This is a genomic window from Companilactobacillus zhachilii, assembly GCF_003606365.2.
GTDB lineage: Bacteria > Bacillota > Bacilli > Lactobacillales > Lactobacillaceae > Companilactobacillus > Companilactobacillus zhachilii.
In genome coordinates, this window is sequence record NZ_CP031933.2 from 1,440,363 (window position 1) to 1,671,048 (window position 230,686).

Annotated in this window: 200 protein-coding genes, 1 other RNA gene, 4 pseudogenes and 1 riboswitch (2 of these 206 only partly in view); of the genes and pseudogenes, 55 read left to right on the plus strand and 150 right to left on the minus strand. The window is 36.1% G+C overall.

All coding sequences use genetic code 11. The features are described 5' to 3' along the window. Positions 1-7: the final stretch of an endonuclease III domain-containing protein gene (locus D1B17_RS06550; protein ID WP_120142453.1), read on the plus strand. 644 nt of this gene lie to the left of the window's left edge; the window shows 7 of its 651 coding nt (coding positions 645-651); the start codon falls outside the window, past its left edge; its stop codon occupies positions 5-7. Between the two features lie 451 nt (positions 8-458). Here the strand turns inward: D1B17_RS06550 and D1B17_RS06555 are convergent, their stop codons facing one another. Both D1B17_RS06555 and recU read right to left on the minus strand, forming a co-directional pair. Further along, positions 459-2,903: a transglycosylase domain-containing protein gene (locus tag D1B17_RS06555; protein ID WP_240704377.1), complete on the minus strand. Its 2,445-nt coding sequence runs from the start codon at positions 2,901-2,903 to the stop codon at positions 459-461. Next, on the minus strand, positions 2,903-3,535 hold the full coding sequence (recU, locus tag D1B17_RS06560) for a Holliday junction resolvase RecU (RefSeq protein WP_120142451.1): 633 nt from the start codon (positions 3,533-3,535) through the stop codon (positions 2,903-2,905). The genes D1B17_RS06555 and recU overlap by 1 nt, the downstream gene beginning before the upstream one ends. A gap of 67 nt (positions 3,536-3,602) precedes the next feature. Between recU and D1B17_RS06565 the strand changes: the two genes are divergently transcribed. From D1B17_RS06565 to D1B17_RS06580, 4 genes and pseudogenes are all read left to right on the plus strand, one after another. Further along, entirely contained in the window at positions 3,603-4,154 is a 552-nt protein-coding gene (locus tag D1B17_RS06565; protein WP_120142450.1) for an SLOG family protein, read from the plus strand. Positions 4,155-4,216: 62 nt separating this feature from the next. After that, positions 4,217-4,696 (plus strand): annotated as a pseudogene (gene gpsB, locus D1B17_RS12960) (cell division regulator GpsB); the annotation flags it as partial. Between the two features lie 741 nt (positions 4,697-5,437). Continuing rightward, positions 5,438-5,798, plus strand: an RNA gene (gene rnpB, locus D1B17_RS06575) — RNase P RNA component class B. A 256-nt stretch (positions 5,799-6,054) separates the two neighbouring features. Then, entirely contained in the window at positions 6,055-7,176 is a 1,122-nt protein-coding gene (locus D1B17_RS06580; RefSeq protein ID WP_120142449.1) for a THUMP domain-containing class I SAM-dependent RNA methyltransferase, read from the plus strand. Here D1B17_RS06580 and D1B17_RS06585 read toward each other — a convergent pair. The 3 genes from D1B17_RS06585 to D1B17_RS06595 all read right to left on the minus strand — a co-directional run bounded on the left by D1B17_RS06585 (position 7,173) and on the right by D1B17_RS06595 (position 9,701). Beyond that, positions 7,173-8,117, minus strand: coding sequence for a magnesium transporter CorA family protein (locus D1B17_RS06585; RefSeq protein ID WP_120142448.1), 945 nt, complete (start codon positions 8,115-8,117; stop codon positions 7,173-7,175). The genes D1B17_RS06580 and D1B17_RS06585 overlap by 4 nt on opposite strands. Before the next feature lie 102 nt (positions 8,118-8,219). Next, the gene (locus D1B17_RS06590; RefSeq protein ID WP_120142447.1) at positions 8,220-9,233 is read right to left on the minus strand and encodes a lipoate--protein ligase; all 1,014 of its coding nucleotides are present in this window, start codon (positions 9,231-9,233) and stop codon (positions 8,220-8,222) included. A 63-nt stretch (positions 9,234-9,296) separates the two neighbouring features. Continuing rightward, complete coding sequence (locus D1B17_RS06595) at positions 9,297-9,701, minus strand: reverse transcriptase-like protein (protein ID WP_120142446.1); 405 nt, start codon at positions 9,699-9,701, stop codon at positions 9,297-9,299. Positions 9,702-9,728: 27 nt separating this feature from the next. Between D1B17_RS06595 and D1B17_RS06600 the strand changes: the two genes are divergently transcribed. The 7 genes from D1B17_RS06600 to D1B17_RS06630 all read left to right on the plus strand — a co-directional run bounded on the left by D1B17_RS06600 (position 9,729) and on the right by D1B17_RS06630 (position 17,288). Beyond that, complete coding sequence (locus D1B17_RS06600) at positions 9,729-10,127, plus strand: EbsA family protein (protein WP_120142445.1); 399 nt, start codon at positions 9,729-9,731, stop codon at positions 10,125-10,127. Next, positions 10,111-11,793, plus strand: a complete 1,683-nt coding sequence (locus D1B17_RS06605; protein WP_120142444.1) for a formate--tetrahydrofolate ligase — start codon at positions 10,111-10,113, stop codon at positions 11,791-11,793. The genes D1B17_RS06600 and D1B17_RS06605 overlap by 17 nt, the downstream gene beginning before the upstream one ends. After that, positions 11,793-12,257 carry a signal peptidase II gene (gene lspA, locus D1B17_RS06610; protein WP_120142443.1) on the plus strand — a complete coding sequence of 155 codons (465 nt, stop codon included), beginning with the start codon at positions 11,793-11,795 and terminating at the stop codon, positions 12,255-12,257. Before D1B17_RS06605 ends, lspA begins: the two co-directional genes overlap by 1 nt. Then, positions 12,250-13,152, plus strand: a complete 903-nt coding sequence (locus tag D1B17_RS06615; RefSeq protein ID WP_166806705.1) for an RluA family pseudouridine synthase — start codon at positions 12,250-12,252, stop codon at positions 13,150-13,152. Before lspA ends, D1B17_RS06615 begins: the two co-directional genes overlap by 8 nt. Before the next feature lie 103 nt (positions 13,153-13,255). After that, complete coding sequence (gene pyrR / locus D1B17_RS06620; protein WP_120142441.1) at positions 13,256-13,783, plus strand: bifunctional pyr operon transcriptional regulator/uracil phosphoribosyltransferase PyrR; 528 nt, start codon at positions 13,256-13,258, stop codon at positions 13,781-13,783. A gap of 23 nt (positions 13,784-13,806) precedes the next feature. Then, entirely contained in the window at positions 13,807-14,895 is a 1,089-nt protein-coding gene (locus tag D1B17_RS06625; protein ID WP_120142440.1) for a carbamoyl phosphate synthase small subunit, read from the plus strand. Beyond that, entirely contained in the window at positions 14,886-17,288 is a 2,403-nt protein-coding gene (locus D1B17_RS06630) for an ATP-binding protein (protein WP_120142439.1), read from the plus strand. Before D1B17_RS06625 ends, D1B17_RS06630 begins: the two co-directional genes overlap by 10 nt. Positions 17,289-17,378: 90 nt before the next feature. On the opposite strand, the gene D1B17_RS06635 is transcribed toward D1B17_RS06630, so the two are convergent. Next, the gene (locus D1B17_RS06635) at positions 17,379-19,040 is read right to left on the minus strand and encodes an Rqc2 family fibronectin-binding protein (RefSeq protein ID WP_120142438.1); all 1,662 of its coding nucleotides are present in this window, start codon (positions 19,038-19,040) and stop codon (positions 17,379-17,381) included. Between the two features lie 136 nt (positions 19,041-19,176). On the opposite strand from D1B17_RS06635, the gene D1B17_RS06640 reads away from it, so the two are divergent. After that, entirely contained in the window at positions 19,177-20,043 is an 867-nt protein-coding gene (locus D1B17_RS06640; protein ID WP_120144249.1) for a DegV family protein, read from the plus strand. A 680-nt stretch (positions 20,044-20,723) separates the two neighbouring features. Further along, a complete protein-coding gene (locus D1B17_RS06645) occupies positions 20,724-21,968 on the plus strand; it encodes a CAP domain-containing protein (RefSeq protein WP_120142437.1) in 1,245 nt (414 codons plus the stop codon). Positions 21,969-22,017: 49 nt separating this feature from the next. Here the strand turns inward: D1B17_RS06645 and D1B17_RS06650 are convergent, their stop codons facing one another. Beyond that, complete coding sequence (locus D1B17_RS06650) at positions 22,018-22,605, minus strand: site-specific integrase (RefSeq protein ID WP_120142436.1); 588 nt, start codon at positions 22,603-22,605, stop codon at positions 22,018-22,020. A 332-nt stretch (positions 22,606-22,937) separates the two neighbouring features. On the opposite strand from D1B17_RS06650, the gene D1B17_RS06655 reads away from it, so the two are divergent. From D1B17_RS06655 to D1B17_RS06670, 5 genes are all read left to right on the plus strand, one after another. Further along, positions 22,938-23,528, plus strand: a complete 591-nt coding sequence (locus tag D1B17_RS06655) for a type IV toxin-antitoxin system AbiEi family antitoxin domain-containing protein (RefSeq protein ID WP_120142435.1) — start codon at positions 22,938-22,940, stop codon at positions 23,526-23,528. Further along, positions 23,525-23,854 carry a nucleotidyl transferase AbiEii/AbiGii toxin family protein gene (locus D1B17_RS12895; protein ID WP_276606933.1) on the plus strand — a complete coding sequence of 110 codons (330 nt, stop codon included), beginning with the start codon at positions 23,525-23,527 and terminating at the stop codon, positions 23,852-23,854. Before D1B17_RS06655 ends, D1B17_RS12895 begins: the two co-directional genes overlap by 4 nt. Positions 23,855-23,910: 56 nt before the next feature. Beyond that, positions 23,911-24,381, plus strand: a complete 471-nt coding sequence (locus D1B17_RS12900; RefSeq protein ID WP_276606963.1) for a nucleotidyl transferase AbiEii/AbiGii toxin family protein — start codon at positions 23,911-23,913, stop codon at positions 24,379-24,381. A 799-nt stretch (positions 24,382-25,180) separates the two neighbouring features. After that, positions 25,181-25,948: a hypothetical protein gene (locus D1B17_RS06665; protein ID WP_120142434.1), complete on the plus strand. Its 768-nt coding sequence runs from the start codon at positions 25,181-25,183 to the stop codon at positions 25,946-25,948. Positions 25,949-26,138: 190 nt separating this feature from the next. Then, entirely contained in the window at positions 26,139-28,826 is a 2,688-nt protein-coding gene (locus D1B17_RS06670; protein WP_205880144.1) for a cation-translocating P-type ATPase, read from the plus strand. Positions 28,827-29,326: 500 nt separating this feature from the next. Here the strand turns inward: D1B17_RS06670 and D1B17_RS06675 are convergent, their stop codons facing one another. The 4 genes from D1B17_RS06675 to D1B17_RS06690 all read right to left on the minus strand — a co-directional run bounded on the left by D1B17_RS06675 (position 29,327) and on the right by D1B17_RS06690 (position 34,448). Then, a complete protein-coding gene (locus tag D1B17_RS06675) occupies positions 29,327-30,115 on the minus strand; it encodes a hypothetical protein (protein WP_120142432.1) in 789 nt (262 codons plus the stop codon). A 580-nt stretch (positions 30,116-30,695) separates the two neighbouring features. Beyond that, a complete protein-coding gene (locus tag D1B17_RS06680) occupies positions 30,696-31,559 on the minus strand; it encodes a metallophosphoesterase family protein (RefSeq protein ID WP_120142431.1) in 864 nt (287 codons plus the stop codon). A 396-nt stretch (positions 31,560-31,955) separates the two neighbouring features. Beyond that, positions 31,956-33,770, minus strand: a complete 1,815-nt coding sequence (gene recQ, locus D1B17_RS06685) for a DNA helicase RecQ (RefSeq protein WP_120142430.1) — start codon at positions 33,768-33,770, stop codon at positions 31,956-31,958. Positions 33,771-33,962: 192 nt separating this feature from the next. Beyond that, positions 33,963-34,448, minus strand: coding sequence for a methylated-DNA--[protein]-cysteine S-methyltransferase (locus D1B17_RS06690; RefSeq protein WP_120142429.1), 486 nt, complete (start codon positions 34,446-34,448; stop codon positions 33,963-33,965). A gap of 80 nt (positions 34,449-34,528) precedes the next feature. On the opposite strand from D1B17_RS06690, the gene D1B17_RS06695 reads away from it, so the two are divergent. The 4 genes from D1B17_RS06695 to D1B17_RS06710 all read left to right on the plus strand — a co-directional run bounded on the left by D1B17_RS06695 (position 34,529) and on the right by D1B17_RS06710 (position 37,297). Then, positions 34,529-35,083: a bifunctional transcriptional activator/DNA repair enzyme AdaA gene (locus tag D1B17_RS06695; RefSeq protein ID WP_120142428.1), complete on the plus strand. Its 555-nt coding sequence runs from the start codon at positions 34,529-34,531 to the stop codon at positions 35,081-35,083. A gap of 236 nt (positions 35,084-35,319) precedes the next feature. Next, the gene (locus D1B17_RS06700) at positions 35,320-35,799 is read left to right on the plus strand and encodes a PTS sugar transporter subunit IIA (protein ID WP_120142427.1); all 480 of its coding nucleotides are present in this window, start codon (positions 35,320-35,322) and stop codon (positions 35,797-35,799) included. A gap of 86 nt (positions 35,800-35,885) precedes the next feature. Next, positions 35,886-36,716 carry a phage integrase N-terminal SAM-like domain-containing protein gene (locus D1B17_RS06705; RefSeq protein WP_237389314.1) on the plus strand — a complete coding sequence of 277 codons (831 nt, stop codon included), beginning with the start codon at positions 35,886-35,888 and terminating at the stop codon, positions 36,714-36,716. An 11-nt stretch (positions 36,717-36,727) separates the two neighbouring features. Continuing rightward, on the plus strand, positions 36,728-37,297 hold the full coding sequence (locus tag D1B17_RS06710) for an LOG family protein (protein WP_120142425.1): 570 nt from the start codon (positions 36,728-36,730) through the stop codon (positions 37,295-37,297). A 564-nt stretch (positions 37,298-37,861) separates the two neighbouring features. Here D1B17_RS06710 and rbsU read toward each other — a convergent pair. From rbsU to parE, 5 genes are all read right to left on the minus strand, one after another. After that, positions 37,862-38,752, minus strand: a complete 891-nt coding sequence (gene rbsU / locus D1B17_RS06715; RefSeq protein ID WP_120142424.1) for a ribose/proton symporter RbsU — start codon at positions 38,750-38,752, stop codon at positions 37,862-37,864. A gap of 329 nt (positions 38,753-39,081) precedes the next feature. Next, positions 39,082-40,017 carry a manganese-dependent inorganic pyrophosphatase gene (locus D1B17_RS06720; RefSeq protein ID WP_120142423.1) on the minus strand — a complete coding sequence of 312 codons (936 nt, stop codon included), beginning with the start codon at positions 40,015-40,017 and terminating at the stop codon, positions 39,082-39,084. Between the two features lie 31 nt (positions 40,018-40,048). Further along, positions 40,049-41,005: a LysR family transcriptional regulator gene (locus D1B17_RS06725; RefSeq protein ID WP_420868411.1), complete on the minus strand. Its 957-nt coding sequence runs from the start codon at positions 41,003-41,005 to the stop codon at positions 40,049-40,051. 97 nt (positions 41,006-41,102) lie between these two features. Then, positions 41,103-43,544, minus strand: a complete 2,442-nt coding sequence (parC, locus tag D1B17_RS06730; RefSeq protein ID WP_120142421.1) for a DNA topoisomerase IV subunit A — start codon at positions 43,542-43,544, stop codon at positions 41,103-41,105. Positions 43,545-43,554: 10 nt separating this feature from the next. Beyond that, positions 43,555-45,558 carry a DNA topoisomerase IV subunit B gene (gene parE / locus D1B17_RS06735; protein ID WP_120142420.1) on the minus strand — a complete coding sequence of 668 codons (2,004 nt, stop codon included), beginning with the start codon at positions 45,556-45,558 and terminating at the stop codon, positions 43,555-43,557. Between the two features lie 208 nt (positions 45,559-45,766). Here parE and plsY point away from each other — a divergent pair, with 208 nt between their 5' ends. The 3 genes from plsY to D1B17_RS06750 all read left to right on the plus strand — a co-directional run bounded on the left by plsY (position 45,767) and on the right by D1B17_RS06750 (position 48,858). After that, a complete protein-coding gene (gene plsY, locus D1B17_RS06740; RefSeq protein WP_120142419.1) occupies positions 45,767-46,390 on the plus strand; it encodes a glycerol-3-phosphate 1-O-acyltransferase PlsY in 624 nt (207 codons plus the stop codon). A 582-nt stretch (positions 46,391-46,972) separates the two neighbouring features. Next, positions 46,973-47,677, plus strand: coding sequence for a DUF3862 domain-containing protein (locus D1B17_RS06745; RefSeq protein ID WP_120142418.1), 705 nt, complete (start codon positions 46,973-46,975; stop codon positions 47,675-47,677). Positions 47,678-47,907: 230 nt separating this feature from the next. Next, positions 47,908-48,858 (plus strand): ABC transporter C-terminal domain-containing protein, encoded by a 951-nt coding sequence (locus D1B17_RS06750; RefSeq protein WP_120142417.1) that lies wholly within the window; start codon positions 47,908-47,910, stop codon positions 48,856-48,858. Between the two features lie 68 nt (positions 48,859-48,926). Here the strand turns inward: D1B17_RS06750 and D1B17_RS06755 are convergent, their stop codons facing one another. The 12 genes from D1B17_RS06755 to D1B17_RS06810 all read right to left on the minus strand — a co-directional run bounded on the left by D1B17_RS06755 (position 48,927) and on the right by D1B17_RS06810 (position 60,045). Further along, positions 48,927-49,805, minus strand: coding sequence for an aldose 1-epimerase family protein (locus tag D1B17_RS06755; protein ID WP_120142416.1), 879 nt, complete (start codon positions 49,803-49,805; stop codon positions 48,927-48,929). A 10-nt stretch (positions 49,806-49,815) separates the two neighbouring features. After that, a complete protein-coding gene (gene hslU / locus D1B17_RS06760; RefSeq protein WP_120142415.1) occupies positions 49,816-51,249 on the minus strand; it encodes an ATP-dependent protease ATPase subunit HslU in 1,434 nt (477 codons plus the stop codon). Positions 51,250-51,268: 19 nt separating this feature from the next. After that, a complete protein-coding gene (hslV, locus tag D1B17_RS06765; RefSeq protein ID WP_120142414.1) occupies positions 51,269-51,793 on the minus strand; it encodes an HslVU peptidase proteolytic subunit in 525 nt (174 codons plus the stop codon). Between the two features lie 15 nt (positions 51,794-51,808). Further along, a complete protein-coding gene (gene xerC, locus D1B17_RS06770; protein ID WP_120142413.1) occupies positions 51,809-52,708 on the minus strand; it encodes a tyrosine recombinase XerC in 900 nt (299 codons plus the stop codon). After that, on the minus strand, positions 52,709-54,796 hold the full coding sequence (gene topA / locus D1B17_RS06775) for a type I DNA topoisomerase (RefSeq protein ID WP_120142412.1): 2,088 nt from the start codon (positions 54,794-54,796) through the stop codon (positions 52,709-52,711). Positions 54,797-54,967: 171 nt separating this feature from the next. Next, a complete protein-coding gene (gene dprA, locus D1B17_RS06780; RefSeq protein ID WP_120142411.1) occupies positions 54,968-55,786 on the minus strand; it encodes a DNA-processing protein DprA in 819 nt (272 codons plus the stop codon). Positions 55,787-55,835: 49 nt separating this feature from the next. Next, a complete protein-coding gene (locus D1B17_RS06785) occupies positions 55,836-56,609 on the minus strand; it encodes a ribonuclease HII (protein WP_120142410.1) in 774 nt (257 codons plus the stop codon). After that, positions 56,599-57,453 carry a ribosome biogenesis GTPase YlqF gene (gene ylqF, locus D1B17_RS06790; protein WP_202239158.1) on the minus strand — a complete coding sequence of 285 codons (855 nt, stop codon included), beginning with the start codon at positions 57,451-57,453 and terminating at the stop codon, positions 56,599-56,601. The genes D1B17_RS06785 and ylqF overlap by 11 nt, the downstream gene beginning before the upstream one ends. Positions 57,454-57,476: 23 nt before the next feature. Further along, complete coding sequence (locus D1B17_RS06795) at positions 57,477-57,707, minus strand: YozE family protein (protein WP_120142409.1); 231 nt, start codon at positions 57,705-57,707, stop codon at positions 57,477-57,479. Between the two features lie 6 nt (positions 57,708-57,713). Then, entirely contained in the window at positions 57,714-58,307 is a 594-nt protein-coding gene (locus D1B17_RS06800; RefSeq protein WP_240704379.1) for a YpmS family protein, read from the minus strand. Positions 58,308-58,309: 2 nt separating this feature from the next. Next, positions 58,310-59,158 (minus strand): GDSL-type esterase/lipase family protein, encoded by an 849-nt coding sequence (locus D1B17_RS06805; RefSeq protein ID WP_120142407.1) that lies wholly within the window; start codon positions 59,156-59,158, stop codon positions 58,310-58,312. Between the two features lie 44 nt (positions 59,159-59,202). Beyond that, the gene (locus D1B17_RS06810; RefSeq protein WP_120142406.1) at positions 59,203-60,045 is read right to left on the minus strand and encodes a DegV family protein; all 843 of its coding nucleotides are present in this window, start codon (positions 60,043-60,045) and stop codon (positions 59,203-59,205) included. Between the two features lie 742 nt (positions 60,046-60,787). Between D1B17_RS06810 and trhA the strand changes: the two genes are divergently transcribed. Next, on the plus strand, positions 60,788-61,438 hold the full coding sequence (trhA, locus tag D1B17_RS06815; RefSeq protein ID WP_120142405.1) for a PAQR family membrane homeostasis protein TrhA: 651 nt from the start codon (positions 60,788-60,790) through the stop codon (positions 61,436-61,438). Here trhA and D1B17_RS06820 read toward each other — a convergent pair. The 6 genes from D1B17_RS06820 to D1B17_RS06840 all read right to left on the minus strand — a co-directional run bounded on the left by D1B17_RS06820 (position 61,435) and on the right by D1B17_RS06840 (position 66,854). Beyond that, on the minus strand, positions 61,435-61,926 hold the full coding sequence (locus D1B17_RS06820; protein WP_120142404.1) for a dihydrofolate reductase: 492 nt from the start codon (positions 61,924-61,926) through the stop codon (positions 61,435-61,437). The genes trhA and D1B17_RS06820 overlap by 4 nt on opposite strands. A gap of 13 nt (positions 61,927-61,939) precedes the next feature. Beyond that, positions 61,940-62,890, minus strand: a complete 951-nt coding sequence (locus D1B17_RS06825) for a thymidylate synthase (RefSeq protein WP_120142403.1) — start codon at positions 62,888-62,890, stop codon at positions 61,940-61,942. Positions 62,891-62,899: 9 nt separating this feature from the next. Then, the gene (locus D1B17_RS06830; protein WP_120142402.1) at positions 62,900-64,804 is read right to left on the minus strand and encodes an ABC-F family ATP-binding cassette domain-containing protein; all 1,905 of its coding nucleotides are present in this window, start codon (positions 64,802-64,804) and stop codon (positions 62,900-62,902) included. A gap of 81 nt (positions 64,805-64,885) precedes the next feature. Next, complete coding sequence (locus D1B17_RS12610; protein WP_166806575.1) at positions 64,886-65,059, minus strand: hypothetical protein; 174 nt, start codon at positions 65,057-65,059, stop codon at positions 64,886-64,888. 74 nt (positions 65,060-65,133) lie between these two features. Beyond that, positions 65,134-65,598: a hypothetical protein gene (locus D1B17_RS06835; RefSeq protein ID WP_120142401.1), complete on the minus strand. Its 465-nt coding sequence runs from the start codon at positions 65,596-65,598 to the stop codon at positions 65,134-65,136. A 53-nt stretch (positions 65,599-65,651) separates the two neighbouring features. Continuing rightward, positions 65,652-66,854 (minus strand): CCA tRNA nucleotidyltransferase, encoded by a 1,203-nt coding sequence (locus D1B17_RS06840; protein WP_120142400.1) that lies wholly within the window; start codon positions 66,852-66,854, stop codon positions 65,652-65,654. 346 nt (positions 66,855-67,200) lie between these two features. Here D1B17_RS06840 and D1B17_RS12615 point away from each other — a divergent pair, with 346 nt between their 5' ends. Continuing rightward, the gene (locus D1B17_RS12615) at positions 67,201-67,344 is read left to right on the plus strand and encodes a hypothetical protein (protein ID WP_166806640.1); all 144 of its coding nucleotides are present in this window, start codon (positions 67,201-67,203) and stop codon (positions 67,342-67,344) included. A gap of 282 nt (positions 67,345-67,626) precedes the next feature. On the opposite strand, the gene D1B17_RS06845 is transcribed toward D1B17_RS12615, so the two are convergent. The 19 genes from D1B17_RS06845 to D1B17_RS06930 form a co-directional block, all read right to left on the minus strand. Next, the gene (locus D1B17_RS06845) at positions 67,627-68,463 is read right to left on the minus strand and encodes a metallophosphoesterase family protein (RefSeq protein ID WP_120142399.1); all 837 of its coding nucleotides are present in this window, start codon (positions 68,461-68,463) and stop codon (positions 67,627-67,629) included. Then, positions 68,460-69,545: an ABC transporter ATP-binding protein gene (locus tag D1B17_RS06850; RefSeq protein ID WP_120142398.1), complete on the minus strand. Its 1,086-nt coding sequence runs from the start codon at positions 69,543-69,545 to the stop codon at positions 68,460-68,462. Before D1B17_RS06850 ends, D1B17_RS06845 begins: the two co-directional genes overlap by 4 nt. A gap of 9 nt (positions 69,546-69,554) precedes the next feature. Beyond that, entirely contained in the window at positions 69,555-70,373 is an 819-nt protein-coding gene (locus tag D1B17_RS06855) for a carbohydrate ABC transporter permease (RefSeq protein ID WP_120142397.1), read from the minus strand. Then, a complete protein-coding gene (locus tag D1B17_RS06860; protein WP_338026062.1) occupies positions 70,366-71,148 on the minus strand; it encodes a carbohydrate ABC transporter permease in 783 nt (260 codons plus the stop codon). Before D1B17_RS06860 ends, D1B17_RS06855 begins: the two co-directional genes overlap by 8 nt. Positions 71,149-71,233: 85 nt before the next feature. Continuing rightward, a complete protein-coding gene (locus tag D1B17_RS06865) occupies positions 71,234-72,316 on the minus strand; it encodes an ABC transporter substrate-binding protein (protein ID WP_240704471.1) in 1,083 nt (360 codons plus the stop codon). A 29-nt stretch (positions 72,317-72,345) separates the two neighbouring features. After that, a complete protein-coding gene (locus tag D1B17_RS12760; protein ID WP_240704380.1) occupies positions 72,346-72,510 on the minus strand; it encodes a hypothetical protein in 165 nt (54 codons plus the stop codon). A gap of 312 nt (positions 72,511-72,822) precedes the next feature. Beyond that, a complete protein-coding gene (nhaC, locus tag D1B17_RS06870) occupies positions 72,823-74,244 on the minus strand; it encodes a Na+/H+ antiporter NhaC (protein ID WP_120142395.1) in 1,422 nt (473 codons plus the stop codon). 1,252 nt (positions 74,245-75,496) lie between these two features. Further along, complete coding sequence (locus D1B17_RS06875) at positions 75,497-76,747, minus strand: tetratricopeptide repeat protein (protein ID WP_120142394.1); 1,251 nt, start codon at positions 76,745-76,747, stop codon at positions 75,497-75,499. Positions 76,748-76,816: 69 nt separating this feature from the next. Next, complete coding sequence (locus D1B17_RS06880; RefSeq protein WP_010019909.1) at positions 76,817-77,092, minus strand: HU family DNA-binding protein; 276 nt, start codon at positions 77,090-77,092, stop codon at positions 76,817-76,819. A 186-nt stretch (positions 77,093-77,278) separates the two neighbouring features. After that, a complete protein-coding gene (gene der / locus D1B17_RS06885) occupies positions 77,279-78,592 on the minus strand; it encodes a ribosome biogenesis GTPase Der (RefSeq protein ID WP_120142393.1) in 1,314 nt (437 codons plus the stop codon). 15 nt (positions 78,593-78,607) lie between these two features. Beyond that, positions 78,608-79,267: a (d)CMP kinase gene (gene cmk / locus D1B17_RS06890; RefSeq protein WP_120142392.1), complete on the minus strand. Its 660-nt coding sequence runs from the start codon at positions 79,265-79,267 to the stop codon at positions 78,608-78,610. Between the two features lie 65 nt (positions 79,268-79,332). Beyond that, positions 79,333-80,502: a LysM peptidoglycan-binding domain-containing protein gene (locus tag D1B17_RS06895; protein WP_120142391.1), complete on the minus strand. Its 1,170-nt coding sequence runs from the start codon at positions 80,500-80,502 to the stop codon at positions 79,333-79,335. A gap of 82 nt (positions 80,503-80,584) precedes the next feature. Next, positions 80,585-81,136, minus strand: a complete 552-nt coding sequence (locus tag D1B17_RS06900; RefSeq protein WP_120142390.1) for an ECF transporter S component — start codon at positions 81,134-81,136, stop codon at positions 80,585-80,587. Positions 81,137-81,206: 70 nt separating this feature from the next. Then, positions 81,207-81,327: riboswitch (FMN riboswitch) on the minus strand. A 353-nt stretch (positions 81,328-81,680) separates the two neighbouring features. After that, on the minus strand, positions 81,681-82,403 hold the full coding sequence (locus tag D1B17_RS06905; RefSeq protein ID WP_120142389.1) for a pseudouridine synthase: 723 nt from the start codon (positions 82,401-82,403) through the stop codon (positions 81,681-81,683). Beyond that, complete coding sequence (gene scpB, locus D1B17_RS06910) at positions 82,390-82,917, minus strand: SMC-Scp complex subunit ScpB (protein WP_120144241.1); 528 nt, start codon at positions 82,915-82,917, stop codon at positions 82,390-82,392. Before scpB ends, D1B17_RS06905 begins: the two co-directional genes overlap by 14 nt. A 20-nt stretch (positions 82,918-82,937) precedes the next feature. Then, on the minus strand, positions 82,938-83,663 hold the full coding sequence (locus D1B17_RS06915) for a segregation and condensation protein A (RefSeq protein WP_120142388.1): 726 nt from the start codon (positions 83,661-83,663) through the stop codon (positions 82,938-82,940). Further along, positions 83,663-84,055, minus strand: a complete 393-nt coding sequence (locus D1B17_RS06920; RefSeq protein ID WP_120142387.1) for a RibT protein — start codon at positions 84,053-84,055, stop codon at positions 83,663-83,665. Before D1B17_RS06920 ends, D1B17_RS06915 begins: the two co-directional genes overlap by 1 nt. An 11-nt stretch (positions 84,056-84,066) precedes the next feature. Then, positions 84,067-84,987, minus strand: coding sequence for a site-specific tyrosine recombinase XerD (xerD, locus tag D1B17_RS06925; RefSeq protein ID WP_205880145.1), 921 nt, complete (start codon positions 84,985-84,987; stop codon positions 84,067-84,069). Positions 84,988-84,999: 12 nt separating this feature from the next. Further along, positions 85,000-85,869, minus strand: a complete 870-nt coding sequence (locus D1B17_RS06930) for a CvfB family protein (RefSeq protein WP_120142386.1) — start codon at positions 85,867-85,869, stop codon at positions 85,000-85,002. A 366-nt stretch (positions 85,870-86,235) separates the two neighbouring features. Between D1B17_RS06930 and D1B17_RS06935 the strand changes: the two genes are divergently transcribed. Then, positions 86,236-87,357 carry an NAD(P)-dependent alcohol dehydrogenase gene (locus D1B17_RS06935; protein WP_120142385.1) on the plus strand — a complete coding sequence of 374 codons (1,122 nt, stop codon included), beginning with the start codon at positions 86,236-86,238 and terminating at the stop codon, positions 87,355-87,357. A 229-nt stretch (positions 87,358-87,586) separates the two neighbouring features. Beyond that, the gene (locus tag D1B17_RS06940) at positions 87,587-88,006 is read left to right on the plus strand and encodes a hypothetical protein (protein WP_120142384.1); all 420 of its coding nucleotides are present in this window, start codon (positions 87,587-87,589) and stop codon (positions 88,004-88,006) included. Positions 88,007-88,353: 347 nt separating this feature from the next. Here D1B17_RS06940 and D1B17_RS06945 read toward each other — a convergent pair whose 3' ends face one another. The 4 genes from D1B17_RS06945 to dnaE all read right to left on the minus strand — a co-directional run bounded on the left by D1B17_RS06945 (position 88,354) and on the right by dnaE (position 95,846). Further along, positions 88,354-89,169, minus strand: a complete 816-nt coding sequence (locus D1B17_RS06945) for a DUF4931 domain-containing protein (RefSeq protein WP_120142383.1) — start codon at positions 89,167-89,169, stop codon at positions 88,354-88,356. A gap of 454 nt (positions 89,170-89,623) precedes the next feature. Continuing rightward, the gene (pyk, locus tag D1B17_RS06950) at positions 89,624-91,393 is read right to left on the minus strand and encodes a pyruvate kinase (protein WP_120142382.1); all 1,770 of its coding nucleotides are present in this window, start codon (positions 91,391-91,393) and stop codon (positions 89,624-89,626) included. A gap of 70 nt (positions 91,394-91,463) precedes the next feature. Beyond that, complete coding sequence (gene pfkA / locus D1B17_RS06955) at positions 91,464-92,423, minus strand: 6-phosphofructokinase (RefSeq protein WP_120142381.1); 960 nt, start codon at positions 92,421-92,423, stop codon at positions 91,464-91,466. A gap of 99 nt (positions 92,424-92,522) precedes the next feature. Next, positions 92,523-95,846 (minus strand): DNA polymerase III subunit alpha, encoded by a 3,324-nt coding sequence (dnaE, locus tag D1B17_RS06960; RefSeq protein ID WP_120142380.1) that lies wholly within the window; start codon positions 95,844-95,846, stop codon positions 92,523-92,525. 93 nt (positions 95,847-95,939) lie between these two features. On the opposite strand from dnaE, the gene D1B17_RS06965 reads away from it, so the two are divergent. Next, positions 95,940-96,146, plus strand: a complete 207-nt coding sequence (locus D1B17_RS06965) for a YjzD family protein (protein WP_120142379.1) — start codon at positions 95,940-95,942, stop codon at positions 96,144-96,146. Positions 96,147-96,957: 811 nt separating this feature from the next. Here the strand turns inward: D1B17_RS06965 and D1B17_RS06970 are convergent. The 7 genes and pseudogenes from D1B17_RS06970 to obgE all read right to left on the minus strand — a co-directional run bounded on the left by D1B17_RS06970 (position 96,958) and on the right by obgE (position 103,325). Next, positions 96,958-97,692 (minus strand): hypothetical protein, encoded by a 735-nt coding sequence (locus D1B17_RS06970; RefSeq protein WP_120142378.1) that lies wholly within the window; start codon positions 97,690-97,692, stop codon positions 96,958-96,960. A 60-nt stretch (positions 97,693-97,752) separates the two neighbouring features. Continuing rightward, the gene (rpmF, locus tag D1B17_RS06975) at positions 97,753-97,935 is read right to left on the minus strand and encodes a 50S ribosomal protein L32 (RefSeq protein ID WP_120142377.1); all 183 of its coding nucleotides are present in this window, start codon (positions 97,933-97,935) and stop codon (positions 97,753-97,755) included. Positions 97,936-98,022: 87 nt separating this feature from the next. After that, positions 98,023-98,337 carry a lipopolysaccharide assembly protein LapA domain-containing protein gene (locus tag D1B17_RS06980; RefSeq protein WP_120142376.1) on the minus strand — a complete coding sequence of 105 codons (315 nt, stop codon included), beginning with the start codon at positions 98,335-98,337 and terminating at the stop codon, positions 98,023-98,025. Between the two features lie 12 nt (positions 98,338-98,349). Further along, positions 98,350-99,147 (minus strand): SDR family NAD(P)-dependent oxidoreductase, encoded by a 798-nt coding sequence (locus tag D1B17_RS06985; RefSeq protein WP_120142375.1) that lies wholly within the window; start codon positions 99,145-99,147, stop codon positions 98,350-98,352. A gap of 15 nt (positions 99,148-99,162) precedes the next feature. After that, entirely contained in the window at positions 99,163-100,089 is a 927-nt protein-coding gene (gene rnz, locus D1B17_RS06990; RefSeq protein WP_120142374.1) for a ribonuclease Z, read from the minus strand. A gap of 14 nt (positions 100,090-100,103) precedes the next feature. Next, positions 100,104-102,031: pseudogene (locus tag D1B17_RS06995) on the minus strand (acyltransferase family protein). 13 nt (positions 102,032-102,044) lie between these two features. Next, positions 102,045-103,325, minus strand: a complete 1,281-nt coding sequence (gene obgE, locus D1B17_RS07000; RefSeq protein WP_205880164.1) for a GTPase ObgE — start codon at positions 103,323-103,325, stop codon at positions 102,045-102,047. 195 nt (positions 103,326-103,520) lie between these two features. On the opposite strand from obgE, the gene D1B17_RS07005 reads away from it, so the two are divergent. The 3 genes from D1B17_RS07005 to D1B17_RS07015 are packed head-to-tail and all read left to right on the plus strand — an operon-like array spanning position 103,521 to position 107,151. After that, positions 103,521-104,273, plus strand: coding sequence for a DeoR/GlpR family DNA-binding transcription regulator (locus D1B17_RS07005; protein WP_120142372.1), 753 nt, complete (start codon positions 103,521-103,523; stop codon positions 104,271-104,273). After that, positions 104,274-105,194, plus strand: coding sequence for a 1-phosphofructokinase (gene pfkB / locus D1B17_RS07010; protein WP_120142371.1), 921 nt, complete (start codon positions 104,274-104,276; stop codon positions 105,192-105,194). A 19-nt stretch (positions 105,195-105,213) separates the two neighbouring features. Beyond that, the gene (locus tag D1B17_RS07015) at positions 105,214-107,151 is read left to right on the plus strand and encodes a PTS fructose transporter subunit IIABC (protein ID WP_120142370.1); all 1,938 of its coding nucleotides are present in this window, start codon (positions 105,214-105,216) and stop codon (positions 107,149-107,151) included. A 393-nt stretch (positions 107,152-107,544) separates the two neighbouring features. Here the strand turns inward: D1B17_RS07015 and D1B17_RS07020 are convergent, their stop codons facing one another. The 4 genes from D1B17_RS07020 to uvrC all read right to left on the minus strand — a co-directional run bounded on the left by D1B17_RS07020 (position 107,545) and on the right by uvrC (position 112,310). After that, entirely contained in the window at positions 107,545-107,979 is a 435-nt protein-coding gene (locus D1B17_RS07020; protein WP_120142369.1) for a hypothetical protein, read from the minus strand. Between the two features lie 210 nt (positions 107,980-108,189). Further along, complete coding sequence (locus D1B17_RS07025; RefSeq protein WP_240704381.1) at positions 108,190-109,557, minus strand: PTS transporter subunit IIC; 1,368 nt, start codon at positions 109,555-109,557, stop codon at positions 108,190-108,192. 77 nt (positions 109,558-109,634) lie between these two features. Continuing rightward, on the minus strand, positions 109,635-110,474 hold the full coding sequence (map, locus tag D1B17_RS07030; protein ID WP_120142368.1) for a type I methionyl aminopeptidase: 840 nt from the start codon (positions 110,472-110,474) through the stop codon (positions 109,635-109,637). An 18-nt stretch (positions 110,475-110,492) separates the two neighbouring features. Continuing rightward, positions 110,493-112,310 carry an excinuclease ABC subunit UvrC gene (uvrC, locus tag D1B17_RS07035; RefSeq protein WP_120142367.1) on the minus strand — a complete coding sequence of 606 codons (1,818 nt, stop codon included), beginning with the start codon at positions 112,308-112,310 and terminating at the stop codon, positions 110,493-110,495. A gap of 683 nt (positions 112,311-112,993) precedes the next feature. Here uvrC and D1B17_RS12620 point away from each other — a divergent pair. Then, entirely contained in the window at positions 112,994-113,146 is a 153-nt protein-coding gene (locus D1B17_RS12620) for an SPJ_0845 family protein (RefSeq protein ID WP_272928348.1), read from the plus strand. Between the two features lie 127 nt (positions 113,147-113,273). Here D1B17_RS12620 and D1B17_RS07040 read toward each other — a convergent pair whose 3' ends face one another. From D1B17_RS07040 to pfkB (D1B17_RS07065), 6 genes are all read right to left on the minus strand, one after another. Then, positions 113,274-113,870, minus strand: coding sequence for a TMEM175 family protein (locus D1B17_RS07040; RefSeq protein WP_120142366.1), 597 nt, complete (start codon positions 113,868-113,870; stop codon positions 113,274-113,276). Positions 113,871-113,990: 120 nt separating this feature from the next. Then, complete coding sequence (locus D1B17_RS07045) at positions 113,991-114,518, minus strand: hypothetical protein (RefSeq protein ID WP_120142365.1); 528 nt, start codon at positions 114,516-114,518, stop codon at positions 113,991-113,993. A gap of 136 nt (positions 114,519-114,654) precedes the next feature. Beyond that, positions 114,655-115,359: an MgtC/SapB family protein gene (locus D1B17_RS07050; protein WP_120142364.1), complete on the minus strand. Its 705-nt coding sequence runs from the start codon at positions 115,357-115,359 to the stop codon at positions 114,655-114,657. 86 nt (positions 115,360-115,445) lie between these two features. Beyond that, entirely contained in the window at positions 115,446-115,994 is a 549-nt protein-coding gene (locus D1B17_RS07055; RefSeq protein WP_166806641.1) for a PTS sugar transporter subunit IIA, read from the minus strand. A 647-nt stretch (positions 115,995-116,641) separates the two neighbouring features. Then, positions 116,642-118,555 carry a fructose-specific PTS transporter subunit EIIC gene (locus tag D1B17_RS07060; RefSeq protein ID WP_120142361.1) on the minus strand — a complete coding sequence of 638 codons (1,914 nt, stop codon included), beginning with the start codon at positions 118,553-118,555 and terminating at the stop codon, positions 116,642-116,644. A 3-nt stretch (positions 118,556-118,558) separates the two neighbouring features. Further along, positions 118,559-119,488, minus strand: coding sequence for a 1-phosphofructokinase (pfkB, locus tag D1B17_RS07065; protein ID WP_120142360.1), 930 nt, complete (start codon positions 119,486-119,488; stop codon positions 118,559-118,561). Between the two features lie 153 nt (positions 119,489-119,641). On the opposite strand from pfkB (D1B17_RS07065), the gene D1B17_RS07070 reads away from it, so the two are divergent. After that, complete coding sequence (locus D1B17_RS07070) at positions 119,642-120,403, plus strand: MurR/RpiR family transcriptional regulator (protein ID WP_120142359.1); 762 nt, start codon at positions 119,642-119,644, stop codon at positions 120,401-120,403. A 358-nt stretch (positions 120,404-120,761) separates the two neighbouring features. On the opposite strand, the gene D1B17_RS07075 is transcribed toward D1B17_RS07070, so the two are convergent. The 4 genes from D1B17_RS07075 to D1B17_RS07090 form a co-directional block, all read right to left on the minus strand. After that, positions 120,762-123,632, minus strand: coding sequence for a hypothetical protein (locus tag D1B17_RS07075; protein ID WP_120142358.1), 2,871 nt, complete (start codon positions 123,630-123,632; stop codon positions 120,762-120,764). Between the two features lie 686 nt (positions 123,633-124,318). Next, positions 124,319-124,774: a low molecular weight protein-tyrosine-phosphatase gene (locus tag D1B17_RS07080; protein WP_120142357.1), complete on the minus strand. Its 456-nt coding sequence runs from the start codon at positions 124,772-124,774 to the stop codon at positions 124,319-124,321. Further along, the gene (locus tag D1B17_RS07085) at positions 124,775-125,059 is read right to left on the minus strand and encodes a helix-turn-helix domain-containing protein (protein WP_120142356.1); all 285 of its coding nucleotides are present in this window, start codon (positions 125,057-125,059) and stop codon (positions 124,775-124,777) included. Between the two features lie 913 nt (positions 125,060-125,972). Next, entirely contained in the window at positions 125,973-126,848 is an 876-nt protein-coding gene (locus tag D1B17_RS07090; protein WP_120142355.1) for a LysR family transcriptional regulator, read from the minus strand. Between the two features lie 234 nt (positions 126,849-127,082). Here D1B17_RS07090 and D1B17_RS07095 point away from each other — a divergent pair, with 234 nt between their 5' ends. Then, positions 127,083-128,705, plus strand: coding sequence for a malolactic enzyme (locus D1B17_RS07095; RefSeq protein WP_120142354.1), 1,623 nt, complete (start codon positions 127,083-127,085; stop codon positions 128,703-128,705). 35 nt (positions 128,706-128,740) lie between these two features. Continuing rightward, positions 128,741-129,706: an AEC family transporter gene (locus tag D1B17_RS07100; RefSeq protein ID WP_120142353.1), complete on the plus strand. Its 966-nt coding sequence runs from the start codon at positions 128,741-128,743 to the stop codon at positions 129,704-129,706. A gap of 323 nt (positions 129,707-130,029) precedes the next feature. Here D1B17_RS07100 and D1B17_RS12905 read toward each other — a convergent pair whose 3' ends face one another. The 4 genes from D1B17_RS12905 to D1B17_RS07115 form a co-directional block, all read right to left on the minus strand. Then, positions 130,030-130,155 (minus strand): hypothetical protein, encoded by a 126-nt coding sequence (locus tag D1B17_RS12905; protein ID WP_276606934.1) that lies wholly within the window; start codon positions 130,153-130,155, stop codon positions 130,030-130,032. 88 nt (positions 130,156-130,243) lie between these two features. Beyond that, positions 130,244-130,573, minus strand: coding sequence for a hypothetical protein (locus D1B17_RS07105; RefSeq protein ID WP_120142352.1), 330 nt, complete (start codon positions 130,571-130,573; stop codon positions 130,244-130,246). 622 nt (positions 130,574-131,195) lie between these two features. After that, positions 131,196-131,525 carry a hypothetical protein gene (locus tag D1B17_RS07110; protein WP_120142351.1) on the minus strand — a complete coding sequence of 110 codons (330 nt, stop codon included), beginning with the start codon at positions 131,523-131,525 and terminating at the stop codon, positions 131,196-131,198. 47 nt (positions 131,526-131,572) lie between these two features. Beyond that, complete coding sequence (locus D1B17_RS07115) at positions 131,573-133,834, minus strand: ATP-binding cassette domain-containing protein (RefSeq protein ID WP_120142350.1); 2,262 nt, start codon at positions 133,832-133,834, stop codon at positions 131,573-131,575. A gap of 521 nt (positions 133,835-134,355) precedes the next feature. Here D1B17_RS07115 and D1B17_RS07120 point away from each other — a divergent pair. After that, entirely contained in the window at positions 134,356-134,808 is a 453-nt protein-coding gene (locus D1B17_RS07120) for a GNAT family N-acetyltransferase (protein ID WP_237389318.1), read from the plus strand. 123 nt (positions 134,809-134,931) lie between these two features. Here D1B17_RS07120 and D1B17_RS07125 read toward each other — a convergent pair whose 3' ends face one another. Then, on the minus strand, positions 134,932-136,077 hold the full coding sequence (locus D1B17_RS07125) for a glycerate kinase family protein (RefSeq protein WP_120142348.1): 1,146 nt from the start codon (positions 136,075-136,077) through the stop codon (positions 134,932-134,934). 13 nt (positions 136,078-136,090) lie between these two features. After that, positions 136,091-137,374, minus strand: coding sequence for a GntP family permease (locus D1B17_RS07130; protein ID WP_120142347.1), 1,284 nt, complete (start codon positions 137,372-137,374; stop codon positions 136,091-136,093). 264 nt (positions 137,375-137,638) lie between these two features. Here D1B17_RS07130 and D1B17_RS07135 point away from each other — a divergent pair, with 264 nt between their 5' ends. Together D1B17_RS07135 and D1B17_RS07140 are read left to right on the plus strand one after the other, a co-directional pair. Then, the gene (locus tag D1B17_RS07135; RefSeq protein WP_166806642.1) at positions 137,639-138,688 is read left to right on the plus strand and encodes a CdaR family transcriptional regulator; all 1,050 of its coding nucleotides are present in this window, start codon (positions 137,639-137,641) and stop codon (positions 138,686-138,688) included. Positions 138,689-138,772: 84 nt separating this feature from the next. Beyond that, complete coding sequence (locus D1B17_RS07140) at positions 138,773-139,498, plus strand: alpha/beta hydrolase (protein WP_120142345.1); 726 nt, start codon at positions 138,773-138,775, stop codon at positions 139,496-139,498. A gap of 247 nt (positions 139,499-139,745) precedes the next feature. On the opposite strand, the gene D1B17_RS07145 is transcribed toward D1B17_RS07140, so the two are convergent. Continuing rightward, on the minus strand, positions 139,746-140,606 hold the full coding sequence (locus D1B17_RS07145; protein ID WP_120142344.1) for an aldo/keto reductase: 861 nt from the start codon (positions 140,604-140,606) through the stop codon (positions 139,746-139,748). A 145-nt stretch (positions 140,607-140,751) separates the two neighbouring features. On the opposite strand from D1B17_RS07145, the pseudogene D1B17_RS07150 reads away from it, so the two are divergent. Further along, positions 140,752-141,557 (plus strand): annotated as a pseudogene (locus D1B17_RS07150) (LysR family transcriptional regulator). A gap of 82 nt (positions 141,558-141,639) precedes the next feature. On the opposite strand, the gene D1B17_RS07155 reads toward D1B17_RS07150, so the two are convergent. After that, on the minus strand, positions 141,640-142,845 hold the full coding sequence (locus tag D1B17_RS07155; RefSeq protein ID WP_120144232.1) for a NupC/NupG family nucleoside CNT transporter: 1,206 nt from the start codon (positions 142,843-142,845) through the stop codon (positions 141,640-141,642). A 233-nt stretch (positions 142,846-143,078) separates the two neighbouring features. Here D1B17_RS07155 and D1B17_RS07160 point away from each other — a divergent pair, with 233 nt between their 5' ends. Further along, positions 143,079-143,924: an aldo/keto reductase gene (locus D1B17_RS07160; protein WP_120142343.1), complete on the plus strand. Its 846-nt coding sequence runs from the start codon at positions 143,079-143,081 to the stop codon at positions 143,922-143,924. 361 nt (positions 143,925-144,285) lie between these two features. On the opposite strand, the gene D1B17_RS07165 is transcribed toward D1B17_RS07160, so the two are convergent. The 9 genes and pseudogenes from D1B17_RS07165 to D1B17_RS07205 all read right to left on the minus strand — a co-directional run bounded on the left by D1B17_RS07165 (position 144,286) and on the right by D1B17_RS07205 (position 153,320). Beyond that, a complete protein-coding gene (locus D1B17_RS07165; RefSeq protein ID WP_120142342.1) occupies positions 144,286-145,611 on the minus strand; it encodes an APC family permease in 1,326 nt (441 codons plus the stop codon). 5 nt (positions 145,612-145,616) lie between these two features. Continuing rightward, entirely contained in the window at positions 145,617-145,838 is a 222-nt protein-coding gene (locus D1B17_RS07170) for a hypothetical protein (protein ID WP_120142341.1), read from the minus strand. A gap of 219 nt (positions 145,839-146,057) precedes the next feature. Beyond that, positions 146,058-146,791 (minus strand): annotated as a pseudogene (locus D1B17_RS13000) (gamma-glutamyl-gamma-aminobutyrate hydrolase family protein). Between the two features lie 148 nt (positions 146,792-146,939). Next, a complete protein-coding gene (locus D1B17_RS07180; protein WP_120142340.1) occupies positions 146,940-147,800 on the minus strand; it encodes a PRD domain-containing protein in 861 nt (286 codons plus the stop codon). 21 nt (positions 147,801-147,821) lie between these two features. Next, entirely contained in the window at positions 147,822-148,634 is an 813-nt protein-coding gene (locus D1B17_RS07185) for a Cof-type HAD-IIB family hydrolase (RefSeq protein ID WP_120142339.1), read from the minus strand. 237 nt (positions 148,635-148,871) lie between these two features. Further along, complete coding sequence (gene lacG, locus D1B17_RS07190; protein ID WP_420868394.1) at positions 148,872-150,317, minus strand: 6-phospho-beta-galactosidase; 1,446 nt, start codon at positions 150,315-150,317, stop codon at positions 148,872-148,874. 13 nt (positions 150,318-150,330) lie between these two features. Beyond that, positions 150,331-152,058 (minus strand): PTS lactose transporter subunit IIBC, encoded by a 1,728-nt coding sequence (locus D1B17_RS07195; RefSeq protein ID WP_120142337.1) that lies wholly within the window; start codon positions 152,056-152,058, stop codon positions 150,331-150,333. Positions 152,059-152,101: 43 nt separating this feature from the next. After that, a complete protein-coding gene (locus D1B17_RS07200; RefSeq protein WP_120142336.1) occupies positions 152,102-152,452 on the minus strand; it encodes a PTS lactose/cellobiose transporter subunit IIA in 351 nt (116 codons plus the stop codon). 13 nt (positions 152,453-152,465) lie between these two features. Continuing rightward, positions 152,466-153,320: a PRD domain-containing protein gene (locus tag D1B17_RS07205; RefSeq protein WP_120142335.1), complete on the minus strand. Its 855-nt coding sequence runs from the start codon at positions 153,318-153,320 to the stop codon at positions 152,466-152,468. Positions 153,321-154,019: 699 nt separating this feature from the next. Between D1B17_RS07205 and guaD the strand changes: the two genes are divergently transcribed. After that, positions 154,020-155,237: a guanine deaminase gene (gene guaD, locus D1B17_RS07210; protein ID WP_338026101.1), complete on the plus strand. Its 1,218-nt coding sequence runs from the start codon at positions 154,020-154,022 to the stop codon at positions 155,235-155,237. Continuing rightward, complete coding sequence (locus D1B17_RS07215) at positions 155,227-156,570, plus strand: uracil-xanthine permease family protein (RefSeq protein WP_120142333.1); 1,344 nt, start codon at positions 155,227-155,229, stop codon at positions 156,568-156,570. The genes guaD and D1B17_RS07215 overlap by 11 nt, the downstream gene beginning before the upstream one ends. Before the next feature lie 125 nt (positions 156,571-156,695). On the opposite strand, the gene D1B17_RS07220 is transcribed toward D1B17_RS07215, so the two are convergent. From D1B17_RS07220 to D1B17_RS07285, 14 genes are all read right to left on the minus strand, one after another. Further along, a complete protein-coding gene (locus D1B17_RS07220; RefSeq protein ID WP_120142332.1) occupies positions 156,696-157,823 on the minus strand; it encodes a GGDEF domain-containing protein in 1,128 nt (375 codons plus the stop codon). A 386-nt stretch (positions 157,824-158,209) separates the two neighbouring features. After that, positions 158,210-159,337: a GGDEF domain-containing protein gene (locus D1B17_RS07225; RefSeq protein WP_120142331.1), complete on the minus strand. Its 1,128-nt coding sequence runs from the start codon at positions 159,335-159,337 to the stop codon at positions 158,210-158,212. A 272-nt stretch (positions 159,338-159,609) separates the two neighbouring features. Beyond that, positions 159,610-160,773, minus strand: coding sequence for a GNAT family N-acetyltransferase (locus D1B17_RS07230; RefSeq protein WP_120142330.1), 1,164 nt, complete (start codon positions 160,771-160,773; stop codon positions 159,610-159,612). Between the two features lie 362 nt (positions 160,774-161,135). Next, the gene (locus D1B17_RS07235) at positions 161,136-162,221 is read right to left on the minus strand and encodes a DUF871 domain-containing protein (protein ID WP_120142329.1); all 1,086 of its coding nucleotides are present in this window, start codon (positions 162,219-162,221) and stop codon (positions 161,136-161,138) included. 25 nt (positions 162,222-162,246) lie between these two features. Continuing rightward, positions 162,247-163,548, minus strand: coding sequence for a PTS cellobiose transporter subunit IIC (gene celB / locus D1B17_RS07240; protein WP_120142328.1), 1,302 nt, complete (start codon positions 163,546-163,548; stop codon positions 162,247-162,249). A 138-nt stretch (positions 163,549-163,686) separates the two neighbouring features. Further along, positions 163,687-164,460: a MurR/RpiR family transcriptional regulator gene (locus D1B17_RS07245; protein ID WP_120142327.1), complete on the minus strand. Its 774-nt coding sequence runs from the start codon at positions 164,458-164,460 to the stop codon at positions 163,687-163,689. A 507-nt stretch (positions 164,461-164,967) separates the two neighbouring features. Next, a complete protein-coding gene (locus D1B17_RS07250; protein ID WP_120142326.1) occupies positions 164,968-166,425 on the minus strand; it encodes a 6-phospho-beta-glucosidase in 1,458 nt (485 codons plus the stop codon). Between the two features lie 24 nt (positions 166,426-166,449). Further along, entirely contained in the window at positions 166,450-167,895 is a 1,446-nt protein-coding gene (locus tag D1B17_RS07255) for a 6-phospho-beta-glucosidase (RefSeq protein ID WP_120142325.1), read from the minus strand. 5 nt (positions 167,896-167,900) lie between these two features. After that, positions 167,901-168,236, minus strand: a complete 336-nt coding sequence (locus D1B17_RS07260) for a PTS lactose/cellobiose transporter subunit IIA (protein WP_120142324.1) — start codon at positions 168,234-168,236, stop codon at positions 167,901-167,903. Between the two features lie 96 nt (positions 168,237-168,332). Then, on the minus strand, positions 168,333-168,641 hold the full coding sequence (locus D1B17_RS07265; RefSeq protein WP_102195536.1) for a PTS sugar transporter subunit IIB: 309 nt from the start codon (positions 168,639-168,641) through the stop codon (positions 168,333-168,335). Positions 168,642-169,312: 671 nt separating this feature from the next. Then, the gene (locus tag D1B17_RS07270; protein ID WP_120142323.1) at positions 169,313-170,137 is read right to left on the minus strand and encodes a Cof-type HAD-IIB family hydrolase; all 825 of its coding nucleotides are present in this window, start codon (positions 170,135-170,137) and stop codon (positions 169,313-169,315) included. Positions 170,138-170,217: 80 nt separating this feature from the next. Next, the gene (gene aroA / locus D1B17_RS07275; protein WP_120142322.1) at positions 170,218-171,522 is read right to left on the minus strand and encodes a 3-phosphoshikimate 1-carboxyvinyltransferase; all 1,305 of its coding nucleotides are present in this window, start codon (positions 171,520-171,522) and stop codon (positions 170,218-170,220) included. Positions 171,523-171,678: 156 nt separating this feature from the next. Next, complete coding sequence (locus D1B17_RS07280) at positions 171,679-173,016, minus strand: M20 family metallopeptidase (RefSeq protein WP_120142321.1); 1,338 nt, start codon at positions 173,014-173,016, stop codon at positions 171,679-171,681. Between the two features lie 30 nt (positions 173,017-173,046). Then, positions 173,047-174,552 (minus strand): YfcC family protein, encoded by a 1,506-nt coding sequence (locus D1B17_RS07285; RefSeq protein WP_120142320.1) that lies wholly within the window; start codon positions 174,550-174,552, stop codon positions 173,047-173,049. Positions 174,553-174,718: 166 nt separating this feature from the next. Here D1B17_RS07285 and D1B17_RS07290 point away from each other — a divergent pair, with 166 nt between their 5' ends. Further along, positions 174,719-175,261: a hypothetical protein gene (locus D1B17_RS07290; RefSeq protein WP_120142319.1), complete on the plus strand. Its 543-nt coding sequence runs from the start codon at positions 174,719-174,721 to the stop codon at positions 175,259-175,261. A gap of 38 nt (positions 175,262-175,299) precedes the next feature. On the opposite strand, the gene D1B17_RS07295 is transcribed toward D1B17_RS07290, so the two are convergent. From D1B17_RS07295 to D1B17_RS07305, 3 genes are all read right to left on the minus strand, one after another. Beyond that, positions 175,300-176,646 (minus strand): DUF4097 family beta strand repeat-containing protein, encoded by a 1,347-nt coding sequence (locus D1B17_RS07295; protein ID WP_120142318.1) that lies wholly within the window; start codon positions 176,644-176,646, stop codon positions 175,300-175,302. Continuing rightward, complete coding sequence (locus D1B17_RS07300) at positions 176,639-176,995, minus strand: PadR family transcriptional regulator (RefSeq protein ID WP_120142317.1); 357 nt, start codon at positions 176,993-176,995, stop codon at positions 176,639-176,641. Before D1B17_RS07300 ends, D1B17_RS07295 begins: the two co-directional genes overlap by 8 nt. Before the next feature lie 160 nt (positions 176,996-177,155). Then, positions 177,156-177,653, minus strand: coding sequence for an acyl-CoA thioesterase (locus D1B17_RS07305; protein WP_120142316.1), 498 nt, complete (start codon positions 177,651-177,653; stop codon positions 177,156-177,158). A gap of 133 nt (positions 177,654-177,786) precedes the next feature. On the opposite strand from D1B17_RS07305, the gene D1B17_RS07310 reads away from it, so the two are divergent. Together D1B17_RS07310 and D1B17_RS07315 are read left to right on the plus strand one after the other, a co-directional pair. Further along, positions 177,787-178,050 carry a hypothetical protein gene (locus D1B17_RS07310; RefSeq protein WP_120142315.1) on the plus strand — a complete coding sequence of 88 codons (264 nt, stop codon included), beginning with the start codon at positions 177,787-177,789 and terminating at the stop codon, positions 178,048-178,050. A 427-nt stretch (positions 178,051-178,477) separates the two neighbouring features. After that, positions 178,478-180,064, plus strand: a complete 1,587-nt coding sequence (locus D1B17_RS07315; RefSeq protein WP_120142314.1) for an L-lactate permease — start codon at positions 178,478-178,480, stop codon at positions 180,062-180,064. A gap of 631 nt (positions 180,065-180,695) precedes the next feature. Here D1B17_RS07315 and D1B17_RS07320 read toward each other — a convergent pair. The 8 genes from D1B17_RS07320 to tyrS all read right to left on the minus strand — a co-directional run bounded on the left by D1B17_RS07320 (position 180,696) and on the right by tyrS (position 189,346). Then, on the minus strand, positions 180,696-181,475 hold the full coding sequence (locus D1B17_RS07320) for an ABC transporter permease (protein ID WP_120142313.1): 780 nt from the start codon (positions 181,473-181,475) through the stop codon (positions 180,696-180,698). A gap of 9 nt (positions 181,476-181,484) precedes the next feature. Beyond that, positions 181,485-182,297 (minus strand): ATP-binding cassette domain-containing protein, encoded by an 813-nt coding sequence (locus D1B17_RS07325; protein WP_338026065.1) that lies wholly within the window; start codon positions 182,295-182,297, stop codon positions 181,485-181,487. A gap of 352 nt (positions 182,298-182,649) precedes the next feature. Then, positions 182,650-183,798, minus strand: a complete 1,149-nt coding sequence (locus D1B17_RS07330; RefSeq protein ID WP_120142312.1) for a quinone-dependent dihydroorotate dehydrogenase — start codon at positions 183,796-183,798, stop codon at positions 182,650-182,652. Continuing rightward, positions 183,798-184,436: an orotate phosphoribosyltransferase gene (gene pyrE / locus D1B17_RS07335; protein ID WP_120142311.1), complete on the minus strand. Its 639-nt coding sequence runs from the start codon at positions 184,434-184,436 to the stop codon at positions 183,798-183,800. The genes D1B17_RS07330 and pyrE overlap by 1 nt, the downstream gene beginning before the upstream one ends. Further along, complete coding sequence (gene pyrF / locus D1B17_RS07340; RefSeq protein WP_120142310.1) at positions 184,436-185,128, minus strand: orotidine-5'-phosphate decarboxylase; 693 nt, start codon at positions 185,126-185,128, stop codon at positions 184,436-184,438. The genes pyrE and pyrF overlap by 1 nt, the downstream gene beginning before the upstream one ends. A 16-nt stretch (positions 185,129-185,144) precedes the next feature. Further along, positions 185,145-186,416 carry a dihydroorotase gene (locus D1B17_RS07345; RefSeq protein WP_120142309.1) on the minus strand — a complete coding sequence of 424 codons (1,272 nt, stop codon included), beginning with the start codon at positions 186,414-186,416 and terminating at the stop codon, positions 185,145-185,147. Then, positions 186,376-187,323, minus strand: a complete 948-nt coding sequence (locus D1B17_RS07350; RefSeq protein WP_120142308.1) for an aspartate carbamoyltransferase catalytic subunit — start codon at positions 187,321-187,323, stop codon at positions 186,376-186,378. The genes D1B17_RS07345 and D1B17_RS07350 overlap by 41 nt, the downstream gene beginning before the upstream one ends. Before the next feature lie 778 nt (positions 187,324-188,101). Next, on the minus strand, positions 188,102-189,346 hold the full coding sequence (gene tyrS, locus D1B17_RS07355) for a tyrosine--tRNA ligase (protein ID WP_120142307.1): 1,245 nt from the start codon (positions 189,344-189,346) through the stop codon (positions 188,102-188,104). Positions 189,347-189,677: 331 nt separating this feature from the next. Between tyrS and D1B17_RS07360 the strand changes: the two genes are divergently transcribed. Continuing rightward, positions 189,678-190,247, plus strand: coding sequence for a histidine phosphatase family protein (locus D1B17_RS07360; protein ID WP_120142306.1), 570 nt, complete (start codon positions 189,678-189,680; stop codon positions 190,245-190,247). Positions 190,248-190,685: 438 nt separating this feature from the next. Here D1B17_RS07360 and yihA read toward each other — a convergent pair whose 3' ends face one another. The 7 genes from yihA to rpsO form a co-directional block, all read right to left on the minus strand. After that, positions 190,686-191,270, minus strand: a complete 585-nt coding sequence (yihA, locus tag D1B17_RS07365; RefSeq protein ID WP_120142305.1) for a ribosome biogenesis GTP-binding protein YihA/YsxC — start codon at positions 191,268-191,270, stop codon at positions 190,686-190,688. Positions 191,271-191,318: 48 nt separating this feature from the next. After that, on the minus strand, positions 191,319-192,566 hold the full coding sequence (gene clpX / locus D1B17_RS07370) for an ATP-dependent Clp protease ATP-binding subunit ClpX (protein ID WP_120142304.1): 1,248 nt from the start codon (positions 192,564-192,566) through the stop codon (positions 191,319-191,321). A 285-nt stretch (positions 192,567-192,851) separates the two neighbouring features. Continuing rightward, positions 192,852-194,138 carry a trigger factor gene (gene tig / locus D1B17_RS07375; RefSeq protein ID WP_120142303.1) on the minus strand — a complete coding sequence of 429 codons (1,287 nt, stop codon included), beginning with the start codon at positions 194,136-194,138 and terminating at the stop codon, positions 192,852-192,854. Positions 194,139-194,346: 208 nt separating this feature from the next. Continuing rightward, positions 194,347-195,537 (minus strand): elongation factor Tu, encoded by a 1,191-nt coding sequence (tuf, locus tag D1B17_RS07380; RefSeq protein WP_120142302.1) that lies wholly within the window; start codon positions 195,535-195,537, stop codon positions 194,347-194,349. A 205-nt stretch (positions 195,538-195,742) separates the two neighbouring features. Then, positions 195,743-196,684 (minus strand): tetratricopeptide repeat protein, encoded by a 942-nt coding sequence (locus tag D1B17_RS07385; RefSeq protein ID WP_120142301.1) that lies wholly within the window; start codon positions 196,682-196,684, stop codon positions 195,743-195,745. 38 nt (positions 196,685-196,722) lie between these two features. Further along, positions 196,723-198,420 carry a ribonuclease J gene (locus tag D1B17_RS07390; protein ID WP_120142300.1) on the minus strand — a complete coding sequence of 566 codons (1,698 nt, stop codon included), beginning with the start codon at positions 198,418-198,420 and terminating at the stop codon, positions 196,723-196,725. A gap of 275 nt (positions 198,421-198,695) precedes the next feature. Then, the gene (gene rpsO / locus D1B17_RS07395; RefSeq protein ID WP_120142299.1) at positions 198,696-198,965 is read right to left on the minus strand and encodes a 30S ribosomal protein S15; all 270 of its coding nucleotides are present in this window, start codon (positions 198,963-198,965) and stop codon (positions 198,696-198,698) included. Between the two features lie 477 nt (positions 198,966-199,442). Between rpsO and rpsT the strand changes: the two genes are divergently transcribed. After that, complete coding sequence (gene rpsT, locus D1B17_RS07400) at positions 199,443-199,691, plus strand: 30S ribosomal protein S20 (protein ID WP_120142298.1); 249 nt, start codon at positions 199,443-199,445, stop codon at positions 199,689-199,691. Positions 199,692-199,907: 216 nt separating this feature from the next. Here the strand turns inward: rpsT and holA are convergent, their stop codons facing one another. The 16 genes from holA to D1B17_RS07480 all read right to left on the minus strand — a co-directional run bounded on the left by holA (position 199,908) and on the right by D1B17_RS07480 (position 217,182). Then, entirely contained in the window at positions 199,908-200,921 is a 1,014-nt protein-coding gene (gene holA / locus D1B17_RS07405) for a DNA polymerase III subunit delta (protein ID WP_120142297.1), read from the minus strand. Next, positions 200,881-203,151, minus strand: a complete 2,271-nt coding sequence (locus tag D1B17_RS07410) for a DNA internalization-related competence protein ComEC/Rec2 (protein ID WP_120142296.1) — start codon at positions 203,149-203,151, stop codon at positions 200,881-200,883. The genes holA and D1B17_RS07410 overlap by 41 nt, the downstream gene beginning before the upstream one ends. 3 nt (positions 203,152-203,154) lie before the next feature. Further along, positions 203,155-203,778, minus strand: coding sequence for a helix-hairpin-helix domain-containing protein (locus tag D1B17_RS07415; RefSeq protein WP_120142295.1), 624 nt, complete (start codon positions 203,776-203,778; stop codon positions 203,155-203,157). 152 nt (positions 203,779-203,930) lie between these two features. Beyond that, positions 203,931-204,977, minus strand: a complete 1,047-nt coding sequence (locus D1B17_RS07420; RefSeq protein WP_120142294.1) for a SepM family pheromone-processing serine protease — start codon at positions 204,975-204,977, stop codon at positions 203,931-203,933. Positions 204,978-204,983: 6 nt separating this feature from the next. Further along, positions 204,984-205,475, minus strand: a complete 492-nt coding sequence (coaD, locus tag D1B17_RS07425) for a pantetheine-phosphate adenylyltransferase (RefSeq protein ID WP_120142293.1) — start codon at positions 205,473-205,475, stop codon at positions 204,984-204,986. Position 205,476: 1 nt separating this feature from the next. Beyond that, positions 205,477-206,028: a 16S rRNA (guanine(966)-N(2))-methyltransferase RsmD gene (gene rsmD / locus D1B17_RS07430; protein WP_120142292.1), complete on the minus strand. Its 552-nt coding sequence runs from the start codon at positions 206,026-206,028 to the stop codon at positions 205,477-205,479. After that, positions 206,028-206,291: a DUF2129 domain-containing protein gene (locus D1B17_RS07435; RefSeq protein ID WP_120142291.1), complete on the minus strand. Its 264-nt coding sequence runs from the start codon at positions 206,289-206,291 to the stop codon at positions 206,028-206,030. The genes rsmD and D1B17_RS07435 overlap by 1 nt, the downstream gene beginning before the upstream one ends. A 4-nt stretch (positions 206,292-206,295) precedes the next feature. Continuing rightward, positions 206,296-207,474, minus strand: a complete 1,179-nt coding sequence (locus tag D1B17_RS07440) for an FtsW/RodA/SpoVE family cell cycle protein (protein WP_120142290.1) — start codon at positions 207,472-207,474, stop codon at positions 206,296-206,298. Between the two features lie 207 nt (positions 207,475-207,681). Then, on the minus strand, positions 207,682-209,523 hold the full coding sequence (typA, locus tag D1B17_RS07445) for a translational GTPase TypA (protein WP_120142289.1): 1,842 nt from the start codon (positions 209,521-209,523) through the stop codon (positions 207,682-207,684). A gap of 75 nt (positions 209,524-209,598) precedes the next feature. Further along, entirely contained in the window at positions 209,599-210,378 is a 780-nt protein-coding gene (locus D1B17_RS07450) for an inositol monophosphatase family protein (RefSeq protein ID WP_120142288.1), read from the minus strand. Beyond that, positions 210,365-210,655 (minus strand): UPF0223 family protein, encoded by a 291-nt coding sequence (locus D1B17_RS07455; protein ID WP_120142287.1) that lies wholly within the window; start codon positions 210,653-210,655, stop codon positions 210,365-210,367. Before D1B17_RS07455 ends, D1B17_RS07450 begins: the two co-directional genes overlap by 14 nt. Positions 210,656-211,191: 536 nt before the next feature. Then, complete coding sequence (gene lpdA, locus D1B17_RS07460) at positions 211,192-212,619, minus strand: dihydrolipoyl dehydrogenase (protein ID WP_120142286.1); 1,428 nt, start codon at positions 212,617-212,619, stop codon at positions 211,192-211,194. Between the two features lie 6 nt (positions 212,620-212,625). Continuing rightward, positions 212,626-213,924, minus strand: a complete 1,299-nt coding sequence (locus D1B17_RS07465; RefSeq protein WP_120142285.1) for a 2-oxo acid dehydrogenase subunit E2 — start codon at positions 213,922-213,924, stop codon at positions 212,626-212,628. Between the two features lie 24 nt (positions 213,925-213,948). After that, a complete protein-coding gene (locus tag D1B17_RS07470) occupies positions 213,949-214,926 on the minus strand; it encodes an alpha-ketoacid dehydrogenase subunit beta (RefSeq protein WP_120142284.1) in 978 nt (325 codons plus the stop codon). 2 nt (positions 214,927-214,928) lie between these two features. Further along, positions 214,929-216,032, minus strand: coding sequence for a thiamine pyrophosphate-dependent dehydrogenase E1 component subunit alpha (locus D1B17_RS07475; protein WP_120142283.1), 1,104 nt, complete (start codon positions 216,030-216,032; stop codon positions 214,929-214,931). Between the two features lie 151 nt (positions 216,033-216,183). After that, the gene (locus D1B17_RS07480) at positions 216,184-217,182 is read right to left on the minus strand and encodes a D-2-hydroxyacid dehydrogenase (protein ID WP_120142282.1); all 999 of its coding nucleotides are present in this window, start codon (positions 217,180-217,182) and stop codon (positions 216,184-216,186) included. Between the two features lie 772 nt (positions 217,183-217,954). On the opposite strand from D1B17_RS07480, the gene def reads away from it, so the two are divergent. From def to D1B17_RS07500, 4 genes are all read left to right on the plus strand, one after another. After that, on the plus strand, positions 217,955-218,515 hold the full coding sequence (def, locus tag D1B17_RS07485) for a peptide deformylase (RefSeq protein ID WP_120142281.1): 561 nt from the start codon (positions 217,955-217,957) through the stop codon (positions 218,513-218,515). 185 nt (positions 218,516-218,700) lie between these two features. Further along, entirely contained in the window at positions 218,701-218,913 is a 213-nt protein-coding gene (locus D1B17_RS07490) for a DNA-directed RNA polymerase subunit epsilon (RefSeq protein WP_120142280.1), read from the plus strand. Between the two features lie 3 nt (positions 218,914-218,916). After that, on the plus strand, positions 218,917-220,611 hold the full coding sequence (rnjA, locus tag D1B17_RS07495; protein WP_120142279.1) for a ribonuclease J1: 1,695 nt from the start codon (positions 218,917-218,919) through the stop codon (positions 220,609-220,611). Between the two features lie 43 nt (positions 220,612-220,654). Continuing rightward, the gene (locus tag D1B17_RS07500; protein ID WP_120142278.1) at positions 220,655-221,608 is read left to right on the plus strand and encodes a diacylglycerol/lipid kinase family protein; all 954 of its coding nucleotides are present in this window, start codon (positions 220,655-220,657) and stop codon (positions 221,606-221,608) included. Between the two features lie 311 nt (positions 221,609-221,919). On the opposite strand, the gene D1B17_RS07505 is transcribed toward D1B17_RS07500, so the two are convergent. Beyond that, positions 221,920-222,492 carry a TetR/AcrR family transcriptional regulator gene (locus tag D1B17_RS07505; RefSeq protein WP_120142277.1) on the minus strand — a complete coding sequence of 191 codons (573 nt, stop codon included), beginning with the start codon at positions 222,490-222,492 and terminating at the stop codon, positions 221,920-221,922. Between the two features lie 104 nt (positions 222,493-222,596). Here D1B17_RS07505 and D1B17_RS07510 point away from each other — a divergent pair, with 104 nt between their 5' ends. Then, on the plus strand, positions 222,597-224,324 hold the full coding sequence (locus tag D1B17_RS07510) for an MFS transporter (protein WP_120142276.1): 1,728 nt from the start codon (positions 222,597-222,599) through the stop codon (positions 224,322-224,324). A 208-nt stretch (positions 224,325-224,532) separates the two neighbouring features. On the opposite strand, the gene D1B17_RS07515 is transcribed toward D1B17_RS07510, so the two are convergent. From D1B17_RS07515 to D1B17_RS12780, 6 genes are all read right to left on the minus strand, one after another. Beyond that, positions 224,533-226,242, minus strand: a complete 1,710-nt coding sequence (locus D1B17_RS07515) for a glycosyltransferase family protein (RefSeq protein WP_137432116.1) — start codon at positions 226,240-226,242, stop codon at positions 224,533-224,535. 75 nt (positions 226,243-226,317) lie between these two features. After that, complete coding sequence (locus D1B17_RS07520) at positions 226,318-227,046, minus strand: alpha/beta hydrolase (protein ID WP_166806643.1); 729 nt, start codon at positions 227,044-227,046, stop codon at positions 226,318-226,320. Between the two features lie 80 nt (positions 227,047-227,126). Next, positions 227,127-228,404, minus strand: a complete 1,278-nt coding sequence (locus D1B17_RS07525; RefSeq protein ID WP_120142273.1) for a PTS transporter subunit EIIC — start codon at positions 228,402-228,404, stop codon at positions 227,127-227,129. Positions 228,405-228,518: 114 nt separating this feature from the next. Further along, positions 228,519-229,400 carry a cation diffusion facilitator family transporter gene (locus D1B17_RS07530; RefSeq protein WP_166806644.1) on the minus strand — a complete coding sequence of 294 codons (882 nt, stop codon included), beginning with the start codon at positions 229,398-229,400 and terminating at the stop codon, positions 228,519-228,521. A 1-nt stretch (position 229,401) separates the two neighbouring features. Further along, positions 229,402-229,911, minus strand: coding sequence for a YhgE/Pip family protein (locus tag D1B17_RS12775; RefSeq protein WP_240704384.1), 510 nt, complete (start codon positions 229,909-229,911; stop codon positions 229,402-229,404). Next, positions 229,871-230,686, minus strand: partial view of a YhgE/Pip domain-containing protein gene (locus D1B17_RS12780; RefSeq protein ID WP_240704385.1) — the 3' portion only. 33 nt of this gene lie beyond the right edge of the window; the window shows 816 of its 849 coding nt (coding positions 34-849); its start codon lies off the right edge, out of view — the gene reads right to left on this strand; it ends in the stop codon at positions 229,871-229,873. Before D1B17_RS12780 ends, D1B17_RS12775 begins: the two co-directional genes overlap by 41 nt.

Below are 230,686 nucleotides of genomic sequence, written 5' to 3' on the forward strand. Positions count from 1 at the left end.
AGGTTGAAAGATAAATATACTGTGAAAATGGTAGTGGGCCGCCTCCAGGAGCCACAAAACTAGATTGCTGTGGGGACCGATTGGAGCCAAAGTACGGTCTCCAATCTCGATTTTGAACTTCGCAAAGCACGCGAATTTCAAAACTCGTCCCGTGGTGTAGGCGCTGAAGCGCCAACGCCACCTTCACAGCAATCTAATTTTCTGGCTCCTTCCGGCTAGTCTATTCGTTGTTTTAAATAAATCTGAGTATCACATCGTAAGCTTGACTACTTTTTTTCGTCAATAAAGACTAGAGTACCAAGACTTAAAGTACATTTGGAAACTTTCAATCTTTTGTTAGAATATAAAAAAAATAGGGTAGATAAATGAAAATTTATCTGCCCTATTTCCGTAGTTGAGTCTATAACCAACATTGAAAAAGAGAACCATTTTGGCTAAACTTTTAAAATTATTTTGCTCTATTCGCTTGTTGAAGAACCGTTAGTAGAAGCGCCACTGTTTGTTGAAGAACCACCAGTATTACCAGTCGTTCCGCCATCAGACGAACCACCGCCATTGGAACTATTATCGCCAGTTGATCCACCAGTGTTGCCATTATTACCACCGGTACTTCCGTTATTGTTGTTATTAGTTGAACCACTGTTACCATTATTGGAATTTGAGTTTCCAGTATTAGTATTATTGTTGGTATTGTTTTCAGATGTATTGGAATCACTGTTAGTTGAATTCTCTTTATCTGAACCAGTACCTGTTTCAGTACTACTGTCCGAACTTGTATCATTTTCTTCATCACTTGACTCAGAACTGCTACTTGAAGGACGGCTTGTCGTGGCTGAATTACTGCTTGAACTCGAAGCACTGCTTGTACTATAGTCAGAATCTTTATAAGGATTATATGGTGCATGTCCCTTAACAAAGAGTTCTCTTGTATATGATGATGGGCTAGAACTTGGTGAAGCAACAATTGGAGTCGTTGAACTCGAATTCTTAATCATTGCTGAAACGACTGAACTAGGTTTCTTCCAATTAGGATTACTATTAGTTTGGTTGGCTAAGTAACTCATTTCAGCCTTGTAGATTTTCCCAGCGACTGATTGATAAGTCGAGGAAATACCACTTTGGTTTGGTGAATCATAGCCGGTCCAAACACTCATTGAGTAATTCTTTGTATAACCGTTGTACCATGAATCCATTGCTGTACCACTTAACGCAGGGTTAGTAGCAATTGCCTCAGAAGAATAGTTAGTTGTACCTGTTTTACCAGCTTGATGTAAGCCAGAGATATTGGCATATGTAGCGTAAGTAGCAGGGACACCCTTCAACATATCGGTAATCATATATGCAGTTGAATCTTTCATGGCTTCTTTGCCAGACTTACTGTAGTTATGAACTAAACCATCGGCTGTTTCAATTTTAGCAACGTAGTATGGCTTGTAGTAAGTACCACCATTTGAGAAGGCTGCATAAGCTGAAGCTCCTTGAAGGGAAGATACTTTACTACCGATACCAGCTGACAATCCTTCGTCACTACCGATTGTGATGCCTAACTTTTTAGCAAAACCTTTTGCCTGAGTAAAGCCAACGGCAGATAAAGTTTTAATGGCTGGGACATTACGAGAATTTACTAATGCTTTACGCATACTCATTTCACCCTCGTATTGTTCATCCCAGTCTTTCAATTGAATATTAGTACCAGGATATGTGTACTCGGAATCATCAACTTGGTGATAGGTTGACCAATTCAAGTATTCAATGGCTGGACCATAGTCCAAAATAGGTTTCATGGTTGAACCATTACTACGACCAGTTTGCACGGCACGATTTAGACCAAATTGAATATCACCTAAATTACGGCCACCGATCATTGCGACAACTTTACCGTTGTTAGGGTTAACGATTGAAGCTCCGACTTGCATCTTAGAATCAGGGAACTGAACATAGTTGTACGAGTTAACAATGTTGTAAAGACGTTTTTGAGCATCATAATCCATATTGACAGTGATTTTTAAATTGTCACGGTATGGATCAAAGCCCTTTTTCTTAACTTCGGTAATAGCTTCCTTGATATAAGGGTCGGAAACAATCCGTTTAGTATTATTACTGTTGCTTACTTTCTTATAAGGTTGTAAACCAGTACTGATGGGCGTGTTGATAGCTGCATCTGCCTGAGCTTTAGTAATCTTATTATTGTTGTACATAGAAGTAATAACTAAATCACGACGTTGCTTTGATTCAGTTGGGTGAGTATACGGATCGTAATTACTTGGTGCATTTGGTAAACCGGCTAACATTGCCATTTCAGGTAGTGTTAATTGTTTCAAAGTCTTACCGTAGTAGTATTTTGCACCTGTTTCCATCCCATAGATACCGTTATTTAGATAAACTTTATTGATATAAAATTCCAAAATCTGTTGTTTAGAGAATTTTTGACTGACACGCATGGCCAGCCAAGCTTCTTGCATTTTACGTTTAAAAGTTTGATCTTTAGTATCAGTTGAAAAAACGGTCAACTTGATCAATTGTTGCGTCAACGTACTTCCACCTTGAAGTGTTCCTTTGGTGACGTTATTAAAAGCCGACTTAGCAATTCTGATCGGGTCAACTCCTAAAGGCTCATTATAGAAGTTTTTATCTTCAATCGAGACCACAGCATCTTGCATCGTCTGTGGGACCTTATCAATCGTAGCGTAATTTCGTTTATTGTCACCTAAAGAGGCAATGGTTTTACCTGAAGAATCAACAATTGTTGAAGAACCACCACTTTGAAGATTTTCCTGGCTCACAGCTGGGGCACTGAATGCGTAGTAGATGAAGACAAACAAAAATATTCCAGCCAAAACGGCAATAATTGAAGCAATCCATTTAAAAATATTTTTGAAGGTGAAGATGTTTTTATTGTTCATTATTTCTCCTTCCCACTTTCTATGAGTTGTTGTACGGCATCAATGTAGGGTAGAGTGGGGTCGTAATTAGCCTTAATTTCAATCGAACAATTGATAATATCTTGTAATTGAATTGATTTGGCACCCTCATGATTTTGCGCATCCCAATGATGAAAGAGGTTATCTGCGGGCATAACAAAATAGCGTTTTAATGTTACGTATTTTATAATAACAAAACAGATGCCACCTTGCTTTTGACACATCCGAAGATGATCAATTTGATGCTGATGGAAATTTTTCAATGGAAAGGTATTTTTATTCTTAGTTTCCTTAGCTTCAAAGTCAACGTAGTAACCATTATAAACGCCATTGTAATCTGTAGTTGAAGCTTGTCTAAAATAGGCTTCCTTTATCACAGCACGACTTCGTTTCGGATAGTCGACTTTTACAATTTGAATTGGTGTTGGTTTTTTATAAATTACAGCGACTTCATGACTTCGATAGTACTTGTTACTTTCATTGATTTCTTCTTCTAAAGTCATCCCCCGATCACCAAAAATCAATTTCTTTTTGGCGGTCGTGTTAGTGGATACCTTTGAAGAAGGTTTTGACGGACTGTTGAAAATTCGTCCGTCGGGGTAGTTTATTTTCAAAATATCAACTCCTACTGTGCAAATTATACCATGATGGCAAAGATATTAATTATTGGGGAGATTCTTTATGATTAAAAATTTATGGATCACTGGGTACCGCTCTTATGAGTTAGGTATTTTTAAAGATAATGACCCAAAAGCTAAAGTTATTCAAGACTTTTTTGAACAACGAATTACGAATTATGCTGAAGACGGTACCGAATGGATCTTAACCGGAGCTCAAATGGGTACTGAACAAATAATCGGTAAAGCAGTACAAGAAGTTCAGAAAAAAGACTATAATATTAAGCATGCAGTGATGTTACCGTTCGCTGAATTTGGTAGTCAGTGGAACGAAAATAATCAGGCATTGTTAAATGTTTTTTTAAGAAATGCTGACTATGTCAATAAAATCACGAATATGAGTTATCATAGTCCTAGACAACTGAAGTTATGGCAAGGTTTTATGCTAGAACATACTGATGGAGCATTGATTTTTTATGATCCCGATAGTGGAGGTAAGCCCAAATATGACTACGAGGCTATCAAAGATTATCAAGATCGTGGCAATGATTATCAGTTGGAACTAATTGATTTTGATTCTATGCAGGATTTTGCTAATATGTTATATGATAACTAAGGTATGAGATAAATCGACAATAATTAACACTGGGGTGTTTAATGATGAATAACATGAATGGAATGAATCAACAAAATGGTAATGGTAACGATGTTTCACTAAATTATCAACCAAACGATATTTTACAAAAAGAGTTCAAGACTAAGATGCGTGGTTATGATCCTACAGAAGTTGACCAATTCTTAGATGGAATTATCAAGGATTACGAAACTTTCTCCAACGAAATCAGTCAATTGAAGTCTGAAAACGAACGTTTAATGCAAGCTCGTAATGCTGGAGCTGGCAATACAGGTAATGCTGCCCAAAATTTTCAACAACCAAGACAAAATAATCGTATGAGACCTCAACAAAAGCCAGCTATGAGTGCTACTGCAGAGTCCTCAACTAATTACGATATTTTAAAGCGTATTTCAAATCTTGAAAAACGTGTCTTTGGTCGCGACTTTTCAAATGGTTTGCCTGAAGATCATGAATCTAAACAATTTGCTTCAGCCGTAGTACCAAACCCAAGTAATATGAATAACCACGCAGGCGTTGAAAGTGGCCATACTGAAATTAATCCCGGTATGAATCAAAACCAACAATCAATGAATAACAATTTTAACAATCCTAATACTTTTCAACCAAATCGTCCAATGAACAACGGTTCAAACCAAGGACAAGGTAACTTTAATGGAAACTTCAATAATTCTAACAACAATATGAACCAATTTTAGAGTATTGATTCTTGATAAATAGTGTAAATATTTTCCTGCTTTATCGTGGGGGAATGTTTACACTTTTTTTTGATTGGGAAAACTGTTGCTCTGCTCTTCCGACTAATTCTTTTTATAATTTAAAAAATGTGTAATGTTAAAGGTATCATATTGAGCAATTCCAATTCTAACAGGCATAATACCTTCATATTACTAAAGGGTTAATCCTTTAAATTTCTAGAACTTCATACGTTTAGAATATATAGAATCAGTAAATATTTCTTTACTATTTCTATCAACCAACGAATAAACTAGCCGGAAGGAGCAAGAAAATCTGGTCGCTGTGAAGGTGGCGTTAGCACTTTAGTGCTTACACCACGGGACGAGCTTTGAAACTCGCGTACTTTGCGAGGTTCAAAGTCGAGCCGAAAGACCTTGGCTTTCGGCGGTCCCCACAGCGACCAGATTTTCTTGCTCCTGGAGGCGGTCGCCAATAAGAAATTTTATTGCCAAATCCACCCAAATCAAATTTTTTTTAATAATTCATACACATTATTTTGATTTTAGTGTATACTATTCAAGTCGGTAAATTACGAGTGATCGCGGTCTAGTTATCTAGGCTGAGGAAAGTCCACGCCCGCGCGAGCTGAGATGCTTGCAGTGTTTGTGCTTGGCCCAATAAGCCAAGGTACCTTTTCGGAGGTAACGGCAGCGAAAGCACTAAGGCTTTTAGCTATGTGTAACTAGCTTGAAAGTGCCACAGAGACGTATTATTGTGAGAAATTGCAATGGTGGAACGAGGTAAACCCCGCAAGCGGGCAACCCAAACTTTGGTAGGGGCGCTTCATAACGAGAAATGAATCTACTGTGAAGGCTTAATTGTAGATAGATGATTACTTATGGTAATAGGTCGCCAACCTATTACTTGGACAAAACGTGGCTTATAGGAGTTTATCGAGGCAGAGGGACGACTTGTTCGTCCTTTTTTTATACAAAAAATTAGGTAAACATTCTATTTTCACACTTAAAAGTCACGAATAACGTGTTATTATGACATAGTCATACAATACAAAAACAGTGGAGTTTACACTGCAATACTCAAACTATTCAATTATTTATCAAAAAACGAAGAACAAATCAGCCAAAGGAACCAAAAATTCAGTTCCCAAAGGCAGCATAAAATTAAAAACAAATAGAGGAGCAATATGAAATTAATTGCAACGATGTCAAGCGGTTTTGAAGCTATAACTGCAAAAGAATTACAAAATTTAGGATACGAAACTAAAACTGAAAATGGCAAGGTTTACTTCGAGGGTGAATATGAAGATATCGCCAAGGCCAATTTATGGCTACGTAGTGCTGATCGAATTAAAATTTTGATTGGTACTTTTAAAGCCACGACTTTTGAAGAGCTATTTGATAAAGTTTACGCTATCGACTGGGACAACTGGTTGCCATTGAATGCAGCTTTCCCAATCAAAGCTAGAACGGTCAAGTCACAATTACATTCAGAACGTGACATTCAAGCGATTACCAAAAAGGCCATCGTTAACAAAATGGCTGACGTATTTATGCGCCGTGGTCGTTTGCCTGAAACTGGTGCAAAATTTCAAATTGAAACAAGAATCCATAAAGATGTTGTCGAAGTAACACTTGATACAACTGGTGAATCTTTATATAAACGTGGCTACCGAATTGAACACGGTGCTGCTCCTTTGAAGGAAAATTTTGCGGCTGCCATGATTTTACTAACTGTTTGGCATCCTGAAGAAGATCCATTTATGGATCCAACGACTGGTTCTGGAACAATTGCTATTGAAGCTGCCCGCATGGCCAAAAATATTGCTCCTGGTATCCAACGTCATTTCTTATTTGAAAATTTTGATTGGTTTGATGATAAGATTTTGGAAAACTTAAAAGAAGAAGCCAAAGCTGGTGTCAAAAATGACATCGACTTAGATATCTTTGCGAGTGATATTGATGGTTCAATGATTGACGTCGCTAAACTAAATGCTCATGATGCCGGCGTTTTACATGATATTCGTTTTAAACAAGTTGCCGTGAAGGATCTAAAGATTGAAGGGGAGTATGGAACGATTATTACTAACCCTCCATATGGTCAACGAATGAGTGATATGGAAAATGTTCGTCGTCTATACAAAGAAATGGGAGAAGTCTTTGCGACTGCCCCCACTTGGAATAAGTATATTTTGACTAGTGATACTGAGTTTGAACAATATTACGGTTCAAAAGCTACAAAGAAACGTAAATTGTATAATGGTTCATTGAGAACTGATCTTTATCAATACTGGGCTAAAAAGCACTAAAGACTATCACGCCGGTGTAAATCCCAGAGAATGACTAAAATAATAACAATCGTGACGATTAATGAAAAAATCCATGACCATCCTTGGTCAGCAACTGGTAATTTCATATTCATCCCGTAAAAGCCTGATACGATCGTGGGAATACTGAGAACAATTGTGTAAATTGTCAGTACTTTCATGGTCGTATTTGTTCTATTATTCAAAATATTATTGTAGGTATTAGAAATTCGATCAATGATATCAGACGTCAAGTCAACTTGATTTTTGATTTGTTCAATTTCAATCAAGGAATCGTGTAAATGTTCGCGAGCTGCTTTATTTAAATGTAAACTCTTGACGTTACCGGTAGAAATTAATTCTAATTGTTTAATGACTGTTAAATTTCCATTAATCGCGGTATTGAGGTAAGTAGTTAAATCTTCTAAATCAGCTAAGTCCAAAATTTGTCTTTCAGATGAATGGTGCTTCTTAATTAAAGCTTGAATATGGTTACGCTGGACATCAGTCTCACTAATCTGGTCACTGTAATCGCTCGAGATCTGATCAAGCGTATTGAAAATAAACTCCCAAATTTCTTTTTGGGCTTCTGGTTTTAAGTGATCCTTAGCTGCCAATAAATAGTCCTTTAAATAATGAGTGGCATCGTTGGTAAACAGAAATAGCTGTTCATCTTTAATGGCAAAGGAAATTGGTAAAACTCGTTGTGAAATATCGGCTATTTTATTATTTTCATTTTGGACGTTATAAACCATTAGGTAAGTATCGGTAATCTCGTCGTATTCAAACCGAGCTCGTTCATTTTCATCATCAGCATAATCTAGGATTTCGTTTGTTAAAGCATATTTTTCAATCAAGATGGCACGATCAGTATCATTCAAGTCATTGGTTGAATGCACATCGACCAATTTCACGCCTTGATTTAATATAATTTCATTAATCATTTTTTTCTCCTCAATAATGATAATCATACCAAAAATAAAAAGCAGGTTGAGAATAATTTTTCTCAGCCTGCTTTTTTAGAGAATTCTGCTTAAATTTAGCGATTAAGGAGTAAATAGCTTACCTAATTCTTCTTCAGGGATACCCTTGAAGTAATCATCTAAATTGAATTCGTTAAGAACCTTCAAAATTTCATCACGATCAAATTTAATATTTACTAATTTTTTCTTAATGTCGTTAACATCCTTCATACCGAAGAAGTCACCATAAATTTCAACATTTTCAACTTTTCCGCCAACAATATTGTAACGGACATCAACTGTACCCATATCAAAATGTTTTCTTTGTTTGGCAGTAAAGGCAGGGGATTTACCGTAGACCCAATCCCAGTTGTAATAATATTGTTCTTTAATTTTATCAATTTCTTTTTGTTGATCTGCTGAAACAATGTATTCATGATCTTTGATTTCATCCAAACTATTGGCATGGAATAACTCCAATAACAAACGGTCACGGAATTGCTCAGTTGTTAGATTTTGGTACTCTGGAGCCAAGTAGGGACGTAAATTAGTTACACGACTACGAATTGACTTAATACCCTTAGATGCAATTTTATCCTTTTGGACATGTAAGGCCTTAGTTAGGACGTCTAGATCAACGTCAAGTGATAATGTTCCATGTGAGAATGTCTTACCATTTCTTGAGTACATTGCATTACCAGAGAACTTCTTGCCATCAACTAGTAAATCATTTCGACCAGAAACTTCGGCTGTAGTAGCACCCATTTGGTGCAATGCATCGATAATTGGTTGTGTAAATGATTTGAAATCACCAAAGTTCTTATCATCGGAATCGACCACAAAACTAAAGCAAAGATTACCAAGGTCTTGATAAACAGCACCACCACCAGAAATACGACGTGTTACAGTAATATTATTGTCCTTGATATAGTCGCTATTGATTTCTTCAATAGTATTTTGATTCCGCCCCACAATGATACATGGTTTTTCAATGTAAAAAAGTACCAATGGTTCATCGAATTTCACATTGTTCATCAAATATTGTTCAGTAGCCAGGTTATCACGAATATCGCGGTCTTTCATCACAACATAGTACATAAGGAAAACCTCCTCTTGAATTGAAAACGTTTTTATAGTAGCACAGATTGTGAAAATCAGAAACTATTTATCACCATGTTTTCGAATATTTAACATTTTTTGATGAACCAGTGCGTGTGCCGCACCATTGTCTTTATCCGCAATATGTTTGGCAAAGTATCCTGGAAATTTATCCAGCTCATTTAAAATGTCATCTAATATCGGTTGATAGTGTTTCGAATAATTTTTATCCAAACTGTCTATCACAATTTGGCTATCAGAATGAATTAAAATTATCTCATTATTCCAATGTTCGTTTATAATCTTTTGGAGGGCAATTTTTAATGCCAAAAATTCCAAGTAATGGTTATCGGTGTTATCCTGATGTAGTGCCTCTTTATAAGTTTTTTCATTACACCTTATAACGAAGGCTACTACACCAAGATTTAGATTAGTATTTAATCCAGCGTCGGTGTACAATTTAATCATATTATTTAGAACCTTTCAGGAGAAATTATGTCAAAGAAACATTTTGTTCAACCAACTGGCGCATGGGGAATTATTATGTGGTCAATTGCATTGAGTCTTGCATGTTTGGGAATCATTTTGCAGTTAGAGATCATGGCGTTCAGTGTTATTCCGTTTTTAATTTGGATCATTGATGGAGTATACGTCTTTTATATTATCGCTAACTCTTGGGTTAGCATAACAACAGACCAAGTAATCATCAAGGAACCATACTATAAGACTCGGACATTTAAACATACCGATGTTAAGATTAGGGCGAATAATAAATGGACTATGGAATTCGATTTTAAGAATCGTGATTTCTTTCCATTTAGGATTACTTCTACTAAGGGAATTTTAAATATAATTAAAAAAGAAGCAGGTGAAAGCAATGTCATTTCCAAGTGATATCGAAATCGCTCAAATCAATGAGCATGATAAGATGAAAAATATTAACGAAATTGCTAGTAAAATCGGTTTAACATCAGATGATATTGAACCATATGGTCACTACAAAGCTAAGTTTTCTGGTCGTAGCATTGTTAAGAGTATGGAGAAGGATGATGGAAAGTTAATTCTTGTTACATCAATCAATCCAACTCCAGCTGGTGAAGGTAAATCAACCATGGCTATCGGTTTAGCTGATTCTTTACAATCACTTGGTAAGAAAGCTGTTTTAGCTCTTCGTGAGCCATCTCTTGGACCAGTTATGGGGATGAAAGGTGGAGCTACCGGTGGTGGTTATGCCCAAGTTGTTCCAATGGAAGATATCAACTTGCACTTTACGGGTGATATGCATGCTTTAACTAGTGCAGTTAATACCTTAGCTGCTTTGATTGATAATCATGTTCACCAAGGAAATGCACTAAACATCGATCCTAGAAGAATCGTTTGGAAGCGTGCTTTAGATATTAATGATCGTTCACTAAGAAATATCGTTATTGGTCTTGGTGGACCATTCAGTTCCGTTCCTCGTGAAGACCATTTTGAAATCACTGTTGCTAGTGAATTAATGGCTGTACTTTGTTTGGCACAAGATATCGATGATTTGAAAGAACGTATCTCAAGCATCTTAATCGCCTACACATATGACAAGAAACCTATTTTTGTCCGTGATTTACACGTTGAAGGTGCTATTACAGTTCTATTAAAGGATGCTTTGAAACCTAATTTGGTTCAAACACTAGAAAATACCCCAGCAATCATCCATGGTGGTCCATTTGCTAATATTGCTCATGGATGTAACAGTATTTTGGCTACAAAACTTGCTATGAAGCTAGGGGATTACGCTATTACTGAAGCTGGCTTTGGGGCTGACCTTGGTGGTGAGAAGTTCCTAGACATCGTAACTCCAAGATTAAATCATGCACCTAATGCCATTGTTATTGTGGCAACAGTTCGTGCCTTGAAGTATAACGGTGGCCAAAAACTTGATGACATTAAGAACGAAGACTTAAATGCCCTAAACTTAGGATTTAAGAACTTGAAACGTCATATTCATAATATGCGTTATTACCATATTCCAGTAGTTGTCGGGATTAATGAATTTGAAACTGATACTGAGAATGAAATCAAATTATTAAGATCATTGTGTGACGAAGTTGGCGTAGATGTAGAACTAGCTGAAATTCACCACAAAGGTAGTAAAGGTGGCCAAGCTTTAGCCAAAGCAGTTATTAAAGCCACTGAAAAAGAGTCTAACTATACACGTCTTTATGAAGACGAGGAAACAACCGAAGCTAAGATTGCTACGATTGCTTCAGAAGTTTACGGAGCTAACAACGTTGAATACAGTGCCAAAGCACGTAAGCAACTTCAAATTCTGAAAGATCAAGCTTGGGATGATTTACCAGTCTGTATCGCTAAGACTCAGTATTCATTGAGTGATGATCCTAAACAACTTGGTTCACCACGTGACTTTACTTTACATGTAACTGATATCGTACCTAAGTTAGGTGCAGGTTTTGTTGTTGTTCTAACTGGTAACGTGATGACAATGCCAGGACTTCCAAAGAAACCGGCCGCTTTAGGTATGGATGTCGACAACGAGGGAACTATTGGAGGCTTATTCTAGTGCAGTTGATTTATTGGCTGCTGTTTGCAGTCTTAGTCGCTGGTGATCAAGGCCTAAAATATTTCGTAACAAATAATATTGCACCAATGACAGTTCATGATTTTATTCCCGGAGTTTTATCTCTAACGCATATCACCAATACTGGTGCTGCCTGGAGTATGCTTGAGGGGAAAATGCTTTTCTTTTACTTAGTTACAATTATTGCGGTAATCGTGTTAGTATATTTATTTGTTAAAGCAGATAAAAAAGATTATCTTTATCGATTTTCTTTGATATGCTTATTAGCAGGGACAGTTGGTAATGCCATTGATCGATTTACCAGACATTTCGTGGTTGATATGTTCAATCTTGACTTTATCAATTTTCCAATCTTTAATTTAGCTGACACTTATATCACGGTGGGCGTTATTTTAATCGTGTTGTCACTGATTATCCAAGTAGCAGGTGAGAAAAATAATAAGTAATTCCTATAATTTAGAATATAACGAACCTAAGAAGGCTCGTTTAGATGCTTTTTTGAGCGAACAAATCACTGATTTGACACGTTCACAACTTCAAAAGTTTATCAAAGATGGTAATGTTTTAGTCAATAATGAACCAGTTAGTAAAACTGGTACAAAGTTGAAAACTGGCGATAAAATTTTAGTTAATGTACCTGAAGAAGAACCAATTAAAGCTGTTCCGGAAAATATTCCTATAGAGGTAGTATACGAAGATGATGACGTCATTGTCGTTAACAAGCCTCAAGGGATGGTAGTTCATCCTGCTGCTGGTCATCCGGATAAGACTTTGGTCAATGCAATTTTGTATCATTGTCAAATCAATGATGACGACGTTATTCGTCCAGGTATTGTTCATCGAATCGACAAAGATACATCAGGCCTCTTGATGATTGCTAAAAATAATTTGGCCAAACAATCGCTGATGAAGCAATTAAAGGAAAAAAGTAACCTTCGTGAATATGTAGCCATTGTCCATGGTAATTTCAAAGAAAAAACTGGTAAGATCAACGCACCTTTGGGTCGTTCGAAAGTTGATCGTAAGAAGCAGGCTGTTATTGAAGATGGTCGTCATGCGGTAACTCATTTTACTGTTTTAGAACAATTTGAAAATTATTCACTCTTAAAGTTAAAACTAGAAACTGGTCGAACACATCAAATTAGAGTTCATATGCAATACATTGGTCATCCCGTTGCGGGCGATCCTTTATACGGACCTAAGAACACCTTACCTGGTAAGGGACAATTCTTACATGCCAAGATATTAGGTTTCGTTCATCCACGGACAAACAAATGGATGGAATTTTCGGTAGAGCCACCAAAGATATTCTTAGATACACTAGCAAAATTACGACATTGACAGCCGTAATCTCATGCTATAATCTAAAAAATAGAATTGTGTGCGATTATAAATATATTAAAGCACTCACTTTGTGAGTGCTTTTTTGAAAGTAGGGAAATTTATGGCGAAAGAAATTATTGATGGTCAAACGATGACTCGTGCATTGACCCGAATCACTTATGAAATTATTGAAAGAAATAAAGGTATTGATGACTTAGTTTTAGTGGGTATTAAAACACGCGGTGTTTATGTTGCCCATCGAATCGAGTCAAGATTGAAACAATTGGAAAACATTAGTATTCCTGTGGCTGAATTGGATATCACACCATATCGTGATGACCAAACACATGAGGAAAAGGATATCTCAACTGTAAAAGCGGAACCATTAGATATTGATATAAATAATAAACATGTTATTTTGACTGATGACGTACTTTATACTGGTAGAACGATTCGTGCAGCTATGGATGCCTTGATGAGCGTTGGTCGTCCCAAGAAAATCTCGTTGGCGGTTTTAGTCGATCGTGGTCACCGCGAATTACCTATTCGTGCTGATTTTGTTGGTAAAAATATCCCAACTTCTCAAAAAGAAAAGATTAAAGTGTCAATGAAAGAAATCGATGGCGAGGATAAAATCGAAATCGAATAAATATTTTGAGGGAGTTGCTTTAAATGAAACGTTATTTAATTTTAGAAGATGGAACCGTGTTTCCTGGTGAGGGGTTTGGATCTTCTATCATTACCACAGGACAACTGGTAATATCAAATAATCGTACTGGAATTGAGCAATCCGTCACTGATCCTGATACTGAAGGTCAGATTTTAGCGTTCACAATTCCATCTGTTGGTAACTCAGGAATTAATCGTGATTTTTATGAATCTATCAATTCTCAATGCAAAGGGGTAGTAATTGGTTCTTCCAGTCTTTCAACAGTCGATGGTTCAGTCTCTTTTGAAGACTGGATCACCAGTTTGAAAATCCCTGGGATTAAAAATGTTGATGTGAGAGCTTTAGCTAAACATATTGCTGAACACGGTGAGATGAAGGCTAGTATTATGGATACTCATGATGAGCACGCTATCGATCAAATTAAAGCCTTAGTTTTACCACCTGACTTAGTAAAACGTGTTTCAACCAGACAGTCATATCCTAATCCCAATATGGGACTTAAAATAGTTATTGTTGACCTCGGTTTAAAATATTCAATTTTAAGACAATTATCGTATCGTGATTGCAACTCAATTATTGTCAACTACAATTCAACGGCTGAGGAAATTGAAAACTTGCATCCTGATGGGATCATTTATTCAAACGGTCCAGGTAATCCAACTGATTTACCTAAAACTATTAAGACAATTCAAATTTTGCAAAAGCGCTATCCTTTATTGGGAATCGGGTTAGGTAATTTGTTGATTGCATTGGCCAATGATTGCCGCATCATCCGTCTCAAAGAACCACATCATGAATCATCATTAGCTGTCAAGGAAGTTGCCAGTGGCAAAATTGATTTTGTTAACCACAATCATTCTTACACTTTGGATGACAAATACATTGGTGGCTCCGACTTTATTGTTACTAATGTTTGTGTAGCGGACGGCACTATTGAGGGTATTCGGCATGAATACTTACCAATTATGTGTGTGCTCTTTGAACCCGAGGCTGCACCTGGTCCAACAGATGGTTATTATGTTTTTGATGAATTTATTGATTTAGTAGAATCAGCTAAGAAACAAGAGGGAGTTAGAAATCAATGGAATTAGATGATGTACACACTATTTTAATTATCGGTCCAACTAGCAGTGACAAAAACGTCGATCTCTCAACTGCCCTCTATGACACAGTCGATATTTTGTATCAACTAGGCTATAAGACATCAATTATTGTTGAAGACCCAACACTTTTATTATCTTCAGGTATTTTTTATGACAAAACGATTGTTGAAAAGGTGACTGGAGACAATGTTTTAAAATTTGTTCAAAAGTATCATCCTGATGCTATTTTACCTACCGTTGGAGATCGAAATGCTTTAGGAATTGTTTCAAGTTTAAATGGAAAAATTGGTAGCACAAAAGTTTTAGGTGCTACTTTTTCTGCGTCCTTAGCAACATTTAAACGGGAATTATTCATTAAGAAGTTAACTAAGGCTAACTTACCAGTTATAAAATTTATTTCGTCTGACGATGAAAAGGAAATATATAGTTTTATTCGCTCAATTGGCTTTCCTATTATTGCTAGAAGACGTTATTCTAACCGCCATTCGAGTGGTTGGACTAATATCAACAACTTATTTGAACTAGATAACTTTATGGCGATGGAAGATGTTTCGGATACAAAGATTGAAATTGAACGGAGTATTCGCGGATTCAGTGAGTATTCCTTTACCATTTTACGTGATCGATATGACAATTCTTCTTTAATTGGAACGATTGAAGATATCGAGCCTATTGGTATTCATCACTTAGACTCTAATCTAATTTCACCGGCAATTTCTTTGAACGACTCGAAATTGCAGCGTTTACGGAATTATTCGATCAAGCTTGCCCGAGCCTTTAATATTGTTGGTATTTGTACGGTTCATTTTGCATATAACCATACGACTAAGGAATCTTATATTACTGAATTCATTCCTCGTTTGAGTGAAGAAACAAAGTTTTTGGAGTATGCCACAAGTTATCCGATTGCAACCGCAGTGGTTGAACTTTGTTTGGGTTACCACCTAGATAAGTTACAGCTAGATGCTGGGAACAACTTTAATGGTGCAACGGAACCATTTGTAGATCATTTAACTTCTCGTTTTCCTCAATGGAAGACCCCTGGTCAAAAATACTTAGGACCAAGTAAGACTTCTGACTCGAGTATTGTTGTTAATGGCTTTAGTTTGGAAGAAGTCTTGAACAAGGGTGCTTTAAACGATAAATTGAACAATAATTTTGACCGTTACAATGAATTACGTAAATTAGATGATGATGAACTATTTGAAAAAATTATTCATCCTACTAATTGGTTACTTGACGTCTTATCAGAAGCTTTACGTCGGAATTTTGAAATGCCAGTGCTTTCTGAAATTACCGGGGTCAATTTGCCATATCTAACCGCGCTCCAAAACATCATCAACAACAGCCTGATAATTCGTGAAGGTGAGATTGATGGCAAAAATGTTGAACGAATGGTTGAGATGGGGGTTAAAGGCGTTGGTCACAGCAAATTACTTCTCGACAGTCCTGATATTGTGACAAAAACAGTTGTTAAGAATAAACGTGCCGTCTCAGTCGCTAATAATGAGTATATCAACCATAATTACTTTGTAACGAGTGGAATTAGTGATGAACTAGAGTTGAGTGATAAAAAGAAAATCATCGTTAGAACGCCAATTATTACGTCTAAGACAGATATCATGATTCGCCAGTTTGTTTTATTCCAATTAGCAAAATCGATTGATCAAAATGGCTTGGAGCCAATCATTATTGGTCGTGAACCATGGAATGCCCCTTTATCAATGCGGAGAAAAGTAGTTGAGATCGACGACCCCCACATGGAGATGAAGAGTTTAGACTTGATTAAGCGAGATAATGTTTTAAACGTGATCGATTTGTCAAAGAATTTAGTTGATACGCAAGATGACCAAGTCTTTCAATTCAGTGCGCAAGAGATTAAGAATATCGACTTGAAAGGTGATACGACTTTACGCGTTATGGTTGTTAGTGATGGTGAAAATTATTTGGCTCCATCAGTTATTTATCGAGCTAAACGTGATAATCACCTTTACGAAATTAGTTCAGTCAATGCCTTTCTAACACCTGAAGATCGAGTCGAGATTGCTAAGCTGATTACGTTGGAATTAGAAGATGACAAGGAAGTTGATATCTTTAACTTTGAACTGGTCAAGAGTAATGATCATTGGCTTGTAACAAAGAAGTATCGGGGGATGACCGATGATATTATCCGTCATGAATTAGCTAGCTCGGTTCATGTGATCGATACTTTAGTTAAGCTATTACTAGGGAACAAAATTGGAGCTAATTTAACTTTAGAAAAAGTTTTTGATAACTTTGATGATAAATATTTACTTACGATTGATGACAAACGTTATAAACTATTAGATCAAGATGAAACAGCTAATAAATTAAACGAGCTGCGTCAAAAAGAAAATTAAAAAGAGTTTGTAATAGAACAAATGACTCCAGCAATCCAAAATTGGATGACTGGAGTCATTTGTTTTATTGCTCGAAAATTGAGTGTTATTTTATTGCTCTTTCAAGTCAGCGACAAGTTTGCGGTCAGGATCAACAAGGACTGTCTTTTGACCTTCAAAGATAACGAAGCCCGGTTTAGCACCATTAGGTTTTCTAATATGCTTGATTTGTACATAATCAACCGGAACTTTACTGGAGTCACGAGCTTTAGAGTAGTAAGCAGCAATCGTGGCCGCTTGCGTAATTGATGTTTCATCTGGATCACTCGTCTTTAAGATAACATGAGAACCGGGGATGTCCTTAACATGGAACCAATAATGATTCTTTTGCGAAAGCTTCATCGTTAATTGGTCATTTTCCAAGTTATTCTTTCCGACAACAATTTCAACGCCGGTAGTAGTCTTAAAGTCTTCACCGAGCTTCTTTTTGCGTTTTTTACGAGCATTCTTACGCTTCTTCTTGATATAACCTGAATCAATTAACTCATCAACAATACCGTCGACATCTTCAATATCCACGTATTCTAATGATGCTAAAACAGATTCTAAGTAATTAACTTCGTTAGTTGTGATTTCCAATTGTTCCTTAATGTGGGGAATTGAATTTTGCAACTTACGATATTTCTTGTAATAGCTTTGAGCGTTCAATGAAGGCGAGTATTCAGGATTTAACTTGATAGTTACGTCTTCATTATTGTAATAGTTCGTTAGTGTGATGGAACTTGACCCATGTTGAATCTTAGACATATAAGTCGTCAGTAATTCACCATAAAGGTTGTATTTATTCATTACGTCCGTCGCAGCTAATTGCTTATTGAGCTTCTTAACTTTTGACTTATCTTTCTTCAAAATAATTCCCAGACGGTGCGTAATACTCTTAGTTTGTTGTTCAATTCGATCTAAACGGGCTTTATCAAGATAATAGTTATCTAGTAAGTCACTGAGGGATGGATATTCACTAACTTCAGTCGTGGTATTACTAAAAGCAATCGGGAAGAAGCCTAGTTTATGTTTATTGTTATTAGCAGTATTAGGATGAATTTCATTTTGATAGCGATTTAAGAAATCGTCTAATGAATTTCCTTTGGCAATAGTTTGTTCCAACTCAGCTGAAGTGTCTAAGCCAATACCTTCGAATTTTTTACGAATATCGGCGGCAGACATTTCTGAAAGATTTTCTGCTTTCGTTGAAAATGGATTTATTTTATTTTGTGCAGGCGGTAATTTATAATCATCACCTGGTAGCAAACCACGAAAACTATTATTTTCCGGTGAAACACGTTTGATCAAGTCAATTATCTTACCGGTTTCCTTATTGATTAGGAAGATATTACTATGGCGGGCCATAATTTCAATAATCAAAGTATAGCCGTGAATATCTCCTAGTTCATTTTTGGCCGAGAGGTCGATTAAAACTACTCGATCATTGTTTAATTGGCGAAAATCTTCAACGATGGCACTTGTAATATATTTACGTAGTGACATAACAAACGTTGATGGTTTGGCAGGGTTAGCAAATGGTTGATTTGTGATTTGCACCCTGGCATATGAGGGATGAGCCGATAATAGTAACTGACGGTTCTTACGATTACTTCTAACCGTCAGAATCAATTCGTTGGCGAATGGTTGTTGAATTTTACTAATACGTCCACCGCGAAGATTCTGATTTAATTCGTTTACCATAGCATGGGTAAACATTCCATCAAAAGACATATTTTACTTCCTTTCTTAAATTACACGATAATTTCTGAAACTTTTAATATGTAACAAATATAAAATTGCGTGAATATGATATAATCTAATGGTTATACAATCATTATACGTAACTGAACAAGGAATTGATAAATTTATGAAAATAGCCATTGTAACAGATAGTACATCTTATTTGCCACAAGAAACAGTCGATAAATATAATATAACAGTTGTGCCAATAGAGGTAGTATTTAATACTAAAACATATCGTGAAGATATTGATATTACAACATCAGAGTTTTATGATATGCTTCAAAAATCACCAGAGTTACCTTCAACAGCACAGCCTTCGATTGGTGCGATGATGAAGATATACGATAAATTGGCTAAAGAAGGCTATGATACCGTAATTTCAATTCATTTAGCAAGTACCATTTCAGGTTTTGTAAATAATCTTAAAACGGCTGCACAAACAATCGACAATATAAACGTCGTTGTTTATGACTCTCACATTACAGTTCGTTTAATGGGTTATTTAGCTCAAGAAGCTGCTCGCATGGCACAACAAGATAAATCAGTAGACGAAATTATTGACCGCCTGGATGCATTACGTTCCTCGATTGGTGAATCTTTCGTTGTTGATGATTTAAAAAACTTAGTTAAAGGCGGACGCCTATCAAATACATCTGCTGTCATTGGTACAGTTTTGAATATTAAGCCTTTACTTGAGTTTGATGATGAATCACATAAAATTGTAGCATACGACAAAGTTCGTTCAATGAAAAAGGCCAAATTAAAAGCCGAAGAAAAACTAAATGCAGCCATAGACGCAAGTCCATATCCATTACGCTTGTTAGTCTTGGATGCTGACGACCCAGAATCAGGAGACCGTTGGGCTCAAGAAGTTCATGAAAGATATCCTGAAATGACTTTGGATCGATCATATTTTGGCCCTGTTATTGGTACTCATTTAGGTAAAGGTGCTTTGGCACTGGCCTGGATTCGTGATTTCGATAAATCGTAAAGAAATTATTTATAACAATACTCGAAAGCAGGACAAGACATGTTCAGCTTTCGAGTATTGAGGCAAATGGCCTAGTAATCCGATTTTGGATTGCTAGGCCATTTGTTTTTTAAGCGGGGAAAACTAAGCTTTGTTTCATGTTTAAAGATAATAATAGCTTTATAGTTCTTTCTCAACTTTGGTTATATAAGCGAATATAAAAAGGGTTAGATATTTTTTCTTGGCATAACATTATTAGTTATTTACGTCATATAAAAAAATAACAAATGTATTAGTCTCTGGGTGCAAGAAATATTGGCTGCAGTGCAAGTGGCGTTATGGCTTTAGCCATTACACCACGGGACGAGTTTTGAAATTCGCGTACTTTGCGAAGTTCAAAATCGAGACCTGAGACCTTGGCTCAGGTCGGTCCCCACAGCGCCAATATTTCTTGTACCCAGAGACGGCAATTAACCAAGTTCTATCGTGAAGAGATATTGCCAATATGACTGATTTTACAGTACCAGTGTAAAAATCTATTCCAAACTCCGCAAAAGAAAGTTATAATTTTGGTAGTGGAATGTTTCCTTAATTTACCGAAATAATATAAAATGATTATTATAAATAGTTCTTTATTAATACATCCATTGAGTTAAAATATACGTAATTATTATTTTCACATCGAAAAGGGGAGTAGTATCATGTTTTCTAAAACTAAGAGAGCAGCTATCTTAGTAGCTGCAAGTGCACTTCTTGCTACCAGTTTAGGCGGAAATATTGTTTTTGCTGATACAACTGCAAGCGCCAACACTAATACTTCAACGGTAACAACGACAAATAATGCGAGTGATTCTGATATCACCACCGCAACAAACGACAGTGTCGACCCCAATAAGACGGTGAATCCTTCTACTTCATCTGACAACAGTTCCAATGACACAGCTAATACTGCCGTAACACAGGCCAGTTATAAGAATATTGATGTTGCTTCAGTTAAAATGGCAATGTTATCAGAGTTAAATCGTCTTCGAGCTCAAAATGGTTTGCAAGCATTAACATCAGTTGGTGTTTTAAATAACTATGCTCAAATTAGAACTGACTCATTCATCAGTACTGGTGGCGTTGATAACCATGCTGGCTGGAATTCAGCAAATATGGCTCCATATAACCTAACAGCTGAAGAGAATATCGCTCAAATGCCATTTTCAATGATTGGATCAACTGACCCAACTGTAATTGCTCAAAAGATTACACATGAATTTTATAGTGAACTATATGATTCAGAACCTAACTTTGGCCATCGTAAGAATATGCTAAACCCATATATCAATTACGTTGGTATTGGTTTGAGTATTAGCAATAATGGTATGGTTTATTTCTCACAAGAAATGGGGAATGACCAAGCTTCATATAGTAAATATGATCCAAGCGATGTTTATGCATATTTCTTAACTAACAATAATGATTATGCTAACGTTTCAAAGTACGATATTGCTGATGCTTCTAAGACAAATGCCGATTATGCAAGTCGAGATAACTATGTAACTGCTGATCTTCGTGGTGGGGTTTCAACAAAGAATGCAATCACACCACTTTATGACCGCTATGGTAATAAACGAACGGATTTAGCTCTATCACCAAACAGTGATTGGATCTCCGATATGATTGCAGTTATCAATGGTAACTATTTCTACCACGTAAGTACGAACGGCTTTGTTTCAGCAAATGATGCTTTACCATGGGCTTCATTCTTAGCCGGAGCTAGTGTTACAGCTACTACTGAGGCAAGAATCTATGATAATAATGGTCACTATACTGGTCAAACAGTCAGCCCTAATAGTAAATGGATCGTTGATAGACGTGCCGTTAATCCATTAACTGGAGTTAAAATGTACCGTATTAGTACTAACGCTTGGATTCAACAAAACCAATTAGTTCAAAATTAATCCGTTAAATATAAATAAGCCTTCTCTCTGAAAGAGACGGCTTATTTTTTTACCCAAAATCCACTTGATCTAACATTTGTTCACGAGACTCTTGATCCAATCCCAAGTATGCCAAAGTCATTTGCTGACTACTATGGTTTAGTAACCGCATAACCAAGGCAATATTATAATTTGATTGAATATACACGCGATAGGCACCGGTTTTCCGCATCGTATGTGTGCCTAAATAATTAATGCTCAACAAATCACCCGTTTTGGCCATTATTTTATAAAACTGTTTTTCTGATACATGACGTTCAGGACGTTCCATAGAAGGAAAGAGCCATTCCGATTGAACGTGATTTTCTAAACGCCATTCTTGATAAAGTAGCAGATCACGTTTAATTGGACGCAAATACAATGTATTCGGTTTGCCAGTTTTTTTATCGTGAATATATGCATTTTTTCGCAAGTCATCATAATCATCAAAAACGTCACGATACTTTAATGACATCACGTCTGAAACTCGTAAGAGTGTTGCTTTACCAGTTTGAAAAATGGTGTAGTTTCGACGACCGTATTTAAAGTTCCTGAGGAGCGTATTTTTAACTTCATTGAGGACATTCGTATCTTTTATAGGTAAAACTAGCTGTTTCATAGGCCCTCCTTTATGGGGACTATTTTTTGGTTTATTAAATAAATAGACCCTGCCAATATATTGTAAATTTTAGAGCCTGATACGTCAACATATTGCGGGGGTTATTTCTTACAAATAGCCCCTGTTTTTGAAAAAAATTATCCATTTTGTCGAATGTTAATTCTATGGCCAGGTTCGTTTCTTGAACGGCCAAGTGTAAATCTATTGTTCATAGAAGTCGTCTCTCAGACCATATAAATTAAACCACGAAGTCAAATCGCTTTTGTTCTTTTCATACACAAAAGTGTGATAGAATTAGGTATGTAAAGAACATAGATAGGTAGGTGTTTCATATGACTGAAAAAATAATTAATAATTTTTTAAAAAGAAACAACGGTCAACTTACTTCAGAAGATGCTAAGCATTTAAAGATACCCTCAATTACTTTAACAAGATTAGTTAAGAATGGACGTCTGGAAAGACTTGGACGAGGAGTATATATTGACCCCCAAATTTTTGGAGATGATATGTTCGCTATACAATATAGATTCAAAAAAGGAATTTTTTATAAGGATACTTCATTATTTCTCCATGGAATGATTGATAGAACTCCTGATACATACGAAATGAATTTCCCATCAAATTACAATTCAATCGCTTTAAAAAAATATCCTATTAAAGTTCATCGTCAAATAGACCCATATTATTCCATGGGTATTGAAGAAATTATGAGTCCTGACCAACATTTGATCAAAACATATAATATAGAACGTACGTTATGTGATATTGTTCAAACTAGAAATCCTTCGGATTCAGAAACAATAAATCAAGCTTTGAATTCATACATTAAAATGAAATCAAAAAATCTGGGATTACTAAGCGAATATGCAAAGAAATTAAATGTTCAGAGTAAAATTCAAGCATATATGGAGGTTCTATTATGAAACTTAGCTTTACAAACGGTCAACAGTTTAAAGCAAAGATAAGAAACAGGGCCCGTCATGATCACATAACTCCACAACTTTTAATGCAAGAAGTACTACTAGACGAATTAGTCGAACGTATATCAAAATCAGCTTATAGGGATAATCTTATTTTAAAAGGTGGTTTTTTGATTGCCTCTTTATTGGGAGTTGATACTAGGTCGACAAGAGATATTGATACTTCGGTAAAAGGTATCGATGTATCAAAAGGCCAAATAAGCAAAGTATTCAATGAAATATGTAGTATGAATAAGGACAGCGATATTACTTTAACCGTTAAAAAATAGAAGATATACGTGAAAAGGCAGAGTATTCTGGATTCAGAGTTCATATTGAGGGAAAAATATATACAAGTAGGGTTGAAACAAAAATAGATGTATCCACAGGAGATATAATTACGCCTGGACAAATTGAATATCGACATCATATGATTTTTAATAATCAATCTGTAATGATAATGGCCTATAACATCGAATCAATATTATCTGAAAAAATTGAAACGATTGTATCAAGACAGGAATTAAACACAAGGTTAAAGGATTACTATGACGTTTACATGTTTGATAAATATAATAAGCAGGATATTGATTTCGGTGTTTTGAAAGCAGCAATAATAAAGACTATGGATGAGCGTGGTACGAGTTCACTTATTGGAAAGTTACAAAATATAATTGAATCAAACATGATCTCTTTAAGTCTAAAAGATGGTTGGAATAAGTATAGAAATAGTAATTACTATGCAAAAAATATTACTTTTGAAGAGACATGTAATTCTGCTATTGATCTTGTAAAGCAATGCCATATTGAAAATTAATTATTTAAGTTGCCACTCACGTTAAAACTAGTAATGATGTTAATCAGGCAAATAAATAGACAACCGACCGTAAAAGGACAACGGTGGTTGTCTATTGTTACAAGTTTAATCAGTAATGCACTACAAGACATCCTTACACTTAATTAAAATTCATTTTTATGATTTTTCCTTTTAATGTAGTTGTATTCAACAATCAGTAGCAGAAACATTCCATTAAAAGGTATCTCGTATTTTCCTTGAATAAAAATGAAATACAATTCCATAATAAGCATAATCAAAAATAACACTCTAATTATAAAATCTGCCTTCTTATTCATTTTAATCATCTTCTATAATTTACAAAATAATGAATGGGAGATTAAAAAGATTAAAGGTAGTATAGATTCATTTGAAGTCAATATCAATGATTTGCAGCTTATATTTTTTGACATTTCGGATTTGATATACACCGTGCTAATCGTCGAATTGATTGATAGTGTATTAAGTACTCTTCGCTTATTTACTATTATTTATTAATGGAAATAGCGGAATCTAGAGGTTGCTCACAAACTGTAATCCTGAATCTCAAAAAGTAAAAAAACAATTCAACGAACACTTTATGTGATGGATGAGGACATTTAAATAAAGTTTATAGGTCAATTGAGGACAAGTTTTTGATTGGAATGAAATCTAAATCCTGTTTCGACATGAACCATTAGACTTAATTTATGAATTTATTGTTAAGATTGACTACAATGTAAAAAGACTGTAAATTTTCAATTATCGTAATTTAATATTTTTTATTTGTGGTAAGTTCTTCGTGAAAAATGATTTAGCTATTAAAAATTATTTATTTGAAGAGAAAGAAGATCTTACTATGAGTGTTGATAAATTTAAAAATTTATTTCTTTTGAGATTTAAATTATTACTCAAGGATTTCTACTTGGGTACGGGGTCGATAATAGCCATTATTTTTAGTATTTTACTGCAATTTACTTTATCTAATGCGGCATTCAATGGGCAAAAGGGGCAATTCATTTTATCGATGACAGTTTTCTTTAATTCAATTATGTCAGCCATAATGATGATAAGCATTCCCATTGCACAGGAAAAAGAAAAGAATCAATTAAAAATCTCGATTGAATATTTATTTACACCGTTAATACCAGCTTTTTTAATAATAATGGGAATAAATATAATTTTGCCTCTGCTAAGTGGTGTTCAAATGACACCATATTTTTATATTATTTATATGTTTATAACAATGATTTTAACCATAATAAGTCTAATAATTGGCCTATTAATAGGAGTATCATCGAAAAAAATATCCAATACATCATACCTGATTACTTACACAATTTTATTTCTGACTCTAATACCACAAATCGGAACTTCGAATGGAGCCTTTGAGAAAATATCTGACTTCATATATACCGGTGTTTTATTAAAAATGTTAATGAACGTATCAACAAATCAACCTATTGAAATCAACAAATTCTATCTATTTATTATTTTAATAGAATTCATCTCATTAATTATTTTATTTTTGCTTTTAATAAGAAAAAAGCGAGCAAAAATTAACCAATGAAATCGATTGCTTTCTAATCAAATATCATTTATACTGATTTCAACACAAGGGAGTAACTTGCAGAAACAGTTACCTGTGACAAAATCGTCAGCAAGACTTCGGTCTGGTTTTGTCTTAATTAGTGAGACTTGTACGCTATTTTGCGTGCAAGTCTTTTTTTATCCCTGAGGAAAAAGCGAGGAGGATTATTTTGAAAGAACAAAACAGTACGACCCGTTATTATGCCATCAATAAAAATACTTTATTGAAGCAGTTCAATACGAGTGAGGAGGGGCTATCTGAAAAGGAAGTCCAGGATCGATTAAAACAATACGGTCCCAATGCTTTAGCCCAAGGTAAAAAGCAAACTTTACTTCAGAAATTTTTCAATCAATTCAAAGACTTCATGATTATTGTCTTGCTGGTTGCCGCATTCATTTCTGGTGTTGTCGCAAAAGAATGGGCTGACGCAGCATTGATTTTAGCCGTTGTTATTATTAATGCGGTCTTTGGTGTCTTTCAAGAATCAAAAGCAGAGGAAGCTATTGATGCTCTAAAAGAAATGTCGACACCAGAAGCTCACGTTAAACGTGCTAACCAACTAGCAACCGTTAGTAGTGAACAACTGGTTCCAGGTGATATCGTTCTTTTAGAGGCTGGTGACATTGTTCCGGCCGATATTCGGCTACTCGATTCAGCTTCAATGAAGATTGAAGAATCAGCTTTAACCGGTGAATCAGTTCCAGTTGAAAAAGATATTACTGTTTTGGCTGATGAAGATATTGCCTTAGGTGACCGCAAAAATATGGCTTATATGAACAGTAATGTAACATATGGCCGTGGTGTTGGTGTGGTCGTTGGAACTGGTATGCAGACGGAAGTTGGTCATATTGCTGGTATGATCAATCGTGCCGAAGATAGTAGTACGCCATTACAAGATAACTTGAACTCTTTAGGTAAGACTTTAACATGGCTCATTTTAATTATCGCAGCCGTAATTTTTGGTGTTGGTATTTTCAACAATCCTTCAGGTCTTCCCATGAATGAACTAGTTATCGATATGCTGCTAGTGGCAATTTCCTTGGCAGTTGCAGCAATCCCCGAAGGTTTACCAGCCATTGTTACAATTATTTTAGCTTTAGGTACAACTAGAATGGCAAAAAGAAAGGCACTGGTTCGGAAATTACCTGCCGTTGAAACACTTGGTAGTACAGACATTGTTGCCTCTGATAAAACTGGCACTTTAACGCAAAATAAAATGACCGTTGAAAAAGTTTATCAATACGATCACTTACAAGACGCTGGAGCTGACATTACAGGTTCAGATAAAGTTTTACAAGTTATGACATTTAGCAACGATACTAAAATTCAAGCTGATGGTAATTTAGTCGGTGATCCAACTGAAACTGCCTTGATTCAATTTGGTTTTGACCACAATTACCAGATTACTGACGAACTCAAAAAAGAACCCCGTGTGGCTGAGGTTCCGTTCGATTCTGAAAGAAAATTAATGTCCACGATTCATCAATTGAGTAATGGTAAATATCTTGTTGCTGTAAAAGGTGCTCCAGATATGCTTTTACAACGAGTTTCCGAAATTCAAGCCAGTCAAGATGAAGTTAAACCATTTACGGATGACGATAATGCTACCATTTTGAAACAAAATAAATTCATGGCCACCCAAGCTTTACGTGTATTAGCAATGGGATATAAAATTATTGATAATTTACCAACAGAGATTAATTCAGACACGGTCGAACACGATTTAATCTTCGCTGGCTTAGTAGGTATGATTGACCCTGAACGTCCTGAAGCCGCTAAAGCTGTTGCTGATGCTAAATCAGCCGGTATACGTCCATTAATGATTACTGGTGACCATCAGGATACTGCCGAAGCCATTTCCGCTCGCCTAGGAATTATTGAACAGGGTGACGATGCTGCGGTCATTACTGGTGCTCAATTAGACCAAATGAGTGATCAGGAATTTGCCAAAAAGGTAAAGAACTACTCCGTTTATGCTCGTGTTTCACCAGAACATAAGGTGAGAATCGTTAATGCCTGGCAAAAGAAGGGCAAAGTTGTTGCCATGACTGGTGACGGTGTTAATGATGCTCCAGCTCTAAAATCAGCCGATATTGGTATCGGTATGGGAATTACTGGTACTGAAGTTTCCAAAGGTGCCTCTGACATGGTCCTAGCCGATGATAACTTTGCTACAATTATTGTTGCTGTTGAAGAGGGACGTAAAGTCTTTTCCAATATTCAAAAATCAATTCAATATTTACTGTCAGCCAATTTAGGTGAAGTCTTAACATTGTTCATGATGACACTGCTGGGTTGGGACATTTTACTACCCGTTCAATTACTATGGATCAACTTGGCAACTGATACCTTTCCCGCAATTGCGTTAGGGGTTGAACCAACGGAACCAGATATTATGAAACGTAAACCTCGTGGTCGTAAATCAAGCTTCCTTAGTGGTGGAATCGGTTCAGCTATCGTCTACCAAGGTATTTTAGAAGGCTTAATCACCTTAGGAGTCTACGCTCTTGCCCTAACATTCCCGGTTCATACAGGAAATGCTGCCATTCATGCGGATGCTTTAACAATGGCCTACGCAACTTTGGCTTTGATCCAACTATTCCACGCTTTCAATGTTAAATCGACGTATCAATCAATCTTCAAAATACATCCATTCAAAAATAAAATGTTCAATATCGGTGTTGCAGCTTCATTCATCATGGTTGCAGCTACAATCGTTATTCCAGGTTTCAACAGTCTATTCCATGTCTCAGAATTGAATCTAGTACAATGGTTAACTGTTTTAGGAGCCGGTTTATTGATGATTGTGATTGTCGAAATAGTAAAATTATTTCAACGTCGTTCGATGAAAAACTAAAAGTAACATATTATTTAAAATTAAAGAGGCTAGCTATCTTCTGGTATAAATCCAAAAAGATAGCTAGCCTTTTGCGCTGTTATGTTAACTAATATTTTGTAAAGAAAATTTTACACACAATCCTAAATATTTCATATTCTTAATTCTATTCATTTGCTAAACTTTAATAACCAAACAGTTCGCACTATCACAATTCGACCAAGAACAAAAGGGGCGAGAGACTGATGAGAATCGTTCACATATTTTTTGAAATCTTATTTCACTTCCAAATAATTGGATCAATGTTTTTTAACTATCAAATAGTTACGGCCTTTCGGAAATTCAATTTGATTGTAGCAATACTAAGTTTAGTCATGGGCTGGGGAACGCAAATGATATTTATTTGGTTAATATCGTGTCTTTGGTCGATTTTATTACTAATCATTAGTTTTATTAGAGACCTACATACATCCAATCATCAACAATGGCCATAAAATAATCCCATGACCTTCAAAACATCTTTATTTTTGACTGAGAATCAGTTTATTCATTCCGTCATTCATTTTTTCATCATCCTGTTGGTTCCAATCGTTTTGAGAGAAATTGTTTTTTCCAGAAGAACCTCCACCAATGGATTTTGCCTCGGGAGTTCTCCGATATTGTCCATCATCATCTTGGAAAAAAACGGATTTATTTGCAAAGTGTGTCATCCAAAATTCACCAGGAATATTATTTGTACCTGCTGGAGTCTTAGAAAGAACCATTGCAATCTTGTCCCCAGCTTTTGGCAAGCGGTTATTACTATACTCAACAGTAACAATTTTATCTGAAGTGATTTCTTCGTTCGACATATTCATAAATTTCTTATCGGACACAGGTGCCAGCAATTCTTTTTGAGAAATATTTCCTCCTAAAAACATTACTCGAATAACTTTACCAAGCTGCGAATTATCCCCGTGTAGAACCTTCTTCACGCCCATATTTGCAATTGTGTAAGGTAAATTATCAGCAACAAAGCTCTTCAAGCCGGTTACTTCACCGATAATTGTTAACTGTCCAGAATCAACCATTTTAGAAAATGTAGTAGGGTAATTTACAAATGCCATTTCTGATCCTTGTTGGATCTTTTGGTGACTATAAAATTTACGGTTAATTTGTTCAGCCGTTTTTTTGTCGATAAAATTCCTTTTTTGATTGGCCATGACTTGTTCTTTAGCAATATTAGATGTTTTGACATTACTATAATATGTTGTAGAAGCCACAAATAACAATATTGCAGCAATGCTACTGATGATTAATTTCTTTTTCAAAATTGTACCCCCGTTGTTTTTTCATTTTACATGAAAGCAGGGTAATAAGAAGTAATTACTGGCTTCTTTGACCATTGTTTATCAGTATAATTTTAAATAATTATCTTGGTCAAACTATATATATATTATCGTATGAAAGATAAAAACTTTTGCTAGTGTTGTAAATGTCAGCAAAAAATGTATCTAAATTTTGAATGTTAAATAATAACTGCATTATTAGTAGTTCAGATTAATTGCTTAAAGTACATCATAAATTAGCATCTATATATTACAAAGAAGATTCATTAAGAACGATTAAATTATTATTGATGTACATAATTCATTAACAAATTGCAGTATCAAACATCAAATTGTCAGCAAACATAATTGAGCTTATTTTACTAATGCTGACACGCGCATTCTATGAACGAGTTATTTAAAAGACGATCAGTTATTCGTTGAAAGATAAATCTATAAACGTCATTAAAAACTATCAATTTGTAAACAACCAAAAAAGGGATATTTAATCAAATATAGTATTAGGGAACGGTCGTAATCTTAAATTATCTATCTAAGGTTACATAATACATATTATATGAAGCTAAATATTTTTACCCAAGAGGGCTATTTTTTTTAAATATTTTAATGAATCTGTTCGATAATCATATTTGTTGATGATTTCATTTAACGCAACATCATTATGTGTGAATGCTTTGCCATCTGAAAAGATCCGCTCATATAATTCAATGAATGGTAAATCATTTTCGGCCGCAAAGTTTAATTCATCTTTGATTGAATATGATACTTTACGAAAGTCGATTCCACCATATCCAGTATCATCAAAAGTTAAAATCGTGTACTGAGCGCGTCTGTCAGAACTAAATTTAGACCAAGCTGTATACGGTTGACCAATTGAACCAGGATTAATGATTAATTGATCGTGGCTGCTAGTTCTAAATAACTGATGATGTGTATGACCATAAATGGCTATATCATAAGGTTCATCAAACAGCAATTTATCGAAATTTTGCTGTTTTTCATATGGCAATAGCTCATGACCATAATTTTTAGCAGGATAATTGTGTGCTAACAGTATTTTTAGGCCATTTAACGACACTTTGGAAGAAATAGGCCAATGTTTGATTTGCTCCAGATACTTGTTATTCAGGTGATTATAGACGTATTTGACCAACTCGATAATATAGGGCGTTTGAGGTTCGTCAATATAGGCTTTACCAATTGAAACGATGTCCTCGAAAAGGAAGTTGTCCCAGTTACCACGAATCATCTGGGTGGTATTAATAGAATTTAATAGTCTCATTATAGAGTCCGTACCTGGACCAGGCATTAAGAGGTCGCCAAGAAACCAATATTCTGATACGTTTTGAGCCTCTGCGTCTGAAACGACATTGCGAAAGGCAGTGTAGTTGCCATGAATGTCCGAAATTATTGCTACCTTTTTCATTGATTTACCCTCTATTTGGTCCCTGCTTTAGTTTGTTTCACGATTGATTTTACTCTTTTCCGGTCGGTTGTTTATGGTTTGCTGTTATTTTTTTGAAGTATGTTTTCGTAAAACATTTTATTTAATTTATGCTTTCAGACAAAATAATTCAATAATTATAAACTATCACGTTGATTTATTGACTATTTTCATTCATTTTCTCCATGAACCCATCATCTATTTGTCGCAGAATGCGCCTCTCAGCACTCTCCTAACCTGCTTTTTATCAAAAATTTCCGGGGTTTGATCCCCCTTTGTCAAATATCTATTAGCCGAATCCCACCATATCAACGTTTGTCTTGCCTACTCTATTTAACTCTCTTTTTCGCAAATAACAATAAAAAAATAGTCAATTATTTAACTGACTATTTCATCACTACTCTTCTGACTTGCTTGGTAATCCTTAATCGCTGCAAGGAAACTCTCACCATACTGCTCGAGCTTCATCTTACCTACTCCACTAACGGCCAAGAATTCTTGACTATCAGTCGGAATACGCACACACATATCTTTCAAAGTCTTGTCTGAAAAGATCATAAATGGTGGTAGAGCTTGCTTACGAGCAAATTCAAGCCGCAAACTGCGTAATTTCTCAAACAAATTAACATCAAAGCTACCATCGGCAACCATTGACTTACTAGGTGCAACACGATTAAGATCACGTCTCTTAGCGACATTCATTTTGCCTTTCAAAACGTCAGCACCCTTCTTCGACAAAATCAAAGTTGGATATTCACCGCCACTACTACCAAGAAATCCATTGGCGGATAAAAATTCGATCAAACGGCTAGTTTCCTTCAAAGTTTTATCCTTGAAAATACCAAAAGTTGTTAATTTCTCAAAATGCCGCCAATCGTTAGCAACGTCTTCTTTACCAACTAAAACACGAGTTGTGATCTTCTTACCATAGCGTTGTCCCATACGTACGACACAACTTAAAACCTTTTGAGCATCTGACGTCACATCGACTACTTCTCGATCATCCAAGCAATTGGAACACCGACCACAAACGTCAGTATCCTTCTCCCCAAAATAATCTAGGATAAACTTCATCAAACAAGTTTCAGTTTCGGCATAGCGACTCATTTCAAACAGTTTATTCTTTAAACTAAGTTTATACTGGTCATCCCCCAGCGACTTATCGATGAAGAACTGATGTAGTCTTAAGTCGGCCGGCGTATAAAGCAAGATAGCCTCCGCTGGCAATCCATCACGTCCTGCACGCCCTACTTCTTGATAATAACTTTCTATTGTCCCAGGAATCGTAAAATGTAGCACATAGCGAACATTAGTCTTATTAATCCCCATACCGAAAGCATTAGTCGCAACAATCACGTTAATTCGGTCAAACAAGAAGTCTTCTTGCTGCTGATGACGCTCTTTATCACTTAAACCGGCATGATAACGTCCTACTTTGACGTCGTTTTCCTTGAGAAAATCATAAATATTATCAACATCTTCTCTACGACCTGCATAAATAATCCCTGATTCGTCAAGATGAGCTTTGACATAGTTCAATATGTATTGCGGCTTATCGACCCCACGCTCAATTTTAAGTGCCAGATTATCGCGATCAAAACCAGTTTTGACAATATTTTCGTCAGGAATATCTAAAATGTGAGCCAAGTCATCCTGCACTTGCTCAGTAGCGGTTGCTGTTAAAGCTAGCCAAGCGATATCACCGGGTAATTGCTGTAAAGGTTCAACCATTTTGAGATAACTATTACGAAAGTCATGGCCCCAAGAAGACAAAACATGTGCTTCGTCAATTGCAATCAGTGATATATCTAAAGCAGACAACCAACTATAAAATTCGTCGTCAACAATCTTCTCTGGCGCAACAAACAACAGTTTAACAGCTCCACTCTCGATATAACGCATACGTTCTTCTCGATCATGCCACTCGACCGTACTATTCAAAAATGTTGCTGGAATCCCAACTTCATTTAAACTATCGACTTGATCCTTCATCAATGATATCAATGGTGAAACGACCAACGTTAGACCTGGAAGCACTGTCGCTGGTAATTGATAACAAATTGACTTACCACCACCAGTTGGCATAATTCCCATGGCTTTTTTGCCATCTAAAACCTTCTCGATCAATTCTTTTTGACCAGGTCTAAAAGTATCATAACCAAATTCTTCTTTTAAGATGGTCTCTAATTTCAAGGTGAAAACTCCTTATTTGTCTAAAATATATAGATAAAGCATATCACAAATTAGCTAACAATTACTTCCTAGTTAGTCATCCCTTTAAAAGGGAGTCAATTTAAATTACGTCATAAATCAAAAAAAGAGACTGAGTCGTAACTGTTTTTGTCTTAAAAATACAACAAAAAACTAGTCATCCCACAATCTCCATTATTTACGTTCTAAATCCAATAACGATTTCTTCATAGCTACCCCACCACGGTACCCTCCTAGTTGCCCGGCTTTAGTCAAAACTCGATGGCAGGGGATAACCATTAACAGCGGATTCTTACCAATGGCACTCCCCACGGCCCTGCTTGCTTTCGGACGGCCTATTGCTTGAGCTATCTCGGTGTAATTAGTGACTGCTCCATAAGGTATTTTTTCCAGAGCCTGCCAAACATCTTTTTGAAATGATGTTCCAGAAATATCAGTATTTACATTAAAAGCCTGTCTCTTACCGGTTAGGTACTCTTCTAATTGCTTAGCATAGACTGCTACTTGCTGATGATCATGAAACAACTGACAATCATAAAATTGCTTGATCTCGTCTATTGATCCATCCCTTGACCCTACAAAAGCTAAACCTTTTTTCGTCGCACCAATAACATAAGAATGTTGATCAATTTCTAAAATATCATAATAAATTTTTTGCATAGTTTTTCACCAACTTTTCTGTAGCCTTATTATATGCTAAACTTCACTTAAAAATCTTGCATTCTAATTCGAGGTCGTCTATGAAATATCCTTTAACTAAAAACCGGTGGACCGCTATTATCAACAATGATGCAACTAAAGACGGAACTTTTTACTATGGCGTTAAAACTACCAAAATTTTTTGTAAACCTTCGTGCCACTCTAAGGTGCCTAATAAAAACAATGTACTTATCTTTAAAACTATCGATGAGGCTCTAAACCTTGGCTTCCGTCCTTGTAAGAGATGTCAGCCCACAGGTAAGAATTTACCAAATAGTCTTTGGATAAAACAAATTCAAACCTATTTAGCTTTAAATTACCAACAACCTTTGACTTTAATCAAAATTGCTGAAGACTGTCACGGTAGTGTCTCTAATCTTCAACGAACATTTAAAAAGGTCACTGGTCAAAGTCCGACTGAGTATTTAACGACGCTTCGCTTACAACACAGCCAAAAGCTCTTGCAAGAGACCAATTATTCAATTAAGACCATTGCCATCCGTAGTGGTTTTAATAGCGATACTTACTATAACACGCTCTTTAAAAAGCACTTCAATCAAACCCCGCAAGATTATCGTATAGGCATACAATCCTAAGCAATAGAACTCTTCTCCATGATTACAAGTTCTTGCAAATTATAATAATTTATCTATAATTGTATTAACGCGTAAAATGTAAGCGCATTAGCAATGTTTTTTTTGCTTTTGGTTCATACTGACTGGCTTGAAAAGTACCGGATTATTTAATCACCTCTACTTTAACTTTTCTAGTGTCACAGCAATCATTTGTCATTGAAGTATGTTGCTAAGAATTGTAAGGAGGAAGATTAAGTATGGGATTGTTCTCTCGAAAGAAAGTTGACGAATTTGTAGCTCCAGCTAACGGAGATTTGATACATTTAGATAAAGTTAGTGATCCAGTGTTCTCACAAAAGCTTATGGGTGATGGTTACGCCGTTCAACCTAGTGCAAATGAAGTTGTAGCCCCTATCGGTGGTGTCATTGGAACGATTTTTCCAACTAAGCACGCCTTAATGATTACAAGTAAACATGGCTTAGAAATTATGCTTCATTTAGGCATTGATACAGTTGAATTAAAGGGAGCACCTTTTGAAGTCTTTGTTAAGGAAGGCCAAACTGTCAAAGCTGGACAAAAGTTAGCCACGATGGATCTAGAAGAAATCAAAGCTGCTAGTAAAGACGATGCTATCATGTCAATTATTACTAATGGCGACTCCGTCAAAGAAATGGGCTCATTTGATGAGAAGTCAGTTACAGCCGGTGATGATGTTTTATCAATCGATGTTAAATAATTAACTATCAGAGTTAGGACAAGGTTCCTAGCTCTTTTTTTACCCATTTATAGACAAACGGTATAATAAATAATAAAGGAGGCCTAATGATGGTTAAAATTCCGTATCTAACTGGATTTGAAGCTTATTTAAAGACCAGACACATTTCCCCAAAAGCCCACACTGAGTATATGAACTCACTAACTGACTTTTTTAATTTCACCATTCAACATAACAATGATTATAAAATTTCCGAAGATATTAAAGACGTTCACGAAATGGACGTGCGGCTTTTTAAAAACTTCATGCTTGATAATCTCCAATTATCGGCTAGTACCATTAATAAAGTCATTAGTAATCTAAACGTCTATTTTAAATACCTCTTTGGTGTCAAAAAAACGCCTGAGATACCTACTTTAAATGTTAATAGTGTTACGGTACCCAAGCAGTCCGATTTTCCCGTAGAAGTCTTCTTAAAGCTTCCGCAATACTTAGAACAAGATTTGAGTATTTATACACGTTTACTTATTTTGATCATTGCAAAAGGCTTTAATTACAAAGATGCTCTAAGCCCTGACTTTTATAAAAAATTCAACCAAATGGACTTTGATAGCGATGAAAAACAATTTCTAAATTTATACAAAACCTACATTGAACCATATCGCTCATATTGGAATAATGATAATCTATTCCTAAGTCGTAATCGTGGAGCCAATTCACCATTGCTGACGGTTCCCGCTATTCATCGAGATCTCAAAAAAGATAGTGAAGTTACCAAGTTAGACCTTTCTCCCAAAAAGCTCTACACTACCTTCATCCTTTTAGCGCTCAGTACACGTGACTTAAGTGCTGACCAACAACGAGCACTGGATGCTTTAGATACACCGTCATTAATGTATTACCGCCGACTCAAGCGTGAGACAAATTTTGATATATAGAAAGTGAGACTATGAAGAATATTGCTGTTTACTGTGGTGCTTCCACAGGTAATGATGAAATTTATGCATTAGGTGCTAAAAAACTAGGTCAATGGATCGTTAATAACGACTACGGTTTAACATATGGTGGCGGACGTTACGGTTTAATGGGCGTTGTAGCTGATAGCGTCTTGGAAAATCAAGGCTTTGTTCACGGCATTATTACTAAAGAACTAGCCGAACGCGAACTGTCACACACTACCCTTTCCAAGTTGGATATCGTTAGTGATATGTCAGAAAGAAAACAAGCCATGCTCAATGATTCTGTTGCTAACATTGCCTTACCAGGTGGACCAGGTACTTTAGAGGAAATCTCAGAAGCTTTCTCGTGGACAATTGTCGGCGATAGCAAGAACCCATGTATTTTCTACAATATTGATCACTATTATGACGAATTGGCAAGTTTCTTTGACTCAATGACAGCCAAAGGATTCATGGAACCAACAACCCGTAAAACCTTGCTATTTAGCGATTCTTTATCAGAAATTGGTGAATTTATTAAAACTTATACACCACCTGCTTTAAGAAATTACGCAAAATAATAAGAGCATATTATTTAACTAGTAAGACTAAAAGAGTTATATTCTACTCGTCAGATAGATAAAACACATCTGACGAATATACTCCTTAGATATATACACAAAATGTGATTTTCTCTCATTAATACTACTTATAATAATATCCTCCCAATTTTGTATAGTTAATAAAATAAACCAATTATAAACTCTCTGATATATATAACTAAAAAACCACGTTGGAATAATTTTCCGACGTGGTTTTCTTTTATTATTTGAAGATTGAAAGCTTCAAAATGTACTTTAAAACTTGGTACTCTAATCTTTATTGACGAAGTAGTCAATCATATAATGTGATACTCCGATTTATTCAAAACAACGAATAAACTAGCCGGAAAGAGCCAGAAAATTAGGTTGCTGTGAAGGTGGCGTTAGCACTTTAGTGCTTACACCACGGGACGACTCTTGAAATTCGAGCGGTTTTCTCGAAGTTCAAAATCGAGACGAAAGACCTTGGCTTTCGTCGGTCCCCACAGCAATCTAATTTTCTAGCTCCTGGAGGCGGAATATTTAAATTCCCACCTTTAGTTATTAAAGTAACGTCGTAACACTACCGGCAATAACTACTAAAACTAATCCTACTAAGATGTAACCCATTTCTTTGCGAGTCTTTTTCTCATGTAAAATGTAGATTCCACCAAGTGTAGCAAGAACAACATTCATTTGTGAAAGGATGAATCCTGTTGCTAAACCATTTACTGATGGTCTAGCTGAAATTAAATATGTTAAAGCGGCAAAAGCAAAGAACAAACCACTAATAATATTAGTATAAGAACTCTTTGTCTTAAATGGTTTACTTGCTCGATTATTTTTGGTTGCCACTGCAAAGACTGATGCTACCACGGCCATACCGATTGCTTGAGGTAAGAAAGCGGCAAAAGCATCGACTTTAACACCTTGAGGAAAAGCTGAGTAACCAAGATAACCAATTTCAGCACAGGCAACTAATAAAACACCTTTAACGGCATTCATTCCACCGTCTTCCTTAGGCAACTTCTTCTCACTAAAAGTTGTTAACCATACACCGAAAATAATTAAAACAATCGCTGAAAAACCAATTAATTTAGCCTTACCACTAGCCCATTCACCTAGAACTAAGACACTCCAAAGTGATGCACCAACTAATTGAAATCCGGTTGAGACAGGCATTGTTCGTGATACACCCATTTCAGCAAAAGCATAGAAAACTAAAATTTGGCCCATTGACCAAAAAGCACCTGACAAGAAACTAAATAATAATGCCTTACCAGATAACATTGGTGTCTGACGAACTACTGCAACGATAATGGCAAATATCAAAGTACCATACGTCGTTCCCAAAATTTGATTAACTGGTTTTCCACCAAATTTACCAGTTAAGATCGGGAATAATCCCCATCCAATCATTGGCATAAGACCAATTAATAGATTTAATGCATTCATTAACTAAAACTCCCTTTTAAAACTCTCATTTTAAATCAATTTAACTCACCCAAAGTAAAATTAATTTTGGACAATGCAAATATTATATCAGAAAAACGAATACGTTTTCAAGATTTGCATAATATTTATTAATCATCTTTCAGCGATTATTTTTGCATTTTATTAACCAACCTCAAAATTCTTAATTGCATAGAACTATCATATCCCAGTATGACCAATAGAAATAGTGATTTTTGACGATATTTAGGTAAAAAAATAAACCTCCAGTTTTAAAAAAATGGAGGTTTGTTTTCAGAACATATATGAAAGTGATTTCATAATTGTTTTAATTAAAATTGTTCGTTTAGTGGAGGAACAACTTGCTTCTTACGTGATACGACACCAGGTAAAGCAGCCTTATTGTCTTCAACTTTAGTATTAAGTGCCTTTTCAAACTTAGCGATTGGAGCAGCATCACCGATAATAACACCAGTTGTATCACTTGTTAGGATATTTGTAATCAAGAGAACAAACAAGTTGTAACCTTTATCGGCATTTTCAGCCTTGATATCTTTGATAAAGTCGCTTTCACGTTTCAAGGTATCGTCAACATCAACGGTGTTAACTTGGGCTACACGTACACTTGTACCATTCATGTCAAAGCTCTTAGCATCCATATCGATTAATTCTTGAGTTGACTTGCTGTCTAAGTTAGTACCAGCTTTCAACATTTCAAGACCATATGATTCGTAATCGATACCAGCAGTTTCTGCCAAGCTCTTCAAAGCAGCACGATCTTCATCAGTTGTTGTAGGTGATTTCAATAGCAATGTATCAGAAATAATTGATGAAGCCATGATAGCAGCAATTTGGCCAGGAATTTCAACATCTTCTTCAAGATACATCTTCCAGATGATTGTACTTACACAGCCAAGTGGTTCTGCACGGTAATACAATGGCAAGCTTGTTTCAAAGTTAGCAATTCTGTGATGATCAACGACGTGTGTTACTTCAACATCATCAATGTCACTAACACTTTGTTGTCTTTCGTTGTGGTCAACTAGCATAACTTTCTTAACTTCACCGTTAATAGCGGAAATAATACGTGGATATTTAACGTTGAAATGGTCATAAACAAATTTTGTTTCTAGGTTTGGTTCACCCAAAGCAACAGCTTCTGTGTTGTAACCTAGTTGATTTTGTAAATATGAATAAGCGATGGCTGCTGAAACAGCATCTGTATCAGGATTTTTGTGTCCGAAAACTAATTCTTTTTCCTTTGGCATGTGTACAATACCCCTTTGATAATTTTTAAATTTATCTTGAAGACTTAAGACGGTCAATATATCCCGCCTTATCTAAGAAATTATCCCATTCATTTAAGAATTCTTGAATACGTGGAATCTTTTCCTTATCCTCTCGATATACAAATGATAAATCACTTGATATGGCTGGTTCAAGTGGTGTTTGATAAAGTTTAAACATTGATTGATGTGCAATGCAAAAACTTAGCGGTAAAACCGTATAAACGTCGTCTGATTCCTGTGCAAATTTTAAGAGTTGGTATGGTGAAGAAAATCTTGCCACAACGTCAGGTGAATCAATTAAAGCATCCCTGAAACGTTCTCTAATCAGTTCTGAGAAATAGTAAGTCTTTAAGTAAGTTGCCCAGGGCTTACTAATAGCATCCTTATAACCAACTGACTTCTTCTTACTAATTTTCTCATTATTATGAATCAACATAATATTATCGCTGATAATCTTTTTAGATTTGTATATTTTCCAACTCTTAATATTTTTATCAGGCAAGTACATAATAGCTAAATCAATTTGATTATTTTGAATATTATCCCAGAGTTCCTTACGAGTTAAGAGATTTAGATCGATTACCACGTTAGGATTAATCCGATTATATTCAACAATAAAATCTTCGAGCACAATTGATTCCGCCGTTGACAACAAACCAATACTAATTGTACCGCTCTTTTCTGACGATTCTTGTTGAATCCGATCAGTCACATTGTTAATTAAGTCAAACATCTGGTGTGTGGCCTTAAGCAATGATGTTCCAGCGTCAGTTAAATAGATTTTTTTGCTGACACTATAAAACAGTGGTGCTCCGACAACACGTTCAATTTTCTTAATTTGTTGCGTTAATGCAGGTTGCGTAATTCCTAATAATTGAGCCGTCTTTGTATAGCTCATATTTTTAGTTAACTCATCAAAATAATTTAAAGCTTTGGAGCTAAAGACCCTTCGTGATTTTTCGTCCAACAATAAAAGAATCCTCCTAAATATTTATGAAAGTAAAAAATAATGTATTCAATAAGTTAATAATACTATATAAAGATAAACAATGGTGTTTATATCATTATTTTTCTGGAATTTCTTTCACAAATCTGACTGGATTACCATCAGTCTCTGGATCCATCACGAATGAACCATTTGAATAACGATCTGTACTTTGATGACTTGCTCGATCAATCTCAATTTCTTTATTTGTATCCGTAACAATTGTAATATCCATATTATTTGCAATATTTGTAACTAAAGCGATGCGGTGTGGTTGACGTTTTAACTCACGCAAAGTCAAAACCCCACGACGGGCTCGGCTAGTTACAGGTATTTCTGATAGTTTCATTTGCTTGTAAGAACCACGTTGAGTCAAGACGACTATCTTGTCATTTTCATCAGTCGCAATAAAGTAGCCTGCTAATTCATCATCATCTTTAAGACTGACAAACTTAACACCCATGGCCTTACCACTAACAACTGGTACTTCAGTAATTGGAAAAGCTGAAGCATAAGAATGTTTGGTAAAGACGTAAACCAAGCTCTTGGCATCAGCCGGAACATAATAAACGTCCATTACACGTGCGGTGGCAGTTTTGAGCTTACAATACTTCGAAGCACGAGATTTATAAGTTCTTCCCGGTAAGAGGTCACTAAATGCCACTTGTTTAATATAGTTCTCAGTAGTTGCGGCTAAGAAATTACCGGTCTCTTTTAAGTCTTTGAAAACAAAAGCCTTCAAAATGGATTCGTCAGCATCCAAACCAATCTCTTGTGACAGATGCGAACCCATGTCTTTCCAGCGACTATCGTCAATTTCAAAAATTTGACGATAAATTAGATTTCCTTTATCGGTGAAGATAAAGGCATGATCTAAAGTATTAACATTTTGGTCAATGATTGGATAATCTTCATTCTTAAGACCATTGTCATCCCCAGTAGAGGCTTGATAAGAACGCAAACTACTACGTTTAACATAACCATCATGGCTGACAAGCAAACGAACTTCTTCACTGGCAACCATTACACTCGTATCGACTTCAATTTCTTCAACCTTAGCTTCAATCTTGGTACGACGATTATCAGCATAGTTTTTACGAACCTCGAGTAATTCCTTCTTGATAACATTCATCAAGGTTGGGTGATCATCAATAATCTTATTCAAGCTTGTAATTTGAGTCTTTAAAGCTTTATCTTCTTTTTCTAATTCCGTTACATCGGTATTAGTCAAACGATAAAGTTGCAAGGAAACAATAGCCTCAGCTTGTTCTTCAGTAAATTTATATTCTTTAACCAAATTATTTTTGGCATCAGATTTATTTTTACTACCACGGATTGTTGCAATAACCTTATCTAAGATTGACAAAGCTTTGATTAAACCTTCAACGATATGAAGACGTTTCTTTGCCTTAGCCAGATCAAATTGACTACGACGTAGGACGACGTCTTGTTGATGTTTAATATATTCCTGCAGTATTTGAACCAAACCGACCTGTTGAGGACGCATGTCAGCAATGGCGACCATGTTAAAGTTGTATGAAATTTGTAAATCGGTGTTTTTAAACATATAGTTTAAAATTCCGTTAGCGTCAACATCACGTTTCAACTCAATCACAATCGACAAGCCTTGACGGTCACTTTCATCACGAACTTCAGCAATACCATCAACTTTCTTCAAGACCCGAATTTCATCCATCTTCTTAACTAACTGAGCCTTATTAACTTCATAAGGGATTTCAGTAATTACGATTTGGGATTTATGACCACGGATCTCTTGAATCGAAGTCTTTGATCTCAAGTAGACTTTACCGCGCCCAGTTCGATACGCATCTCTAATACCGTCTTTACCCTGCAAAATTCCACCAGTTGGGAAATCAGGACCTTTAACAATTTTCATCAAATCATCTAAGGTGATATCAGGATTATCAATCATCTTGATTGTGGCATCGATCACTTCACCTAAATTATGTGGTGGAATCTCTGTCGCATAACCAGCTGAAATACCAGTGGCACCATTAACTAATAAATTAGGGAATCGAGCTGGTAAAACTTTTGGTTCTTTTTCAGTATCATCAAAGTTCCATTCTTCATCAACTGTGTCCTTATTGATGTCTCGAAGCATTTCACTAGAAATTTTACTTAAACGAGCTTCTGTATAACGCATCGCAGCTGGTGGATCACCATCCATCGAACCGTTGTTACCGTGCATCTCAATTAGCGGATTACGTAGCTTCCAATCTTGAGATAGACGAACCATCGCTTCGTAAATAGATGAATCACCATGGGGATGAAAATTACCCATAACGTTACCAACACCCTTAGCAGACTTACGAAATCCTTTGTCATAAGTGTTGCCATCCAAATACATTGAATACAAGATTCTTCGTTGAACTGGTTTCAAGCCATCACGAATATCTGGCAAAGCTCTTTCTTGAATAATTGATTTTGAATATCTCGCAAATCGATCTCCCATGATTTTTTCGAGCGAGATATCTTGAATTTTAGGAGAATTTTCAGTCACTATTTATCACCTATTCCTTATTCAATAAATCGTCAACGATTTTACTATCGATGGGATCAGTTTCGTCATCAACCTTTTCCAAAATATTGTCGCCTTCTTCAGTACCGTTGAAGCGAACATTACTTTCGATCCAGTCACGACGAGGTTTTACTTTATCGCCCATCAGAGTAGTTACTCGGCGTTCAGCCAATGCTGCGTCGTCGATATTTACTCTGATCAAAATACGATTTTCAGGATCCATAGTTGTCTTCCATAATTGGTCGGCATTCATTTCACCAAGACCCTTGAATCGTTGCAAGTCATAGCCTTTACCCATCTTTTTAATACTTTCTTTTAATTCATCCGGTGTCCAAGCATATTCAATCTTTGTCTTAGCACCTTTACCCTTTTGGAGTTTATAAAGTGGTGATAAGGCAATATAGACATGGCCTGATTCAACAAGTGGACGCATGTAACGATAGAAGAATGTTAACAAGAGAATCTGAATATGAGAACCGTCATCATCAGCATCGGTCATAATAATAACCTTGTCATAATTACGATCTTCAAGTTTGAAGTCAGCCCCAACACCAGCACCGATCGTATAAATCATAGTGTTGATTTCTTCATTTTTGTAAATATCTTCTAACTTAGCTTTTTGTGTATTTAAGACTTTACCACGCAAAGGTAAGATAGCTTGGAACTTACGGTCACGTCCTTGTTTAGCAGAACCACCGGCAGAATCACCCTCGACTAAGAATAATTCATTCTTCTTAGAATTCTTTGATTGTGCTGGGGTCAACTTACCAGACAAAAGTCCATCGGTCTTTTTGTTCTTTTTACCACTACGAGTACTCTCACGAGCCTTTCTAGCAGCATCACGAGCTTCACGAGCCTTCAATGCCTTTTTAACTAGCATTTGAGCTTGTTCACCATTTTCTAGCAAGTAAAAACTCATTTTCTCATAAACTAATTGATCGACAGCTGAACGAGCTTGCGGTGTACCTAGTTTACCCTTTGTTTGACCTTCGAATTGAAGAATCTCTTCAGGAATCCGAACCGAAATAATTGCTGACAGACCTTCACGAACATCACTACCCTCTAAGTTTTTGCTATTTTCTTTTAGCAAACCAACCTTACGGGCATAATCATTGAACGCTTTAGTCAAACCAGACTTCATTCCGGCTTCATGTGTCCCGCCATCAGCAGTCCGAACATTATTAACGAAGGAGATCACATTCTCAGAGTAACCATCGTTATATTGACCAGAAAATTCAATCTCAATGCCTGAATTTTCACCTTCAACATAAAAAATGCCACCCAATGTATCTTTATCTTCGTTTAAATATTTAACGAATGATTGGATTCCATCTTCATAATGAAAAATGTCTTGTTTTTCTTCTTCGCCACGTTTATCAGTGATCGTAAATTTAACACCCTTCAACAGAAAGGCTGATTCACGTAATCGTTCAGCTAAGGTATCGTAATTGAATTTGGTTGTTTGGAAAATAGTTGCATCAGGTTTGAAACTAATTGTTGTTCCACTACCCTCTTTAGTCGTTCCCGTTTTCTTCAAAGTTCCAACGGGATGACCACCATTCTCAAAACGTTCTTCATAAACTTTGCCATCACGAACAACACGAACTGTCATCCATTCTGACAGAGCATTCACAACTGATGAACCGACACCGTGAAGACCACCAGACGTTTTGTAATTACTTTCTGAGAACTTACCACCAGCATGAAGCACTGTCAGAATAACTTCAATTGTTGGCTTACCAGAAGCATGCATCCCTGTTGGCATCCCACGACCATGGTCAACTACAGTAATACTGCTATCTTTGTTGATTGTGACATTGATTTCTTTACCAAATCCTGATAAAGCTTCATCGACGGCGTTATCAACGATTTCATAGACGAGGTGATGTAATCCACGGGAATCTGTGGAACCAATGTACATACCAGGTCTTTTTCGTACAGCTTCTAATCCTTCAAGGATTTGAATTGACGAATCATCATAAGATGATTTTGGCATTTATATCATTCCTTTTCATTTACTACAAATCTGATATTCTAGTATTATAACACTATTTACGCTACACGAATATACGTTCGCATTCAAGAGAAATCTTTTATTTTTAGGTAAAATAGTAGATAATGTCTAGGTTGGTATTTATAATTCTCGTAAAAACACCATAGAGTTACAATATACCAAAAAATAAAGCCGAGAGAGTGATTTTTTAATGAAACTTCTCATTTGTGTAATTTTAGCCTACTTAGTTGGCTCATTCCCTACCGCCTATATCGTTGGTAAAGTCTTCTTCAACAAGAACATTTTCGAATACGGTAGTGGAAATGTTGGAACTACTAATGCTTACCGCGTTTTAGGGAAAGTGGCCGGAACAGTTGTCCTAGTGATTGATATTCTGAAAGGTACTTTGGGAGCTTTGATGCCTGTCTTCTTTGGATTAGATCACCATTTAGTCCTTTTCGTCGGAATTTGTGCCGTCATTGGCCACTGCTACTCAATTTTCTTGAAATTTCGAGGTGGAAAAGCTGTTGCTACCAGTGCTGGTATTCTACTAGCTTATAATCCATTATTATTCGTAATTTGTTTCATCGTGTTAGCTTCCATCGTTTATGTCACAAGTATGGTCAGTGTTGCTAGTTTAACAACTATTTTGTTCTTCACCATTGCAACATTATTCTTACACGACTGGATTTTAACGACCGTCGCTGCCATTGTTACTGTCATTATTTATTATCGTCATATTCCAAATATCAAGCGACTGTTAAAAGGTCAAGAAAACCTTGTTCCGATTGGATTGCGGTATAAAAAGCAACAACGTGAAAAAGCTGATAAGTAACATTTTCAAGTATCAAATAAAAAGGCAATCCAATTTAGGATTTGCCTTTTTTATTTTGTTTAATACTTTCTAGGGTCTGTCTTCAAATTAGTCTGATAAGAATCTATTCTGATACGGATAAATATTTTAAGAACATGGTTGTTCCAGAATTCCATTCAAGATGGTAAAAAATATTTGAGGTATCAAGCCATTCTTGAGTTAACAAGGAACTAGTCGGAAGATTCGGACAGTGGTCACTGGCAGTGAAAGTGGTGTTAGGACGACCGATTTTGTCGTTCTTACAGCGCCGGGCGCGTTTAAGACTTGCCGAACTTGCAAGGCTTAAACCGAGGTCCGAGGCCCTGGCTCGGACCGTTCCGCACCGCCAGTGACCACTGTCCGAATCTGGAGACGGAATATATTCATAATATAAATAATTTGAAGACACATCCTAACTCAAAAAAATTTAGACGATTTGTCACCGAAGAAATCCTTAACTAAATTTAATTAAAATTAATCAAAGATTTTAACTAGAAAAGTCCCATCGACCTCTGTTACTGATAGAATGATAATAAAGTGTTATCTATCCGGGGAGGGTCAATTATGGACCACAACAATAATTTGCCTACAAGAGCAGCATACCGCCGCTCTTTGAAACATCAGAAAAAGCATTTTTATAAGCGATGGTGGTTTTGGACACTGATCGTTATCATTGTCTTAGCTGGCGGTGGCGTTGCTGGCATGAAGATGACTGCGACAGGTCCCTTTGCTAAAACTAGTCATGTTTCTAAGCCAAAAAAGACTACCAAAAAGAAAAAGGTCGTCAACAAAGATGGGGTTACTTTTGCCCAATATAGTGGCATTTATCTCAATGAAACTAGCGGTACACCAATTGCTACAGTACAACGTCTGCTAGGTAAACCTTCAACCACTTCCACCTCAAACGCTAATAATACTAAAACAGAAATCAATACATGGAATAATGTTGATAATGGTGAACTTGGTTCTAATTTGAAAGTTACTTTCGCAAATGGACATGCAATCAGTAAAGCTATTAGTGGCATGAAAGTTGCTCGATCAGAAAAATTGGGCTTGGATGCATATAGTTCCGTCCAAAATGGTATGGAAGAAAGCACTATTTTAAATAACGTTGGTAAGCCTAACGGATATAGTGAATCATTTAACTCTGACAAGACATCTAAGAGCTTTACGTACTCTTCTGGTGTCTCTGGCAGTACTGGAGCTAATTTCGTGGTTAACTTCACAAATGGTACTGTCAGTGGCAAAAGTCAGACAGGGATGAAATAATCACGATTTCCAGATAATGTAATAGTATTAATAATGTCGCTCACTTCGGTGAACGGCTTTTTTTATAAAATTATTTTAAGCACACTCTACCCTCACTACGATTAATTGTTTCATAATAATCAAAAACGTATCTATTCAAACGTTTTCTAAGGGGGTTTGAAGCTCTTAAATTAGACTTAAATCGACCACCTTTTATAAAATGAAATTAGCATATTTGAGGGGGCTACATCATGGAACAACCATCAGAACCAGAATCACAGATTATTGGAATTTTGAATAATATGCAAATAATCTTTGATCGAGAGCGAACATTTCCCAACTTGCTGAGTAAATCGGAGAATGTCCCATTACCAGTTGATTTCTCACTAAATATCAATGGATTTTTAGCAATTATCGAATATAATGGTGCACAACATTATAAAGCCAGAAACAGTTCTCACGCGGCCCGCGAAGCTTTAAGAAGACTTAGTGCCAATGGAACTGCTCGTCTCAATTATTGCAATAAAAATAACATTCCCCTATTAATAATCCATTACAAAGATAAAGGAAGGCTGATTAAAATCATTTCTGCTTTTATTGACGATGTGAAAGAAACGATTCATGAAACCACAAAATCATATACAGCCCATACAAAGGGTTATTTCAAAAATATTCCCTATGCCACTTTTGAAGACACACCAACGGGACCAATCAAACCAATTCAAATGCACGAGAATGACGCCTTAGGTTATATTAACTTAAGCAATGACGCCATCGTTTGGACTAAGCGAGAACTCGATACACTATTAGCTCGGATTGATTCTTATGAAAGTAAAATTAACGAATATAAAACGGTGACCGCTGATTTAGTTTTAAGTATCAATGAATTGCAACGCGAATTGGCCGCAAAAAATCAAGAATTGGACGAACAGTCCAAAGAGATAGCAACTAATGTTATGACTAAATCGGAGCCCAAAATAAAGTTACAGTTTGTAAAAGACGTCCAGCCTAGCAAAAAACAGAAATTCACTGGTAAATTTAGACAGACAAATTCTCCCAGAGGTCGACTAACTCCAGAGGCTAAAGAATTTATCAAATCCTTAGCAAGTCAATTTGATACTGTAATTGCAATCCAGGAGCATCTCAAAGAAAATTACCAAGAGAAAGTTTCATTACCAACGCTTAAAAGATGTCTACTGTAAATTAATATATCTACTTACAAAAAAATCTCAACACCTATAAAAGATGTTGAGATTTTTTTTAAATTTGTCTATTTGACCGAAATACTAAAGTAAGCCTCAAATTCTTCCTTAGGAGCCAATTTGTTAATAGCGTACTTATTCTTAAAGTCATTATCTGAGTCAGTTTTATCTGCAAGTCCCCACCATGGTTCAATACACATAAACTTACCGTTATCATCAGGATATGTTGACCACATACCGAAGAACTTAGCGTTACCAGTATCTAATGTCAACTTGTGATCTGACTTGTCACTTGAAATTGTTACTTCTGCTGGTTCATTTAAACGATAAACTACCGCATCGTCAACAAAATAGTCACGTGTCATTGGGAAGTTTTGGTTCTCAACCTTCTTCTCATCATTTAAATTAATCAAATGATTTTCGATTGGAATATGAGTTCTTGTTTCAGCAGGATCAACTGCCACTTTATAGTCTTCGAAGTTAAGTCCTTTATCGAAAGGTACTTCAAAGCCGGGATGTGCACCAATTGAGAAGTACATATCTTCTGATTCTTCCATACTGTCGACTAAGTAAGAAATTTGAACAGTATCCTTAACTAATTGATAAATGATTCTCAACTTGAAATGATATGGATACTTTTCAAGACTTGCGGCACTAGTTGTTAAACTCAAAACTAGTTTTGAATCGGTTTGTGAATCAAGACTAAATTCTTGATCACGAGCAAAACCGTGTTGTGTCATCTTATATTCTTTACCATCAACAAAGTAATGGTCATCCTTTAAGCGACCAACGATTGGGAATAATACAGGTGCGTGGCGTCCCCATACTTTTGAATCTGCTTGCCAGATGAATTCTGAATCTTCATTATTCTTGATGCTGTTCATTTCAGCACCTAAAGAATTAACTTTCAATGTTAAATAGTCGTTCTTCAATTGATAAACTGTCATGTTTTTCCCCCTAAAGAATATAACGTGAAAGATCTTGATCTGAAGCAATCTTACCAACTTGTTCGTGGACATATTCACGAGTAATGGTAATATCACCCATTTGCATATCAGGTCCTTCATAAAGAATATCCGCTAAAATCTTTTCCAAGACAGTAGAAAGACGTCTAGCACCGATATTCTGATTACTATTATTCAATTCAAATGCAATTTTTGCAATCTCTTCGACAGATTCTTTAGTAAAAGTTAAATGTATTCCGTCAGCTCTTGTAAGCGCTACATATTGCTTAGTCAAAGCATTATCAGGCTTTGTTAAAATTTGAATGAAATCGTCTTCAGTTAAGTCATTCAATTCTACACGAATTGGGAAACGACCTTGAAGTTCAGCAATCAAATCACTGGGTTTGCTTTCGGCAAAGGCACCAGATGCAATAAACAAGATATGATCAGTATCTACTGGACCATATTTTGTATTGATACGTGAACCTTCAACGATAGGCAAAATATCACGTTGGACCCCTTCACGAGAAACTTCACCCGAATTACGTTTATTACCAGCTGCAATCTTATCGAACTCATCAATAAAGATAATCCCGTTATTTTGAGTTCTTTCAATAGCTTTTTGGTAAATTTCATCGTGGTCAACACGTTTTTGTGATTCTTGTTGAATCAACAACTCACGTGCTTCTTTAACTGGTAAAGTTCTAGTAATAGTCTTCTTAGGCATCAACGAATCCATCATACCTGACATATCGATACCCATTTGGCCCATTTGATCATCCATTGGACCGACTTTTTTCGACTCTTCGACCTTAATAGTTACTTCTTGGTCTTCAAGTAAACCTTTATCCAGTTGTTCCTTAACTGACAAGCGTTGATCACGGACTTCGTCAGTTACATCTGAATTAGCATCAGGATCTTCATCAACAGTATCATTGTTTCCAAAAATACTACCGAGATTTTGACCACCATTTTGCATGCTATTGAGCATACTCATGAAATCATTATTGTTTTGTTTTTGTTCTTTTTTAACGCCAGGAGCAAGCAACTTGACTAATTTCTTGTCAACATCACGGCGAACTTCTGGTCTAATTTCGTCAAATTTTTCATTTTCAACCATTGAAACGGCAACACTTACCAAATCACGAACCATCGATTCAACATCGCGACCAACATAACCGACTTCAGTAAACTTAGTTGCTTCAACCTTTACAAACGGTGCGTTGACAATTTTTGCCAAACGACGAGCAATTTCAGTTTTACCAACACCAGTAGGTCCGATCATCATTAAATTCTTTGGTGTGATTTCTTGTTGTAGCTTCTCAGGTACTTGCATACGACGGTAACGGTTGTATAGAGCAATCGCCACGGCCTTTTTAGCATCTGTTTGACCAATAATATAATTATCTAGCTGAGCAACAATTTGTTTTGGTGTTAATGTGTCCATTTATTTACTAATCTCCACTCTAAAATTTATCGGAAATAATATTTTCATTTGTAAAGATATCAATACTTGAGGCAATTTTGATTGCTTCAACAGCAATTTGTTCAGCATTCATATCTTTAGCATGACGTTGCATTGCGATAGCTGCGGCTTGTGCAAAGTTACCACCAGAACCGATAGCAACAACATCTTCATCAGGTTCGATCACTTCACCACTACCAGAAATTAGTAATAAATTATCTTTATCCATCGCAATCAACATTGCTTCGAGTTTTTGCAAAGTTGGATCTTTACGCCAATCTTGAGCTAATTCAACGGCAGCACGTTTCAAGTTACCTGAATATGCTTTTAATTTCTTTTCAAGCCAATCTTGTAGAGTAATAGCGTCAGCTACACCACCGGCGAAACCAATAACGACTTGGTCATTAAAGATACGTCTAACCTTGTGAGCTGAACCCTTCATAATATATTTTTCACCTAATGTAACTTGACCATCACCGGCAATTGCAGTGTGATCATCATGCTTAACAGCAACTATTGTAGTCATTGATTTACCTTCCTCTTATCTTGGAAAATATTTTTTATAATCGTTTTGTAAATGTTCCATTGTCACATGGGTGTAAATCTGAGTCGTCGAAAGACTGGAATGTCCCAGAAGTTCCTGAACTGTTCTCAGATCTGCACCATGATCAAGCATATGTGTGGCAAATGTATGACGTATCATATGCGGATGAATATCGGATGTCAAGCTCGTCTTCTTAATAACTTGATCCAAAATATATTCAATTCCACGACTAGTCAATTGTTTGCCACGATTATTTACAAAAACATAATTATGATTTTGATGATATTTGGTCATCAAAATTTGGCGTCCTTGATCAAAATAAGTTTCCAAAGCACTTCTAGCATAGCTTCCAAAGGGCACGTAGCGATCTTTGTCCCCTTTACCATGTATCAGTACAATTTCATTGGAAAAATCCAGTTGATCTAGTAATAGATTAGCACATTCACTCACTCGCATGCCAGTGGCATAGAGCAATTCTAATAATGCTGAATTTCTTTGCGAAAGTGGATCATCACCTTGGACCGCATCGAACAATTGGTTCATCTCTTTTTCATAAAAGAAATGCGGTAATTTTCGACCCTTATGGCGTAATTGTACAAGGTCAAAGGGATTGGTCTGGATGAATTTATTTTTGACTAAGAAGGTGTAAAAAGACCGTAAAGCAGAGATTCTTCTTGCGATTGTTTCATCGGCGTAGTCTTTTTCATCTAAATAAGTCAAATAAGTATCAACATCAATTCGATTAACTTTTGTAAAACCGTGGAAACCACCATTTTGGTCTAAAAAAGAAACAAAATTATCTATATCTTCCAAATAAGATTTTTTTGTTTCTTCCGAATAGCGATGATTAACCATTAAATTCTCAACAAATTTATCGATTAATTTTTTTTCTTTCATTTACTTTTGAATGTCCTCTTCATAATCTCCATTTGGACAGATTACTTGGCGGCCACCTTTAACCTTCTTTTCAACTAGGTAGTGACCATCTTTAGGACAATCACGGCCAATTGGTTTATCCCATGTCACAAAGTCACAATCAGGGTATCTGGAACAACCATAGAAAATACGGTTCTTCTTAGATTTTCGTTCGATAACTTGTCCCTTCTTACACTTAGGACAAATCACGCCGATTTCCTTAACGATTGGCTTAGTATTACGACAATCTGGGAAACGTGAACAAGCATAGAATTTACCATAACGTCCCATTTTAATTACCATTGGGGCACCACAGATATCACAATCCATTCCGGCTGGTTCATCTTTAATTTGAACTTTTTCAATTTTATCTTCAGCTGATTCAAGTTCTTTAGCAAAAGGCTTGTAATAATGGTCAACAACTTTGACCCAATCCTCTTTACCTTCTTCAATACTATCAAGTTCATCTTCCAAATGAGCCGTAAAATCAATATTTACAATATCAGGGAAGTAATCTTGGATCAAATTATCAACAATTTCACCAAGTTCAGTTGGTTCAAAACTCTTTCCATTCAACTTGACATAGTATCGGCGTTGAATCGTATCAATGGTTGGCGCATAAGTTGATGGACGACCCACACCATTTTCTTCCAAAGCCTTAACTAATGAAGCTTCAGTAAATCTTGCTGGTGGTTGGGTAAAATGTTGTGCCGGATCATTTGATTGTAGTTTAGCATTATCGCCTTCACTAAGATCTGGCAAAATATTATCTTTCTTAGAAGTATCGGAAGTACTTTGGTAAACCTTACGATAACCTTCAAATTTAATTTTTGAACCATTAGCTCTAAACATGACACCATTTTGTGACAAATCAACTGTCATTGTATCGAAAACAGCTGGTGTCATTTGACTAGCAACGAATCTTGACCAAATTAAGCTGTACAAGCGGAATTGGTCACGGCTAAGGATATCTTTCAATGAGGCTGGTGTTCTGAAGACAGACGATGGACGAATGGCTTCATGGGCATCTTGAGCACCTTCTTGATTCTTATCCTTACGTTCTTTGATAATTGCATATGGTTCGCCATATTCTTCATGAATAAACTTCGAAGCTTCAGCTTCAGCGACTTTAGAAATACGTTTAGAATCGGTACGCATGTACGTAATTAAACCAACTGTACCTTCTTTGCGTCCCAAATTGATTCCTTCATACAATTGTTGAGCAATCATCATTGTTTTACGTGTTTTGAAGTTGAGACGTTTGTTAGCTTCTTGTTGTAACGAACTAGTTGTAAATGGTGCGGCAGGCATCCGTTTACGTTCTTTTTTCGTTACTTTATCAATATTAAAATCTTTTTTCTTATCAATCTTGTTCAAAACATCTTGAACTTGATCATTATTCTTCAATTCAGCTTTCTTGCCATTTAAACCATAGAAGTTAGCTTTAAATTTGTCTTTACCACTCTTGAAGACTGATTCAATTGTCCAATATTCTTCGGGAATAAATTTCTTAATTGAATTTTCACGCTCAATCACTAATTTCAAGGCAATCGATTGAACACGACCGGCACTAAGGCCCTTTTTAACTTTAGCCCAGAGAATTGGGGAAATTGAATAACCTACTAAACGGTCTAAAACACGACGAGCTTGTTGCGCATCAACCAAATTCATATCGATCGAACGAGGTGTCTTAAAGGCTTGTTTAACGGTATCTTTAGTAATTTCATTGAAAACCACACGATTTTTTCCATCATCATCGAGACCGAGTAAATGTGAGACATGCCAAGCAATAGCTTCTCCTTCACGATCCGGATCGGCTGCCAGATAAACTCGTTTGGCTTTCTTTGCTTCTTTTTTGAGATCTTTAATAACAGGACCCTTACCACGAATGGAAATGTATTTTGGTTGATAATCATGTTCAATATCAACACCCATTTGACTCTTAGGCAAGTCACGAACATGTCCCAAACTAGCAACTACGTGATAATTACGTCCCAAATATTTTTCAATTGTTTTTGCTTTTGAAGGTGATTCCACGATCACCAAATTTTTTTGCTTTGTTGATGGCACGTAAAAGTGCTCCTTTCTAAATGGCTCAATTAAAACTGTCAATATATTAATCATATATTTTTTACTTTGTCAACCAAGATCTAAAAGTGCTTCATCATAAGAAACCTGATTTCAACAACTTTTATTTTTACACTTGATAAAAAGTTTGAACTGAATTTCTCAATGTTTTAATTATAAATTATCAAAATTAATCAATGGCGTTGCCCCTTCTTCAATTAACCGGTTACATCCAGCAGACAAAGATCGGTCAATTGAACCAGGAATAGCCAATACTTCACGATTATTTTCCAACGCTAAGTCGGCTGTAATCAAAGCTCCGCTACGTTTACGTGCTTCAGTTATGATTACTTTCTGACTCAAACCAGCGATAATTCGATTTCTTTGGGGGAAATGAAATCGTTGCGCTCGTGTTTGCGGTGGATATTCACTAATCACCAAACCATTATTCATAATCTGGCGTTGTAGTTCAAGATTTTCTAAGGGATAAACCTTATCTAAACTACAACCAATTACAGCGATTGTCTGTCCATGATTCCAAAGCGTATGTTGATGTGCCCAGGAATCAACGCCTTTAGCTAAACCGCTCACAATAGTATAACGATTTACTAAACGGGGAACAAGCCCGCCAATGCAACGAAAACTGTAATTTGTCGCTTCCCTGGCACCAACGATGGCAACACAATCAGTTTTAAGTAAAGCAATCTTTCCTGCAAAAAACAAGAGTGCTGGCGGATTGTAAATAGTTCTTAAAACTTGCGGATACTCATCGTCCAGATAATTTATAGCAGCAGGTAATTTTTTTGACTGGTGGTCTAATAATAGTAGAAACTGATTATATTTTTCGTAACCCCAAACTTCTTTTAAAAATTCACCAGCTTCAGTTTCTAGATTAGCACTATTTATTGAAATTTTTATAATTTTTAGCATTATCTGGTTAGACACCATGCCAGTCATTCTGCATCTGATTAAAAATTCTGTCAATTTATTCATAATAAAAACATCACTCCCTTAGATAAAAATACGGAAGTGATGCTTCATTTTAATACAATTTATGAATTTTTTTAACTGGGGCAAAGCTTAAACGATGAATCTTAGTTCGTCCAACCTTTTCTAAAGCCTCGAGATGTTGTTTAGTACCGTAACCATCATTTTTTTCAAAACCAAATTCAGGATAAATATGGCTGTACATTGTCATCAATCGATCTCGTGCCACCTTAGCAACGATACTTGCTGCACCAATACTTAATGATTTGGCATCCCCTTTGATCAATTTAGTCTGTGAAATGTCAACTGGTATAGTCATCGCATCAACCAAAATATGATCTGGTCGCAAATATAAACCATTGATAGCATCTCGCATCGTTAACTCAGTTGCATGGTAAATGTTTTGTGAATCAATCAAAGCTGGACTACCAACGCCAACACTGATATCGACCGCTTGATCACAAATTTGTTTATAAAGCTCATCACGTTTAGCAATTGACAATTTCTTCGAATCATCAACCTCATACAGTGTATTATCGGGCGGCAAAATAACTGCTGCTGTCACAACTGGTCCAGCTAACGGTCCTCTGCCTACTTCATCGACTCCAGCTACATCAGCACCATTATCCCAGAAAGGCTTTTCTAAGAATTCCTTATGATGAAAACGTTCAATCAACTCTTGTCGTTTAGTTTGCTTTTTATAATATTGCTCTAATAATTTTTTAATACCACTACGGTCATCTTGTGATAATTCAGTTAATAAGGTTTGATCAACCTCAGCTTCACTCAACAATTCTTTTACATCTTTAATCGTGTATTTATTCTTCATAAAACTCCCCAGGCACATCAAATGTAAGGCGGCCTAGTTTTAATTTACGAACATCGTCAATAATTCGACGTGAAGCTCGATCATAATCTTCCTTGTAGCCAAACTTCTTAGTTAGGTTCATCAACAACTCTGGAGTCGTATGATTGAAAATATCGGCATTAGTTAGACCATAGGCTTCCTGTAATTGGTCCATATAATGAGTTTCAAGAAAGTTTAACGCATAGATGGCCACATCATCAGGAGCATAGATTTTATCCTTAATAGCGCCTGAGAGAGCCAATTTCATGCCTACTTTTGGATCATCGATCTTAGGCCACAAAATACCTGGTGTATCTAACAAATCAATTCCGATATTTGTCTTTAACCAGTTTTGGTTCTTAGTTACACCGGGCTTATTACCTGTCACAGCCACATTTTTACCGACTAAGCGATTCAAAATAGTAGACTTACCCACATTAGGGATTCCAATACACATTGCCTTTATCCGATAATTTTGGACACCATTATTTTCATAACGTTCAATTTTCTCTGATAATTCAGAACGAATCAAACTCTTAATTTGACCAAGGCCTTTGCTGTGCTTGGCATCTAATTCAATTGAATTAGTACCTTCTTGTTGGAAGTTAATTCTCCAATCACGTGTCACTTTAGGATCAGCCAAATCTGACTTATTCAAAATAATGATATGTTTCTTTTGATCGATAATTTGTTCCAATACGGGGTTTCTAGAAGAGAAAGGTAGTCTTGCGTCTACAATCTCCAAGACAATATCAACCAATTTGAGTCGATCTTGCACTTGGTTCTTTGCCTTGTTCATATGTCCTGGATACCACTGTAATGCCATTATCATCACCTATTTCTTTTAATTTATTTTTTATCAATTTCTTGGTATTTCTGATAAGCTTCGTCAAAAATCGTCATGCTAGGTAAATACCCAGCGTTCAATTCTAAATATTCGGATAATTTTTGATAATCTTCTTCTTGTTTGGGAAAAGATGTGTCATGAAAAGCATTGTTAGCAAACTCTGCTTCTGGTTCAACGCTTTCGACGTTACGAAGAGTCATTAAAAATTCATAAAAACTGCGTCTCATATTAATTCCTTCCTACTGATTATCCGTAATTTTACTATTCATTACTTCAAAGGACAATTTGTTATTTTTCAAATCGATCTTTTTGGCACGAATACCATAGCCCTCTTTGGTGGTAAATTTAGTAAATTTCAAAAGAATTGACTTCTCTTTGCCATTGATGCTGACCCATTCGGGTGTTTTAAAGCTATTCTTAATATAATTCAAGACAAAAGAAATTGGTAATGATAAATCACCGATTTTCATTTCTTTTGCTTTCAATAAAACATCCCCATTAGTCTTAGCATATGGTTGCATCAAAATTGTAAAATGAATTTTAGCACCCAAAAAGGCAATTGAACCCGTCAATTCAGCATCCTTCTTCAAAACCAATTGATAGTCTGTTTTACCATCATTCAAAGTATTCTTTAAATAGTACTGGGCCATTTTATTGGCTTCTTGCTTATTCATATCGACCGTGAAAACTTTGGCATCTTGATTAACGATTTTAGATGAAACTTGATAGTTATCTCTTGATGAACTCAAAACTTTGGTGCCCATATAACCTAAACCAATAACGATAATTACTACTAAAGCGATAAATGCATATTTCCAATAATTTCTTTTCATGATTACTTGTAAAGCCACTCCTTCGTTGTCCCGTTTACCTTTTCAAAAACCTTATCAGTCATCATATCATAACCGACCCCATTTGGATGGAAGTGGTCCTTCGTGTAAAGATATGGATTACTACCAGTTTTCTTAATCTTTTTCATAATACCTTTAGGCTGATACAAATTATTGATATCAACGAAATAAACTTTATTAAAGGTGCCTGCCACCTTAGCTGAACCTTTATTCCAATTAATAAAAGCTGTCTTAGCATTCTTAACATTATTCAAGTAAATACTAAACGGATTGTAAATACCAATCAAATAAATTGGTGCCGTTTCATTATAATTTCTCAAGTCTGTTAACAGCTTCGTTAAACGTTTATCAAATTGAACTTGTTCATCCGCAATATTGCCGGCCGTCAAATCTAACCCTTTACGTTGCAATAGATGCATAAAATCATTACCACCCACAGTCACGGTGATAATATCTGCTTTAGGCAAATCTTGATGCATCTTATTATCTGACTTGATTCGTGCCATAATTTGTTGGCTCGTATCACCAGAAACACCGTAATTGTGTGATTGCGTTTTAACCTTATATTTAGCTTGAACTTTCTTAGTTAGACGTGTGACATAACCGCCACCAACATCTTTTGAATCACCAACACCTTGTGTCAGCGAGTCACCTACGGCAACAATACTAATATTCTTTTTCTTCGGAATAACTTTCTTTTTAGGCTTTGTTTGTTTGACTGTTTTAGTTTCAATAACTTGCGAATGATTGTGATTAACAAAGTAATACGTCCCACCACTAGCAGCAATTACTAAAACAAGCAATACTATGATCCAAATTGTTTTCTTCTTCATTTCTTAATCCATCTTTCAAAAAAAAGCTGATGTATTCATCAGCTTTACTCTGTATAAAATTCAATTGCAAAAGCACCTGAACCAGCGTGAGTAGCAATAACCGGACTTGTAACTCGGATTAATAACGGTACATTTGGTACAATTTCGGCCAACTTCTCTTTCAGTTCATTTACATAATCCATTTTATCAACGTATGAAATACCAATAGCCTTGATATTTTCTAAGCCTTTGATTTCTTCCATAACGTTATTCATATACTTCTCAATTGTCTTGCGACCACGACCACGTTTAGCAATATCTAAGCTATTGTTTTTAACAACCAATACTAAGTTGATATTCAATAGTGTAGACAACGTACCCGCAAAACGGCTCAAACGGCCACCACGCAAGATATTTTCAATACTAGTTACACCCATGTACAAATATGTGTGATCGCGGACTTTTTTAATAGCTGCTTTGATTTCATCAACTGACTTACCCTCTTGAGCCAACTGTGCAGCTTTTAAAACTTGAAAGCCTTGAGCACGATCAGTGAATTCTGTATCGATTACTTCCATATTACGATCAGTCATATCAGCTACTTGATGAGCTGCGTTAATAGTACCACTGATTGCAGGTGTCATGATCATTGCAAGGATATCCGTATAGTCATCAGGAACTTCATCAATAACCTTCATAAAAGTACCAATTGATGGTTGTGATGTTTTAGGTAGGTCCTTTGATGAATCCATTTCCTCAACAAACTTCTCGCGAGTAATGTCAACGCCATCAGTATATGTCTTATCATCAATACTGATTGTTAAAGGAACGATGCCAATATCATACTTTTCTATTTCTTCTGGTGTTAATTGTACCGATGAATCGGCAAGGATTTTTACTTTACTCATTTTATCCCTCTTTCATAGGGTCTTAATTCTTAATGGTTTCAATTATAACAAATTTATTCTGGGTAAATTAGTATTTATTAAGTATTTTAATAATAACTATAAATAATTATACAATATTACGCGGGGGGTAGTTAAATATCCCGCCTACAAGATTTCGGTTCTTTCTTAAATTTGGTTAGTTGCCGTCTCTGGGTGCAAGAAATGTTGGCGCTGTGGGGACCGATGGGAGCCAAAGTGCGGTCTCCAATCTCGATTTTGAACTTCGCAAAGTACGCGAATTTCAAAACTCGTCCTGTGGTGTAATGGCTAAAGCCATAACGCCACCTGCACTGCTGCCAACATTTCTTGCACCCAGAGACTAATTAATTTGATAAAAGGGTTATACATCGTTTGAAATTGAATATGAGTAAAAGGCTAGATGCTTTTTCTAGATTTATACCAATGGGAACATATCTAGCCTTTTTATGTTCAATTCTATAACCCAAATTGAGAAAGAACCAAGATTTCTTACTCTTTCCAGCTAATTTATTTTTTGTTTTTAAAATCAATAGTGAACAATTTTCAGTGTTATTATGTCACTGATGCTAAAGTTATAGGATATGGTTTTAAACTAGCCAAAACCAACTAGCACCTCGCGTTCAATATTGTTATTGTATGAAAAGTATGAAGACAGTTATAATGTTCAAAGTAAACAATTTGGTGACACTCCACCAAAAATCATTAAAAACTGGAGTTCCAAAAAATGTCAAAAAAACATAATTTAACAAAAGCTTATTTGATTACCGACCAAGTATTCAGTGCCGTAACTCATGGTATCGGTATTATCTTGGCCATTATCGGTTCAATCTTCTTATTAATTAAGGGGTTCCACCAAGGAAATCCGCTTAATATCACGGCTTACTTCATTTACGCTTTTACTTTATTTTTCCTATACTTAAGCTCGACGCTATTTCATAGTCTCTACTTTACTAGAGCAAAGGGTGTTTTTCAGATTTTTGATCATAGTTCGATTTTTCTGATGATTGCCGGAACATATACCCCATATTGCTTAATCGCTTTACATTCTACTTTTGGTTATAGCATTTTGACTTTTATTTGGATATTAGCCATTGGTGGTATTCTTTATAAAATATTCAATGTTGGCCGTTTTAAGTACTTTGAAACATTACTTTATGTCTTAATGGGCTGGGCAATTATTATCGCTATGCAGCCACTTTATCATGCCATTGGTGCGACAGGAATCGAATTATTAGTTGCTGGTGGCGTGGCATTTACTCTAGGAGCCTGCTTATATTTAATGAAAAATCTTAAATATATCCACGTCATTTGGCATATTTTTGTCATGATTGGGACAGCATTGATGTACTTTTCAGTTTATTTCTTCGTAAATTAATTTATTTTTTGGTAGGTCTTGAAGGTGTAAGGATAGATATTTTTATCATCCACGACACCTTCTTTTTTTTCGATTAATTTAAACTTACTGTAATCAAGGGCGACCATCTTGGTATCACCGGCAAAGTCGTGGTCAATCTCCGTCAAATACAACCGATCAACATCGCCTGCAAATAATTTGAAAATTCCTTCACCACCAATGACCATCACTTCATCGTCAGGTTTAACATATTGTTTCAACTGACTCTTATCTGTTATCAGCACCACTGATTCAGGCACCTTATAGTCAGGATTGCGCGAAATAACAATATTCAAACGGTTAGGTAGTGGCCCATTAGGGAAACTTTCGTAAGTTTTTCTTCCCATAACAATGGGATGTCCTGTTGTAACATTTTTAAAGTGTTTCATATCATTCGGCAATTTCCATGGTAAATGACCATTAACACCGATAATGTGATTTTTTGATTCGGCCCAAACAAAACTAATCATCTTGATTTCTCCTTTAAACGGCAATAGGTGCCTTAATTGCTGGCTGGGGATTGTAGTCAGTGACTTTAATATCTTGAACATCAATATCAAAAATACTCTTATCACTGTTAATTTCTAGTTGCGGACCAGCGACTGGTTTACGACTTAATTGTGTTTCAACTTGCTTAACGTGGTTAGAATAAATATGCGCATCACCCAATGTATGAACAAACTCACCTACTTCTAAGCCTGTCTCCCGTGCAATTAGATGTGTCAACAAAGCATAACTGGCGATATTGAATGGTACACCCAAGAACAGATCACCACTGCGTTGATAAAGTTGGCAAGATAGTTTGCCATCATTTACATAAAACTGAAATAGTGTGTGACATGGAGGTAATGCCATTGTTGGAACATCTTCAGGATTCCAAGCACTGACAATCAAGCGTCTTGAATCAGGTGTTTGTTTAATTTGTTGAATGACATTTTTTATTTGATCAATAACTCCGCCATCCCTTTTTTGCCAATGACGCCACTGTGCACCATAAACATCGCCAAGGTTACCAAACTTCTCAGCAAATTTGTCGTCAGTCAAAATTGCTTCATCAAATTTTTTCTTTTCTAATTTGTAGGCTTGAGCAAATTCGTCATCAATTAAACTCCGACGACCAAAATCAGCCATATCTGGCCCAGTGTATTCAGGACTTTCAATATAGTTTTTAAAAGCCCACTCATCCCAAATATGATTATTGTGTTCCAATAAGTATTTAATATTAGTGTCGCCATGCAAAAACCACAACAATTCACTTTTAATTAGACCAAACGGAATCTTCTTAGTCGTCAAAAGTGGAAAGGATTCTTGTAGATCAAAGCGCATTTGATATCCAAAAGTACTTATAGTACCAGTACCAGTACGATCACTCTTTTTGTGGCCATGTTCCAAAACATATTGTAATAGATCTAAATATTGTTGTTCGTTATGCATTTTATTCTCCTAAATAAATTGACCTAAGTATTCCCAACGATCCATTAATTTATCGGATTCCGCCGTCTTTTCATCCAATTCTCTTTGGAAATCCATTAATTTTTCATAATCATTTGATGAATCGTTCAGTTGCTTCTTTAATTCTGCCATTTCATCATCAAGTTTTTCAATTTTAGGCTCTAATTTATCAAATTCAATCTGTTCCGCATAAGTTAATTTTTTCTTAGGCTCAGATTTTTGTGTTTCCTCAGCTTTTTGCTTAACTTCCTCGTGCTTTTGATTTTTTTCTTCATGATGTTTAGCTTGCTTAGCGGCTGTTTCCTTAGCTAAATAGCCTGAATATGAATCATAGCTTTCTTCAATTTGGCCTTGGCCTTCAAAAATCAAGAGCTTAGCAGCAACTTTATCTAAGAAATAGCGATCATGAGAGACTGCCAATACAGTTCCTTTGAAACTGTCCAAGTAATTTTCCAAAATTGTCAAAGTCTCAATATCCAAGTTATTAGTTGGCTCATCTAGCAATAAGACATTAGGTTGATCCATCAAAATAGCTAGCAAGTATAAACGACGCTTTTCACCACCGGAAAGTTCACGAATGAAGGCACCTTGCATTTGATGGTCAAACTTAAAGGTATCTAGCATTTGTGAGGCTGACATGTTCGTTCCATCGTTATTTCTCACACCTTGACCAATTGATTCCAAATAACGAATGACTCTTTTATCAGGATCCATATCCCGTGTGTGCTGTGTATAATAGCCGAGACGAACTGTTTGACCAGTTTTGATTTCTCCAGAATCTAATGGCAATTGATGTGCAATCGTATTCAAAAAAGTTGTTTTACCTGAACCATTAGCTCCGGTAATACCAATCCGGTCACCTCGAGAAACTAAGTAACTGAAATCATTTAATATAATTTGTTTACCAAATTTCAAACTGGCATCTTTAATGTCAAAGACATCGTTTCCTAAACGTTGCTGGGCAATATCAATTGACATTTCCTTTTGAACGTCAGGCTTATCTTGCAAGTCCTCTTTTAAATCATTGAAACGATCTTTTCTGGCTTGTTGCTTTGTTCCACGTGCCTTAACACCAGCCCGCATCCAATTTAATTCTTGTTTATAAAGTTGGGTTTTGTGATGTTGCTCAGAAGCGTAAATTTCTTCATTAGTCGCTTTTTGTTGCAAATATTTCTCGTAGTTACCATCGTATTCAGTCACATTGCGGTTTTCTATTTCGAAAATTCTCGTTGCAACCTCATTTAAGAAATAACGATCATGGGTAACGAATAGAACTGAGCCCTTATACTTGCTCAAATAGTTTTGCAACCAGTCAATTGCTTCATAATCCAAATGGTTTGTTGGCTCATCCAAAATCAATAAATCAGCTTCAGAAATCAATGTTTGGGCTAAAGCCACACGTCTTTGTTGACCACCAGATAACTGACTGATTTTTTTATCTAATTCTGTAATACCTAGTTTATTCAAAATTGACTTAACATCTGATTCCATCTGCCAAGCCTCAGCTGCATTCATTTTTTCTTGCAACTTGAAAAATTCGTTTTGAATCTTTTCATCCGTTGAATTCGCATTAAATTTTGCTAAAGAATTTTCATATTGACGAATTAATTGGAACTTTTCACCACTACCGTTAAAAACAGCATCAATAACACTAGAATTATCGTCCAAATCTGGTTGCTGTTTTAAATACGAAATCTTATAGTCTTTCGGCTTTTCAATGTCAATCGTATTAAGATCACTGTTATTAACGATGCCGTCCAGTAAGGTTGTTTTACCAGTACCATTCAGCCCCAGCAACCCAATTCGGTCACCCTCGTTAATTGTAAAAGTTACATCGGTGAAAAGCGTTCGATCACCGAAGGATTTTGAAGCATTTGAGATATTTAAGGTTTTCAATTATTTCACCACTATAAATAAAAAATTCCCCTACCCATGTAGATAGAGGTATGTCTTTCTGTTCCTTTTTATTATCACATTCTATGAATATTCTTTCAACTGGTCGAGACTATAATATAGCTGTTGTACACCACCAAAACGTACTAAAATTTTTTCATGTTTCTTATCATGATAAACCACCGTGCCAATCTGATTTCTCATTGCATCAGTTTCATCATCGATTACTACCGTTGAACCGATTTTTAAATTACCCATTGTTCTTCTCCCTGTTCAAGAAAATACGGGACTTAGCTAACTCAAGATTAACTAATGTCCCGTATTTTTATTAATTAAAGATCCTCTTTGTAAATATCGTAAACAGTATTCTCTGGATCGATTGAAATATAAAGTTCACCGCTCTTGCTTGAAATAGCTGAAGATTGATAAGCGTTATCCAATCCTTCTACATCCTTTTGTTTAAATGGGAAGTAAATTTGCATTGGTTCCTTATCTTGATCATCTTCAAAGACAATATCACATTTTTCAATATCTTGATATTTAATGATACGGTTGAACATACCGTCTGCCATAGCAGCTGTAGAAACATCTGTATCCTTAATATAATCAGCATCTGGCAAAATTTCGATGCGGAAGCGCTTGCATGGGTGAATCTCTTGCATACGTCCACCATGAATACGTCCATAACTAGTTGTTACACGAGCAATCCAAACATCTCTCATTTCACTGTGGCTAACAGTCCAAGTATCGTCATTTCTAAAGTAGAATTTAAGTTCTTTAAAAACATGTTTAGTCATATTATCACCCTTTCAAATCCTAAAATACTTACTGTTTTCATGATACCACAGCATTATTGATTACTTAACAAATAATGCCTTAAATCATCAAAATTATTGGAAACGTTTCCTTCCACGACAGCACGCTCGATTTGAGACATCGATTTACCGATAATTGGACCTGGTTTAACACCCAAAATATTACAAATATCTTTTCCTGTAAGCGCTAAATCATGACTACTTTTGATAGAAATTTCAGCTACATCTTTTTCTAACTTTGAATAATCAAAATCGATTAAAAACATCTGACAAAGTTGAATTGTTCGAGGTAAATTATCAATTCCCATTTTATAAATATTCCAAAGATCATAATCTTGATTTTCGAATAAATGTAACATATTCAACGTATTCAAACTGGCCTCACGCGTCTTATTAGATACTTTCCAATCGCGCAATAATTTATTAAATTCCTGGTGATTCAAATTCAAAACATAGCCGATGGCACTCCAAGCAGCATCTTCATCCATAAATTTTTGTTCTTTTGGATCAAGTAATTCTTCTAATTCCATCTTCTTACCTTTGAATTCAGGACAATATTCACTTAACCCTAAGGTCAAGAATTCAGAAAATCCATTTTGCCAAGAATCGCTGAGCATCAGTTTAACAAACTCTTCACGGATTCGTTCAACAGCAATTTTTTCGAGCAAAGGCGCATTGTCAGCAATCGCTTGGGCCGTAGCCTGTTCAATCTTGAAATTCAATTGGGCTTGAAAACGAACAGCACGCATCATTCTCAAAGCATCTTCATGGAAACGTTCTTCCGCCTTGCCGACAGCCCGAATAATGTGTTGATCTAAATCTTTCAAGCCATCAAATTTATCAATGACCTTTCCATTTTGATCAACTGCCAAAGCATTAATTGTAAAATCGCGTCGCTTCAAATCATCCGATAAAGATCTAACAAAAGTTACTTTATCAGGACGACGGTAATCTTGATATCCAGATTCCGTCCGGAAAGTTGTGATTTCATAGGAGTCATCCCCCATTAAGACAGTAACTGTCCCATGTTGAATACCTGTATCAACGGTCCGTTTAAAAATTTCTTTAATTTCTTCTGGATATGCACTAGTTGCAATATCAACATCATGAATTGGTAAACCTAAAATGTGATCGCGCACACTTCCCCCAACAAAATAAGCCTCATATCCGGCCTGTTCAATCTCTTTTAAAACTGGCAGTGCTTCAATAAAATCCGCAGGAAGCTGTTTGATTTGCATATTTTTACCTCACAATATAAAAAGTTCTGTAACCCGTGGTGCTAGTTCATTCTTTTTTTGTTGAACAAATAGTGAATAATTTTAAATTCGTAGTCAAAAAATCAGCTAGCACTACACGTTTCTGTATTTATTATATACCAACTGACCAATTTCTTGAAAAATGCTCTAAGTGCTCACAATTATCCGATAAGACAATTTGCTCAAAACGTTTAAAACTAACATTTTTTTCATTATAGACTATATACGATTGATTAAAGATAGATATAATAGAGTTAATAAGGATGTGAAAGAATATCAGATAAGAAAGCGCTTAAAACTAAACCAGGGTTTCTGATGTTCGTTAGATATGGTAAATATTATACTTTTGATTTCTTTAATTGGTATTTGGATCGGTGCTATCTGTGGTCTTGACTGGTTAACATTTTCAGCACTCCTTCTCAATTCGATTGTTTTCTTAATTAGCATGGTTGCTGGTAAAGATAAAAAATGATTTTCAGTTCATATTAAGCAGTCTATTTTGGGAAAACTGGTTAATACTGTTCCTTTATAGTGAGCAAATTATCGAGCATAAACATTTATATACAAAAAAGCGTCTATGGGAAGTTCCAAATCATTTTTCAGAGACGCTTTATTAATTAAGTTTAAGACATCGTAATAACACTACACACAATCTAATATCAAAAAACTAGCTATTCTTATCCGGATATAATATGTCCAGAAAAAATAGCTAGTTTTTTTAACTTTAATTTATTGCCACAGTCTTATCTCGTAATCAATCAAAAATATCTTCATTAATAAAGTCAGTTTCTTCAACATCAACGTGGTTAATGATATCTTGGCCTTCGTAGAGGCATCTGGTTTCAGTGCCAATTTCTCCATCACTGATCGTAATAATGTCATAATACGTAGCATCATAGATCAAATGTCGATGAGCATCGTCACAGACAATATGATAGGCACTAGAATCAGTTGAATGTAGTAAAATTCCATTCTTAACAAAAGATGTTTCAAAATGAATATGACCTGAAAAAACAGCTCTAACTGAAGTATCTTTGATGACCCGCATCAATTGCTCGCTTTCTTGCAAAATACTATAACGCATATGATGCATAGCTGGGCCGTCAATCGGATGGTGCAAGAAAATTAGTGAATCTTTGGGACTATTAGTTAAGTTATCTTGTAGCCAGTCTAATTGCTCCTGACCAATATAACCTTGTTCATAGTTGTAAAATTTGCTATCTAAAAAGTATAAATTGGCTTGTTCCGTCTCAATTGAATAATAATACTTACTCTGTGGAACTTGTTTTAAATACCCTTTAAAGAAGGCCCTCGTTCGATCATGATTACCCAGCACTACTTGAATCGGAATATTTAACATGTCACGATAATGCTCAATAATCTTGGCTAACCGACTGTAATCATCCGTTGTTCCTTCATGAATAAGGTCACCCGTAATCACAATTAGATTAGGCTTCACTGGCATTTTAGCAACATCCAAGAAAATATTATCTAACTTTACATAAGGGTCAATTTTTTGATTATTAGCTAAAGGTGCACCATCTGGCGTCAAATGTGTATCGGTAATTTGAATTATTTTGTAATTACTCATAGTTGCCCCCAATATAAATTATTTTCAGTCTCCAGATCAAACAAAATACTCGACTTTTGACTTAAAGTAACAAAAATATTTTCCCCAATTGTGTAATCAAGTTCATTTACGATTGCTTTCAAGTGACCACCGTTAGGCATAACTAGTAGCAGTTGAACAAAACGACCATAGTCAACAATATTTTCGACTACAACTGGTAGACTAAATTCATTTACTGGTGTCTTCGTACAATGCAAATGCTCTGGTCTCACTCCGAGACAATATTTCTTTGCTGATAACGACGTTGACACTTCCATAACTGGCACTTGATCAAGTTTGATCTGATTATTTTGTAGTGTGACTTCAATCAAGTTTATTTGTGGGGTACCAATGAATTTGGCAACAAACAAGTTAGTTGGTTCATTATAAATATTTTCCGGTATATCGACCATCTGAATAATCCCTTGATCCATAACCGCAATTCGATCTCCTAAAGCCATCGCTTCAAGCTGATCATGTGTGACATACACGATTGTTTGTTGATTAAGCAGATGCAATTTTTGTAGCTCATCACGAGCTTTCTCACGTAATTGGACATCAATATTGGACAATGGTTCGTCCAGCAAGAAGATTTTACTCTTTTTAACCATCCCTCGACCGACGGCAACACGTTGCTTTTGACCACCTGATAACTGTGAAGGTAAACGATCTTGATATTTTTCTAAATTTAGCGTCTGTAAAACACTTTCGATGCGTTTCTTTCGATCTTCAACAGGAACCTTATGGACTTTTAAGGCATATTCCAAATTTTGATAGACAGTCATATTCGGATAAAGCGCATAATCTTGAAAAACCATCGCAATCGTATGCCCATCGTCTTTAATTTTTCGAAGATTTTCACCATCAATTAAGACATCCCCTGCGGTTGGTTCTTCCAATCCCGCAATCATTCGCAGAGTCGTCGACTTACCACAACCAGATGGGCCTAACAAGACTAGGAACTCACCTGCTTTAACAGATAAATCTAAACCATCAATGATAGTGTTTTTCTTATATTGTTTAGAAATTTGTTTTAATTCAATTGTTGCATTGCTTTCGCTCATATGTTTCTCCTACTTTAAACCGCTATTACTAATACTATTCAGAATATATTTTTGGAAAATCAGATAAATGACCAATGGCAAAATCACCATAATAGTCGACAAGGCCATTGCAAGTGGAAAGTTGGTCCCACCTTCACTGGAAATGTAATTTTGTAATGCTAAAGGCAAAGTGAAACTTGCTTTATCCTTCAAAATCAAGGTTGGCCAGACATACTCATTCCAAGAATTAATAAAGAAGATTGCGCCAACACTGACGATACTTGGTTTCAAAATTGGTATAACAATATTGAAAAAGATCTTGCGATTGGGAATACTATCAATTTTGGCAGCATCAATTAAACTATTGGGAATCTTTTCCATTGTCTTTAGAAAAATCATAATCCCGGTAGCATCACATAATTGTGGCAAAGCAACTCCAATAATATTGTTGAGCAAGTTCAATTTCGCAATAACTAAATAATTGGGAATCATCACTATTGTAAAAGGGACAAAGATCGTTGAAACAAAAATCAAATAAATCAGCATTTTCCCCTTAAACTGATAACTTCTAAAAGCATAGGCCGTTAGCAAACCCGTAAATAATTTTCCAACTGTTACCATTGTTGCCATCAAAAAAGTATTCCAAGTTAAGCCAAGTAAATTAACTTGTTGGTTTAACATTTGGTAGTTTTCAAACGTTGGATGTACTGGTATCAAATTCAGCATCGTCCCGTATGAGTCACGAAGTGTCTTAAATGAATTAGATATCATGAAAAGGATTGGCAAAATGGCTCCCAAAGCAACAACAATTAACAATAAATGCCAAAGATTAAGCTTTCGTTTAAACATAATCTCGCCCCCTTCTTTCAACAAATCTAATTTCAATGAACAGTAACACTAAGAAAATAACAAAAGTTACGATTGCTAAGGCGGAAGATGTTCCGGTTTTATACAAGACAAAGGCATTCAAGTATGTTTGATAAATCATATTTGAGGAACCATAATATGGCCCACCAGTAGTAATGACGTTAATTGGCGTAAAGACATACTGCAATCCTTGAACGATGGTTAGAATTAATACATAAATAGCAATTCCACGGTTCATTGGTAAAATAACGTTCCAAATCAATCGCCATTTAGGAATTCCGTCAACTTTAGCAGCATCAATAATATTCTTTGGAATGGAACCCAGACCTGTCAGTAACAAAATAAAATTGTAGCCAAAGACTTTCCAATTCGTAATGAAACAAATGACAGTGATAGCTAAAATACCCGAGTTGGACCAATTTGGCATTGATATCCCAATATTTTTCAAAAGATAAGCAATTGGTCCTGAAACGGGATTTAAAATCCACGTAAATACCATTGCACCTACGACTAATGAAAAGAGACTGGGGATGAAAAAGAGCACTTTATACGCTCCCTGCATTCTTTTAATAAAGAACTTCACAACTAATGAAATAAAGTATGGCACCACAAAGTTCAACACAATCAAGAAGAAGATGTAGATCAAAGTATTAACAATCACCTTTTGATTCACTGGATCCGTGAATACTTCAAGATAATTTCTTAGGCCCACAAATTCCTTTGTTGGTGCAATCAAGTTCCAATCAAAAAAACTCAAGTAAAACGTATATAAAATGGGTATGACCAGAAAGACTACCAACAGAATGGCTGTTGGTAGTAGGTAAAGAAATGGTAAAAAACGATTATTTTTGTTGTGCATTGATTTTATCCTGAGCTGTATCCAATGTAGATTTGACATCACTACCGGATAAAATTTTATCTCTTGCATCAATCATAGCTTGTTCAGCTTGCAAGCCCTTCTTAGGGAAAGATGTCCATGGAACAGCGTTATCCAAAGTCTTGACTGCTGGTTCAAGCATTGGATTTTCTTTAACGTAATCTTTGAAACTTGATGATTCTAGAGCGACTTTAGTTGGAGGTAAATAACCTGTACCTTTACTCCAAGTTACGGCAGCTTCAGCTTTATACATCCACTTTTCAAATTCCCAAGCGGCCTTTTGTTGTTCTGAATCTTGTGCGGTGATTGCTAACATTGATCCACCAACTGGGACAACTGTCTTGTGACCCTTGAAATGAGGTGCTTCAATAGCTGCTGCATTAAAGCTAGCACTCTTCTTAATATGTGATGCTTGGGCAATAGTTGTAAATGCCATAGCTACATCACCTTTAACAAATGAATCCATTCCTTGTGCCCAAGGTGTGTGTAATGCCAATTTATCGGTAACCATCTCTTGATAATATTTATAGGCTGCAACTCCATTGGCACTAGCAAAGGCGGCTTTTCCATCCTTTTGAATGTCAGCACCATTACTTAACATAATTGCTTGTTGAGCCCAAGTATCAGCTGGCTCTTGGATATATAGTCCGTATTTACCAGATTGATCATGAATCTTCTTAGAAGCTTCTTTAATACCTTCCCAAGTTGCTAGGGAATCTTCTTTGATATCATATTTACTTAGAATATCTTTATTAATAAATAACACTGGTGTACTTAATGAGTAAGGCAAACCAACTAACTTACCCTTACTGTCTTTAGCAAATGACAAAGTTCTCTTTGTAAAGTTAGCATCGATAAACTTATTATTACCATCAAATTTCTTGGCAGCATCTGTTGGTGTCATATACTTAAAGTTACTTGCAAAGTAGTTATCATATGCCCAACCAACTTGTGTAATATCAGGAACTTTCCCTGAAGCTTGAGCTGATTGTAAATTTTGCATCAATCCTTTATACATATCAGGATTATATTTAGCAGTTACCTTAATATTCTTGTGTGTTTCGTTAAACTTTTTAACTAGCTCGTCAACTGTGGCTCCCCTTGAGTCTGGGCATTAACATGCCAGTACGTGATGTGTTTAACTGACGTTGCTGATGTTTTCTTACCACAAGCTGTAAATACTACAGCCATAGCTAGAACCCCTAATGTCAGTAAAATACGTTTTAGCATACTTTTTTTCACGATTATTCCTCCTATTCATAGGGATAATCATAAAGAGTGGCTGTATAAAAATGGTGTATTTAACGTTTAATTTTTGAAAATTTTTCGTATAATTTCTTTACAAATAATTCCAAATTTAAGAACAAGGCAAAGCACAGTCAGTTTTCAAGCATTATTTTGGTACCTTCTCAGCTTTTTTATAGAACCTTAGGAGCTCTTTAAACACTACTTTTTTCCGCCTAACCCAAACGAGACTAGCAATCCAAAATCGGATTACTAGTCTCGTTTGTCATACTCTATACTTTTTAAATTGCCTTCCAAATACTTAATGCTTTAATTCAATTGTTCTGAAACTTCTCGAACCATCGTTGTTTTAGGAGATTTAGCTTTTCCGTAATTTTTCCCAAAAACAAAGGCAAAAATCACTGTCAATAAAGGATTCATCCAAACATAAAATGCACATGAGATGAAGACCACTGGACTGACACCCAAAACGCCGGAGATGAAAATTCCAGTCACACCCCAAGGTACTAACGCATTAATATCTGCCCCGCCACTGGCAAGGACTCGTGACAAATACTCTGGTTGAAGTTTTTGTTTCTCAAAATTCTTCTTAAAGGTTGCTCCAGGAAGAATGATAGAAATGTACTGTTCACCGACTAAGAAGTTGACACCAATGGCACTGATCATAGAAGTTAAAATTAACTTTCCAGGTGTATTAACTTGACTATTCAACTTGCCAATCAAATTATCCACCACGCCTAGTTTCAACAAAACTCCTCCTAGGGTTAAAGCAACTAAAATCAAAGAGATACTACCTAACATACTAGTAATACCGCCGCCACTAACAATCGCATTGATTTTCTTATCAGCAGAGTGTAATTGAAATCCATTCATGATTTGATCACTAACTGCCTTAACTGTGGGATGATCTATAAAAATATGCATAATAATAGCTGTAATTGAACCTGCTAGTAACGTTGGAATTGCAGGCACTTGGACAATTGCACAAAAAATTAAAACGGCAATTGGAATTAACATTAGTGGTGAGATAAAGAAATTAGCATTCAAAGCACTAATGATGTGATGAACTGAACTCATATCTGGATTGGCCGTCGAATGTCCGACAACTAAGAAAATAATTGCTGTTACGATTGCTGATGGTACTGCTGTATGAGCTATCGTTCTGATATGATCAAAAACATTATCGACGCCCGCAATTCCAGTTGATAAATTAGTTGTTCCTGAAAGTGGTGACATATTGTTGCCAAATAATGCACCAGACACAATCGAACCCGCCGTCAAAGCAACGTTGATGCCCATAACATGACCAATACCCATAAAGACGATACCCAAGGTACTAATCGTTGTAAAAGAACTACCTACGATTACACCAACTAAACAACAACTAATAAAAACGGTAAACAGAAAGAAACGAACGTTCAATAATTCCAAACCATAGACCATAATCGTCGGGATAACACCTGACATCGACCAGGCAGAAACTAATACACCAATCATAATAAAAATAATCATTGGGATGATACCTGGTTTAATTCCCTCAGCGATACCATCTTGCAACTCTTTCCAAGAGAAACCTCTAAAGCGGCCATAAAATAATAATAATGTAAAAGTTAATAAAATCGGGATTTGTGGAGTCATCTTCCAAGCAATCATCATCGTACCTAGCATGCCAAACATGACTAACATAATAATTAAACTTTCCCAAAAAGTTAAACGATTTTTCTTTTTCATATTTCTCACCCTAATTATTCTTTAATGGGGAGTTAAATGTCCCCGATTTTTGTTTATTTTGTTCATTATTTGCTCCAATAGGGTCTATAAAGATAGCTTTGTTTAGCGTCATTGATTTCATTCACATTAAGGATTTGACTAAAAGTAGCTTGCATTCGAAGTTTGTCGATAAATTTCATTTTAATTCCTCCTTTAATTCGTGCCCAAGAGTATAAAAAAAGCGCCCCTGCAACAATATGCAGGGACGCTAATTTGCGCGGTACCACCCAAAATTCAAATGGATAGACTAGTCCATTTGCTCTTTACTCCCGAAACGTGGGACACGTGATCTTGATTTTGTATTTCATAAAAATACCCTGCATGGCTCGCACCAACCGCCAATTCTCTGAACACCCAGATATTTTATTACTTGCGTTAAAATCAAAATCAATTTATGTAAGTAATCTTAGCAGAAGTTTTTTAGAATGCAAGAGTTTTATTAGAATTAATTAATTTTAATTTAATTTTTCTAATATAAATCCAATTAAAAACATTGTACTATTCATGGGTGCTGGTTTAATATGCCGCCTCCAGTAGCAAGAAAATTAGGTCGCTGTGGGGACCGACGAAAGCCAAGGTCTTTCGTCTCGATTTTGAACCTCGCAAAGTACGCGAGTTTCAAAAGTCGTCCCGTGGTGTAAGCACTAAAGTGCTAACGCCACCTTCACAGCGACCTAATTTTCTTACTCCTTCCGGCTAGTTCATTGTTCGTTTTTGAATCAATATTTAATAACTTTAAATATTATTCTGCCATCGATGAATAGAATAGTTGGATATAGAATATGTTTTAAATCTGTTAACTACTCTCGAGCATCAAAATAAAAATAAGGCCAGTAATCCGATTTATTTTTTTCAACCTTGGTTATTGAAAAGAATATAAAAAGAGCTAGATATTTTTTTCTTGGTATATATCCAGAAAAAAAAGCATCTAGCTCTTTTGAAAATATTCAATTTTAAATAATGCAGTATCTTTTCTATATGAATCAGAGTTAGTTACATCATATAAAAAATAACAAAAATATTAGTCTCTGGGTGCAAGAAATGTTGGCTGCAGTGCAGGTGGCGTTAGGACTTTACTATTACACCACGGGACGAGTTTTGAAATTCGCGCTTTTTGCGAAGTTCAAAATCGAGCCTGGAGACCTTGGCTCCATGCGGTCCCCACAGCGTCAACGTTGCTTGCACCCAGAGACGGCAACTGACAACCTAATACTTAGTCATTCATTTGATCTAACAAATTTTGCATTGCTTCATTGTTTGGATCTTGTTTGAGATAAAGTGCTAATGCTGGTCTCAACACATCGTTATTACCTGTACTACGCAAGATTTCAATTAAATCTGATAAATAATCAAGATTATCTTTAAAATCATCGAGAACTAACAAAATATTTTCTTGAGCATCGTTAACATCATCTGTTTCAAATTGTGACTTAGCCAAGTTCCATGTCAATTTAGGATTATTATTAACGTCACGTCCAGATAGTAGGTCCAAATTAGCTTTGAATTGACCTTTTGTAATGTAATAATCACTCAATTTAACAATTAATGGTAATGGATTTTCAACTTTCTTGATACCAGTCTCCAAAATCTTAACTGCCTCTGCTGAATCCTCTGCAGTTCCGGCATCAAAAGCGATTTGATACAAACGATCATCTAATTCATTCAAATTCAAACCAAGTTGAGCATACTTAAAGGCATCTTCATTCTTTTTAATATTCAAATAATCCTCTGCCAAAATTGGATAAGCGGTTGGATAATCACGATTAGTTTCCAAGAGTTTTTCTAAAATGGCAATAGATTTATTATAATTCTTCACTTGATTATATAAGAACCCTAATTGGAATTGTGCGTCTTCATTTAATTCCAGAGCATTCAATTTCTCATATTCACTAATGGCAGCTTCGTATTGACCATCCCCTGCTAAAGAACTAGCTTTACGAAAGACGATTGAAATTCCTGAATAGTTCTTAATACCCATATCAAGCAACATATCATAATACGTTAAGGCCTTGCTAAATTTATTCTCATCGAAATAAACTTCTGCCAAGGCAAATTTAAAGACTTCCTCATCGGGGTATTCACGGATACCGGTAAGAAGTTTTTGTTCGCTAACTTCATAGAGACCTTGTGATTGATAAATATCTGCAGAAACCAAGAGATTTTCGGCATAAGCAGGCGAATCTGGTGCGATTTGAGAAATATAATCCAACGCTTGGTCACTATCACCGTCAGAAACAGCAATTTCAGCCAATCTAGAGAGGATTTGACCCTCAGTAGGGTAAATGGTTAGAAGATGGTCATAAATCGTCTTAGCTTGCACTGAGAGGCCACGACTCATCAATGTCTCTGCCAATGAAAATTGGGTTTGGTCGTCATCTTCCAAAAGTGAATCTTGAATCAAACTATCAACTTGAGAAAAATCTCCATCATCAATTGTTTGAATAACTTCATCTGCTTTACTCAAAATAATACCTCCAATATTTTTGCGTAAAAAAAGACGGTCATCAGACCGCCCCTTTGATAGTTAAATTAATTATTTAACTGAATCCTTCAAAGCTTTACCAGGTTTGAATGCTGGAACTTTGCTTGCAGGAATTTTAATTTCTTCGCCAGTTTGTGGGTTACGACCCTTACGAGCAGCACGTTGACGAACTTCGAAGTTACCAAAGCCGATTAATTGAACTTTGTTACCTTCTGATAAGTTTTCTTGAATTGTTTCGAAAACAGCATCAACAGCAGAAGTTGCATCCTTCTTTGTCAAGCCTGTTTTACTTGCTACACTATCAATAAGTTCAGCTTTATTTGCCATATGTGAATACCTCCGGAAAATTGTAAAAATTTTAGAACACATGAACTTTTATTAATGCGTTCATTATTCTATTTACAAAAATACCATAGCAACGCCGTTGTGACAAGCATTTACCGTTTTTTTTACGATAATTCTTCTAAAATATAATTATATTTATAAAAACGGATAAAATACCGTCGTTCTAGCCTATTTTCGTTTTCTAGGAAGAATCTTAATTGGTGTTCCCTCAAAGTCAAAAGTTTCTCGCAATTGGTTCTTCAAGAATCTTTCATATGAGAAATGCAACAATTCAGTTTCATTCACAAAGACAACAAATGTTGGTGGTTGAACTGCAACTTGCGTCATATAGTAAATTCGTAATCTCTTACCATTAACTAATGGAGTTGGAGCAATTGAAGTAGCTCTCAACAAAAGATCATTCAAGACTGATGATTGAATACGACGTTCACGATTATCATAAACTCGTTCAACCAATTCAGGGATTTGATCAAGACGTTGATTCTTAGTTGCTGAAGTAAAGAGAATCGGAGCATATGCCAAATATTGAAATTCGGTTCTTATTTGATTTTCAAAGTCCTTCATCGTATTAGTATCTTTTTTCAAAGTATCCCATTTGTTAACGACAATGATGACACCCTTACCGGCATTGTGAGCATATCCGGCAACACGTTTATCTTGTTCACGAATACCTTCTTCAGCATTCAAAACAACACAGACGACATCAGATTTATCAATCGCACTCAAAGCACGTAAAACTGAGTACTTCTCAGTATTTTCGTAGACCTTACCACGTTTTCTGATACCTGCAGTATCAATCATAGTAAAGTCTTTATCAAGCTTTTCATCATGATACTTAGTATCGATTGCATCACGCGTTGTTCCTTGCATGTCGGAAACAATAACACGTTCATCACCTAAAATGGCGTTAACTAATGATGATTTACCAACATTTGGACGACCAATGAAACTAAACTTAATCGTATCATCCTCTTCAGCCTTATCATCATTTGGAAATGCCTTAACGATTGCATCCAATAAATCACCTAGGCCAGTACCTTGGGAGCCAGAGATTGGGTTTGGATCACCAAAACCTAATGCATAAAAATCATAGATATTTTGACGTTGTTCAGGATTATCGGCTTTGTTAACAGCTAAAATAACTGGCTTGTTTGTCCGATAAAGAATCTTAGCAACATCTTCATCCTCTTTAGTTACACCATTTTGACCATTAGTGATAAAGACGATAACATCAGCTTCATCAATCGCAATCTCAGCTTGTGTTTTAATTTGAACGGACATTTTTTCACCGCTCATTTCAATACCACCAGTATCAATTAAACGAAATTCTTTCCCTAACCAACTGGCACGGGAATAAATTCGATCACGTGTAACACCGGGTGTATCTTCAACAATCGAAAGTCTTTCATTAATAATTCGATTGAAAATTGTAGATTTCCCAACATTGGGGCGCCCTACTAACGCAACTACTGGAACAGACATATTTTGCCTCCCTGCTTACTTATGTTCATTAACTATTTCAGTTACTCGCTCAACTACTTGTTCAATGGTCATATCAGAAGTATCAACTTCAATGGCATCGTTTGCTTTCTTTAAAGGTGAAATTTCACGATGTGAATCCTTATAATCTCTGGCTGCAATCTCATCTTGCAACTCCTTCAAAGGTGTATTGATACCACGTTCAATATTTTCTTTAAAACGTCTTTGCGCCCGAACTTCAACACTCGCAATTAAAAAGATTTTGACTTCAGCATTTGGTAAGACAGTTGTCCCGATATCGCGACCATCCATAACAATATCTACATCATTGGCCATATCTCTTTGCATTTCAACTAATTCAGTTCTTACTTCCTTGATTGCAGAAACTTGTGAGACATTATTAGTGATCTCTTCAGTTCTAATTGCATCAGAAACATCTTCATCATCCAAAAGAACATGTTGGCCATCTTCCTTATTAAGAAAATGAATTTTATGTTCTGACATTAATTTTAAAATATTGAGAGTATCACCATAACCTACATTATGCTTTTTTGCAAGTAATGTTACTGTACGATACATTGCGCCGGTATCACAATATACAAAATCTAATTTCTTTGCAATCAACTTAGCAATTGTACTCTTTCCTGCTGAAGCTGGACCATCTATAGCAATTTGCATTAATTTCTCTCCTTAATAAAAGGGCCCAGACAAAATTGTCAGAGACCCTACACTTAAACTTAAATTTATTTAACTCTTAGTGTTGTACCTGGTGTTAATGTACCAACATTTCCATTCATACTCTTTAATTGAGCAGTTGTTAGATTGTTGTTGTATGCAATTCTAAACCAGTTGTCACCAGCTTTGACAGTGTAATATGAGGCACTATTACTGTTATCAGTTGATGTCGATGTAGAATTATTGGTTGAATTGTTTGCTGAATTATTATCAGAAGCTTGTTGATTACTTTGTGATTGTTGTGAATCAGCATTGCTTGTTGTTTGATTACTGTTTGTACTGTCAGAAGCTGTATTGTCTGAGGCGTTACTGTTGTTGTCAGCATTAGAAGCGTTATTACTATTAGAACTACTCTTCTTATTTTCTGATTCTGCGGCTTTCTTAGCGGCAGCAGCCTTCTTTTCAGCAGCGGCTTTTTTATCGGCAGCTTCTTTAGCAGCTTTCTTCTTAGCAGCAGCCTTTTTGGCTGCGGCCTTTTTCTCTCTAGTAGCTTTATCCTTATTCTCAACTGATTTTGTTGATTGGGTGCTATCTAGATCACCACTACCACTACCCTTAACAGCGTTGATCACTACGGGTGTAAACATAATCACGATCAAAGCAATAACTAAGGTAACAACTAAGGTATGATTACCACGTTGCTTCTCCTTTGAAACTGCACGTGAAACATGTCCGTCATCATCTGTATCAGAATCAAAACTCTTTTCCCAAGGCTTGACATCTTCTTGGTCGGTCTTGGGTTCGGCCTTAGATTCAGCTGCTTCTGGTTCAGAATCAGCATGAGACTTAGCCTCATCAGTTTTCTCTGAATGTGATGGCATAACTGGTGGTACTGGAACAAACTTAGCATCATTGGAATTATCAAGATCTGAATCTTGTTTTGCTTCACTTAAATGATCATTGCTTTCTTCAGATTGAAGATGATCTTCAGCTTCAGGTGCTGATTGATTATTTTCGGCAACGTTATTAGCGTCACTTGGTTCAGCACTTGCTTGTGGAGATTCATCATTAGAAGTTTGAGCATCAGAAACGGTATCATTTGTTGGTGTGTCACCATCACCTGTATTAATTAGATGATATTTTTTCAAATCCTCAAGACTGACAGATCCCTCTAGTCCTTGAGTGGATTTAGGAACACGTGAATCGCCAGACATATTGTTTTTATCATTATCGGCCATTAAAAACCAACCTCCTAATTTCTATCTCTTAAAGCATATCATAAAAGTTTAAAATTTTTCTTTAAAGATTTATAAAATTTCCCTATTTGATAGCAAAATGACCTTTAATTCGAGGATAAACGATAATTACGGCTGCTGATAAGATTAATGCCTTAACAATATTGAATGGAACTACGCCTGTAGCAACATATTGTGCTAGATTCATATTTAACTTCATCCCGACAACATTCATGTACAATGGCATAACTACTAAATAGTTCAAAACCGACATAATAATGGTCATGGAAGCTGTCCCGGCAATAATTGCCATCGCTCTTTGATCTTTTTTCCAGAAATAATTGAATGGTATTAATAACGATACTGAACCGACAAATGCTGCACCATTACCAATTAAACCAGCTACACCACTACCAGTCACAATAACATGGACCATCGACTTAATTAAAGCTATCAAAATTCCTCCCACAGGTCCATATGCAAAGGTCCCAATGATAGTAACGACATCACTCAGGTCAACTTTCAAAAAAGGCATCCAAATCAAAATTGGAAACTCGAAGAACATTAAAATTGTTCCCAATGCTGCAAAAATTGAAACCCCCACGATTGCTTGAAACTTGTATGTACTCTTTCCCATTAGAATCAACCTTCCTCAATCGATTTCCAAAGAAAAAAGGCCTATTTTGGGCACACCAAAACAGACCTTACTCTGTTTTCTTTCATCTAGACTTTAACTATCGGTATGGGAATCAAACCCATTCGGCCAACCTAAGTTGGGTCGCGGACTATACCGCCGGTCGGGAATCTCACCCTGCCCTGAAAACCAATTTATTAAATTTTATACTCTCAATATAGCAGATATTGGGTAAATTACAACTAATCAATATTCATAACGTCTATAACTAAATTGTATACGTTTGCAAAAATCTTGTAAATTATCAATTATCTCCAATATTTTGACTAACATTTTTAAAGACATTGCTAACGGCACAAACACATAACGACCAACCAATTAAGCCATTTTTCATAAAAATATGCGCAACTTAATTGTTTATAAACGCAAAATATTCAGAAAATGTGCAGAAAGTGTGCAGTTATGAAAAAAAGGTGAAATAAAACATAGCTTTACAAGCATGTTTTATTTCATCTTTTATAGTCACAGGATAGTTGTTTCCTAGTCCCTACTTGTTCTTTTTCAATTCTGCCACTTCTTGGCGTGTCAAATCACGATATTTACCAGAAACTAAACCATCTAATGTCAAGAATGAATAACTTTCACGGGCCAGTTTTTCAACCTTATGTCCGACTGCATCAAACATATTCTTAACTTGATGGTTATGGCCTTCATGAATTGTAATCTTAACAATTGACGAGTTTTTCTTCTTGTCTTTTGACATGACCTTTACTTTAGCCTTAGAAGTTGTATATCCCTTTAATTTAATACCATTTTCTAGCTTCTTGATTTCTTCGGTTGCCAAAATACCTTCAATTTTAGCAACATAAGTCTTATCAACGTGATAGCGTGGATGCATCAAATGGTTAGCAAACTCACCATCATTGGTTAATAACAACAAACCAGAAGTATCATAATCTAGTCGACCGATTGGATAAACACGTTCTTGAACATCTTCTTCCAATAAATCGGTAACAACTTTCCGATCTTTATCATCTTTTACCGCTGAAATAACACCACGTGGTTTGTACATTAAAATATAACGTTTCTTTTCTTCTTGTAAAGGCATCCCATCAACTTCAATTTTGTCATGATTGTCGACTTTAACGCCCATTTCAGTAACCACTTTATTGTTAACTTTAACGTGGCCAGTTGCAATCATCTCTTCTGACTTACGACGTGAAGCAACTCCTGCGTCAGCCATGAATTTTTGTAATCTAACTTTCTCCATTAATATCTCCCATATTTGAATTATCTTCAAATTTTTCTATTTTTGGTAATTCTTCGATACTTTTAATTCCAAAATAGTCAAAAAACTCATCTGTTACAACATATAAGTTAGGATGTCCTGGGACATTCTTCTTACCATTTTCCTTGATCAGCTTTCTCATCAACAAAGTATTCAAACTACCAGAACTTTGAACACCACGAATCTCGTCAATTTCTATTCTTGTGATCGGTTGACGATAAGCAATTATTGACAACACTTCTAAGGCCGCTTGGCTCAACTTAGAACCAAGACCGGCTTTAAAATACTTTGTTAGCAATTCTGCAAATTCATTTTTCGTAACTAGTTTATAAACATCATTGAAATCAACCAACTGAATTCCAGAATCAACGTCGGTCATTAATTTAATTTTTAGTTCTTCAATATTTTGACGCAAGGCAGCACTATCGATCTCCAAAAGTCCTGCTAGGTCTTTTTCTTTGATTCCCTGATCACCGGCAACAAATAATAGTGCCATTATCTTTGCTTGATACACGTTTAATTCCTCAATTCAATAAATAATTCACTTTTAAAATCGGCTTGTTGAACTATCACCAATTGCTTGCTAGCTAATTCCAAAATTGCCATAAAGTCTGTTACGATTTCTTCAATATTATCATGTAACTTCAATAAAGCCTTAAATGTCGTACGTTTAACAGTCTTTAATTCGCTCATGATATTATTCGTCGCATCTTCAATTGACAACGTTTCATTCTCAATCGTTTCAGTCTCTGGTTGACGATTCTTTTTTTCCCGCAACAATTCAGCATACGTTGATGCTAAGTCGTCCAACACAACCGAACCAGGCTCTAAAAATTGTTCTAATTGTGTCGTCGGTAAACTTACTTCTTTATCGAGCTGCTGCTTTCTGACTTGTTCCTTTTCCTCAAAATAAGCCGCTACACGTTTATATGTTTGATACGTTAACAATTGCGAAACTAATTCATCACGAGGATCATCAGCTTCAAATTCGTCATCAATTTCATCTGGAGCTTGTGGTAACAGCATTTTACTTTTAATTGACATCAAAGTAGACGCCATCACCAAATAGTCTCCGGCAATATCCAGTTGTAAAACTTTCATACCGTTCAAATAATCAATGTATTGCTGAGTAATTTGTGCAATTGGAATATCGTAAATATCTACTTTTGATTCTTTGATCAAATGCAACAACAAGTCGATAGGGCCTTCAAAATCTGTTAAGACTAAATTTAATTTTTGCATCAATCTGTTTCTTCCATGTCTTTATCTTTTTCGAGTTTCTCTTTATTTTTACGCCATTGAATCAACTCTGCATTTAAACCGAAGTTGGCCAAAATAACCCGCTTAGGAGACTTTTGTTGAATATCATCAAAAATCTTAAAAATATTGCTTTGAGAACGATAAGACGGATTCAATGAAATATATTCAACAAAGACCGTTCGCTCTGAAAAAGACAATGCCACGATTCCAGAGAAATCATCTAGGTTACTTTTCCATAAATAAAGTTGCCGATTTTCGTCTTCTGAATAAAGTTCCAGTTCTTGTTCCAAATTATCTAAATCTTTGAGGTCCGTGATGTATGATAAAAACCCCATTGCAATTTTTTTATTCTCATCACTATATTTATTAAGCATTGACTCTCCTCCTAAGCACGTGGAAATGATTCATTATACACTTGTTTCATATGTGTTTTGTTAACGTGCGTGTAAATTTGGGTAGTCGAAATGTCAGAGTGCCCCAATAATTCTTGAACAACTCTCAAATCGGCGCCATTTTCTAATAAATTAGTCGCAAATGAATGCCGCAAAGTGTGCGGTGTGACATCTTTTTTTATCCCAACCTGGGCGATATACTTTTTAATCATTCGCCAAATAGATTGTCGGGTTAGCTTTTTGCCACGGAAATTCAAAAAGACTTCTTTTTGGGGACCATACTCGGCCACCAATTCTGCCCGTGTTTCCGCAAAATACTTCTTTAACCAAGCAATCGCTGTATCACCAATTGGCAACAACCGTTCTTTATCACCTTTACCTAATGTCTTAATTAACTTCAAGTCCAAATGTAAATCATCCATACTTAAATTAACTAGTTCACTGACACGCAATCCGGTTGCATACATGACTTCAAAAATGGTCCGGTCACGTACACCAAGAGAAGTTGATACATCAGGTGATTCAATCAAGGAGTTAACTTCGTCCATTGATAAAACAACTGGCAAATGTGTCCCTTTTTTAGGAGCATCCAGCTCATTCATCGGATTGACTTTAACCTTGTCAACAATTTCCATCCACTGATAAAACTTACGTAGTGAAGAGAACATCCGCATTTGGGAGGTCTTTGACTTATTCATTTTATCTTGCTCGGCAAAAAATTGCGTTACTACAAAGTGATCTTCCGGATAAAATTTAATCTGTCTCTTTTCCAAAAAACTACTAAATTCTAAGATATCTGTCTGATATGAAATAATCGTATTTTTTGATAATCCCCGATCTAAGCGTAAATAACGCGCATAATCGGCAATCATATCAATCATAACTTGATTTTTGATAGATAATTTATCACTCATAAATTATCACCTCTATTTTAGATACGTGTAGCCATCTTTTTGCTCAATTTTACGTTGTTTCATCAAATTACCGAGCGCACGTTTAAAGCTACCCTTACTAATACCAAAATATTCACGGATTTCATCTGGATCACTCTTGTCAGTATAGGGCATCTTATTGTCACGTGAATGCTCTAAAACAGCCACGATCATCTGTGCATCGGGAGTAATTTCTTCATAAGCGCGAGGCTTCATTGATAAGTTTAAACGTCTGTGACTTGAACCAATGACCCGTGCTTTGACATGTTGTCCAATATGCAAAGGTTGACCTTGCTCAGTCTTATGAATGAAAGCCATGTAATAACTGTCAGTCATAACAAAAGCTCCAGATTCACGAATGGCAATAACTGTTCCCTCTTCATCTTTATTCAACAAAGTTTTCATTTCACGTTCGGGACTACGAGCAATTTGGGTGTAAAGCTCAATATCGGCTAATTTCCCCCATAAACGACCCTTATGATCAATTTCTAACTTAACCATCAAGTTATCGCCCTTTTTAGGCCATTCATTATGTTCAAGTGGTAAATCATCCAAAGAAACTACAAAGTCTTTATCTTCCAAACCAACATTAACAAAAACACCTAAGTCAGTTCGAACATCTGTTACTTCCGCAAAATCCCAAACACCTTGTGTAATAAAAGGCATAACGGTTGTCATTTTATTTTTGTGAGCTTGATTTTCATATACAAAACCAGCAACTTCATCGCCAAGTTCTGGTATTTCAGTTAATTCATTAAGATCTAAAGCAAACGTGTATCCTTCGATTTGAACAAATGCTTCATCTTTATTAAGGTCAGTTACTGTACCAGACAATACTTGACCGTATAATTCTGTTATATCCATTTTTCACCATACTCTTTTGTATTTAACGTGTTGTGCCAGTTCATATATTTCATAATTTAATGAATTTGAAATAAACAAAAGGTTACAATTAATCGTTATTTGCACTGAAAAACTAGCCTGAAAGAGCAAGCAATATCTAACAAGCACAACATGTTATTTAATCAGTATATATCTTACCGTATTTGAACGTTACATAAAACTTATTTCGACGTTAATTTGAAATTAATTTTCGACAATTTTTCAATAATATTTATAAAATTTAGCTTTTTTAAAAATACAAGATTGAATTTAGTTATTATTAGTGAAATAATTTTCACCGTGGTAAACGTTTTCAATATATTATTTATCCAGAGAGAGGGATTTTGTATGAGAATTAAAGCTGCTGTTGTTGATAAAGTAAATGATCCATTTGTAATTAAGGATGATGTCGAATTGGCTGATATGACTGACGACGGTTTACAAGTTAAAGTCGTTGCTTCAGGTATTTGCCATTCTGATGAAGCTTTGCGTAAAGGTGATGCCGCCTTTAACTTCCCTGTTGTTCTTGGACATGAGGGTTCAGGAATCGTCGAAAAAGTTGGTAAAAACGTTACAAACTTCAAACCTGGCGACCACATTATCATGTCATTTTATTCATGTGGTGAATGTGACAATTGTTTAAAGGGTAAACCTACACAATGTCGTAAATATGCCGCTTCAAACTTATCAGGTACTCGTCCTGATGGCTCTGATCACTTCACAGAAGATGGCCATCACGTTAGCGATATGTTCAATCAATCTTCCTTCACTACTCACACTGTTATTGATAAACGTAACGCTGTGAAAGTCCCTAAGGATCTTGATTTGAGAAAACTCGGACCTCTAGGTTGTGGCTACGTAACTGGTAGTGGTACTGTCTTCAATACACTTCAACCAAAGCCTGGTGATACGATTGCTGTCTTTGGTACCGGAGCTGTCGGACTTGCCGCTATGATGGCTGGTAAGATTTCTGGCTGTGTTAACGTCATTGCCGTTGATATCGTTGACTCACGTTTGGAATTAGCCAAGAAAATGGGCGCTACTGACATCATTAATAGTAAGAATGAAGATCCAGTTGCCGCTATTAAGAAAATCACAGGTGGTCTAGGAGTTGACTGGGCTGTTGATACAACTGGTGTTGCCGCAGTAATGAAAGATTCTATTGCCGCATTAACACAAGGTGGTACATCAGCTACAATTGCTGTCACACCACACAATATCGAAATCAGCACTTGGAATGATCTTTGTGTTGATGACAAAAAGATTGTTGGTGTAAATATGGGTGATTCAATTCCTCAAGTTGACATTCCACGTTTAATCAAATTCTATCAAATGGGCGTCTTCCCATTCGATTTAACTGAAAAGTTCTATGACTTTGATCAAATCAACGAAGCCGACGCTGATTCTGTCAGTGGTAAAACAATCAAACCTATTTTGATTATCGATAAAGACTACAAACCAGAAGACTAATTAACAATAATTTTTAAATATTAAGACAAATGAAGCCAGTAATCCGATTTTGGATTGCTGGCTCCATTTTGTTTTAAGCGGAAAAAGCTAGGCTTTGTTCCACGTTTATGCTGCGATATAAAGTATGTTGGGAGTGACAAATTGTTGGTATTCACAAATAAAATATGATTAAATACTCTCAAGTCAATTGTTGACTGGCTTTTATAAATATTTTATGGAGGAATTTTTCATGAAAAGCATGAAGAATTTAACATTTGCACTCTTAATTTTTTCCTTACCACTAACTGCCCTGCCATTAACAACTAATACCACTGTTTTGGCACAAGCAAGTTCAAAAAAGGCTGAGAAACATACATATACTGGTAATGGATCGGTCAAAAAGATTTCTAAAACCGCCTATCACTCTAAGGATTCAAAGGGTAATCTGTATTCAGCACTATTTATGGCAGATAAGCCAACCGTTGAATTGACTAGGAAAACTACTCTAGATAAGTACCGAACTACTTGGTATGCGACTAAAGAAATGTCAGTTCGTGTTGATAAACATCATTCTCGCACTTACTATTACGTTACTTCGAGTGACAAAAAAGTTTCTGGTTGGACGTGGAGTGGTTATTTAACTAAGGGAATTTTCAAGTCAGCTGACTAGTTTTGAGTTTGAACATATATGATTTCAAATATTAAGGTAAAAGGCTTCGGTGATTTATTTTTAGATTGCGGGAGTCTTTTTGTCTGTAAAAAAAGATTTCTATATTCTACACATTTATGCTACCCTCCACTTTTGATTTGAGTTATGCTGTTTTTCGTTCTTTTTTATTTTTACGGTTATGTTTTCGTAAAACATTTTATTTCACACTTGCTATTCAAGCACTAGGTTACATAACATTTCTACTCCGAAGTAAATAAAAAAGACTAAATATTTTTATCTAGGCATATATCCTAGAAAAATACTTAACCTCTTAATTATTTTAGTTTACATTTAACATAATATGGAACTTAATCATCTAATTCATTAATTTCGTCAGATTGGACCTCATTCTGTAATTTTTTCAACAGAACTTCCGCAATGCCTCTAACCTGCTTATCACCATCACGTTGCGATAATCTATATCCTACAAAATATGGAGAAACTACGTATCTAGCGGTCAACTTACAAATTATTTTTCTACCTTCTCGATAAAAGAAAATATTGTAAGAATCAAATTTTCCCCCGTAAAAGTCGTCTAAAATATACTTTACAGTCACCCGAGCAAATTCGGCCAAATCATCTAAATATTGCGGATTATTAATAATAATATTAAATTCGACAAACCCCATTACCGGCTTTTCCGAAATATTCACATTGATATGCTTATTCTCAAAAACGTTCATTCCTGTAAAGTTCTCGGGCTCAACGTGTTTATAACCATCAACCTTGTCTAAACCGATAATTTGAAAATGTGGATGACGTAAGGAACCGCCAGACATTGGACCAAAGTTTTTATACATTAAAACACTCGTATATTTCTTAGTCTGAATCATTTCATTCCAGCAATGATAAATATATTCAAACACTTCCCGATTTTTAGCAACCGAATAATTTGAAATATCACCATCATGATTATGCGATTCAATCACAATAGTCTGATTAGTACCCTTCAACGTCTTAAATTTATTCTCTAGCCAAATCATATCGTTCTTTTGATCAATGATATTAGTTAAATGTTCTGTGTCGCAAAACGGACAGTAATTAGCTTTCTTAGTATGTTGAACATCTCTTGGTTTTCCCTTAGCCTGCTCAATCTCAAAAACAAGGACATCTTTATTCGACAAAATTACACCTCAAAAATTTAATTTTTATCTTTAATTAATTCGTTCATTATAGATTAACACTGAAAATTTAATAACTAAAGACTAAGAAGTATCAAATATGCTCTAAAGCTTGATACCACTTTTCGATACGATAACATCAATAGTCACACCATAAAAAACTTTAGTTATCTAAAACAAACAATAAACCAGCCGGAAAGAACAAAAATTTAGGTCGCTGTGAAGGTGACGTTAGCGCTTCAGCGCTTACACCACGGGCAAGTTTTGAGATTCGCGCACTTTGCGAAGCTCAAAATTGAGACTGGAGACCTTGGCTCCAGTCGGTCCCCACAGCGACCTAAATTTTTTGTTCTTGGAGGCGAAACCGCATATTTAAGCACAAAAAAACTGAAAGAAACTCGTCAGTTTCTCTCAGTTTAATTATGTTTTAAATCATTTTAAAATTTATTGTTAAAAATTAAAGTGAACGTGAAGCACCTTTGTAAACAACACCACGTCTTGAATCAACAGTAACAGTGTCACCATCGTTAACAAGGTTTGTAGCATTCTTAGCACCAACAACTACAGGTAGACCCATAGCAATACCAACAACAGCAGCGTGTGAAGTTAGACCACCGTTTTCAACAACAACGGCACTAGCTTTTTCAAGAGCTGGTAGGTAATCTTTGTCAGTCATTTCTGTAACAAGGATGTCGCCTTCATTGATCTTCTTGTTTGCTTCTTCAGCTGAGTGAGCAACTACAACGTTACCAACAACTGATTCTTCACCAACACCTTGGCCTTTAACCAATGTTGAACCGATCAATTGAACCTTCATCAAGTTAGTTGTACCACTTTCACCGACAGGAACACCGGCAACAACAAGAATCAAATCGCCTTCCTTGGCAAAGCCAAGTTCTTGAGCTTTCTTAGCAGCAAGGTCGAACATTTCATCAGTGTTTTCTGGCTTGTCAACGATAACTGGATCAACACCCCAGTTAACTGTCAAACCACGTTGTGTAGTTTCGTCAAATGTAAGAGCCAAAATATCAGCACTTGGACGGTACTTAGAAATCATACGAGCTGTGTAACCACTCTTAGTTGCAGTAACAATTGTGTTAATGTGTAGTTCTTCAGCAGTTCTAACAACTGATTCACCGATTGATTCTGTAACGTTTGAACCCTTGTAATCTTCGAATCTTTGGATTGCAAGTGAGTTATTCTTGTCTAATTGTTGTTCTGTACGTTCGTCGATACGAGCCATAGCAGCAACAGCTTCAACAGGGTAATCACCGTTAGCACTTTCACCTGAAAGCATTGTAGCATCTGTACCATCAAGAACAGAGTTAGCAACATCAGTAACTTCGGCACGTGTAGGACGTGGGTTTTCTTGCATTGAATCAAGCATTTGTGTAGCTGTGATAACTGGCTTACCAAGAGCGTTACACTTCTTGATCAAGCTCTTTTGTACGAATGGTACGTTTTCAAATGGAATTTCAACACCCATGTCACCACGAGCAATCATCAAACCATCTGATACTTGAAGGATAGAATCGATGTTGTCGATACCTTCTTGTGATTCAATCTTAGGGAAGATTTGTACGTATTCACAATGTTTTTCTTCAAGGATTTCACGAATATCTAGGACATCTTGAGCTTTACGAACGAATGAAGCTGAGATGAAGTTGATACCTTCTTCAAGACCGAAACGAATATCATCAGAATCTTTTTCTGTGATACCTGGTAGACGAACTTCAACACCAGGAGCATTGATACTCTTTCTTGAACCAATCATACCGTCGTTTTGAACAACAGTAACTAATTCACGGTTCTTGTCATCTTTTTCAGTAATCTTCAAATCAACAAGACCATCATCGATTAATACGTGACCACCAACATGTGTATCATCGTATAGACCAGGATAAGTTGAAGCAATCTTTTCTGGTGTACCTGTCAATGAGTCATCCATTGAGATACGGATTGTTTGACCAATCTTAGCTTCGAACTTGCCGCCTTCTTGAACGGTTGTACGAATTTCAGCACCCTTAGTATCTAGAACGATACCAACAGTCTTACCAGTAATCTTTTCAGCTTCGTGTACCATTTCCATACGAGCTTTGTGTTCTGGGTGATCACCATGTGAGAAGTTGAAACGGAAGATGTTAGCTCCGGCTTCAATTAGCTTAACGATTGTGTCAACATCGTTACTGGCAGGTCCAAGTGTACTTACAATTTTAGTTCTTTTCATCGAGAATCCCCTTTTCTTGTCTTAAATTCCAAGTTCATTGTAACAAATAAAAACTTTCTATGCTTTAAAATTATCTATTTAAAGATTCATTTAAATCATAGAGTGATAAATCAGGTTTGTGCTTGCTGTCAAATAAATCAAGAATATCATGAGAAGTAAGCTTGTTGTTTTCGATACCAACAGCCAAACCACCTTTTCCATCAAGTAATAGGTCAACCGCATAGGCACCCATCTTACTTGCTAGAACACGATCTTGAACAGTTGGTGAACCACCACGTTGAATATGTCCAAGAACAGTAGCACGTGAATCGAAATCACCATACTTATCTAATTCTTTCTTGAAGTCTCCGGCATGCATAACACCTTCGGCCAAAACAATGATCATGTTCTTGTTACCATGTTCACGACCAACTTTAACTTCTTCAGCAATTTCTTTGATGTCAAAGTCATGTTCTGGAACGATGATCTTTTGAGCACCACCAGCAACACCAGCCCAAAGAGCTACGTCACCAGCGCCTCTACCCATTACTTCAACAATAAATGTTCTTCCATGGGAGCTAGCAGTATCATGCAACTTATCAATGGCATCAACAGCAGTAGATACGGCTGTATCAAAACCAATTGTAAAGTCTGTGAATGGAATATCATTATCAATTGTTCCTGGTAGTCCGATTGCATTATAACCATGTTCAGTTAAACGCAATGCACCATGGTAAGAACCATCTCCACCGATAACAACCAATGCATCAATTCCAAATTTCTTTAATTGCTCAATACCCTTTAATTGACCTTCTACGTTAGCAAATTCAGGATATCTTGCAGAATACAAGAAAGTACCACCACGTTGAATACGGTCAGATACGTCGTCACTTGTTAATGGAAAAATATCCCCAGCAACAAGTCCAGCATATCCATAATTGATACCAAACACTTCGAGACCATTGTCAATGGCTCTACGTGTGACTGCTCTGATAGCAGCGTTCATACCAGGGGCGTCTCCACCACTGGTTAAAATACCAATACGCTTCATTTGTTCACACTCCAAAATTATTTGTTTCTAAAACAAAACCTAATCAAATATAACATTTTTACTGATTAGTTTGTAGAGCTGAAAACGTTTTAAGATAAATTAATCACTTTTTTTTAGCAAAACACTTCTTTTTCCTAAGAACATTTCCAATTTGCTCTGAACATCACCATTAAAATCTATCCAATGGTTCGACTTCAATAGTAACGCTTGCTTCTTTTTTTCTCGATAGACAATAACTGGCATTTGTCCTCTTGAACTTTCAATAATTCGATATAATTGTTCGAGGTTTTCCGGTGTATCCAAGCTTTTGGAAACTTTCAAATATAATTTTTCACTCGGTAATTGGACGGTATACTGCTTAGGATCAGACAATCTGTCTGCAATTAACTCCAATTCTCCTCGTTTGCCCATATTAGGACGACCGACGAATAAGAAAATTTTACCATCCAGTTCCATTTCCTCAATTTTTTGGAATAATTTAGGGAAAATTGTCACTGATATACTACCAGTTTCATCTTCAATCGTCATGAAACACATGCGTTGACCCTTTTTAGTTCGAATTACTCGGAGGTTTTTAACTAACCCCAAAACATTAATAACTTGATTTTGGTGACTCGCTAATTCCGAAATCTTAATCGTCCTCAAATCAAGCAACCGACTCCGATATTTTTCAACCGGATGACCTGAGACATAAACTCCCAGATAAGTTTTTTCCTGATTCAACCGTTCCGTTAAAGTAAAGTCATCCACCTGGTGTTTTTTAGGATCAAGTACATCAAATAGTGATAAATTACTTCCCGCTAACTGAATGCTCTCAATCAAATCACGAAAATCATATAGCAACTCTTTACGATTTCGATTAAAAGTATCAAACGTTCCTGACAAGATCATTGGCTCTAAATAATCAGTCTTCACAAACCGACGGTCAATTCGTTGTAGAAAATTCAACGGACTAGTATACTCGCCATTCTTTTGTCGTTCTTCAATGATATTAGTTGCTAAGTCTCGGCGCATCCCCTTGATACTCAACAATCCAAACCGAATGGACTTCTCATGATCCACAAAATCATACTGGCTTTGATTAATATCAACATTGCGAATTTGGACCCGTGAATCTTTGGCATCTTGAATATACATCGTCACCTTAGTCTCATTATTCAAATTGGAATTTAACAGACAGGCAAAGAAAATATCTGGAAAATGTGTTTTGATATATGCCAACCAAAAAGCAATCATTGAATAGGCGACGGAATGGGACTTATTGAATCCATAGTTACCAAATTTTTCAATATACTGATAAACTTTTTCGGCTGATTTTTTATCATGACCTTGTGAGACTGCCCCATTGACAAATTTTTGCCGATTCTCTTCAATTAATTGCTCATTTTTTTTACTGATGGCTCGACGTAAAATATCGGCATCAGCTAAAGAAAAATTAGCCATTTCTGAAGATGCCTGCATAACTTGCTCTTGATAAACTAAAATGCCGTAAGTTGGTTTCAAAATCTTCTCTAACGATTTATCAGGATATGTAACCGGCTCTCGTCCATGTTTACGCGCAATAAAAGTCGAGATATTTTGCATTGGACCTGGACGATACAAAGCATTCGTAGCCACAATATCATCGAAACTGGTTGGAACTAACTGCCGCAGAACACTTCTAATACCGTTTGATTCAAATTGAAATACTCCATCAGTTGCACCACGTTGAAATAACGCCAAAGTTTTGGAATCATTCAGTGGAATTTTCTCCGGCACAAACTCTTTGCCATAACGCTTAGATATCGCTTGAATAGCTTTGTCTAAAATTGTTAAATTTTTCAAGCCTAAAAAGTCCATCTTCAACAAACCGACATTTTCAACATTATATTTCGTCTGTTGCGTTAAATTAATCCCGTCATCTTCAAGCTGAACTGCCACGATATCCGTCATATTTTTCTTACTAAGAACAATTCCGGCAGCATGAGTCGAATAGTGACGTGGAATCCCCTCGATTCGCTGTGCCACCTTAAAAATCAATTGATTTTCACGTGAATTATCAACTAAGCCACGCAAAGTGCTTGATTCATCAAATGATTCCTTCAAAGTAATGTTTAATTTTCGAGGAATTGCATTCGACCATTGAGAAATTTGAAATTGCGTTTGACTGAACGTTCGAGCAATATCACGTAAAGCCATTTTCGCTGCCAACGTGCCAAAGGTGATAATTTGTGCCATATGGTCAGAACCATATTTGTCATGCATATACATCACCATTTCATCACGACGATCATCTGGCAAATCCAAATCAATATCAGGCATATTTGCTCGTTGAGGATTCAAAAAACGTTCAAATAGTAAATCATACTTGATTGGATCCAACTGGGTAATGCCTAAGCAATATGACACTAATGAACCCGCTGCAGAACCACGTCCTGGGCCAGTCTTAATGCCAATTTCATGTGCGTGTTTGATTACATCCCAAACAATCAAAAAGTAGTCTGAGAAGCCCATTTTTTCAATAACAGACAGTTCATACTCCAACCGTTGCTGATAATCTGCTGGAATCTGGCCATTTAGACGCTTTTTCAATCCCTTAGTAGCAAGATCATGTAAAAACTGTTGCGAACTCACATCGTCTGGTGTTTCAAATTTAGGTAACTCAGTTTCTTGAAACTGTATTTCAACGTTACATTGATCAGCAATCTGCTTAGTATTGTCAATTGCCTCTGACATATCAACTTCGGCAAAATCACTGGCAAAACTACTAGCAGTCCGCAAATAATGGTCCCCGGTTTCGACAACTTGATCTAAACTTTCAAATCGTTGTCCTGTACGTAAATTATTGACTACTTGATATGCCAAATGATCATCTGCGTCAACATAGCGAACATCACCTAAAGCCGCTAGTGGTAATTGTTGTGTGCGAGCAACCATTCGAATATTTTTGACATTATCAATTTGACCAGCATAGAGACTGACACCTAAATAAAGTGAATCAGTATCAATCAATTGTTGTAGAGCCTTAACATATGGAGCAACTTCGACACTGAGTATTTCAGCATCACTAGCTGGTGTAATAATAAATAAATCTGACAACCAAGATTGCATCTCCGACAATGCAACTGGTTCTTTCTCAGACATAACTTTTGATGAAATTTTTATTAGATGCTGATAACCACTGTTATTCTTAGCCAATAACAGCAATGGATATTTATTCTCAACATCAATAATTCCCGCAGCCTCAATTGTTAAACCGATAATTGGTTTAATACCAATTTTTTTAGCATATTTATAAAAATCAATTGAACCATAAAGGTTATTGATATCTGTTAGAGCAATTGCTTCATAACCCCGAGCTTTAGCTTGATCAACCAACTCGGTCAACTTTGCGGGACTATGCAATAAACTAAAACTACTCATTACTTGTAGTTGTGCTTGCAATTTATCGCCCCCTTTGTTTAAAATTATATCAAAATCAAGTGAAAGTTTATTGGGTAAAATCCCCTTTTGTGCTAAACTACTTGAGAAAGTGAGATGGAAGAAATGAGATATATTGCTGTTATTTTCTGGTCTATCATGCTGGGACAAGTAGCCGGATTTATCGGTGGTGCTTTGAACCAACAAAAATTTAATTCAACTTACTCAATTATTGTAAGTATAGTATTTGCTATCATCTTCAGTGTAATTCCATTGATTCTAGATAGTGCTGTAAAAGATACTAAGAAGGAAAAGAACGCTTAATTAAGTTTAGGCGTTCTTTTTTATTACTAAAATACGCGTATATGCCGCCTCCAAGAGCAAGAAATTTAGGTCGCTATGGGGACCGATTCGAGCCGAAGAGAGGTCTCGAATCTCGCTTTTGAACCTCGCACAAAACGCGAGTTTCAAAAGTCGTCCCGTGGTGTAAGAGCTAAAGCTCTAACGCCACCTGCACAGCGGCCAAAATTTCTTGCTCTTTCCGGCTAGTTCATTGTTCGTTTTTAAATCAATGTTAAAATCATTTTACCATCAATGACTAGAATTATAGGATATAGAGCATGTTCTGAATCTTTTAACTTTAAAAGTTATTTCAATTCCATAATCAAAAATTCAACTAGCACAACAGGTACTAACATATAAATTATTACTGCCATCCCTAGATTTGGAGTGGTCCTTTGTTAATTTAGCTCTCTTACAAAACATATTTATTATCTAAAAGTTGAAAGATTCGAAATCCGTTTTAATCTTTAGTATTCTAATCATCATTGATACGAAAGTAGCTAATCTAAAAATGTGATGCTGATTCACGATTCATCAAAAATGAAGAACAACCCAGCCGGAAGGAGCCAGAAAATTAGATTGCTGTGAAAGTGGCGTTAGCACTTTAGTGCTTACACCACGAGACGAGTTTTGAAATTCGCGTACCTTGCGAAGTTCAAAATCGAGATTGGAGACCTTGGCTCCAATCGGTCCCCATAGCAACCTAATTTTCTGGCTCCTGGAGGCGACAACATCAATTTATCATCTAATCATAGAAAAGAGCCTCAGCAGATTTACGCTGAAGCTCTTTTTATTAATATTTAGTTATATATAGATAAAATTCTTTAGCTGATAAATTGATGTTAAAGTTCACACCATTTGAAGTAATTTGATTCATTGATGTCTTAGTAGAATTCTTGCTGGCATTCTTTGTTTGCTTAGCAAAATCCTTCAATACTTTTTCACCGTCGGCTCCAAGTAATTTCGAAGTAATCATTAAATCAGTCGCAAAATTCTTTTGACCAGTCTTAGATTTAAAATCATTATATGAAAACTTAGTTGCAATACCCATCAATTGATTGTTTTGAACATTGTAATACCACTTTGTTCCGTCAGTCTTTGTATGTGTGAACATCCCATCTTTACTGATCAATTGTAATTGGTCTGTGGGTTGTCCCATTGATAACAACGTATAGTTATACGTTTGAGCAAAAGTTAGGTAATTCTGCAATGCTCTAGCTTTCTTTACCTTCACTAACTTAGTTTCGACTTTATCACCATTAGTTGCCTTAATGCGGACATTTTGGTTCTTAGTTGAAACTGGTACTGAAATCGCAAAATGATTATCATCAACTGCAACTTTCTTAGTTTTACCTGCAACGGTATAAGTTAACTTCTTGTAGTTAGTCGCTTGACCTTTAACCACTGCAACTAATCCGTCAGCACTATATTCTTTGGATGTTGTTGATAGACTCATCTTCGAACAACCAGTTAGTAACAAAAAGAATAGCGGAATAAACATCAATAACATGTATTTCAGTTTCTTCATCGTCGTTACCCCATCTATTTAAAATATTAAAAAAAAGCCAAGTTAAACTTGACTTTTTCATTAAGCTTCTTTGCTATCGCTGATAACTTTTTCACCTTTGTACATACCTGATGGTGATACATGGTGACTCAAACGATATTCACCAGTAGCAACGTCGAATTGCATGTTTGGTGTACTTAACTTAAGATGTGCGCGTCTTTGGCGCTTTCTTTGTTTTGATGTTTTTCTCTTTGGAACAGCCATATTTAAAAACTCCTTTTATTTATTAACTCAATCAAATCTAACGTTTAATATAATACTATCATAAAAACGTTTGAGCAAGCAAATTTACTATTTAGTTTGCTTTTTTGCATTATTTTCTTTCAATGCATCGGCAATTTGGTTATCGTTTGACACTTTAACGCGGGAAATTTGTTTCTTTGCGTGACGATTAAAATCATCATCTTTTTTATTGCCAGTAGTAGCTAGTAATAACGTAATTACAGCTCCCAACAACAATGTAACGATAATTAAAATAATCAGTGGTAGTTTAATTCTTGTAAACCCAAAACTAACTGTCACCGGATTAACATTCAAAACAGCAAAGATAACTACGATCAACGCAATAACTAAGCCAATTACAAATCTTGATTGTTTACCCTTCATCTGAATCCTCCCCTATTTACGATTGCCCAATGTTGCAGCAAAATAATCTCCAAGATCTGGAGCTAATTTGTAAAGCACTGCTGCTAATTCCATATAACGTGGACGATTAATTTCACGTTTTTTACGGCCAAAAGTATTCACAATTTCCCATGCTAATCGATCAGGATCAAGGACAAAATATTTTACTGAATCAAGATAATTGCCTGAATGATCAGCCACATTGAAGAAATTAGTGTCCACAGGGCCAGGATTAACAGTTGTTACATAAACACCCATTGGTCTCAATTCAAGTCTGAGACCGTCTGAAAATGCGATCACAGCTGCCTTAGTAGCTGCATAGGCAGCAGACTTAGGTGTAGTGATCTTACCAGCCATTGAACCAACATTAATAATATGTCCACGACCGTTTTCAATCATACCTGATGCAACCAATCTTGTCATCAACATAAGTCCTAAAACATTCACACGGAACATTTTTTCGATCTTGTCAAAATCTGTTTCCATATAATTTGAAAAATCACCAAAGCCAGCCGCATTAACTAAAACGTCAATATCATCACTGATAGTAGCAATTTTCTCAACAGCAGCAGTAATTTGATCAGGATCACTCATATCAACTGACAAATATTCATGTTGAGCACTCTCAGCACCGACACGAATACATTCATTTCTAACTGCCTGTAATTTATCTTCACTACGGGCAATTAAAATCACATTAGCACCACATCTAGCGGCATTGACGGCAACATCTTTCCCAATACCAGATGATGCGCCTGTAACAATAACTGTTTGATTCAATAAATTAGTCATTATTCATCCTCTTTTCTAATTAAAAGGTACCTCGTACAAATCAAAATCACTAGCCACACGAGTATTTTTAAAAATCTTTTGTGCTTCTTTTTGAAGAATCAAAGCACCTCTACCCGTATATCTTGCAGAAATATGTGTCAAAATCAAACCTTTAGCATGACTTCTCTTAGCGACCTCAGCTGCTTGAGTAGCTGTTGAATGGTAATAATTGTACGCTAATTTCTTTTCAGCATTAGAAAAAGTTGACTCATGAACGATTACGTCCGCATCTTTCGATAGCTTATCGATCTCAGGTGTATAGCGTGTATCAGAAATGATTGTGACAACCTTGCTAGGTTTGTCAGGTCCAATAAAGTCTTTCCCATTCAACACGGTACCATTATCCAAAGTAACTTCCTTACCGGCCTTGAGTTGTCCGAAAATTGGTCCATTTGGAATATGATACTCTGCTAATTTATCAACTAATAATTCTCCAACACGTGGCTTTTCCACGACACGATAGCCAAAACAAGTTACTCGATGCTTTAATTTACCGGCATAAACGCTGAAAGTTTTATCATTGAAAATTTCGCCATCATTTTTAAGTTCGATATATTTGATCTGATAACCTAATCTACTACCAGTTACCTTCAAAGAAGTTTCAACATATTCTTTAATTCCGACAGGACCATAAATCTCCAATGGCGTATTACCACCTTGATTGGCCCGGCTAGCTAATAACCCTGGAAGTCCAAAAATATGATCACCATGTAAGTGAGTGATAAAAATCTTTGTTATCTTTCTTGGCTTAATTGCTGTTTTTAATATTTGATGCTGTGTAGCCTCACCAACGTCAAAAAGCCAAACTTCATTTCGTTCGTCCAGCATTTTTAATGCAGTACTCGAAACGTTGCGGCCCTTTGATGGAACTCCGGCACCAGTTCCTAAAAATTCTAACTCCATAAAAAAGTCCTATTCTATTTTTTGTCTAATGATTTCAAAATTTCTTTTGCGACAAATGCAGTATAGTACATTGATCCATCAGGATTTGGATGAACATCATCATCATAGAACCAGTCGGTATGACCTTGTGAATAATGATTCCAGTCAATAATAGTCAAATTCTTATACTTATTTGTTGCTTGAGACAAGACACCATTAACTGTCTTTTCCCATGGTCTTGTTGGTACGTGAACATTGATCCAGTAAACGTGACGCTTAGGACCAACTAATTTCATAATTTGACCAACTTGATCCATATTGAATGGTCCGTTAGTTCCTAAACCAATCATGACATTTGGTGCTAAGACACCTTGATCTTTATAGTTTTGTAACAGATCAACACTGGCACCCATTTGACGACTGACAGCGGCATCAATAATAACCTTCTTATCATCAAATAATTTCAAGAAATTATCGGAACCATCAGCCATAACTGAATCACCGACTGCAGTCAAAGGAACATCCTTTAGACGTTGCAAGTCAATTTGACTCAAACCATATTTTTCAAATTCAGTATTAACAGGGTGTTTCTTAGCAGCTTTCTTATAACGAGCATAATCAGCACTAGACATCTTACCAGTAGCATTCTTTTGCTCAGCTTTAGCCTTCTTCAAATTCTCAATGGCTTTTTGCTTCTTAGCCTTAGTAGCTTTTTCATTTTTAGTGATCTTATTAGCTAGAGCACTGTGGTTAACATTAGGCTTAGGAGCACTGACAGCTTTAACCACACCGTATGACCCTGTTAAACAAATGACAGCAATTACTAAAGCTAATACCCGTTGAACGGCAGTTGATGAGCGGAAAAACTTCTTGACATCACTCCACTTAGCATGAGCCAATGGTTGTTCAACATATCTGAATGAAAATTCAGTAACAAGCACGATCAAAATTACTTCAATCACAGGATAAAGCACCGGATGATCGGCAACATTTTTAAATCTTGACTCAAAGAAAATCATTACTGGAAATTGATACAAATAAAGTCCATAACTTCTTGTTCCAACATAATGGAAAACCTTATTTGATAACACACTATTCCAGAATGAATCAGGATGAGCTACTACCCCAATAAAGATACATGTCGTAATTGAAAAGATGAACATTCCACCACGATACAAGAATGGATCTGAATCTTTGATTGTAAAAATCATCAAAATCATTAGTGCAAATGACAATAATCCAACTAAGTTCAATTTTAATTTATCGGCTTTTTTGAGACCACTCTTTAATTTCTCAGCTGGCCAAATCAATGCCAGACCACAGCCAAGTAAAATTGAGAACAAACGTGTATCAGTACCATAGTATATACGACTAGGATCGACACCCGGCTTGAACAAAATTGCCATCCAAATGGCTGAAGCTACTGATAATACCATCGCAAATCCAAAAATTCGACTCTTTTTAACGCCATACTTAGCAAACAAAATTAACAAAATGGGCCAAATAATATAAAACTGACCTTCAATTGACAATGTCCACAAATGAGTAAATGGTGATTCATTATTAGCGAATCGTTCAAAATATGATTGACCGTTAAAAATTTGCCACCAGTTATAAACATTTAAAACGTTAGTTACAAATATTTGATCTAGATGATACAGCAACCCTTTTAAGAACATCACGATATATGCACCTGAGGCTAACAAAACAAACAGCATCCCCGGATACAATCGCTTAATTCTTTTAACATAAAAATTACTCAACGAGAATGAACCACCATAATCAACAGTGTTAAAAAAATGATCTGTGATTAAGTAACCTGATATAAGGAAGAAAATGGGTACACCCAGATATCCCCAGAGAATACATTAGGATTCAAGTGATACATAATGACCCCAATAACTCCTAATGTACGTAGTCCATCAAATCCAGTAATAAATCTTCTTTTTGGTGATTTATTCATTATCTTATTGCCCCTAAATAAATTCAAAAGTGAAATCGAGAATTGTTACTGAATCGCCTGATTCAGCACCTGCGTCGATTAATGCATCTTCAATACCCATAGATTTAAGTTGTCTAGCAAAACGCATAATTCCATCTTGGTGATCCAAATTAGTTCTTTGAAGAAGTAATTCGACTTTGGCACCCTTGACAACGAAGTCATGTTCGCCTTCTTTTTCAATGGTAAATGCTTTAGCTTCTGGTTCATAATTGTATTCTTTAGTCTCATCAGTTTGAACATCAAAGTGAATTGGTTCAGCGTTAGATAAGACTTCACTAGTATGATTCATCAATGCTTTCACACCAGTGTGTTGAATACTAGAAATTGGGAAAATATCAGCATCGTCTGGTAATTTCTCTTTGAATTCAGCCATACGTTCATCAGAACCAGGAATATCCAATTTAGTTGGAACAATGACTTCAGGACGTTTCAAGACGTTTTCGTCATAGTTACCTAATTCTTTTCTAATAGCTAAGTAGTCTTCGTATGGATCACGACCATTGTTAGGATCCATATCAACTAAGTGCAAAATAACTCGTGTGCGTTCAACGTGTCGTAAGAATTGAATTCCCAAACCAACACCGTTGGATGCACCTTCAATCAAACCAGGTAAATCGGCAATAACAAAGTCACGGCCGTCATCTAGTCTAACCATACCTAAATTAGGTGACAAAGTTGTAAAGTGATATGCCGCAATTTTAGGTCTAGCTGAAGTTGCAACTGATAATAAGGTTGATTTACCCACAGATGGGAACCCAACCAAACCAACATCAGCAATTAACTTCAATTCCAATTTAATACGTTTCTCTTGTCCAGGTTCACCATTTTCAGCTACTTCTGGAGCTTGATTCTTAGAATTAGCAAAGTGAATATTACCTCGTCCACCGTCGCCACCTTTAGCAACTACTAATTCTTGATTATTCTCAACTAAATCACCAATCAAACGACCAGTATCTTCATCATATACTGAAGTTCCTGTTGGAACTTTAATATAGACGGGATCAGCTTTGTGACCATACATCCCCTTGATTTGACCATTTTGACCAGGTTCAGCCTTGAAAATTCTCTTATATCTAAAGTCCATTAAGGTATTCATACCCTCATTTGCCTTTAAGATGATATCGCCACCGCGACCACCATCACCGCCGGAAGGTCCACCAAGTGGAACATATTTTTCATGACGAAAGGCCACAGCCCCGTCGCCACCCTTTCCGGATCTAACGGTGATTTTAACGTTATCTACAAACATTAAAATCCCCCTTTCTAAACTATAATTATCATTTCTAAATTTTAGCACAAAAACAGACTTCATAATACTTTGAACTCACATTCGTTGTCCAGTCTTTTATAAAAGTTTCGATATTTTTTGAATGTTTTTGACCGATTTTGAGATTTTATGATTGATTTTGACTGAATATGGTTGTATTATATCTCTTGTGAGGTGATGTAAGTGCTTACCGAAGAAAGACAACAAATTATTTTAGAACAATTAAAATTACATAATATTGTCAAACTCCATGATTTAATTCCACTAACTGGTGCTTCCGAATCCACCTTGCGCCGTGATCTTCAAGATTTAGAAAATTGTCATAAATTATTAAGGATTCACGGTGGTGCTCAAAACGTTATTTCTTTACATGAAGAACCAGCACTTTCGCAAAAAGCTGCTGTTCATATTAATGAAAAGAAAATGATTGGTCAGACAGCCGCAAATTTTGTTCAGAATCACGAAGTAATCTTCCTTGACTCAGGGACAACGATTCAATTCATGATTCCCTATTTAATAGAACACAACGACTTGTTAGTCATTACCAATAGTGTCGATAACGCTTCGATGCTGGCCGATTATAACGTCAGTACTTTTCTTCCTGGGGGGAAGTTAAAGTCATCTACCAAAGCTTTGGTTGGAGCTAATATCATTCAAACTTTGGAAAACTATCATTTTGATCGAGCTTTTCTAGGAACAAACGGATTTTCAGTCGAAGCTGGTTATACAACACCAGATCCTGAAGAAGCCGCTATAAAGAGCTTAGCAATCGCTCAGTCAAATCAAGCTTATGTTCTTTCTGATAGTTCCAAGTTTTCGCAAGTGAGTTTTAGTCGCTTTGCGGCTTTAGAGGAAGTCCCACTAATTACGGATAAATTATCGGACAAGGAAATAAGTGTTTTAAGTAAACACACTAAGATAACGGAGGCTATTTAGTTGATTTATACAATTACAGTCAACCCTTCAATTGATTACGTTTTACAATTGGAGAATTTAAATACTGGCGAAGTAAACAGAACATCAAGCGATGTTAAACTTCCTGGTGGAAAAGGTATTAATGTTTCACGAATTTTAAAGGCTTTAGATATTGATTCAACAGCTTTGGGATTTGTCGGTGGTGCTACTGGTTCCATGTTTGAAGAACTTCTTGCCCAACACGAATTAAAAACAGCTTTTACCAAAGTAAAAGAAGATACTCGTATCAATGTCAAAATCAATGCTGTTGCTCAAAGTGAGGAAACTGAGATTAACGGTGCTGGCCCTGCTATTAGTACAGCCGAACGACAAACTTTTATGGACCAATTAAGTAACATTGGTGATGGTGACATCGTTATCATGGCTGGAAGCCTTTGCAAAAACCTTGATGCTAAATTTTATTTAGATATTGCTCAAACGATTCAAAAACAAGGTGCTGAATTTGTAATTGATACTACCGGTCAAGCTTTGTTGGACACTTTGCCACTTCATCCGTTAGTTGTTAAACCTAATCACCATGAATTGGCTGACTTATTCAACGTTACCTTTAAGAATGAACAAGAAATCGTCACTTATGCTCGTAAGTTACTGGACCAAGGTGCTAAACATGCCTTAGTTTCAATGGCTGGTGACGGTGCCCTACTAGTTACTAAGGATAAGGCTTATAAAGCCAATGCTCCTAAAGGGACCGTTATTAATTCCGTTGGTGCTGGTGACTCCATGATTGCTGGTTTTGCTGGAACATTCATGGAAACAAAAGATCCAATCGAAAGCTTCCATATGGGTGCAGCTTGTGGATCAGCAACAGCCTTCAGTCAAGACATTGCCGTTAAGACAAAGATTGACGAAGTTTACAAAGAAATCTCTATTACAGAGCTCTAATTGAGGGGGACTTTTAAAAATGGATTTGAAACAATTACTATTAAAAGACGCCATGATTATGGACTTGAAAGCTACTACTAAAGAGGAAGCCATTGAAGAAATGGTTGATAAGTACTATCAAGTTGGTGTCATCGACGATAAAGAATTATATAAAGCTGATATTTTAAAGCGTGAAGCTCAAACAAGTACTGGTATTGGTGACGGAATCGCCATGCCACATGCTCGTGATAAAGCGGTTAAACGTGCAACCGTACTTTTTGCCAAAAGTGCTAAAGGTATTGATTATCAATCACTTGATGGTCAACCTGCCTACCTATTCTTTATGATTGCTGCTCCAGATGGTGCTGACAATCTTCACTTGCAAGCATTAGCTGCATTGTCATCCTTATTAATTAATCCTGAACTTGTAAAGAACTTAAAAGCTGCTAAGACAGCTGATGAAGTTCAAACATTATTCGACAAAGCTATGCAAGAAAAAGAAGCTAAAGACAAGGCTGACGAAGAAAAACAAAAGGCACAAGAAGCCGCAGCCGAAAAAGCTGATGCTGATGACAGCCAAAAGCCTTACGTCGTTGCTGTTACAGCCTGCCCTACTGGTATTGCCCACACATACATGGCTGAAGCTGCTCTAAAAGAACAAGCTGAAAAAATGGGTGTTGATATCAAAGTTGAAACCAATGGTTCCGAAGGTGTTAAGCACAAGTTAACTGCTAACGAAATTAAACGTGCCGCTGGTGTTATTGTTGCTGCTGATAAGAAAGTTGATATGCCAAGATTTGATGGCAAGCATCTTGTCAACCGTCCGGTTAGTGATGGTATTAACAAAGCCGAAGAATTGATCAACTTAGCTGTTGAGCAAAAAGCTCCTGTCTTCCATGCCGAAGGTGGATCTGATGTCGCTGAAGAGTCAGAAGAAAAGAAATCACTTTGGTCAAAAATTTATGCCGATTTAATGAACGGTATTTCTAACATGCTTCCATTCGTTGTTGGTGGTGGTATTTTAATGGCCATTTCCTTCCTATTGGAAAACTCTGTTGGCGCTAAGTCACAATGGTTCTTGTTCTTCAATAACGTTGGTAACTATGCTTTCAGTTTCTTAATTCCTGTTCTAGCTGCATATATTGCCGTTTCAATCGGTGATCGTCCTGCCTTACTACCTGGTTTCGTTGGTGGTTACATGGCATCCCAAGCTACAGCTTCCGTTGTTAGTTCTAAGAGTCCGGCCGGATTTATCGGTGGTCTACTTGCCGGTTTCATTGCCGGATGGGTTATCGTCTTCTTAAAGAAATGGCTCAAGAAATTGCCACATACTTTAGATGGTCTTAAAACTATCTTGATTTACCCAGTTTTAGGATTGCTACTAACCGGTGCAATCATGTACTTCATCGTTGATCCTGTTTTCGCCGTTGTTAACGCTGCTATTACTCACTTCCTAGAATCAATGGGTACAGGTAATGCCGTTATCTTAGGTACATTGCTCGGTGGTATGATGTCAATCGATATGGGTGGTCCTTTCAACAAGGCTGCTTATACATTCGCTATTGGTACATTTACAGCTACACAAGATGGTGCTTTGATGGCTGCCGTTATGGTCGGTGGTATGATTCCACCTCTAGCAATCGCTATTGCCACAACATTCTGGAAAGATAAGTTTACAGAACAAGAAAGACAAGCTGGTCTATCAAACTACATCTTAGGTCTATCATTTATCACAGAAGGTGCTATTCCATTTGCTGCCGGAGATCCATTACACGTTATCGTTTCAAGTGTTATTGGTTCAGCCATTGGTGGTGGACTAACACAATTATGGAGCGTTAACGTCCCTGCTCCACACGGTGGTATCTTCGTTACACCACTAGCTAACAAACCATTACTTTACCTATTAGCCGTTGTTATCGGTGCAGTAATCTCAGGTGTTATCTATGGTGTTTGGAAACCTGCTAAGAAAAATAACTAATTAAAATAACACGAAAACACCCGATTCTTTTAAGATTCGGGTGTTTTTTATTGTCTTAATAATTAAGTATATTCAAAAAAAAACGAATATCTTAGCCTTAGTATAAATCCAGAAAAGGCATCTAGTCCTTTACTCATATTCAATTTCAAATAATGCGTAATCCCTTTATCGAATCAATTAATTATACCGTATAAAAAACAACGAATATATTAATCTCTGGGTGCAAGAAATGTTGGCAGCAGTGACGGTGGCGTTATGGCTTTAGCCATTACACCACGGGACGAGTTTTGAAATTCGCGTACTTTGCGAAGTTCAAAATCGAGACTTGAGACCGCACTTTGGCTCAAGTCGGTCCCCACAGCGCCAACATTTCTTGCACCCAGAGACGGCAATCTACATCATATTTTGTTCATCTCGGCAATAGCTAAAATATAAATCCAGCATAATTGATTTATTGTGTGTTGAAATATCATTTAAAGTCTGAATGGCAGTTGCTACCATCAAATCATCGTCTAATCCTTCATCTGAATGATAGTATTCTGTTTGAATTCCAATTGATTCATCAAACCAATCACCCATTCTAATAACGAATTTATAAAAATCATTATCGTCATTTTCATTAAGATAATTAATTTGCAAATCATTAAAGCAATCTGCTAACGATATAACCTCCGAATATTTTAAATTGTTGACAAACTTGGAGACATTTTTAGTTGCTCTAGCCTCCGTCAACGCTTTTAATTCAATGCCAGTAGCCTGTTGGATCTCCGACGTTGTAATTGAATCATCTTTTAGTAATTCAATTGCTCGATCAATATCAGTTAACATAGTAACTACCTCGCTTTTCGTGAAGCTATACTTTGTTGCTAACCCTATTTTAAAACAAAAGCTTTTTTTCTGTCGCCTATTAGCCTCAGTTTTAAGTTAATTTAACGTAAAGATTCCTTTACGTTGTGTCCAGTTCTAAAAATAGCCATAAGCAATATTAATTTTCAAATCAACATTACCTATGACTATTACTAATAAGTTTTTAATTTGTTACTTTTGTTTATTTAAAAGATAAGCATCATTACGTCGCTTCATGCGTTTAGTATACCAATAAAATAGTAGTAAATAAGCTAAAATGCAAAGAATGGTTATCAAGATAAACCGCATATCACCAGACGATGACTTACCAATCATAATCGCCAACAACTGCTCAATTGGCCCTTCTTTGGTAGCTGAACCAATCATTCCGATATTGGCACTATTATCTAATAAAATATTCTTAAACATTGATGTCATAAATGGAGCTGTCAATGTAGCTGAGTAAAGAAAGATTGGTATCTCGACAATTCCAATTACAATCATTCTCATAATCTTACCCCGAGTAACAACTAGTAACGAAGGCGTAATCCCCATCGCTATCAGGCCACCTAAAGGTATGATTTTATTACCAGGTAATAAAAATGCTTCAATAATTAAACAAGGGGCCAAAATATTAGCCACAGACCAAACTTCGGGACGACTGGACAGAAAAGCCCAATCCAAACCGATAAAGTGGATGTCTGTTCCCACTAATTGGTTAAGTTTATTAGTAATAACTTGAATGATTGGATCTAATGCTGATGTCAGCCAAGAACCAACGACATTGAACAATTCTACGAATGCTCCTAAGAGTAATCCTAAAGTAAAAATATCTTTGACCGGAATTTGACCAAATAAGCCAATCAAAACTCCCACAAAGAATCCTGTAGCAAATTTTGAACTCCAGAATCCAACTGCTTTGTTAAATTTAGCTGAATTGAGGTTTACGTTATCAATCTTAGGTACCAACAATGTACAAAGATCATTTAGTACCATTACAATCGGATTCATTAAATAATTCATGTGAGTTGATGTCATGGGACTACCATCACTATTCATCAGATCATTAAACGTCGGCTTCATTAAATCGGAATTAATGAACTTTAAAATTCCCAAAGCAATGACAAAAATTAAACTAACGAAGAAATTAGCTCCCATATAAACTGCTAATAATCCGACAAATGACAGATGCCATATATCAAAAACATCAACATCTAAGGTTTGGGTCCAGTGATAACGGAGCAAAATCAAGTTCACTATTATCATTACTAGCAAAATCAACAAGTTATAAGCCGAACTCCAAGTAATAATTGCTGCCGGCGTCCATCCCAAGTCAATGATATTCAATGACTTAGTGGTTTGTTGTATCAATTGCTCGATATCAGGATTATACGTCTGCATTAATAAAACAACTAGTGACGTTGTTGCCATAATCGCAATAAGAAATTTAACAACGCTTTCTACCATTTTAGTAACTTTTAGTTTTCCATAAATCATCAGAGCTACCAAAATTAGACAGACAATCACGAGTCCATTAGCATAATTTAAAATATTTAGCAAAATACGTTCCCCCCAGAACAAAAGACTAAGAAAATATCTTCCTTAGCCTTTTAATATTTATATTTTACAATATGTCATTATTTATTTTGATTGTGTTCTTTAAGATAATCTTGAGCCCACTTCATATATTTAGCATCTTCAGCAGCATCTTGTGATGTCAAAATCTTAGGACCATCAGCTGTTATAGCTAAAGTATGTTCATATTGAGCTGACCATGAACCATCGGCACTGGCATAATAAATCCAGTCATCATTAGGGTCCTTGAGTGAACGGTCAACAATCTCCCAAGTACCTTCGTTAATCATTGGTTCAATTGTAATCGTCATCCCATTCTTCAAACGCAAGCCCTTGCCAGGTTCACCGTAGTGCAATACATCTGGCTCTTCATGCATTGTAGGTCCAATTCCATGTCCACAAAGATCACGAACATCACCGTAGCCATGTTCATCTTCAGTAAAGTGTTGAATTGCATAACCGATATCACCTAAACGATTACCCTCAACACTTTGGGCAATTCCTAAGTAAAGTGACTTCTTAGTTACTTCCATCAAATCAGAAGTTTCTTGAGTAACTGAACCTACCGCATAACTCCAGCAAGAATCACTTTCATAGCCCTTGTAATTTACGGTCATATCAACTTTAACAATGTCACCTTCTTGCAAAATCAAGTCCTTACGAGGAGTACCATGAGCAACTTCATCGTTAACATCAACACATGTGGCATATTTGTAACCCTCAAAACCTTTTTCAGAAGGAGTTGCTCCGTGACTAACAATGTAGTCATTAGCAAACTCTTCAATTGAATAAGCGGAAATACCTGGTTTAATCATATCGCGCAAGCCCAAGTGGACTCCTGCCAAAATTTTACCAGATTCACGCATTCCTTCAATTTCTCGTTCTGATTTTAATGTAATCATATAATAAATTTCCCCCAATTATCCTTTATGATATTTTTTATGAAAATCGGTACTTGCTAAAGTAATTTTTATTGTCTGTGCAGTAGTTTTAGGAATTCCCAATTCAGTCAATTGATCAATTGTGGCCTCTTTCATCTTCTTAACCGAACCAAATTTCTTTAACAATTTCGTTCTTGTTTTAGGACCAACACCTTGAATGTTATCTAAACGCGATGATAAGGCATTCTTGCTACGAGTTTTACGTTGGAAAGTAATGGCAAAGCGGTGAACTTCATCTTGAATTCTCTGTAACAAATAAAAGCCCTGACTCTTCCGATCCAACGATACATCTTGACCATCCTCACCAAAAATCAAATGCGAGGTATTATGATGATCATCTTTGACCATCCCAGCTACTGGAATATTAATTCCTAATTCATTTTGCAAGACATCCATAACAGCACGTAATTCAATGATACCACCATCCATCAAGATTAAATCTGGTAAAGAGTCATTTTCCTTAATTAATCTTGAATATCGCCGATAAATCACTTCTCTAGTATTGGCAGCTTCATCCGCACCTGATTGATGTTCGACTTCACCTTTAATTTTGTATTTTCGATAACCACTCTTTTCAGGACGACCATCCTTAAACATAACCATCGCAGAAACTGGATTCGTTCCTTGAATATGCGAGTGGTCAAATGATTCAATAATATGTCCATAAGGCAAGTTGAGCGCCTCAAAAATTTGTTGTTGGGCACCATAAGTCTGGCGATTATCTAATTCCATCAAACGGAACTTTTCTTGTAGAACCAACTTAGAATTTTCAGCCGCCATATCCATTAGATCTCGCTTTTGACCACGTTGCGGCGTTCTAAATGGGATATTCAATACTTGTGATAATGTATCTTTATCCAAATTGTCGGGTACTAAAATTTCCTTTGGCAAGACTTGGTTGCGACGATTGTAAAATTGTAAGATAAAGGTCGATAACTCTTCCTCAGGAGTATTGATACATGCGAAAACTTTCTTTTCCCGTTTCATCAAACGTGCTTGACGAATAAAGAAGATCTGTATTGATATCCAACCCTTTTCAACGTAATAATTAAAAATATCACGCGGTGTACTGTCATTTGAAATAATCTTTTGTTTTTCAACCGTTGTTTCAATATATTTAATTTGATCTCGCAATTCAGCGGCACGTTCAAATTCCATCTTATCAGAAGCTTTTTCCATCCGGTTTTCCAATTGGCGCTTTATTTCACCAACATTTCCGCCTAAAAACTTCTTGATTTTTTCAATTTGAGCATCATATTTCTCCTTAGGAACCGTTTGAAAGCACGCACCCAAACACTGCCCCATATGATAGTACAAACAAGGACGACCCAAATGACCTTGACATCGACGCAAAGGATAAACCTTTTGCAAAAAGTTCAACGTATTAGATGCAGCCCAAACATTGGGATAAGGTCCAAAATAGTAGGCCCCATCTTTTTTGATCAAACCAGTAATTTCCATCTTTGGATCACTTTCGTTAGTAATCTTAATATATGGATAGCCCGTACCACGCTTCAACTTAATGTTGTAATATGGCTGGTGCTTTTGGATCAACGTAATTTCGAGCAAAAAAGCTTCCTTATCATTAGAAGTGATAATTGTTTCAAAATCACGAATTTCAGAAACTAACCGAGCCGTCTTTCCCTCATGCGAACTTTTGAAATACGAACGTACCCGATTTTTCAAATTCTTAGCCTTACCAACGTAGATAATCTTCGAATTAATATCCTTCATCAGATAGCAACCTGGACGTGGTGGTAGAAGACTTAATTTATGTTCCAAATATTCAGTTGCCAACAATATCCCTCCTCAACGCGTTTTTAGAAAACTTCAACCTCTTGTAATATTAATTTAAACAATTTAATTGTCAACAAAAATGCAACCATATGTTCTATTATACAATTTTTATAATAATTTTCCTCTCACACAAGCCTCTGTTCTAACATTTTGTCTAATCCATTCAATTTTTCTGGATATCTTACAAAGTAGCGAACGTACTAACTCGAAGAAGTAAAAAACTTAAGTTGCTGTGAGATAGCATACTAAAGTATTCCCGATAGGTGCCAGTTAATTTTTTTACTATAGATTTCAAATTATCTTAAAAATTGAAACATACTCCAATTCTCATGACTCTAGTCATAAATAGCATAATAATACTAAAATTATTCATTATTAATTCAAAAACTAACAATAAACTAGCCGGAAAGAGCAAGAAATTTTGGTCGCTGTGCAGGTGGCGTTGGCGCTTTAGCGTCTACACCACGGGACGATTTTTGAAACTCGCGGTTTGTGCGAGGTTCAAAATCGAGACTGGAGACCTTGCGCTCCAGTCGGTCCCCATAGCGACCAAAATTTTCTTGCTCTTGGAGGCGGCATATTTAACTACCCCCACAAAAAAAGCAAGACAAATAATTGTTATTTATTCTTGAAGGTCTTATAATATAGTTAATTATAAAGAAACTTGAAAGGGGCTGATACCGATGGGCCTAACAGTGAAACGTGAAAGTGATTTTGGCAGTTTATTTGATAAGTTTGCCTCTCTTCCCGATGATGTAAAAGAAAACGTAAAACGCGTAGATTCTGCAGATAAGAAATCTTCGAAAGATCAAAAGAATCTTAAAGATAAAAAATAAACTTCTCTTGTTTAATGTCACTTCTAGTAAGTGAAGGAATGCCATTTATTTTTACTATTTCTTTAACAAGAACCCTTTTGATAAAGGAAAAGACCTAGGACGTTTGTCTTAGGTCTTTTTTGTCTGGTTAAAAAAGTTTATCACTGTCAGAATTAACATTGCCACCAACTGCTAAAACTTGAAAAGAAACTAACAACATCTGTAGTGCTGGCATGTAAATTAAGACTAGCGTCCAAACAATTATTTCCGCACCCATGAATTTCCAACTAGTTAAGGCACGATAAATTTTCATATCACGAATACTCTTTGCCACTTTAGGATAACCCGCCAACTCATTTTCTCTAGCAATCGTATAGGTTAAGATTACATAAGCAAATGACCATAAGGCATACACGATTGTATAAAATATTTCTGGACCTTGAGCATTCAAATCACGTCCTACCCAAGCAGTGGCTACCGGAATAAATGACGTCGTAAACATCCAAAAGTTATTTGTCCAGAAAACTTTCCTTGTAATAACCTTTGCCTTACTAAACATATAATGATGATTGTACCAAGCAATCCCGATAAATAACCAACCGACCGCATACGAAATCATATATGGTATCTGTGAAATAATCGCAGACAATTTAGCAGACTCCGGTGTCTTAAACTCTAAAATCATAATAGTTAAAACAATTGCAATAATAGCATCAGTAAAAGCCTCAACTCTTGACTTATTCAAAATAATTCCCTCCCTCTAGAGCAGGAAAATTATAGCAATAAATCAGAATCGAGGCTTTTCTATTATGGTAATTATTTTTAACATAAATCGAATCAATTTTTCAAAATAAATACTGTTGTATCAAACCGTTCCATAGTCACCACTAAAGTTAACTTTAGTTTGAATAAAGTCGGCTGCAATAACCGGTAGATTAACATCCCTACCCTTGTCATTGAGGTAACTGTCGGTTGCCAAAACTCGTCCATAAAACTTGATTGGATCGTTCTCTTGGACACTTGCATTACCTTTTTCAAAATTTGATAGGTTGTATTTCAACTTAATCGTTCTCGAAGCATCGTTCCCATCCAATGCAACTAATAAGTATTTATGTTCCATATCTAAATCTTTAATATGTCCGCGTTGATAAATCTTCGTACCATAATACAAGCTTGTATTTGAGTACAAATTATCAAATGACACATAGGCATATTGCTTACGTTCTTTATCAAATTCGGAAACTGTTTTTTGCTTGGACTTATCCATTAGACTAATTTTTGTTTCCTGAATACTTCCAGCAATTTTCCCCTTCGGAAGAACCAAGTATACTGTTGCCAAAATAAGCGTACATAAAAACACGATCAAGAATCTGGTCGGTAAATTTCTTATCATTTAATTCCCCCAATATTCCAAAGATACCAAAGGTCTAAACTAATTACAATCTGTTTAGACCACTTAATTATTTAAATATTCCCATATCAAATAACCAATAAAAAATACTCCTAAACGTTAATTTAGGAATATTTTTTTAAACATTAATTGTTTCCACTTTAATAATATTATCATTCATTGACAATCCTTCAACAATATCAACGTAATCTAAACTTTTGCCAAAGTCAATTGAATAGACATTGGTGTAAACTTTCTCATCATTACGTCGTGTCACGCTGAAACGAACTCCCTCAACGGTAATATCATTCTCTTTAAAGTAGTCATCAATAAACTTCTTTGTATCAACCTTATGCAGATATTCAATTTTTAATTTCCGCACCGGACTGATACGAATAATTTTCTTCAAAAATCCTAACACTGCATACACCACCAAAAATCCTGCGATAGCAATAATGTAGTCACCCATACCGACAGCTAAGCCGATACAAGCAACGACCCATAAGCTGGCAGCCGTCGTTAAACCACGAATGGAATGATGCTCCACAATAATCGTTCCTGCACCTAAAAATCCGATTCCACTAACAACTTGTGCAATCAAACGGGCATCATCTGCTCGAACAACGCCCTTTAATGGTGGATACTGTCTAGCAATATCTAAAGCATTAAATCCAATATTTTGTTGAATCATTGCAATAATACAGGCACCTAAACAAACTAGGACATGTGTTCTCAATCCAGCTGGTCGGTGTTTATAAGCTCGATCAATTCCGATAACACCGGCAAAAAGAACTGATAACAACAATCTAATTACTACTGTAAGAACACTTAATTGACTCTGCAAATAACCCCTCCAATGTTCTTGTTCAGTTTCATAACAATAAGTATAACATTATCAGAATTACTCTATGTACGATATCGCAGGAAAATTTATTTAACAAATAATTTAAAAACTTCTTCAGACGTTCTAGATCGATTCAGCGCATGGAGAAAACCCTTTTTTAATAACAATCGGGCGATACTTGATAAGTATGGTACATGTTGATAATTTTTCTCCGGATCAGGAATAACCAACGACAAAACAATTTGAACTTGTTTATCCTTATCCCAAATAATCGGCTGTTTTAATTTAACAATCAACATCATCAACTGTTCCACTGATTTATCCTGCGCATGAGGAACAGCAATCTGGTCACCTAAGTCAGTCGCAGCATCATTTTCTCGCACCAGATACTTGCCATAAATAGCCTCGGCGTCAATACCATTGTCAATCGTTTGAGCAAATTTGGATAAATATTTTAATAATTCCTCTCGGGATTTGACCTCTACATCAACGGCAATATTTTCAACCTTTAAAACCTGTGAAAAATCACTCATCGGATCTTTTTGTGGGCCTGTTACATTCTGATCATTTGTTTTAATTGACTGGGATCCACCACTTGGACTAAGAAAGTCACCAATCTTTTGCCAAAATGACATAAAATCAACCTCCCTTCTCTTCATGCTTAACATGTTGCACTAATTCATATAATCTCTTTTTCTAAAACCAAAAATAATTTTTTGCTAGCACAACGCCTTACTTATATAATACTATTTTTCTTCCGTAAGTGCTTTCACATGAATAAAAAAAGACCTAATCTCTAAGAGATAAGGTCTCAAGGTATGACTTGCATACCACGGACTCGAAGTCCACATAGGGGCTATGCCCTATATGATTAGGTTAACACTTAAAAATTAAAAGTTAAAGACCTATTGCTTAAACGCTGATTCGTCGACTTCAGAAACAAACCAACTTATCCATTCTTACAAATACGCGTGGTACTAGTTGATTTTTTAACTACAGATTCAGAATTACTTTTAAAATATACTTCGTATCCGATAACCCTCGTCATCACTGACATAATAATACTTAAAATTATTCACTATTGATTCAAGTAAGGAACGAACTAGCCGGAAAGAGCAAGAAATTTTGGTCGCTGTGCAGGTGGCGTTGGCGCTTCAGCGCTTACACCACGGGGCGACTTTTGAAATTCGCGCTCTTTGCGAAGTTCAAAATCGAGACTGGAGACCTTGGCTCCAGTCGGTCCCCATAGCGACCAAAATTTTCTTGCTCTTGGAGGCGGCATTTATTCTTGAAACAATTTTAAAATCTCAGTTTTAGTTTTAGCATTTTTTAGTGATTCAACAAACTCATCATGCATCAATAGCTTCGAAGTGCTCGACAAGTATTCCAGATGATTGCTGCCATCATCTTGATCTGGTATTAAGAAAGAAATAACAATATCGACTGGTTGACCATCAAAGGTTTTCCATTCAATTGGTTGTTTCAACTTAGCTATTAACATTGCCGAACGATTAATTGTCTTATCTTGAGCATGGGGAATAGCAATACCCTTTTCCATACCAGTTGAACTTTCAGCTTCACGTGCCAAATACTTCTTATCAACTGCAGTCGCATCAGTCGAATAGCCTAATTTCTTCGCAAAATTAGCTAAATATTGTAACAACTCGTCTCTTGATTTCACATCAACATCAAGTGCAATATTATCTTCATTAATAATATCACTTAAATCATTACTCTTAGTTTCAGCTACCTCTGGTTCACTAGTAACACTTACATTACCCACAGGTGTTGCGACCATGGCAGCATCATGTTTACTTTGACGACCAGCAATAATTGAAAGTAAGAATCCTGATACCAACGCACCAATGACAATCCAAAGGACCCATAAAAATGGCTTATTAACTAGTGGTAAGACGATGAAACCACCATGTGGTGCTGGTACAGAAATCTTAGTAACGTATGACAAAATGGCTGCAATCGCCGAACCTATCATAAATGATGGGATATTTAGCAAAGGATTCTTAGCAGCGAAAGGAATTGCCCCTTCAGTTATATGAGTTGAACCTAACAAGAAGTTGACATATCCTGCACTGCGTTCCTTTGATGTATAAGCTTTTTTATTAAACAAGACTGCAAATCCAGTAGCCAATGGTGGTGCGATACAAGCTGCCGAGACACCAGCCATGAAGAAATAGTTACCTTGAGCTAATAAAGCTGTACCAGTCAAATAGGCAGCTTTATTAATAGGGCCACCCATATCAGCAGCACACATAATACCAACAATCAAACCTAGTAAAATCGGGCTAGAATTTTCCATACTCTTTAGAAAGGCCATCATGCCTTGATTGATATCTTTCATTGGTACTGAAACATACCACATAATTGTTCCGGCAATCAAAACACCTAAAACAGGGAAAATAAAAATAGATTTCAATCCATCTAAAGATTTTGGTAATGACTTAAATAATTTCGCTAATAAAACAGCTACATAACCGGCTAAGAAACCACCTACGATTCCGCCTAAGAAACCAGTACCGTTAGTATAGGCAATCATCCCTGTCACGAAACCAATAACTAGACCGGTCCTTTTACCAATAGCTTCAGCAATATAAGCACAGAGCACTGGAACCATCAAGTTCATGGCAAAGCCACCAATGGTATTTAATAAAGCGGCAATCGCATTGTACTCAGCACTTTTAGGATCAGCCGAATTGATGCCCCAAAAGAACGATACAGCCGTTAACACACCACCAGCAACAACTAATGGCAACATATGTGAAACACCATTCATTAAGTAAACATACATCTTATGCCAGAATGAACCAGTTAATTCAGCCTCTTCTGAACTACTCTTAGCACCACCTGCCGCATGATAAACAGGGACATTTTGGTCATTCAAAATTTTTTCAATTAACTCATCTGGTTCTTTCATACCTTTCGTGACCGAAACATTGATCAGACGTTTGCCATCAAATCGATCAATGTCAACATCCTTATCGGCAGCGATAATAACTCCATCAGCTTGAGCAATTTCTGACTGCGTAAAGGCATGTTCGACTCCAGATTGTCCATGTGTTTCAACTTTTATGGAAATGCCACGCTTTTTAGCCGCTTGTTCTAAAGCTTCTTGTGCCATGTACGTGTGAGCAATCCCTGTCGGACAACCGGTTGCAGCAATAATTTTATACTTGGTCATAGCTTATCCCTCCAATTGTTTTACTTGAATTTGTTTCATCACTTCATCAACATCACTAAAATCAGTCAATCCCGCACTAGCCGCAGTTGAACTGGCTGCTGCTATACTACGTTGGAGATTAGTTTCTAACGGTAACTTCTGTTCCATTCCTGCCAAAAATGTTCCTAACATGGTATCTCCTGAACAAGCCGTATTGACCACTTTAATTTTAGGCGCATTTCCAAACAAGACATGTTTCTCATTTACAAACAGCGCTCCTTTGGCTCCAATCGACAACAAAATATTTTGAGCACCCTTTTTCAAAAGTTCTTGAGAATACTTGATCAATACTTGTATATCGTCAGTTCTCGGTTGGTCAAACCATGATAAGAGTTCCTCGTCATTTGGTTTGATTAGAAATGGCTTGTGGCTAATTGCCTCAACGACCTCAGGATAACTTGTATCTATTACTAGATCAAAGCCTTGCTTTTCAGCCAACTGTGCAATTTTAACAATGATTTCAGCCGGAATACCTCTGGAGAAACTCCCTGAAACAACTAACTTATCTGCGTTTGTCAAAGTCGCTACTTTGTTTAGAAATTCGTTGACCTTGTCAGCACTGACCTCAGGCCCATTATTAACTTCTTTATATTCGGTATCAGTATCGACAACGCGCGTAAAGACATTGATTCGTGAAATACCATCAATATGGGTAAAATCAGTCGGTACTCCTTTGGCTTGTAACGATTCTTCAATAAAGTTACTTGTAAAACCGCCGCCAACTCCCCAAGCAGTATTATTAACACCTAGATGCTTCATAATAAAAGAAACATTGACACCCTTACCATTTGGTTGAATATCATAACTATTTGTTCGATTAACCACTTCCGGCTTCAAATGATCTGTTTCAATAAATAGATCAATGGCCGGATTTAATGTACAAGTATAAATCATTTAATTAACTCCTTTTTTAATTTCTTATATAGCGTACTCACTAACCCTTTGCGTTATATCTATAATAACTTGTGTTATCATGTAAATGTTTTCATAAATGTGCCACACGACCATTATATCGGAAAAAACTTTACAAAATGGGATGATTTTTTAATGACAAAAAAATTAAGCTCTTCTGAACGCTACTTATGGGATTACATTCAAGAAAACCTTAACGATATTCCGAATTTATCGATTGTTAAATTGAGTGAGGATGCCAACGTTTCCACGGCCACCATCGTTCGAACAACTAAGAAAATGGGCTATTCTGGTTATACCGACTTTCGACAACAATTAATAACTCAAGGCAAAAACAACTCACAATACCAAAATTTGGAAAAAGTCGATCATGATATCAAACAAGCCATTTTTAAAAATAAATATGAAGTTGATAACACGCTTAGTATGCTCAACGTTGGTTCAATTGAAGATGCCGTCCAAAAAATTCGTGAATCCGATGATATTTATATTTTTGCCAGAGGCTTTTCAGAGTTTATCGCTCAAGAAATGCTAGTCAAGTTACAACTGTTAAATAAAAATTGTGTCATGAGTTCTGACCCTAATATCATCATGACTATGAGCAAGCGGATAAGAAGAGAAGCTTTGGTCATTATCATCAGTTTAAATGGTGAGACAAAGGAGTTAGTGGCTGGCGCAAAGAATGCTTTCAATAACGGTGTTAGTACCATCACCATTACTACTAACGAGACCAGCTCCATCGCTAAATATTCCGAAATGATTTTGTTAGGCTATAAGTCACAAACTTCATATTTTCCTGATTATGAAGTACGGTCACGACTACCGTTACAAGTTATTAGTCGTATTTTATTAGATGCTTATGTTATTCGGACTCAAAACAAAAGGGAGTTGGACTAAGGTTTTCGCCTCTAGGAACAAGAAAATTAGGTCGCTGTGGGGACCGGCCTGAGCCAAGGTCTCAGGCCTCGACTTTGAACCTTGCAAAGTCCGCGAGTTTCAAAGTTCGTCCCGTGGTGTAAGAGCTAAATCTCTAACGCCACCTTCACAGCGACCTAATTTTTTTGTTCCTTCCGGCTTGTGTATTGGTTGCTTTTTATAATACAAAAACTAGAAAACTATAACTTAAAAGCTATTTTGAAGTTTTAAAACATTTAGTTATGAAATTGAATGTCAAAAAGGATTAGATATTTTTTATCCGGATATATATCCAGATAAAGTATCTAATCCTTTTTTTAATGATATGAAACTAAGTTATCTATTGAACAGAATCAACTGTTGACCATGTCCAACGACTTACGTACTTGCCCGGTGTTGCACCTGACTCCTTGGACCAGAAATTAATTTTTAGCTTTTTCTCAATTTCACTAGACAAATCAGTTGTTTGACGCCACTGACTGTCCTTTGCCCCTTCAGTTCTACCTACAATAAAACTTTTTGAAGCGACTGGTTGTCCATCCCAAAGTACACCATGGACTAAGGACTCTTTCGAACGTGTCTGTGGGTCAATCGTTGTACTACTGTCATCCCCATCATCTTCGTCATCGCCGTCATTGGGATTATCAGTTTGCAGATAGAACTTCCGAACGGTTAACTTAACCCCTAATGGAGTCGCCCCCTCTTTACGAAAATCCTCTAGTAAAACTTTATTTCCCTTTAAATCGGGTTTCTGGGCTTGATCAGATTTGGTAGCAACTGTCACTTTTCCAAAATCAATTTCTTCTGGAGCAACTAAATGTGTTCCGCCACCGACATGTTTAAAATAAAAAGTATCGGTATCAGTCATACCCTCGGCATCAGTAATTTTTAATACCATTCGATGTTGTTGAAAATCATTATACTCACTAATATCAAAATCAGGAATATGCCAAGCAACTAATTGACCTAATTTAGGATTTTGAAGATTAGACTCAAAAGCTTTCTCTTCACCACCATCAATCGTATAACTCAATGACTTCACCATTTTGTTCTTTCCATCTGACCAAAAGCCATGTAAATCAAACTTATCTGTTACGGGTAAATAAGGCTTACGCTTAGTTCCTAACGGAGCAGTAACGTCAATCTGTGGTCCTTTATTCGCAACCGCTTTTTTAATTAACTTGAAGTTATGCTCCTGTAAAACTGATTGGTTACCATCTTCATCTTCTGCAATTAAACGTACCTTATGTAGACCTTTTTCTAATTCTGAAATATTTATTTTTTTAGTAAAATCGTGGAACGTTCCATTTTCCGCTTCATCTTTACTTTGAGCCCCATCCAGTAAAATATTTTTCTTTAATTCTTCGGGTTTCTCACTATCTAAAGCATAATAGATTTTAACTTTCTGACTATCAAAGTCATACCAGTGTCCCTTCATGGTTAACTCTCTTGATCCAACTGGTAAAACTTGTGGAAAATCTTCGTAACTCAGTCCATCAAACTCAACTACTGGGCAAAAATTTGAGCCAGGAATATCGGTCTTGGTCCCATACTGTAAATGTTTAGTCTCCCCAACTTTTAAGTCGATTGGAGCTGTACGCATTGTTAATCCTGCATCCCATTGTGGATCATTTTCATTATCAGTCCCTAAACGAGTTCCTAAAGCTCTCGTCTTACCTTTGTCACCAGGATCTCGTTGATCCTTAAAGGCATTGAACTTACCTGATGGTGTATAAGGAAATTTATACGAATTAGTCTTGTGATCAAAGAAAAAGTTATTTTGACCTTTCCCAACTTTCCACGGATAATACGTTTCCTTTTGAACTCCAATCAAGCCTAACAATCCCGGATTATACATATATCCCTTGGTAGCTAAGTAAGACCGTGAAGCTGAGCGAGCTGCCCAAGCACCTGGACCATCATTATGATTCATGTAAAAGTTGGTTCTCACTTCATTATTTGGTGCTTGAATATACATTCCACGATCATTTGTTAACGAACGCATAGGAATATAATTACCAATTTTCCGACCACGCTGATCTTGCAACTCCTTGCCATCCTTATTTAGAGATAAGTCATGATTAGAAAAGCCACTAAAATTATTGAACAAAACTTTCCCCGTATTCTTGAAGGAAATATCCGTAATAACTCGACCCGTTCTAGTAAACGACATCTTAATAGTAGTCGTTATTTCAGGATTTGTTTTGCCTCTCTTATCAGAATAAAATGCTCGTTGTTTGTAGACCAAACGTTGTTCTTCAAAACCAGTTTTTTGATTGGTTCGATAATACAGCGCTGGTTCACCAACCATGGCATAAGCCTTTCCCAGCTTATTTGGGCCTGACGTACCAGGCTTTAACCAATTGTTACTATGAACAACAAAGTTAAATAAATTATTTGAAGTATAACTTGTCGGAGTTCCAAATGGTAAATCTTCCTCATCATGTAAAGGAGCATCATAATCTTTCTTTTGATTATCACCATAATGATTTGTATAAATATGATTCTTAGGATCAGAGGAACCTTCATCGAGATTACCACCTGCTTCTGAATAAATAATTCCAGTGTTCGGTGAAGTTAAACTATTTTCACGTGATTTGCGTCGTTGAACCCATGTAGATGTAACTTTTACGATTCCTTTTTCAGCATAAATATAATCACCAAAATAAAAAATCGGTTGTGTTTTGGCTCCATCACTATGTTCCATTATTGGTCCTTTAGAAACACGTAATTTTTCAGCGTGCGTCCAAGTTGCCTCTTCAGCCGCATCATCATTCACTGAGCGCGCAACCTTTTTTTCGACATTAAACTGATACTTAAAAATCTCTACTTGGTCTGCATCTAATACCGTCAACAGGAATGGTTTTTCCTTATCAACATGTAATTTAAAATCAATTGCATCGGGATCGTCTAATGTAACGACTGTTTCCAATTCATTTTTTTGATCAACCTTTTCGGCACCTAATTCTTCTTTCAAAGCATAAATATTAAGAACCGCTGCTTGATCCGTCTTCAAAATTAAATTCTTCTTATCTTCTAAAACATAACTGATTGTCGTCTCAGTATCGTTTTCTTGTTCAACAATTGTCTCTAGATCGGCACTTGTTATGGGATTTTCGCCAGTCGTTTCAGCTTTAACTGTTGTTGTAAAGCAACTGGAAAATAATAACCACAGACAGGCCAATAAAATCGTTGGTCTGATCGTTTTCATAAAATAACACCCTTTCACAAACAATTTCTAAATATTATCATTTGTGAAAAAAGATAGTTTTCCAAAATTTTATAAACAATTTCACTCAAAATGAAGTCGGAAATATTAATCCAGCAATGGTCTTTATAAGTTCGGATTTTACTATTTGTGAAATTTGAAGTTGTATTTTAAAGAAAATTATTATTTAAAGACCAGCTTGCTCAGTATTAAAAAGGCTGATATATCTATAACCGCTTTACCTTTGAAGACATTTTCAATAAATAATAAATATATTTTAAGCCAATTCTTCTTTAATTTTTAATGGCTATTTTAATTATCTGACATTTCTCATCAGTTATTTTCACAATTATTTCCAACCAGTTGATACCAAGCAAAATTCTTTGGTTAAAATGTGAAAATTAATTGTGAATGCTGATTTAAAGCTGTTACCCGTGAACAAAGTGGCCTCTCTGCTTATAATTCACATTATTAATTTAAAAAGTTTGTTACCACTTTATACTTAATCAAAATTTCTTCGATGGTAATCATTCGACACTAAAAATCACAAAAAGATACCATATCTTACGTCAAAGCAAAGAAGACTAGCAATCCATAATCGGATTACTAGTCTTCCTTATTTTTATTTACTACTTTTCACATATAAACTTTTTGACACTTATCTTAACCACTGAATGTGAAGTTGAACTTTAGGCTTTACGCAACTCATCTAACCACAATGGCAACAGCTCAGATAGCTGTCTGTAAGTCCGATTGAATTTGTGATCATACCAAGGATCCTGTACTTCTTCATCTTTTCCAATAATCTCATATGCTAAACGAATTTTACTTTGCATACCTAATGGCGCCATTCTCTTTAGATCAATAATGTTTTGATGATCCATACCGATGATTAGATCAGCCTCTTGAAAATCTGCCTGTGATATTTGTTGAGCAGAATGATCGACAATCGTAATATTTTCTTTCTGTAATTCCCGAATCGCCCCTGGATGTGGAGAATTACCAATTTCATACGTTGAGGTTGAACGGGATTCAACCTGAATTTGTCCAGTTAATCCTGATTTTGTGACCAACTGTTTCATCATCATTTCTGCCATAGGTGAACGACAAATATTTCCTAAACAAACAAAGATAACCTTCTTCATTTAAATCAATCCCAATCTCTTTTTAACTTCTCTTAATTGAGCTTCCAAAACAGGATCTTTTCGATTTAAAACATCTAACGTACTAGCCTGTGTAGCTGTAGATTTCTGTGACTTTTTTTGAGTCTTTGACACTTTCGTTGCGGTTGTTGATTTCTTGTACTTTCTTACCCAAGCAGCCACTTGTTGATATGAAATTTCGTATTTCTCACCTGTAGCCTTGTAATTGTTGTCATGCTCGATAGCATATTGTGCAATTTCTTTTTGTTGACTCTCATTGTAATTCATACTTAAAACTCCTAAATCGCTTATTAATAAAAATTATACCATACAAAATTACTCTCATAATTGCTGTAACACAGTTTTAACAGATTGTTATTGTTTTAAAAAAATTAAATAGGCTGTTGCCGCCTCCAGGAACCAGAAAATTAGGTTGCTGTGGGGACCTAATTTTCTGGTTCCCTCCGGTTAGTTTATTTCCCATTTTGAATAAGCAGTGATTAACAAACATTAGTGAATTGAAGTATCACGTTATATTCTTGACTACTTTTATGTCAATAATGACTAAAGCGCCAATACTTAAGCATATTTGTAATAAAAATAACATACCTACTCTAGCGGGTAGCGTACTAGCACAACGATTTAAATTAAGAAAAATATAAACTATTTTCCGTTTCAACCTAAACTCAGCGCAAAAAAATAGACCGACATTCGTGACAGAATACCGATCTTTAAAATTTTCAGTTTTTCAAAAAAATGGCAGCTCAGGGAGGAACTACCATTAATCGACAATAGTTATTCAACTATTATAATCATGAAATTATCAAGAAAGAGGAAACGTAGGAATTGATTTCCTCTTCACAAACAATGATATCACAATCAAATTTAAATTCAGTAATTTATCCAAATTGGACATATTTTTATAAACATAGCGTTAAAAAAAGAAAGAAAGCCAGTCAAACTGGCTTTCAGACATCAAAATGGATGGTTGTAACCATGTCCTATCCCTCATAAGTTCATCCATTTTATTTAAAAAAAGTGATAATAATGTAATAAAAGCATAATAAAAGCGACTATATTGATGAGATATAACTTCCTATTATATACAGTTACCACTATTTACATACCAATTTAAATTGGCAATTATATTGTAACGTTATTGGACTATACCTGTATACCACGTTTTATTTATATTTTATTATTATTTTTTATATACACTCTTGAAAATGTGCATCAATTTTCCTAATGTCTCATTACCAATCATATTATGACGGTAGACAAACAAAATGTAAAACGACGGCAACTGAATATCTACATCAATTACCTGAATTCCTGGTACATTTTGAAAAGCCGTCTCCGTGATAAAGCTAATTCCCTTATTAGCTTGGACCAAATTAAGCATTAATTTATAGTCATCCGTCTGAAACATCGTTTTAGGCGTGACATTATAATGCTCCGTCAATCTTCTCAATACCTGACTATGAACTGATCTTTCATCTAATGAGATAAAATCCTCTTCAAATAATTGTTCAATCGTCTTGATATGAGAAATATCTTTCTCAGTCGATGCAATGAATTTAAAATGGTGTTCCTTCAACAATTGATAATCTAAATGATTTTCTTGTGGCAAAACCGTCGTTCCTAAGAATGATAAATCAATTTCACCATTTCGTAGTTTATCTAATAATTCCTTTGACCCATCAGATATAGGTTCAATTGCTGACAACAAATTTTCATCCCGCAACGCATCAAAAACTTTAGGAATAACATAATTAGTAATAATTGGTGGCCATCCCATCATAATTTTTTCACGCTTAATGCGCTCCATATCAACACTGATCAAATCATTTTCTTGCAGGATTCGATTAATATGCATCAAAAGTTGTTCCCCAGCATAAGTCAGCGACAATGAATTAGCATAACTTTTACGCTTAACTAATGATAACCCGCAACCGTCCTCCAGACGCTTTAACGAATAGGTAATCGTTGGCTGACTAACTCCAAAAAAGTTAGCCGTATCTGAAAAATTCTTCAATTCTGACAATTTTTTAAAATATTGATAATCTTTTAAATTCATTTTTCCACCTATAGTTAGTATGCCGCCAGCAAGAGCAAGAAATTTTGGCTGCTGTGGAGACCTTGGCTCGAGTCGGTCCGCACAGCTATTGACTATTTTTTCACTCCGCAGACGGCATATTTAACACAATAATTTTCACTTATAAATATTATTTATCAATAATAACACATTTGACTATATTTTTTATAAGGGTATATAGTACGACATGAAAGTTAATTAGGAGGCATTAAATTTATGAAATATACTGGTTTAGATTTATTAAATAATCACTTCTTAAACAAAGGTACTGCCTTTACTAAAGAAGAAAGAAAAGAAAATCATATCGAAGGTTTACTTCCACCATTTGTTCAAACTTTGGACCAACAAGTAGAACAAGCCTACGAAAACTATTCAAGTAAAGAAACATTCTTAGCTAAGAGAATGTACTTGATGGATCTATTTAACGAAAATGTTACTTTGTTCTACAAATTATTCAGCCAACACGTTAACGAATTCATGCCTGTTGTTTATGACCCAACTATTGCGGACACAATTGAAAACTATAGTCACTTATTCTTAGACCCACAAAATGCTGCTTACTTATCAATTGATGATCAAGATGATATCAAAGCTACATTAAAGAATGCTTCAGAAGGTCGCGACATCAAATTGATTGTTGTTACTGACGGTGAAGGTATTCTTGGTATTGGTGACTGGGGTGTCCAAGGTGTTGACATCTCTGTTGGTAAATTAATGGTTTATACAGCTGCTGCTGGTGTTGATCCTAAGTCAGTTCTACCTGTTGTTCTTGATGTTGGTACAAACAGAAAAGAATTACTTGCTGATGACTTATACATGGGTAACCACCACGAACGTGTTACAGGCGACAAGTACTACAACTTTGTTGACAAGTTCGTTGAAACTGCTGAAGATTTATTCCCTAACATGTACTTACACTTTGAAGACTTTGGTCGTAGCAATGCTGCTAATATCTTGAACAAGTACAAAGATGAAATTTTAACATTTAACGATGATATTCAAGGTACAGGTATCATTACACTTGCCGGTATCCTTGGTGCATTGAACATTTCTAAAGAAAAACTTACTGACCAAGTTTACCTATCATTTGGTGCTGGTACAGCCGGTGCTGGTATTACAAAACGTATCTTTGATGCCATGGTTGAAGAAGGTCTTTCAGAAGACGAAGCTAGAAAACACTTCTACCTAGTTGACAAGCAAGGTCTATTGTTCGATGACACTGAAGGTCTTACACCAGAACAAAAGCCTTTCACAAGACAACGTAGTGAATTCAGCAATGCTGATGAACTAACAAACTTGGAAGCTGTTGTTAAAGCAGTTCACCCAACAATCTTAGTTGGTACATCAACACAACCTGGTACCTTCACAGAACCAATCATCAAGGAAATGGCTGCTCACACAGAACGTCCAATCATCTTCCCTCTATCAAATCCTACAAAATTAGCAGAAGCTAAAGCTGAAGATCTTTTGAAGTGGACTGATGGTAAGGCACTTATCGCTACTGGTATTCCTGTTGAACCAGTTGAATACAATGGTGTTACATATCACATTGGTCAAGCTAACAACGCTTTGGTATACCCAGGTCTTGGTCTTGGTTCAATGGCTGTTAACGCTAAGGTTCTATCAGACGGTATGATCAATAAAGCTGCTCACTCATTAGGTGGTATCGTTGACCCTACACAACCAGGTGCTGCTGTTCTACCTCCTGTTTCAAAATTAGATGAATTCAGTATGACAGTTGCTGTCGGTGTTGCTCAACAAGCTATCGACGAAAAACTTACTGATGCCAAAGATGCTAAGAAGGCTGTTGCTGACATCAAGTGGGAACCTAAATATTAATTAACATATTTGTCAAATAAAGGGGAATTTTATTCATGGAAGCATTTATTACTTCACTAGAAAGTGTTGCTGAAATCGTTCTAGTTATTGCTCTAGGTTACTGGTTAAGAGGATCCGGTCGTCTAGGTGATGAATTTAAGGGCAACATTTCTTTCATCATTATGAAAATTGCTTTACCAGCTTCAATCTTCGTTTCAGTTCTTAAATATTTGAACCGAGACAAACTAGCAAGTCTATCTGGTGGTTTAGTTTTCACCTTCGCCAGTTTTACAATTGGTTACATCGTTGCGTGGATCTTAACAAAGATCTTCCGCATTCGTAAAGGTCGTCGTGGTACATTTATTAACATGTTCGTTAATGCTAATACAATCTTCATCGGTTTACCTTTAAACATGGCTTTGTTTGGTACTAAGAGTTTACCTTACTTCCTTATCTACTATGTTATGAACACAATTTCAACTTGGGCTATTGGTATCTTCTTTATCTCAAGTGATGATCCAACTGTTGAAAAAGGTGCTAAAAAAGATTTCAACTGGAAGAAATTACTTCCTGCTCCACTTGTTGGTTTCTTAGTATCATTAGTATTCTTACTACTTGCTATTCCCGTACCAGAATGGATCAATAAGACTCTTGATATGGTCGGTGGTATCGTTACACCTATGTCACTTATCTACATTGGTATTATCTTAGCTGATGCCGGTTTGAAATCAATCAGATTTGACCGTGATACAATTCTTGCCTTAGTAGGTAGATTCGTTGTTGCTCCAGCTATCATGATCAGTATTATCTTGATTGGTGGTTCAATGATGGGTAGTTCATTACCAACTATCGAATCAAATTCATTCATCATCCAATCAGCTGCTCCTGGTTTGGCAGTCTTGCCTATCCTAGTTGACCAATCACATGGTGACGTTGACTATGCTACTAACTTGGTAACAACATCAACCGTTCTATTCGTTATCGTTGTGCCAATTCTTATGCAAATTGCCAACCTTATCTAATTAAACTATTCCGCATATTCACACATTCAAAATTAAATCCTTCTCAAATAAATAAACATGTAAAAATCCCCAGTCAACATTCTACAGTTGACTGGGGATTTTTTTCGTCTATATATGAAAATAATAAGTACGTGTAGTGATAGTTAAATATGCCGCCTCCAAGAGCAATAAAATTAGGTAGCTATGGGGACCGACAAAAGCCAAGGTCTTTTGTCTCGATTTTGAACCTCGCAAAGTACGCGAGTTTCAAAAGTCGTCCCGTGGTGTAAGCACTAAAGTGCTAACGCCACCTGCACAGCGTCCTAATTTCTTGCTCTTTCCGGCTAGTTCATTGTCTGTTTTTGAATCAATATTAAAGCTTTAAGCATTATTTTGGCATCAATGACTAGAAATAAAGGATATGGAGTATGTTCTGAATCTTTAGACTTTAAAAAATACTTCAATTCCATAGTTGAAAAATCAACTATGGCCGCGAGTAATAAATATGTTTGGCAATTACAATTGGTGAGTGTGGTCTCTAGGGACAATAAATACACATTACTTATACTTTTGCATATTTCTTTCAAACTCCTGAACCATTTCAACATCGATTCCGTGAATGGACTTCAACTTTTTAACCAACCACATTCCTAGTTGATAATAGCTATTACGATCTAGTTCAAACTTTCTTCCATACACATATTGAATACTCTCATCATATTTATGATGCAATAACAGTTCATCAATATCTGTATATATCTTTCCCTTTTGATTCCGTTGTTGTTGGTAAATTACTTCACTCTTTGGAGCATTACCTTTACCCAAAATCATTCCAAAACCTTCTGAAATGGCTTTTAACTGTCGCATGATAAAATCATTGTCATCCATTCCACTCACCTCTAATTGTCTCAAATTATACAAGCAAAGCGAAAAGGTAGCCACAAAAAAATAAATTCGTCTATCTTTTGTCTTGCGCTTCAATCTAACGTAATACAACTTTGTCATATTTTGTACAGCGTACTTATTAAACAAGAGTAAATGGTTATTGGCTATTTGAGCAAACTAGACGGAAGGAACAAAGGAATTAAGTCCCCATAGCGACCTAATTCTTTTGTTCCTTCCTCAGATTTGGTTATTGAAGCAAATATAAAAAAGGCTATATACTTTTTCTTTGTATCACATCCAGAAAAATATATAGCCTTTTGATTATGTTCAATTTCAAATAATATAGCACCCATTCATCGAATTAGTTAGTTACAACATGTAAAAAAATAACAAATATATTAGTCTCTGGGCGCAACAAATGTTGGCAGCAGTGAAGGTGGTGTAATGGCTAAAGCCATTACACCACGGGACGAGTTTTGAAATTCGCGCACTTTGCGAAGTTCAAAATCGAGACCTGAGACCTTGGCTCAGGTCGGTCCCCACAGCGCCAACATTTCTTGCGCCCAGAGACGGCAACTAACCAACCTTGAGAAAGAACCATTTTTTTTTCCTGGAGGCGGCATATTTATTTAGGAGAAATCATCTTAATCAAACGATTGACTAATTCAATAACGCGTTGCGTATCAGCAGCAATATCTTCAGCTGATCTATTATTAACCATCGTATGGTTAACCTGCAACAAACCAACAGAATCACTGTGGTCATCAAATTCAGCAATTGGCAAATCAACTTGATGATCATACATTGGCACCTTTCCGGCAGAAACATTCACAATTTTCTTACCTTCAGGCATACTCAAAATATAACTTTTAATTCGTTTCAAACTAAACTTATCTTGATAAAATCCATAGATAACCCCAAGTTCATCCATGATATATTTAATTTCATTATTCATTTGTGTTATCACCTCTTACAACATCTCTACTATTAAGTATTACGCAACTAGTGGTTTGTTGACAAGCAAAAACTGCGTAAATGTTGCGCTGTAAATGAAGTCTGATTCTTTATTAAATCAACTGGATATCCTTGGAAAAGTATTTGTCCGCCGTAACGTCCACCACGTGGTCCCAAATCAATGATCCATTGAGCCTGTGAAATAATTGATAAGTTATGTTCCAAAACAATCAGTGTTTTACCAGCCGCCAGTAGACTCTCCATTAACTTCAATAATTGCTTAATATCGGACTCATGTAGCCCCGTACTTGGCTCATCCAAAATCAATAAATCACTCTGTTTGGCCTCACCTAAACTTTTGGCAATCTTTAACCTTTGCAGCTCACCACCTGACAAGGTATCTAAACTTTGTCCTAAGTTCAAGTAACCTAGATTGGCATCTAACAAATTTTGCAAAACAAAATCAATTCGTTTGGAAAACAAACCTAATCCATCGCTGGCTGTCAGTTGTAAAGTTTCAAAAATATTTAACCCATGATACTTAACTTTCAATGCCTCATCGCTATAACGTTTGCCGTGACATTTTTCGCAAGTTTGTTTAACGTCTCCCATATATGCCAAATCAAATTTAATATATCCTTTTCCATGACATTCAGGACACCCTCCTTGACCATTAAAACTAAATAGTGAAGCTGGTCGTTGTGATACTTTAGCAAACTGTTTTCTAATATCATCAAAAACACCCAAATAAGTTAAAATATTAGACCGATTGCTTCCTTTAATAGCACTCTGATCAAATGTCACTGCCTGTTGATATTTTTTAGTAAATAACTCTCGAACCAACGTACTCTTACCTGATCCAGCGACACCTGTTACCACCGTTAAAGCATTCTTAGGTATTTTGATGGAAGCGTCTTGAACATTATATTTATGAGCATGCTGTAATTGATAAAATTGTTGAAAATCTGATTTTTTAGTATTCAAATGCTGTTTCTGGCACAAGGCCTGCCCAGTCACCGTCTGAGAACTTAGCAAGGCTTGATAAGTTCCTTCAAAAGTAATTTGCCCACCTTTTTTCCCTGCTCCGGGCCCCATCTCGATAACATTATCTGCAATTTTAATAACATCGGGGTCGTGATCTATCAATAATACAGTATTGCCCTGATCACGTAACTTCGTAAATATTTTATTAATTCCTAGCAAATCTTGCGGATGTAACCCCACACTTGGCTCATCAAAAATATAGCAAACATCGCTCAGGGCACTGTTCAAATGTTTGGTCATTTTAATTCGTTGAGACTCACCACCAGAAAGTGAAGTAGTTGAACGACTTAACGTTAAATAATCTAATCCAACAACTTTTAAACTATTCAATCTCGTCAGAAGATTTTTCAAAACTAAATCAATCTCTTGATTACCGTGTATCTGCTTTAAAAATTCAATTAAATCGTCAATCGCCATCTCACTACAATCAGCAATTGATCGACCATTGATCTTGGCTGAGCGAATCATTTCATTTACTCTGGTTCCATGGCAATCAGGACAAGTTTGTTCGTTGAAAACTTCATTTAAAGCCTTTTGATAGTGTAAACCACCTTTTTCCATGATTGTCGTTTTAATACGCTCGACAACTCCCACATATTTAGACGTTTTGGGCCACTTCGATGTGGGATTATCCGGCTGACTTCCTTTATCAAACAATAATCTTTTTAACTCTACTTCAGAGTAATCACGAATCTTTTTGTCATTATCAAAATTACCTGTTTCGGTATATCTTAGCCAGCGAAAACCACCAGGCTGAAAGGTTGGAAATTGAATCGCACCTTCGTTAAGTGACTTATCAAAATCAAGTAACTTATGAATATCTGCTTGCTTCGTAACGCCTAGGCCCTGACAAGTTGGACACATACCCGTTGGATTGTTAAATGAATATACCATTGAATAACCGACAAATGGTTTGGCAATTCGAGAGTAAAGCAAACGTAAGCCGGTATAAATTTCTGTAATCGTTCCAACCGTGGAGCGCGCATTCCCACCGATTTTCTTTTGATCGATGACAATGGAAACTGGTAAATTGTTAATTGCTTCAACTTGCGGAGCTTCATACTTAGGCAACATCTGTTGTACAAAAGCTGAATAAGTTTCATTCAACAACCGTTGTGACTCAGCAGCTATCGTATCAAATACCAAAGAAGATTTGCCCGAACCAGACAATCCTGTAAAAACTGTAATTTGATGCTTGGGTATTTTGACTGAAACGTCTTGCAAATTATTATTTTTTGCACCTATAGCTTCAATAAATTCACTCAACTATCTTCCCCCCTATTTATATTGGACAAATAGCATACAGCAATAAAAAATCTAATTCAAACTTATTTTTAAAAACGTGTGGTGTTTCTTAAATATGCCGCCTCCAAGAGGAAAAAATTTTGGTCGCTATGGGGACCGCCGAAAGCCGAGGCCTTTCGGCTCGCTTTTGAACCTCGCAAAAACCGCGAATTTCAAAAGTCGTCCCGTGGTGTAAACACTAAAGTGTTAACGCCACCTGCACAGCGTCCAAAATTTTTCCTCTTTCCGGCTAGTTCATTCTTTGATTTCGAATCAATAGTGAATGATTCTATGCATTATTATGTCTCTGAAGGCTAAAATCATTGGATAAAGAATATATTCTGATTTCAAAAATAATTTTAAATCCCTAACAAAAATTAACTGGCACTACGCGTTTTTAAAAAGAATATAGTATGATTACTTTGTAAGTTAATGGTTGATTGATTCAAGACCTATTTTAATCTGATATAAAAATGTCCAATCTAAACCAAAGGAGAAAAATCTTGAAAATAATTCCTGTAACTAAACGTACCCCACAACTAATCAAGCAATTAACTGTTGTTTGGGAAAATGCTGTACGCAATACCCACTCTTTCTTAACCGAAACTGACATTCAATATTTCAAAAACTCCATGCCTGATATTCTGACACAAATTCCAAATTTAATTATTGCCGTTAACGAACAACAACTACCAATCGGTTTCATGGGTATCGACGGTTCAGAGATTGCCATGCTTTTTATTGATCAAAAATATCGTGGTCAAGGTGTAGGTAAGCGATTAATTCAATTTGGCATCAAAAACTATCAAGCTGACAGGTTAACTGTTAATGAGCAAAATCCCCAAGCAGTTGGGTTCTATGAACATATTGGCTTTGTTGCTTACCAAAGACATGAAACTGACGATCAAGGAAAACCATTCCCTGTTTTAAAGATGAAATTAAATATACGAAACTAAATAGCTTTTTTTGCTAAAAAATGGCTCCAGCAATCTGATTTTAGGTTGCTGGAGCCATTTGTTTTAAGAATCGAAAAAAGAGTATGTTTTATCACACTCTTTTTTCTTTTTCACAATAAAATTTTAGTTTTGTTTCGTATTTTTGATTAAGCGGCCGATATTCTCGGCTACTTGTTGTAGGTTCTGGTCTGTATTTTTAATGGCAGTCGATAGTTCTTCAACACCCGGAACACAGGTGAAAATGGCATCAATGCCTAATGGATATAATTCTGAAATCTTTTTACCAATTGAACCAGCCACGGCGATAACTGTTGTATCAGGATTAACAGCTTTAGTGGCCTTAGCTACTCCAATTGGGGTCTTACCAAATTTAGTTTGAAAATCAATTTGTCCTTCGCCTGTAACAACAACGTCAGCATCCTTAACTTTCGACTTCAAATCGGTATAATCAACTACAATGTCAACACCTGAGCGCATTTGAGAGTTGGTAAAGGCTAATAAACCAGCTCCTAATCCACCCGCAGCACCGGCACCAGCGACTTGTTCAAGATCTTTATGTAAATCACGTTTTAAAATATCAGCATAATGTGACAATGCTTGATCCAAAAACTCGACCATTTCTGGACTAGCACCTTTTTGGGGTCCGAAGACCTGACTAGCACCATCGGGGCCTGTTAAGGGATTCGTTACATCTGAAGCAATAATGACCTTTACATCGGCTAATTCAGGTAACATTTCTGAAATATCGATATGATCAAGCTTTTGCAACATAGCACCGCCATATTGTAATTCTTCACCTTTATCATCAATTAAATGGGCACCTAAGGCTTGCGCCATACCAGCACCACCATCATTCGTAGCTGAACCACCAATTCCAATGATTACCGTTTTAGCCCCATGTTTAATTGCTGATTTAATTAATTCACCCGTTCCAAAAGTAGTTGTAATATAAGGATTTTGGGTAAATTGATTAATATATTGGATACCACTAGCTTCGGCCATTTCGATGACTGCCACTTGACCATCATCAATCAGACCATAATGTGCTTCCGCTTTGTTACCTAACGGATTAATTACTTGTTCGGTAACCATTTGCCCATTTTTCGCATCAACTAATGACTGAACTGTTCCCTCGCCACCATCAGCCATGGGAACATTAACATATTCAGCATCAGGATAAACTCGCTCAAAACCCTTACGTAAGGATTGAGCAACTTCCTTAGCTGTTAAAGAATTTTTATAAGAATCTGGAGCCAAAACAATTTTCATTTATATCCCACCTCTAGAACAAATTTCCATACATTAACGTTGCAACAATCGTCATGGAAAGTCCAACCAGCATTTCCCAAAAGACGACACTCATACGTTCTTTAAAGTGCATATCAACCGCTTTGGCCGTGACATGGAAGTAGTTACCGTGTGGCAATTGATCAATAACTGTGGCACCAGTATGAACCATGGCAGCTGCACCTGTCCCCGAAATTCCAAAGGACAGAATTGACTTGCTAAAGGAATTAGAAGCAAGAATAACACCCGTCGATGTCGAAGCTGTGGCAGCAGCCATCAAAATACCGGCAATCGGTGCCAAGAATGTTCCCGAAATACCTGAAGCTTGAACAATTTCAACTACCTTTTGGGGCAAGTTAGAGACTGAAACTAGCCCAGCAATCGCACCAGCACCAATTAAAATCAAAACAACATCCGTCATTCGGGCTAAGCCTTTTTGCATGTAGACTAAGAATTTCTTACTCTGTCCCATAGCAATCGCACCAATCAAACCAGCAATTGGCAAAATATACATCGCATCTAAGTTAAATGATGCCAATGACTTAATACCTAAAATATCGCCTAATGGAGTAATCAATAATAATACAACAGCCACTAACGGCGTAACAATCGCTGTTCTCAAACTAGGCAAATCAGCTTGAGTCTTAGTTTCAAACTTTTTGGTGTCCGCCACAAACTCTCCCCGATTTTTGATCAATGTTGCTAAAATTACTGTCACAATCAAACCAACAATTGCTGGAATAAAATCGGCAATCATTACCTGTGATAAATCAACATTGAAGCCCTTAGCTGCCGCAATCGTATTTGGATTAGGTGAAATAACGTTACCCGCTTTACCACCACCAGACAATGCCACTAGTAATGAAAGCTTACTGTAATGCATCTTTTGACCAACTTCTAAGGCAATTGGAGCAACAATCAACACGGCGACTGGGATAAAGATACCAACACCTGTCAAAACCATAGTTGATAATGCTAAAGCTAGTATCGCTAATCGATCACTAAAACGATTGACAATATTTGAAGCAATGACGTTAGCGGCACCAGATTCCATCATTACCCCAGCTAAAACTCCAGCCGCAATTACTCGAACTATCGTGCCCATCACACCAGAGCTTCCTTTTACAATCGTATCTGTCGTTTGTGCAAGTGACAATCCACCTACTAAACAACCAACAATTGCACCGAACATCAAAGCATAGACCGGATTAACTCGAAATAAAATTAAACCAATCGCTAAAAGCAGTCCTAATAATGCTGCCCACCAAGCAATAACCATTCTTCCAAATACACCCTTCCTCGAAAACATTCCTCTTGTTAAGTTTTTAACAATTAATTAACGAGTGTATAATACAGTGATAACTTAGCTAAATCAATGTACAAATGCACAAAGGTTTTTGGAAATTCTTTTAAATTTTAAATATATTTCCTGTTAAATCAATGTTTCAATCCAAAAAAATATTGTAAAATATTTATATGCACAAATCATAAGCTTACCGTTTTCATGAAAGATTGCATAATAATGCACAAGGAAGTAAATAAAATGAAACTAGACCCGAATCTGGCACAATCAATCGTTGATAAAATGATGGAGAGTGTCCCCTACAATATTAATATGATGAACGAAAAAGGTTACATCATTGCTAGTGGTAATAAAGAACGGATAAATACTCTTCACATTGGTGCGATTGACACGATTCAAAGTGGTAAAACTAAACCCATGGTCGAATCTTTTGGTAAATTTGGTCAGCCCGGTGTCAATATTCCTGTCGAATTCAATGGTGAAACTATCGGAGTTATTGGAATTACTGGTGATCCGAAAAAAGTAACGCCTTTAGCATCCCTACTTAAAATTTCTACCGAATTATTGATTTCTCAAATCAACAGCACCAAACTTGAAAATCAGCGCAAGGAAAGTCTGAATCATTTTCTTTATCAATGGACTAGTACTGACAATATCTTAAATAACGATGAGTTGAGACTTCGTGCCCAAACACTAAAAATCGATTTATCGGTCAAGCGTTATGCCGTTATAATCGCGGCTAAATCGTTAGTCAAACTTCAACTTAACCCAACTGATTTCAGCTTTAGTAAAACTACTAACCAACAACTCATTATCACAAAAAACAAATCAGACTTACTCCGCTATCTTAAATTTTGTCAGGATAATCATTTAAAAATTGGTATTAGCAATCGCACAATCAATCTCAAAGAGGCTGTCAAACAAGCTCAAGATACAATAACGGTTAGTACCGAATTAGAATTGACCGATATTTATTACTTCAAGCAAATAAGTTTTTTGAATCATCTTTTAGAAAGCAATCTGCATTCCAACCACACATTGGACATTTTCAAGGGTTTCTTAAAAACAAACTCCGGTCTGGAACTGCTCGAAACCTTAGATTCGTATTTCAAACATAACGGTAACGTAACGGATACATCCCAGGCTTTGAACATTCACCGCAATACGACTAATTATCGCTTAAATAATATTTCTGAATATTTTGGACTTAATTTACATGACTTAACGGACACTCTCCAGCTCTACGTTAATTACTTATATTTCAAAAAATATCAATACGAACACAAATAATTGCTTGTTCAAGGGCATGAATGGACTTTTTCTTAAATAATGCTTATTATTTGATTGAATCTACAATAAGGCGAGGCTTTTACAATGGTTTTAATGAATCTTAGTTATCGAACTAATTATTTACACACTTACTTCAAAACAACCGTGGTAGTTCCTGATACTAACAAACATGACTATACGGCAGTTTGGCTATTACACGGTTACACTGGTGATGACTCTGCTTGGATCCGACATGTTAACGTTGAAAAAATGGCTAGGGAACACAACTGGGTCATCATTATGCCTGAAGGTCGCAATGCCTTTTATTCTGACTCTAATTTCATCCCTTACTATTCTTACTTTATTGACGAATTTATTCCTAAAATGCAAAATCTATTGCCCATCTCAAAGAGTCGCGCTCAAAACTATATCGTCGGTTCCAGTATGGGTGGTTACGGAGCTTTGAAAATAGCCTTTTTAAATGATCTTCAATTCAGCAAAGTAGCAGCCCTCTCACCGATTACTGACATTGAACACTTTCGTGACAATCCTAAAGGACCAATGCCCAAAAATACCTTCGACAGTATCTTCACTAGTCCTGAAGAAATTGCTCAAAATCAATTAACTAATATTTACAATAAACATCAACCGCAACAACAAATTTTGACACTTTGTGGCGATGAAGATTTTATGCATGAAGATAACATCATGTTTAAAAACTTTCTCTCAATTCATGCTAAAGGTCGTTACACTTGGATGCCTGTAAAGGGTAATCATTCCTGGAAAACTTGGGGTGAAAACATCGATAAAGTCTTTAAATGGTTAGACTGATTTTTATTTTAATAATCGACTTAATTGTAAAACCCACACATATGATTGAAACATTTGATCAAGCTTTACAATATTTAAATTAAGCAAATAGTGGGACAAAACATGCTCAACTTTCGAGTATTAAGGCAAATAGCCCCAGTAATCCGATTTTGGATTGCTGGAGCTATTTGTTTTGAGTGGAAAAAGCTATGTTTTATTCCACGTCTATGCTGCATGTTTAAAAATAATATTAGTTTTGTCCCTGATTCTAGTCATTAGAGTGAACATCAAAAGCTGACAGAAGCATCGACTCTACACCCGGTGCATCTGGATTATGTGAACCATGACCTTTATCCAATTTTGTCATTGCCTCCATTTCGGAATTCGTCAGTTCAAAGTCAAATAACTCCATATTACTCTTCATACGTGTCTCATGAGTTGATTTTGGCAATACAATAATACCCAATTGATTTTCAAATCTTAAAATAATTTGACCGGCATCTTTATGATATTTTTCAGACAATTGTTTAATCAATGGTTCAGCAAACAATTCACTATTACCTTGTCCCAAAGGTCCCCAAGCCTCAATTTTAACATCAGCTGGAGCTAAAACTTTACGTAATTCAACCTGTTGAAAATAAGGATTAAATTCAACTTGGTTAACAGCAGGCAAAGTCTTAAATTGTGGTACAAAGTTATTCCAAATCTTAGGGGTCATATTGCTGACACCAATCGACTTAATTTGTCCATTTTTCTGGCCTTCTTCTAAGGCCTTCCAAGCTCCAACTACATCCCCATAAGGCTGGTGTAGCAAATATAGATCGATATAATCTAAGCCTAGTTTCTTTAATGAAGTCGCTAATCCCTTCTTGGCCGCCTCATAACCATAATCTTGAAGCCATAATTTACTAGTAACAAAGATGTCTTTTCGATCAATACCACTATCAGCAATCGCCTTACCAACTTCAGCTTCATTAAAATATGCTGCCGCTGTATCAATATGACGATAACCAACCTTTAATGCTTGTAAAACAGCTTTGTAAGTTGATCCATCGTTGGGAATTCGAAAGACTCCAAATCCAACTGCTGGAATCTTATTACCATCATTCAATAAAATATTTTCCATCATAAATACCCTCTTTTTATTTTAGTAGTTTGCATTTGTTGGACCTCTTTATCCAAGTGATGAATTCATTCTAAAGCCAAAGCTTATCTTTGAAAATTACTAGATAAACATGCTACTATACGATTGACGTATACTAAGGAGCAGACTAATGATTGAAAACTACTTGTTAGAAGAACTGGTTACCTTTGCTAAATATAAGACTCTTGCTGAAACAGCTAAACAATTGATGGTCACACAGCCAACTATTACTCGCGGTATGCAAAAACTTGAAGAAGATTTTGGTGTGAAGCTGTTTGATCGTCAGCCTAATCGCATCACATTGACCGAAAGTTGACGGTTGTTAGAGACTTTGAAGAAGCACATCACCAAATTAAAATTGCTTCCGTCGCACCAGGTCCACTGATTGCCTTAAAGACAATCGAATTACCATCAAATGCCAACTTAACCGATCAATTTATTACTCCTGACTCAGTTGCTACACTGCTCAGGCAAAATAATTTTTCCTTAATCATAACTAATCAGGAAATTTTAACTGACGATATTGAATCGCGGTTTATTGGTACTGAAAAGTTATCGGTTAACTTAGATAAATTCACCTATTTAGCTAATAAAAACTCTGTTAAATTTTCAGAGCTCAAAGGAACTAGTTTCATTGTTTTAATTGATATTGGTATCTGGAAACAAATTATCCAAACTCATATCCCTAATGCTAAATTTCTTTATCAAAGTCAAATTGATGCCTTTACTGAAATAACCAAATACTCTAATTTTCCATACTTTAGCACTAATATTTCCAAAATTGATGTTACTCATGCCGACAATGAAAATGATGATCGAGTTGAAATCCCTATTAGTGACAAAGAAGCAACTATGGAATTTTATGCCTCTTATTTAAAAGAACAACGTGAACTAGTAAATCCCGTAATAAAGTCACTTTCTGATGCCTGGATTTAGAACCATACAATTTTTAACGAACAAAAAATAGGTTCCTCAGTCGGCGTGTAACCAAAACTGAAGAACCTATTTACATTCACAATTACCAAACAAACAATCCAACAAAGGCTGCTGACAGAAGTGATACCAAAATACCTGAAAGCAACATGTAACCAACGTTTTTAGAAATAACGTCGTTCTTTTCTTTATCAACAATTCCCTTGAAACAACCGATAATCATACCTAAGGTTGAGAAATTAGCGAATGAAGTAATGAAGACTGTTAGAACGGCTTTGAAATGGGGATCGAAATTCTTAATGATTCCGGTAACTTTACCCATAACAACAAATTCATTTGTAACTAACTTAGTACCCATATATTGAGCCATTTGGAACGAATCGTGACCATTCAATCCTAGTAACCAGGCGAATGGATACATAATGATTCCTAGAATATGTTCCAAAGTCAACCAAGGGTTAACTAATTGGAGAATCTTATCAATTAAAGCAGCTAAAGCAACGAAGGCAATAACATTGGCAGCAATGATCAAAATCAAGCGACCGGCGCCCAAAATTGAATCACCCAAAAATGAGAAGAATGGTTCTTTTTTATCACCTTCACCTTGACCGTGTAACTTGGCGATAGTGTCTTCTTCTGATGTAACCGTAACAGGATTTAACAAACTTGTTACGATAATTGAATTAATGATATTAATCGGAATGGCCGTTAAAATAAACTGACCAGGCATCATTTGAATATATGAGCCAATAATTGATGCAGTAACACAACTCATTGACATCATAGCCAAAGTAACATTTCTTTGGGCTTTAATTTGTTTCAATTGTAAACTTGAAACAGCTAAAGCTTCTGTATTACCCAAAAACATCATTTCAACCGCAAAGAATGATTCAAACTTTGGTTGGCCGGTGATGAATGACAAACCTTTACCGATCCATTTGATAATAAATGGTAAAACACCGATATAAGTTAAAATATCAAACAGTGGTACGATCAAAAGAATTGGTAACAATGCGCTAGTAACGAAGTCCATACTCTTCACATGAACCCAACTAGGTAAAGCAAATTCAATTCCGACGTACGCCACTTGAACTAACCAGTTGAAACCATCAGCAGCTCCAGAAACGATTGCACGACCGATGTCAAAACTAGTCAAAAACCAAGCTAAGAATAAGTTCAAAACTACCATAATAGCAATTGATTTCCATTGGATATTTTTCTTATCCTTCGAGAACAAAAAACCGATTGCTAAAAAGGCGATTACACCTATGACATTAACTACTAAGTACATATTCATATATACTTAACCCCTTTTTTTATTTGAAGCTCTGCATTAGTTAAATTTTTCACTTCTTTTTCATATTACATGGGGTTCAACTTTTTGTAAATATATTTTTACAATGATTTCACACTAAAATCGTCATCATTTTAAATTTTATAGAATAGCTCTATAATAGTATTGTTATCGTTTACAAAGATATTCAATATTTTAAATATTAATCCTTTTGAAAGCGAGGTTTCAATTTGAAATCTATCACATTTAACCACCAAAATACTTCCGCCATTGGTATTGGAACTTGGCACATTGGTGAAGGAAATAACAAGAAAACTGAATCAGAAATGAACGCCATCCGATACGGTTTAGACCATGGTATCAACGTTATTGATACTGCAGAAATGTATGGTGAAGGTAAATCCGAAACACTTGTTGGCAATGTCATCAAGGATTATAATCGTCAAAACTTCCAACTTATCTCTAAATTTTACCCTTACCATGCCACACCAAAACTAATTGAAGAAAGCCTCAAAGCTAGCTTGAAACGACTCCAAACTGATTATTTAGACTTATACTTACTTCACTGGCGTGGTCAAACACCTTTAATCGAAACAGTGGCCGGCTTGGAACAAATGGTTAAAGCCGGTTTGATTAAAAACTGGGGCGTTTCAAACTTTGATCGTAACGATTTGGAAGAACTCTTCAGCCTCCCTAACGGCCAAAATTGCCGCATCAACGAGGACCTTTACAATATTGGAAGCCGTGGCATCGAATATTCAGTTCTCCCCTGGCAAAAAGAACACCATGTTTCATTCATTGGTTATTCTCCATTCGGATCCGATGGTAGTGAATACTTGAAGATCCAACCAGTACTAGAAAAAATGGCTCAGCAAAAACATGTCACTACACACCAATTGTTGTTAGCCTGGGTTTTGCGTAATCACGATCTACTCAGCATTCCAAAGACCGGTTCACCTGAACATATGCAAAGTAACATTGAAGCGGTCGACATCACTTTTACTAATGATGAATTAGAACTCTTAGATAAGACATACCCCGCTCCTAAACATGATGAACCATTAGAAATGATTTAAGTTCAACCTAAAAATAGCAATAAGAATTTATCCTCAACACAAATGGATATTTTCTTATTGCTATTTTTTTGTAGTAATCTATGCATTTAATAACGTTAAATCATTCATTTCTAAGCCATCACAATATAATTTCATCCAATTATGAGACCATACCGAAAAAACTAGCCGGAAAGAGCAAGAAATTTTGGTCACTGTGAAGGTGGCGTTGGCGCTTTAGCGCCTACACCACGGGACGACTTTTGAAACTCGCGCTCTCTGCGAGGTTCAAAAGCGAGATTCGAGACCGCACCCTGGCTCGAATCGGTCCCCATAGTGACCAAAATTTCTTGCTCTTGTAGGCGGCATATTTAACTACCAAACATTACTTAACAAAATTCTTTTTAGTTAGAAAATAAAATGGAACCGCCACTAATAAAGCACCGAAACCCCAGATTAAATTAGAAATGCTTGTCTGAGCTAATAACCAAAGTGAGATAGTAATTGCAATTACAGGAATCAACCCACCAAAAGGAATTTTGAAACCTGACTTGCGATTCTTCATCGTCTTTCGAAAAATCAACACTGCCAAACAACTAGGAATATACTGGGCAAATCGTGATACAGCACTAATTTGAACCAAAGTATTGAAGCTACCTGAAACGGCTACTAATAATCCTAAAAGTGCTGAAATAATAATTGCATTATGAGGAACGCCAAACCGATTTTTATGTGTTAAAAATTTAGGCATCATACCATGTTCAGCCATCGCAACGCCAAATCTTGGAGTAATGAATGATGTAGAAAAGCCTACCCCTCCAATGGACATTAACGTTCCAGCCGCAACTAAGTAACTACCAAAATTACCAACCATTTTCCCAAAAGCATCCTGAATTGGTGTCGTACTTTGAGCTAAAGATGTTCCTAACACACCGATACAAACAGTTTGAACCAAAATATAAAACGCCGCTACAGCCAAAATAACGATAATAAGAACCCGTGGTAAATCTTTCTTAGGTTTTTTCATTTCACCAGCAGCTACGACTGAACTTTCAATTCCTGTAAAGACAAAAAACATCGTCATAGCCGCTTTAGCAAACGAACCCTTATTGGCAACGGACGCTGGTACTAGGGGTGTGAAGTTACCACCTTTAATAAACCAAATCCCCACCGCAATAAAAATCACTAATGGTAATAACTTAGAAATAGTCACCGTATTATTTAAAATCGATGCAACTTTGATACCAAAGAGATTGGTCACCATTAACGTCAAAGCCATTACCGTAACAATTATATCTTTGGCAATGGGATTATTTAGAGCTGGAAATACTCCGGCAACAGCAGTCGCAAAACCTACATATAAAGTTCCTTCGGCAATGATTCTAATCGTCCACGTTACAAAACCAACTTCATAACCGACAAAATCACCAAAGGCTGCTTTAGCATAAACATATGCGCCTCCTGTCTCAGAAAACAGACTAGAATCTTCAGCAAAACACAAACCAATCGTCAAAACTAAAATGGCATCAAACATTAAAACAAAGATACTGGCGGGACCGAACAGACGCATCCCCTCATTAGGTAACAGAAAAATACCTGACCCAATAATACTATTGATTCCAAATAATAATACTGTCCAAAAGCCCATTTTTTTAGACTTAGTTGTTGAATGAACAGTTGGTGCTGCATCGACTGAGATAACTTGTTTCATGATTTTTACCTTCTATATATATTCAGATTTTTTTGATTGATTACGCGAAATACGCTCTGTTCCGGCTGCTGGATCTGCTGAACAGGTTCAAGAAATTCTGGCTGTAGAAGGTCGTTAACTGAAAACTCACCATGCTCTAATCCCATAACTACTGACAATTGTTCGACTAGCTTAGTAGCTCCGTTTAGAATGTTTGCATTGATAATATTTTCAGTTAAATTACTCATGAATTCTTTACCTCTTTTTTTAATTTTAAAGTAAAGCCTAGCACTCTGAAAATCATTGTCAATTTTTCTATAATATAATTAATATATTTCTAATCAAAAAGACTAACCACAAAAGTTTGGGACAAAGCTATTATTATCTTTAAATCTGCAATATAAAAGTGGAACAAAACATAGCTTTCGAGCATGTTTTGTTCCACTTTCTCATAATTAGTCTAATCTTTAAGTTCGATCAATAAATGCTTTAAATAAATCTAGTTGCCGAGAATCATGCTGCCACATATTTTCGGGATGCCATTGAACCCCTTGAATCGAAGCATCGTCGTTTTCTATTCCTTCAATAACTCCGTCTGGAGCTTCGGCAACCACTCTTAAGTCCGTTGCTACATCTTTAATTGCTTGATGATGTCTAGAATTGACAAAAACATTGTCACTAATGGTTTTAAACAAAGCTGAATCATGGTCAACCGAAATAAAATGAGTTGGTTGATCTCCTGGAGCATCTTGATGGTGTTTCAAAACTTTACCAGGATATTGCGTATTTAAATCTTGATAGACCGTTCCGCCAAGAGCTACATTAATAATTTGTGTCCCCGACAAATACCCAAAAGAGGCACTTTTTTAGCCATCGCGGTTCTGATTAAGGCAATCTCAAAAATATCTCGGTTACGATTGGTAGCGCCTAATTGGGGAATAGGTTCTTCTCCCATAAAAGTTGGGTCAATATCAGGTCCACCAGGGACAATAATTCCATCTAAACGTTCAATCAAGCCATTGATCTGTTCTTTGGGGATATATGGCAAACTAACAGGAATTCCACCTGCCGCTACTACCCCATCGACCGCCGGACGTGGTACAAAATCCATTAGTTTTTGATTGATCACCGAAGTAGCTCCAGTATATATGTCTGCAGTTATACCAATCACTTTGCTCATATATTTCGTCCCCTTTTCCATATTCAGCTTAAGCAGTTAAATAATTTATTAACATTATTAAATATTTTCTAATTTAATTCCAGTATTAAATGGTATTTTTTTCAAAAAATTTCTTTTTTTCTAATAAATAGCTAAATTTGGAATAAAGTAGATATATTTTTTAATAAACTTATCTAGCATCATTGAGTCCGTCTTCCTGAGTAATTCGCTGAATATGGATAATGAAATACAACAGTTCCTTATTATTAAGCTCAACACCACGAGCTTTTTTTATCTCTGCTGATACTTGTTTGGCAATCGACGTTGAACCAGGATAATCTCGTTCCATTTCCAACTCAAACTTACGATCAAATTTAGTATCGGCCGACATATTATTCAATCTTTGTTCTAAATATTGCAAATGAACCATGAACCGATCGTAATAATTACGATTACTCTTAGTCCGAAAAATGTTATTTCTTAATAAAACTCTTTTTATTAACTTGGTAAAGTCCACTTTTTTCGTTAAATCCACTGCAGTTGTTTCCACATTGGTATGGGCGTTAATAAAATGTAAAGCAATATTTCTAATCTCTGAACTTGGTAAATTAATTTTTAAGTTTTGATTGATGATATTCACCCCAGCGCTGGCAATCAGGTATTCCTCAATATACTTATCACTCATATCAGGAATATGACTCGGCTGATAATCACCCTCCATATATCGCTTATAAGCGCCATAGATATGATCACTTAAGGTAATGTAAATATAATCTTCAACTGAATAATTAAATTGTTTCCTTGCATAATCAACAATTTCATACGTGGTAGTTACAACATCAATTGGGATATCCTTTAATAAAAAATAGAGATTTTTTTGGGAATCGACTGTATCCAGATAGAAAATCTTTTCTATTTTCGAACTATCAATTTTTGAACCCTTGGATTTATTAAAGGCTATCCCTTTCCCTTTGACGATGGCTTTTTGACTTGAATCTAAATCGACAATTGCTGAGTTATTGTTAAAAACTTGTTTAATGGTTAACTTCATATATTCCCCCTCATATATTATTTAGAGTACAAATTTTTCAATTGCGATACCGACTCCACTATGATTATTGTCAGTCGTCACAAAATCAGCGGCAGATTTAACCTCTGGTAAAGCATTCCCCATAGCTATTCCTTTGCCAACAATTTTCAACATTGGTAAATCATTATCCCTATCACCCATTGCAATTACATCAGATATACTAATTCCCAACTTATCAACTAATTCTTGAATAGCATTACCTTTATTAACATGTTTTGGAAAAATCTCTAAAAAACCCAATCCAGTTCTAACAACAAAATAATTCTTGTCAAAACGTGCATGAACCATATCCGAAATTTCATCAAGTTCAGTAGCACTTCCATTAATAATTGCTTTCACAATTTCAAAATTGTTTGGTAAATCATCCGGTTCCTTAATATATAATCCATTAGCATTTTCAAAAGCTTGCATGATCGTATATTTATCCAACCAAGTGTCATAGCTCGTATAAGTATTCCCTTTATTATCAACAACATTATAGTGAAGTTTATGTTTCTTAACAAAAGCAACAAATTCCCGATAAAATGTATTACTCATCATTTCTTGATACATGATTTCACCAGTCATGTTCTCAATAATCGCTCCACCATTAGTTATCATATATTGATTTTTACCACTAATTCCTAATGATTTAGCAAACTTTATAACGGCGTTATGAGTTCTTCCTGAACACAAAACCACTTTAATTCCTTTATCTAGAGCATTCTTAATAGCTACTTTATTTTGTTTAGAAATAGTTTTTTGTGATGTCAGTAATGTATCATCTAAATCTAATGCGATTACTTTATATGACATTTATTTATCCCCCTTTATATTCCGCTATTTATATTGTAATATTTTGAACTAAAAAAGTTCTGGGATAAATTAATATCTCAGAACTTCTTCATATTTCCAACGGTTAATCTATTTTTAATACCTAGGGGAGACAGAAATCAAGTCTCATATTAAAAACAAACTTTTCGGTAAATAATGTGTAGCATTAACGCCTGTTTTCATTAACACTACTGGGCAAATTATTATTTAAAGATTAAATCAATTCGAGGAAAATTGAAATTCATCTTCTAATTCGTGTGTTTCACTGAGTTTCTTAAACCAATATGCACTCTTCTTTACATAACGCTTCTGAGTTGGAAAGTCTACGAAAAACAGACCATAACGTTTACTATAACCATTAGTCCAAGAGAACTGATCTTGTAATGACCAAATGAAGTAACCTTTAACATTAGCACCATCATTGATTGCATCAATAATAGCGGCAAAATACTTTCTTAAATAATCGATTCGTTTTGGATCATCAATGATAGTATCGTCAGTTGCGTTACTTGGTAAGCTTTCTTTCAAGCCAATACCATTTTCAGTAACATAAGTTGCTGGTACTAGTGGGTATTCATCATGAATCCTCATAAGGATATCATGCATCCCCTTAGGATAAATTGACCAATCCCAGTCTGTCGTTTCGATACCATCAGGCTTTCGTTCTTCACCAATTCCATGCAGTCTTGAAACGGATGTACCTTTAGCACCAGTACCGTTATGAACGGTCTCTGAGTCACCATCATATGCTTTAATCCACTTACTAAAGTAATTATTAACACCAACAAAATCAAGTTGGTGAGCAGCTTTATCAAGTTCTTTCATTTCTTCTTCGGTACTCTTAAACATCGGTTGATTATTGGCATCTAATATTTCTTTAACTAATGAGATGGTTTCTGAACTATATTTTCCAGCTAAAGTCCCATCTAAATATAGTCGATTTTCAAAAGCATCTTGCAACTTGGCTGCATGCTTATCTGCTGGACTATCGCTAAATGGATAAACTGTTTGTAAGGCATGAACAACTCCAATTTGTCCGCCTAAATTCATATTCTTATAAGCATTCACGATTCTAGCATGTGCGACATTTTGATTATGTTCGGCTTGAAAGGCTTTATCAAATCTGTCTTTTTCACCTGGTGGGAATGTCCCTGATACATGTTGTTGAATGGCCATTGATGTAGGTTCATTAATAGTGATCCAATATTTAACTTCTGGAAATTCTTTGAAACAATACTTAGCGTAGTCAACAAATGAATCAAGCATTACTGGGCTTAACCAATCGCCAATTTCATGAAGTTTTAGAGGTGTATCAAAATGATGTAACGTTACAAATGGAATAATATGATGTTTTTTACATGAAGCAAACAGTTTATGGTAATATTCCACTCCACGAGGTTCTAACTTATCAGTTGTTCCATTGGGAAAGATTCTTGACCATGCAATCGATACACGGATTGCTTGCACACCATACTTTTCAGACAAAGCCAAATCTTCATCATATTTGTGATAAAAATCAGCGGCGGGATCGGGACTGAATCGACCTTGTTTCTCCAAGTAATCATCCCAAAGGACTTTCCCCTTACCATCTTCTTTAGTGGCACCTTCAACTTGATAAGCCGCACTAGCGCCACCCATTATAAAATCTTTTGGTAATTTAAGCATCAATATTCTCCTCCTATGCTAAATTTGCTTTAACAAATTGTAGTGATTTCTCCGGATTTCTAGTCAATTCGATATATTCTTTTCCTGAAGTTGTTGCTAATTTAACTCCGTACTTATCAGTAATCTTTTGAACATTACCCTTCATACTATCCATTTGTGGTGCGAGAATAACTAGATCCATATCTTGAATCATGTTCATATCCTGTCCATAGGCACGTGCGGCGGCTGATAATTTCAAGTTACGTTCTTTAGCAGTTTTATTAAGGGCATTAGCCAAAATACCACTAGTACCACCGCCGGCACAGATTACCATGACAGCCGTATCTTTATCAAAAACATTATTTCCAGATTCATCTACTGGACTAGCTTTGGTTTCAGTTGAAGAATCATCGACTGAAGATGCCATAACTGTTGAATCGTCTGTACTATTTTCTTCAACACTTTCATCTGGAACTAGACCTTCTTTAATAGCATTTTCATTTTCAGTTTCAAGAAGATCATTATCATAAACTCTCATGAATGGAAGCCAAATAAATACATCAAGAATCAAACTCAAAGCAACAAAAACAAATGCTAATGGAGCAAAACCTGTACTAATTAAAATACCAATTGGTGCTGGAATAACCCATGGCATGGTGTACATCATACCGTTCATACCTAAGACTTCAATAAAGAACTTGAATAAGCAAATGTTAACCATTGGTGTTACAACAAATGGTACAAAGAAGATTGGATTCATAATAATTGGAGCACCAAACAAAATTGGTTCATTAACTGAGAAACTGACTGGAATAAATGCAGCTTTACCTAAAGCTCTTAGTTGTTTTGATCTGGCTAAGAATAGGAATAAAAATACCAAAACGAAGGTTGAACCAGTACCACCCATGTTCATAACATAATCTTGAGCATTTTGTGCCAAAACGTGAGTAGCTTGATGTCCAGCTTGAATCAATTTCAAGTTGTCAGCAGTATTTGTAACTTCAATAGCTGCTACAGCAGGTGCAACAATTGATGGACCTTGAACACCAACGAACCAGAAGAAGCCCATGGCTCCGGCAATAATTGCTAACCCTAGATAAGAATCACTAGCTGAGAAAATTGGAGCAAGTAGTGAAATAATCAATTGAGCCAAGTTTTTACCCGTAAATGTAGCCAAAAGTAATGAAAAAGCCCAGAAAATTGTTACTGATAAAAACATTGGAATAACATCTTTAAACGTTTGTGAAATATTCTGCGGTACCTGTGGTGGCATCTTAATTGTGACATTGTTCTTAATACATACAAAGTAAACATTAGGAACAATCAAACCAACAATATACGAAGTAACTAGACCTTGTGTACCTAAGTATGTTAGATCGGCTCCACCTTTATTTTGAACGATTGCACTAATAATAAAAGCAATTTCAGCAGCTAAGATAACAGAAACAGCATTCATTTGATTTGTTTTTGGCAAGTCAAGATTCTTTGTATCCGTTAAATTCTTGGCTGTTGTTGCAGTAACAAATAAAGCAAGTAATCCCATTGAATAGTTGTAAGCAATCATAATATTATTTTCAACATTAGTTGGCCAATGGTAACCCCAAGCATTTGGTACGTATGCAACTAGAATAAACAAGGATGAGAATAAGATAATTGGCATTGATGCAATGAAACCATCACGAATGGCGGAGACATATGCATTAGAGGCAATCTTTTCAAATCCGGGTTTCATTTTTTCAATTCTACTAGTAATGACATCCATCTTTAAAATCCCCTTCTATTTTTATTTCTTAATACTCATATAATTAATCTTTCATATCTAATTTCTTTTCAATCTTATTAATACGTTCATACTCATCAATAAAGAACTTACATTGATCCATTAACATCATTGTTGTCATCAAAGTATCTTGACCGTGAACCATGATGAAAGTAACATCCATATCCATTCCACCTGCTTCATTAGCAAGTAGCTTTGTTTGTTCATTGTGAGCATCAACGATTGATTGATTAGCTTCTTCAACTAATTTCTTAGCCTCATCGATTTTTCCTTCACGGGCATTATCCAAAGCCTTAAGCAAAGCTGTTTTGGCATCGCCCGCATATGCAACAATCGCAAATCCTGTCATTGAAATTTCTTCTTTTGTAACTGCCATAATAATTTACCTCTTACTTTGTAGTTTTTTCTTGAGTTAATCGCTGAATGTGAATTATGAAATATAACAGTTCGTTACTACTGAGATTAGTTCCTAATTTTCCTTGCAAATTGCTATATATTTCTTTAGCAATCTTTGAAGAACGCGGATACTCTTTTCTCATTTCCGATTCCAACTTGTCACTGAAATCTCTATCTTCATTGTCCTCATTATCAAGGCGTCCTGCTAAATACTGTAAATGAATCATAAACCGATCAAAATAATTTCCATTTCCGTCCATGCGATAAATCTTATTCTCATTTAAAATCTTGGTTACGATATCATTGATCTCCTTGGTGGTGTCTTCTTTTAGATCACCTGCCTTGGATTCTTCGCCTTTAGCATTGATGAAATGTAGAGCAATACTTTTAATTTCTGACTTTGGAAAGTGAACTCGTAAATTGCGATTGATTACATCCAATCCGTGACTAGCAATCAAATATTCAATCGGATATTGGTTACTCATATCAGGAATCAAACTTTCTTGATACGTTTTTGCTAGCAATCTCTGGTAGGAACCAAAGATATGATCGCTTAACGTTATATAAACGTAATCTAAAATATTATAATTAAATTCTTTTTTGGCATAATCGATAATTTCGTAAGTAGTAGTAACAACGTCAATTGGAATATCTTTAAGCAAAAAATATAAATTTTCTTGTGATGATTTTGTATTTAAATAAAAGATATTTTCAACTTTACTTGAATCAACTTGCCCACCTTTGGTCTTCTTAAAAGCGATTCCTTTGCCCTTTACAATTGCTTGGCGATTATCTCCTAGGTTGACTAACGCACTGTTATTGTTAAAGACTTGGGCAATCTCTACCATCTCATTTCCCCCTTTCTGACAACAAAAAGAGACCACCAACGTTTTTCATCATGATAGTCTTTTGACATATCATTGAAGAAAATACGTTGAGTGATCTCGCCTAATTTAATAGTAACAATTCACTGAAAATATATTCATCTTTCAACACGACTTAGTATATGACACATTTTTATTTTTGTAAACGGTTTCAGTAGATTATTTTTTAAATCATTTATTTTTACTTTTCAAACCTACCGCTAAATCCGCTCAAGATCAGGCATTGAGGCATGATTTTATATGTAATCGTTTTCTTAATCTTTTCTACCGTTATAACGCACAATTAATGCTAGACAAATTATCGTTATCGTAAGAAATTCTAGTCTTTTTTATAACTCGATTTTTTTAAGGTACTTTTTACTAGATACTTTTGTAATCGACAATAAAGCGATTACAAAATTTCCTATTTCATCAAAATAATAACTTTCTGAAACATTCAGTCCAATTGTTTTTAAATAATCAAGTAAAATACGAACTATTTACTATTTATTTACATAAACATTCATGTTATTCTTAAACATATAAAATTTAAGGAAGTGTTAGATTATCACCTATCAATTAGTTATTGAGGGAAGTTACTTTTCTTCTGCTAACTTTGACAAGGCGGATTTCACACCAGAATCACTTATATGTGTAGACCAGTCAGGAATCATTGACCGTGTTATATCCGTTACTGATAACGATTATCAGACCGTCAAGCAAGTTGCAATAGACAATAACGTCCTCAAACAAGTTCCAACAGGAAGTTATCTTTTACCCGGATTCACTGATTTACATATTCATGCGCCCCAGTGGCCTCAAGCTGGATTAGCTTTGGACAAACCGCTTAATGAGTGGCTCAATACGTATACTTTTCCATTGGAAGCTAAATTCAAAGATTTAGACTACGCCAAAAAAGTTTACCAAAGTTTAATTCAAGAATTACTCGCCAACGGAACAACAACTGGTTTGTTCTTTGGCTCTGTTGATACAAATGCTAACTTAGTTTTAGCTCAAATTTGTGCTGATTTAGGACAACGTGCCTTCATCGGTAAAGTTGCCATGGATAATCCTGAACAAACACCTGATTATTACCGTGACGAATCAGCTGCAATGGCCTTATCTGAAACAGAAACTTTTATTCAAAAATTGGCTGAAATGAAACAAGCAACTGGCGCCGATTTAACGGCTGTTATCACTCCTCGTTTTGTTCCTAGCTGTACTGACGAAACGCTTCAAGGATTAGGTGATTTAGCTAAGAAATACGATTTACCTATTCAATCTCACTGTAGCGAAAGTATTTGGGAAGACCAATACGCTATCGATCGGTTCAATTTACGCGATGCCGAAGTTCTGAATAAGTTTGGTCTTTTAACCGACAAAGCTGTCATGGCTCACGGAACACAACTCAGTGACGATGATTTAGCGTTATTTGAACAACAACAAGCAGCTATTGCCCACTGCCCTATTTCCAACGCTTACTTTGGAAACTCGGTTATGCGCGTTCAAGCTGCTCACAATAAAAATGTTAAAGTCGGTCTTGGGACTGACATCTCCGGAGGATTTTCTCCTAGTATTTATCGCAATATGCAACAAGCTATTATGTCATCACAAATGTTACAAGATTCTGGCACACCAGCTGCTCGTCTTTCTGCAAGCAATGCCTTCTATCTAGCTACTATCGGTGGTGCTAAAGCTCTACATATCAATTCTGGACAAATTAAAGCCGGCTTCAAAGCTGATTTTCAAATTGTTCAAGATCAATACTTCGAACTCTCTTCAGATAAATCATCTGAAATATTTGAGAGACTTGTGTATCACACAAATAAAGAAAATATCAAACAAGTTTATGTGGCTGGTAAATTAGTCCATAACAACCAAGGAGAAAATAATGGCAAATAATAAGAATAATCTACTCGTCGGTCCAGATGACAAAATCGGCATGGGAGAGGCTGGTTTCTTAGGCCTACAACATGTTCTAGCAATGGATATCTACGTTCCACCTATTATTTTGGCCGGTATGATGGCTATGGGTCTCAGTGACCAAATGGGACTACTTCAATCTACCTTCCTGGCTGCAGGTATCGGTACCATTCTTCAAACGTTTGTTTTCATGAAGATGCCCGTTTCTCAGGGACCTTCCTTTGTTCCACTAGGAGCAGCAGCAGGTGTTGTGTTAGCCTCTGGTGGTCTAAAAGGTAATGGTATGGGTACACTGATCGGTGCTTTACTAGTTGGTTCAGTTATTTTAATTATCTTAGGTGCTACTGGTATTTTCCAAAAAATCATCAACCGCTTGGTTCCCGCTTTAGTTGGTGGAACAATTATTACTTGTGTTGGTCTGTCATTGATTCCAACTGCTCTAAACAGCAATATCTTCAATGCGCCAGGTAAAATTGACAACAACATTATTTTAGCTTCTGTTACTGCCCTAACTTTAATTGTTTCTGTTGGTATCAGTTTGAAATTTCCAAGTGTTCGCCGTTTCTTCAGAACCAGTTCAATTATTCTAGCCCTTGGTGTTGGTACAATCGTTTCAACTATGATGGGTATGTTTGATTGGAAAGCTGTTTCTGACGCGGCATGGTTTGGTTTACCACAAAGAACTGTCTTCCACTGGGGGATTAATTTTAGCCCTTCAGCAATCATCACATTTATTATCATCTACGCTGTTATTACAACCGAAACAACCGGTACTTGGTTCGCTATGGGAGCCGTTACAAACCATGAAATCACAGACAAACAATGGAACCACGGTATCATCGGTGAAGGTCTAAGTTGTATGGTGGCTGCATTACTCGGAACAACCCCTGTTACTGGCTATTCAACAAATGCCGGTGTTATCTCAATCACTGGTGTTGCAAGTAAAAGAGTCTTCTTATTTGCAGGTATCTGGTTCTCCATTTTAGGATTCTTCAGTAAATTGTCAGCTTTCCTAGCTGCTATTCCAGCTCCGGTTATCGGTGGTGTTTTTGCCATTATTACAGTTACAATCATGCTTAATGGTTTAAACGTTATCCGTGGTCTTGAGACAACTGACCGTGACCTTTACATCATTGGTATTCCAATTGTCTTAACTTTGGCCTTGGTACTTCTACCAGCCAACGTGACAAAGAATGCCCCACAAATTCTACAATATCTACTAGGTTCACCAATCGCTATGGCTGCCATTGCTGCTATTATTCTTAACCTAGTTATGCCTAAAACAAAACAACTTAAAACAAAGGCTGCTTAAGCCAATCAAAAAAGAGTCTGGAACAAAACATAGCTTTTTCCGCTTAAAACAAATGACCCCAGCAATCCAAAATCGGATTACTGGGGTCATCAAAAGCTGAACATGTTTTGTCCCACTCTCTTTTTTTAATTGGCAGTAATTTGTGTACGGCCATTTTTTTTCGAATGATAAAGATTTCCATCAACCCGGGCATAAAAATCATTAGGTTCCAAATCAGCTTGGGAAATAGTAGAAACACCAACCGATATGGTTAATGAAATAGTCTTACCATTTACTTCAACATCTGAGTGATTGACAGCCATGAATATTTGGCGAACAATCGGTTCTGTCGATGGTAAATCGTAACCAGGAAAAATGACATTGAATTCCTCACCACCGGTCCGAAAAAGTTTAACCGTTGGATCATTTTCATCAATGACCGTTTGCACTATTTCCGCAACATGACGTAACACTTTATCACCTGCTAAATGACCATATGTATCATTAACATGCTTAAAATGATCAATGTCAAACATCATCATCGATAAATGTAAATTATTTTTCGTACTCAAATCGAATAAACTTCTAATCTCCGTTACATACGCTGCATAATTCTCCGTCTTGGTTAAGGCATCGTGATTAGCGAATTCCAACAGATGTAATTTTAATTTGCTATCACGCAAAATCATCGTTACATAACTATACAATAACACCTGGAAAATGATGAAATATGACAGTTCTTCAAACAGAGTCGACCATGCAAGATCAAACTTGATCAACATGAAAAACCACAATAGCGATCCAAAGAAAACCCCACTTAAAATGTATGCCACAAAAGGATAGTCACTATGCTGTCGGCGTCGAATAATATTCAGCGAAGAATAATAAGCCACTAACGTAACGCCGTGACACCATGACTCCCAATAACCTAACGAGCCATTGAAAAACATATATGCCACCATTATTGGAAAGAAAATATAATATGGCACATGGATATTCAAAAAGTAAGCACAAAAAACTAAGGCAATCAACTGAAAGTTCATGAACTGCCATGATACTGGTGTTCCCACAATCGTCGCCTGCATACTAATGATAAAAATCCCCATATAAATAACCCCAAAATAGGAATTTATTTTATCTTCATCAACCTTAATTTTTTTAGCTCGTAACACCGTTTTAAGGCCATCATACATAACTTGATATAGAGTAAAGACTCCCAAAATGAAAAAGACGCCGGAGATAAATGGCGATACCCGCCATATTGACCATGTCAAAAACGCAAAACCTCTTTTAACTTTTATTTTTGAATCTCACTGAAGCTACTAAACTAGCAATTACATTTTAATTAATCATAATTTTATTTATAACATGACCTAGTTATCTTAGCATAAAAAAATCTCACCATTCCACTTATTTGTAGAAAAGCGAGCATTATTTTAGTAAACACCTAAAGGTTGAAACTAGAACGTGATTTTAAACGGTTCTTTAAAGTTACTTGAACTTCTTATTCTTAGATAAATTCAGCCTAGCAAAATATCTTAGGTATCAAGCTATTCTTGAGTTAATAAAGAACTAGTCGGAAGATTCAGACCGTGGCTCGGGCCGTTCCGCACCGCCAATGACAACTGTCTGAATCTGGAGACGGCATTAGTACAAAAGTCTAAATGGCAGTGATTTGCATACGTCCGTTTTTCTTGGAATGATACAAATTATCATCGACTCTCTTATAAAAGTCATCTGGCTTTTTATCGGTCGAAGAAATACCCGACACTCCCATTGAAACAGTAAAACTAATTTCATCGTCACTACTTTTAACAGTTAAGTGATTCAATGAATTAAAAATCTGATGCACAATCGGTTCTGTTGCTGGCAAATCATACCCTGGAAAAATCACATTGAATTCCTCGCCACCAGTTCGATAGAGTTTAACTTTAGGATCATTATCATCTATCACATTCTGGGCCGTCGCAACAGCTTTTTGTAAGACCAAATCACCTGCCAAATGTCCATAAGTATCATTAACATGCCTAAAATGATCAATATCAAACATCATCATTGATAGATTTAAATTATTACGCAAACTATTTGAGAAAAGATATTTCATTTCTGAAGTGTAAGCTGCATAATTTTCTGATTTTGTTAAAGCATCATGATTGGCAAAAGCTTCTAGGTGACCTTTAAGTTCACTTTCACGTAACAACATGCGAACGTAGCTATATAGTAAGCCTTCAAAAATAACCAGATAACCCCATTCTTGTAAGAAGACACTTGTTGTTAAGTGGAACTTCAAGGCAACAAAGAACCACATAATACCACCCCAAATAACACCGACAATTATATAGCCGATAAAAGGATGGGCACGTGAAGGAAGTCTTCGTATGTAGTTGAATGACCAATAACTAAACATGACACTCAATGCGTGACACCACGACTCCCAATAGCCAATGGAATGATTAAAGAGCATGTACACGAGAATAATTGGCACAAAATAATAAATTGGCACCCGAATATCAAGGAAGTACGCACAAAAAATAAGTGCAATGATAATAAAATTCATAAATTCCCACGATATAGTTTTCCCCACAATCGTTGACTGCATGCTAAAAATAAAAATCAGCATATAAACCACACCGGAGAATGATTTCACCACATTATCGGAAATGGGTACTTTCTTTTCATGGACAACTGTCTTCAACCAATTAAAAACTACTTGATATAGTGTGAAAACACCTAAAATGAAAAAAATACTGGTGATTACCGGTGAAACGTGCCATACACTCCATGTCATACCGTTTATTTGCCCCTCTCTGAATCAATACTTTCATACAATCGTTTTCACATTTTAGAATACTCTTATTATTATATTTATCAATTAAAATTTTACTATTTTATTTATCGAATTTCGATTAAAATACATTTTTCAAACAAAAAGAGCGTGACAAAACCTAGTCAACTTTCGAGAATTAAGGCAGATGGTGCCAGTCATCCGATTTTGGATTGCTGGCACCATCTGGTTTAAGCTGAAAAGCTATGTTTTATTCCAACCTTCTAAATTACTTTTTAGAAATAATCGATTAATTCGGGCTTTTCCTGAACAAATACATCACATACGAGTCCAATCTTTTTATCATCACCAGTTATACGACCATATTTTCTCAACGACTTCAAAGATCGATAACCAAACATCGCTTTCGTTAAATCTTGAATTGTCATTTCCATATCTGGTGTCGCATCATCAGCAATTGAAAAACCGACGATACCATTTTCAATAGAAAGCTCCCAAACGTGATTGTTCCAACTTAACTCATCGGTAACTTTTAAATAAGTTTTTGGCAAAACTGATACCTGTACAGGATAACGCCCCATAAAATCACTTAATTCTACAATTCGAGCCATCATATAAGGCTTAACAACTAACTTTGCGGAATTAGGATCGTCTAGGATATCAGCTTTAAAATCAGGATCTGGTGTCTCGTAGACAAACTTTTCAAAAATGGATTGATGCTTTGTAACAAATTTTCCGAGTAATTGACGGCTAAGTGGATTTTGATTAAACCACTCGTGAATATAAAAAGTTGTCCCGACACTGTAATAAATCAAATAACCAATTAAATTACCATTATCATCAAAAGCTGTTGCCACTTGATAATCATTGTGCTTATCAAGCATATGGTCCCACCACCACTCGGCACGAACGACACCGCCTAAATGATTGTGACCCAAATACATTAGTTTAACGTCATCATGAAGATTTTTAATATTATCTCGCTCAACGTGACCATGATCACTATTAGCAATCCGTGGCAAATCTACACTCTTCATAGAAACAATAGAATGGTCAAAAACTTGCTCATAACCAAATTTTCTATAATAAGTATAGGCAAAAGGTGCTAAATAGGACAAAGTCACATGATTTTGATGCATATCCGTCAAAGCAGCATTCATTAAAGAACCCGCTCCCCCACGACCACCAAACTCAGGCGCACTCATTACATCACCGATACCATTCATTTTATAATTGACACCGTGAAAATTAACATCAAACGGTATACTAAACAATCCACTACCTAAACGTTTGCCATTCATAATTCCATAAACTAATGAGTGATCAAAACGCTCTTTAAAAACATCCCTACGATGCTTTGAATCCTCACGATTAAATGAATATAAATACAGTTCATAAAATTCATTAAACTTATCTTTGTCGAGTAAATATTTATTCATATTTCCCTCCTATAATGAGTTGTCTTGGTTTATCTATCCGATTGAACATTTCAAATTATAATATATAACACACCATGCTAGGTGTATATTTTCAACAAGCCTATACAACATTTACTTTCAAACAACTAGCTGGAAAGAGCAAGGAATTTAGGTTGCTGTTAAGGTGGCGTAAGCACTAAAGTGCTAACGCCACGGACGAGTTTTGAAATTTGCGACCTTTGTAAAGTTCAAAATCGAGGTTTGAGACCTCGGCTCAAACCGGTCCCCATAGCAACCTAAATTTCTTGCTCTTGGAAGCGGCATATTCACGCGCTCATCCTATAAAAAAATACTATTCAATTGAGAATAGTATTTCTTTATTTTTATTCGGCTAATTTGAAACTGATCCAAGGCTTGATGTAGTTTAACAAGAAAGCCTCATTAGAATTCAAGTGTCCCACAACATTACGACGACCATCGTTCTTTATATCACGAAGGGCAATTTGCGTCTCACCTTTGTATTGACCGTAGTTCTCATTAACAATGATGATATCACCGCGTTTGATATCTTGAGTATCATGGGCGGGAAAGTTCCCATCTTTATAAACTACTCGTGTCATTGTACTACGTAACAAATAGTCAGATGCATCACCACGATATACATGAGTCGATTTCAAAATAACTTCTTTTTCAAGGTCAGTCGCATTGTCTGAGAAATCAACTTTCAAAACTGGATATGGTGCAAAGAATGCATCGGCTGCTTCTTTGAGTTCTTCATCAGATGCGTATGTATTACCAATGATGACATCATCAACGACCCCACTCAAGAGCAGATGCTTAACTTGAGTAGCGATTGGTAAATCACGATCATCTTCAAGGGTTGGTAAACCATCTTGAACAGGCCAAGGACCAAAAGTTGCACTATGTGAACTGACAAATGCAGCTGAGTGAATATTACGGTCCTTGAAGAAGTTTGACCATTTAATGAAGAAGTCTTCACCTAAGCCAGTATATCTTTGAGGATAAAAGTTGTGACAACCTAGGAGATTATTCGTATCCGGATGATATGAAATAATATTATCTAAGTAGTGTGTACCAGAACTCATATTGATTTCAATCTTCAACCCATAAGGATTACGAGTCATCTTAGCCTCTTCCATACCAGAGAAGCCCTCGTCTAGTCGGATACCGGCAGCGCCAAGATCGTGGAAGAATGATAAATCATCATAACTAATATCAAGTGCTTTAAACAATCTAGGATTCATATCAACAATCGTCACAAAGCCCAATTTATTACCATAGGCAATGGTTTCTTTGAAACGGTTAATTGTCTTGTCTTTATCATCACCTAATTCAAGTAATGATGCGAAAATACGTGAATAACCTAATTTACTAGCAGTATCAAGATATTTTTTATCTTCTTCTAAAGTTGAATGCTCTGGATATAATGACAATCCAAGTCTTCTCAAAACATGACCTCCAAAAAACTAATTATTATTTAGAAAGTTTAGCTGAATCTAATTCTTCTGCCAATTTTTCTTTATCCATTGACTTGAAGAAGTAGAAGTAAATCAAAGTATCAAGCACAATATTGATAATTTGCATTACAGCACCTGATAAGTGACCAGTTGAAATAAATCCTGAAAGGATTGGTGGAGTTGTCCATGGAATATAGACACCCATTGGTCTTGCAACTAAGTTTGTTGCCATACCAATATATGTAGTTGTTACGTTAACAAGTGGAGTTAAAATAAATGGAACTAACATCTTGTAGTTCATAACAATTGGTAGACCGAAGAGAATAGGTTCGTTAATGTTAAACAAAGCAGGTCCAGCAACAAGTTTACCTAAAGTCTTAAGCTCTTTACTCTTAGCAGCGAATGCTAGAAGCATAGCCAAACCGATTGTGGCACCAGAACCACCCATGTGAACGAAGTTATCAAAGAATGATGTTGTAACAATATTTGGTAGAGCTTTACCAGCAGTGAAGGCTGCGTGGTTTTGGTTCAAAGCTGTTAGCCAGATAGGCATCATAACACCAGAAACAACGTTAGCACCGTGAATACCGAAGATCCATAAGAAGGAAATTAGGAATTCAGCAACTAAAGCACCTGGCAATGTGTTACTCAAGTGACCTAGTGGTGTTGCCAAGAAGAATGAGATGATGTTTGGAATACTTTGCATTGGTGTTGCTTCAACACCGATACGAATAATCCATACAAGAGCCAAAATAATGAAACCTGGGAACAAAGCAGCAAATGAGTTACTTACTGCAGGTGGAACTGTATCAGGCATCTTGATTGTCCAGTTCTTGTGAACCATCCAAACATAGAAGTCGGTAATGAATAGACCGACAATAATAGCTGTAAATAAACCAGCTGAGTCAAATTGTGTCAATGGAATCCACAATGCGCCAGCCTTATCTGTCTTCAATGGAATAGTAAGTACGAATGCACCTAATGAAACAATTGAAGCAGAGATAGGATCAACTTTATAACTCTTAGCCAAGTTATAAGAAATACCAATGACAGCAATCAATCCCATGATATGGAATGAAGCGTTGGTTGGATATTGTAATACTGTTGCCCAGTTCTTACCGAAGATACTAGCCATGAAGTCTAGATAGGCTTGAATTGGAAATTGTGCGATAATCATGAACAATGAACCAATGATGATCATTGGAACAGCTAATGTCATACCATCACGCAATGCAATCAAATGACGAGAAGAAGCAAGCTTGCCGGCGATAGGAATAATCTTATCTTGGACAAAGCTGCCGTTTTTCTTTTCAGCCATGTGCAAAACCCCTCAAATAAAATTTGTTACAAAGCAGAAACACTGGTAACTGCTTACAAGAACCATTGTAACCCTTTTCATTAATAATTGTGTACTTTTATGAACGAAATAATAAGTTATCATAAAAAAAACACGTTACTAATCCGTAACATGTTCCGTAAATCTATTATCAATTTGGTCTACCATCTTGTGGTAAGCACAATTAGCAATTTGCTCTAGTGTGTACACGATTGGCACCTGTGTTGTCACATTAATGTGACCTTTGCGGTTTTGTGGAGTGTCATACGAAATCGAAAAGTCTGTTATTTGGTTTAAAACAGAGTACGAATTAGCCGTTAAAGCTATCGTTTCCGCCCCATTCTTCTTATAATAACGTGCTTGTTCCAAGACCTGATCCGTCTCACCTGACACAGAAACCAAAACTAATAAGGTTTTTGAAAAATCACGGTCTGAAAAAGGTTCTGGTTGGAATGGATCAATTATTGGTAAAGAGTAAACTCCATAACTTGAAAGAATACTGGAGCCATACTGAGCGACGCGGCCACTATTACCTACTCCAAAAAACAAAACTAAGTCAGCCGCGTTAATCATATCTGCCGCCTGATTAATCTTGTTATCAAATGGTTCCTCATCAGCAACCAACTGGAAGAAATTCTTAATAGGCTCCATACTAGGATCCTGTTGAGCTTTAGTAGGTTGCTTCAGACTTTGTTTTAGAGCAAATTTGAATTCGGAAAAGCCACTATAATCCATCTTCTTCAAAAATCTTAAAATAGTAGTCGTTGAAACATGAGCAGCATCAGCCATCTCACGAATAGTCATATTTTGAACTTCTTTTGTATGACCAATAATGTATTTGTAAACAATCAATTCCAAACGATTGAGTTCATGAACTTTTTGATATGGGAACATATTTTGACCTCCTTTGTAATTGGTCTATATCTATTTTAGTAAATATATTTCTATTATATATGTAACAAATTACATATTCTATAACGAAATCACTTTAAATGTGCTTGACTATGGATATTAGGTAATATTCCGCCTCCAGGAGCAAGAAATTTAGGTCGCTATGGAGGGAATGTAAAAATATATATAAATTCAACTAGTTCACACACTAATCATGACTATTTTTTTAGTGAATAATTCTGTATTTTAATATTAAAGAATATTGCTAATAACCTAGCCTCCGGTAGCGTGAAATGTAGGCAGCAGTGCAAGTGGCGTTAGGGATTTATCCCTTACACCACGGGACGAGTTTTGAAATTCGCGTACTTTGCGAAGTTCAAAATCGAGCCTGGAGACCTTGGCTCCAGGCGGTCCCCACAGCAGCCTACATTTCACGCTACTGGAGGCGGCAATTAACAAAAGAAGCTGAGACAAAAATTTACGATTTTGTCTCAGCTTCTTTTAATTGACTCAGTCTAATTGTGATCCGTTTGAACGAATTACTTTTTGATACCAGTAGAATGAGTCCTTCTTTGAACGTTCAAGTGTTCCGTTACCTTCGTCATCTTTATCAACATAAATGAAACCGTAACGTTTGGACATTTGACCTGTTCCTGCAGAAACCAAATCAATGCAGCCCCAAGGTGTGTAACCTAATAGATCCACACCATCTTCATTAACCGCTGTTATCATTTGTTGAATGTGTGCTCTAAGGTAATCAACACGATAGTCATCATGAATACTGCCATCAGCTTCAACTTTATCGTAAGCACCGAAACCATTTTCAACAATCATTACTGGCTTGTGATAGTGTTCTGTCAACCAGTTCATTGAGTAACGCAAACCAATTGGATCAACTGGCCAGCCCCAATCGTTATATTTCAAATTAGGATTTTTAACTGTTTCACGATCACCGACAAACTTAAATTCAGGATTATCATCACTGTATTTAACTGTCATGGAATTGTAGTAACTAAAGCCGACGTAATCGACTGTTCCTTCAAGTAAAACAACGCGATCTTCTTCAGTAATATCAGGTCTTAAATCATGATTCTTGAAGTATGCTTCCATGCCGACTGGATATTCACCCAATGCTTGTACATCAGCCCACCAGTAACGTCTTTGCATGGCCTTCTCGGCTAGAAGAATATCACGTGGATCTGCTGATGCTGGATAAACTGGCGTAAAGTTAACCATATTACCAATTTCAAAATTAGGATTGATCTTATGACCAATTTTAACAGCTAATGCGCTAGCAACTACCTCGTAATGAGATGCTTGATACATCAAGGCTTCACGTTCAGCTTCTGATTCATTATCTCTGAAAATCAAGCCCGAATCAGTAGCGATAGCAAAGTCATTAGTAAAGGTAGTTTGGTTATTGATTTCGTTAAAGGTCATCCAATACTTAACCTTATCTTTGTAACGTTTAAAACAAACGGTTGCAAATTTTACAAAGAAATCAATTACCTTACGATTTCTCCAGCCACCATACTCTTCAACTAAGTGATATGGCATTTCAAAATGTGACAAAGTGATCACAGGTTCAATTCCATATTTTAAACATTCATCAAATAAATCATCATAAAACTTCAAACCAGCTTCGTTAGGTTCTGTTTCATCACCATTTGGAAAAATTCTTGTCCAAGCAATTGATGTTCTAAAGCATTTAAAACCCATCTCAGCAAATAATTTCACATCACTCTTATATTGGTGATAAAAGTCGATTGCTTCATGGTTAGGATAATTTTTACCGGGGATAATACCATCAGTAATTTCACGTGGCTTTTGATATGCACCAGCGGTCATAATATCTGAGACACTGACACCTTTTCCATCAACATTCCAGGCACCTTCGAGTTGGTTAGCTGCAACAGCTCCACCCCATAGGAAGTCTTTTCTTAAACCACTTTTTGTTGTTTCAGTCATCTAAAAACGCTCTCCCTCTTTTGTTTATTCTGCGATATCTTGACCGTTTGAGGCGATAACTTTCTTATACCAAGCAAACGAGTCCTTCTTATAACGTTTCAAACTACCGTTACCTTCATCATCTTGATCAACATAAATCATACCGTAACGTTTCTTCATTTCACCGGTACTTGCTGAAATCAAGTCAATGTGACCCCAAGGTGTGTAACCAATTAAATCGACACCGTCTTCTTTAACAGCTTTTTCCATTTGTAAAATGTGATCATGGAAATAAGAAATGCGGTATGGATCATGGATACTACCATCAGCTTCTAACTTGTCGTGTGCACCAAAACCATTTTCAACGATAAACAATGGTTTATGCCAACGTGTTGTCATCCAATTCATAGCATAGCGAAGTCCAACGGGATCGATTTGCCAACCCCAATCTGATTTCTCTACGTATGGGTTTGAAACCAAATCGTTATGTTCATCATAGTCGAAATGAGTTTCACCATCTTTAGCTTGTGTTGTGAATGACATGTAATAACTAAAGCCAACATAATCAACCGTGCCAGCCTTAATTGTTGCCAAATCAGCAGCGGTAATATCAAGATCATAACCCTTGCGAGCCCAATACTTTTCAATCCATTCTGGATAAAAACCAAGTGCTTGAACGTCACCAAAGTAGTAACGATATTGCATAGCACGCTCGGCTTTCATAATATCGGCAGGCTTAGAAGTCAATGGATAAACTGGGCACATTGCAATCATCGAACCAACTTGTAAACTTGAATCGATCTTATGTGCGATTTGAACCGCATGTGCACTGGCAACAAACTCATAATGAGCAGCTTGGAACATTTCTTTTTCCCAGTTGTCATCTTTGCCTAATTCCAAACCAGAGTCTTGCAACAATGGATGTGGATCACGCCAATCAGTTTGATTATTGATTTCATTAAAAGTCATCCAATACTTAACTTTATCCTTATAACGCTTGAAACAAACTTCAGCAAACCGATCAAAGAAATCAATCAACTTACGATTGCTCCAACCACCGTACTCTTTAACCAAATGGTATGGCATTTCGAAATGTGACAAAGTAATTACTGGTTGAATACCATATTTAAGGCATTCATCAAACATATCATCATAAAATTTTAAACCGGCTTCATTAGGTTCTGTTTCATCACCATTTGGAAAAATTCTTGTCCAAGCAATTGATGTTCTGAAACATTTCAAACCTAATTCGGCGAACAACTTGATGTCTTCAGGATACTTGTGATAGAAGTCATTACCCCAATGATTAGGATAAATTTCTCCATCCTTGACACCATCTGTTACTTTACGAGCAACTCCATTAGCACCAGCCGTCATAACGTCAGCAATACTTACACCCTTGCCGCCTTCATTCCAGCCACCTTCTAATTGATGAGCTGCTACGGCGCCACCCCAAAGGAAACCTTCGGGCATTTGAATTCCTTCACTCATTGAAATTATTTCCCTTCTTTAGCAAGTCTCTTGTACAAATCAACAATTTCTCCAGCCAAGTCTCTGAATGTGATTGCATTCATGATGTGGTCTTGTGAGTGAACCATCAATAAAGTAACTTTTGCATGTTCACCATTAGCCTCTTTAGTAAGCATATCTGTTTGTGAGTTATGAGCATCTACTAGAAAGTCATCTGATTCCTTCAATTTTTGATCAGCAACTGTAAATTGACCCTTCTTAGCAGCATTGATAGCTTCAAATGCTGAACTCTTGGCATTACCACCATTGATAATTAGTCCCATTACTGTTTGTAGTTGTTCATCATGTTGTTCTTCAGCCATTTTATAAATCTCCCTCAATAATTTAAGCGTTTTCTTTATTTTAAATAACTAAAGGGGTGCTAATTTGCGCCCCTTGTGTGTTTTTTTTATTAATGATTAACCGATTAATTTTACAGCTTCACGTAGAACCTTTTCACCGTTCATCATTCCGTAGTCTTGCATGTTGATTACTTCAACAGGAATACTCAACTTGTCTTTGAATTGTCCTTCAAGATATCTTACTTGAGGTCCAAGCATTAATACATCAGGATGTTTTTCTTCCAATTTTGCATCTGCATCAGCAGCAGCGGCAGCGAAGATTTCTGCATCAATGCCATCACTCTCAGCAGCCTTTTGCATCTTTGATACTAGTAAACTTGTTGACATACCTGCTGCACAACATAACATAATTGTTTTTTCAGCCATAATTAAATACCCCTCTTGATCCGTGATTTTATTTATTTGTTTTTTTGCTAAAACGTTTACTAAAAACGCTTTCATAGAACAATTAGATTGTATAACGCTTACTGAAATTTATCAAGATGTTTTTACTAAAAAACAAATTTTAATTAATATTGAACGTCGTAATGGTTATTTCTTGATATTAATAGGTTTTATATGCCGTCTCCAGATTCGGACAGTGGTTACTGGTGGTGCGGAACGGCCCGAGCCACGGTCTCGGACCTCGGTTTAAGCCTTGCAAGTTCGGCAAGTCTTAAACGCGCCCGGTGCTGTAAGAACGACAAAAGCGGTCGTCCTAACACCACATTCACCACCAGTAACCACTGTCCGAATCTTCCGACTAGTTCTTTATTAACTCAAGGATAACTTATTTTCATGTCTTTTATTACCGTTTGAATAGGATTCTGTAACAACCATGCTATTAAAATATTTATCCGTAACAGAATAGATTCATACCAGACTATTTTGAGACCCACTTTAGTGTATTTGTTATTTTTGATACGGTATAACCAATCAATTTGATAAAAAGTGTCGCATTATTTGAAATTAAACATAATAAAAGGCTAGATACTTTTTCTGGATTAATACCAAGAAAAAATATCTAGCCTTTCATATATTCGACTCTATAACCAGCTTTACAACTTTGATGAATCTTCCAAAATTTGATTAATCATGGTTGCCACACCATCTTGATTATTTGTTCCAGTTATTTTCCACGCCGCACCCTTGACACTATCAATTGCATTATCCATAGCAACGCCATAGCCAGCTTCTTTGACCATATCCAAATCATTACCATAATCACCAAAACACATGAAATGCTGCATGGGGATTCCTGTGTCACCTGAAATCTTTTGCAGTGCTGACAATTTTGTAACATCTTGACGATTGATTTCAAAATAATAGCTACCAGAGCGACTGATAGTCACTGGCAATGATGTAAACGACTCTAATTTCTTCTGTAATTCTTTTAACCGACTGGGCTGACAACTGAAACATACTTTATAGACATTGAAGTCCGCTTTATCATTCATCTTTTGCAGATCACCCATGGAACGGGCCTTGATATGATGACGGCTCATCCCTTCAAAATACGTTGTCCAACTGTGATTGGGGTCATAAATGTGTACGTCATTCAAACCATCTAAGACAACTTTAAATTTGCTAAATTCAGACCGTTTCAACATTTCAGCTACGACAGCATGGTCGAGTGGTTGGTCGATTACCTTTTTCCCCTGTGGATCAACGACGACTGCCCCATTTAAAACAACTCGATAACCTGGTACTTTCAAATCATTTTCAAAATACTTATTTACAGAATGTAACGTTCTCCCCGAACAAATAGCAAATTCAATTCCAGAATTGACCGCATTACGAATAGCTTGGACATTTTTGGATGATATTCGACTGTAACTATTCAGTAACGTTCCGTCTAAGTCAGTTCCAATAAACTCAATCATTAGTTACGTAACCCCTTACATTGATACAATTTATTACAATCATACGACACTGCCTGTAAAAAAAGAAGTCCCTTTCACAATTACTTTGTGACAAGGACTTTATTTAGATCAGCAATGAATCCTGGATAGGATACATCAATAGCTTCAATATTTTTTATTTTAAATGGCTGATCCGTCAAAATTGAAGCGATACAAAGCATCATCGCAATTCGGTGATCATTATGGCTATCAACATCATCTTTAACCTTGATTTCTTGATTTCCGTCAACAATAATTTGATCATCATGAACTTGCATAACAATACCTAATTTAGCTAATTCAGTCCGCATATTGATCAATCGGTCACTAATTTGTAAATAAACATCGTGGATTCCATCAATAATCGTTTGTCCACTAGCTTGAGAAGCCAACAGTGCAATCAAAGGTATCTCATCAATAATAAACGGCACTTGTTTGGCAGAAATCACCGTTCCATGTAATTTTTGCGCTTTGATAACTAAATCACCAAATGGCTCAACACTGTTAATCGAGCGGTTTTCGATACCAATATTAGCGCCCATTTGTTTAACAACATTTAACAAGCCTATCCGCGTTGTATTCAGGCCTACCCTAGGCAAAGTAATCTGGCTTCCTTCTGACAATAAAGCTCCGGCAATATACATTGCAGCTGATGAAAAGTCACCCGGTATCGTTAAATCTTGTCCGCGTAAATCACTATGACCAGCATGAACGGTAATAATTTCTGGATCGACAGTCACATCAGCTCCAAAATAATTAGCCAAAATTTCCGTATGATTACGTGTTGGTAACTTACGAATTAATTTCGTGTCGCTGTTCGCATAAATTCCTGCCAAGATTAAACTACTTTTTATTTGGGCATTTGAGATATCTTGATGATATGTAATTCCTTGCAGATTATTACTACCAGTAATCTGCATCGGTAATGCCTGCTCAGTCGTGGGCTGATAGCTTGCACCCATCTCTTTTAAAAGGCTCACTAAGTGGCTTGTAGGACGCTGACTGAGGTATTTACCACCTTGTACTTCATAAGCATTGGTACTGCTAGCTAACACCCCAAATAACAGACTTCTCAAAGTACCAACATTGTCGATCTGCAAGGGATGATCTAAAGGCTTTAATTGATGATTAACTCCTTTAATTATCATATCCTTATTGCTAATTTCCGTATGAATCTTAGCACCAAGCTCCCTAAAAGCTTTGACCGTAACAGCCAAATCATCGGCATACATGAAATTGCTGATTTGAGTCACCCCATCAGCCAACGCACCAAACATAATGGCTCGATGTGCAATACTCTTGTCACCAGGTACTGTAACCTCACCTTGAAATTTAAATTTACGTGGTTGCGTATTAAAATCGAACATTACTCCTACACCTCAAATATGTTTATAGCCGTTTTATAAAATCTCATTACTTCCTAACTGCTACGCTACCTAATTTTCAAAAATAAAACAAATTTTTAGCCTTGAATGCAAAAAAAAATAGGACATCTGCCCTATTTTCTTTCAAAAATAAGAAACTTATTTGACACAAAGACGATAAATTGCTTCAGCAAAGATTTCCATAGCTTTTCTCATATCAGCCTTACTCCAGTTTTCGTTAGCTTGATGCATGAAATCAGGAGTGGTTGGTAGCATTCCACCAAAAGCCACACAGTTATGCATAGTTCTAGCAAAGGTTGCCCCACCGGAAATAGCAGGTTGTGACTTTGTATCACCAGTCAAATCTTGATATGTTTGCATCAATGTCTTAACTAGCTCGCTATCTCTTGGAACATATAATGGAGCTACGTAATCAAAGTTTTCATACTTCATATCAAACTTGGCAACAGCATCAGATACTTGTTGAATCAATTGATCATGATCAACTTTAACAGGAATTCTCATATCAATTTGCATTCTTGACTCTTCTGGTGTGATCTTCAAACTTGAAATATTGAATGTCAACTTACCAGAAACATCATCAGAAACGTCACCCAACAAGTTTGTCGCATTAGCATCTTCACCAAATGTCTTCAAAAATTGTAAGACTTTAATATCTGGAAAGACTTCAGCCAAAGCCATCCCTAATCTAACAACGGCATTAACACCTTCTGGGGCATTCATAGCATGAACTGACTTACCATGAACTTCAATTTCACCGTCTTTTTGATCAGCATCAAAGCCTAATTTTTGTAAGGCAGCAAAGACCTCAGCTTGTTTAGGACCATCATAAATTGCCTTACCAGGAACCGCATTGAAGGCATTCTCAAGGTCAAGTTTCAATTCATTCGAGCCAGGACCTGTCAAATATGATTGTTGCAAACCTTTTTCAGCGTAAATCAATGGAAATTCAGCATCAGGAGCAATTCCCAAATCAATTGGGTCTTCCTTCTTGTTATATTCGGCTAAACATCTCCATAAAATTTCCTCATCGGTACCAAAGATCACACGAATCTTCTTGTTCAATTTGTAGCCTTTATCCAAAATTGACTTAATAGCATAAATAGCTGAAATTGTTGGTCCCTTATCATCTTGAGTTCCACGACCATATAGCTTGTCGTCTTTGATAGTCAGCTTATAAGGTTCAACATCCCAAGCTTCTAAGTTTCCGGCTGGGACTTCGTCCAAGTGACCAACAATACCAAAGGTTTCATCACCTTCACCAATATCAGCATAGCCATAGTAACCGTCTGGATCTTCATGAGTTGTATAACCCAATTTTTCCATTAATTCCATCGCCTTATCAAGGGCTGCTTTAGGTCCCTTACCAAAAGGCGCATTAGGTTCGGCCTTGTCATTGTATGAGGCAATCCCAACTAATTCACCTAAGTCCTTAATAGCTGCATCTTGAATCTCATCTGTAATAAATTGTTCCATTATTCAAACCCCCAGAATTATTTCCAAAAATTATTTAAACATTGAACAAATAACTAAGAATACGGCAATAACCACGAATAAAATGGCAATAAGCTTCCACATGTACTTCCACCATTTAACGATATCAACGTGACCAATTGCCAAGGCACCCATAACGATACCAGAAGTTGGTGTAATCAAGTTAACTAGTCCTGAAGCTGATTGATAAGCCGTAATAACTAGTGAACCGTCAACGCCTGAGAACTTACCAAGTGGTCCCATAATTCCCATTGTAGCGGCAGCAAGACCGGAAGTTGAAGGAATTAAAAATGACATTGGAATATAGAAAATGTATGTCAAAACAATGAAGACACCAGCAGAAAGATTTTGCAAACCAGTTTCACCAGCATGCAAGACTGTAGCAGTAATGTAACCATTATTCATGATAACTTGAATACCACGAGCAACGGCAACAATAATAGCAACACTAATAAATTCTGTCATACCATTCATGAAAGCACTAATATAGTCTGATTCTTTCATGTGGAAAACAAACATGATGATAACTGACATCATAAAGAACAATGTCGTAATTTCTGTAAAGTACCATGTACCTAGTGGAGCAATATCCTTACCAATTAAAGCGCCAAGGAACGGAATCTTTGTTAGCCACTTTGTAAAGCTTTCGAAGAATGTCCAGTTAGGATTCAAACTTGTCCAAGGAATCAAACTAGTGATCATTACAACAAATGTTAAGGCAAATAGCCAAAGAACACTCTTTTGTTTCTTAGTTAGCTTATCGCCAACTGATCTTTCTTCCATGTTGAATTCTTCAAGGTCCTTCTGACGACGTTCAAAAACAACCGACTGTGAGGGATCCTTCTTAACTTTGTCAGCATAATGCATAACATAAGCGATACTAATACCAGTTACAATAATCAATAAAATAAAACGTGGAATCAAACCATCACCAGGTGAAATGTTAATTGTTTGTGAAGCAACACCTGTCGCAAATGGGTTAACTGTTGAAGCTAAACAACCAACCTGTGACCCAATCAGAGCTAATGAAATGGCTGTGATCGAATCGTATCCAACACTGATCATAACAGGAATCAAAATTGGATAAAAAGCAATCGTTTCTTCACCCATACCATATGTTGAACCACCGATTGCAAATAAGGTCATTAAAATTGGGATAAGAGCTTTTTCTTTACCATGATATTTACGAACTGTCGCACTAATTCCATCATCTAGTGCTTTAGTTTTATTGACGACCCCTAGGAAACCACCAATAACCAAAATAAAGAGTGAAACTGAAATGGAGCCTTCGGTAATGTCGGTACCAACCATCCCATTGATTGGTGCCATAAATACATCCCAAATACCTTGGGGACTGCTAGCACGGGCTTTATAAGTCCCCGCAATAATGTTTCCCGCTTTAGTAGTTGCGTACTCACCTGCAGGAATAATCCAAGTTAAAATAGCAACTACGATTATTAGGAAGAACAAAATTGTATAAGCCGATGGCATTTGCCATTTTTTTGCCTTCTTTTCCATAAATCAACCCTCCTATATTTATAATATAGTTTCAGGATATACGATAAAATAAACTATTACAATGCTTTCCAAAGAAATATTTGTAAATAAATTTTCCTTTAATATCAGTTGTGTAAACGCTTTCTGAATATTACAATATTATTAGATTCAAGAGGGAGATATTAGAATGCTCGATACGATCGAATTCGGAAAAAGAATCAATCATCGTCCAATAATTGTAAGTTTTTTAGTCAGCTTTTTGGCTGGGGCCCTAGGATTAACCGCTGACATAAAGACTGGTATATTATCATTTTTGATAGTTTTATTTTCACTACTTTGCGTTTATTTTCCAATTTATTTACCAAAATTGTTTGGTCACTGGCAACTAGAAAAACACGGAATTTCTTACTATAAAATGACTACTTATTGGGACAAATTAAAATTAATTATCCTTCCCAATCAAGCTGACTTTCAATTTATCAGCTATTCACAAGTTAAAAGTTTTTCCATTAACGAGGAAAATCACCAGTTTCAGAGTGAAGATATTTTAAAAATCAATCCAGCTAAGCAGTCAATTTTTCCTTGGTTGCGCAAGCCTTTTTTCCTGAAACTTAATATGAATCAGACCAATGCTAAGTTAGATCTCTCTTTTGACCAATTACACGATCCTCAACACACAATGTATCGTTTAAACAATGCCATTCAATTTTTGAATACTAAAATAAATTAAAAAACTGAAACGAAAATATAATTTTCGTCTCAGTTTTTTTAATTTACTTTAATTGTTCCGGAAACTGCTCTAACTGACAAATTATATTGGGGATTGGCTCCGACAGTTCCTTCTTTAAGACTTTGAACATCATGTTTGTAGTTAGCAGCATGGTTCATCTTGACAGTTCCACTCTTAGCTTCCAAATCAAAATTATATGAATCATGTTCAGGCATGGTTAATCTGACCGTTCCACTAGTATTTGTTACATCGACATCGCCCGTCACTCTAGCAAACTCCAATTTGATTGTCCCTGATTTAGCCACGATTTTACCGCCACCACCAAGGTCAACTCCCTTAATAGTTCCACTACGAGCAAGGATATTATAATTGGGACTATAAATATTATCTAACTTAATCACACCACTTCTAGCTTCAACCGATAAGTCACCTGTAACATTCAAATCTTCCATGACTACTTTTCCTGAATTGGCATTAATCAATAATTGATTAATCTTAACATCTCTAACATTGACTAAACCACTTCTGACATTGATTAAAGCTGCTTCCAGTTGGCTCAAATTTTGCATCAGTAAGTTACCATTACGATTATTTACTCGTAATTTTCCAGCAAAATTCTCTGGTAATAAGATTTGTACTTTAACTTTTAGTGGTAAAAAGTGTGGCCAACGACCTTGTTTGATGACTAGAGTCCAGTCTACCAAATCAGTTTTAACTTGATAGTCAGGATTCGTGCGAGACATATACTCACGAACTAAAATTTTTGCACCCTTAGTAGGTAAAATCTTAACGTCTGCATTCTCGTAAGTAACATCTACTTTTTCAACATCCTCAACAGAAAATTCATTCTCATCTGTCAAAGGTAAAGATTCCACATGGACTTCAGTATCATAATCATTATTGTTAAATTTAGCATTGAATTCGTCAAAGGAAGTTTCAGGTTGTGGTTGCCCGTGAAAATTAATCCCATTTTCGTTAATAATCATGTTCCCTAATTTCACACCATTACCGTCAATCCGAACAGTTCGACCATTGTTGATTGTTAAACCATCTTCATCAATATTCAAAACTTTTCCGTTGTCGATTCGAACACCATCATCGTCCAAATCAATATGATGTTCATGGATCGTTTTGTGATAATGATTGTCAGACTGGTCATCTTCATGCAAGACTTGATTAATAACCTCATCAATATCACCAAATTCTTGAAAGGCCTTTTCAACTGCCGCCTGATCACTCATTTCAGAAGTTTTCTTATCTTCTGCTGAAGCAATTAAGTCGGAGGCCAACTCTTCCTGTAATTCTTTTAAGTTATCAGTTGTTGGGTAATCTGCAAAAATCTTAGTTAATTTTTCATCTACTAATTCATTTATCATTTCACTCATAATCTTCAATCCTTCCTAAAATCAAGTCATCAATGACTTCTTTAGCAAAATTCCAAGCTTTAATATTATCCGTCAAAGTTTGTTTACCTTGGTCGGTTATTTGATAGTATTTTCGACGACCACCTTGACTTTCATCACCCCAGTAACTAGTGATATCACCGTTTTTTTCCAGTCGACGGAAAACTGTGTACAAAGTTGCTTCATTCAACTCATAAGCATCACGACTCAAAACCTTAACCATCTTGGCAATCTCATAACCATAGCTATCACCTTGACTAAGAATATTTAAAACGATGGTTGTCGTATGGCCACGAATAATATCTTTAGAAATTAGTGGTTTCACATTCATCCCTACCTTCTATTTCCATGACAATAATGTATCACCAATTACTGTGTGTGTCAAAGTAATTTATCTAAAATAGTATTTTATTTGCTAACATCGGGTATTCCCGGGTAAAAAACAAAAATACCCATGAACAACTTTTTTTGTTGTTCACGGGTACAAAGTTCTAATCTAATGTTAAATGGCTTAAAAAGTCATCTTTATTACTACGTTCTTCTTCTCTAGCAGCCAATCGATCAGCGAAGCCCGCACAGAGATACTTTTCCTCATCAGTTTCTGGTACTAATTCTGGCAATTCAATTTGTTGGGCTGAACGTAAAACTACCAATGTACAAAAACTCGTAAAGGCCACTTCAGTAATATCTGTTTTCAAATCGTGGCTGATAACTTTCGTAAAAACTTCGATTTGCCGACCAGAAACACCAGTCACAAAAGATTCGAATTTGACATACTTATCAGTTGTTATAGGTCGCCAAAAGTTAACATGATCGTAACTAGCTGTTGCAATTTTAGCATGGACTAATTTAAAACTAGCCAAACCAGCATTTTCATCCAAAAGGCTCAACGTTTTGCCACCAAAGAGTGTCTGTTTATCGTTTAAATCTCCATCAAAAATAATGCGCTCACTTATCGTACGTGTTTGTTGACATGTAATTTGTTTCATAATCTACCTCACCCATTAATTGTAACTTGCCATAATTTAATTGCCCACCCGTTTTTAAAATACAACAAGTCAATCTGATTATTTTCATCGAAAATATTATATGATAAGAATAACAAAATATGGGAGGAAAATTATGGCATTTCAACTTTGGTATACAAATTATTTCGTCGACATTGCTTCAGATGAAGTCGTCGACCCTAAAACCCTTAAAGGCATTTCAGATTTAGGTCAAGTCTCCGCTAATGGAAATCTATCCGCTTGGCACGTTAAATCACAATTACAAGAAGAAGATTTCAAGAGACATTTAAATCAATTGTTAAGTGAGCAAACTAAAATCAACCCTGACGACGTCGTCGTTACAAAAGGAATTAATGGTGGGCCACTTTCAATGCTTTAATTTTCATCTATGTGTGGTGCTAGTCGATATTTTTACTATGAAAGCTCCAATATACTCCGTATCCTATAACTCTAGTCATCAATTACAGAATAATACTTAAAATTATTCACTATCGATTCAATAAACTAGCCGGAAAGAGCAAGAAATTTTTGGTCGCTGTGAAGGTGATGTTAGGGATTTATCCCTTACATCACGGGACGAGTTTTGAAACTCGCGATTTGTGCGAGGTTCAAAATCGAGCCGAAAGACCTTGGCTTTCGGCGGTCCCTATAGCGACCAAAAATTTCTTACTCTTGGAGGCGGCACATTTACCCAGCACCATACGTATTTCTATCATTATTCAATAAAATATTTTTAAGAATCTTATTCACAACCATAAGTCAAAAATTATATAATGTATAAAATTGATTTAAGAGGGAGTTATTTTATGATTCTAATTGCACTATCAGCGGTCATCTTGCCACTAGTTTTACTAGGCATCCTCAACATGCCAGCCACTAAGGGCATGTCGATCAGTGCATTCATTGTTTTATTAGAGGGATTTTTCTTTTGGAAAATGCCCACAACCGTTCTACTGGCTTCAATTATGCAATCAATTCATAAGGCGTTACCGATCTTATGGATTTTGTTTGGAGCCTTGATGATGTTAAATATCTTACAGCACACTGGAGCGATTGAACGCATTAACGCCGGGTTCCATACTATTTCTGCTGACATGCGGTTACAAGTTTTATTAGTTGCCTTTTTATTCGGTGGACTAATCGAAGGTGTCTCCGGATTCGGTACTCCAGCAATGGTTACAGCTCCATTAATGATTGCTTTAGGTTTTTCACCAATGGCAGCTGTAACTTTGGCATTAGTTGCTGACTCAACTCCAGCCGCTTTTGGGGCAGTTGGTACACCATTAACCGTCGGACTTAGTAACGTTAGTGAAAAAGCCGACTTTCTTAATGCTATCGGTCAACGTATTACCCAGTTAGACTTATTTGCAGGGACATTCATGCCCTTGATTTTAGTTTTGATGTTAACTTTTCTATTCGGCAAAAAAGATACCAATCATCTGAAAGACTTTTTAACGCTAGTACCTTGGTCGCTCTTTATCGGCATCACTTATAGTCTGTTTGCACTTTTAGTATCATTTACAATCAGTTATGAATTCGTAGCAATCTTAGCACCATTTGCCACAATTATTATTGCTATTATTTCAATTAAACTTAAATTCTTACTACCAAAATCAGTCTTTGAACATCCCTGGACCACTTCAACACAAACAGTTAAGTCAGACAATAAGATGTCACTCTTAACTGCTTGGTCACCATACATTGTCGTTATTTTGATGCTATTGGCGACTCGTACAATTAATCCACTTAAAAATTTCTTAGTCACAAATGTCAATTTATCGTGGAAAAATATTCTCGGATTCTCACAAATTAATTCAGACTGGGAATTCCTTTATTCACCCGGAACCCTATTAACAATTGCGGTTATCATTGGTCTGTTGCTCCAAGTTAAATCACTCAAAAGTTTCTTGCCAATTGCCAAAAGAGTGGCTTTCTCAATGAGATCAACTGCCTTAGCCTTAATCGTAACTTTAATAATGGTACAAATTTTCACCAACTCTGAATTGAATAATGCTAATTTACCCAGTATGCCCATGTTTATAGCAAAAGTTATCTCCAAATACTTATCATCAGTTTGGATTATCATTGCCCCATTCCTTGGCCAACTAGGATCATTCGTTACAGGAAGCACGACCGTTTCAACCTTGACCTTTGGCCAAATCCAAGCTGATATTGCTGCTAAAGCGGGTGTCGGTAAAGATTTAGTCTTGGCAGCACAACTAATCGGTGCTGCCGCCGGAAATATGATTTGTGTACATAATATCGTTTCAGTCAGTTCCGTAGTTGGATTGTCTGGACAAGAAGGAAATATCTTACGTAAAACCGTTGTTCCAGCTTTATTTTACAGTTTACTCGTTGGAATCATTGGTTTTATCTTCACATTATTTATGTAAAATACAGTCAGATTTTTAGCATTAAAACAATGGCTCCAGTAATCCATTTTGAGATTACTGGAGCCATTTGCTTTCAATAAAAACTGTTGTTTTGTTGCTTGTCGATGACTCTTAACCGTAGATAATTTTCTTAAAAGTCTATTTCGACTACATTAACAATCCTTCTTAACAGATTTAGGTTATTGAAAGATTCAAGATAGAATTTAATTTATAGTGTTCCGTTTATTCAAAGCACAAATATACTAATTGATGTATATAAAATTCAATATTATTCTGTATAAAAAACAACGAATAAACTAGCCGGAAGGAGCAATAAAATTAGATTGCTGTGAAGGTGGCGTTAGACACTTTAGTGCTTACACCACGGGACGAGCTTTGAAACTCGCGGTTTTTGCGAGGTTCAAAGTCGAGATTCGAGACCGCTCTCTGACTCGAATCGGTCCCCACAGCGACCTAATCTTATTGCTCCTGGAGGTGTCGGCATATCACCAATTACAAAGCTAGATAACATTAAAAAGGTGTTCAGTTCACTCCGAACCGAACACCTTTTTTAATATTTTTTTGATTTCCATAATCTATTATAGTCAGACTTGTGCAAGCATGTTTAAACAACGAATCAAAGATAATTTTTTTAAACTTCTTTTCTCGAGAAGAAAAATAAACCTATTGCCATAAATAATACGATATACAGTATATTGCCCATTAACATCTGATTATTACTCAAGTGCGTCAGTCTAGAAAGTAATTCTCCTCTGCTCAATTGGCTGGGATAGTTTAAAAAATTCAGTGGATTCCATTTTAAGAAATTCCATCTTTCAATTAAGATAAACATCAATGAACTAATAACTTCCAAGGTAAAGTACCCCACGACACCCACTACGACGGCCAATGCACCCTTCTTCATTACGGCAGCTAATAAGAGTACAACGCTCAAGATTAACCAAAGTGTAATAAAAGTGGCTCCATTACTAATCAGCCAGCTTTGCCAAACCAAATTAGTACCGCCACTCACCTTATCATTTAGCGAAAAGGTAGTGTTAAAGAAAACAAACTTATCGACCAAACTCAAAATCATGGCCAACAAGTAGATTGCCACTGAATAAGTTAAAATAGTTAACCACTTGCTGACTAAAACTTGGCCACGCGAATACGGCTGCATCACTACATTCTTAATCGTATTGTATTCAAACTCTGTCGAAATAATCGTGGCACTGGCTGCAATCATGATCAATGAAATAAATGATGTCGAGGCAAAGTCATACTGAAATAATAATTTTGCTTCAAAGAATTTTGAATATGATTGGCTAAAAATTGCCATACCAATATTTTGTAACACGATAAATAACAGACAGAACCAGAGACTCCGCTTTTTTAACAACTTAAAAATTTCTTGTTTATATAAATAGCCCATAATCTTCTCCTATTCTGCAATTAGTTGCAAAATTGATTCTTCTAAATCAGCATCTTCATGCTGTAAATCAGTCACATTAATTTGCTGTTTCATCAAAATATTCATCAATCTTTCAACGGTATTTTTTTCGGTCAAAGCAAAGCGCAATGGCGATTGTGAGACAGTTTTAAAACCAACCACCTCTAATAATTCTTGTGCCTTGGTATCATCACTAGTTTTAATTACGATGAAATGTTGATTACTGGCTAATAATTCGTTCATGGTAGTTCTTTTGATAACTTTTCCATGGTCAATCACGATCAAATCTTCGGCTAATTTTTGTAATTCACCTAAAATATGACTGGATATCAAAACCGTCAAACCTTGATCTCTTCGTTTCAAAATCATTTCACGTAAATCTTTTGTTGCTTGTGGATCCAAACCATTCATAGGTTCATCAAGGATAACTAGATCAGGCTGGTTGACCAAAGCCATCGCAATTCCTAATTTTTGCTTCATCCCTAAAGAGTACAATTTGGCTCTTTGGTCAATATAATCGTTCAATTTCAAATCATTAATAATTGTTTGAATACGTTCTTGACTATCCTTTGAATCGTTCACAAATAATTTAAGGTGATCTCTTCCACTTAAGTATGGATAAATGCCTGGATACTCAACTAATGCTCCGACTTTTTGTAAAATGGGATGGTGGTTGAAGGTAGTTTTTTGACCATCAATAGTTATCTGACCTTCACTTTTGATCAAACTTAAAATGGCCTTCATTATTGTAGTCTTGCCGGCACCATTAGCCCCAACTAAACCAATGATATGCCCTTTTGACATTCAAAATTAATATCAAATAGCGTCTGTCTGTTACCAAAAGACTTATTTAAATTTTTAACTGATAAAATTATTTCTTCCAAAATCTTGCCTCCATTTGAAGTCTCCCTAATCCCCATCTAATCCGATAATTAAAGTCTATCGAAGTATTGATTTTCAAGATATTCAAATAAGTAATTTTTCAAATTTTTTTCAGAACGTAAAAAAACATGTAACAAAACACAGTTAACCTTCCAGCATAAAAATAAACAAAACTAGCTATCCTAAACTGGACGACTAGTTTTGTTTGTTTTAAGAGGAAAATACTATGTTTCATTACACGTTTAAGTAAAAATCACAGAACTTCTTCTAATAATTATTCAAGAAATGAAGCGCCTGAATTAGCATCTAATTCAATTTTTTTCTTGTCATCAATATCGGTAACGACAACATCTTCACTAGCTCGCACTGGAACTTCTGCAATCTTAGGTGAATACGTTACTTTTTGTAAAACATCATTCTTAGAAAGATATTGGTTAATTTGATTGATCATAGTTGGACCATTATAAATAAATCCTGTATAAACTTGTACCAAACTTGCTCCAGCCATTAATGCCGCTTGTGCATCTTCGGGTGTAAAAACACCACCGGAAAACATAATTGGCAAATCTGGGAATGCTTGATGGATAGCCTTTGTTAAGCTCAATGATTTTTTAAAAATTGGCTTCCCACTAAGTCCGCCACCTTCATTCTTATGCTCAGATTTCAAATTATCATGAACAGAACTAGGATTGGCAGCAGTATTAGTCAAAATCACTCCGTCTATCAAATGACCTACTTCAGTTAACAATTCAATCAGTTTTTCAGAAGTGATATCATTGCCAAACTTACAAAAAATTGGTTCCTTGATATGCAAATTATGGATTTTTTGAAGTAATTTTTTAGCCACGGGAATTTCTTGTAACGTCGTTACACCCTTTTGATTAGGACAACTTTGATTTAACGCAATGTAGTCACCAAATGAGTGAATCTGTGCAATATTATCGACCATTTCATCAATCATACTGTCGCTATCTAACCCATGTCCCGGAGCAACGCTGATACCAATCTTAACGTGTTTAGGCGTATTGGCTAGATGTTTTCTAGTTTCTTCCACGCCGACATTATTTAAACCCATGCGGTTAATAATTGCTTGATCTTGGGGCAAACGAAAAATTCTCTTTTTCTTGTTACCTGGTTGTTCATTTTTAGTAATACTACCAATTTCAACAAAGCCAGCGCCTAAAGCACCCAAACTATTATAGAACTCAGCCTTTTTATCAAAACCAGCTGCAATACCAATTGGTGAATCAAAAGTTACACCCTTAACTGTCACACTCAAATTAGCATAGTTTTTTGTTCGAAACATCGTTCGTAACACTTGTGGCGTTTGATTAAACACTTTTAAACCAGTCGCTACCAAATGATGATCAACTTCTGGGTCTACTTTGAAAATTGCCGGACGAACTAATTTGTATAAGTCCATTATTTACCCCAGCTTTCTGGGTCTTGATACCATTGTTTTAATAATTCCATATCATTTGCTTCAACATAATTTTGTTCTTGGGCAACTTCAATCATGGTTGGATAGTCTGTCAATGTGAACAATTGCGTATCATAGTCAGCAAAGTTTTGAGTGCTTTCTGGCAAGCCATATGAAAAAATTGCCACGGTCCCAATCACGTCGCCACCTTCTTCACGAACCGCCTTAACAGCCTTTAAAATACTACCACCAGTTGAAATTAAGTCATCAATTAGAACAACTTTATCACCTTTTTGACAACGACCTTCGATTTGACTCTTCTTACCATGATCCTTCTTTTGAGGACGAACATAGTTTAAAGGTAAATTCAAGATGTTAGACACACCAGTAGCATGAGGAATTCCTGCCGTGGCAACACCACCGATAACTTCAGCATCGGGATAGTGTTCTTTAATCAATTCAGCTAAATCATGTGCAATTGTTTGGCGGAAATCTGGATAAGCAATCGTTAGACGGTTATCCGTATAAATGGGAGCTTTAATACCACTGGCCCATGTGAATGGCTCTTTGGGACTTAATGTAACCGCCTTAATTTTTAATAATTGTCCGGCAATATTATTTGCAACTGCTAATTCATCCATTATTTATTCCACTCCTTACAAATATTCATGTATGCTTGATGACCATTTTCTGCTTGAGTAATCGGACGACCGACAACGATAGCATCACTACCTAAACTTCTCGCATGAGCCGGTGTTGCAACACGCTTTTGGTCGCCAACTTGGGCTGATTTAGGTCTAATACCTGGAGTTACACATAAGAAATCAGTACTAGTAGCATCTTTGATCATTGGAACTTCAAGTGCTGATGAAATAACACCATCGGCACCATTTTGATAAGCCAATTTTGCTAGATGTGTCACGTAATCTTGTGACTTTAAAGGTACTTGTAGTTCATTAGCTAATTCACTTTGTCCAAGTGATGTCAATTGTGTGACCGCTAATAATTTAGTTTGAGAACCGTCCAAACCTTTTTTAGCAGCTTCAATCATCTCGGCACCACCAGTGGCATGAACCGTCAACATCTGAACATCCCATTTAGCAATCATTTCACACGTTCTCTTAACGGTATTGGGAATATCATGCAACTTCAAATCTAAGAAAATATTGTAACCACGTTCTCTCAAATTTCTGACAAATGGATAACCAAATTGACAAAACATTTCCAAACCAATCTTTAAAAACAATTTTTCATCCTTAGGAAATTGGTTTAAGAAGTTAATACATTCAAAATCATCTGCAAAATCTAGCGCTACTATTACTGGTTTACTCATTTTTACCCCTCATTTTTTATTTTGAATAGACACATTCTCCATCAATATACGTTTGTTCGACTTGCCCATAAACATTTTGGCCGATAAAAGGACTGTTTTTCCCTTTTGATAAGAAATCAGTTGTTTTGATCTCGTATTCATCTGCCAAATTAATAATGGCAAAATCGGCAGCTTGATTCAGTTTAATAATGCCGGCATTTTTTAAATTAAAGAGCTGTGCTGGTTTTTCAGTCATTAAATTCAATAATTGCTCCAAACTGATAATTCCAGTCTTAACTAAACGACTGTACATTAATGGGAATGACGTTTCGATGCCCGTGATACCAAACGCACTCTTTTCAAAGCCTTGATTCTTTTCATTTTCAGCATGTGGTGCATGATCAGTTGCAATCATGTCAATCGTACCATCCTGCAGTCCGGAAATTAATGCTTGGCGATCTGCTTCACTACGAAGCGGTGGATTCATCTTAAAGTTAGCATCATCAGTTAAAATATCGGCATCACTTAATAACAAATGATGTGGTGACACCTCACAAGTGACATTAATACCAGCATCCTTGGCCATTCTGACTAGTTCAATACCATCTTTAGTTGAAATATGACAGACATGATAGTGTACACCAGTCTCTTTAGCTAAAACCAAATCACGAGCAAGTTGTGAAGTTTCGGCGACCTGTTTGATTCCTGGCAAGCCTAAACGTTGTGACGCTGAGCCAAAATTAATTACACCGCGATTGAAAAGATTCTTATCTTCAACATGTGCTGCTAAGTGACTATCGATAGCGGCGATTCGTTCCATGGCCTCGTACATGGATTGTGCGTTCATAATTCCATGACCATCATTTGAGAAAGCAAAAGCTCCTAACTTAGCCAGCCCTTCAATATCAACCAATTCATCACTAGTTTCGTTCACAGTAACGGGTGCATACTGCAATGTGTGAATTAGCGAATTAGCCTGATTCAAGGCTACTTGTTGTTGAAACTTTTTGGCATCATCTGGTACGGGAGTTACATTTGGCATTGCTCCAACAGTCGTAAACCCACCATGAGCTGAAGCTAAGGTGCCAGTTCTAATAGTTTCCTTATGAACTTGACCTGGTTCTCTAAAATGAACGTGGACATCAACTAATCCTGGCGTAACCAATTGAAATTTAGCATCAATTATTTTAGCATCAGTTGCCACAATATTTTCGGCAATTTGTTTGAACTTACCGTCTTCAACTAAAACGTCACAGTTAATTAATTTATTAGTGTAAAACAACTTGGCGTTTTTGATCAGCAGTTTCATTTTTCACCTTGTCCCCTTCCAAAACAGCTTCAATCATGGCCATTCTCATGAATACTCCGTTAGCCATTTGTGGGAAGATGTATGACTTTTCACATTCTACAACGTCATCAGCAATTTCAGCTCCACGATTTACTGGTGCAGGGTGCATAATCATAGCATCTGGTTTCATCATTTTGACGCGGTCACTATTCAAACCATATTTAGCAAAATAATCTGCTTTAGAGAAGTTCTTATTTTCTTCTTCAGAAAGACGTTCGTGTTGAACTCTCAACAACATAACAACGTCCATTTCTTGGCAAAGTTCATCAACGCTCATATGTTGACCAATTTCAGCAAATTCTGGAGTATACCAAGCATCTAGACCACCGAAGTTCACTTGAGCTCCTAGACGTGTCAAAATTTCGGCATTAGAATGGGCCACACGTGAATGACTTAAATCTCCGATAATACCAATCTTCAGACCTTCAAACTTACCGAAGTGTTCGTAAATTGTCATCAAATCTAATAATGATTGTGAAGGATGTTGACCAGTTCCGTCACCACCGTTAATGATATGGATATTTAAATTATGATTATTTACAAGGTCTTCATAGTATTTATCTTGGCTGTGACGAATGATTGCTACTGAAGCTCCGATACTTTCTTCAGTCTTAACAGTGTCATAAAGGCTTTCACCCTTAGTTGTTGATGAAGTTGATGCTTCAAATTCGATTTCTTTCATACCAAGCTTCATTTCAGCTACTTGGAAACTTGATTTAGTTCTCGTACTATTCTCAAAGAAAAGGTTGATAGCAAATTTATCAGCACCAATTGCTGATTTCTTGCCTTCTTTGAACTCCATAGCTGAATTTATCAAGCTATAGACCTCTTCGTTTGATAATTGTGACATAGAAAGTATATTTTTCATTGTTTTCCTCCAAATTAAAAAGGGCTAGCTTTCATCCAGCTAGTCCCTAAAAGTTTGGAATTATTCCGACCTTTTAGACCTCACTGGATCCATTTAAAAGTTCCCTGATTTTCTTTAAGTAAACAAAAAACTTCCTATCCCACAAGGAAAGGAAGTTTACACTTTTTTTCGTCATATGTGTAAGTAACCTTCCAAGCCTCACAGGACTTGATTAAAAGTTTTCGTTGGAAATAATATATACGATTTTGGGGCTAGCGTCAATAGTTTTTTCTTTTTTGGGGCGGCCGTCGGAAGAGCGGGGAAAAATTAACTGGCTATGCGGACCGAGCCGAGCCAAGGTCTCGTCTCTCGGTTTGAAGCCTTGCAAGCAAGTCTCCAAACACGCCCGGTGGGGTAAGAGCTAAAGCTCTAACGCCACTTTCACAGCCAGTTAATTTTTCCCCGCTCTTCCGACTAATTTATTTTTAAACGCTCAGATGTTTTCTCAAGTTACTTTGAATAAACTTTGGATATATACAATTTGGCAATTTTTACGAAATTATATCTTAAACTCAAAGTGCCAAACTTCAAAAAAGAAGTTTGGGAAAAACTATTATTAACTTTAAACATGCGGCATAAACGTGGAACAAAACATAGCTTTTTCCGCTTAAAACAAATAGCCCAGCAATCCAAAATCGGATTACTGGGGCTATTTGCCTTAATGCTCGAAAGCTGAACATGTTTTGTCCCACTCTCTCCCAATATTAATTACACTTATTCAAAAATAAATATTTGATTATTATTTAACTGTTGCCAAGAAATACTTCTTCTTACCACGACGGATAACAATGTACTTACCATCAAATGAATCTTTAGGATTGATTTCCATTGTTGTGTCTGTCAATCTTTCGCCGTTGATTCTGATTGCACCATTTTGAATATCTTCACGTGCTTGACGCTTTGATTTATCGACGTTTGTTGCAATTAATAGATCAACTAAGTTGATTGGATCGGCTGAGATTTCTGCACTTGGTACTCCATGGAAGGCTTCAGCTACTTCTTCTGTTGTTAACTCTTGGATTTCTCCTGAGAAGAGTACGTCTGTAATCTTTTCAGCTGTCTTCAAGGCTTCTTCACCGTGGACAAACTTAGTAACCTCTTCAGCTAAAGTCTTTTGAGCTAAACGTTTTTCAGGTGCTGTTTTAACTGATTCTGCCAAGTCTTCAATTTGTTCCTTTGTTAGGAATGTGAATTTCTTCAACAAATTGATAACGTCTTTATCATCTTGATTGAACCAGAATTGATAAAATTCGTAAGGGGATGTCTTCTTAGGATCAAGCCATACGGCACCACCAGCTGTCTTACCAAATTTAGTACCATCTGCTTTCAACAATAATGGAATTGTCAATGCATAAACTTTAGCATCTTGACCTTCGGCTTTATGGATCAAATCAAGTCCAGCGGTTAAGTTACCCCATTGGTCACCACCACCAACTTGTAATTGAACGTTATGTTTACGATATAGTGTCAAGAAATCTAGCGATTGAAGAATTTGGTATGTAAATTCAGTAAATGAAATACCTACTTCCAAACGGCTTGAAATAATTTCCTTATTAAGCATTGTATTAACGTTGAACAACTTACCATAGTCACGCAAGAAGTCCAAAATACCAATAGGTTCTGTCCAGTCATAATTATTAACCATTGTAAAGCCACTGAAAATCTTGTTAGCTTGGGCACTTAAAGCTTCAACATTATGGTTAACTTGGTCCATTGTTTGCATTGGACGTTCAGCTTTCTTACCACTTGGATCACCAATAGAACCAGTAGCACCACCAATAACGATGTATGGATGATGACCAAACTTGCCAAATCTCTCCAATGTCATAAATGGCAATAAATGTCCGATATGCATGGAATCACCTGTTGGATCCATACCACAGTATAGTGAGATATCCTTTGAATCAACTAATTCACGTAAACCTTCTTCGTCAGATTGTTGGTTGATCAGACCACGCCATGATAATTCGTCAATAATATTCATAAATCTTCCTCCTATTTTTAGCCCAGTTATAGAAATAAAAAAAACGCCCCTGCAATAATGCAGGGACGCTTTTTGCGCGGTACCACCCAAATTCAAGTTAATTAACTTGCTCTTTACTCCCATAACGTAGGACACGAATTTCAGCCTCGTATTTCACAATTTACCCTGCTTGACTTGCACCAACCGTCAATTCTCTAAACACTGAAGTAAACCACTACTTAATTAAAACTAAAATCTTACTATAAGTATGATGATACACAGCACATCAATATTTTTCAAGAGCTTTTTTGAGTTATTGTATAATTGAATTGTTTTCACTAGGGGGAAAATTATGAAAAAGACACTCTACATTATGCGTCATGGACAAACACTTTTTAATATTCAACACAAAATTCAAGGTTGGTGCGACTCTCCATTGACACAAACCGGAATTCAGCAAGCCAAAATAGCCGGTAAATACTTTAAGGACAACAATATAACCTTTGATGCCGCTTATTGTTCCACAGCTGAACGTGCTAGCGATACTTTAGAACTCGTTACCAAAATGCCCTATACTCGTTTAAAGGGTCTCAGAGAGCTTTCTTTTGGTAAATTTGAAGGTGAACCGGAATATCTCCATCCTAAAATCGACCCTAAAAAACATTTTGGAGATTACTACGTTCAATTTGGTGGTGAAGATAATCAAGTTGCCCAACAACGTGTTAAACAGACTTTAACAAAAATTATGCAACAAGATAATCAAACTGTTTTAGTTGTCAGTCATGCTGGATCCATGATGATGTTCTCCGACCTTTGGACTGACATGCAAAAATTACGTCAAAGTGGATTTACCAACTGTAGTATTTTGAAATTCACTTATGAAAACAATAAATTTAATTTTGAAAAGATTATTAATTTTTAGTTACTGAACCGTTAAAAAAGGTTCTTTCTCAATTTTGGTTATAGAATCGAATATAAAAGGGCTAGATATGTTTTTCTGGTATAAATCCAGAAAAAACATCTAGCATTTTACTTATGTTCAATTTCAAATAATATAGCACTCGTTTATCGAATTGGTTACATCGTATTAAAAATAATAAATGTATTAGTCTCTGGATGCAAGAAATGTTGGCAGCAGTGAAGGTGGCGTTGGCGCTTTAGCACCTACACCACGGGACGAGTTTTGAAATTCGCGCACTTTGCGAAGTTCAAAATCGAGATTGGAGACCGCACTCCGGCTCCAATCGGTCCCCACAGCGCCAACATTTCTTGCACCCAGAGACGGCAACTAACCAAATTTAAGAAAGAACCAAAAAAAGTAGTCATAGGAATTTCCCATGGCTACTTTTTTGGTATGTCGCTATTTCATATGATTTTCGATCCATTCCCAAATTTCATCTTTACCCTTTTTAGTTTCAGAACTAAATAGTTGTAACGAATCAGTTTGGTTGATCTCCATAGTCTTTTTAACTTGGCTAATAGTCTTATTCCATTGGTTTCCCTTTACCTTATCCATCTTAGTGGCAACAACTAAGGTTGGGATATGGTAATAGCTGACAAATTGATACATTGATATATCATCATCACTTGGCGCATGACGACCATCAACTAAAATGACAACGCCTTTTAAAAGCTTTCTAGTTGTTAAATATTCTTCAATCATGACACCAAATTCTTCACGTTGCTTTTTGGAAACTTTGGCAAAACCATAACCCGGAACATCAACTAAATACAATTGATCTTCAATATTATAGAAGTTCAATGTTTGAGTCTTACCGGGCGTACTAGACGTTCTCGCAAAGCTTTTACGATTGATTAGCGTATTTATCAATGATGACTTACCAACGTTTGAGCGTCCTAACAAAGCGATTTCCGGATAACCTTCATCTGGATATTGCTTTGAACTGACGGCACTTAAATTCATAGATACATTATTTACCTGCATAATTCACCTCAATGGAGTAATTTTACCATATAAAAAAAAAGCTGCCAATTAGGCAACTTCTCCATTTTTCAAAATCAATTCTGGTTCTTTAACTTTTCTGACAGCATCTTTAGTTACTTTGACACTTTCAACGTCATCACGTCCAGGAATATCGAACATCGTATCAAGCATTGTCTCTTCAACGATAGATCTCAAACCACGGGCACCAGTATTTCTTTCAATTGACATCTTAGCAATTTCACGCAATGCACCATCAGTAAAGATCAAGTTGACACCATCAAGTGCCATCAATTCCTTATACTGCTTGATTAATGCATTCTTGGGCTTTGTAAGGATATCAACCAAATCGTCCTCAGTTAGCTTCTCAAGAGCTGTAACAATAGGAATACGACCAATGAATTCTGGAATAATACCAAACTTCATCAAATCTTCAGGGATGATTTGTTGCATCAAACTCTTCTCTTCAGCAACGTTAGCTTTTTGTTCAGCACCAAAACCAATTGTCTTATCACCAAGACGGTTCTTAACGATTGTTTCAATACCATCAAAAGCACCACCCACGATAAAGAGGATGTTTGTCGTATCGATTTGAATCAATTCTTGTTGAGGATGTTTTCTTCCACCTTGTGGTGGCACACTAGCAATCGTGCCTTCAAGAATCTTCAAAAGTGCTTGTTGAACACCTTCTCCGGAAACATCACGCGTAATTGAAACATTTTCACTCTTCTTAGCAATCTTATCGATTTCATCAATGTAAACAATACCATGTTCAGCTTTATCCACATCAAAGTCAGCATTTTGAAGCAACTTCAAAAGAATGTTTTCAACGTCTTCACCAACATATCCAGCTTCAGTAAGTGTTGTAGCATCAGCAATGGCAAACGGTACCTTCAAGATACGAGCTAAAGTTTGAGCAAGGAAAGTCTTACCAGAACCAGTTGGTCCAATTAAGGCAATGTTACTCTTTTGGAGCTCTGTTTCACCATCTTTAAGGTGTTCCATTTTATTAATTCTCTTATAGTGATTATAAACAGCAACTGACAATGCACGCTTGGCATCAGTTTGTCCGATCACGTAATCGTCAAGGATCTTCTTGATTTCAATAGGTGTAGGAATATTGTCTAAATCTAGTGGTGTAGCTTCATTTAATTCTTCGTCTATAATTTCTTTGCATAAATCGATGCATTCATTACAAATATAGACCCCAGGTCCAGCAACAATTTTCTTAACTTGATCTTGTGTCTTACCACAAAATGAACAGCTAATTGTGCCAGTATTTTCTGTACTATCAAACATATGTAATTTCTCCTTCAATAGTTCCAATACTTTAGAAAGTCTAGCATTGTCATAATTAAGAGTAAAGTAATTAGTTTCTATTGTCCAATTATATTAATAAGAAAGAGTTTTGGACAAAGCTAATATTGTCTTTAAACATGCAGCATAAACGTGGAACAAAACATAGCTTTTTTTGCTTAAAACAAATGGTCCCAGCAATCCAAATTCGGATTACTGGGACCATTTGCCTTAACGCTCGAAAGCTGAACATGTTCTGTTCCACTCTCTCTTTAATAACAAAATAGCTTACTTTTCAACAGCTGAGTCAACAATCAATTCGATTGCTTTCTTAGCAGCGATGTCATGAGCCAACATATCGTCAGAAAGTGCATTTCTAACAGCTGATTCTTCCATCTTGTATTCGTCAGCAAGTGACTTGATTTCTGCTTTAATTTCGTCTTCTGAAGGCTTGATGTCTTCTTTAGCAACGATTGCTTCGATAACTAAGTCAGTCTTAACACGTTCTTCAGCGTCCTTAGCAAATTGCTTCTTCAAATCGTCTTCGCTTGTACCAGTCATTTGGTAGTACAACTTAGGATCGATACCTTGACGACGTAAGTTAGCTAAGTATTGGTTCAATTGGTTTTCAACTTCTGTATCAATCATAGCTTGAGGAATTGAGTCAATCTTAGCATTCTTAACGGCACCAGAAATTGCTTCTTCTTGAATATTTTCTTCAGCAGTTTCTTTCTTTTGATCCTTGATTTCATCATGAAGTTTAGTCTTTAGTTCTTCAAGTGTATCAACATCTTCATCAACGTCTTTAGCAAAGTCATCATCTAACTTAGGTAATTCCTTTGTCTTAACTTCGTGAAGTTTTGTAGCAAAGACAGCCTTCTTACCAGCTAATTCTTTAGCTTGGTAATCTTCTGGGAATGTAACGTTAACGTCAACATCTTCGCCAGCAGCATGGCCAATCAATTCGTCTTCGAATCCAGGGATGAATGTACCTGAACCAAGTTCTAGTGAGTAGTTTTGTGCGCTACCACCATCGAATTCTTTACCATCAACAGTACCAACGTAATCGATGATTACTGTATCGCCTTTTTCAGCTTTACCATCTTTAAGAACAAGTTCAGCTTGTTGTTTTTGTAATTGAGTCAAACGTTCTTCAACGTCAGCCTTCATAACATTACGTTTTTGTTTCTTAACTTCGATACCCTTGTAATCACCTAGTTCAACATCAGGCTTTACAGTAATAGTAGCTGTAATTGCCCATGGTTGATCTTTTTCCATTGATTCAACAGAAATTTGTGGTTGGTCAACAGGTTCTACTTTAGTGTCATCAACAGCTTTTTGGTATGCATTTGGTAGAACGGCGTTAAGAGCATCTTCGTACAATGCTTCTTCACCATACATACGGTTAAAGATTTGACGAGGTACGCGGCCTTTTCTGAAACCAGGTACGTTCAAACTCTTCTTAACACGGTTGAATGCAGTATCCAAACCTTGTTTGATTGTGTCTTGGTCAATTTCAAATTTCAATTCACCAGTATTGTTTTCTTTTTTTGTAAATTTAGCCTTAGCAGACATTTATATTATCCCTCCGGTATTTCAACGATCTCATACTTTGTAATATTACCTTAAATAGGCAATATTGTAAACATTTGACGTGATTTATAGGTATTTTAAGACATCATGTTTTCTATTATAAAATACTTTTCACTATTTTTGAACATTATTCCATAAAAAAAAGAGCTGGAATTTATCCAACTCTTTTTTAATTATTACTACTTAGAAATTAGTCTAAGATTTCTGTAACAACTCCGGCACCAACAGTACGGCCACCTTCACGAACAGTAAATCTTGTACCATTTTCAATAGCAACTGGAGCAATCAAGTCAACTTCGAAAGTAACTTGGTCACCAGGCATAACCATTTCTACACCTTCTGGCAATTCAATAACACCAGTAACATCAGTTGTATGGAAGTAGAATTGTGGACGGTAGTTTGAGAAGAATGGAGTATGACGTCCGCCTTCTTCTTTACTCATAACATAAACTTCACCCTTGAACTTGTTGTGAGTTTGGATTGAACCTGGCTTAGCAAGAACTTGTCCACGTTCGATTTGGTCACGGTTAATACCACGAAGAAGAACACCAACGTTATCTCCGGCTTCACCAAGATCCAATGTCTTACGGAACATTTCTAGACCAGTAACAGTTGATTTTTCAACTTCTGGCTTAAGACCAACGATTTCAACTTCGTCACCGATCTTAACTTCACCACGATCGATACGACCAGATGCAACAGTACCACGACCAGTGATAGTGAAGACATCTTCAACAGGCATCATGAATGGTTTTGTATTATCACGTTCTGGTGTTGGGATGTATTCATCAACAACATCAAGTAATTCTTCAACGTGTTTGATTTCTTCTGGGTCACCTTCAAGAGCTTTCAAAGCTGAACCACGGATAACAGGAATGTCATCCCCTGGGAAATCGTATTCTGATAGAAGTTCACGAACTTCCATCTCAACTAGGTCAACTAGTTCTGGGTCATCAACAAGGTCAGTCTTGTTCAAGAAGACAACGATGTATTCAACACCAACTTGGCGAGCAAGCAAGATGTGTTCACGAGTTTGTGGCATAGGACCATCAGTTGCAGCAACAACAAGGATGGCACCATCCATTTGTGCAGCACCAGTGATCATATTCTTAACGTAGTCAGCATGTCCTGGAGCATCAATATGTGCATAGTGACGCTTTTCAGTTTCATACTCAACGTGAGCTGTGTTGATAGTAATCCCACGTTCTTTTTCTTCTGGGGCTTTATCAATATCAGCGTAATCTTCAGCCTTAGCTAAACCTTTGTCAGCCAAAACCTTAGTGATTGCTGCTGTTAAAGTAGTCTTACCGTGGTCAACGTGACCAATTGTCCCAATATTTACATGGGGCTTTGTTCTCTCATAATGTTCTTTTTCTGCCATTACAAAGAATCCTCCTAAAATTTCATTTCATAAGATTGATCCAAAGAAAATGTTCTTTAGACGACTCTTTACTGAAAAATTATACTACTTTCAGAGGTGAAAGCAAACTAATTCATAGCAAATCACCGACTAAAAATATACTCTTTGGAGTATACAGGCCGTAAACGTAATTGTAAATACTCAAAGTGAAAAAAGTTTAAAAATTTCACTCCTGAAAGGTATTTATCAGCTCATCGAACCTCTTTAACCAAGTTTTTACATCGTCTAAACCTTGATTATCACTTACTTGTGAATCATCTACTAAACCATACCTTAAAAGCATGGCTTTTGTCCAGAGTTCCGGTGTTTTTATTATTTCATCACCAAAAGGATAGACAAATGCAGCATATAACGACAATTCACCCTTAAAGTTTTCGATTTGCGTTTCGTTTTCATCGGTCAATAATTTTTCTAATTCGTCACACATTTTCAAATAGACATCAGTTGACATAATAGGCATTAGCTTGCTTGGATTGCAAGTTTTATTTTCACCATAGAATGAAATATCGACATTTTCATCAACGCCTAACTTCAATAGGTTCTCCAAGGCTTCACTCTTCAAAAGCGGATGTAGCAAGGGATTGCCTAATAAAAGCTTAGCATTTTTGATGTAATCAACTTTGTTAAATTCTCTTAACTTTCTTAACAATTGAATTTGCTCAGCTGTTGGTTCAGTCACAATTGATAACAAACGTGCCGATATTTTTTCCTTCTCTGGTTTAAAAGAGCGTTCATGCCTATCTTCGGCAATACTGATTCTCTTAACAAATTCGTCTAAAATATCTGGTCTAATATTTGGTGACGGATTAGTTGCATAAAAATTCAACATCTGATTAGCCAACAAAAAGTCGTTATTCTCTAGAACAACATCTAAGGCTAATTCAGCTGTTTCCGGTTCACTGAGGTAATAGTTAAAATAATCTAAAATCACAGCTTCGGCATCGCCCGGTCTTTTTTGATTCAATAAAGAAGCAGCAAGCCCCCTGTTAATATCAAAGGATTGCTGCATCGAATATGCCTGTGTATATAAATCAGTTGCTTCGACCCAATTACCTTGGTCAAAGGCTTCTTCAGCCTGTTCAATGATTTTTTTTAGATTATCGTCCATACAATACCTCAACAATATTCGAAATAGATTAAACTACTCTATTTTCTTGCTTTTCTATGTCTGTTTTGATTAACTTCCATAATCACTGGCAAAATAACTGGATGTCTATTAGTTTGCTCATACAAGTAATGATTTAACTTGTCTCGAACGCCTTGTTTCAAGTCTGACCAATCGAAATCTTTACTATTTTGCATATAATCAACAATTGTATTAACGATAATATCGGAACTTTCACTTAACAAGTCACGACTAGCACGCATATAAACGAAGCCACGTGCGGTTATTTTTGGCTTAGCGACGACTTTTTTCTTCTTACGGTCAATTGTAGCGACTGCAATAAATACACCGTCTTCGGCCAATAATTCACGATCTCGAAGAACAATACTTCCAATATCACCGACACCAATACCATCGATCATAGTATCTCCAGCATCAACTGACTTGGCACGATAGAATTGGCCGTTTTCATAGTTCAAAACATCACCCTTCTTTGTAAGGAAGATATTTTGATATGGAATGCCAGTTTCATGGGCAATTCTAGCATGTGCATCTAAAAGACGATATTCACCTTGAATAGGAATAACATTCTCTGGGTTCAATAAGTTGATCATCAATTGCAAATCAGACTTGTTAGCATGGCCAGATGAGTGTTTATCATCACTAAGTGCCTTAACCTCAGCGCCAGTACGATAAATAGCATCACGAGCCTTAGCAACAGTTGTATCCATTGCATGTGAAGGTGTTGTAGCGATAAAGACTAAATCACCCTCTTCAACTTGAAACTTCGTCTTAGCGGCTGGATTGGCCATCTTTTGAAGTAACTTAACAGGTTCACCCATCTTACCAGTTTCAATGACAACTAGCTTATTTTTATCAACATTCTTTAATTCCTTAGGTTTCACTAACAATTCCTTGTTATTGATCTTCAAGTAGCCTAATCTCATTGCCGTCTTCAAAATCTTTTCTGCATCAGTACCTGATAAGAAGACCCGACGGCCAGTTTTATCGGCTGCATCAACAACTTGTTGCATTCTTTGAATGTTTGAAGCCACTTGTGCCACAATAATACGGCCATTGTGATAACTAAAGGTATCTAAGATATATTCATAAATATCTTTTTCACTAGAATTTTCGTATGGTGATTCAGCATTTGCAGAATCACTTAATAATGCTAATACTCGCTCACTACCGATTTTAGCAATTCGACCATAATCAGTCTTATATGTAGGTGCAGCGGCTTGGTCAAATTTGAAATCACCAGTATAAACAATTTGTCCCTCACTAGTCTTAATTACCGTGCCTAGTGAGCCTGGGATTGAATGTGTTGTCTTGAAGAATGACACTGAAGCTTCTTCAAAATCAATTGCTGTGTTCTCATCAATAATATGGAAATTATTAAATTTCTTACTACGACGATCATTTGAACAAACAATCTTAGCTAATTCGATGGTCATTTCTGAACCAAAGACAGGGATATCATATTCACTGATCAAATATGGCAATGCACCAATAGCATCAGCATGTCCGTGTGATAAGAAAATCCCAACAACTTTATCAATGTTTTGCTTGATATAAGTCATATCTGGCACAACAACATCGATTCCGTAAAGATCATTATCAGGGTATTGTAAACCAATATCCAAAATATAGATCTCATCATTTACTTCAACTGCGTACATATTTTTTCCATTTTCACGTACGCCACTTAACAAAATTATTTTAATTTTTTTGCTCATTTTCATCTCTCATTTCATTAAAATAGCATAGATCATAATATTCTATTGTGATTTTTAAGTCCTTTTAAGACTATTTAAGCTATACCTGTTTTTTATTCTACCATATCAAGCGAGGTTTAGAAAAAATATGCGCAAAAAATGAACTTGAGACAAAACTACTATCGTCTTTAAATATGCTTTTTGTACAAAATAAATAGCGCCAGCAATCCAAAACCGGATTACTGGCGCTATATTCGAAAGCTGAACATTCTCTGTCCCGCTCTCAAAAATTATTATTAACGACGTAGACCTAATGACTTGATTAGTTCACGGTAACGTTGAACATCTTTGTTACGTAGGTAACCTAATAAGTTACGACGGTGACCAATCTTCTTAAGTAGACCAACATATGAATGGTGGTCTTTCTTGTTAACCTTCAAGTGATCGTTAAGTGCATTAATATCATAAGTTAATACAGCAATTTGTACTTCTGGAGAACCAGTGTCTCCATCTTTACGTGCATATTGTTTAATAATTTCGTTTTTCTTTGCTTTTGAAATAGCCATTTCAATTCACCTTTTCCTTATATATTTAGCCAAACTATGTCTGCGTTGGTGATTCGACAAACAGAGCATGGTTAACACAATTAATAAATTTACTACAAATTGTTGCAATTTGCAATACTTCTGCTGTAATACATTTCACATAGAGCTTACTTATCCTTTAATGTAAATTTTTCATCAGCAAGATCAAAGTAGTAAATCGTGCACAAGAGTATCATATTCAATCAACCAATTGGGAGGTTTAAGAGAATAGGTTCCTATGACGACTTAATTTCTTAATCTTAGAAGACCCTTAAACAAAAATAATTTACATTAAAATAAATTGAATAATATCATCTTTGCCTTTAATGCAGTATAATATATTTTCGGAAAGCTTTAATACTGAAAAAAAAGCAGACATTTCATTGCATTGTGAAAATGAATTATGTATAATTCTATGTATTGAGTTTTTAGCTTACTATGTAATCGGAGGTGAAATTAATGCCACAAATTAAATCAGCTATGAAACGTGTAAAGACTGCAGAAAGCGCAAACCTTCGCAATACTGCACAAAAGAGTTCAATGCGTTCAGCAATTAAGAACTTTGAAGCATCAGCTGCTAACAACGCTGACAACAAAGAAGATTTGTTCAGAACAGCTGTTCGTGCAATTGATATGGCTAAGTCAAAAGGCCTAATCAAGGCTAACAAGGCTGCTCGTGATAAGTCAAGACTTGCTAAGTTGAATTAATGAGATAAGCAGCCAGAAGGTTGCTTTTTTATTTTGTCTAATAATCAAAGAGTGGAACAAAGCATGTTCAGCTTTCGAGCGTTAAGGCAATGGCGCCAGTAATCCGATTTCGGATTGCTGGCGCCATTTGTTTTAAGCGAAAAAAGCTATGCTTTGTTGCACGTTTATACTGCATGTTTAAGACAAAAACAGTTATGTAACAGCCCCTATCTTTTTTTAAGCATATTTAGCAATAAATAAATCAAATAATAGTTCTTTATCCCCTTGCCCTGACTTAATTTGATAATCCAAATTAACAATATCGTCATACATTACTTGTAATCTCTTTCGATTCAAAGTGCGTGCTTGGCGATAAGCATATTTCACTCGGTAGGGATTAAGTTTTAAATTCTTAGCAATTGAAGCTTCGGATAACCCTTTTTCTGACAGGATCTTCACCTGAATCAATAAGCGTAATTGAGAAATAATGATTGCTACTAACAAAATTGGATCAATTTTCTGCAAAAGAAACTGATTATATAGTTCCTCAGCCTTATAAACATTTTTATTAAGAATCTCAGTCATTAAATCAAACACATTATCTTCAAGTGATTGTGGAACTAATTCTGACACAGCAGCCTGATCAATTTGCTTTGATTTCATTGCATAAAGCTTTAATTTATCTAATTGATTCGTGATCAACGAGTAATTACCTTTTGTTTTATTGATTAATAAATCTAAAGCTGCGGGTTCAATTTGATAACCAGCATTTTTTAAATCATTCTTAATCGTCCGACTCAAAACTGGACCTTCCATTTGTCCAGCATCAACCATGGCTGCTGACTTTTTCAACTGTTTAACAATTTTCTTTCGTGAATCTAACTTATCATACGATGCAAAAATCACTAAAATTGTTGACGGCGTTGGATTTTGAATATATTTCAGCAATAAATCAGGGTTTTGCTCAACTGCATTTTTTGTTCTCTCACCTGTCAAGAAGAAAGGATGCTCAGCAAACACAAGCCTTCTTTCTCCAAAAAAGGGAGCTGAAATAGCTTCATTAATCAAATCGGCTAAAGAAACTTCCTCCAAATCAAAATTAGAAAAATTCATTTCACGTTCTTCTGGTGACATAATATCTTTAAATGATTTTTGAATATCCTTAATGAAGACACGTTCTTTACCAGTAATCAAATAAACATTGCTCAAATTACCTTGTTTTAAATTCTTTTTTAGTTCTGCTATTTTCAATCAAGTCACCCTTTAAAAAAGTTGTTAGTCTTTCCTCATTACTATAGGAAAAATAATACCAAGTAATCATACCATATTCAGCCGTATTAAAATATTGGACCTGATTCTTTCCCAGACGTTTCAACGTTTCTTGATTAGGATGACCATAACGATTGTTAATCCCTACTGAAATAAAGCCTATTTTAGGTTGCGCTATTTTTAATAGTTCTTCACTGGTGGCTGTCTTTGAACCATGGTGGCCCACCTTCAAGTAGTCAATTTTAAACTTATATTTTTGTAAAATCTCCTTTTCACCATTACTATCCAAATCTCCTGGAAACAGCCAGCGTTTATTTTTGATTTTGGCCAATAACGTCAAAGAGTCACCATTCTCACCTACACTACTGTGATTTGGCCAAAGGACTCGCCAATTAATAGCCCCTGTTTTGACAACATCCCCTTGCCGTAAATTTTTGAACTTCACTGCGGGATGTTGCTTGATAGCCGACTTAATGCGGGGATTATTTTCCAAACCTAAACCGAAACAAACTTCTTTTACCGGAAACTTGGCCAAAATCGTCTCTAAATTGCCAATGTGATCGACATCCTTATGTGATAAAAAGATTTTATCAATTTGACTGATCCCTTGCGATTTCAAAAAAGGAATCGTGCTGTTATCCACTTGATTAGAACTAAGCGTCTTTGCCCAGGATGGTTTGGGTAACTTTAATTTTCCGGCGACATCAATCAAAAAAGTTTGTCGCAAAAGAGGTGTAGTCACTAGAATACTATCCCCTTGCCCAACATCAATGATATGAACCGCTCCGAAAAACGGAAATTTATTCATAACGATGCAGACAATAAAAATTGCACCATATTGCCACAAAAACTTATTCCAAACCGTCTTACTTTCGACATAAAATAGCACAATCACAATCAATAACAAGACAACCCAGCTAGGAAGTGAACCTGTCACAAATGTAAATCTAGCATCAGCCGCTACGATATCTAAAAAGTTATATAATCTATCAAATAAATAATTCGGTATCTTCCAACCTGACCAGTTAACCGTTAACGCCGAAACTAAAGCTATCGGTAGAATCACATAAGTAAATAAGGGTACGAATAAAACATTAGTTAACAACTTTAACCAATTTAGCTGATAAGTATAAAAACATATCACCGGTAAACTTACCAAATTCATCTTCAAGGCCGCTGTTAGTAACCGACTCTCTTTATACAAATAAAGAATCGCAAATGACAAGAGGAAACTTAATTGACCTCCCATTTCAGTGACTGCAAACGGATAAATAACTACACAAATCATTATTGTTAGACTAAAAACATCTAATTGGCTCCAAGATATTCTCAATTTATTTAAAATTATGCTGACCATGGCCAAAACGATTGCTCGCCAAATCCCACTTTTTGATCCTACCAAAATTCCATAACACGGTAATAATATCAGCATAAAATCGTCGACCCACTCCAGAGGAATCTTCAACAATGACGTCAATTTTCGCATAATAGTTAACAAAATCAAGACATGTAAGCCTGACAGACTGAATAAATGGATTACCCCTAGGACACTCAAAATTTTGAGAAAGTCCCGTTCGGAGTTCTCTGTATAACCAACAATCAAACTTTGTGCATGAATTTTCAGCCATTTTGGTAGTCTCGCTAAGTGATTGATTATATGTATTCGTAAAACATTTATTTTCTCGAATATAGTCTTAGGTTGGTACCTTCTCACCGACCCTATTTGCTGTAAGGTGGCTATATAATGAATATTTTTATGAATTGAATACTTTTGAAAATTAAATTCCCCAGGATTACGCGGACCACTTAATTTCTGAATATCTTTAATTTTTACAGGAGCTTGGACCATTTGCTTTTGATTCTGCCAAACTGTCTGCTCAGATTTGGTTTTGAAACGATAAATAAATCTCACTGTTTGTTGTTTAATATGCAGTTCTCCACTAAGGATATCGCCATTAACCGATATTTTATCTGGCGCAAATACAGCTTCTGAAAAATGTGGCACTTTTGCTTGTAAATTATTAGAAACAAATTGGCACCAAATCCAAAAACCACCGGCAATTGTTATTACCAACAATATTAAACGAATATTTCTCAAGTAAATGATTCGAAGCAATAATAAAATTAATGGTACAACAAAAAATAAAGATTCAAAATAAATAGCTACAATCAATATCGCTGCTACGGCTGGGAAAATCAACAATCCCTTCATAGGCTAAACTGTCAGTTGATCTTTTAAAGAATCCAGACTCTTCTCACCAATACCTGAAACTTTTGTGAGATCGTGCAACTGTTTAAATTCCCCATTTTTCTCTCGAAAGGCAATAATTTTCTCAGCTTTTTTGGGACCAATTCCAGAAACATTTTTAAAATCTTCAGCAGTTGCAGTATTAATATTGACCACTTTTTTATCACCACCACCATTACTGCCAGTTGCACCAGAATTATTTGCACTGCCCTTCTCGCCGATAACAGGTACATAAACTTGCATTTGGTCCGTTATTCGCTTAGCCTGATTCAATTGTTTCAAATCAGCAGTCGATATTGCTCCTCCAGCCATCTTCAGTGCATCTTGAACAATTGCTCCCTTTTTAAGTCGGTAGACCCCAGGCGTTTTTACCGCTCCTTGAACATCCACGATTAAAATATCAGACTTAGATTCTTTGTTATTTTTCACTTGTGGTTTTTTATCCACCTTTGGGGATTCAGTCTTAATGTCATTTTTCACTTCCGAATGTTCTTTATGCGTGAAAAAATATCCGCTTCCTAAAAATAACACCATTAATCCCAATAAAATATAACCTCGATTACGTTTACAATAATCAAAAACTTCTATCATTTTTATCACCTCAATTAGAAAGTACGAAAAAAACAGTTCTTTCTCAATTTTGGTTATAAAAAAAGGCTAGATATTTTTCTGTGGTACACATCCAAAAAAATATCTAGCTTTTTGATTATATTCAATTTTAAATAATACAGCACTTTTTATCATCATTTTGTTTTTTCAAGATAATTAATCGCATCATTGAGACTCTTGACTGGAACAATCTTCATCTTAGTATGCAATTTCTTAGCAGCACGTAATGCTAAATGATAATTGTTAACGTAATGTGGATCATACTTCTTAATTTCTTTAGTTACTGGATCATCTGGTGCGAAGAAAATCGTTGCTCCCTCCTCTGAAGCAGCATAAACTTTCTTTTCAATCCCGCCAATTGGACCGACAGTTCCATCTGGATCAATTGTTCCGGTACCAGCAATTGTCCGGCCAGCCTTTAGATCCTTGTTAGCAACTTGAGAGTAAACTTGCAATGTAAACATCAAACCAGCTGAAGGTCCTCCGATATTACCAGCATTGATCTTAGTTGGCGGATTACCCACCGCCTCGGTATTATCGGTTAAAGTAATACCCAATCCATAGCGTTTTAAACTTGGCAACTTAACTAATTTACCAGAAGCTGATTTCTGCTTGTCATCACGCATGAAATTTATTTTGACCTTCGAATGTTTATCTTGTTTCTTAACATACTTAATAAATTGATCAGCATTATTAAAATGATAACCATTAATAGAAGTAATTGTATCGCCAACTTCTAACTTATTCTTAAAGTCAGAGTTATCTGTAACATTCAATACATAAACACCTAAATACTTTTTGGTAAATTGTTTATCAGCCTTGGAATAAGCTGCCTGAATAGCGTTATTTTGTGCTGACTTCATAGCATATCTTTGAACCTGAAAATACTGCTGACTATTTTCATCACCCATTAAATCTTGTTGCGAGTAAACTGTTTCAAAATTATTTCCTAATGACTTAAGCATCGTAAATGGTGTTCCAGTAACAATACCAACCGTCGTTAATAATAAATTACCCTTTTTCTTATCATGTTTACCAGCAACTTTAACGAACTGTGAAGTATCCTCGGCTGTACCAGGAACTTCCAAATAATAGCCAGTTGGCATCATAAAAAAAGCTACGACAATAATAAATATAAAAATAGCGCCAAAAACTTTATTTCTTGTTTTATTAAATTTCAAAATAGGCTAGTCCTTCCTATACTTCTCTATCAACGCTTGTGCCACTGCCGGAGGAACAAAGCCTGAAATATCCCCGCCAAAACTTGCCACTTCTTTCATCATTGATGAAGATATCGTAGCATACTTGCTATTTGCTAGCAGAAATATAGTTTCAATTTTCTTATCTAAAATCTGATTAATGGCCGCAACACCAGATTCATATTTAAAATCATCCGCTGTTCGCATAGAACGTACCAAGAAGTTGACACCCAGCTTTTCAGCCAACTTAACAGTTAATTCACCTTTGGCATCAACCACTTCAACGTTGTCCAAATCAGTTATCTCTTTTTCAATGAAAGCTTTTTTCTCTTCATAAGTAAACAAGTACTTCTTGGAAGTATTAGTCATTGGTGCAACATACAATTTGTCAAACAACTTGGCTGCTCGACGAATAATATCCAAATGACCATAAGTAATAGGGTCAAAACTTCCCACAAAAAGTCCAATCTTTTGTGACATACTATCCTCCAAATTGATACAACGCTACTTTCGTATCCTTATAACGTTTTTCCTTTAATAACTCGATACCGTCAAAATCACCTAAATCAATATCATAATCAGTCTCATCTACGATAATCGCATCAGGATTTAACAAATTCTGTTCAACCATATCTTTAATGATTTGCTCAGTTATTTTCATCCGATAAGGTGGATCTAGGAAAACTAAATCAAATTTAATACCATCAGCCGCAAATTTTTGTAATGCTTCAGTAGCTGCTGTTTTCATAATGACAAAACTGTCTTCAGCATGGGTCTTTTCAATATTTTCTTTAATTGTATTAATAGCCTTATACGCTTTATCAACTAAATATGCCTTTTCATACCCACGGGACACGGCCTCAATACCTAAACTACCAGTACCAGCGAATAAGTCCAAAGCCACTCCATCAACCATATATGGTGAAATCATACTAAAAACAGCTTCTTTAACTTTAGCTGAAGTGGGACGGGTATTATTGGTTGGGACTGCTTTTAAATTTAAACCACGAAATTTTCCAGAAACAACTTTCATTAATCTTCCTCATCAGTGCTATTTGATTTTAAAACAAAATGCTCGTCTAGCTCTTTACGATGAGCTAAAGCCACGCGTTTTACATAATTTTTGGCAATCAATTCTTTTTTAATTTCCGATGCTCGATTTGAATTAACATACAGCATCACATATTTCATTTTTGGAGAAGTGTAATAAATCGTACCGTAACGTTGTAATTTTTTTCTCCATTTTAATGAGTAGACCCAGACGTACAATGCCTGACGCTCTACCTTTTTATACATAAAATCACCTTTTTTTCATTTTCTCAAATTTAGCCGTGGTCTCAAGGTTTAAAACAATCCCTAGAGCAACGGACAAGATCAGCATACTAGAACCACCATAACTAATAAATGGCAAGGTAACACCGGTCAATGGAATCAAGCCGAGCAAGCCACCGACGTTTAAAATAATTTGGGCCAAGATCATCGTTGCAACACCATAATAAACTAACGAATTGTAAGTCTTCTTAGATCTAAAGCCTAAAGAAATCATTCTAAGAATCATAATCAACAACAATCCTAGAATTAATGCCACACCGACAAAACCCAGCTCTTCACTCACAATCGACATAATAAAATCAGTGTGCGGCTCCGGTAAATAGCCACGCTTTTGGATACTATTTCCCAATCCAACACCGAAAATACCACCGTTACTAATAGCATAAAATGAATTAACTAATTGTGCTCCGGCCTTTTGTTCCAATAAGAATGGATGTTGCATAGCTAAAAACCGTTGGTACGCATAGTTATGTTTCACAAACCCGGGTGGGAACTTCGTTATTACTACAATCATACTAGTAAATAAGACAAGTAAAGTTCCACTTAATTCTGCAATCAAACGACCGGGAATAGTTGATGACGATACTAAAACTAAAGTAATCAATGATAAAATCAACGCACCACCAATATCAGGCTGTAATAGAACCATGATAATGATTGAACCAACAACAATCAAAGGTTGAAAAACTTCGCGAAATACTTCACGCCAACCTTGTTTTTTAATCAAACGATTTTGCTTATTTGTCAAAACCAGTGCTAAAAACATTATTAAAAACAGCTTAGATAACTCAAGCGGTTGAAAGTTGAAAAAACCTAAGTTAATCCATGCCGAAGCCCCATTAATACGACTGCTAGGTACCAAGTAGGCTCTAGCTAACAAATAAAAGAGCGACAACACTGTAACCAGCATCACAATGCTCAAAATCCGCTGATTTTTAAGTATTTTCTCTTTTAGCATAAATGTTATGTAACACAGAAAAAGACCCAATACTGCGTAAATGGCTTGTTTTATCAAATACTGATCAGTTTTACCACCAGCAACTAAGGCATTATAAAAACTGGCCGAATAAACCATGACGATTCCAATACCCAAAAGCAAGATATATGGAACAACTATCCATAAGTCGATTTTCCTTAATTTTTTCACATTGTTCTCCTAAAATCTGATAATAAGATTATACCACCAAGTTAAACCATACAAAAACTGTTGGCAAAACTTAGATTCACTGTCGAAGTTTCGAAACTTATTTTAATCTCATATCACTTGCAACACTCGTTTGAAAAACAGTTCAACTTTGATTATATCAAAAAAGAGGCTCCAGACTTTCGTCATGGGCCTCTTTTAATAAACTAATTACTTAGTATTTTTCTTTTGTTTGTCAAACTTCTTACGTTCGTTTGTGTTCAAGATCTTCTTACGTAATCTAACACTTTCAGGTGTTACTTCACAAAGTTCGTCTTCGTTTAGGAATTCGATTGATTGTTCTAGTGACATATCCTTAGGTGTCTTGATAGCAGCAGCGTGGTCTTTACCAGAAGCACGAGTATTTGTAAGGTTCTTACCCTTTGTAACTGTAACGGCGATATCTTGGTCACGGCTACTTTCACCAACAATCATACCTTCGTATACATCAACACCGGCACCGATGAATAATGTACCACGATCTTCAACTGATTGTAGTGAGTATGTAGTTGATGGACCTTGGTTAATTGAAACCAAAGCACCAGTTCTTCTACCTGGATTCCAGTTCTTAACAACTGGCTTGTATTCTGAGAATGTATGGTTCAAAATACCGTAACCACCAGTCATTGAAAGGAATTCTGTTGAGTAACCAATCAAACCACGTGAAGGTGCAGAGAAAATAAGTTTTGTTTGACCATTTCCTGTACTTTCCATGTTAACCATGTCACCTTTTCTTTGTGACATTGAATCAATAACTGAACCAACGTATTCGTCAGGTGTATCAATAGTTACCTCTTCAAAAGGTTCACACTTTTGGTTATCAACTGTCTTGTAAATAACTTCTGGACGTGATAGTTGCAATTCGAAGCCTTCACGACGCATTTCTTCAACAAGGATTGACAAGTGAAGTTCACCACGACCTGAAACCATCCAAGCACCAGCTTGGTCAGTATCTTCAACCTTCAATGAAACATCAGTATGTAGTTGTTTCTTCAAACGGTCTTCGATCTTTCTAGCAGTAACTTCTGTACCTTCACGACCAGCGAAAGGTGAATTGTTTTGTAGGAACATCATCTTCAATGTTGGTTCATCAATACGTAGCAATGGAAGTGCTTCTTGATGATCAACTGGTGTAACAGTTTCACCAACGAAAATATCTTCCATACCAGAAACAGCAATTAAGTCTCCGGCTTTAGCTTCATTGATTTCAACACGGTTCAAGCCCATGAAACCAAATAACTTAGTAACACGGAAGTTCTTTGTAGAACCATCAAGCTTCATAACAGTAACATTGTCACCAACCTTGATCTTTCCACGGAAGACACGTCCAATACCAATACGACCAACGTAATCGTTGTAATCTAGCAAGGCAACTTGGAATTGTAGAGGTTCGTCTGAGTTGTCGATTGGTGCAGGAATTGTCTTCAAAATTGTATCAAACAATGGGTTCATTGTGTGTTCTTGATCAGCAGGATCATCTGAGTAACTTGATGTTCCGTTAATAGCTGAAGCATAAATAACAGGGAAATCAAGTTGTGAATCGTCAGCACCTAATTCGATAAATAGTTCAAGAACTTCGTCAACTACTTCAGCAGGACGAGCACCTGGTCTATCAATCTTGTTAATAACAACGATAGGTGTTAAATGTTGTTCCAAAGCTTTCTTCAAAACAAAACGTGTTTGAGGCATTGTACCTTCATATGCATCAACAACTAGAAGTACACCATCAACCATCTTCATGATACGTTCAACTTCACCACCGAAGTCCGCGTGTCCTGGTGTATCCAAAATATTGATCTTCTTACCTTGGTAATCAACAGCCGTATTCTTAGAAAGGATTGTGATACCACGTTCTCTTTCAATAGCATTTGAATCAAGGGCACGATCTTGAATTTCATAGTGCTTTCCTAGTGTGTCTGATTGTTTTAACATTTCGTTAACTAATGTAGTCTTACCGTGGTCAACGTGAGCGATGATCGCAATGTTTCTAATATCTTCTCTTCTCTTAGTCAAGTTAGTTCTTCCTTCCGTAAATACGTGTTTAAATTACTTTGCAATAAAAAAACTGTGAATGACTGTCACAGTTCACTAACGCGCTTTAAGTGTCTTTAGTGCTTCAGAAACAACTTTCTGAGTACCAACTATTACGACTTGTGATTCTAACATATTTATTGGGGCACCGTCAATACTTACGACACTCATCCCTGCTGCCTCACACATAACGCGTCCAGCGGCTAAATCCCATGGTGCTAAGTATGACATATACATGACTTCTTTGCCAGTCAACAGATGACCGAAAATAATTCCGGCACTACCGTAAACGCGAAAGCCACTGCTCTTTTTAATGACGTCTTGAACAGCAAACTTATTTGCCAAAGCCATTGGAGCAGATACATCAACCAAACCTTCCACCAAGGGCAAATTCTTTGGATTATCAATTTTTCGATCATTGATAAACAAACCAATTTCTTTGCCACCGTGATAAATTTCATTACTCATAACGTCTATGATAGCACCATTTAATGGTTCACCGTCAATGTAAGCGCCAATCATTGATGCAAAATTATCTCCGCGTTTAACAAAATTCATTGTTCCATCAATAGGATCGACAAAGAAAACCAGGCCTGACATATCTTTGACCAAATCGCCATAACCCTCTTCACTGACGATTGTAGCCTCAGGATAAGCATCCTTAATTTTACCATTGATATATTGCTCAGTTTTCTTGTCAAAATTAGTTACTAAGTCGTTACGATTTTTTTTAGTTGCAACTGACATCTTTTTAATTGAGTCTTCTCGAAGAAACTTGCCAACTTTAGTAAGCAATTCAACTAAAAAAGCATCAATTTCTTTACTATCTACTTGCATTTCGAATCCTGACTTTCTCACTATTTTTTGCTTGTTGACATTGTTTGAAAACTTGATAAATTGAATAACCAGACTCTAGTTCAAATTCCCGATCCAAACGCTTTTGTTCCATTTTCATTGGAACAACCTGTTGAAATGAGCGATACTTCTGCAAAAATTCATCCCTCTTAACACCAGACTCATAAGCTTTTTCTACCGCATTATACAATGCAATCACAGTCACAATATCTGCTTGCGTCCAGGCTTCATCAAGTGGATAACTATAATTCTCTTGCATACAATAAACCCCTCTCATTTTTCAAATACAATCAAAGGTTGAACACTGCCGCCTCCAAGAGCAAGGAATTTAGGTCCCCACAGCGACCTAAATTCCTTGCTCTTTCCGGCTAATTCATTTTTCAATTTAATAATGAATAATTTTATTATTACATCATTGATTACTCTAGTGCAGGATATAAAGTAGATATCTATTCATAAGATATCTACTTTTACCAGTATCCCTTTTACAGAATAACCAAGTGGAAGAGCTGATAAATAGTCACTGGCTGTGAAAGTGGTGTTAGTGCTTTAACACTTACAACACCGAGCGCGTTTGAAGACTCGCTGGTTTTGCGAGGCCTCAAACCGAGACTTGAGACATCGGCTCAAGTCAGTCCGCACAGCCAGTGACTATTTATCAGCTCTGGAGCCGGAACCCTTAATCAACCTTTAGTCTACTATACAAAAAAAGCGATGTAATTGCATCGCTTTTTTGGTTAATTAATTCATTTAGTATACGAAACGATATTATTTCGGTTTCTAAATAAGTTTTCTCTAAATATGTGTTGGATAACCAATCAAAATATCGGCAGCTTCTTGAATTGGTTCGCCTAATGTTGGATGTGGATGAATTGTAAGAGCAATATCTTCCGCATTCAATTGACAATTTACAGCAACACTCAATTCAGAAATCAAATCACTGGCACCTGGTCCAACAATTTGACCACCCAATAATGTACCGGTATCCTTTTGAGCTACTAATTTAACAAATCCTTCAGCAGCATCCAATGAAACGGCACGAGCATTACCAGCAAATGGGAATTTAGCTACTTTTACTTCAATATTCTTATCTTTAGCATCTTGTTCTGTCAAACCGACACTAGCTAACTCAGGATCAGTGAAACAAACGGCAGGAACGCCAATGTAATCATTTGCTGTATTCTTACCAGAAATTGCTCCAGCAACTGTCTTAGCTTCAAAGAAAGCTTTGTGAGCCAAAGCTGGACCTGGAGTAATGTCACCAATGGCATAAATGTGATCAACTGAAGTCTTTCCTTGTTCATCGACTTCGACCAGACCTCTGTCAGTTGTTTTAACATTTGTCATTTCCAAGCCAAAGTTATCTGTGTTAGGACGACGACCAACAGTTACCATACAGTAGTCAGCACTAAGAGTTGTTGGTTTACCGTCAACTTCATATGTAACATCGACGCTATCACCTTTATTTTCACTCTTCTTAGCCATGGCATTAGTAATAATCGTAACGCCTTTTTTCTCAAGGTTCTTTTTAACGATTGAAACCATATCTTTTTCAAAATTAGGAATAATGCTTGGTGAGCCTTCAAGAATTGTAACGTGTGAACCAAGGTCGGCATAAGCACCAGCTAATTCAGTTCCGACATAACCACCACCAATGATGATGAATTCCTTAGGAACTTCTTTCAAATTCAAACCACCGGTTGAATCAATCACACGATCATCAAACTTGAAACCTCTAATTTCAATAGGACGACTACCAGTTGCCAAAATCAAATTCTTAAACTTGATGGTTTGACCACCACCGTTATCCATAAATTGTCTAGGACCACTTGGCATAACACGTAATTGTGTATCACTGTCCAAATATGCTTCACCATTGATTAATTCAACGTGATGTTTCTTCAAAAGCATTTGAACACCGCCAGTCATTCTGGCAACAACTTTTTCATCTTTCCAAGCTTGCGTCTTGGTAAAGTCAATTGTGGCATCACTTGTGGTAATTCCGTATGTTGAAGAATCTTTAGCTTGTTGAAGTCTGTGTCCAGCTGTAATTAAAGCTTTTGATGGAACACAACCAACATTTAGACAAACACCACCAACGGTATCAGACTTTTCAATTACGGTAACATCTTGTCCAAGTTCTGAAGCTCTGATTGCGGCAACGTAACCACCAGGGCCTGAACCAATAATAACGGTATCTTTTTCTATTACGTTTTCTGCCATTTTAATTTAGCCCTCCATTAATAACATATCTGGATCATGCAACAATTTCTTCAAGAGATTTAAAGCATTTTGGGCTAAGGCACCATCAATCAATCTGTGATCATAGCTCAATGATAACTTCAACATATTACCTACTTGAATATTGCCATCTTCATCAACATATGGTTCTTTAGCAATCTTACCAACACCAAGAATTGCAACTTCTGGGTAATTGATAACTGGTGTGAACCAGCCACCACCGATTGAACCAACGTTACTGATTGTAATAGAACCACCACTCATCTTATCCATGCTTAACTTGTTGTCGTAAGCAGCTTGACTATTTTCAGTGATTTCTTTAGCAATTTCAAACATACCTTTAGAATCAACGTTCTTAACATTTGGAACGTATAATCCATGTTCAGTATTTGTTGCAATACCGACGTTGTAATAATGCTTGTAGACGATTTCTTCAGTTGAATCATCAATTGAAGCATTTAATTCTGGATATTCTTTCATAACGGCCACTAAGGCTTTGACGATATATGGCAAGAATGTCAAATGAATACCTTTATCAGCAGCAATTGCCTTATATTTCTTTCTATTGGCCATCAAAGCTGAAACTTCAACATCATCAAAACTTGTAACGTGTGGAGCTGTGTGCTTGCTTGTCAACATTGCCTTTGCAATAGCTTTTCTTGTAAGTGACATCTTTTCACGAGTTTCAAGTTCAGGTGTAGCTGATTTGTAAGGGGTAATTGGTTGTGCAGGTGCACTGGCATTTGCTGCAGGTGCAGCTGGAGTACTAGCTGAAGCAGGAGCTGCTGCAACTGGATTACCACTCTTATAGGAGTCAACATCCGCTTTCGTGACTTGACCATGTTTACCACTTGGTGTAACAGCAGCAAGATCAACTCCTTGATCACGGGCATATTGACGAACTGATGGCATTGCTAAGTAGTTTGTATTTGCCGAACCAGTAGCGGGACCAGCAGGTTGTGCAGGTGTTGATGAAGCAGTCTCAGGAGCTTGTGCTGCTTTCTCTTCTGCCTTTGGAGCTGATGTTTCATCATCGCCACTGTCAGGAGAACCATCGTCAATTACGATCAATGTATCACCGATTTCTACGGTATCTCCTTCTTTAGCTACAATTTGTTTAACAGTCCCAGCAACAGGAGATGGTAGTTCTTCAACGGATTTATCATTTTGAATTTCTACTAAGGAGTCATCTTCTTTGACAGTATCTCCCTCTTTTACTAGCCAGCTAGCAATCTCACCTTCGGCCATACCTTCGCCAAGCTCTGGTAATTTAAATTTGTATGCCATAGTTTTGTCCCTTCCTTCGATTAATTAGTAGTTGAGAATTTCATTTACTTTTTCTTCAATTTCTTTAGCACGTGGAATCCAGATGTCTTCACCAAGAGCAAATGGATAAACACTATTTGGAGCAGCAACTCTACCAACTGGTGCATCGAGAGAAAGAATGGCACCTTCAGCAATAGCTGAAGCAACTTGGGCACCAACACCCGCCATCTTTTGTGCTTCTTGGACGATTACAACTTTATGAGTCTTTTGAATAGATTTGAAAATTGTTTCGGTATCAATTGGTGAAACGGTTCTCAAATCGATTACTTCAACTGAAACATTCTTTTCAGCTAAAGTATCAGCCACTTTAAGAGCTTCATTTACTTCGGCACCATAAGCGACAATTGTAATATCGTTACCTTCACGAACAACGTTTGCTTTGTCCAAAGGTACAGTATATTTGCCATCAGGAATATCGTCTTTCATTGAACGATATAGCTTCAAGTTTTCCATAAATAGCACTGGATCGTTATTTTCAACTGATGAAATCAACAAGCCCTTTGCATCATATGGGTTACTTGGCATAACAACACGTAAACCAGGAATTCCGGTAAAGAAGTTTTCCAAGTTATCAGCATGCATTTCAGCTGTATGTGTACCACCACCATAAGGTGTTCTGATTGTTACAGGGGCATTTTTAAGTCCATCAAATCTAAAACGCATTCTAGCTAATTGACCAGCAATTTGATCAACCGCTTCAAATGAGAAGCCCATAAATTGAATTTCAGGAATTGGACGCCAACCAGTTAAACCTAAACCAGTTGCTAATCCTAAAATACCTGATTCAGCTAAAGGTGTATCGAAGACACGGTCCTCACCATATTTATCTTGAAGTCCTTGAGTAGTTCTGAAAACACCACCATTTTTACCAACATCTTCACCGAAGATCAATGTTTTTGGATCGTCTTCCAGAACAATGTCTAAGGCATCTGTAATTGCTTGAATGTAAGTTTTCTTAGCCATTTTTACTTCGACTCCTTTGCTTCAAATTTATCAATTTCTTGTTTCATTTCTGGAGTTGGAATTTCAAATGTACGTTTCAACATATCGGAAACTTTATCAGGAGCAACGTTATCTGCTTCCTTAATAGCTTCCTTAAATGAAGCTTTGTATTCATCAACTAATTTATCTTCTTGTTCTTCTGACCAAAGTCCTTTATCTTCAAGAACTTTTCTCAAACGAATCAATGGATCCTTTTCGAACCAAGGTTGTTCTTGTTCCTTAGTTCTGTAACGCTTAGGATCATCACCAGCACTTGAGTGAGCACCGAAACGATATGTCAAGGTTTCAATCATAACTGGACCATTACCAGCTACCATGTAATCACGGGCAGCTTTAGCAACAGCATAACAAGCTAAGATATCCATCCCATCAACTTGGACACTTGGAATACCTGCAGCAACAGCTTTTTGAGCTAGAGTTGGAGCAGCAGTTTGTTTAACACGAGGTGTTGAAATTGCAAAACCATTATTTTGAACAATGAAAAGAACTGGTGCTTGATAGGCACCGGCAAAGTTCATACCTTCGTAACTATCACCTTGAGAAGTACCACCATCACCTGTATAAGTGAAAGCAATTGTATCTTCTTCTTTATTCTTCTTAATACCTAAACCAACACCGGCAGCTTCAACATAAGCAGCACCGATAATGATTTGTGGCATCATTGAACGAGCTTTAAATTTATTACCAACAACGTGGCCTCTTGACCAAAGATATGCTTCAGTCACAGTTGCACCGTGTTGAATCAATTGAGGAACATCACGATAAGCTGGAAGCAAGTAATCTTGTTTCTTCATTGCCAAAACAGTTCCCATCTCGGAAGCTTCCTCACCTTCAGTAGGTGCATAGAATCCCATACGTCCTTGACGTGAAAAGTTCATTGTTTGTTCGTGTAGTGCACGCTCCCAAACCATCTTCTTCATAAATTCAACTAAATCATCATCAGAAAAAGTATCAAAGATCTCTTGATCTGTTATTTCAGCGTTTTCATTCAAAACTTGAATGGGTTTTGAAACATTCGATAAGTTATTCTTAATTGCTTCAAAATCAACAATTGGTTTATTTGCCATTCTCCACAGTCCTTTCATAAAAAAACTCATCCCTTGTGAACATTGTAAGGGTTTTCATATAATTTTAGTCTAACATTGATCTGCCAAAAAACAAGTGGTTTAGGCATTCATCAACGAAAAAAATTTTCCTAATTGCTTGTGAAAAAAGTAACTATTTTTCCAAATTTATTTCATTTTCAGAAGTTCCCTTAGTCAATTCTGACATCATGGAATTCAATGAAATAGTAGCCATGTTCTTAACTGCCTTGGTCGTATAGAACGCGATATGTGGCGTTAAAATGAACCTTGGACTTTGAATAACTTTTTCCAAAAGCTGGTCTGAAAATTCAGCATCCGTTAAGTCAGTATTAAAAATACCCACTTCATTTTCATAAACATCCATCACAGCACCATATAGCTTGCCATTCGCTACGGCCTCATAGAGATCCTTCGTATTGATCAGATCGCCACGAGCGGTATTTACGACAATGGCGTTATCTTTCATTTCAGAAATGGAATCCTTATTGATGACAGTGTGTCCCTTGCCCATACTTGGAATATGCAAAGTGACAACATCCGACTCCTTTAAAAGAGTGTCAAGACTATCAACATAAAGTCCCTCTTTGTCAATTTCGGGATTGTGAAATTTATCGAAAGCGATTACTTTTGCGCCAAATCCTTGATAAATTTTTATTGCTGCTCGACCAATTCTCCCAGTTCCGGCAACCCCGACAGTCAATTGATTTAACTCACGACCAATATCAGGTACCCAACGGAAATCATGTTGGTCCACCTTTCTGATCATATGCTTCATGTTACGTAGCAAAGCCATCAAACCAGTAACTGAATACTCGGCAATAGCTTCTGGTGAATAACTAGGAACATTGGTTAGACGGATATTATTACGCTTTAAGGCCTCAAAAGGAACATTATCAACACCAACATTTCTCAACGAAATAACATGAATCCCATATTCATTCATCGCATCAAAAATCTTTTCATCATATGGCAATTGCTGATAAGCAACGATTCCATCAAATCCTTGTGCCATTTTGACTGTTTCAGGGGTCAAAAGATCAGTGACGATTTTTACTTCAACATCATTGTCTTTTGACCATTCTTGAATGTATTTCTTCTCATCTTCTCTGACACCAAAATCAATTAACTTCATAAGCTAACCTCCAATGATCAACATTTTTATGTAACCTCATGAAATCGGTAACATATACGTTATATATTTTAGCATGTTGGAGATTATTATCACAAAGATATAACCTATAGTTTCCGTCTCCAGAGCTGAAAAATAGTTACTAGCTATGCGGAACGCTTCGAGCCAAGGTCTCGAAGCTCGGTTTGAAGCCTCGCAAAAAACGCGAGTCTCCAAACACGCCCGGTAGTGTAATGGCTAAAGCCATAACGCCACTCTCACAGCTAGTAACTATTTTTCAGCTCTTCCGACTCTTGATATTATTCAGGTCGTAGTATATGAAGAATTTTTTCTTAAAGTCAAAAGTTCCTAAGCAATCTTTAAATTCTGCCACTACTGACATTTAAAAAGTAAAATTAATATTTACCGTATCTGTTAATATCTATTTTTCAATATTATTCATTAACTAAAAAATCAACTAGCCGGAAGGAACAGAAATTTTGGTCGCTGTGAAGGTGGCGTTAGCACTTTAGTGCTTACACCACGGGACGACTTTTGAAATTCGCGTACCTTGCGAAGTTCAAAATCGAGGTTCGAGACCTTGGCTCGAACCGGTCCCCATAGCGACCAAAATTTCTTGTTCCTGGAGGCGGCATATTTAAACAATCCCTTGTTGCAAACGTTTACTTAACCCAAAACACTAAAAATTTTGTCAATTATTTCTATTTTCAGAGAAAAATAATCTATAATAGATATACTAAGGTATTTTTGTACAATTAAACATTTGGAGGAAACTATGTATTTTATGAAAGATATCGTCCGTGATGGCGATCCCGTTTTAAGAAAAGTTGCTAAAAAGGTCCAATTTCCACTAAGTGATGAAGACAAAGCATTAGCTGCTAACATGATGGAATATTTGGTTAAAAGTCAAGATGAAGAATACGCTGAAAAGCACCAATTAAGAGCTGGTGTTGGTTTGGCTGCACCTCAAGTTGGTGTTTCTGAAATGATGGCTTCTGTCCTCGTTCCTAATGAAGACGACCCAGACAAGCCTTTACTAAAAATTACTTTGATCAATCCGGTTATTGTTCGAAATTCAGTTCAAAGAGCTGCTCTTTCTGAAGGTGAAGGTTGCCTTTCAGTTGATAAAGATGTCCCTGGTTTTGTACCACGTGCTGACAGAATTACTATTAAATATGATGATTTTGAAGGTAACTCACAAACATTACGTGTTAGAGACTACCCTGCTATCGTTTGCCAACACGAAATTGATCACTTAAATGGTCACTTATACTACGATAAGATCAGTAAGACATCCCCATTTGATCTTGACCCAAGTACAGTCGTTATTTCGTAATACTTCTATATAATATGTATTACCGAAAAATCTCAATATACTACTACCAGAACACGTTAAGTATACTTACCTTAATAGATATGGTAGAATTGTGCTATCTATTGATTAATGCGCAAATGGACTAGAAAAAAAGACAAATGAAACTGACTTGTTTCATTTAATTCGATTAAAGGAGAAATTTAATATTGATTTATAAAGTTTTATATCAAACAAGCGAACTAGATAACCCCCGTCGTGAATTTACACATTCACTTTACATGGACGCAGACTCAAGTATTGCCGTGCGTCAAGCAGTCGAAGACAACACTGACTACGACATTGAATTTATTCAGGAACTCGATGAACAACACCTCGAGTACGAAAAGAAGAGCCCTGACTTTAAGTTGACGGAGTTTTAATTAATGTCGTTTAAAGTAAAAAATAATGAAGTTGCCGTTTTTGCCATCGGGGGCCTTGGCGAAATCGGTAAAAATATGTATGGAGTTCAATATCAAGACGAATTGATCGTTATTGATGCCGGAATTAAGTTTCCTGAAGACGAACTTCTCGGAATTGACTATGTCATTTCTGATTACAGCTACTTAGTAGAAAACAAGGATAAGATTAAGGGTCTATTTATCACCCATGGTCACGAAGATCATATTGGTGGTATCCCTTATCTTCTCCAACAGCTTCCTAATATTCCTGTTTATGCTGGTCCACTTGCATGTGCATTAATTAAAGGTAAATTGGAAGAACATGGTTTACTAAGAACAACTGAATTGCACGTCTTACACGAAGATGATGTTATCAAATTCCCTAAGACAAGCGTTTCATTCTTTAGAACAACTCACTCAATCCCTGATACCTTGGGTATTGCCGTTCACACACCTCAAGGAATTATCGTTGAAACTGGTGACTTTAAGTTTGATTTGACACCAGTTGCGGGATTACCTTCCCCAAACTTACAAAAGATGGCTGCACTTGGTGCCAAAGGTGTTTTATGTTTACTATCTGATAGTACAAACGCTGAAATTCCAACCTTCTCTAAGTCAGAACGTTCTGTTGGTTTAACTATCCATCAAATATTTGAAACAATTCAAGGTCGTATCATCTTTGCTACCTTTGCTTCAAACATTTATCGTATTTCTCAAGCGGTCGATGCTGCGATTCAACAAGGTCGTAAGATCGCGGTCTTCGGACGAAGCATGGAAGGTGCGATTGAAAACGGTCGTGAACTTGGATACTTAAATATCCCTGACGACATATTGATTGATCCTCATGCTTTGAACAAAACACCCGCTAGTGAAACTTTGATTTTATGTACTGGATCACAAGGTGAACCATTAGCTGCTTTGAGTCGTATCGCTAACGGTACTCACAGACAAATCACAATTCAACCAGGCGACACAGTTATTTTCTCAAGTAATCCTATCCCTGGTAACACAATCAGTGTTAACCACTTGATCAACCAACTTTCTGAAGCTGGTGCCGAGGTCATTCATGGTAAAGTTAATAACATCCATGCTTCTGGTCACGGTGGTCAAGAGGAACAAGAATTGATGCTTCGCTTGATGAAACCTAAATTCTTCATGCCAATTCACGGTGAATACAGAATGTTGAAGATTCACACTGAATTAGCTGAATTGTGTGATGTGCCACAAGATCACTCCTTCCTTTTGGAAAATGGTGATGTTCTAGCACTAACTAAAGATTCAGCTCATGTGGCTGGTCACTTCCCTGCTGGCGATGTTTACGTCGATGGTAAAGGTGTTGGTGACATCGGAAATGTTGTTATCCATGACCGTCAAGTTCTTTCTGAAGAAGGAATGGTTGTCGTCGTTGCAACAATCGATTATCAAAAACATATTGTCTTAGCTGGACCAGATATTCTTTCACGTGGTTTTGTATACATGCGTGAATCTGGTGAATTAATCAATCAAGCACAAAAACGTGTCTTCCACTTGATTAAGAATGCTTTTGACAATGACGAGAACGAAAAAGTTACTGAAGCAACATTGAAACGTATCATCATTGAAGGATTACAAGAATTCTTGTACAAACGTACAGCTAGAAATCCTGTCATCTTACCAATGTTAATAGGAACTTCAATCTAAAGAAGATCATTTGATCTTCTTTTTTTATTTAAAGGGATTCAACATGAGTAGAACAAACAAAGTAGAAATCATCCTCAATCATCACGCTGGTAATGGACATGCTCAAAGTGCCTGTCGTAAAGTTACCAAGTTTCTCGACCAAATCAATTTAAATTACGAAATTCATGCTACTAAAACTGATGGTGACGGCGTTAGAATTGCTAAAATTTTAGCTAACCAACAAGTTCCAAATGTTAAAATTGTCGTCATTGGTGGTGATGGCACACTTAATCAGTGCGTTAATGGTATTAAACAATCTAATTTTCCTAACACCCCACTAGGTTATATTCCTGGTGGTTCTGGTAATGATTTCAGTCGTGGTATCAAACTAAAAATCAAAAATCCAGTTCACTTAATGCAAGCTATTCTTTCCTTAGAGCAGCCACGTCCAATCGATATTGGTCAAGCAACTGGTCCAAACTTTTCGCATTACTTCATCAATAATATTGGTATTGGTTTTGATGCTAGTACGGTTTACTATACTAACCATTCGGCTCGAAAAGAATTTCTTAACAAATTACGTCTAGGGACTTTGTCATATTTAACTAATCTGTTAAAAGCAATTACCCGTCAACCGGCCTTTAAACTAGATGTCGACTATGACGAACAGTACAAACACTTTGACTCGGCATATATTGTTGTCGCCACTAATCATCCTTATTTTGGCGGCGGTTTCGCTATTGACCCCACTGCTAATCCTTTTAATCATCATTTAAATTTAGTGGTCGTTAAAAAAATTACTGGGTTAACTTTTGCCAAACTACTAACGAAGTTGTTGACGGATGGTTCCCATTTACAAGATAAGAACGTCTGGCATATCGAACGAACAGATTTCACACTCCACAGTTCTCCCAAACAATTTGGACAAATGGACGGCGAGGAACTGGATAAACATAACTTTGATTTACACTTCCAAGTTGACCAACATCTCTTTTGGTTGCCGGTTAGTGCAGAATAAAATAATATGACTTAGTTTCATTTTAAAAAAAGGACTTATACAAAAATATTTAATTTCAAATATTAAATTAGCTTACACAAATCTATACAAGAATGCTTTTGGTTTTGTCGTAGCTTCTGTTCTTTGCACTATTTTATTTGAAAAGAAAAAATCAAGAAAGAAGAATAATAATGTAAACAAATAGACAACCATCCGTAAAAATCAACGGCGGTTGTCTATTTGTCGTTCAATCGATAAGCACTTCACTATCCAACGCTTACGAGGATTGCACCATTTCCACTTAATATAGTTAGCCTAAAAAATAAATGTAATCATATTTCTCCACCCAAATCATGGAGAATCATCATAACATTTCTAACAATTATTTCACTATCTATTTTGCATCCTGTTGCAACCCATCCTATCAAAACATTTAAAAGACCTCCAGTTGCAAATTGAACACCCAAACTAATTTGTAAATCGGTTTTCCAATTCCTCCAAGATGCTGGAAATTCATCCATTTTTTCAGCGAAGCTTTTAGTAAAAGCTGAAGTGAAATAATCAGTCAAGTGTGCTCTGATTAAAACCTTAATAATGCTTTGTTTCTTCTGAAAATAGTCTAAAAAGACCTTTAATATTTCATCAAAGGTTGTCGTTGTTGTTTCCATAGCAGTTACCGCATATCCCTGGATCATATCATTAATAAGTTCTTCTAAAACTTCTTCTTTGGTGGCGTAGTACCGATAGAAAGTTGGACGAGATATATCCGCTGTAACAACAATTTGCTTAACAGTAATCTCTTCCAAATCATAATCTTTTAAAAGCTCTATTAAAGAATCCTTTATCCATTGTTTTGTTTGTTTTTGCATTCGCGTTACATTTTCTACCGATGTGTCTCTATCCATTACACTCACCTCTATTTTATTAAAATCACGGGTTTATTAATGGCTCTATATAAATATTTGAATAATAATACTCTCGAAACAAACAAGGAACGGGAGTGATAACTATGAAAAATATTAGTTCTGGTAAGAAAACCGCAATAATTATTACAATGTCCATTATTGGTTTCTTAGTAATCCTAGATACTAGTATTATGAACATTACTTTACCCAAGATTCAGACAGCCTTTAATGTATCTTTAAACGACTTATCATGGTCAATTAATATTTACGCAATTCTATTTGCCTCACTGTTAATTCCATTGGGACGTTTAGGTGACATGTTTGGCAGAGTGAAATTACTCAATATAGCACTTTTGACTTTCCTGATAGGATCAATTGTCAGTGGAACTTCAAGTAACTTAACTATTTTATTAATTGGTCGAACTATTCAAAGTATTGGTGCTGCAACAATGTTACCCGCAGCTATGCTCATTTCTTTAAATATCGCCACTAAAGAAGAACGCTCAAAAGTTGTAGCTATTTTAGGTGTAACACAAGCACTTGGTTCAGCTATGGGACCAGCTATTGGTGGTATTATCTCACAATTTTTTGACTGGCACTGGGTATTTCTCATTAATATACCAATTGTCATTATTTTACTTATGAGCACTTTATCAACATTATCAATGAAAAATGAACTAACCAAGAGTGTGAAATTAGATACTATTGGTACATCCCTAATTGTTGGAACACTTCTATTAATGACATCCGCTTTAGTAAACGGACGTGACTGGGGTTGGACAAGTTTTAGAACTCTGGGGTGTGGTATCAGTTCCATAGTTTTATTTTTACTATTTATCGTATGTGAAGTCAGAACCAAAGATCCAATTATTCCAATGAACCTATTCAAAAATCGTGATTTTGTTGCATCAATCGCTAGTATTTTAGTAGCATTTATTACTTTAGCTAGTTTCATCGGTATTCTACCAACATACTTAACAAAAGTAACAGATGTTTCACAGTTAAAAGCAGCTTTTCTTATAACTCCAATGTCCATTGCACTACTAATTTTTAATCCACTGTCTATTGCTCTTATTGGAAAAATATCTAATAGAATTTTAGTTGGAATAGGAATTTTTGCTTCAGGAACAGGTATTTATATGTTGAGTAATCTGAATGTAACTAATAACTGGAATCAACTGTACATAATAGATATTATTATTGGATTTGGAATTGGATTCATTAGTGGTCCGGCATTGACGGTTGGTATCGCTGAACTCCAGGGCACCGAGTTAACCGCTGGTCAAAACGTTCTAAATGTTATGAGAAATATCGGTATTATTATTGGTATGGCATTCTTCCTTTCCATGTTAAGTGGTAATATAACCGATGCTAAACACGAAACTTACAATTATGCAGTCGGACAAGTTAATAAAATTGATTTACCACATAGCTCCAAAACAAAAATAAAAAACAAATTACACGATAAATTAATTTCAAGTGATAATAATAATGTAAATACGCCTAGCAAGGTTGAAAGCAATACAATCAATGATTCTAAGAGAAATGAACTAATTAACGAAACATATACTAAAGTTGTTGCTCAAAAGCAAATGGCACTTGGCATGAGTTTGCCACCAGCAGCCAAAGCAGAAATTCGTCAAACAGTCACCACCGCAGTTAATAAGAAAGTAAACAAACTTAATAGAGAAATTAGACATACGACAAGACGCATAAAAAATCACTTGCATGATAAGTTAACAGATTCGTTTCTTAACTTATATGCAATTGAATATCCTTTAGTTCTAGCTAGTCTTGTTATTGTATTTATCTTTAAAAGAAAACACGCTTAAATTATCTAAAATAAGGTTATTTCTCAAGTTTGGTTAGAATATAAATGGTAAAAAAAATAAGAATTAATAAATACCGATGTTACAGGAATTTATTAATTCTTATTTGCTGTCTCATTATAAGCAAGCACCTAATAACCGACCGTGTTGAAAAGTAAAAATACGAAAACTAATCATAATTTTTTTCCTTTAATTTAGTTATTTTTTCGAATTAATTATTTTTAGCATTTAAATCATTTGGTTCATTTATATCAGTTAGAATTTGATTTAGCCACTCACCATTAGATGTTTCTCGTGTAAATAACACTGGAATCCTGGTAGGTAACGAAATAAACTTTAATTTTCTAAACTCCAATTGAACCAATATTAAACCAATCACTGTCAGCAAAGATATTATTGCTCCAAATATTTGGATAAACGTATTCCTATACTGAATAGTAATAACACCATTACCCTTCAAAGAAATTTCTGTCAATCCATTGCTGGACAGCTTCGGAACAGTCGACTCTACATTTTTTCCATATACTGATGATTGATAACCTTTGTAATAGATCAATGGTAATTGAACTTTAGCGACATTTTTATACGTATTAAAATTAAAGGTAATTGATTGATGGTTTAATGCAACATTACTTATGCGCATTTTATTAGATTTATATTCTATTGGACGTTTCTTATGATTTAAAATATTAGAATACTTTACTTGTTCCGGTAAGTATTCGTGCCCTGCACCAATATAGTAACTATCTACATTATCGAATTCACTATACGATTCTAATCGATCTTGTGATTGAATGACAGTCTGCTGACCTAAAGCAATGGCATTAAAAATAATAAAACTAACCACAGAATATTTGATAACCTTTTTACTAAAAATATGTAAATCATCATTAACAATTAAATATGTAACAAGAAGCGATATCACTGAGAAAAATCTCCATGGGAATTGGATCATTGCAAAAATGGAATGGTCGAAAAATTTCCATGGAAACAAATCAGTGCACGTCCAAAATAAAAATAAAGCAATTAACGTAATATCCATATTCTTATTATGCCGCAAATTATAAAACCCATATATAAACAATGCCAGTAATATAACGATTCCTAAATTGACTGTCCGGGCATGAAAAACTTGATTACCCAAACTATTAAATAATAAATTCTTTATCGGTATTACTTCATTAGCAATGTTTATCAATGGGTCGGTTGTCAAAGCATACTTTTGATTTTTCATTTGCTCTAATATTGGCAAATAAATACCTGCACTAATACTTAGAGTTAACAAAGCAGCTTTAGTAATGGCAAACATACGCTGTTTATTCAAAAATACTCTAAGATTTATTATCACAAACATACTAGAAAACAAAACCATCATAAATACTGAAATAGTATGTGAACACATGACGCCAGCCATTGCAAATGCTAGTACATACCACTCATTGGTTTGACCATTTTTCAGCTTTAACATTTCAGATAAAACTAATGGAAAAAACATCATTCCCATCAATTCACCCAAATCTTGACGGCTAAACAAAGTTTGCAATCTATAAGCATTCAAAGTATACATTAGCGTAAACAATAATGATTTCTCAGTAGAAAAATCCATTCTATTACCTGCAATGTAACCTAAAAACAATGTAAAGAAGTTGATTAATACAAGCGTGGATAAATATGACGTTACAGCTGAAGCACCAACCAATTTCAAAAATGCGGCTGGATAAAGAAAGACATCAGGATAAAATAAGCTTGACGCATAACCATATCCGCCAACAAAATATCCATTTACCTTAGGTAGAAAATCAAAACTTCTAATGGAACTAGCCAAGGCTTCAATTCTATCAAGATGGTAATGAAAATCTCCTGTGGCAAAAATATATCCATAATGCCAGTCGACGATACCAACTATCAAAATACTAATCACAAAAAATAAAATTGGTATTAAATATTTTTTTCCTATTGTTTTAATCATAGTTTTCACACTTTAATTATCCTATATTTAGAAAAGAGTTTTTTTCACTAGATCTACAACTTGTGGATTTTGTGGCAAATCGGAATGCTCTGCGTTACTACCTGTGACAGTTACAACAGTGTAATTTTTTACTACCTCTTGAAAAACATACTTTTCAGCCGCGGCACTATTAACTGGTACTAATCCGTCTGTACTGTAATTTTGCGCCCCAGTCACTGCAGTAACTTCTAAGCTCTTAGGTAAATTCTTTCGATATTTAATAAAATCAGCTAGCATTTGAGTCTGTTCTGTTATGGATTGGTTGTTCAAATTAAATGGAGCTCCCAGCGTCATAAACTTCTGTACCCTTACTCCTAATCCAAGTGCATCATGCTCTAAAAAATATGTATAAATCAAGCCACCATTAGAATGTCCTAAAGCATCGAAATGATTAAAGTGATAACGAATAATTAATTGTTCTAAAGCTACTCTTAACCATTCTGCTTGTTTCTTGATATTCGAATATCCATCTTGATTATCAGCGAATGCAATAACAATTACTGGATGTTTTCCGTGTAAATTAGTTGTGCCAGAATAAGTTATTTCATTATTCGTCTGCACGGTTAATTTCAATAAATTGTGTTTTCGTCTGGATTTCTTATTCAATAATGTAACTAATGAATCAAAACGATTTTGAGTCGCATTACTACCAGGAATCATTATCACCGGATCCATTTTGGAAAAATGTTGCTGCTCTAATTCTTGCTTATTTTTCACCGCCCAATTGTGACTTACCAAAAGCAAAATAATTATAAATGAACTAACAATTATCCACCTAAAATCTTCAAATATTTGCTTCATGACTGACTCACCTTCTCTTCAGACAGACCAGAGGATAGATGATTATCCATTAGTAACTTCTCTTCTAATTTTAAAAACGGCCAATAAATCAACGTCGAGATTCCTAAATTAAATATCCCTAAAAATAACGCTAGCCAGTTACCACCTGTTCCTAAAAATACTTGGAGGAATCCTGGGGTCCCCACAGGTACTGGGTAAACCATAGCTGGAACAATGTGCAAGAGAATTGCGAAAGCAGCAATAAACATACTGAGTAATGGTGCTAAAAAATACGGAATAACGAACGTTGGCAAAAACATAATTGGCAATCCAATCATGAGTGGCATATTCAAATTAAAAATCACCGGTAACAACGACCACCTTGCGACTATTCTAAAATCATGTAACTTACTTTCTCTTAGAATCAGTAGCACTAGAGCCAATAGCATCCCACTACTTCCAAAACTTCCATATGCGATATAGAGACTTTTGATTGTTAATGGAAAAGGAATATTCCATAAACTATGATGAATCAAGGCACTATTCAAATTGGTACTATTGTTTGTCGTACTTAAAAAATTCAATTCACTATCATTTAAACCTAAGAAAGTGAGCAGCAATCTCAAAATACTAATGCCAAATATCCAAAATATATGTGAGCGTGTGGTAATTAGATTGGGATTTATTTTTGAAGTTTCAGTAATAATAAAATTAATTATTATGGTACAAATCAGTGCCAATAGGAATGACAAATTGACTGAAAAAAATGAAGCAAATACTTTATTTAAAAAAGATGTCGGATTTTTTGGAATGGGTTTACTCCAACTTTTAAAAATACTGGCAACACAAAAGCCCACTAGTACACCTACAACAACCCCAGTTGATCCAATCCATGACATTGAAAACTGTCTATTGGAAAAACGATAAGATAGAATTAAAAGAGACACTGCCCCCACTAATCCTGCTAATTGGTCATCATGGTGTACTTTGGTAGCAAATTTAGCGGTTCCATAAGCGGATAAAATGCCTAAAATCCCCAACGTTGATTTTGTTAATAACTCAAAAATCATTCCGAACTTTCCGAAGAATCCACTTAATTTATTCAAATAAAGTACCTGACTTGCAAAACTATTAGGTGTAAAGAATATTAACTGTACCAACTGACTTAATGTTCCAATTAATACAAATGGAAAGATCAACACTGCAGTTTTTCGAATAACCTCATTGAACTGAATTTTCCTATGCCATATCAATAGAAAAGGCTCCAAAGCTCCAATAATCTCTTCAGTGATCATCTTTATCACTCCTCGCAAAAACTGAAAAATCAATCAACTTAATTTGAATTCAAAAGTTGATTGACTTTTAATTAATAAAACTTGAAGAAACAACTACGAGAATCCTTTTATTCATTAAGCAACATACTGAATATCCAATTCAAAAATTCCACATCGCCTTTGTAAATAATTTTGGATAGTCTTTGTTAACCTCATAGTGTCAGATACAGTCAACCCAGAATCAACTTTCACGATGGCTGAAATATAAATATCGTTTTCGTATTCCCGTCCATTAATTTTGACTATCCTCTCCACTTGGGGAAATTTAGCTAATTCAAGTTTAACCTGGCTCAACGATTCATTACTAAATCCATCAATTAATTTAAATGCACTACTATTCAAAATGAAGAGGCCCGTTCTGAGCATCAAAAGCCCAATAACGATGGCTGTCAACTTATCAAGCCAAGGAAACCCCAAATCAGACAGCACAATCGCCAATCCAGTCAATATTGCCGTTATTCCATCCCACTTCTGGTCGTTCGATGACGTCAACAAGGGCTTACTATGGATTTTTTGTGCGAAGTATTTGTTTAATAAGAAAACTATAAAGGTCATAATTCCACAACTAATGCCAACTATTGCTGCTAATGAATCTGGTCTTGTAGAACTATTACTGATCCAGTTAATTGTTCCTTTCCAAATTACCCAAAAACTAGTTTCTATAATCAAAATAGATGTTATCAAAGTTGAAATAGTTTCTGCCTTGGCATACCCGAACCTGTGCTCTTGATTCTTAGGTCTTTTTGCAAAGGCAATACCCATAATAATAATTAAGTATGCTAATGTATCGGTTGCACCATTATATCCATCTGCCTTTAAGGCTGTGGATTTGGCAACATTTCCAATAATAATTTTTGCTAGCGAAATAATTAAGTAAAATGTGACATTCATTGATGCTATAAATTGCGCCTGTTTTAAAACATGAATATCATTTTTTTCAAAATCTTTATAATCCAAATTATTCATCACCACCAACTACCATTGGATTTTTCATCATTGCTAATTTAAACCTAGCAATAATCAATAAATTAAGACCAATGGTAATTACAACTACTGTCCATAAATTATTCTGGATTGGAACGCTTGTCGAAATGGTGGCACGTAAAGCATTAATTAGATAGGTCATTGGTAACCACTGATTCATCGCCTTGGCAAATGGACTTAATAATTGTGTAGGATATAATCCACCAGAAGATGCTAGTTGCAAAACTAAAACAATCGATACCAACCAAGTTCCAAAACCACCTAAGAGATTTCTCAAGCAAAAAATTAATGATAGGAACAAACTAGAACCCAACAACAATTCCAAAAATAAAATGGATTGTGATTTAACGACTAAATTATTGAACTTAATGAGTGTAAACCACAAGACAATTGATTGGATTGTTGCTACGATTCCAATAACACTAGCTTTTGAGAACCACCAATTAAAAGGCACTTCCCGGATACTTACGAGGATCATAACCATCGTACATTGTTCCCAGAGCAATTCCTCCAACGTACAAACCAATTGCAATCGCAAATGGCGCCATACCCGTACCATTATTAGGCACCTTAGCAATATCTGTTACATCTTCTTTGATAGGACTTGATAATATTTGGGCATTCTTAGTATCAGTACTAATTTGGGCCAATCTTTGAACTCCAGTTGCTAATGAATTGGAAATCTTTTGGTTACCAACCTTTGCGGCCACGTTTGTATTGGGAATTCCCGCTAATTGATAGTTTCCAGATGCCGCCTGATTCATCCCAACAGTTGCTCCATTTAATGCACTCAAAATAATTTTTGAATACAACTGCGTTACTTGCTTAGAGACATTTTGTTTGATTGAAGTAGCTGCACCATTAGTTATTTTAGAAACAATAAAATTCTGACCTGAATTCATCCGATATTTGATCGTCATCTTTTGAGGATTCTTAGTTAGAATTGTTGTTGCATTTTTGGAAAAATCCTTCGGAATAATAACGGTCATATAGACTTTGCCATTCTTTAAATCTTTTTCGGCTTTGTCGTAACCCATTATCTTAAAATTAAGTGAATCACTCTTTTTAAGATTGTTTGCTAAATTATTTCCAATAGCGATATTCTTGCCATTATATTCAACTCTTCGATCTCGATTTACTACTGCTACAGGAATATTGTCAGTCTTCCCATAAGTATTCCACATCGAAGATAGATATAAATAGCAGTAAATTGCGGGAATCAAAGCAATTGCTATTAAAACTACAATAAACATCTTATT

Coding starts and splice junctions, on each gene's coding strand:
- rpsO (WP_120142299.1), bottom strand. CDS start 198,965: ATGGCTATTTCAAAAGCAAAGAAAAACGAAATTATTAAACAATATGCA.
- parE (WP_120142420.1), bottom strand. CDS start 45,558: ATGCCAAAATCATCTTATGATGATTCGTCAATTCAAATCCTTGAAGGA.
- D1B17_RS06605 (WP_120142444.1), top strand. CDS start 10,111: ATGTCATTTCCAAGTGATATCGAAATCGCTCAAATCAATGAGCATGAT.
- D1B17_RS06630 (WP_120142439.1), top strand. CDS start 14,886: ATGGAATTAGATGATGTACACACTATTTTAATTATCGGTCCAACTAGC.
- D1B17_RS07260 (WP_120142324.1), bottom strand. CDS start 168,236: ATGGCTGAAGAACAACATGATGAACAACTACAAACAGTAATGGGACTA.
- tuf (WP_120142302.1), bottom strand. CDS start 195,537: ATGGCAGAAAAAGAACATTATGAGAGAACAAAGCCCCATGTAAATATT.
- D1B17_RS06840 (WP_120142400.1), bottom strand. CDS start 66,854: ATGCAAATCAAACAGCTTCCTGCGGATTTTATTGAAGCACTGCCAGTT.
- D1B17_RS06680 (WP_120142431.1), bottom strand. CDS start 31,559: ATGAAAAAGGTAGCAATAATTTCGGACATTCATGGCAACTACACTGCC.
- D1B17_RS07130 (WP_120142347.1), bottom strand. CDS start 137,374: ATGGTTATTGCTTGGTGGGCAGCATTATTAGGACTGCTTTTAGCGATT.
- D1B17_RS07140 (WP_120142345.1), top strand. CDS start 138,773: ATGGTTTTAATGAATCTTAGTTATCGAACTAATTATTTACACACTTAC.
- D1B17_RS07080 (WP_120142357.1), bottom strand. CDS start 124,774: ATGAAGAAGGTTATCTTTGTTTGTTTAGGAAATATTTGTCGTTCACCT.
- trhA (WP_120142405.1), top strand. CDS start 60,788: ATGTCAAAAAAACATAATTTAACAAAAGCTTATTTGATTACCGACCAA.
- D1B17_RS07315 (WP_120142314.1), top strand. CDS start 178,478: ATGATTCTAATTGCACTATCAGCGGTCATCTTGCCACTAGTTTTACTA.
- D1B17_RS07215 (WP_120142333.1), top strand. CDS start 155,227: ATGGCAAATAATAAGAATAATCTACTCGTCGGTCCAGATGACAAAATC.
- aroA (WP_120142322.1), bottom strand. CDS start 171,522: ATGTTCGATTTTAATACGCAACCACGTAAATTTAAATTTCAAGGTGAG.
- D1B17_RS06800 (WP_240704379.1), bottom strand. CDS start 58,307: ATGAAAAGAAATTATTGGAAATATGCATTTATCGCTTTAGTAGTAATT.
- D1B17_RS06580 (WP_120142449.1), top strand. CDS start 6,055: ATGAAATTAATTGCAACGATGTCAAGCGGTTTTGAAGCTATAACTGCA.
- D1B17_RS07265 (WP_102195536.1), bottom strand. CDS start 168,641: ATGGCTGAAAAAACAATTATGTTATGTTGTGCAGCAGGTATGTCAACA.
- yihA (WP_120142305.1), bottom strand. CDS start 191,270: ATGCAGGTAAATAATGTATCTATGAATTTAAGTGCCGTCAGTTCAAAG.
- rnz (WP_120142374.1), bottom strand. CDS start 100,089: ATGGAGTTAGAATTTTTAGGAACTGGTGCCGGAGTTCCATCAAAGGGC.
- D1B17_RS07455 (WP_120142287.1), bottom strand. CDS start 210,655: ATGCAAGAGAATTATAGTTATCCACTTGATGAAGCCTGGACGCAAGCA.
- D1B17_RS06590 (WP_120142447.1), bottom strand. CDS start 9,233: ATGTACTATGTTGTGATGAAAGACCGCGATATTCGTGATAACCTGGCT.
- D1B17_RS06935 (WP_120142385.1), top strand. CDS start 86,236: ATGAGAATTAAAGCTGCTGTTGTTGATAAAGTAAATGATCCATTTGTA.
- D1B17_RS07135 (WP_166806642.1), top strand. CDS start 137,639: ATGAAACTAGACCCGAATCTGGCACAATCAATCGTTGATAAAATGATG.
- xerD (WP_205880145.1), bottom strand. CDS start 84,987: ATGAGTGATAAATTATCTATCAAAAATCAAGTTATGATTGATATGATT.
- D1B17_RS07450 (WP_120142288.1), bottom strand. CDS start 210,378: ATGCAAGTAGATAGTAAAGAAATTGATGCTTTTTTAGTTGAATTGCTT.
- D1B17_RS07385 (WP_120142301.1), bottom strand. CDS start 196,684: ATGGACGATAATCTAAAAAAAATCATTGAACAGGCTGAAGAAGCCTTT.
- D1B17_RS07325 (WP_338026065.1), bottom strand. CDS start 182,297: ATGTCAAAAGGGCATATCATTGGTTTAGTTGGGGCTAATGGTGCCGGC.
- xerC (WP_120142413.1), bottom strand. CDS start 52,708: ATGAAAGAAAAAAAATTAATCGATAAATTTGTTGAGAATTTAATGGTT.
- D1B17_RS06880 (WP_010019909.1), bottom strand. CDS start 77,092: ATGGCAAATAAAGCTGAACTTATTGATAGTGTAGCAAGTAAAACAGGC.
- cmk (WP_120142392.1), bottom strand. CDS start 79,267: ATGCAAATTGCTATAGATGGTCCAGCTTCAGCAGGAAAGAGTACAATT.
- D1B17_RS06820 (WP_120142404.1), bottom strand. CDS start 61,926: ATGATTAGTTTTGTTTGGGCCGAATCAAAAAATCACATTATCGGTGTT.
- D1B17_RS07020 (WP_120142369.1), bottom strand. CDS start 107,979: ATGTTAACTGATATTGATCGAGCAATTGAATTACTAAAAGATGATTCA.
- D1B17_RS07195 (WP_120142337.1), bottom strand. CDS start 152,058: ATGGATGTCATTACTAGTAGAATTGAAAAAATGAAACCCGGATTTGAA.
- D1B17_RS07045 (WP_120142365.1), bottom strand. CDS start 114,518: ATGATAAGAAATTTACCGACCAGATTCTTGATCGTGTTTTTATGTACG.
- D1B17_RS07305 (WP_120142316.1), bottom strand. CDS start 177,653: ATGAAACAAATTACATGTCAACAAACACGTACGATAAGTGAGCGCATT.
- rpmF (WP_120142377.1), bottom strand. CDS start 97,935: ATGGCTGTTCCAAAGAGAAAAACATCAAAACAAAGAAAGCGCCAAAGA.
- pyrR (WP_120142441.1), top strand. CDS start 13,256: ATGGCGAAAGAAATTATTGATGGTCAAACGATGACTCGTGCATTGACC.
- D1B17_RS07155 (WP_120144232.1), bottom strand. CDS start 142,845: ATGTACTTAGTAGTTAATGTCATAGGTGTAATCGCCTTTTTAGCAATC.
- D1B17_RS06635 (WP_120142438.1), bottom strand. CDS start 19,040: ATGTCTTTTGATGGAATGTTTACCCATGCTATGGTAAACGAATTAAAT.
- D1B17_RS07110 (WP_120142351.1), bottom strand. CDS start 131,525: ATGAATAATGAAATTAAATATATCATGGATGAACTTGGGGTTATCTAT.
- D1B17_RS07295 (WP_120142318.1), bottom strand. CDS start 176,646: ATGAGTGAAATGATAAATGAATTAGTAGATGAAAAATTAACTAAGATT.
- D1B17_RS07170 (WP_120142341.1), bottom strand. CDS start 145,838: ATGAGTAATTTAACTGAAAATATTATCAATGCAAACATTCTAAACGGA.
- map (WP_120142368.1), bottom strand. CDS start 110,474: ATGATTACATTAAAATCAGAACGAGAAATTGAAGGAATGCGTGAATCT.
- D1B17_RS06920 (WP_120142387.1), bottom strand. CDS start 84,055: ATGCTTAATAAATATAGTGATGAGAATAAAAAAATTGCAATGGGGTTT.
- D1B17_RS07200 (WP_120142336.1), bottom strand. CDS start 152,452: ATGGCAGTTACAAAAGAAGAAATTTCAATGACAGGATTTGCGATTGTT.
- D1B17_RS07510 (WP_120142276.1), top strand. CDS start 222,597: ATGAAAAATATTAGTTCTGGTAAGAAAACCGCAATAATTATTACAATG.
- D1B17_RS07300 (WP_120142317.1), bottom strand. CDS start 176,995: ATGAATGTGAAACCACTAATTTCTAAAGATATTATTCGTGGCCATACG.
- lpdA (WP_120142286.1), bottom strand. CDS start 212,619: ATGGCAGAAAACGTAATAGAAAAAGATACCGTTATTATTGGTTCAGGC.
- D1B17_RS06690 (WP_120142429.1), bottom strand. CDS start 34,448: ATGCAAAAAATTTATTATGATATTTTAGAAATTGATCAACATTCTTAT.
- D1B17_RS06835 (WP_120142401.1), bottom strand. CDS start 65,598: ATGACTAAACATGTTTTTAAAGAACTTAAATTCTACTTTAGAAATGAC.
- D1B17_RS06750 (WP_120142417.1), top strand. CDS start 47,908: ATGGAACAACCATCAGAACCAGAATCACAGATTATTGGAATTTTGAAT.
- D1B17_RS07470 (WP_120142284.1), bottom strand. CDS start 214,926: ATGGCTAAGAAAACTTACATTCAAGCAATTACAGATGCCTTAGACATT.
- D1B17_RS06645 (WP_120142437.1), top strand. CDS start 20,724: ATGTTTTCTAAAACTAAGAGAGCAGCTATCTTAGTAGCTGCAAGTGCA.
- D1B17_RS07505 (WP_120142277.1), bottom strand. CDS start 222,492: ATGGATAGAGACACATCGGTAGAAAATGTAACGCGAATGCAAAAACAA.
- D1B17_RS07230 (WP_120142330.1), bottom strand. CDS start 160,773: ATGAATAAATATTTACTCGACAAAGATAAGTTTAATGAATTTTATGAA.
- D1B17_RS07070 (WP_120142359.1), top strand. CDS start 119,642: ATGACAAAAAAATTAAGCTCTTCTGAACGCTACTTATGGGATTACATT.
- D1B17_RS07245 (WP_120142327.1), bottom strand. CDS start 164,460: ATGTTCCCATATCAAAAAGTTCATGAACTCAATCGTTTGGAATTGATT.
- D1B17_RS07090 (WP_120142355.1), bottom strand. CDS start 126,848: ATGAATTTAAAAGATTATCAATATTTTAAAAAATTGTCAGAATTGAAG.
- pfkA (WP_120142381.1), bottom strand. CDS start 92,423: ATGAAGCGTATTGGTATTTTAACCAGTGGTGGAGACGCCCCTGGTATG.
- D1B17_RS07255 (WP_120142325.1), bottom strand. CDS start 167,895: ATGAGTGAAGGAATTCAAATGCCCGAAGGTTTCCTTTGGGGTGGCGCC.
- D1B17_RS06710 (WP_120142425.1), top strand. CDS start 36,728: ATGAAGAATATTGCTGTTTACTGTGGTGCTTCCACAGGTAATGATGAA.
- D1B17_RS12615 (WP_166806640.1), top strand. CDS start 67,201: ATGGTAAATATTATACTTTTGATTTCTTTAATTGGTATTTGGATCGGT.
- coaD (WP_120142293.1), bottom strand. CDS start 205,475: ATGTCACAAAAGATTGGACTTTTTGTGGGAAGTTTTGACCCTATTACT.
- D1B17_RS06940 (WP_120142384.1), top strand. CDS start 87,587: ATGAAAAGCATGAAGAATTTAACATTTGCACTCTTAATTTTTTCCTTA.
- D1B17_RS07465 (WP_120142285.1), bottom strand. CDS start 213,924: ATGGCATACAAATTTAAATTACCAGAGCTTGGCGAAGGTATGGCCGAA.
- D1B17_RS06595 (WP_120142446.1), bottom strand. CDS start 9,701: ATGATTAAATTGTACACCGACGCTGGATTAAATACTAATCTAAATCTT.
- clpX (WP_120142304.1), bottom strand. CDS start 192,566: ATGTTTGATAGTACAGAAAATACTGGCACAATTAGCTGTTCATTTTGT.
- D1B17_RS06810 (WP_120142406.1), bottom strand. CDS start 60,045: ATGAGTAAAGTAAAAATCCTTGCCGATTCATCGGTACAATTAACACCA.
- D1B17_RS07350 (WP_120142308.1), bottom strand. CDS start 187,323: ATGAAAAATATACTTTCTATGTCACAATTATCAAACGAAGAGGTCTAT.
- pfkB (WP_120142360.1), bottom strand. CDS start 119,488: ATGATTTATACTTGTACATTAAATCCGGCCATTGATCTATTTATTGAA.
- hslU (WP_120142415.1), bottom strand. CDS start 51,249: ATGGACACATTAACACCAAAACAAATTGTTGCTCAGCTAGATAATTAT.
- def (WP_120142281.1), top strand. CDS start 217,955: ATGTATTTTATGAAAGATATCGTCCGTGATGGCGATCCCGTTTTAAGA.
- D1B17_RS06650 (WP_120142436.1), bottom strand. CDS start 22,605: ATGAAACAGCTAGTTTTACCTATAAAAGATACGAATGTCCTCAATGAA.
- D1B17_RS06700 (WP_120142427.1), top strand. CDS start 35,320: ATGGGATTGTTCTCTCGAAAGAAAGTTGACGAATTTGTAGCTCCAGCT.
- D1B17_RS06565 (WP_120142450.1), top strand. CDS start 3,603: ATGATTAAAAATTTATGGATCACTGGGTACCGCTCTTATGAGTTAGGT.
- D1B17_RS12895 (WP_276606933.1), top strand. CDS start 23,525: ATGAAACTTAGCTTTACAAACGGTCAACAGTTTAAAGCAAAGATAAGA.
- D1B17_RS06900 (WP_120142390.1), bottom strand. CDS start 81,136: ATGGGAAAGAGTACATACAAGTTTCAAGCAATCGTGGGGGTTTCAATT.
- D1B17_RS07525 (WP_120142273.1), bottom strand. CDS start 228,404: ATGATCACTGAAGAGATTATTGGAGCTTTGGAGCCTTTTCTATTGATA.
- D1B17_RS06625 (WP_120142440.1), top strand. CDS start 13,807: ATGAAACGTTATTTAATTTTAGAAGATGGAACCGTGTTTCCTGGTGAG.
- der (WP_120142393.1), bottom strand. CDS start 78,592: ATGTCTGTTCCAGTAGTTGCGTTAGTAGGGCGCCCCAATGTTGGGAAA.
- D1B17_RS07105 (WP_120142352.1), bottom strand. CDS start 130,573: ATGGATGACAATGATTTTATCATGCGACAGTTAAAAGCCATTTCAGAA.
- D1B17_RS07310 (WP_120142315.1), top strand. CDS start 177,787: ATGGCATTTCAACTTTGGTATACAAATTATTTCGTCGACATTGCTTCA.
- D1B17_RS06850 (WP_120142398.1), bottom strand. CDS start 69,545: ATGAGCGAAAGCAATGCAACAATTGAATTAAAACAAATTTCTAAACAA.
- rbsU (WP_120142424.1), bottom strand. CDS start 38,752: ATGAATGCATTAAATCTATTAATTGGTCTTATGCCAATGATTGGATGG.
- D1B17_RS07095 (WP_120142354.1), top strand. CDS start 127,083: ATGAAATATACTGGTTTAGATTTATTAAATAATCACTTCTTAAACAAA.
- D1B17_RS06985 (WP_120142375.1), bottom strand. CDS start 99,147: ATGACTAATTTATTGAATCAAACAGTTATTGTTACAGGCGCATCATCT.
- D1B17_RS06785 (WP_120142410.1), bottom strand. CDS start 56,609: ATGAAGAATAAATACACGATTAAAGATGTAAAAGAATTGTTGAGTGAA.
- D1B17_RS06845 (WP_120142399.1), bottom strand. CDS start 68,463: ATGAGTAATTACAAAATAATTCAAATTACCGATACACATTTGACGCCA.
- D1B17_RS07145 (WP_120142344.1), bottom strand. CDS start 140,606: ATGATGGAAAATATTTTATTGAATGATGGTAATAAGATTCCAGCAGTT.
- D1B17_RS07015 (WP_120142370.1), top strand. CDS start 105,214: ATGGATTTGAAACAATTACTATTAAAAGACGCCATGATTATGGACTTG.
- pyrE (WP_120142311.1), bottom strand. CDS start 184,436: ATGGATGAATTAGCAGTTGCAAATAATATTGCCGGACAATTATTAAAA.
- D1B17_RS07185 (WP_120142339.1), bottom strand. CDS start 148,634: ATGTCATATAAAGTAATCGCATTAGATTTAGATGATACATTACTGACA.
- D1B17_RS06705 (WP_237389314.1), top strand. CDS start 35,886: ATGATGGTTAAAATTCCGTATCTAACTGGATTTGAAGCTTATTTAAAG.
- D1B17_RS06720 (WP_120142423.1), bottom strand. CDS start 40,017: ATGCCAAAGGAAAAAGAATTAGTTTTCGGACACAAAAATCCTGATACA.
- D1B17_RS06915 (WP_120142388.1), bottom strand. CDS start 83,663: ATGCAAAAATTAAATTTAGTCTTAACAGATTTTGAAGGCCCTATCGAC.
- ylqF (WP_202239158.1), bottom strand. CDS start 57,453: ATGGCATTACAGTGGTATCCAGGACATATGAACAAGGCAAAGAACCAA.
- rnjA (WP_120142279.1), top strand. CDS start 218,917: ATGTCGTTTAAAGTAAAAAATAATGAAGTTGCCGTTTTTGCCATCGGG.
- D1B17_RS07285 (WP_120142320.1), bottom strand. CDS start 174,552: ATGGAAAAGAAGGCAAAAAAATGGCAAATGCCATCGGCTTATACAATT.
- D1B17_RS06970 (WP_120142378.1), bottom strand. CDS start 97,692: ATGAAGAAACTGAAATACATGTTATTGATGTTTATTCCGCTATTCTTT.
- plsY (WP_120142419.1), top strand. CDS start 45,767: ATGAAACTTCTCATTTGTGTAATTTTAGCCTACTTAGTTGGCTCATTC.
- D1B17_RS06755 (WP_120142416.1), bottom strand. CDS start 49,805: ATGACAGTTTATCAATTGAAGAACGACTATTTAACATTGAAAGTTAAT.
- D1B17_RS06905 (WP_120142389.1), bottom strand. CDS start 82,403: ATGGAGAAAGTTAGATTACAAAAATTCATGGCTGACGCAGGAGTTGCT.
- D1B17_RS07480 (WP_120142282.1), bottom strand. CDS start 217,182: ATGAAGTTAATTGATTTTGGTGTCAGAGAAGATGAGAAGAAATACATT.
- D1B17_RS06585 (WP_120142448.1), bottom strand. CDS start 8,117: ATGATTAATGAAATTATATTAAATCAAGGCGTGAAATTGGTCGATGTG.
- D1B17_RS06640 (WP_120144249.1), top strand. CDS start 19,177: ATGAAAATAGCCATTGTAACAGATAGTACATCTTATTTGCCACAAGAA.
- D1B17_RS07280 (WP_120142321.1), bottom strand. CDS start 173,016: ATGGAACAATTTATTACAGATGAGATTCAAGATGCAGCTATTAAGGAC.
- D1B17_RS06980 (WP_120142376.1), bottom strand. CDS start 98,337: ATGAAGGGTAAACAATCAAGATTTGTAATTGGCTTAGTTATTGCGTTG.
- pyrF (WP_120142310.1), bottom strand. CDS start 185,128: ATGAGTAAACCAGTAATAGTAGCGCTAGATTTTGCAGATGATTTTGAA.
- D1B17_RS07500 (WP_120142278.1), top strand. CDS start 220,655: ATGAGTAGAACAAACAAAGTAGAAATCATCCTCAATCATCACGCTGGT.
- nhaC (WP_120142395.1), bottom strand. CDS start 74,244: ATGAAAAAGAAAAATCGTTTAACTTTTTGGGAAAGTTTAATTATTATG.
- D1B17_RS07330 (WP_120142312.1), bottom strand. CDS start 183,798: ATGGACTTATACAAATTAGTTCGTCCGGCAATTTTCAAAGTAGACCCA.
- D1B17_RS07435 (WP_120142291.1), bottom strand. CDS start 206,291: ATGTATAAAAAGGTAGAGCGTCAGGCATTGTACGTCTGGGTCTACTCA.
- rsmD (WP_120142292.1), bottom strand. CDS start 206,028: ATGAAAGTTGTTTCTGGAAAATTTCGTGGTTTAAATTTAAAAGCAGTC.
- D1B17_RS07225 (WP_120142331.1), bottom strand. CDS start 159,337: ATGACATGGAGTGTATGGCACGTTTCACCGGTAATCACCAGTATTTTT.
- D1B17_RS06930 (WP_120142386.1), bottom strand. CDS start 85,869: ATGGATATAACAGAATTATACGGTCAAGTATTGTCTGGTACAGTAACT.
- D1B17_RS12905 (WP_276606934.1), bottom strand. CDS start 130,155: ATGGAATTGAAGTATTTTTTAAAGTCTAAAGATTCAGAACATACTCCA.
- D1B17_RS07125 (WP_120142348.1), bottom strand. CDS start 136,077: ATGAAAATTGTTTTGGCTCCAGATTCTTATAAAAATTCTTTAACAGCT.
- D1B17_RS12620 (WP_272928348.1), top strand. CDS start 112,994: ATGGGCCTAACAGTGAAACGTGAAAGTGATTTTGGCAGTTTATTTGAT.
- D1B17_RS06805 (WP_120142407.1), bottom strand. CDS start 59,158: ATGAAGAAGAAAACAATTTGGATCATAGTATTGCTTGTTTTAGTAATT.
- D1B17_RS07270 (WP_120142323.1), bottom strand. CDS start 170,137: ATGATTGAGTTTATTGGAACTGACTTAGACGGAACGTTACTGAATAGT.
- D1B17_RS06965 (WP_120142379.1), top strand. CDS start 95,940: ATGGAAGAAATGAGATATATTGCTGTTATTTTCTGGTCTATCATGCTG.
- D1B17_RS12610 (WP_166806575.1), bottom strand. CDS start 65,059: ATGGGTAATTTAAAAATCGGTTCAACGGTAGTAATCGATGATGAAACT.
- D1B17_RS06895 (WP_120142391.1), bottom strand. CDS start 80,502: ATGGCCGATAATGATAAAAACAATATGTCTGGCGATTCACGTGTTCCT.
- D1B17_RS06555 (WP_240704377.1), bottom strand. CDS start 2,903: ATGAACAATAAAAACATCTTCACCTTCAAAAATATTTTTAAATGGATT.
- D1B17_RS07290 (WP_120142319.1), top strand. CDS start 174,719: ATGCTCGATACGATCGAATTCGGAAAAAGAATCAATCATCGTCCAATA.
- D1B17_RS07085 (WP_120142356.1), bottom strand. CDS start 125,059: ATGAATTACAATGAGAGTCAACAAAAAGAAATTGCACAATATGCTATC.
- D1B17_RS07055 (WP_166806641.1), bottom strand. CDS start 115,994: ATGTCATTTTGGCAAAAGATTGGTGACTTTCTTAGTCCAAGTGGTGGA.
- D1B17_RS07205 (WP_120142335.1), bottom strand. CDS start 153,320: ATGGTAGAGATTGCCCAAGTCTTTAACAATAACAGTGCGTTAGTCAAC.
- D1B17_RS07180 (WP_120142340.1), bottom strand. CDS start 147,800: ATGAAGTTAACCATTAAACAAGTTTTTAACAATAACTCAGCAATTGTC.
- lacG (WP_420868394.1), bottom strand. CDS start 150,317: ATGCTTAAATTACCAAAAGATTTTATAATGGGTGGCGCTAGTGCGGCT.
- tyrS (WP_120142307.1), bottom strand. CDS start 189,346: ATGAATATTATTGACGAATTATCATGGCGTGGTCTGATCAACCAACAA.
- D1B17_RS06745 (WP_120142418.1), top strand. CDS start 46,973: ATGGACCACAACAATAATTTGCCTACAAGAGCAGCATACCGCCGCTCT.
- D1B17_RS07165 (WP_120142342.1), bottom strand. CDS start 145,611: ATGAAACAAGTTATCTCAGTCGATGCAGCACCAACTGTTCATTCAACA.
- hslV (WP_120142414.1), bottom strand. CDS start 51,793: ATGACTACAATAGTTGCTGTTAAGCATGATGATCACACTGCAATTGCC.
- D1B17_RS07360 (WP_120142306.1), top strand. CDS start 189,678: ATGAAAAAGACACTCTACATTATGCGTCATGGACAAACACTTTTTAAT.
- D1B17_RS12775 (WP_240704384.1), bottom strand. CDS start 229,911: ATGGTTATGATCCTCGTAAGTATCCGGGAAGTGCCTTTTAATTGGTGG.
- dprA (WP_120142411.1), bottom strand. CDS start 55,786: ATGAATAAATTGACAGAATTTTTAATCAGATGCAGAATGACTGGCATG.
- D1B17_RS07410 (WP_120142296.1), bottom strand. CDS start 203,151: ATGAAGGGATTGTTGATTTTCCCAGCCGTAGCAGCGATATTGATTGTA.
- D1B17_RS06655 (WP_120142435.1), top strand. CDS start 22,938: ATGACTGAAAAAATAATTAATAATTTTTTAAAAAGAAACAACGGTCAA.
- D1B17_RS07075 (WP_120142358.1), bottom strand. CDS start 123,632: ATGAAAACGATCAGACCAACGATTTTATTGGCCTGTCTGTGGTTATTA.
- rpsT (WP_120142298.1), top strand. CDS start 199,443: ATGCCACAAATTAAATCAGCTATGAAACGTGTAAAGACTGCAGAAAGC.
- D1B17_RS07475 (WP_120142283.1), bottom strand. CDS start 216,032: ATGGCAAATAAACCAATTGTTGATTTTGAAGCAATTAAGAATAACTTA.
- D1B17_RS07415 (WP_120142295.1), bottom strand. CDS start 203,778: ATGATAGAAGTTTTTGATTATTGTAAACGTAATCGAGGTTATATTTTA.
- D1B17_RS06600 (WP_120142445.1), top strand. CDS start 9,729: ATGTCAAAGAAACATTTTGTTCAACCAACTGGCGCATGGGGAATTATT.
- D1B17_RS07320 (WP_120142313.1), bottom strand. CDS start 181,475: ATGGGCTATTTATATAAACAAGAAATTTTTAAGTTGTTAAAAAAGCGG.
- celB (WP_120142328.1), bottom strand. CDS start 163,548: ATGGCTGAAAAGAAAAACGGCAGCTTTGTCCAAGATAAGATTATTCCT.
- D1B17_RS07390 (WP_120142300.1), bottom strand. CDS start 198,420: ATGAGCAAAAAAATTAAAATAATTTTGTTAAGTGGCGTACGTGAAAAT.
- D1B17_RS07345 (WP_120142309.1), bottom strand. CDS start 186,416: ATGAAACTGCTGATCAAAAACGCCAAGTTGTTTTACACTAATAAATTA.
- D1B17_RS07100 (WP_120142353.1), top strand. CDS start 128,741: ATGGAAGCATTTATTACTTCACTAGAAAGTGTTGCTGAAATCGTTCTA.
- D1B17_RS07250 (WP_120142326.1), bottom strand. CDS start 166,425: ATGACTGAAACAACAAAAAGTGGTTTAAGAAAAGACTTCCTATGGGGT.
- D1B17_RS06695 (WP_120142428.1), top strand. CDS start 34,529: ATGAAATATCCTTTAACTAAAAACCGGTGGACCGCTATTATCAACAAT.
- D1B17_RS06855 (WP_120142397.1), bottom strand. CDS start 70,373: ATGTTTAAACGAAAGCTTAATCTTTGGCATTTATTGTTAATTGTTGTT.
- tig (WP_120142303.1), bottom strand. CDS start 194,138: ATGTCTGCTAAGGCTAAATTTACAAAAAAAGAAAACAATACTGGTGAA.
- D1B17_RS07060 (WP_120142361.1), bottom strand. CDS start 118,555: ATGACCAAGTATAAAATTATTGCTGCAACCGGTTGTCCGACAGGGATT.
- D1B17_RS06825 (WP_120142403.1), bottom strand. CDS start 62,890: ATGCATAACGAACAACAATATTTAGATCTATTACAATATGTTTTGGAA.
- scpB (WP_120144241.1), bottom strand. CDS start 82,917: ATGGCACTATTATTTGTTGCCGGTGATCAGGGAATCAAAGAAAAAGAC.
- pyk (WP_120142382.1), bottom strand. CDS start 91,393: ATGAAAAGAACTAAAATTGTAAGTACACTTGGACCTGCCAGTAACGAT.